The following is a 230,686-nucleotide window of genomic DNA, read 5'->3' on the forward strand; positions in this document are numbered from 1 at the left end:
TTTGTATGCACAAGGAGGTGGGGGTGGACAGTTTAAAAATATCAAACGACACACTCCAGATGGAAGGACAATCAATGAAACCTTTGGAACCAATATTCCCATCATTGGAGAAAACACAAAAGCCGTAGAAGATATAAATTTTAGATTTATGACCTTAAAATCAACGTTTGGTGCTGGTCTCAAAAAAGGGAACTTTGCAGTGGGTGCTGGTTTTGACTTGGTTTATGGGTTTATGGAATTAAAAAGAACTTACCAAGATGAAACAAGGAGTTTTACCATCCCTGGCGGAATTCGTTATCAAAGTGATTCTGCTTATTCCATGGGAGGAAAAATTGGAGTTTCTTATGATCTAACAGAGAACATTCGAATCGCTTATTCCTATACTACTAGAAATTTTCTGCCAATGGATGGAACAATGAAAGTAGATAGTTACGTACCGGAAAGATCCTTTGGTACAAGAGTTTCACGTTATATGATATGGCCAGACAAACATATAGCAGGAATATCCTACCGCACCGACAGGTTTATCATCGACTTTGATATCAAATACATTCCATGGTCCGAAAGTTTCAATTCAAGTAAGTTTCGGCTAGAAGATGTATGGGTAAGGACACCTATTGGAGTGGAAACCAATGCCTTTCAATTCAATTTAAACTGGAAAAACCAAACCATATTTGCTGTAGGAGCTGAGTATAAATGGAATGATCGTTTTATGAGTCGGATGGGATATAGTTATGGGAATAATGTAATTCCTGCTAGTGGAGTAAGCCCCATGTTAGGAGCAAGTATAGAACACCATCTATCTATGGGAGGAAGTATCTCTTGGAATGATTCCACTTTCCATATCGCTTGTGAATATGGATTCCCGAAAAAAACTTATGGGGGGAAAACTTCAGACTGGACGTTATCCCATGCTATCTTATCTAATAAAGAAATTCATCCATTCCAATTTTCTTATAACAAACAGATGAGTGTATTTAGTATCTATCTTGGAATGGAACAAAATATTTAATTAGGAAAATAAATGAATTCAAATTCTATTGGAAAAATTGCGATTGGACTTTGGATCGTAACGGTCATCACACTTGGATATTTTTTCTATTTTGGAAGTACGAGTCGTTCTTTAGACAATCGGACTGCCATCCATCTAACACCTGCCGAACGACAACTGGTGTTGACCGAAATGAGAGCACTACTCACTGCAGTAAATGGAATGCTTAGTGGACTTGCAGACAAAAACTACGAAAGTGCAGCGAAAGCCGCAGATGCTGTTGGTATGGGTCTTGTTGCGAGTTTAGAACACCAAGAAAAAACGATTCTTTTAAAACTTCCCGTGGAATTTAAAAAATTGGGTTTCGGAACTCACGAAAAGTTTGACGAAATTGCAGCCAAAATTCGCAAAAAACAAGAGATCCATTCGTTACTCAAAGAAATGGATGAGCTCACACGTAACTGTGTTGCTTGCCATGTTAGTTACAAAATTGAACTCGAATCAGAAAAAAAATAATTTAACATAAAATTGGGTCTTTAATGCCAAAAATTTCACGATATTTGATTAAGTCAGGAATGTTGTATTTGCTGTTTGGGGTTTTGGTTTATGGAATCTCTGAATTTCCCGGCTCTCAATGGAAAATTCAACTAATGCCTGTTTATTGGCACATGATTGCACTTGGCTGGATCACTCAAATCATAATGGGTGTTTCTCTTTGGATGTATCCTAAGGGAAAAAAACAAATTCCAAAAACTGGATCCATTCTTTCTTGGTTGGCCTATTGTAGTTTAAATCTGGGCCTTATCCTTCGAATTTTCTCAGAGCCATTTTTGTATCTTAATAGAGAGATTTCCATTTTACCTTTTGTTTGTTCCATCTTTTTCCAATTGGCAGGAATCCTTTGTTTTATTTTGGAAATTTGGCCTAGATTAGTTTCGCCAAGGAATCCATAAATCTATGTTTCCAAAACAGTCAGTATGGCTCATACGAATTTCCTTAATTTACTTTCTCGCTGGATCTTCGTTAGGTGCTCTCCTTATGCTAAACAAGGCGTACGTTTTGTCTCCAGAAATTTGGAAATTCCTACCACTGCATTTTACGATTCTGATTTGGGGGTTTTTCATTCCCTTGATTATGGGAACTGCTTATTGGATGTTTCCCAAGTATCTTTCAATTCACCCGCGAGGATCCATCTGGCAGGCATGGTGGATGGTTTATAGTTACAATCTAGGCTTAGTATTGTATATGATCACAAAATTTTTGATTCCCATTGAATCCTTGGCGCTAATGGGAAAATTTCTAATGTTTTTAGGTTTAGTCACCTTTATGAAACTAGCCTGGGCTCGGGTAATTTCCTACAATATATAACAGATTTGCAATCCATTAAAATTAACTATATTGATCTAGATCAATTCCTTCCGGAAACAAAGATGTTAATTTATGTCATGAAGTTGTTCAGGTTTATTTTCCATTTTTGTTTTTTATTTCTAATCACGTATACATTTGCCTGTCATGAACATACAGGATCAAAACTTCCAGAACGAAACAACGGCAAAGCTTGGTTGGCAGACAAATCTACAAGGTTGGGATTTAAGAAGATGGACGAACAATTTCATCATGCTAATTCTCTTGAATCATTGGAGGATTACCATAAACAAGCAGATCAAATTTTATCGATCATCAATGAAATCCTATCTTCATGCACAATGACTGGCCAAGGACATGAAGAACTACATAAATATATAAATTTATTATTGGAAGAAGTGCATATTATGAAAGGAAATGATATTACTTTAGCCAAAAAAGCAAAATCAGATCTCATTGAAAAAATTACAAAATATTCATTATACTTTGAATGAACAAAGAAATTTCACAATGAATATTTATATACTAAACTTAATGAACGGTTTGTAATCTAAATCTTCTTTTAAGATATGATTGGTAAGCCAAGCGCGTAAAAAACCAATTAAATCCTTAAAAAAAGTATCTAATAATTCATCATTTGAGAGTAAATTTCCCTGACCCAATCTATTTTTTAAATCCAAAATTTTATCTGTGAACTTATTGTGTTGTTGGATATGAGCTTCCAAGTTTGGATATTGATTGAGTTCCATCACACGTTCTTCAATCAAAAAATGGCTGAGTGTATAATCCTCTAATTCAGAAACTGCATCTAGTAATATCTTAGATTTTCCTGAAAGGTGGTGTTTGTTTTCTTCATAAACTGTTTCGATATTGTTAATCAACCGAAAGAGTTTTTTATGTTGAGAATCAATCTCGGAAATATTCGTTTCATACTTCGAATCCCAATGCGCTATCATAAGAGCCTCGTTCTTTCAGGATTTTGCAGCGACCCAAGAGGACAAGTGATTAATCCTCGCCACTCACCTAGTAGAAATTTGATCAATGATAAAACTAAAATTAGATTCATTATAAAAAATTCGCTAAACTGACTGGGTTCTGGCTTACAAAGGACTCTGCGTCTTCATTCCTAAAATAGAGCTCAAGAAGAGTGTTCTATCCTATCCTTGTATTGATAAAAATCAATACATTAGAATCGAACAATCTTGATCTAGATCAATTCAATTTCAAAAGAACTGGCATTCAATGGTAGGTGAACCAATGAGTGGGCGGTATCCAATGAACAAAAAAATATTCCAAATAACCATGATTACAATTGTCACCTGTCTTTCGCTAGCTGGTGTTTCTTGCAGAAAGGATGAAGATTCCAATTCTGGCAAAGGAATTTCTGCAGTTGCCGATGACAAATCACAACAAGATGTACTAAAAATTGCGTTGGGTTCTAAAGACCATACAACCCTGGTCACTGCCGTTCAAGCTGCCGGACTTGTGGATTCCCTTGCCAACCAAGGACCGTTCACTGTGTTCGCACCTACAAATGATGCATTCGCAAAGTTACCAGCAGGAACTGTAGATGATCTTTTAAAAACAAGCCAAAAGGATACTTTAAAGAATATATTAGAATACCATGTTGTGGTTGGTAACTTAACAGAATCCATTTTGAAATCAGAGTTCACTGGTAAAGATGACGAACTCGGAATGGCAAATGGAAGTCACACAAAAGTTTCCGTAAAAAATGGAAAGGTTATGATTAATGGGGCAACCATTATCGCATCCATTCCAGCAACTAACGGGATCATTCATGTAGTAGACACAGTCCTACTACCTCCTGCGAAGAAATGATAATACCAAAATACTAAGGAGTATTTAAGATGAACCTTTCAAAAATAACCGGAGTACACTACCGAATCAAAATCGGACTGATAGTTGGACTCTTTACCGGTATGACAGTCATCGCCTGTGGAGGAGACAAAACAGAAGATGTACCAGCATCTAACGCTGGTTCCAAGGGTATAGGTCCAGTAAAATCTGTAACCCTAGGTGCTTTAGACCAATCAATGGTCGATCGTGGAAAAAAACAATTTGAAGCCAAGTGTTCGGCTTGTCACAAATTTGAGGAAAAGGTTGTAGGACCTGCTCTTCAAGATGTTACACTCCGCAGAACTCCTGAATGGATCATGAACATGATTCTAAATCCAATTGAGATGACTCAAAAAGATCCCATTGGACAAGAGTTACTCGGCGAACACTTAACTCAAATGACTTTTCAAAATATTAAGGAAGAAGAAGCAAGAGAGATCCTCGAGTACTTCCGCAAGATGGATTTAAAATAGGTAACTATATGTTAAAAAAATCAAATTTAATACTTGTTACACTTGGAATCACCCTAATGGCATTCGTTCCGAATTGCAAAAAGGGCGCAGCTACGGCAACACTTGCTTCCGATGCTGCTTCTAGAGTGTATGTGGCTCCAGGTGAAAAGGACGAAGTGTACGCCTTTTTATCTGGTGGATTTAGTGGTCAGATGTCCGTTTACGGAATTCCATCGGCTCGACTATTCAAAATCATTCCAGTGTTTTCTGTGTTTCCTGAAAACGGATATGGATTTGATGAAGAAACAAAAGAAATGTTAAAAACTACTCATGGTTATGTGCCATGGGATGATAGCCACCACGTAGAATCATCTATGACAGATGGAAAACAGGATGGTCGTTGGATGTTTTTAAACGCAAACAATACACCAAGGCTTGCGAGGATTGACCTAAAGTCTTTTGAGACAAAAGAGATCTTAGAAATCCCAAACACTGCAGGAAACCACGCATCTCCGTTTGCTACTGAAAATACTGAGTATTTGATGGCAGCAACACGTTTCTCGGTTCCTGTTCCACAAGCAAGTGTACCGATCGATAGTTTCTCCAAAGGTGGGTTCAAAGGAACCGTCACTATGGTAAAAGTTGATAAAAACACAGGAAGACTTTCTATTGAATTACAAGTCCTTGTTCCTGGGTTTAACTATGACTTATCCCATTGTGGTAAAAAGAAATCCCATGACTGGTGTTTCTTCAGTAGTTACAACTCTGAACAAGCGCACAAAATGTTAGAAGTGGGTGCTTCCAAAAAAGATAAAGACTTTATCTTAGCATTCAACTGGGTTCGCGCTAAAGAATGTAAAGACCAAGGAAAGGCTTATAACTTTGGTGGAGAATACGTAAACAACTTTCACGATGAAAACAAACCAGCCGTATCCACTAAGTTAAGCGGTGTGAAGATGTTAAATCCGAAGGATTGCCCAGGTATGATGTATTACATGCCAACACCTAAAAGTCCGCATGGAACTGACGTTGACTCTACCGGAGAATACATTGTTGGTGGTGGAAAGTTAGCATCCGTAATCCCAGTTCACTCCTTTAGCAAAATGATGGAAGTAAAAGATAAGAAGGAACACCATTCGACTGAAATCGAAGGAATTCCAGTTCTTAAATATGAATCCACACTTGCTGGTGAAGTACAAAAACCATGCCTCGGTCCATTACATACTGAGTTCGACGGAAAGGGGTATGCTTATACTTCTTGTTTCGTAAGTTCTGAAGTAGTCAAATGGAAACTAGGAACATGGGAAGTGGTACAACATCTACCTGCTTATTATAGTGTTGGTCACTTGTCTATCGTTGGAGGAAGTTCATCAGAGCCTTATGGTAAGTATCTGATTGCGATGAACAAAATTACTAAAGATAGATATCTCCCAGTAGGAATGGAATTACCACAAAGTGCACAACTTTATGATATCTCTTCTGGTAAGGCAGAATTGTTATCTGACTTCCCTACAGTAGGGGAACCACACTATTCACAAATGATTCCAGCAAAACTGCTAATGGATAAAACTGCGAAACTCTATCCTCTAGAGGAAAACAAACATCCATATGCGACTAAAAATGAGAACGAAGCAAAAATTGTAAGATTGGGAAGTACTGTCCATATCTACATGACTGCCATTCGTTCCCACTTCAAACCAGATATCATTGAAGCAAGGACTGGCGAAACCTTATACTTCCACGTAACCAACTTGGAACAAGATTACGACATTCCTCACGGATTTGCAATCGGTGGAGCACCTAACATGACAAACCTTCTCATCATGCCAGGTGAAACTAGAACCTTCAAGTGGGTGGCCCCCAAACCAGGTGTGTATCCATTTTACTGCACAGATTTCTGTTCTGCTCTACACCAAGAGATGCAACAGTACATCCGAGTTAGTCCATAACTAATATGAAAACTTTACTTTTCCAAACGTTGAGTAAAAAAAACCGACTCCTAATCTTAGGGGTCGGTTTGGTTCTGGTTTTGGTATATCTGATTCCTATTTGGTCCATATCCATTTCAGCTCCGCAGTACCCTGAGGGACTCGGAATGCAAATTTGGATCAATAAAATCACTGGTGCCACTCCTTATGATTTAAAAAACATCAATCTCCTCAATCATTACATTGGTATGCAAGAAATCGTTTCGGAATCCATTCCAGAACTTCTTTTTATGCCGTATGTTCTTGGTTATCTGATCTTTGGTGCTTTTATCACAGAAATTTATCCCAAAGTAGGAATGGCAATTCTTGGAATCATCAACTTGCTTCTCGTAGGACTTGTGGGACTATCTGATTTTTGGAGATGGGAATATAACTATGGACACAACTTAAATCCAGAAGCTCCTATCATAGTCGAAGGAATGGCATACCAGCCACCACTACTTGGTTGCAAAGAAATGTTAAACATTACTGCTTGTAGTTATCCTTCTTACGGTGGTTTGATTTTAGGGCTTAGTCTCGTCGCATTGGTATATATCCTTTGGGATGAAAATCGTAGGAAAAAATCAAATGTGGTTTAAAAGTTTAAAACTAATTTGTATCTTCTTCACAGTTGGTTTTATCAACTGTGGGGATGTGCAACCAGAAAGGTTAACTGTTGGGGAAATCAAATGTAGCCATTGTTCAATGAACATTGTGGATATGCGATTTCATACTCAACTGATTACTTACAAAGGAAAAAGATACCATTTCGATGCTATTGAATGTTTGGATCAATTTCAAAACGACAAAAACTTCAAAGCTCAAAAAATATGGGTAACGAACTATTTAGACACGAACGAATTTATTACCAAAGAAAAAGCAATTATCATCCATTCAGACAAAATTCGTTCTCCAATGGGAGCGGGACTCGCCGCTTTTAAAACTCATGAAGACTCAATTCCTTTCCAAAAGTAATAGGTTGTATCATAGCAATCATTTGAATCATAAACAAAATCAAATTTATAACTGCATCTTTCTCAGCAGGAAAAATTCCTTCTTTATTTTTACTTTTTTATTCTTCTCCATCATCACCACTTCTTCCATACTTGCAAAGACCATATCTGTTTGTTCCCATTGTACGGTAAAATCGGTAAAAGCGGCAATTAATCTTACCCAAAATGGAGACACAATCCTAGTTAAAGTTGGTATATACAAAGAAGGTTTTTTACCCATTACAAAATCTATTTCGATCATAGGCGAAGCAGGTGTTGTGATCGATGGACTCAAAGAAAAACATGTATTTGGAATTTATTCCAATGGAGTTCGCTTACAAAATTTAAAAATCATTGGAAGTGGAATTTCTGATTTAACGGAATTTGCAGGAGTGTATGCAGAGAAAGTAAAGAACTGCCATTTCGAAAATTTAGAGTTAGAAGATAATGTATATGGATTTTATCTAGCGGAAACAACCAACTGCACTCTTAAAAATAATGTTTCCATTGGAAACGCAAAAAATGAAGTTCTCGGTGGAAACGGAATCCATCTTTGGTCTGCCAGTCATAACAAAATCATTGGGAACAAACTAAAAAAACACCGCGATGGAATTTATTTGGAATTTTCAGAAAACTTAGAAATAGAAGGAAATGAATCCAAAGAAAATATTCGTTATGGAATGCATTTTATGTTTTCCAGTCATAACCAGTTCAATCGAAATGTTTTCAAAAACAATTCAGCCGGTGTCGCTGTAATGTATAGCAAAGACATCTTTATGGAAGCAAATGAATTTTTGGATAACTGGGGAGAAAGTTCGAATGGAATTTTGCTCAAAGACATTGCGGACAGCACTTTATCAAAAAACCGATTCGAAGGAAACACCATAGCAGTGTTTGCTGATGGGATCTCGAATATTAAGTTTCAGAAAAATGATTTTATCAATAATGGATGGGGAATTAAAATTCTAGGAAATACAGACTATAATAGAATCATAGATAATAATTTTATAAAAAATGTTTTTGATATAAGTACCAATACAAAATCCACAACCAATGAATTTATAAATAACTACTGGGATCATTATGAAGGTTATGATTTGGACAAGGATCATTTCGGTGATATTCCTCACAAAACCATTCACTTTTTTGGATACTGGATTGCTGTGTATCCATTTCTCATGGTGCTTTATGAATCCCCTGTAGTTCTATTTTTACAAGGAATTGAAAAAGCATTCCCCATCGTTACACCGATTGAATTTGAAGACCAACATCCAAGGATGAAGGAAAGAATATGATAGAAGTAAAAAATCTTACCATCAGTTATGGCGGGAACTCTGTTGCCGTGAAAGATGTAAACTTTCAAACAGAATCAGGAATGATACTCTCCATCATTGGACCCAATGGGTCAGGAAAAAGTTCTCTGATCAAGGGAATCCTTGGACTCGTCAGGCCCAGTACTGGACAGATTTTATTTCAAAGTAAAATGGAAACACCACATACGATCGGTTATATGCCACAAACCCCTCGTTTTCCGACAAATATCAAAGTAAAAGAACTGATTTCCTTTTTTAAAAAACTCGAGCCAGTGGAAGAAAAAAGATTCCAAACCTTACTTTCTATTTTGGAATTAGACAACCATATGGATAAAAAAATTGGATCACTCTCTGGAGGAACAAAACAGAAAATCAGCATACTACAATGTTTTTCCTCTAAAAAAGATTTATATGTCATAGACGAACCTACAGCCAGTTTAGATCCTTATATCTCTCACTTACTCAAATCACTTTTAGTCGAAAAGAAAAAGGAAGGATCTCTTGTCATTTTTTCAACTCATATACTCGCTGAATTACAAGAGTTAGCTGATCGTTTTTTACTTTTATCGGAAGGATCCATTCTTATCGATGATTCTCCTGAAAATTTTCTAAAAAAGAACAACAAAACCGATTTAGATCAGGCTTTGATGAACTTCTGGAATGAGGAATACAAAACAAAACCATGAAAGAAATTCTACTTTTTGAAATAAAAGAAAATATAAGAAGCCGCTGGGTATTTATTTATTCAGGCTTACTTGTCCTTGTGATGATGATTTTAAGTTTTTTCGGAGATCAAAACGGAATTCGTTTACTCATAAGCACAATGAATCTAACACTCATAGTCATTCCTCTCTTTTCGATTACCTTTTCTGGAATGTCATTTTTAGAATCTATGCCCTTTGCTGAAGTATTACTTTCCAAATCAGTGAGTCGAAGCTCTCTATTTTTTGGAAAGTATTTTGGGATTACCATCTCACTCTCCCTTGGTTTACTTTTTGGACTCGGCATCCCCGGTTTATATCTTTTTATGAATGATCCTAAGTTTCTTTTTTTATTTTTTGAGCTACTCGTTTTTGGAATCTTTTTAACGGCAATCTTTGTTGCGATTGCCTTTTTAATTTCTTCCTTTATTCGAAGAGGAGAAATAGTTTTAACCGTATCTCTTTTAGTTTGGTTATACTTCTTTATCTTTTTTGATGCATTAGTTTTTATCTTTAGTTTGTATTTGGGTGACTATCCTATTGAAGTTCCTTCTCTGATCATCATCTTACTAAACCCGATAGATTTAATTAGAATTCTTCTGATTCTACAAACAAGTTCATCTGCATTACTTGGATTTTCAGGAGCTTTGTTATTAAAACAATTAGGCTTACTCGGTGTACTCGGGATTACGATTCTGTTTTTATCTTTATGGGTAAGTATTCCCCTTATCGTTTCTTTTAAACGATTCCAAAAACGAAATTTCTAATTTTTATTTCTGATACGAACAAATAATTGAAACCACTTGATTTAGATCATGGAAAGATCAAGTTGGATTTAGTAGAATAAGATTCAACTACCATGAAACGTTGGATACAAATTGCATCGATTATAATCCTACTTCCCTTTATAGGTAAAATTCTATTTCTGGAAACAGGTTTACTGGCACAAACTTTGTATAGACTCTCTATGGTATGCCAATGCAATCACGGATCCAAAAACGAAATCCATAAAGACGAAGATCCAACACCTTCAAAACGAATCACTTGCCACCTAACTAAAGGAAGCGGCCCACACCAATGTTCCTGTGCTAAAAAGAAATCAGCAACAAAGGTTCTCCAATCCCAATCAATGAATCCTAGTTTTCCATTTGAAACAAAATTTCTAAATTTAATCGCTTATGATGCAATCATCCTTCCCAACAATAAAATTGTTTTACTCTTAAATGGATTTTCCCACCCACCTGACAAACCACCACGGTTTCACTTTACCTAAGATTTAAGAAACTTCGTTCCTTTCCAAAGAAAGGGAAAACAATCAATTAGGATCATCGAATCAAAAGCTGAATCCTTGGAATTTCAAACAAAGGTAATTTTATGTTCAATAATCTATACATTCTCTCTTTTATTTGTTTAATCACAATCAATTGTAGTATGGCTAAAAAAACGGAGGCCAACAATTCATCGAATCTTCTAACTCTCCTTGCAGCAGCAAACACAAACCCAGGTTGTGCAATTTCTTCTGCACCTGCGATCCCAAGTAACTTAACTCAGGTGGAAAGTAAAACTCGAGTTAAATATTCTCTCTACGGATGTGATGAAAATGGATTGAATCAATTAGAGCTAACACAAACAGAAATTGTCAAAGGAGCAACTGGAACAAGTGCATCCTCTGTTTTGTACACAAAGGGAGATGTGATGTTAGCCACCAGTAAAGGAGGAACAAACGTAGAAGTTACTTTTACATTAAACTCACCCACTAGTACTCTCGATGTAATCGCGTATGGAACAGGAACCGTGCTCAGTGGCCCCACCTATCGTTTGATTGCTGGAGCTCAAACTCAATACAAAAATGCCGCGGGTGTTTATGGCAACACTGGTAAAGGAGGATCTGTATCCGCACCTATCCCAGCAGTTGGCACAAGTTATACTTTTTGTTTAGACTTTCAATCCACACCAGGTGGATCCAGATTTCTAAATGGTTTCAACAAACCTTGTTCGGAACTCACAGATACGGAACGAGGATCTATGTCTTACTATCCGATCATGCAAATGATGAACGTTCCCGTTTATTCTGGTGGCAATCGATTGGGTTTTATTCTAAACGGAGTGACAATCACTTCTTTCACAGTTGGTTCCATAGTATCAAATACAGAAATGTAAATTCTCTCTCCAAACACTTGTCATACTGGTGAATTTAGTAGCCAGTATGATTTTTTGGAAAAGGACAAAAGAACAAAATGAAACTAAAAATTTTAACCTTTATACTTCTTATCACAACTCCTCTATTTTCGAAAGAGGTAAAACTTGAGAATGCCTATGTCAAATATACAACTTCACGGACTTCTGTAGTGTATTTGACTCTAATCAATTCTACCAATACAGAAAAGAAACTCATCGATACAAAATCAAACATAGCAGACAGAGTAGAGTTATTCACTATGAAACCGTCAGAATCAGGAATGAAAATGATTCCCATTTCAGAAATCCTGATTCCCAAAAATAGTTCCGTACATCTCACTCCAAAGGGTTATCATATCATGCTCTTTGGAATCAAATCCCCCCTCCGTTTAAAAGAAACCATTCCCTTTCAGTTTCTTTTTTCCGATGGATCGGAAATTCAAATCAACATTCCTGTAGAATCTAATCCACCTAACAAAAAATTGTCTAAAAACTTCTCTCCTTCCTCTTCTAATGAAAAAGGAAATCTAGAAAAAAATGATGCCAATCCCGAGTCAGAAGAAAAGGATATGTCTACTTATGATCCAAACCAATCATCTAACGAGGACCATTCGAACCATGATCATTCCGACCATCAGGGGCATGAACAACATAACCGAGCGGATGCTCTAGCTCCGGCAGGAATCATGAACCCACATATCCATGAAAAAGGAAAATGGATGATTGATTACCGTTATATGGGAATGAAAATGTGGGGTTTGCAATCGGGAACGCAAGGATTATCCGATCTTGGAACTTTGTATTATCCATTCACAGACCCTACTGTGCAAATGCCCACGGGTAGTTTAATCACAAGCTCTCCCCTAGGAACAACGATTCCAATAATTTCACCTAATAAATATAATTATATGTCAGTTCCTACTGATATGGTGATGGAAATGAATATGGTAAGTGCTATGACTTCCATATCCGATAAATGGATGATTATGTTTATGGTTCCTGCGGTAAAAAACAAAATGACAATGGTATCAAGTAATTTTGATCGAGCACCTATGAGTTCTGCAGGAATCGGGGATGTAAGTTTTAGCACTGCCTACCGTTTGATTAAAACAGAACATCAAAATTTTTTCACAGGTATCGGTCTTTCTCTTCCGACAGGTTCGATTGATGAAAGAGACAATATGCCCATGATGGGAAAACAAAAGGTTCCATACAACATGCAGCCAGGAACAGGCACCTATAGTTTGTTACCTCAATTGTCATATAACGGAAATTATAAGAGAATTTCCTGGGGTGCCCAATCGCAAGCAAACTTAAGGATTGGAAAAAATGATAACAATTATCGTTTCGGAAATCGATACGAATTTTCAGGATGGTTATCATTTCTTGTGCACGAATCTATGTCAATCTCTGTTCGTGTAGCCAAACAAAGATGGCTCAATTTACAAGGACTAGATGCCGCATTAGATCCCAAGATGGATCCACAAAACGATCCCTATCGCCAAGGTGGAATGCGTAGTGATCTACTCATAGGTGTTAACTTTCTTGTCACAAGCGGAATTTTCCAAGGAGCACGATTTGGTTTTGAATATGGCAAACCCTTTCATCAAAATCTAAACGGACCACAACTTGGAACAAGAGAACTCATCAACGTATTTGCTTCGTTTACATTTTAAGAATTAGTTTCTATTTTTTCCTTTGAGGTTATTACCATTGGTTTGGTTTCGCTTAGCTCATCCATCAAGTCAAACCTTCGATTTGCTTGCATCCTTGCTCCTATGGTCGCTTGCGGATTGATCCGGGGCGCGAGGGAACTTGATTTCTCTGTTGACGAATCCAAGTGATCCAAAAAAATTTTGGATAGTTATCTTACTAAATTTAAGGAATCAATTTTCCATCATCCACCATGACTGACACCCACCTAACCATTCGTAAAGCAACACCTTCCGATCTGGATTCCATAGTCCCGCTCATTTACTCCTCAGGACCGAAAGCCTGGTCTTTTGTATTCCAAGAAGGAAAAAAAACAGCCATTGATTTTTTAAATACCTCGTATGTGCATCGAGGCAATACCGTATCGTATACAAACCATTTTGTTGCCGAGATAGAGGGTCGGGTAGTTGGATCAATTCTCTCTTATACGCAACCCAGTTTTTTAGCGCTGACTTTGGGAACCGCCTTTCGTATCTTATCGGTCTATGGAATACGTGCTCCCAAGGTAATGGCCCGAGGTCTTAAAACGGAAACCATCATCCAACCACCAAAATCAGGTTGTTTGTATTTGGGTCATATTGCAGTTTTAGAATCAGAAAGAAACAAAGGGATCGCAAAAAAACTCATCGAGTCTATGATAAACAAGGAAACTAAATATAAAACTGTTTCATTGGATGTATCGGCAGAAAATCAACCTGCCATTTCACTCTATCAAAAGTTAGGTTTTCAAATTAAAGTGACAAGACATCCTTTGGGGTGGGAAGGTATCATTCCGTCTCACCACTATATGGAAAAACAAATTTAGTCTTAATTAAAATGAACGAATACGATTCAAAAGCAAAATCAAATTTGGAAACATTGGGTTATCACTTATTTCCTGGTTTGATTCCTCTCGATACAATTAGATTCTTAAAAGATATTCTTCTTCGTTCCCATAGGGAATGGTTAGAGGAATTTCAAAATCCAAAGAATGTAAATAGTGCTTATCTTACTTCTACAAAGTATACAAAAGACACAGAAGATAGGAATACTCTATTTCAATTCATTGGATCCGATTTGTTACTCGATGTTTGTCATTTGGTTTTCAAAGATTCTATCTTCTTTCTCAATACACAAATTTTTTATAACCCTACAGATTCAAAAAAACTCCCCTATTGGCACCGGGACATCCAATACCTTGGCATTCCAGAAGAAAACCAAAAGGAACGAATTCTTAAGGACCATGTTTGGCACTTTCGTATTCCTTTAGAGAAAGATCCTGGAATTTGGCTTGTACCAGGTTCCCACATTCGTTGGGATAGAGAGGAAGAAAGAAAAGTAAGGTTAGAACTCGAGGGAAAGAAAAACCATGAAGACATAGAGAATCAAATCCTTATCCCACACAATCCCGGTGATCTTTTAGTGTTTTCAGCTCATTTGATTCACAAAGGAAGTTATGACCTGAACCGTTTTTCTTTTGACATTCTCTACACAAACTTTCCGGAACAAAAACATACTGCAGAAAAATGGAAACACTTTCCAGAAGCTAACTTCGTTTCGAAAGACTCAAAAAACAATTCTCTCTTCCATTTAATTTAGAAATTTGTATTGAACCAAAAGAATTTCTGCGCCAGCGACCGCAGTGGAAATCCTTTCCCGAAGGGAAAGATTGAAACGTAGGGCGCGGTCGTGTCAGAAAAGAATTACACTCAACTAACAATTTCGAGGCGCCCCAATTTAGTCATTGATTTCTCTTTATTAAATTAAAAACCATTCCTTATGAAAGATTTTTTCTTAAGGAACAATGCTTATCATATTTGGGCCACAAAAATTTTATTTGAATCACTCAGAAAGATTTCCGATGAAAATTATAAAAAAGATCTAGGATTATTTTTTAAATCAATCCATGGGACACTCAACCATTTGTTGGTCGTAGAAAAAGTTTGGTATACAAGGATTGTGGGCGAAGTGTATATACCGTCTTCTTTAGCAGAAGAAATCGAACCAGACCGCCAAACACTAGAAATACGAATGGTTCAGACGTTAGAACTTTGGAATACTTGGCTCAAAGATTTGGATGATTCACTGTGGCCGACTCTCTTTCGTTACAAAACCATGCGCGGGTTTGAAGCAGTACTTATCTTCAGTGATGTGGTGCAACATAACTTTAACCATCGCACTCACCATAGAGGTCAGATCACAGCCGCCGTTACTCAGTTAGGCGGCAATTCACCCGAAATTGACTTTGTATATTACCTACAATCCTTAGGAAAATAGTATGTGGAACCCTTCCAGAAAAATACGAATTATCGCCAGTAGAATGTTAACTGTTTTGTTTTCTCTAACCATGATCTTTCATGTTGTGGCCCTATTCCAAATCATTCCTTACCAATACCTTTGGGGTGGAAGACTCAGTAGTTTGGAAGAGATGTATGTTATGGAAACGGTCTCTCTCCTAGTGAATGGATTTTTCCTTTGGTCAAGCATTCGTTATTTACAATACATAAACCAAGGTTTGGTGCCCATTTGGATTCGACTTGTGTTTAGTTTCATTGGATTTATTTTTTTACTCAATACCATTGGGAATCTAGTTGCCTTTACCAATTTAGAAACTTTACTGGCTACACCGGTAACCGCATTTTTATCGGTAATCAGTTTCTCATTGGTACCAAAATATGAAAATAAGACAAGCTAACTACAAAGACATAGCCAAACTATCCGAAATTTTCGATGCGTATAGACAATTCTACGGTCAAAATTCTAACATAACAGGCGCTATTCGATTTCTTCAAGATCGGATGGAACATGGACAATCCATAATTTTTTTGGCAGAAGATTCAAACTCAGGTGAGGTTTCTGGATTCACACAACTTTATCCAGTGTTTTCATCAATCTCCATGCAGAGATCTTACATTTTGAATGATCTATATGTAAAGAAAGAATTTCGCAAACAAGGTATCGCCAAACTATTGATTGCTGAGGCAAAAACCTTTACTAAAACTAATTCAGGAAAAGGTTTGGAACTTTCCACTTCCACGCACAACAAAGAAGCTCGTGCTTTGTATGCGCAGGAAGGTTTTGAACAAGAAACTGAATTTTTGACTTATTTTTGGAAGTCCGTTTAATCATTTTTTTAGAGGAGTAAGTAACAGTGTACATTCCCGAACATTTTAAGATGGAGACAGAATTCATTTACCAATCAATTAAAGAAAACCCATTTTCCATATTAGTTTCTGAAATTGATGGCGAGATGATCGCAACACACTTACCGCTACTTCTTTCTGAAGACAAACAATCGTTAATTGGTCATTTTGCAAAACCAAACCCACAAAAAGAAAGTTTCGAAAAAGAAGTCCTTTGTATTTTCTCTGGTCCTCATTGTTATATCTCTCCTTCTTGGTATGAAACAGATCGTTCCGTTCCCACTTGGAATTTTACCGCAGTGCATGCCAAAGGAATTTTAACCATTGTGGAAGATCCAGAGAAAATTCATAAAAGTTTACTCGCTCTTGTCAAAAGGTTTGAATCCAAAGATTCAAACTACAATGTTGATTTTGTAGATACCCAATACATTGAAGGATTAAAAAAAGGAATTGTTCCTTTTGAAATTAAAATCACTCAGTTGGAGGGAAAACAAAAGTTGAGCCAAAATCATTCATTGGAACGTCGTAACCTTGTCATTCAGGAATTGGAATTATTACCAGGCGAAAATGAAAGAGCCATTGCGAAATTAATGAAAGACAGTATCAGATAGGAAAATAGAATTCTACTCTGAACGCTGAAATCTCGGATATTAAAAAGAAATCAATGAATTTATATTGGGATCTATTCAAAACTTTTTTGCTATTGGGATGTACTTCTTTTGGAGGTCCTGTTGCCCATTTAGGTTATTTCCAACATGAATTTGTGGAAAAGAAAAAATGGATCACTTCCTCCGCCTATGCAGACTTAGTAGCTCTTTCTCAGTTTTTACCTGGACCTGCGAGTAGCCAAGTCGGCATTGCCATTGGACAAATTCGCGGAGGTATCCCGGGCGGAATCCTTGCTTGGTTTGCATTCACACTTCCTTCCGCACTCATTATGATTTTTTTTGGTCTTGGTGTTGGTTTGTATCCTGAATTTTGGAACCAAGGTGTTTTGCATGGATTCAAAATTGCGGCAGTAGTCGTTGTCTCTCACGCGGTTTGGTCTATGGGTGTCAAACTTTGCCCCGATAAAGAAAGAATCAGCATCGCCTTGTTGGCATTAGTAATATCCATTGGCATTGGTGGGATGTTTGGACAACTCCTTCCTATTTTGTTAGGTGGTGTTTTTGGTTTTTTCTTTTTAAAAAAAGAACTAGGTCTTCCTCATTCTCCTTCTGGATTTAAAATTTCTCCTCTATATTCTTATACTCTGCTTGTTATTTTTTTTCTAATCTTATTTTTTCTTCCATTTTTGGCTAATTACTTACAAAACAATTCATTACGTATCTTTGATAGTTTCTTTCGAGTTGGATCATTGGTATTTGGTGGAGGACATGTTGTACTTCCCTTACTCAAAGAAGAGGTGGTCACAACTGGTTTGGTATCGAACCAAATGTTTATGGTGGGTTACGGTGCGGCACAAGCCATTCCCGGTCCTTTGTTTACCTTCACTGCCTATCTCGGAACTGTTTCGACAATGACACCCAATGGAATCGTTGGTGGAATTTTTTGTTTAGTCGCCGCATTTTTACCAGCCTACTTACTGATCATTGGTATACTTCCCGTTTGGGAGAGGTTTCGCAAAGAAACTTGGTTGCAACAATCCATGTCAGGAATCAATGCTGTGGTGGTTGGATTACTTTTTTCTGCTTTGTATTCACCAGTATGGACAGAAGCGATCTTCAATCGATTTGATTTTGTTGTATTTTCAATCGGGTTTGTTTTGCTTATGTTTTGGAAGCTTCCTTCATGGATCATTGTAGGTCTATGCGCCTTGTTTGGTTTTTGTTTGAATTTCTAATTTAGGAAAAAATCTCCCGTGAAACTAGAATTAAATGTCCGAGTGACTCCAGAGATTGCCGCAAACCCAGACCATCTTTTACAATTTGTTTCCAAACAAAACAAAATTCCCAAAACTTCCATCAAACATATTGAATGTACTTCTCGTTCCATTGATGCAAGACAAAGAAATGTAGTGTTCCAATTACGTTTGGACGTCTACGTAAACGAAGATTTTATTCCTTTAGAATATACCATCCCTAGTTTTCCCAATGTAAACCTTGCAGAACCTGTGTTAATCATTGGTGCAGGCCCCGCAGGGTTATTTGCCGCCTTACGTGTATTAGAATTGGGAAAAAAACCAATCATTCTGGAACGAGGAAAGAATGTAAAAGATCGAATTGAAGACCTTCGGGGCATCAATGTCCATCATATCGTAAACGAAGATTCGAATTATTGTTTTGGTGAAGGGGGAGCAGGTACTTATTCGGATGGAAAACTTTATACTAGATCCAAAAAACGAGGAAATATCCGAAAGGTTTTGGAATACCTGGTAAGTTTTGGAGCCACCAAACAGATTCTTGTCGATGCACATCCTCATATTGGTACAAACAAACTTCCACGTATCATTCAAAATATCAGAGAGTGTATTCTTTCTTCTGGTGGAGAAATCCATTTCCAAACACGTATCACTGATTTAATACTTTCCGGAAATTCCATCACGGGAGTGAAATCTCTCTCTGGAGATAAGTGGATGGCAAAAAATGTCATCATTGCCACGGGCCATTCCGGGAGAGAGATGTTCCAACTTCTCTACGAAAAAGGAATCGAAATCCAAACAAAACCATTGGCCATTGGTGTTCGAGTGGAACACCCACAGAGTTTGATTGATTCTATTCAATACCATTGTGATGTGAAAAATCCATTATTACCTGCATCTGAATATTCTCTAGTGAAACAAATCAATGGTCGTGGGGTTTATAGTTTTTGTATGTGTCCCGGTGGTGTCATTGCACCTTGCGCCACCAAACCAGGGGAAGTTGTCACTAATGGATGGTCAAGTGCAGAACGTTCTCGTCCCACTGCTAATTCCGGAATTGTCGTAGAACTTCGATTTGACGACTTCAAACCATTTGAATCCTTTGGAGTTTTTTCTGCGCTTCAATACCAATCGGTAATTGAACAAAAAGCCTTTCAATTGAACGGGGGAACACAGAAAGCCCCTGCACAACGGATGGTTGATTTCACAAAGGATAGAATTTCGACAGACCTCCCCAAAACTTCCTACACACCAGGTCTTGTCTCTGTTTCACTTTCTGATTTACTTCCTCCACTCATCGCAGACTCACTAAAAAAAGGATTCCAAGAATTTGAATCCTCAATGAAAGGATACTTCACCAACGAAGCCATCATCCATGCACCTGAAACACGTACATCCTCGCCAATCCAAGTTCCTAGAAATCCTGACACATTGGAACATATAAAAATCAAAGGATTGTTTCCCTGTGGAGAAGGAGCAGGTTATGCGGGTGGAATTGTCTCAGCGGCCATTGATGGAATGAAATGTGCAGAAGCCGCACTCACAGGCAGTTTTACAAAATAAAAATGAAACGGATTTTGTTTCACTTACCATCCTTTGTTTTATGGATGGTTGTATTTTATTTTTTATCAGAAAGGTCTATCTTTCGTTACCAACATATGGGTGCGGGAGTGGACGTTGGTCTTTTTGAAAATCTATTTTATAATTTAGTCCACAATGCAAAGGCTGTTACCTCCATTGGAATTGATGGCAATTTACACCATTACTTTTCCGACCATATCAATTGGTATATTTATCCCTTATCTATGTTATATGGTCTATTTCCTTTTGTCGAAACTTTACTGATCTTTCAAGCCTTTGTTTTAAGTTTTCCCATTCTGATCTTACCCATTTACAAATTCGATTTATTTTACCAATGGCTTTATCCTTTTTTATATTCTCTTTTTTTACCAATCTACTGGATTCATATCTTTGATTTCCATCCTGAAGTGGTATGGATCCCTTTGTTTTTTTTGTTTTATTACTTTTGGAAACAAAACTCGCTTTATTGGATCTTGTTCTTTGTATTAAGTTTGCTTGCCAAAGAAGAATGTGCCTTGGTTTTTATTGTTTTTTCTTTAGTGGAATGGAAATTGAAAAAAAAAGAAAGTTTTTGGATTGGAATACTATCCTTTGTTTACTTTTTTTTCTGCCTTCTATTACTAAGTTTACTGAGAGATTCAAATTTGAACCATCTGGTACCTGCACATTGGGAACGTTATCAACATCCTTTCACTGCTTTACACAATTTACATTTGTTTCCATATCTTTTTTTGTTTCTAAACTTGCCGTTTCTATTTTTACAATTTAAGAATCAATTTATATTATGTTTAATCCCATATTTTCTCTATTCTATTTTTTCTTCTTATGAAGTGAACAAAACGCCATTCACTCACCATAGTTTTATTGCCGTCCCCATCATTCTAATTAGTTTCCTTGAGGTGATTGAACGATATTCTCAAAAATCAAAACTTTTGTTTGGTGGAGCTGCCTTACTTGTCTCAACGACTCTATTTTTTGGGTTCGGTCCTTTTTCCAAATCTTACTCTTACAAAAAAGAATATATGAATCCAGGAGTTTCCGTAAAAGATGTGAGCATACTTCGTAATTTGGTACCAGGTAAATCAGTAGTTTCTAATGTTCCGCAGTATCTTTCCAACCGAAAGGATGTGCAGCTAATTTTTCCCAATAGAAATGATTCTGCAGAATATTTTGTTTACTATCAATTTAATACTCAGCTATTACCCTCTTATATTCCCAATGGATACCAATGGGAGCAAAATATAGAAAACTATATACAAATCTATAAACTAAAGAAAATTGATTGATTCCTTTTGAAAAACTCTTATTCTGAATACCTGAAAAATGAAATCTATTATCTATTGCATTATACTATTTTCTCTCATTCATTGTTCTGTTGATTTGCGTCAGGTTCCGCCTCCTTCGCCCAATGGAAATTTGAATCGACCACAATCTAACCTGCCATTAGTGATCGGAAAGTTTGAAATCCTGTCCGCAGATCGTGGAGTGTATACGGATGCTTGGCGTATGGCATTTAAAGGCCACCTAACTTCCTCGGGTTTGTTTTCCACAGTAGTCACAGAACTAGACTCCAAATTAATATCAGATTTTTACACCATTGATGTAGAGATGAAAACTCTCTATAACGACAAATACAATTGGTGGTATACCTTTCCTGCCGTGTATCCGTTCACAGGCATTTGGCCAATTCAATATAGAATAGCAGAGTACACTGTTGATTTTAAATACAAATTATATAAAAACAAAACTCTTGTTAAGGAAGAAGAAATCTCTAAAACAGGAAAAACTGACGAATTCTTATATGGATTTTATAAAGTAAGAAACTTTCAGCGAATGATTGAAGAAACAAACTTAGAAGCTGTTAACACATGTATCAAAAATTTATCAGAATCATTATAATCTTAAATCTTATCAGCTTTGTAGGATGTGTAAGTATTCCTTTCCAACCTGCAAACCATACAGAAGATTGTTTGGCTTATTACTACCAAACCAAACGACAAGTCACTGAAGTTTTTGATGAAAACGTATTAACGATGGGTCTTGTTGTGACCCTTTCTCTTCTCAATTCCATATTCTCACCTATTTTTCTTTTACCAATCCTTACTACTCCGTACATTCAGTACAAAAATAAAGTAAAAGCAGATGAAATTCTAAGCCAATGGAAAAAAGATAGATGTGGCATTGCCGAAATCAATCCAGAACAAAACAATACTCGCCCAACAGACCTTTAGTTATTTAAAAACTTCATAGTGTCTCCTAAAAGAAGACCTATTTGAAGTCGCAGTTGAATTAAATCATAACGGTTTTGGATTTCATTGCGCATAACATCACGAAGTCGCCTATCAACAGTCTGTAATTCGATAATAGAAGCAGAACCTGTTTTGTAGGCTTTTTCCATAATCTGGTAGTTTTCTTTAGCAATCCGTTTGCTCTCACGAGAAATATCGTATAACTCAATTAGATTGTTATGTTGTTGAATCAATTCAAAGAAATACAAACCTGTATTTTCTCTTAAAAACTGAGACTGAGATTTAGCTAATTTGATTTCAATTTTAGATTTATCAAATTCATTTTTAGACAACCACCGATTGAATAAAGGAAATCTAAAACCAAAATTTCCGCCTACATTATAGTCTGCATCCGATGATCTAGCATATCTACTAAAATCATTTCGACTGTAATCGTAAACTTCCATGGAGTTTGCCCAGGTCCCACTCAAACCAGAAAACGATTCACGACTAGATTGATTGTAAACATTCACAAAAAAATCAGGAACCCAAAGTTCGTTAAATCGAACCATCTTTTGAATTTCTAAAATCTTCACTTGATTGATTGTCAAAATAATGTCAAAGTTTAGATCCGATAGATTTTTTTCGTATTCGGAGAGAGTAGATTCCAAAGGGAGAATTTTGTATTCGCGCTGGGGGATTTCTTTTAAAGCGACATCTTTTAATAAAAACTTTCTTCTAAATATGGACTGACTTTTTTGTTGGTCTAACCTTGATTTAATGGCATTGTATTTATAAAAGAAATAATCCACCTTGGAGTTTTGAGTTACCAAATATGACTCAATTCCCTGTTTGTATAATTTTTGGACCGTTTGGAATTGTTTATCTGCATCAGTTTCATTGGAAAAATCATAATCATAAAAAGCCAAAAGTTTCAATGTTTCAGCATATTGAAATGCTTGGTCAAACAATTCCTTTTGATAAAGAGCACGATATTCCAATAACAATCGTTCATATTCTAATTCCAATATCATATTGGTAAGAACTGTGTTCCCTTGGTCTTGAAAATTCCAATTGAGATTTAATGAAGTACTCCATCCTTTCCTATTGTAACCATCTCCTCTGAGTGATTCGAAAAAAGGGGAATGTTCTAAATTGACAGAAGGTAAATAACGTAAATTTCTTGAATCGATATCAACTTTTTTTCGTTCGATTTCCATTTCTTTCAATTTCAATTCATATGACTTTTCTCCCACTAACTTAGGTAAGTCATAAAAATCTACAGGTTCTGCCCTTAAATGCGGAACATAAACCATAAGTAAAAAAACTGAAAGTATATATTGATAAAAACGAACCACTAAATCAATTATCGGATCGCTTCCTGTTTGGAATGAAGTAATTGGTAAATTCCACCTTTAGAAAGTAATTCCCGGTGAGTACCTTTACCCTCCAGTTTTCCTCGTTCCAATACAAAAATCTGATCATAATTACGGATTGTATCCAATCTATGGGCTACTGTGATGATAGTTGCGCCTGCAAACACTGTATTTATATGAGACAGAATTCGGGCTTCGGTTTCCTTATCCAGCGAAGCTGTTGGCTCATCCAATAGTAGAAGATTTGGCTTTTGTAAAAACAGTCGTGCAAGAGAAACTCTTTGTTTTTGACCGCCAGAGAAAATAAACCCTCTTTCAGAAATTTCAGTGTCATAACCAAGCGGAAGTTTGACGATATCATCATGAATACAGGCAAGTTTTGCTGCCTCAACTACTTCGCTTAGAGTTGCTTCTGGTTTTGTGATGGAAATATTTTCCCTGACAGTACCTGCAATCAATGGATTCTCTTGAAACAAAACTCCTATTTTAGTCCGTAAACTTGGAAGCCAAATCTCGTCTAAAGATACATCATCAATAATGATTTCACCTTCTTGTGGATTGTACAAACCAAGAATGAGTTTTAAAATAGTAGATTTTCCACTTCCACTTCGTCCCACAAAAGCGACTTTTTTACCTGCTTGAATCTTAATTTTTAAATTTCGAATTCCGGATTCCGGTTTTTGACTATCATAGGAAAAACTTAAATTATTAAACTCTATATTCCCTTTTACTTCGGGCAAATCTACTTTGAATAAATTGTCTCGGTCAGTAATCTCACTATCTAAAGATTCAAAACTTCGTAATCGATTCCAAGAAACATTTGCTTTTTGGAATTTTAAAAAATCATCGTATAAAGAAACAATCGGATTTCGAATGTAAGCAACAAGTCCGATGACAGCATATAATGTACCCAATGTCATTTGATCTTTTAAGATCAATAAACTTCCAACTAACATAACAATAACAACAGTGATCTGTTTAAAAAATTCAGTGTTTGTAAATATTAAGTTGGAATAAAACAGTTTTTTTCCTTCGGAATTTAATTGAGTTGTAAGTCTTTTTTCAAAATCCCATCGATGTGAATAGGTAGCGCCTAAGTTTTTAATCGTTTCGAAACCATGAATTGTTTCTATAAAGTAACTTAGAGTTTCAGATTTTTTTAATGACTCTTTTTTTGTTTCTTCAATAATCTTCGGTGTTAGAGCACGGAGAATTAACATTTCAGGTAAAATTAACAAACCTATAATGACAAGTAAGAGTGGGGAAAGAAAAAGAAAAATAATGAAAACTAAAGAACTAAAAAGCAAATCAAAAAATTTCATTGCACCTTGGTCAGAAAAAAACATAATTACGGATTCTATCTCTTCCCAACGAGTGAGAATTTCACCTTTCCTATTCCTTTCAAAAAAAGATATAGGTAATGAAATTAATTTCACTAAAAAACGAATCGCAATTGTTTGATTCACTCGATTGCTTGTAAAAAAAATTACATTCGATCTAAAATATGCAAGAAACGATTGCGAAAAACTTAACAAAACAACAACTAAAATCACCGGAAAAAAGAATTCTTTGTTCTCTTGTAATAATACTGCATCTATTAAATACAGATTAACTAGCGGAATAAAAACCTCTAATCCTTTTATCACAAAACTAGCAACAATCCCTGCTTTTAAATATTGAATGGCAGGTAAAAAATATTCCGCAAGGCCTGCAAAAAAACGATTCTTCAATTCCCAATTTTGTTCTGGTTTATTTTTCGGAATGAAATAAATGACTACATCCGATGCTTTCTGCTCCCACTCTTCGCGAGAAAGATTCACTTCACCAAACTCTGGATCCATGATTAGAACTCTTTTTTTCCCAATCGATTTTAGGACAACATATCTAGAATTTTCAAAAAAGTTTATTGTTGGACTGTTATTTAATTCTAATTCATGATCTTTCCAATTTACAAAATAACAATCACCCTTTTCTTCACCAAAACTTGCCTTCCAATGGTTAGGGCGAATGTCAGGATCAAAATCTGGAAAAGTAGAATCTGCATCATAGTCTGCAAAAGAAAATCCCCAATAGCGAAATATCATCTTTCGACATGCATCACCTGATTGTGACTTACCATCTTGAAAAAGAAAGGGGAATCGTATTTGATTTCGTAATGGAGGAGAAAATTTTAGTTTGGGTAGAAAATGAAACTTGTCCTCTTCATAAATTGAAGAAGTTTCAAAATTATCTTCATCCGAACCATCTCCTAAGTTGAGTTTCCTTTCGCTCATAATTGAACGAATGGTAATTAATAGACTTTCTGATTTTTTGAAAAATATTTCTGCATCTTTGGAGGAAAGTTCATAAACAAAACTTTCTTCTACAGCCGTAACTGTTGCGTTTCTTGCCTTTTTTTCTAAAACCCCCATCTCACCTAACACCGATCCTGCTTCAACAAAAGAAAAATAGTCTTTTTGCCAAGTGGATTTAGTGACTTTGAACCTTCCTGAACGAATAAAAAATAGAGAAGAACTTTTGCTTCCTTCTTTCATTAATATTTGTCCCGATGTAATTTTTCGTTTTATCAGAACTTTTGATAACTCTTGTATTTCTGAATTGGAAAGTTTTCTAAAGTAAGGATGAATTCTTAATTCATCACGGAGTTGGACTTTTTCTTTATATTCGCTCCATAATTTTTTTCTATTTTTATCGGATTCTATAAATCTTAAAAATTGAATTTGAGGTAAGACACGAACATTTGAATTTTCTTCGACTTGGAATAGTTGTTTTTTTAATGAATCAGAAGAAAATTCAGAGATTCCATAAAAAGAACCTTCTGTTAATGTTTTAATCAAAAGTTCTTTTTCATTGATTTTTAATTTAACCTGAATCCTACCTGTTTCCACAATTAGAATCGGTGTTGGGTCTAATTCACTACCCCCCATTCTATCATTTGCAACGAGGGATCTAAATTCAAATAAACTAAGAAATTTTTTAAAATCATTAGCTGTAAGTGTGGATAAAAAATCATCCTCAAATACTAAACTAGGAATTTCCTTTTTCTTATTTTTCAATTTTAATTCCTAGGATCTGCATAACGAAATAAAATTTGATATATACTTTTTCTATCGATAACGATATCTGCAACAACCTTCAAACCTGGAAATAACTGAAATTCTTTCCCATCTTGGTTTAAATCTTGTGTTCCCAAAATAAGAATCACTGAGAAAGAGTCCTTTTCTTTTGTATTGGGAATGATTTGAGAAACTGTTCCTTCTACGACACCAAAATCATTTTGATGGAAAGCTTTCACTTTAATCACGGAAGTTAAACCAATTCGAACTGCACCGATATCTTTACTACTTACTTCCACGATGGCTTCTAGAGGTTGGCCTTCTTCCATTAAGGATGCAACTGTCTGGCCACGAATGATATTTTGCCCCACGTTATTTACAGAAAGTTCACCGATGATACCAGAGAAAGGCATACGAATGACAGCATTAGCAACTCTTTCTCGTTTTAACTTTGTATCACCGCGAAGACTCGAAATAATATTTTCTTCTCTTTGGATTTCATCCTTTAAATTTCCAAACTCTTCATTGAATTCTAATAAACTTTGGTCGTAAATAAATTTTGCGCCTACACCATTTTGAAAATCCATAAAAGCTTTTTTTAAACTTACGAATTTATTTAATACTCCTCCTGATAACGCCGAACCAGAGTTATTTTCTAAATTATAAGCTAAGTTTTTTAGAATTTTTTCTGCTTCTCTTTTATTGCGAACCAACCGTTGTAGTTTTTTCTCTTCATAATCTAAGTTATTTGTATCTTTTGATAATTCGATTTGTTGTTCAGAAAATTCTAATTCCATAATGGGATCTCCTTTTTTGAGAAAATCCCCAGACTTCACATATAAATTTGTCAAAGTTCCTGTTTCTAAAGCTTCCACCATATAGTAGTTACCTTTTGGACGAATTGAACCTGTTGCCTGCACTACGACATCGACTCTGCCAAATACCAAAAATAAAACAAAACAAACAAAGAAAGTGGAAATAAGATAAATTCCTTTCCTTTCCCAATTGGGTGCTGGGTGTTTTAATAACTCATCATAATAAGATGCTGAATGCCTTGATTCCCAATTCGAATCAGTTTCTTTTATATTTTTGAATTTTTTAAACATCTTTATCCCCTTCACTTAATGTTGGGAACAAATGGTAATAAAAACCTTTTGTCATAATCAACTCAGCATGAGTTCCCACCTCGACAATTCGACCTTCATCGATTACAATAATTTTATCCGCACTAACCGTACTATGAAGTCTATGAGAAATTTGAATGACTGTTCTATCTTGGAATACAGTTTCCCATTGGGATTGAATATGGGATTCTGTTTCTGAATCTAATGCAGAGGTTGGTTCATCCAAAAACAAAATACTTGGATTCGTCACTAAAGCTCTAGCGATTGCCAACCTTTGTCTCTGTCCACCAGAAAGACCAATTCCAGACTCTCCAATTTTTGTTTCGTATTTCATTGGAAATCTTTCCACAAAATGGTCAACAGAAGCTAATTTAGCACCGGCTAACAAAGCCTCTTTGTTAAGAGATGGATTTTTTTTTGATAAATTCTCGGCAATGGTTCCTGAAAATAAGATTGGATGTTGTTCCACAGCACCAAATTGAATTCTAACTTCTTCAGGATCTAAGGTGGAAAGGTCAAACGAGTCTACAAACACTTTTCCTTTACTAGGAGTGAGTGTTCCCATCATAATTCTCATTAAAGTAGATTTACCACAACCACTCCTTCCAACAATTGCAATCTTTTCACCTGCTTCAATTTCCAAATTGATATCGGAAAGTATTTCTGGACTTGTTTCAGAATAACGGAAACTAATATGATCTAAGGTAATTTTTCCAGATAACCGCGGTAATTCACCGAACGGACGTTGGCTGACAATTTCACCAGGTAAGGAATAAATTTCTGTTAATCTTGCGCGAGATTCTCGTAATTCACTTAAATCTTCGTATACATGGCATAAACGAACAATTGGTTCCATCAAAAGAGAATATAAAACTAAGAATGCTAAAAAACTTCCCAATGAAAGTGACTCATTTAGTACATCGCTCACGCCAAATGTAATGACAGCAATTAGGCCAATTTGTTCAAAGAACTTACTCATAAGTTCCAAAACATGTACCCGTTTCCCAACTCTTAAATTGGTAAGAATGGTTCTTGCAATTTCATTTAGGCCTTTAGAAAGATAACGGCTTTCCATAGCAGAAGATTTAATCAAAGGCATTCCTGCGAAGAGAGAGAGGAAAAAAGATGTAGTTTTCTTTTTAGATTCAAAACTATGTTTCTGTAATTTTTTTATCTTTGCACTAGAACGAACTACAAACAATGCATAAACGATCAAAAAGAATAGTCCTATAAAGGTAAGGCTACTATCTAAACGAAATAAAATAAAAAGATAAATCGGTAAAGTCACCAAATCTAAAATCAAAAACAGACCCGACCTCTGGGTGATTTCCAATATCCTTTGGTTTTCTTTAAGTCTTTGAGTAAAATCACCTGTCTCAAATTTTCGAAATTCAGGTAAGGTTAAGTTTAAAATATGTTGGAAAAATCGTACAAAATAATTATACTCCAAACTTTGCATAAGTCCGATAGCAATTAGATTTCGAAAAAGTGAGAATAATGTCTGAAAGAATATTGCAAGTGCCACTCCGAACACAATTGTAAATAGAAAATTACGATCTGAAAATACTAATACCTGGTCCACCACTTGGCGTATCAAATAAGGTAAAGAAAGTGTTAAGAGAGCAGAAAATACTGTTGCCACTAAGATCCAACGAATCTCACTTTTTTTCGGACTAAATAACATTCGTAGTTCTTTAAAAAAACTAATCAAACTGACGTCTGCTGACATTGCCGCCGGTGCGGGAGAAAATTGTAAAACCACTCCATCCCAAATTGTTAGAAATTGAGAAATAGAAAGTTCATAAACTCCTTTGATAGGATGGGAAATTAAAACTGCATCTAATTCTTGATCGTATAGATACAATAAACAAGGGACATTCTCATCATCCGTAATAAAAACGGGATTGTCCAATTCGGGAAGTTGGTCCGAAGACAGATGTTGTTGTTTTGTTAAAAACCCTAATTTTTCAAGTTCAATTGCTAATTCAAAAATTCCAGGAACAATATTTCTACTTAATTCGTTTTTGATTCTAATTTTCCAGTTATTAGGGAGAGGTTTATCAAATACTCTTAATGCTAACTCAGAGCATACCAAACCAACTAAAGTATGTTGGTCCGTTGTGACTTGTTCTATGTAGAATTTCTTTGTTGCCTTTCTAAATTCAAAACGCTTAGAAACAAAGGGTCGAATTGTATTTTCTTCTTTTTCTTTTGCTTTGTATGTCGAATAACGCAACAAACGCGATTGTACAATTTCTTCTAGTTTGTTTCCTTTTTCTACACCTATGACTTTTCTAAAAACAGCACCTGGTATTTTATATAAATCTGAATCTTCGGCTGCAACAGCACTTGCTAAACGTTTTTGTTGTTTAAAAATTGCAATCTCACCCAAAATATCGCCAGAACGCATAATGGAAATTATCTTCCGTGGATTTTCTGTTCGAATTTGAATTTTTCCCGATCGAACAATATAAGCTGCATCACCAGCTTCCCCTTCTGAAAAAATAAATTCGCCTTGGTTGACTTTAACTAACTGAATTGATTTTAAAATTAGTTTGATTTCGTCTGGTGAAAGTTCATCAAAAAAACTAAGTTTTCTTACGTAATGGAACTTCTCTTGTTCTTCTTCTCTATGTTTAGCTTTTTCTGCTATTGTCGGATGAGTTTCAACTAACTTTAAAAAACGAGATGCGGGAAGTAAAAGAACGATAGAAGGTTCTAATGCATAATAATCATGTTTTGAAGGAGTTTTGGTGAGTGTGATTCTTTCCCCTATGGATTCACCAACCTCAACAAATGCATATCTGCCCAAACTTAAGTCTTGTTTGTTTTGTTTCATTCCAAATCGACCGGTTAATACAAAATGAATGTATTCCGGCATTTGGTTTGCTTTAATTAAGATTTGTCCTAACCGAACAAAACGTACTTCAATGTATGGGAGTAGGCTTTCTCTTTCCGCTTCATCTAATTCCGCAAGTAAATAATTACGTCGAAAGACAGAACGGATTTTTTCTAGATTTCGCCTAACTTCAGATTGCATTTATTTTTCCGGTACCATGTGGATTCGATGCCTTAAATAGGCCATTTTCGAAAAAAATACAAATTCATATGTATATTTATACCATCGACGGAATGAGACGCAGTCCTGAGCAGATAAAAGTCATACGTTCAAAACTGGGATTGAAATTGAAAAAAACTTGATTCTTTTGATTATTTTAGCTTCCGAGAAGTCATCCATCCACTAAAAGAAAAATGGACTTTTGGTTAAGCGCCAAAATTGACGACCCGGAAGTTTTTTAAAGTTGGCTGTTAAGCTTTCGGATTTTCCAAAACGATAGCAATTCCTTGACCACCGCCAATACAAAGCGAAGCCACTCCGTATTTCACTCCACGTCTTTGCATTTCTAATGCGAGAGTCAAAGTCACACGGTTCCCAGATGCTCCAAGTGGATGGCCAATGGCAACTGCACCGCCATTCACATTTGTAATTTTAGGATCAAGTCCCAGTTCTTTTTGAACTGCTAAATACTGTGCAGCAAACGCTTCATTGATTTCAAAAAGTCCGATGTCTTTCAAACTAAGTCCTGCTTTTTGTAAGGCAGCAGGAATCGCAACAGCAGGACCAATCCCCATCTTCGCAGGATCACAACCAGCATGTCCCCAGGACTTGACAATTGCCAAAGGTTCTTTTCCTAATTTTTTTGCTTGAGATGCGGAAGCAACAATCAATGCAGAAGCTCCATCATTAATTCCGGATGCATTTCCCGCAGTGACAGTTCCGTCTTTTTTGAATGCAGGTTTTAAGTTAGCAAGTTTTGTAGCACCAGCTTTTCCTTTGATGAATTCATCTTTATCAAATACGATAGGATTTTTTCCGCTAATCGTGATGGCATGAATTTCATCTTTTAAGATTCCTTTGTTTGTCGCCTCTTCTGCTCTTTCTTGTGAAGTGGCTGCCCAAAGGTCTTGTTCTTCTCTAGAGATTTTGTATTGGTCAGATAAATTTTCAGCAGTCATTCCCATAGGAAGTTCAACATAAATATCAGTTAAACCTGTTGCTAAAGAATCTTCAAATTCAGAATTTCCATAACGAACACCAAATCTTGCGTTTCTTACCACATATGGTGCGTTACTCATTGATTCTACACCACCAGCAAGAACTGTATGTGCCTCACCCAACATAATTTTTTTTGCCGCTTGGATGACTGCTTCCATACCAGAACCACAAAGCCTGTTCAGAGTCAGTGCAGGACTTGCAATCGGGACTCCTGATTTTAAACCAATATGTCTTGCTAAATAGATTCCGTCTTTACCCGTTGGGATTACGTTCCCAAAAATACTTTCTTCAATGAGGGATGGATCCACACCGGTTTTCTGAAGTGCAGCTTTGGAGACTTCTACTCCAAGGTCTACGGCACTCATATCTTTGAGAGTACCGCCGAAACTACCGAATGCGGATCTTAGTCCGCCCAAAATATAAACTTGTTCCATAGATACCAGGAATGGTCAAATTTAGTCACCTGTCAGCTAAGAATTGAAATTTCACTTGAAAGGGAATCGAAGATAGATAGACTTCCTGCATGAATCGAGAACCCATGTTCGGCCTGGAAACCGGCTTTTTATCCAAACAAACCGCAGGTCTCATTCGCGGAATCCTCCAAAAACGCTATTCCATCGGTAACAAATCGGTTCCTTTGTTTTCTTCCCCTTCCCCACTTTTTCCTGGGTTGGAACTTATCTCAGACAAAGGACCAAACCCCCTCCAAAAACGATTGGTGGTCGGTAGCATTCGTATGGGATATGGCCACCACCGTATGGCCTTGTCAGTTTATTCTCATTCATTAAAAAAACAAATTCCCACTTACTTACATGACCTACTTGCCATAGAGTCCCCAGAAGCAACTGCCATTGCTGACATTGATTCTGGTTATAGTTATTTTTCAAGGCTCAGTGCAGAAATTGGAGGGCCTGTAGAATGGATTTGGGGACAACTTATGTCCCAAGGAAATCTAACTTCTTTAGAACTTTCTTGTCAGTTAGCAGAACTATATAAGGGACTAATGAATGGAATTCCAACCGATACATCCGTTATCACCACATACCCGTTAAACGGTCAAATTTCAGTGGCCTCAGGATTTCAAAAAACAATCCACTTAATTTGTGATAACTATCCACAATACTATTTGTTAGTGCCAGGAGCACTGAACTTAGTCCAATCTCCTTCCTCTTATACAAAGTTTATTCAAATGGGAGTACCAAAAGAAAACCTCGCGGTGGCAGGGCACTGGGTTTCCGAAGATGTTGTATCCAATGCAGTCACTGATAGTGAAAATCGAGTACGTAGAATTGATGCAAAAAAATGTAGAAGATTTCTTATCCCTATTGGCGGAGCAGGAGCCCAAAAAGGTTATGTACTTGATTTGATACGTTTGAGTAAAAACCATCTGCAAAATAAAAAAGCTGTCTTTTGGATTAATGCAGGTGACCACACCAAAGTCTTAAAATCCATTGAAGAATTTTTGATTGTTCAAAAAATTCCTTACCTATCCATCAATACTTGGGAAGATTTAATTCATTTTATTGAACGACACCCTTTACGTTCCGAAGATAATGAAAACAATCCACCGGTTGTTTTGTTTCATTTTCCTTCCCATACAGAAGCGTTTTCTGCAACCGACAGACTAATTCGTATTACAGATGTTCTAGTCACAAAACCATCGGAACTTGCATTCTATCCAGTTCCCAAACTTTTTATTCGAAGAGTGGGAGATCATGAAGCTGCTTCGGTTCTACGCTCATTAGAATTGGGGGAAGGTACTGTCGAATGTAGAGAAGTAATTCATGCAAAAGAACTCATTCATATTTTCACAGAATCAGAAGATTTGTTGCTTCGTATGAATGAATCTGTGATTAGAAATACAATCGAAGGAATCTATAATGGAAGTAAGGCGGCTGTGGAAATGTCAGCCGCAAACTAACTGTAAGTTTTTTTAAGTAGAAAACTTTTTTTCTAGTTCTTGTCTGGTGGATTCCCAGATGGCGGCTATCTTTTTGCCTTCTTCTACCGAGGATTTTATTTCTCCGGCCTTTGCAAAACCTTCTGCTTTGATCACCACTTCCGAAAGCGCTGCCAAACCAAAATTTGCAGCCACACCTTTGATTTGGTGTAATTCTGCCTGCAGATCCTTCGGCTCTTGGGAAACCAAAAGTCGGCCTAAATTTTCGATCCGAGTTGCCATGTTCTCCAAAAGAGAGGTGATCATCTCTTTTAACCAGGCCTGGTCCTCTGGATCATTCATATCCACTAAAGATTCTATACGAGACCAATCTATAAGCAAGTTACACCACCCAGTCAAAAGTAAACAGACTAAGAAAAGCGTGTAAATTACATTTTAAAAAATCATTTGCAGGTCGTCGGAATCGGTTTTTTTTGTAAAACACTATGAAAATTCACCCCACTGCCATCATCGATCCCAAGGCGGAACTCCATGAGTCCGTAGAAGTAGGACCGTTTTGTATCATTGAGAAAGATGTCAAAATCGGCGAAGGAACCGTCATTGAATCCCATGTAAAGATCCTGTCAGGAACTAGAATTGGTAAGTTCAACAAACTGTCCTCAGGGGGAAGTTACGGCGGATTACCACAAGATTTAGCCTTCAAACCAGAAACAAAAACTTATTTAGAAATTGGTGACCACAACCATATCCGCGAAAATATTATCTTCCACCGTGGCACTGTAGAAGGAAAAGCTACAACTATCGGAAACCATAACTATCTAATGGGAAATGTTCATATAGCTCACGATGTGATCGTCGGAGACCACAACATTATGGTTCAAAACACGATGCTTGCGGGCCACGTTGTCATTGGTGATAAAGTTTTTATCTCAGGTTCTGTTGGAGTCCACCAATTTGTACGTGTTTCTGATTATGCGATGTTAGCTGGTCTAACTAAAGTTGTCAAAGATGTACCTCCATATGCTACAGTGGATGGTCACCCTGCTCTTGTTGTCAGTTTGAACGTTGTAGGTATGAAACGTGCAGGAATTTCTGCAGATGTTCGTTTGGCAATCAAACGAGTTTACAAAATCATCTACCACAGTGGACTCAATACCAAACAAGCGCTTGCGGAATTAAAAAAAGACACCAACCCTGCGCCAGAAGTGCAAAAAATAATCGAGTTCTTTGAATCTAGTAAACGTGGCGTAGTAGATCATCGTTTTGTTTCCGGTGGATCTGACGAAGAATGAGAGTTCTCGTTACCGGGGGAGCCGGTTACATCGGAAGCCATATTGTTTTAGAACTGATGGAACTTGGGCATGAGATCCTTGTTGTAGATGATATGGAAAAAGGAAACGAAGCCAATTTGTTTCCTGGTAATGAATTCATCAAAGGTGAAATCCAAAATCCAGAAATTTTGAAACAGGCATTTTCTAAAAAAGTAGATGCTGTTTTTCACTTTGCCGCTTGGAAAGCAGCTGGTGAATCTATGACTGACCCACTTAAGTACACGATGAATAACTTAAACGGCACCTTTACTTTGTTAAATGCACTTATTCAGTATGATTGCAAATATATAGTTTTTTCTTCCTCTGCTGCAGTTTATGGTGCACCCAAATACTTACCAATTGATGAAAACCATCCCCTACAACCAGAGAACTACTACGGGTATACAAAACTTTGTATCGAAGAAAATCTCGAGTGGTTTGATAAATTAAAAGGATTAAAATCAGCAAGATTACGTTACTTCAATGCGGCCGGTTATGATCCCAAAGGTAGAATCAAAGGAATCGAAAAAACTCCTGCCAATTTACTACCCATCATTATGGAAGCTGCTTCAGGTATTCGCAGTGGATACGAAATTTTTGGAACCGATTATGAAACAGAAGATGGAACTTGTGTTCGTGACTACATCCATGTTTCCGACTTAGCAAAAGCCCATGTTTTGGCGCTAAACTATATTATGTCGAAAAACGAAAGTTTGACGGTGAATTTAGGTTCGGAAGCGGGATATTCTGTCAAAGAAATGGCAGACCTTTCGGAAAAAGTAGTGGGTAAAACCATTCCTCACAAAACAGGACCAAGGCGAGCAGGCGATCCAGCAAAGTTACTTGCCTCTTCAGCAAAAGCAAGAGAACTCTTAAATTGGAAACCAATTTATAGTGATGCAGAGACACTGCTAACTAGTATGTGGAATCTCTATAAAACTCTATAAAGAAGGTTTTTGAATTTTTTCACAATCCGGGTTTATGGAACGAACATAGTCCAAAGCCCGGTCGCCGAGTACATCCGCACCTAAAAAACTCCCAGCCAATTGAATCTCTCCTGATGAAAATCCCTTGATCCATTCTTTGGTAAGTTGGTTGGAAATAGGAGCATAGGACCAGTGCCACTTTTCTTCCTGGTATCCTTTGTTGTTTCTTGTCGACATACGACTATAAGGTTGGCAAAACCCGTATTTATGTGCATTTTGTTTTAACCAATCATAAAGGATTTTGCCCTTTCCATTTTCTTCAAAGTAGGCATTGTCTAGCGCATTGATATCAAAATCAGTTCCCCAGTGGTGGCGAGATGTTCCTGGTGCACTCGAAAATTCCAAAATCAAATTGGTAATTTCTTCTGGAGACTTTCCTTTGATGGGAACTCGCATCACTTTTTTTCCCGTGAACTTAGATTCCCATATTCCTTTTTGATGACCAAAGTTTCGAAAGGAAGATACTAAAAAGATATGTTGTTTATATGTAGTTGGTTTTGAATCTTCAAAATCATTAACCATTTGTTGGAGTGCTTTCTTCACATCAGGTCTAAGAAAATGATCCTTGCCACCTTCTTCCAATATAACCGGTGCTAGTGGGCCTGGTGAATTAAATTTTCCAGTTAAATAGGATGTTTTATCCAGTCCTAAATATAAATCTGTTGGAGATGTTTTTAGCGGTTTTTCACCGCAAACAAAAAATAAAGAAAGAAAAAGCAGAGTTATGAATGGATTGCGTAACATAGATAGGTTCATTAAAAATTTAAGGATTAATTCGCAAATAAAAATTTGCCTTCACTGAATCTTGTACTCAATTCCTGGAGTTCCGTTGGATCATCCAAAGGAAAGGAAGAAGCATCTTCTTTCGCTTCATCAAGAAGTGTTCGATCAGAAACCAAATCGGCAATTTTAAATTCAGGGAGTCCACTTTGTTTGACTCCGAGAAGTTCCCCAGGTCCACGAATGGCCAAATCCTTTTCCGCTAAATAGTATCCATCGTTTGATGCCACAAGGGCTTCTAACCGATCTCTACCTTCATCACTAATAAAATCACCTGTCATCAAAATACAAAAACTTTCGATATCACTTCTTCCCACACGACCACGTAACTGGTGTAATTGGGAGATTCCAAACCGGTCCGCATGTTCCACTACTAATATAGTGGCATTGGGAACATCCACTCCTACTTCTACAACAGTCGTTGTGACTAGAATTTGAATTTCTCCTAATTTGAATTTTTCCATTACAGATTCTTTTTCTGCACTTTTCATTTTACCATGCAGTAATCCTATTTTTAATTCAGGAAATACATTGGTTCGTAAATTCTCATATGCCACAGTACAAGATTCCAAATCCACTTTTTCCGATTCTTCTACCAATGGATATACGATATAACATTGCCTACCTGATCCCACATACTTACGAATGGAATTGTAGACTCCTGCCCTTCGGTCTTCTTTATACCATCTTGTATCAATGGGTTTACGACCTTTGGGTTTGGTTTTGATATTTACTAAAGTTAAATCCCCATACAAAGTAAGACAAAGTGTCCTAGGGATTGGAGTCGCCGTCATTGCAAGGATATCAGGATTTTTTCCTTTGGAGCGAATGGTTTCTCTTTGATCCACACCAAACTTATGTTGTTCATCAATAACAACAAGACCCAAGTCGGAAAAAATCACGTCTTCCTGTAACAGGGAATGTGTTCCAATGATGATATTGGATTCTCCTGTTTTGATCCTTGTTAGCTTTTCTAACCGAGTTTTTTTATTTTCGCCACCTAACAAAAGCTCAATTCCAAGAAAGGGCATATTGCCCATAAATTTATAAATGGTCTGGTAGTGTTGGCGTGCCAAAATTTCCGTTGGGGCCAAAAACACAACTTGGATGTGGTTATCGATATAATGGAGAGCAATAAGAAGCGCCGTAATGGTTTTTCCAGAACCCACATCCCCTTGCAAAAGAAAGGCGGCCGGAGAATCAGCAATTGTCTGCGAGAGAATGGTATTGACTGCGACTTTTTGGTCTTCTGTCAATTCGAAGGGAAGGTTCTTTTCCAAATTTTCATGGGAAGGAGATTTGGGAAGTGGCCATAACATTCGTTTTACTTTTTGGCGTTCTCTTTGTTTGTATAATAGAAGTCGTTGAAAATAGAAAAATTCTTCATAGGCAAATCGTTTACGTGCAATTAGTACGGTTTCCATGGTATCTGGAAAATGAATTTTATGAAACGCTTCATCACGAGGTAATAACACTCGTTTTTTAATGAGTTTTTGTGGAAGGTTTTCTGCGATCACACCACCTTCCAAAACCTGGTGGATGAGTTTTCTTAACCCTTTAGAATCAAGTCCTTCTTCTTTGAGTGCTTCTGTGGATGGATACAGAGGAATGATACGACCTGCATGGATGGAATCTTCCGGGTCATCTTTGTCAGACAAAAATTCATACTCAGGGTGAACAATTTGATATCCTTTAAAGTATTCTAATTTTCCAGAAATCACAACCTTCTTATCAACTGTAAAAATTTTATGGAAAAAATTTACACCACGAAAAAAAACTAAATTGATTCGTTCGTTGTTTAAGGTTCTAAACCCAACCAGTAACCGACTTTTTTTCCCATGAACAATATAACTATCAGCGATGGTTCCAAGAAGGGTAACTATATCCCCTTGTTTTAAGATAATGTCTTTTGTAAAATTACGATCTAAATAACGGCGTGGGAAATAAGTAAGAAGTTCAAAGTAAGTAGAGATTCCATGTTCCAAAAGGACAGACTTTCGTTTGGGACCAATTCCTTTTAATGTAGATAAACTTTGTGTTAGGTCGAGTCCCTGTTTCATAGTTCATCCGTTGGTTTGGGAGGTCCAAAACCATTATCTTTTGCGTTAGTTGATTCTTCCGTATTTTTTTCAGAATCCAAAATTAAATAACAATACTTACAGCCATAGATTTGGGCCTGTTTTTTCCCTTCACTGTTGGTGTAAGTAGATATTGCTGCATATAAAAATTCATCCTTACGTAAAAAAGTCCCACAAACAGGACATAGGCGAATGCGCGGCATACTAGGATCTTTTTCTTTTCCGTAGACCTTTCTCGGATCCCCCACTCGCAAACTTCCTTCTTTGGCGAGGCGTTCTTTTTCTTTTTTATCTAAACTTTGGTTGTCAACAGCAGAGAGGGCATATAAAAAAAAGGCAACAGTAAATAGGACACCACATATCGTAAGAAAGGTGACCATTTAATTGCCTCGAATGTAATCTTCGGAACTCACTGTGGAGATAGGATTTTGTGAGATTAATTTAGGATATTTTTCTGAACAATCCACTTCGATGAGTGTATGCCAATCCTCTCCTCTCAACTGACAAAGATTAGATTGAACTACGTTTTTTCCTTCCATCAAAATTTCGGCAAAATAACCACCCTCTTGAAATCCATGTAAGGAATCCACCGCACCAAAGTTAGATGGGTTGATAAACACCGTATTTTTTGTTTTTTTAATTCCTTGGTCTTCATGGACATGGCCAGAGACAACAAGAGAAGGGGATTCATCGTCCAAATACCTACGAATCCCTTGGCTTCCACATTTTCCAACACCGGGAATGGTGTCAAAATATCCGTAAGCAGGATTGTGGATCCAACATATATCAGGTAGTTCTTCGCGGAAAAAATCTTCTGGTTCGCTATAATTTTTTCCATTCTTAGTGTACTCGTGAAAAACAACGGTTAGTTTTTCTGGAATCCCAGAGGTCCAAATAGGGGCACCACCATAACCAGAAACTTTGAGATTTCCAAATTCAAAACTTTTACGATGTACTTCTCGTTGATAAAGTTCTGTATATTGTAAGTCCAAATCATAATTTCCCGGCAAACAATACACAGGTGACTTCGCATACTTTACGATGAGTTTTTCGATGATTTCATATTTTTCTTTCATCGTTTTGGCAGCGAGTTTGTACAAATCTCTATATTTTTGAGATTTTTCTACAATCGCCGTAGAATACTTTTCTGGAAAACGAATGGCATGAGTTGTAAAATCAAAAGGAGTGGAATCATCCTTTCTTTCGGTTAATAAATAGTATAACTCTTCCTGGACTCCACAGAAATCTATGATGCGATCAAAAGAAAAAAAAGCTTTATAGATAATATCTCCGGAAAACAAATACAAATCTGCATCTGTAGTTTGCAGGATTCGTTTTAAACCATGAAGTCCATCATGGATATCCGTAAGATATATGATTTTCATTTATTCATTTTCCCAAAGTAACATCTGTATATCACGATCTTCTTCGATATAATCTATCTTTAAATATTCTGGACCAAAAAAATCTACAAGAGGTTTTAGAATTGTCGAGGATCTTACAAATATATACAGTTCGTTATTATCTCCAATGATGTATTGGATTTCAATTTTGCCTGCAATGGAAGGAACTAAATTGAGAAAGTAATTTAAATCAAATAAAATTTCCCACTGCAAACCAGTGAGAGATAGAAGATGAGGTGCCGCATGTAATATAGATTCAAAAACTTTTTTTTTGTGAAATGGATCTACCTTACCAAACCACCTAACAAAGTCGAACCGTCTTGGTTTTGTATCCCAAACTCGGTAACCTACAATTTTTAAACGAGCTTTGTTGTCTTTGACGGAAACTGGTTTCAGACGAACACGATAACGAATGGATTCCACTTTCAAAAATCGTGCAATCCAGAGCCAACCCATCCGGTAAACTCCTGTCAGAATGACTTCACCCTTGGTGGATGAGACTTCCATACTCTCTAAGTCGGGATCTTCTGCTATGATCTCTGTTGATATGACCTTTCGTAAGCTACCCAGTAGTAAGGTGACTTTATAATTACTCTTTGGGACCACTTTTGGTGGCAAAAAGAGATTCAGTGGATTGAAACGGAGGAGATCCGTTAAAAGCATATTTTAATTTTATTTTCTATTGCCTTTTTGGAAAGCAGATTTAGAATACAGAACTCATGAAGATTGGTATCATTGGCGCCGGAAGTTTTGGCACTGCACTAGGTAGTATATTAGCGGACAAGGGATATGACGTCACCCTTTGGACTAGGAGTGAGGATCAAGCAAGATCCATCAATGAAAACCATATGAATAGCAAACATATGCCGGATTTGGTGCTCCCGGAGAAACTAAAAGCTGATACCAACCTCATTCATGTTGTCAAAGACAAGGACATGATTGTCTCGGCTCCTCCAAGCCATGCGCTTTCTGGAATTTTGAAAGAAATAAGAGACCATATCCCTCCCAAAGTTCCCATTGTTTCTGCCTCGAAAGGAATCGAAAACGAAAGCCTGAGACTTATTTCCGAAATCTTTGAATCGGAACTTCCTGGACAATTCCATTCCCAACTTTCTTATCTTTCTGGTCCTAGTTTTGCCAAAGAAATGGTCAAACGAGTTCCAACCATAGTTTCTATAGCCTCAAAAAACGAAGCCACCGCCAAACGAGTGCAAGAGATTTTTAGTTTTACCTACTTTCGTACCTACTGGACGCCTGATGTGGTGGGGGTGGAAGTCGGCGGTGCCTTAAAAAACGTCATTGCCATTGCTGCTGGGGTTGCTGATGGACTTGGGTTTGGTCAAAATACAAGGGCCGCTCTCATCACACGCGGGTTAAATGAGATCACTCGTATGGGAATCAAAATGGGCGCAGACCTTATGACTTTCCTTGGGCCATCGGGTATGGGAGATTTAGTTCTTACCTGTTGCGGGGAAGGATCTAGAAATCGTACAGTTGGATTTCGTTTAGGTCAGGGAGAAAAACTAAAAGACATTTTAGCTTCTATGAATGAAGTCGCAGAAGGTGTCAAAACCACTTTGTCTGCAAAAAATCTTTCTGACAAACTGGGTGTGGAAATGGCCATCACCCAGGAAGTCTATCGAATGTTATACGAAGATAAAGATCCGAAAGAAGTAGTCAAAGCCCTTATGGGCCGAGATTTAAAACGGGAAGGTGTTTAGAATAAACGAACCAAAAGTACGATATAAGTTACAATTTGTATCATATAAAACGTAAATCGCACATTCACTGCTAAAACACTTGTGGAAGTTAAATGAGCGAGGGATTGTAAAACCCTTGCTCCCAAAATCACAAACCCTGCTTGGTTTACAAAACTATCGATCATCCCAAAACTTGATGTTAAAAAAACCACAGTCAAAAAGAGGGGAAGGTTTTCCAAACTATTGAGATGAGCGCGGTTTAGTCGCCAGTTGAAATCCGATCCATGTTGGACTCCTGCTGGAAATTCATTGGATTTCTTTTTTCCAAGTAATACCAAAATGCTTCGATATGTTGTTAATGATACTCCAAGTCCTAATGTCCAAAGCGCAAAACCAATGAGTGTAAAGTAAATCGTTTCCACAAATCCTCCCTTTTGTACTAGAACCAAACTAAATTGGCTATCAGATACAGGGGATGATTCTAAATGACTCTAATTCATTTGTAAAGTAATTAAAAGGATTTCTTAATTTCCTAAGTAAACTTTCGATTTATAACCCAAAGGATTTGATTTGTTTCCAAACCGTAAGCCAGGAGGAAGAAAAAAAATGGTCAGGCGCTTCTGGTATCTCGATACAAGAAAGTCCATGCGCGTTCGCAAAATCAGAACTGTACTCTTTTGGAAACCACAGATCCACTTTGGGTAGAAAGATTGTATATTGAGTTCGTTTTTGGATCAGGGAACCATCCACTACGAATCCTGGTAAAAATAGATTTTTTAAAAATTGAGACAAGTCTTGAACTTGGATCCGACTGTTTTGGATGGATACATTTAAGTGTTGGATCTTTCCATCTTCTAACCACTGGGAAGTCGAAAGTGTCTTTAATATCTGTTTGTTGGGAGTTTCCTCATCAGGTATACCAGGTTGCAGGAGAAGTCGGCTAAACTCCTCAATCGAACCTGATTCATACAAAAATCGAAGACTAAGGACACTATCCAAAATGGGGGAAAGCAAAAACAAATGGCGAAAGGGAATTTGGTTTGCATACATCATAAGGGCCGCCCCTCCCCCACTGTGACCAATCCCATACAATTCTTTGTTCAAATACCCATTTCTCTTAAGATAACCATCTAACAATTGTATGGAAGTTTTTGGGTCGTAAATTCCTTGTGAGTTTCCATGCGAAGGAGGATTGAATCGGATGAGACGAAGCCCCATGGCTTCTAATTCTGAATCTCGAATGCGAAAGGATCTAGCATTCCCGCCAGTACTTGGCCAAAGAACCAATACCCCTCGCATCTCGGACGGAGAGGCACCTGATTCGATGATTTCCAATGATTCCGGTAGTTCCAAAAATTTTGACAATTCCGATGGATAAGATCTTAAATGAGTGAGTCGACTAAAAAGAAATTGATTGCGTGTTTATAAAGTTGCGATAATGGGTTTTCCATTTTGCACAATCACAGTATGTTCACATTGTGCTACATAACTTAGTTCCCCGCGACGGTTACTGGCAACAAGTGTCCAACCATCTTCTTCTTCATAAGCAGTTTGACTTCCGGTAGAAATAAACGATTCAATGGCAAGTACAAGCCCATTCCCTAATTTTCTTTGGTCTCTTTTTTCTTCATAAACCAAAACTTGGGGTTCTTCATGAAGTTTTTTTCCTGTTCCATGGCCGGCTAAATTTTTAATTACTGTAAATCCATTTTCCACAGCTGCAGAATGTATTTCTCGTCCGATATAACGTAAATAATTGCCAGTAAACGCTTGTTCTGTGGCTCGCATGGTTCCTTCAATTGCAGTTTCACATAGTTTTTGAAGAGTTTCGTTAGATTCACCAACAACAAAGGAAATTCCAGTGTCAGCATAGTATCCGTCAAGTTTTGCAGAAACATCAACGTTCACCAAATCACCCGCTTTCAAAATGGTTTCTTTTTTAGGAATTCCATGAGCAATTTCATAATTGGTACTGATGCAAGTATAACCTGGAAATTTATAATCAAAACTTGGAGCAGAAATGGCACCTGCTTTCTCAAATTCTTGTTTAGCGGCATTGTCTAATTCCCAAGTAGAAACACCGGGTTTAGCTAAGAGTTTTAATAACTCACGCACTTTTGCGACAAATTTCCCAGCTTTTAATATCCCTTGTAAGTCTTTTTCATTTTGAATCGACATCTAAACAATCTCCCCACCACAACTGGATCCTGCTCCTGCAGTGCATCCGTAACAATGATTTGCTACAACGATATTGCGGCTTAGGAAAGATTGCAAATCGAAATCCTTTAGGTGTTGAACTTCTCTAGATTTTAAATCCAACATTTGATTAAAATCACAATCATACACGGAACCATCATATCCAACAGAAATTTGATCTAAACACATAAGTCCAGAAACTGTAGCAGGATTGTAAGCATTGACTAAGGTTTCCATATACATTTCAAATTTACCAGCTCTAACTAATGATCCTAAAAAACGATTGATGGGGAGGTTATTGATACAAAACAACTGGTTAAATACAATTCCAAACTTTTTGGACAGCGATTCTTTATACTCTTTTTCCAACTGCGATTGGCCTGAACTTAAAAAAAGTCCATTGGGGTTGTATACCAAATGGATAGGAAGAGTTTTTCCATAGCCAAGATCATTTAACTTACGCAAAGCGGTGATTGATTTTTGAAAAACACCTTTTCCTCTTTGGTTGTCGGTTGTGTTTTCTAAGACAGAAGGAAGTGATGATATAATTTCAACTTGGTTTCTTACTAAAAATTCGTATAACCATTCATAACCGGGCTCTTCCAAAATGGTTAGGTTACAGCGATCGATCACTCGTTTGCCTAACTTTCTTGCCCCTTCTACCAAATGACGAAAGTGTGGGTTCCCTTCGGGAGCACCACCAGTGATGTCCACCGTTTCTATTTCAGGAATTTTTGAAATTAGATCCAAACAAAGATCCACAGTGACCTTATCCATCATCTCCGTTCGGATCGGAGATGCATCCACATGGCAATGACGACAAGCTTGGTTACACCACCTTCCCACATTGATTTGAAAAACTTTCAAGGACCTTGCAGGAATTGATTTTCCTACAGTATTATGAAACGCTTTTCCACTATAGGCCTGTAAGGTGGATATTTGTTCGGTTACTTCCATATTCTAAAAAGAAAGTTCATCAATTTTATTTTGCATTTGGACACTATGAACTAAACTAATTCCTGCGGCCATAGCTGCGGCAACGTGAACTGCTTCATTCATTTGTGCTTCGTCAGCACCTTTTTGTAATGAAGTAGTAGTATACGCATCAATGCAGTAAGGACATTTTAAAGCATGGGAAACAGCCAAAGCAATGAGAGCTTTTTCTCTTTCTGTGAGAGCTCCCTCTGCCATCACTGCGTTGTAATATCCAAAAAATTTGTCTGCCAAAGCTGGATTGGTACGTCCAATTTCACCAAACTTTCCTAGATCCTTTGCATTATAATAATGATTGTTTTCTGCCATGTTCACTCCTTACCGTTAGACTTTTGAAAGTAATGAAGGAGTCAATAGACTCGTTTTGTAAATCCTCTGTTTGACACAGGTTTTTTACTCAAATGGTCCAATAGACAGAACAAATCGATCTAGATATTAGGTTACGAACTTGGGTCTACGTTTTTCGATAAGAGAATGAAAACCTTCCTGGCCGTCTTGAGACAGGATCACTTTGGTAAAAAGATCTGCATCGGTTGGAAAGAGAGATTCCATTCGGTTACGGTAAGGCTCTCGTAAGGCAGTTTTCATTCCCCGACTGGAGTTATTTGTAAGTTTTGCTAGCGTTTCGGCAAATTTCATCGATTCAGCAAATAAGTTCTCTGCTGTATACAATTCATCCACTAGACCAATTTCTTTTGCTTCGGGACCTTTGATTTGTTTACCAGTATATAAAAGATCACGAGCGACTTTCACTCCGACCAAATCTTGTAATACAATGGTAGGAATCGAAGGGAAGTTTAGTCCAACTATGGCTTCAGAAAATCCAATCCTTGCCCCTTTGTCTACCATGTATCGATAGTCAGAAAAGAGAGCAAACACAGCACCCGCGGCCATACAATGTCCGTTCACCACAGCAATGGTAGGAACCGGAAAATGAAAATAGGTTTGGGCAGTTCTTAACAACTGTTCTACGGATTTTCGAACATCGGATTCCGACTTTCCATACATGAGTGTGGGTTCAATTCCATTGGAAAAAAACTGTGTTTGAGCGGATGTAAAAAGCAAAACACGCAAAGATGGATTCTCCGCGTGTTTTTTTAAAATTTGTTCGAATAATACGAAAGCTTCAAAATCAAATGTGTTCTTTTCATTGGACTGCATCTTAATTTCCAAGATGCGGTCTCCATGAAAAATCTCTGCAAATGGAGTCATATTAACTGTTTTTGTAGAGTTCCAAAATTCTGTCTTTGTATTTTTCCGTAATCACGTGTCGTTTCATCTTCATTAGGTTCGTTAATTCATCACCTACTTCAAATGGTTTTGTAATGAGTGTTACGTACTGCACTTGTTCAAAGTTTTTGAATCCAGTTTTAACACTGTTAAAATTACGAACTTCCTTTTTGTAAAAATCAACAATCCTTGGATTGGTGATTAGTTTATCAGGATTTTTTTCCGTAATTCCATTTTCCTCTGCCCAAGGAATCAGAGCATCAAAATCAGGAACGATGATGGCACCGAGGACTTTTTGGTCTTGGCCCACAATCATCGACTGTTTGATATAAGTTGATTCATCGATTTTATTTTCGATTGGAACTGGTTCTACGTTTTCTCCACCAAGAAGGACGATAGTGTCCTTCGCACGACCTGTAAGAGTCAGTGTTTTTTTGAAGTTAATCATCCCGATGTCACCGGTATTCAGCCAATTGTCTACAATTGTCTTTTTGGTAGTTTCTGGATTTTTGTAATATCCTTTCATTACCTGAGGTCCTTTGATATGAACCACACCTTTTACACCTAACTTACCAAAGATGATATTTCTTTTATCGTCAATATGACAAAGGACATTTCCTGCATCATCGCGAATTTGCACTTGGCTTAGAGGAACAATATCCCCTACAGATCCCATGACTGGCCTGTCAAATGTCCGCGCCGAAATCACAGGTCCAGTTTCCGTCATTCCGTAACCTTCTAGAACAGTAATCCCGATATCCATAAAGAAGGCATCTACGTGCTTTTGAAGCGCCCCACCACCAGATAAAGTGGCACGTAAATGTCCCCCTGTAGCTTGGCGAATTTTGGAAAGTACAATGCGATCCAATGTAAAGGAATTAAAAAGAGCACCGAATCCTGCAATTACATAGAGTGGAGTTTTGAGAGCACTATCCTCTGGTAAACCAAACTGTGCTGCCAAAATAGCAAGGATGGTTACAGTGAATGGACCAGTTAACAAAAGTTTAATGATCGATAGAATAGACAATCCTAGAGATTGAATGATGTTTCTTCCTACGTAATCCACTTCCCAACCTTTGAGAAAACGAATGGCTGCATGGAAGTGTTTTGAAAAGAAGTAAGCAACTTTGAACAAAAATCTCCTTACAGGAGGAGTTTGTTTTGGATCGTTAATACGAGTGTAAATCCCATTGTAAATACTTTCCCATACGCGTGGAGCAGAAGCCATAAAAGTGGGTCTTGCTTTTTGGATGTCATTACGAAGTTCTGTTACTTTTGTATAATAAGTGGAACCACCGTTGATGATCGCAAAGTATTCCACAACTCGTTCAAAGATATGCCAAACAGGAAGGATAGACAACATACGATCGTCAGGTGAAACTTTCGCAACACGAGGAACCACATAGTGCATCTGGTGAATCATATTGGAATGCATGAGCATAACCCCTTTTGGCATTCCCGTAGTACCAGAAGTGTAAATGAGAGTGTACAAATCGTCCGGTTTGATACCGGCCATTCGTTTCTCTGCTTCTCGTTTTCCTTTGGCACGCATCTCTCTCCCTTTTTCAAGGAGGTCATAAAAATGAAGAATTCCTGCACCTGATTTGAGTTTGGTGTCTTTGTCCATGATGATGACGGTTTTCACCGACTTCACTTGGGATTTGTTGTTTTTGTATTTTTCGTAAACTTTGTCGTTTTCAACGAAAACAATCTTAGCTTCCGAGTGGTTCAAAATATAAACAATTTCTGAATCTGTGATATCAGAACCCCGTGGAACGTTGGCAGCCCCTGCAGTTAACACCGCACAATCGGCGATGATCCATTCCATACGGTTGTCAGCGAGAACACACACGTGTTCTCTAGCCTTAACTCCTAAATCAATGAGTGCTTCAGCAAGTGCGAGCCCATCTTCATAGAGTTCTTTGTAAGTGAGGGCTTGGTAATCCTTTTGGGCATTCTTATACCAGAATGCGGGTCTTGGACCGAATTTTTCTGCGGATTCCTTATAAACTTCTGCTAGGTTATTTGCCATATCTCTCCATCTAAAAGCGGTCTTTATGATAGACCCTACTTTCAGATGGTCAAGAGAAATTTAGGCATTTAGTCCCAGTGGAACCCTTCGCGTTGGTGTCCTTTTTTCAAATGGCGTTCACGAATTTCGCGAAGTTTGGTCATTTGGGAGAGATTGAGTAGGTTGCGTGCCGCAAGTCCCATTTGTGGGAGAAGGGTCTCGTCTTGTGTGTTGGCTAAAAACTGGTTGGTCTTCACAAAGGAGCTTTTAAACTCCAAATTCATATCGGGATAGAAATCCATACAAGCCTCCGTGCTTTCCGGTTTCCGGGGTATCTGTTTTTTAAAGTTCCCCACCATCCGTGGTAGGTAGCCTTTCCCCAATATATGTATCGCCGGAAAATGAATATCCTGAAGCAAAAAATTTTGCTTGTACTATTTTTTTTTATCTGATTTTTGGTATTCGTTCATGACGATTCGATTGGAAAATTCTACAGGCAGGCGAAACGGGCGTTTCGTTGCATACGAGTATGGGGAAGACCTATTTGGTACCTTGTATTTGAACAAATTTTCTGGCAGGGAAAGAGGGCGTCTGATCGACAAATGGAGATTAAATGACTTAGGAAGTCTCATCCGTGTACTCGACACCGAGATTTCTCGCAGGGAAGAAGAAAATTACGAACGACCCCTTTTCCACTAATCCAACTTATGTTTTCCTAAATTTTAGGAACAAACGTTACAAAGACAAAATCCAATACCTTTCCCATAAACTCAGAAGAGTTTCTATATTCCGCTCTGTAACCTTTGCTCTATTTTCAAGTGCTATCACACTTTGTTACCTAACCAAACAATCTTGGAAAGAATACATGTATTCTTTTTTCATTCTCATTCCATTTGTATATTTGGTACAATTGTATGCGAAGCGGAAAATACAAATCCAATATGCCAAAAAAACACATGGGTTTGTTGTGGAAGAAATCTACCGACTGCGTGGGGAATTTAAAAAATTAAAAACAAGGGAAATTTGGGAATATCCTGAAGTTGTAAGAAATCATCCTTTATCCATTGATTTAGATCTTTGCACCAAACAAGGATTTCTTGGAATCTATGATACTACCATTACCGATATTGGATTCCAAACTTACCTCAAACGTTTTTTGCAAGAACCAATCGAAGATCCAAAACTAAACTCTGATCCGATAGAGATAAAAAAAATATTAAGTAAACCTAATCTAGCCTACCATTTACAAAGAAAGTTTTTAGTTCCTGAATCCGAATCCAATGAAAAGTTTCATCTGCCCAGTGTTAGTTTGGAAGATTCGTTTTGGAAAAAAAGAAGGTTTTTAAAGTATTTTTTCCCTATTTGGGGGATATTCTCTCCCGTTTATTTGGTTTTAGGATTGTTATTTGATTTGCCACTCATCCCACTTCTCCTTCTCATCAATGGGATTTTGTTTGTCAGTTACCGATCAGACTCATTAAAACAATGGAAAGAAATAAAAACATTGTCTTCTGGGTCAGAAAAATTTCGAAAAACTTTTCTTTATTTAGCTAAAGATCGTAAGACCGCCAAACGGATGATTGGTCAAATAACTTCTTTGGGTGATTCTTCCGAATTACTCATCTCACCCCTTCCTCATCTCATTCTCAATATTTTATGTTTATGGGATTTATGGAAAATTAAATCCTTACAAAAATGGAAATACAAGTTTGAAAATCTTTGGAATGATCTGCAAACTTTAATTATACGAACTGATGCAATGCTTCCCTTCGTGAATTTTGGATTTTTATTTCCAGAAGCTAGGTTTGCGACTTTATCTTCTTCAGGAAACCTTAGCGCCGAAGGTATAGTTCATCCTCTACTTCCGAAAGAAAGTCGAGTGTTCAATCCTCTCACCCCAATGTTGCCTGGGGATTTGATGATTGTGACTGGATCGAATATGAGCGGAAAAACAACTTACCTTAGATCCATCGCCATGTCATTGTTACTTGGTGGAACGGGTGCTCCTGTGCTCGGCTCTCAATTTGAATTTCCTAAATTCCAAATCCATACACTGATTCGTTCGCAAGATTCTATGGAAGATGGAGTTTCCTTTTTCTATAGTGAAGTGAGGCGGTTGTCTACCATTATCAAAACCGCAGACAATCAAAGGAAAGTTCCTGTTTTATTTTTGGATGAAATTCTAAAAGGGACTAATTCGAAAGAACGTTTCATTGCAACGAGGGAAATTCTTTCTGTTCTGCGAGAAAAACAAACCATCGTTTTTTTAACGACACACGATCTGAAATTAGCTGAAATCCCATGGGCCAAACGATTTCATTTCACCGAACTAGAAGTAGACGGACAAATGGATTTTGATTATAAAATTCGAGAGGGAGTGTCAGGTTCTACCAATGCGCTCAAAATTTTGAAAAAAGAAGGGATTCCAATTCGAAATGAAGAAGAGTGAGAATTATTTTCTAACTCTTCTTAACCGTCCGTATTTATTTATACCTACTGTTCCTAAGTGGTTTCTATTTTTCCTTACTTTCCTCTTCCCCACCAAACAAAGATTTAATTCCATTCCAACCTTTCTGTACACCGCCAGAGACATTATCCACTGCTCGGTTCACATAATCTGACATAGCTGATCCCGCAATCCCACCAACAGCGGCACCAGCAGGACTTGCAAGAAAGATCGTACCCGCATAGACGGAACCAAGCCAGATGGGGTCTATGAATGGAGCTGAAACTCCATAGGTTCCTCGGTAAATGATGGGAAGTTTTAATGCTCTACCCGCAACACCTGGAAAACCAATCGTAAATCTCATATCGATACTTTTATTAAATCCTATCTTTCCGCCACCAGAGCCGGCAATTCCATCTGCCTTCAATGCAAAGTTCCGCACTTCAATTGATTCGTTTGCATAATGAAAATCAAATTTTAATTCACGATAGGGAGTGGCTCGATTAAAATCTACTTTCTTTAAATTGATAACACTACCAATCGAACTAATTGGTTTCAATATATTTGTATAACTTAAAAGTTCGCCGTTTATCGCACTGATATTTCCTAATACTTGGATATTGGAAATGAGGCCATCCTCAGTATCGGCAGGAGAAACCAAAACAAATTCAGAATCTAATTTTCCCGTAATCGGCGAAATTTTAAAAAGATCAGAAAGTATTGGTGCCACACTTAAATTTTTAATATTCCCTTTAATCTCTAAACCTGCATTATTTCCCCATAGGTAATGACCCGTTCCTTTCACAATCCCTTCATAAGCCCTTAATTCATATTTAGCAATATTAAGCTTTCTTTTTGCGTAATGAAGGTTTAATTTTAAAAAATCTGCATGAAAATCTCCAGCATTTAGATTTCTTAAATTAAAATTAAGATAAACGTTCATTCGATTCACATATCCAGTACTTGGTATGTCTCTAGTAAGAATTGATTTTTCGAAATCAGGATCTACCCAGATCTTAATCACCTTAATGATACTTGGTACATCTAAATAATCTGAAGTTCCTTCAAAAGAAATTGTAGGAGAAAGTGGCGGTTTTAAAAAATTTACATAACCCGAACCGTTTAACTTAGATTTGCCTTTCCAATCAACAAGAATGTTTGCGAAAGATAATTTATCTTCTTTAATGTCATAATTAATGATGGTTGAAACATGTCCGTCTGCAAAAGTTTTACCATCCTTTAAGGCTAAATCTTTGATGTGCATCCGATCTATAATTGCGTAGATTTTTGTTTCATCTCGTTTGTAAAAAGGAATGTTTCCAGTAGTTCTTGCAAATCTTAAATCCCCATAAGTAAAAATGATTACTATATCGTGAAGATCCAAACCAGATAAGTTTTGGAACGAAAAGTCACCTTCAAATCTAGCGGATTCATATGTCATTTCATCCGTAACAAATAAAAAATTGGAACTGAATGATATTGGTTCATCATTTAACTTACCGTATATATATACGTCTAGGTTTCTCAAATCACGATCCAATTGAAATGTGGTTTCCCAAAGATACAATTTTATATTACGTGAATATAACTTGTCTTCAAATAGGATTGTAATGTTTTTAATTTCTATTTGGTTTACAAAGTTAGCAAATACCTTTGAAAAATAGTATTTAGTTTCTGGAAGATTTACCACTTCCGTATTTTTAGCAGTAATCTCAGGATTCACTTCTGATTTTGAGAGCACCCGTTCAAACAATGGAAAGGACTCATCCTTTTCTCGTTTGATCTCTACTGTCCCTGTATTGAGATAGATCTTTCTAATTTCTAATGCCTGGCCAACAAAAACACCATAATAAACTTCAATTCTAAGTTTGTGAACCTGAATCAACTCATCATCATTCTTTGATACCGTTACTTCGGCCAATTCAATTCCTGGAAAAGGAAAAAACACTGGTTCCGAGGTTTGATAATTCACCTGTAAGCCCGTTAGTTGGTTTGTTGAATCTAAAATTAATTTTTTGTAATAGTCTGGATCTGCTAAAAGCGGATACAGAATAAAAAACATCGTCATAGAAACGACAAATATCAGAGTCAGTAGGATTTTACCGACAACTCCTTTGATTTTGTCTCGAATACTTAACTTCATTAGAATTTTACTTTAAAGGGAAATGACATTTTACTCTACGTGTCTGCGTAGGAAAACTTTCCACAGGTTCTTCCGTTTTACAAATATCTTGAACAATGGGACATCTTGTATGGAATCTACAACCGCGTGGTTTATTCATTAAACTGGGAATTTCTCCAACCAACGGTTGGGAAACCCTAGATCGATCCTTTAAATCAAAACTAGCAGAGAATAAAGCCTTTGTATAAGGATGTAAAGGTGTTTTGGAAATTTCATCACGACTACATTCTTCGACTATTTGTCCTAAATACATGACAGCGATTCGATCCGATACGTGTTTTACAATGTTCAAGTCATGAGATATAAACAAATAAGATAGTCCATATTTCTCACGTAATAACAAAATATTATTAATTACTTGTGCTTGTGTGGAAATATCTAAAGCAGATACTGCTTCATCACAAACCACAAGACTTGGTTCTAAAATTAAGGCCCGAGCAATGGCAATTCTTTGCCGCTGTCCCCCGCTAAATTCATGTGGATAACGATGTAAAATATCTGAAGGTAAATTCACTTCAGTAAGTGCCTTAATTGCTTTTTCTTTTTTCTCCGAAGAGGAAAGATTCGGAAAATGAATTTGTAAACCTTCGGTAATGATTTCTTCAATCGTAAAACGTGGGTTTAATGAAGAATAAGGATCCTGAAATACTACTTGGATTTTTCGTTTTAGTGCTTTTCGTTCTGCTTTTGGAATATTTTTGATTTCTTTATCTTCAAACTGGATGGAACCAGAATCAAATGGTAATAAAGATAAAATCGCACGGCCAATGGTAGACTTACCACAACCAGATTCACCGACCAGTCCTAATATTTTTCCTTGTGGGATATTGAAACTAACTCCCTCAACAGCAATCAGCCTTTTAGAAGAAAAAGAAAGTGACTGTGACTGTTTATACGATACGACTAAGTCTTTTACATTAAGCACTTTCTTTACCTCCATATAAAAAACAATCTACCAATTGGAACTCAGAGATAGGAATCGTTAGGGGAACGGAAGAGTTACAAATAGATAGTTTTTCGTTACAACGTGTATGGAACCGACATCCTGTAGGATAAGATTTGGGAGATGGAACAATCCCTTCGATAGTAACTAATTTTTTTCCAATATTTTCGTGCGTTGGATAAGCTGCGATTAACGCTTGTGTGTATGGATGTTTTGGGTTATCAATCACATCTCCGACACTTCCTTGTTCAATAATCTTTCCTGCATACATTACTGCAATCCTATCGGCAATATGACTTACGAGTCCTATATCATGAGAAATGAAAAGAACCGACATTCCATTTTCTTTTCGTAATTCTTTCAGAAGCTGGATCAATTGTAATTGGATGGTAACGTCAATGGCACTTGTTGGCTCATCTGCAATTAAGATTTTTGGATCACACATAAGCGCCATAGCAATACAAACTCTTTGTAACATCCCACCCGAAAATTGGTTTGGGTATTGCCCCAGTCTGAGTTTCGCATCGGTTATCCCAACTCTTTCTAATAAATAGATTGCCTTTTCTTCCGCTTCTTGTTTGGAACCAAGCCCATGCAACAAATAACCTTCAACAAGTTGGGCTCCAATTTTATGGAGTGGATTTAATGCAGAAAATGGTTCTTGGAATACATAAGCAATTTCCTTTCCACGAACTGACCTTAGGTGACTTTGCGAAGATTCAATTAAGTTTTGATCTTCAAATAAAATTGATCCTGTGGGATATAAAGTTGTATTGGATGGCAGAAGCTGAGTTAGCGCCAAACTAGTGATAGATTTTCCACATCCAGATTCACCAACAAGGGCTAATGTTTCACCTTTCGCCAAATAAAAATTAACATTATCAACAATAGGCAAAATCCCATCATCGGTTTTGATTTGGATAGAAAGATCTTTGACTTGGATGGCTTTAGGAATAGTGTTCATTCGTAAACCACCTTGTCTTTGGGATCAAAAGCATCCCGAAGTCCTTCTCCCACAAATGCAGAAAACAAAATTGTCAAAAACAAAGCTACTGATGGAAAAGTAATCAACCACCAAGCAGTAAGTCTTTCTCTTCCTTGTCCAATCAACTCTCCCCAGGATGGGTTGGGAGCTGGAATTCCATAACCCAAAAAGTCAAGAGCGGAAAGTACAGAGATTGCAGAGATTAAAATAAATGGTAAAAAAGTCACAAGAGGTGTAATGGAATTAGGTAATAAATGACGCATGATTATTGAAAATGAAGAAGCTCCTAAAGTTTTTGCAGCATCAACAAACTGTTGTTTGCGGAGTTTCAAAAATTCCCCACGCATATAATAACTGAGACCAATCCAACTCAACGATCCGTAAGTTACTATGAGCACCAAAAACCCTCTTCCAAAAAATGAACCCATAATCAAAATCAGATATAAAAACGGAATCGCGGATAAAATTTCAATGATTCGTTGTAAAAATAAATCCAACCGACCTACAAAATATCCTTGGATTCCACCGATAAAAGAGGCAAGTAAAATCTCAACAATGATAAGGATCAAACTAAAAGTCATCGCCAACCTATACCCGTAAATGATGCGAGTAAACACATCCCTTCCTCTATCATCTGTTCCCATCCAATGACTAAAGTTTGGTGATGAAGGAGGGTTGGTTCCTTCTTCCAAACTTTCTAAGTTGTCTTCATTCACACCAAACGGAATTGGAGGAAAAAACATTTGATTATTTGAATCAACAAAACGAGATTCCTTACTGAGTTTTTTATAGTTCGGTTCTGTAAGGTTAGCCCCACCAAACTTTGTTTCTGGATAAAAACTAAAAATTGGAAACGAAACAGTCCCTTCATACAATACAAACAAAGGTTTGTTATTGATAAGGAGTGGAGAAAACAACGATAAAACATAAGTATAAAAAAGAATTAACATAGAATAATAAGCGCGTTTATTCTTTTTAAACTTTTCCCACTTACGAATATTTGCCGGGTTTGAAATAAAGTTCATTCGAAATCAATCCTCGGATCAATCAGTATATAACAGAAATCGGAAACTATTTTTCCGATAAGTCCTAAAAAACTTTGGGCAAGAAGTAACCCCATCATAAGATCCGTGTCTCTTTCTCTTACCGCTTCAAAACTTAAGAGCCCCATCCCATCAATATTGAAGACCAACTCAATGAACAAGGATCCGGAAAAAATCAAAGTTAAGTTACTTCCGAATCCAGTAGCAATGGGAATCAGTGAATTTCTGAAAGCATGACGAAATATCGAATCAGAAAAACTTAGTCCTTTTGACACTGCTGTCCGCACGTATTCTTTTGCAATTTGATCTAACAAACTGTTTTTCATGAGTAGTGTGAGGACAGCAAAACTTCCTACTACATAACAGATCACAGGCAAAAACATATGAGCCAGGCGATCGTTTACCTTTCCCCAAAAACTCAAGTCTTCATAAAAATCAGAGACCTCATGTCCTAAAGGAAAAAAGGAAAAAACCTCACCCGATGCAAACAAATATAACAGTAACATTGCAAAGGCAAAAACTGGAAGGGAATAGGTAAAAAAGATAATAAAACTAGAAATGAAATCAAACCGACTTCCTTCTTTTAATGCTTTTTGAATTCCAAGTGGAATACAAATTAGATAGGTTAAAAAGAAACCTGAGAGCCCAAAAAAGAGAGAAACAGGAAGTTTTTCTACAATGAGTTCAGATACTTTACGAGAGTGTAACCTCGACTCACCTAAATCAAACTGTACAATTTGTTTCAGCCAAAGTAAATAAGCAATCGGCGCTGGTTTGTCTAAATGAAGTCTTTGTTTGATGAGTTCAATTTCTTCCTGAGAAATTTGTTTGGTAGAAGCGCCAGCTAAATTTCCTGTACCTTTTAGTTTTGCAATCTCGCTATTGAGTGGACCACCCGGGGCAAAATGAGAGATCAAAAAAACAAGGAATGTGATTCCAAGTAAGGTAGGAAAGATGAGTAAAAATCGCTTTAGAAAATATTTCCACATGTCTTAGAACTCCCACCACTCTTTCGGTTTTTTGTAACCTTTCAATTCTAAATATCCTTTGGCTGACTTTTTTTGAATTGGATCTGAGGCTTCTACTCCACCCTCCCAATAGATTGTAGATGTAGTTTTACTTCCATCAAACTCTTGTTCATTGAAAATGGGAGAGACCGTCCATTCTCCACCTGGATATTTGATTTTCCAGTGGAGCGGGTATTCTATTTTTGTAGTTGGGCTTTTCCAAAAAGATCCTGTTGCCTTCATTTGGATTTGGCCCGGTTCTTTCCAATAGATCGTTTTACCTTCTGGATTTCGATAAGTTCCGAAAATCTCTGGGTCCAATTTGGATGATTCTCGAAATCGAAAGAAAACATAATCACCACCCAAATTGTCTGAGAGACAAATCCAATCCCAACCGGTTTCCCCAGTGGCAAGAGTAGGAAGCGACTTTGAGTTTTTTTCACTCCATTCATGGTCCATCCAAGAATTTCCGGAAACAATGCTCTCTCTTTTTCCATCAAAAAAAAGATTTCCTTTTGTTTTTAATCTCGGATAACTATAGTAATACGAAAATATACTTGGCTTACGATTTGATTTAATAGATACCCCATCTTTGCCATGGATTAATATTTTTCCATTTCCTTCTAACTCTAAATCCAAACTCAAATCTTTTGACTTTGACTCCGCTTGAATATGAAATTTATCCTTGGAAATAATTTCTAATCGATAGGTTCCGCTGTAGATATTTTTATCTGAATATCCTGCAAGACCACCTATGGTTCGTTTGATGGTTTGTGCATTTTTATACTTTTGCGAAGTAAAATTGGAAATGGCAAAATGAACAGGAAACAACTCTGGATTCCATTCAGAATCTTCTGAAAATTTCAGTCGAAAAAAAGACAATTCATATCCATATAAATTTCCATTTTCAGATTCTAAATGCCCAACAAAATAACACCATTCCAATCCAAAATCAGAATGAAAGTTATGATCTTTCGGAAAACTAAAATGGAAAAAAAGAAGGGATAAGATTAAAATTTTGATTCTATTCATCAGGCAAAGACTCCCACTTTTTTTCAAGTGGAAGGATGTGAAGATAGGTTTCTTCGATTCGTTTCATCTTTTCGATAACTTCTTTCATTTTCTTCTTTTCATTCAACTTTCTATATAACTGAGCTAAGTTGTACAAATTAGATAAATTGGAATCATTGATGGAATGTGCTTTTTTCCACTCTACTTCCGCTTTTTCAAACATTTCCATTTGGTAATAACAATAACCAAGAACTGAGTGTGATTTAAAATGGTTGGTTTTAAATTTATTATAAGACTCTAACAATCGTATGGCATTTTCAAAATTTCCACTGTAGGCAAGTGCTTTCCCATAGGAAAGTTGTGTATCAAGATCTCGAGGTAAAATTTGATGTGCTTGTTCATAAAAACCCACAGCTTCTTTAAACTCTTTTTTACGGTATACATCATCTCCTTTCGCTTTAATTAAATTGAATTCAGGAAGTCTAGGTGATAATTGCAGACCAAGTAACGTGATGTCATCCATTGGGTCTGTACCCATAGTAAATTCTTTGTGATTGGAAAGGATCGTTTCTACAGTTTCTTGGATGGATTTCTCAGAAGTAGATTCAATCATTTGTATGAGCCTCTCTTCACCAAACGCAAGTCCTTTATCATTTTCTGCTTCCGTTAGTCCGTCTGTGTATAAAAATAATTTATCACCCGGCTCCAATTGGATTTGAAGGTCTCTAAAGGTATCTCCTGCATCGGGAAACATTCCGAGAAATGTTCCGTCTCCTTCACAAATCTCTGCTCGATTCGTTTTTGCTCGAAAAAGAATAGGTCTCGGATGGCCGGCAACAGAATACAAAACCTTATAATCATCATGAATCAAAACATAAACACAAGTTGTGTATCCTTGTTGTTTGACTAAGTCCAATAACTCTCGATTGATTAGTTTAAATGTTTCCGATGGTTTCGGTTTCTTAAAATTAGAAAAAAGTAACTTCGATAATGCAGTAATAAACGCGGCAGGCACTCCATGACCTGAAACATCACAAACAGCCACACCCAACTTATCCATGTTATATGGGAAATAATCATAATAATCTCCACTCACTTCTTGCATTGGAGTAAAGGCAGTCCAAAATTGAATTCCATTCCAATCCGGAATGATTTCAGGAATGAGACCCTTTTGGATGTTTTTTGCAAGTCGTAAGTCCTTTGCCATCGAGAGTTGTTTTTTTTCTAACTCTTGTTTGAAGGATTTTAGCACTTCCACAGCCGCTTCTAAGTCGCGGTTCTCGATCGCGAGTTCACGAGATTTTCCAACAACATCTTTGACATCTATGATAGAAATTTCTTCTAGTTCGGAATCCACTCGAGAGGTAACCATAACTCGATGCCTGTTGGTTAAATCGTCCTTTGTCAGACGAGATCGGGACAAAAATAAATTATCTTCCAACCATTCCATTTCATATTCATTGGAATCGGCACCAAATAAAATATCATCCCCTAACTCTTTGTGTGAAACATGGATACCAAAAAGTTTTGTTTTAGTCATCCGTATATTGAATTCTTTTAGTTCAAAAAGAACGGAAAGACCACCTAACATCCCTTGAAAAAAAACTGCATCATACCATTTCTCTTGGTACTCAGGTAAATACTTAAATAAAAATATTACTTTTTGGTTTGAAATAGGTTTTATATTTAAATAGACTGCTCTCGTTAGGCGACCAATTAAAATAGGAAGCCGTTGGATCATCTCTGCTAAATCTATTCGGGAATCATCTAAAGGTAATAAATCATAAGCATTTGTAATTAGACTTTCAGTTCCCAGATGATACAAAATCCCGGAAATATCGAGGGATTGGGATATGATTTGAATAATTTTATCTTCCAAATCTTGTGAGATCCAATAGTTAGGATCTTTAAGAATTCGATTGTAGACTATATCATCTAAAATTTCTGGAAATGGATTGGTGTAGCGCAATAAATGATTCTCGCGTTGGTACAATTGAACCAGTCCCGAGACACGTTTCGATGATATTTCTCTTCCTGCGTGCAGTGGCAAAACCCTCCCGAGGGTTTCCCATCGGTAGGAGAAAAATAAATTTCAATCGATCCCTAGGCAATAGATTTTTCAATGGAGATATGGTTTGGTATCTTCGTGTCTTTGGTGTTTTTGTTTTGGTCTTTGGTATTGCTGTATTCCGACAAAGTGAAACTCATTTGGAACGGACATGGGAAGTCACAAACAAACCAGAACTGGTTCAAAAAGTTCTTTATGACTCATTCCAACCGAAATCCTCTCGATTACCAGTCGCTAACGAAAGTTGGGAAACAAAAATCATGGGCGAAACGGTAAAATGCACTACAACTTCCGCGAACACACAAGGCCAAATAGAGTTCCAAATTTCTGCAGAAGGTTTTAAACACTACCGGATCTTAAAAGAGTCCTATCGGTTGGAACCCATACAGAACGGTGTTCGCATCCATGGAAAATGGGAAATGGAAACCAGTCCTAACACAGTTTCCAAACTTCTATTTTTATTCTTTAGTGATGCCGATCTCGACCACATCGCCCAAGGAAAACAAAATCTTTTTTAAGATTTAGACTTTGTACTTTCGAGTAGAACCGTTGCCATAACCATCACACCTTCACTTCGACCGAGTGATCCCATCCCTTCCGAGGTAGTTGCTTTAATCGAAACACAATCTAACGGTAACTTAGTGATAGTTGCTAAAGATGCATTGAGCTCTGCACGAATGGGATTGATTTTTGGATGATCTCCCACATAGGTACAGTCTACATTCACTAGTTTGTATTTTTTCTCTGCCATCAGTTCCAAACATTTATCAATGATACGAGTGGATTTCATATTTTTGTATTGTGGGTCTGTATCAGGAAAATGAACCCCGATATCACCAAGTGCTAAGGCACCGAGAATGGCATCTGCCACTGCATGCAAAACCACATCAGCATCACTATGACCAAGAAAGGCAAATTCCGATTTTACTTCAACCCCAGCCAATATTAGCGGGCGAAAAGGTTCGTGGATTAATTTATGAAAATCGATTCCGTTTCCAACTCTAAACATAGTTCCTACTTTTTATAACTCAATTCTAACATACGATTCACTGACTTTTGAGCGAGGCGAATCACTTCTTCGTCTAAAAAGATTTCAAACTGTTCTTTGAGAAGGGCATCTCGCACTTTTTCCAAAGTAATTTTTTTCATATGCGGACAAGTTTGGCAAGTCGATACAAATTCTTTTTCAGGAAATTCCGCACGTAAGTTGTCACCCATCGAACACTCTGTCACAAGCATAATTTTATTGGTTTTACTTTGTCGGATGAAATCCACCATTTGCGAAGTTGAACCAGAAAAGTCAGCTTCCTTCACAACATCCTCATGACACTCTGGATGTGTAATTACAGTGAGACCTTCACTGAACAATCGTTTTGCGGAACGAATATCTTCGGGTGTATACATTTCGTGCACCATACAACGTCCTGGGTGAGAAATGATGGTTTTGGATGTTTGGTTTCGCACATTTCCAGCCAAATATTCATCTGGCAAAAATATTACAGTGTCCCCTTCCACAGCATTTACAATTTGGACAGCATTGGCAGAAGTGCAACAAACATCGGTTTCTGCTTTTACTTCCGCCGAACAGTTGACATACGTTACAACGGGAACACCAGGGTATTTGGCTTTCAATGCTTTGACATCATCTCTCGTAATGGACTCGGCAAGAGAACAACCAGCTTTTGGATCGGCAATGAGAACCTTTTTTTCAGGAGATAAAATTTTGGCAGTTTCTGCCATAAAATGAACTCCATTGAAGAGGATCATGGCTGCCTTGGTTTCCTTTGCCATTTTAGAAAGATACAAAGAATCCCCAATGATATCAGATACTCCCCAAAACACATCGGGTGTCATATAGTTATGACCAAGGATCACCGCATTTTTCTCTTTTTTGAGACGGTTAATTTCTTCCGCTAAAGGTAGGATCCGTTCCTCAATTTCATGCGGAAGGTAAATGGGATTTAATTTTTGAACCAGTTGGTCTTTTGTTACTAGTGACATAGTAAACTCCTAAAGGAAATATTAAAACGGATCGGAACGAAGGATGGTGTCTGTTTCTCGAAGCCCAGAGTCTGCGGGTGGAACCTCACTTTCCAAAGACCCACATTGGTTAAAAGCTACGCGCCAGGATAGTTCCGCTTGAGAAGTCCCTGTTCTTTGGACTCTCCTGTAATCGGAATTAGAATTAAAAGAATTCTGGTTACAAGCCTTTGAGATATTGTAAGTTAAATTGATTTTTGCAAAACAATCAAAGTATAAAATGGCAACAGCATCTGTACTTAATTCTTGTGGAAGGATTTCCCCTTTCAATCGCGAAATAAGACCAGAACAAACGTTCAAACTAGAGTCGGAAACTGCCACACAATTTGCTTCTGATAAAATAAATCTTTGACAGGCGGAATTAATGGCGTTCCCCTGCGAAAGGATCGAACTCAGTAATTCCGTTTCCGAATCATCATTCGATTCTTTCCTACAACCATCTGCCATAAAGACAATGCCTGTTAACAAAAAGAAAACCATCACCTTCCTTTTCATACTGATTCTACTTTCCCTCCTTTTGGTTGGCCTTGTCTATTTCCTTTTTCTGAAAAAAACGAAGTCAGATCCTACCCAATCTTCCTTCGATTCCCATTCCGAGGTTTATTGGCAGAGGTTACAAAATCGTCCAGAGGTCCTCCTCGGGCCCGGATATCCTTCGGATTTACGCGATTTTTTAGAAACACTTCGTGGAAAAGAATCCTATCTTTGGAAAGGGGATAGGGAAAAAACCTACACCTATTTACTCGAAACTTATCCTGACGAAAGAGGCCATGTACTTTACGCAGTGTATGTCGCCTTTATGAATTGGAAGGAAAAAACTTTAGAAGTGGAACAAACAGAAGGACTTACCTCCTATGAAAAACTAACAGCTGTGAATCGTTTGTCTGAAGAAATTTTTCCTCTTGTCATTCGTTCCATCCTTTTTCCTAAACACCCCACCACCCCGCCAGTTTTGCTTTTATCTTTTCTAGAAGATTATGTTCAGAAAAATCCCTACAGTTATTCTCGGGAAAGAAAACGAATCTTTCTTAGGAAAAAGGAGGAACTTTACCAAACCGAAAAATGGGAAATCCAAGCCTGGGAAAGCCCTATGTTTTTTCGCCAAGTGGTTGAGTTGATTTACGCAAGAGAAATGTTAGAAATGTCCGAAGAGGAAAAAACTTCTTACCGCAGTGCAAAACAAGAGGAACTGAAAGTCGATTTTTGGAATTGACAAGTCTTGGTTGTAACCCCCATATAAGTGGGGTTATGAAACAAATTCTATTCTCCTTTCTCTTAGTAGGATTCTTATTCCAATGCAGTAGCAGTCCCAAACGACTTGACAACGCTGATGATTATATCTCCGACTCAGGTGGGCTTACAAGCCAGGAATTGGTAAAAGCTGCTGACAAACTAGCAGGCCAAATTGGGGAGTACTTTAAAGAAAACCCACATGAAGAAGGTGTCTTTGTTGCTCACTTCCCTACACGTAACGATACTTCAGAACAAATTCAAACAGAACTTTTTGATAACGCTTTTGTTTCCAAACTCATCAAAAGTAAAATTTACACTGTACGCACTAAAACAAGAGAACAGTCTCTCAACGAGATTCAGTTCAGTTTGTCCGGACTCACTTCCAACCGACTTTCCATTGGAAAACTAAAATCACCCAACTTCTTTGTTCGTTGTGATATCAACGAAAACATGTTTACTTCTGATGGAGAAAAAATCGTAGAACAATCCATCAACATTGAACTTGTAGAAGTGGAAACAACCATCGCTGTATGGTCTGAAAAAGTTTCTTATCGCAAACTTGCGGTTCGAGGAAATAAAGGGGTTAGCTGGTAGTCCGTCTCAATCCATGAAAAAAACAATTCTCTTTCTCTCTCTTTTCATCCTCGGTTGTGCCAGTGATTATAACAAAATCATTGAAGCAACCGAATCGGCGTACTACGGGCAAAACTATGACTCTGCCATTCCTAAAATTCGAAAACTCTATGAAGGTTCTTCCAGTAAAGACAAACTTCTTTTTTTAATGGAAGCAGGTATGATCTTTCATACCAAAGGCGATTACGAAACTTCCAATAAAGTTTTTAAGGAAGCAGAAGACTTAGCAGACAATATCAAAGTCAGTATGACGAGGTCAGGAATTTCGTTTATTCTTTCCGACAACGAATCCAATTATACCGGGGAAGACTTTGAAAGAGTCATGATTAAGTTCTATATTGCGAATAATTACCTCCTCCAAGGGGATACAAATAACGCAAAAATTTATTTCCGAAGACTTGATTTTGAATTAAAAGAAATGCGCTTTTTGGCCGCTGAATACCGCCAAAACAATGCAGCTAGGCTCATTGATGCCTATGTTTCTGAAAAACTGGGTCGTTACAATGATGCCCGTGTCCAATACAAAAACATGGAACAACTCATTGGAAAAAGCCAAAACCTAATTGCCGACAGATACTTGTTAGCTGTGAGAGAAGGAGATTCTGCTGATCAATCTAAATATGCTGCGGGTAGGTCTAGTTTACAGGCTTACAATAGTTCTATGCAAAGAACTTCGCCAGAAAATGAAAAACTTTCAGAAGTCATCATCATTCATGAAGCTGGTAAATCCGCGATCAAAATGTCTAGGGGAAAACTCATGGACGATGAATACTTTGCGGTTGCTTTAAGAGGGGCTGTGGAGATAGGATTACGTGCAAAAGGTGCAGGTGCTTCTCTTGCGGGAGCAGTAGCAGCTTTATCTGTTGCTGAAAATCCAATTCCAATCTACAAAGAAAGAGACCCAAAAGGTTCCCTTCCTAAAAAATACTACATTAATGGTGTCGATGTTGGGTATTCGGATATCATGAACAACTATTCCGAAACAGCAATGAACAACTTTAATGAAAATTACAAAACTCTCATCACAAAGAACCTAACCTCTTTGTCATTAAAGATAGTGGCTGCTGTGATTGCCTCGGAAGCTATGGCTCGTGCCATCGAATCTGGTGGAAAAAATAAAAACAATGATTTGGTATCCAGTCTCATTCGAGTAGCAGCTGGTGCAGCTGCCGGTCTTGCTGTATCCCAAACGATTGCTCCTGACTTACGATGTTGGAGAACCATTCCTGCAAATTTTCAAGTCAAAAGAATTCTTTTGGCACCAGGAGAATACGACTTTAAGGTTGAGTCTCCAGGTTCTGTTGTCACATCAGCACCTAAAAAACTTTTTGTAGAAGCCGACAAACCCCTGTTTGTCTCTGTTCGTTCCTATTCTAACTAATTAGAAAAAATCTTTTAGTCGTTCTTTCTTCTTAAAAAAGCTGGAATGTCGTAATCCTCTCCGTAGTTCTGGAACGGGGAGGATTGTTTCTGAGAAGAAAATCCTCGGTTTGTCTGGCGAATACTGCGAGAAAATTCTTGTTCCTTTCCTAGACCAGATTCCTTATCTTCACTTTTCCGAATGTAAACCATAGGCGAAATAGATTCTTCAGAACCCACTACCTTTTGTTCTCTTTGGTATTGTTTTCCTCTTTTGGCAAAACCTGTAGCAATCACTGTCACTCGGATTTGGTCCGAAAGACTTGTGTCTTCATTCAGTCCAATGATGATATTGGCATCGGGATCTGCTTGTGCTGTGATAATTTGCGAAACCTCATTCCATTCATGAATGGTGAGATCATTCCCGCCGGTCACATTGATGAGAAGAGATTTTGCCCCTTGGATGCTAGAATCTTCGAGAAGAGTGTTATTGATGGCTTGTTCCACGGCTTCACTCACACGAGTTTCTCCGCTCCCTTCACCAACACCTAAAATCGCATCTCCTGTATCTTTCATAATGGTTTTTACATCGGCAAAATCTACATTGATAATTCCAGGATGGTTGATGATATCGCTAATTCCACGAACCCCGTTTAACAAGATATCGTCGATAACTCGAAATGCCATATCTACAGGAGTGTTTTTATCCACAACTTGAAAGATAGAATCATTACGTATAGTAATCAGTGTGTCTACGTTCGCACGAAGTTGGTCGATTCCCTGTTTAGCAAGTTCAGCTCTACGTTTTCCTTCAAAAGAAAATGGAACCGTCACGACACCGACTACCAAACATTTCATTTCTTTGGCTATAGCTGCAATGATAGGAGCAGCTCCCGTTCCTGTTCCACCACCCATACCTGCAGTGACAAAAACCATATCTGCACCTTTGAGGGCCGAAACAATTCGTTCCTTGTCTTCAAGGGCAGCCTTTTCTCCCAGTTCTGGATCACCACCAGCACCCATCCCACGGGTGACTTTGTTACCCAATTGGATTTTGACTTCTACGGGAGATTTTAATAATACTTGTTCGTCGGTGTTCATAACGATAAAGTCAACACCTGTCATTTTGGAATGAACCATACGAGTGACTGCGTTCATTCCGCCTCCACCAACTCCAATGACTTTGATAATGGCAGGGCTTGTTTTTTCTTCTTCTAGGTACAACATCGACATATCCTTAGAGATTATTCTCCATCCAACGACGAACCTTCTTCATCCAACCGTCTGAATCAGATCCGGAATGCATGTTTCTTTGTTCTAGGTTTTGTATTTTTGAACTGTATTTAATAAGACCAACTGCAGTGGCATATTCGGGAGAGGAAATTTTATCGACAAGTCCACTAAGGCCGGCAGGTTTTGCGCGACCAACTGACAAACGTAATACTTCCTCAGCAGTAGCTTCTATTCCTTGCAAAAGAGAAGTTCCTCCTGTAAGAATAACTCCTCCCGCCAAACTTGACTTAAATCCCGAACGAACAAGTTCATGATCGATCATTTCTAAAATTTCACGAACTCTCGGTTCCAAAATTTCCACAAGCTCTTGACGGAAAACTGATCGAGAAGGCCTTCCTGAGATAGAAGGTATTTCGAATTTTTCTGTAGGATCCACCATATCAATGCGAGTGTGACCATAACGTTTTTTGATCACTTCCGCTGTTTCCACAGTGGTTTTTAATCCAATAGAAATATCACTTGTAATATGAAACCCACCGAAGGGAACCACGGAGGAAAAAGCAATTCCTCCATCAACATAGATGATGATGTCGCAGATTCCAGCTCCGATATCAATGACCGCGGTTCCTAAATCTTTTTCTCCTGAAGTTAGGATGGCTTCGGAAGAGGCAAGACTTGATAACACTCGGTCCATTTGTAAAAGGCCGGCTTGTTCTACACAACGATCAATGTTGTTGAGTGCTGTGTTTCCGCAAGATACAATATGTACTTCTGCTTCTAACCGAACACCTGTCATTCCAATGGGATCTTTGATATTAACTTGGTCATCTACTTTGAATTCTTTTGTGAGGACATGGATGACTTGTTGGTCGTTCGGAATATGAACTGCTTGTGCCGCCTCAACTACACGCATGATATCTGTTTCTGAAACGATTCGTTCTCTGTTGGTAACAGCAATGATACCTTTTTCATTGAATCCATTGACAGACTTTCCTGAAACATTGACTACTACTGTATTCACTTCTTGGCCAGCCATGAGTTCAGCATCACCAAACGCCTCTATGATGGACTTTGTTGTAGTTTCAATATTAACAATAGATCCGTTTTTGATACCGGCAGAAGGATACACTCCCGTTCCAATAATTTCGATTTCGTGATCACCCACAAGTCGCCCAATGACAACTTTAATCAGTGAGGATCCTAAATCCAAAGCAGTTATGATAGGTGCGTCATCATAGGTCATATTAATGGTAAACGGCGTCCTCTCCTCTTAAATCTATGGAAACAACTTTTACAGATTCTGCTTCCATATATGCCAAGGATGCATACAATTTGCGAAACACGTTCAATTCTAACTTATCACCTAAGTATACTTTTATGGGGTTCGGTGATTTTAAATACAATGTATAATTTCCATCACGTTCGACGGCAAGTTCTGAGATTCTTGATTTGAGTGCAGGGTATAAGGAAAGAGCATGTCGCATTTCTTTGGTGATATCAAAAATTTGTCTGCCTTCTAGTTTCTGTTCCCCAACGGTGAACTGCCCACTAATCACTATTAAGTGATCAGCTAACACTCGATCTCTGGATATTATTTCCAGATCTTCATCCACTTCATACAGGGAATTTCCTACATGTATGACAAATTCGGCGACTTTCTCCTGTAAGTTGATAATCAAAAATCCATCGGGATCACGAGTGATTCTAACCTTCCGAATCCTCGGATGATTTGCCAGTCGCTTCTCCCAATCCTTCCAATCCCCAATGTTTGGGGCTTTTGGATCCACTCCTAGATACGACAAAACCTCAGGTGGGGAGAGAGCTACAAGACCTTCCCATTCCACACGAACCACTGGTTTCACGGGTCGACCCCATCGAAAGACAAGTCCTAGAGCCAAAAGACCCACTAAGACCAAAAGGATCGGAACCACACGCCCAAATCGTTTTTCTTTGATTTCTGGGGGGGTGTCAACCATATATTGATTATGTCACATAGTTAGGCTGTTTGGAAAGCATTTATCAACAGGGCACAAAAAAAGGCCAGGCGAACCTGACCTTTCTCGCTAGTCTCAAATGTAATTTGAGGTGCTTAGTTTTGTGCTACCCTCATAGAACCTTGGCTTAGGTCCATAGAGATAGTTTGGTATTTTTTGGCTTCTTTTTCAAGAGCCTCAGCACGGCGAAGAAGTTCTTTCTTCTCGTTCATTTGGCTAAGAGCCTTACCACCTCGAGTAGATCCTGCTCTGTCACGAAGTGCCTGAGCCATCTCTACTTTTTCTTTTGCGATGTTCGCTAGGTATTCCGAAACTGCAGATTTTTGCGCCGGAGTGGTTGCTTGTTCAATCATAGCAGACTCCAAAAGCTCTAATCTTTCGTTTGTATCTAAAGCGTAAAGATTTGCTGTTGCAAGTCCCATAGCCAAGATCCCTGTTGCGATAATCTTTGTTGTTTTCATGTGATCCTCTCTAGAGTGGGAACCTCTTTTTCCGATTCCCTTTTTATTCTATGACTCAAAGAATCATCTCATCCCGATTAAATTCAATCGGAAATTACAGAGAATTTCCCCATGTTATGGCAAAATCACGAAAAAAAGACAATCTTAGATTAATTTTAATCTTTTTTTGATTAAAATTAATCGTTTCGTTTCATAACAGGGTTCCAAACAGGAATGTTGGCTCCTAGGAATGCAAAAAAAAACCCTCCGGAGAGGGTTTTTTTTTCTCAATGCCAAAGTCTGGCTTAAGTTTTGGTCAGTATTTGGTTTTGGTATAACTCAATTTTTTATTGAGGATGATGTCCACATTGGTCACTTCTCCCGGCTTCACATGGATTTCCGAATTTTCCAATTTCATTTCTTCCATGAAACTAGCTCGGATTTCGTATTTGCCCGGTTTTAAGTTGGTAAACCAAAAGTATCCATCTTTGTCGGTTGTGACTTTGAAGATTTGGTTTGTCGAGACCACAGTGGGCATGTAGATGGGGTGTTTTTCGATGGGGTTGTCCAAGGTTTTGTAGAACACTCGGCCCCGAATCGCTCCAAATCCATCCATGGAATTGATCGCATCCACAGTCACAGTCTGTTTCGGAAGTACTGCTGTAGCGGTCTTGTAAATAGGATACTTGTCCGCACGGATTTCAATTTGGTGTACTCCGGCAGGGAGGTTGTCAATCTTCACATTGTAGATATCTCCCTGAATTAAGGTTCCGTTTTTAGTCACAGATCCCCAGATTTTCGATTTCTCCGTAGTGACTTGGGATGTGTATTCCTGATCATCCACAAGGACTTTGATCGTACGCACTTTGTCTTCTGGCGGTGTTGATTTTAATTTTCCCTGTTTGTTGAGAAGGTCGTAAGGTGACTTGGTTGCGGCTCCCCCGTAAGATTTGTCTTTGATGATGGAAGTTCGGATGAGGATACTTCCTGTTGTGACAGAAGGAGGTGCCGGTGGTTCCACTTCCACGATCGGCGGAATGACCACAGTCGTTTCATTGGCCGGTGTTGGTTCCGGTTCTGGTGTTACAGGAGGTGTCGTTGTATTATTGTTCGGCGGAGTTGTATTTTCCACCGGTGTGATGGGAACGTTGATGACTACGTTGGGAGGTTTTGGTGGAGGAGTTTGTGGTTTTGGCGAACCTGATAAAAAGATCCCTGCCGCATTCCCAGAAACTTGTGGGGTCTGTTCGTGGTTGAACTGGCGAGCCATCTTTACCGTTTCTTCTTTGGCAACAAAGAAGGCTTCGAGGGCTGTTACCACACTGTCCTTGTTTAAATCCCCTTTTTCTAGAGCATTTCCAAAGTTATAAGTGAAGATCCCATGGTTGATCGTTCCCCCCACTTCGATGGAAGTTTGGTCATCATCCGAGGAGGAAATGACAGCTTTGTCTTGGAAAAAGTAATCTTCTGCGTTTTGGCGGACTACCCCATCATTTCCTTGGGCGATCGGAATTTCGGCTGCCCCTCGGGTATTTTTTCCTTTTTTGGCAATCCCTCCCGAATAACAACAATCCATGACGAGAACTGTCTTTTGGGATTTGATATCTGTTAAAAATTCGTTTAATTCTTCATCGGAGATATGAGGGCGATCGTAACAAATGAGGTAGTTACGCATTCCGTTTTTTGCCTTCGCATCTTTCATATACATTCCGTGGCCAGAGAAGTATAAAAATACTGAGTCCTCTTTTCCCACAACTTTACCCAATTGGGAAATCGCGTTCTTTACATTGTCGCGAGTGACCATGGAACCTAACAGGACTTTGATATCCTTGAAGTTTCCTTTCTTTTGGATTTTTTCTTTTAGGAAGTTTGCGTCTGCTTCACAGAGATTCAACTCAGGGATTTTGGCTGTGTTACCTTTGTAGTTAGTTCCAATGAACAACGCATAACGGTTCTGCCCGAACACCGGTAAACCGATGAGATAGGCTGATAGAATACAAACAAATATGTTTCGAAACGAAAACATGATTGGGTTTCCTCTTATCCGGATGGAGTGCCTCATTCTCCATCACCGGAAATCGGAAATCAATTGGATTTTTCTTTGGAATGCAAAAAACGGAACACCTGAGGAAGAACATAATTACGAAATTCTTCGTTTACTCGTTTTTCTCCTCGGCAATCGTAATGAATATTGTCTACAAACCTGTCACTTGGGTAGGAAGAATCAGGAAAGAAAAAGAGTTCCGCCTCTGGATTTTCTCTAAAAAAAGTTTTTAGATCGGCCAGCAGGTCTTTGGATTCCTTTGATTCTTGGCGTTCCTTCATCCAAGGCATATACACCATTCCGAATTGGATCCCCCGCGAACGGGTGTATTCGATTAAATCTTTTAAAACAACAAAGTCAGGATTGTGATACACATATGGTTGTGGATTGGCAAGTTCTGCATCCAGTTCCTTGCGAATCAATTCTTTCGAAAAGAGGACTAGTTCAGGTTTCAATCGATTGGAAATATTATACTTTCCGAAATGGCGACTGATTTGGTCTTCGATGGTGAGATTGTCTTCCAATTGAGAGGATGCCGGTTTACAAAGTCCCGCTTCCACATTTTCACAAGACTCGCAAAACAAAGATCGTTCTTTGTAGTTTTTATCTACCTTCCAATTGGTTTGGCTTAAGGAATTACGAATGGCTCCATGAAAACGATAGGATTCGTACAGAAGTGGAGTGGCCTTCGAAAGAATATACAATCGTTCTATACCAGAGTATTGTTCTGATAGTTCCGAAAATGTAAATTGATGCAGGTAACGATGTCCAAAAAATTCCCAAAGGATTTGGTTGGCATCTTCTTGTTTTCCACTATAGCTGATGATATTCGTAGGAGTCGGAGTGCGAAAAAAATTCTTTTCGATTCCTTCGTGCCAGCGCCGGTTCATATAGGCAAAAAGAGATTCGTTTTCTTTTACAGACTTGGCATCGGGATCATAGAGGGGTGGACCATATCCTGTTGCATATAACTTGGGGGATGCGGCAAACAAAACCATCTTTGGTTTAGCATTTCCTTTTTTCAGATATTTATCCAAAAAGAAACGGTAATACTTTGGTCCCATGGCAGGTAAACTATGATTATAAACAGAATATTCTATTCCGTCCTGTTTGGCATAACCGGCAAGTGCCATCGACCGAGAATCACCTAACACAAGAACTTCGGCATCACCCTTACCTGATTCTACAAAATTTTTCTTTAAGTTTACAAAAAAGATTTCTGGTTGTTCCAAATAGTGAATTCCAGTAAACCGAACGACTAACTCCAATACCAAAAACAAAAAGAGGGTGATCCCTATTCCTAAAAATTTAGAACGCAAAGTAGATTACCTCCTTTCCAAAAATCCCGCGAGTTAAGATGAGAAATCCCATAAAAAACAAAACAAAAACTTGGATGGCCGGATGAGAAACAAAAACCCAATACCTTTCTTTTTTGAAATATGTGATTCCATCAATGATAAGGAGTGGTATAAAGATTTTAAAGTACTCACCAAAAAGCCCAACTATATCTTTTATATTATTGTTTGGATTCAAATCCCAAGTCCAAACGGATAAGAATTTTTTCATGTACAAAAACATCATATGAGCATCGTAAGATCGAAAACCCACAGCACTAAAAGCAACAAGTGAATAAATTAAGATACGACTAAAGGTTCCCGAAAGAATACTGAAGAGTTTTTCCAGTAACGAAGGTTTTGTGACCTCCTCCAACTCTTTTTGGTTTTCTTTCTTTTTAGCAAAGGCAACTAGATAGATGATTGTGTAAACACCTTGCAAACAACCCCAGGTAATAAAGGTCCAATTGGCTCCGTGCCAAAGTCCTGATAGAAAAAAGATAATAAATAAGTTTCTATACTGGGCAAACTTTCCGTATTTACTTCCTCCGAGAGAGATATAAATATAATCCCGAAACCACCGATTCAGTGTTACATGCCATCGGTTCCAAAACTCAGTTGGAGTTTTGGAAAATTCTGGTGTTTCAAAGTTTACTGTGAGAGTGACACCAAGAAGTCGTGACACTCCCAAGGCGATAAATGAATAACCAGCAAAGTCGCAGTAAATCTGCGTTAAGAACAAAAATCCACCGGCAAAAACTTGGGAGCCGTCCATGGCTTGGATGATATCAGGATTTTGAGTGTATAAAGACTTTCCTGCAAGGAATACTTGGTCTACATATGTGGCGAGGTTATCTGCTACATAGACCTTCATAAAGTAACCAAGAAGGATGTCATACAATCCTTTCTGCACTCCATCGAGAGTTGGGAATTTTGGTTTTTTCAATTGAGGAAGAAGGTCCTCTGCACGTTCAATGGGACCTGCCACAAGCTGTGGAAAGTAATTCACAAATAATGCAAAATCAAAAAAGTCGCGCTCTGCTTTGATTTGTTTTCGGAACACATCAATGGTGTACGACATGGTTTGGAAGGTATAAAAACTAATTCCTACAGGCAGGATGATATTTCGTAATAAATAAGTATGGGAATCAGTTGCCGCAGAAGAACCGAGCCACAAAGCCAATTGGTTCCAAGAGTCAATGAGGTTTACTGCGAAAAAATCGTAGTACTTCATGGTAAAGAGTAGGCCCAAGTTAGCTATAATCGAAACTGATAGATAGAGACGACGACGAGTTTTGTTTTCTGTTCCTTCAATAAAGATGGCAGCACAATAATCGATGATGGTACTAATCAGAATGAGGATGAGAAAAAACCACTCCCACCATCCATAAAAAAAATAGGAGGCGAGTAACAACCAAAGGTTTTGTGCGCGGTAGGCCCATTTCTGTTTACCAGCGAACCATCCGAATCCCAAAAAGACCGCATACACAAAAAGAAAGAAGATTAAAAAGACAAAGGTATTAAAAAGCATCGGTCTTCGTTACAATTTCCGGGTCACTCGATTCTGTAAAATTGAAAAAATGAGGTTAAAATGCGGAATCTTATCGTTGACCCGTTCGGAATTCAGGAAATCTTGAGAGTTACCTTGGATCTACGTTCGGAACTCAAAACCAAATTCGGTTTTTCGGAATTTCGCCCGGGCCAAGAAGAGGCCATTCGCTCCGTACTCGAGGGCAAAGATACGTTGGCCATTTTACCAACGGGTGCTGGAAAGTCTCTGATCTACCAACTTCCCGCAGCCATCCAAACTAACAAACTAACATTAGTTATATCTCCACTCATTGCCCTGATGAAGGACCAAACAGAGAGTTTACTTGCCAAAGGAATTCCTGCCGCTTTTTGTAATTCCACCCAAGACGAAGTAGAACAAATGACCATCCTTGCCAAATCTGTCAAAGGAGAAATTCGAGTTTTACTCGTATCTCCAGAAAGGGCACTTTCCAACGGATTTCTTCGCATCTTTCGGGAATTGGATTTGTTTTCACTTGTAGTGGATGAAGCTCATTGTGTGTCTCAATGGGGTCACGACTTTCGACCCGAATACCGCCAAATCCATGTTTTACGAGAGCGCCACCCTCGCCCTAACTTTCCCATCCTTGCCTTAACGGCAACTGCTACAGAAAGAGTCCAAACGGATGTACAGTCCTCTCTGGGAATGAAGACACCGACAGTAGTCCTATCTACATTTTTTAGACCCAATTTAAAATTCAGTGTAAAATACCCTGCCGCCGAACGAGACAAAGCCGATCGACTGATTGAACTCTTAGAACCATGGAAAGATGGAAGAAAATTTCCGGGACGTGCCATTGTCTACTGTGCCACTCGGAAAAAAACCGATGAAGTGTATGATCTTTTGAAAGACTTTGGATTTTCTGTAGGAAAGTACCACGCGGGCAGAACCGATGGGATCCGGGAAAGAACCCAAAATGCTTATACCTCTGGAAAAGTTCCGATCCTTGTGGCCACGAATGCCTTTGGAATGGGAATGGACCAACCTGATGTTCGTTTGGTGGTGCATTACCAAGTTCCAGCCTCACTCGAAGCTTATTACCAAGAAGCAGGTCGTGCAGGAAGGGATGGACTTGGTTCAGAATGTGTTTTGTTTTACAAAGCCGGTGATGTCGCCACCCAAACCTTTATGTTGTCCAAAGAGACAAACTTCAAAGGAGGAGACACTCTCCTCAAATACATAAAGGAATATGCCAATAAAGAAGAATGTAGGCAGGTCCAACTGTGTTCTTATTTTGGAGAAACCATTTCCCCTTGTGGAAGTTGTGATATCTGTACAGAAATTGGTGCCAATCTCCATCGTTCTAAGTTTTTAAAAACAGAAGCCGCGAAGGTTCAAAAGAAAAATGAAAAACGGGACTATCCCCTTTCCGAATGGGAAGAAGAAACCATCCAAAACTTTTTAAAAGAACATCCGGCTGTATTTGGAAAAACCATCATTGCCAAAACTCTTGTGGGCAAACGAACAAAAGATGTCCTAAGGTATCGAATGGAACGAAATCCCTTTCATGGAAAGTTGGATGGGATTCCCGAAGAAGCTGTGGTCGCAAAACTAGAAACATGGGTAGAACAAAAAAAAGTTTTGGTGGCAGGCGCCAAATACCCAAAACTCTATTTACCCAATTTTGCAAAAATAAAATCGAAAGCAACTTCATCTAACTCTGATGAGACGGGTAGCTCAAATGGAAAAGTCAAAAAACCTCCCACACTCAATTCGCAAATTTTAAAAGAACTGATGAATTATCGTGATCGCAAGGCAAGACAACTCAAATGGAAAAAGTTTATGGTATTTCAAAATCCGGTTCTCAAACGAATTGCGGAAAGAAAACCAAGATCTCTTTCTGAACTCGAAGCCACTAAAGGTGTGGGTCCTGCAAAAGTAGAACGGTTCGGAAATGATATTATCGAAATTTTGTCCAAATGGAACGAATGAGTTACTTTATTGAAAACCTTATCCCGAACTGGGAATCATATCAGAATCCATAGACAACTTGGAACTTAGGCCCTTTGATTAGTCATTGGGAACAAGGTTCTATTCAGTCATATGCCAAGTAAATTCCCTTGAAACTTTCCATGACTCTTAGAATCTGCAGATTCATAGGGGCAAAATGGAAAAAATTGCAGGGAAGATTGTAACTCACGAAAGAGAATTTGAAGGAACGATTTCTTTTGATCCCAATTCCGGACTGATCACCAATGTAAAAGAAGGGATCGATCCCGAAGCCCACCAGTTTTCCGATGGTTCTGTCATTTTTCCCGGTTTTGGAGACATTCACATCCATGCGAGAGAAGACGTCAGTGGAAAACATACTTATAAGGAAGATTTTATCTCTGCTGGTAATGCTGCCATCAATGGGGGTGTGATCCATGTGGCTGATATGCCAAATAACCCTATTCCTCCTATCGATGATGCCTCTTATGCCGCCAAACAAGCGCTCACTACAAAATCTCCTATCCATATAACATTGTATGCTGGCATTGGACCTCATACCAAACCTTTAGAAAAAAAGGTTCCTTATAAAGTATTTATGGGTCCATCGATTGGAGAATTGTTCTTCCATGACAATGCCTCTTTAGAAGAAGTAATTAAACATTATGTTGGCCAGGACATTAGTTTCCATTGTGAAGATCCTGAAATTCTAATCGCAAACCAAACACAGCCCACCCATGAAGAAAGACGCCCGAAAGAAGCAGAGACTGTTGCCACTGACTTTGCCTTGTATCTCATTGAGAAGTACAACTTAAAAGGAAAACTTTGCCATTATTCGACAAAAGACGGTCTTTCTAAAATCATCGCGGCTAAAAAGCGAGGAGTGAATGTCACTTGTGAAGTCACCCCCACTCATTTGATGTTCGATACCGATATGTTAACAGAAACCAACCACAAGTGGTTTCAAATGAACCCACCTCTACGGGGCAAAGAAGACCGCGAAGCCATGGTAAAAGGAATTCTCGATGGGCATATTGACTATTTAGCAACGGACCATGCCCCTCATTCCATTGAAGAAAAACAAAAAGGCACGAGCGGCATCTCACAACTCGATACTTACGGGTTATTTGTCACCTATATGATACTCAAACTAAACATTCCGATGACAACAATTGCAAAAATATGTTCCAAAAACCCGGGTGAGTTCGTTTCCGCCTACTTACCAGAAAAGTTTGGGAAAGGGGTTGGAGTCATTAACCAAGGTTATGCGGCAAATTTTTCTATCCTAAATTTAAAAAAACCAGTTGAATTTCAAAAATCAATGGTTAAAAGTAAGTCCGGCTGGTCACCCTTTGAAGGATTCAGTTTCCCTGGATCCATCGAATCAGTTTACTTTTTAGGCAAAGAAATTCATGCAAAATGAGCCATTAGGCAGTAAAATTCTCTCTGGACTCACAGTTAAGTCACTCCTTGCGGAGTATCCCAATAGCTTTCAAGTGATGGATTGGGAAGGTAATTTTATCTCTGTTACCGAACGATTTGCCAGGTTTCTCGAATTTGAACCCAAAGAGATAGCTGGTAAATCCATTGTTGATTTTACCCAAGAAGACGACAAAGAAAACACAAAAGATACCTTTGATCGTTTGGGTGAGAATCCGAATATTGTAAATTTTGAAAATAGACTGGTTACAAAATCTAAGGAAGAAGTTTGGATCATTTGGTTACTCATTCCTTTACGAGAATCCAAAATCATTCTGGCTTTTGACCGCGATGTCACCATCCAAAAAGACATATCGTTCGAATTTCTCCTGCAACAACAAAAGTACAAATCGATCTTTGACAACCTACCGATGGGAATCGCCATCACAGATGAAAAAGGGAAAATTGTTGAAACCAATAAAACAGCTCGGACTTATTTTAACATCCAAGACGGTGAACTTTTAAACAGAACCTTAAACATTCGAAAGTACACTCTCATCCAACCCAATGGGAACAAAATTTATCCAAGAAAATCTAGTCTCATGCGGGCCCTTCGTCACAAAGAAGTAATTCGAAATTTAGAAATTGGCATGATTAAGGAAGATAAAATCACTTGGTTTGATATTTTAGCCACCCCCATTCCACTTGAGAACTTTGGATTGGCAGTGGCCTTCCTCGACATCACTCAAAGACGACATGCCGAAGAAAAAATTGCCTATATGGCTTTTTTTGACCAACTCACAAACCTTCCCAATCGTAATTCATTGATTGATAAACTCTTTCCTATTTTTGAAGAAGCAAGAAGGCATGGAAACCTCGTGGGAGTTCTTGCCATTGATTTGGACAACTTTAAAATCATCAATGATTCAAGAGGCCACGACTTTGGTGACAAAATCATTAAACTCGTTGCCTACCGAATCCGCGAAAGTATACGCGTGTATGATTTGATTAGTAGGCAAGGGGGAGATGAATTCACAGTAGTATTACCAGACTTATCGAATGAAAGAGATGCCGCTGTTATCTCAGAATCTATTTTGGATGCGATGACTCATCCCTTTGTGATCGATGGTGAAAGAATTTTTGTGAATATCTCCATTGGGATCGCCTTATACCCAACAGATGGAAAAGATTCTAACACACTTTTAAAAAATGCAGACAGTGCTCTGAACCTTGCGAAAGCCCAAGGCAAAAACTGTTATGTGTTTTTTACAGAAGAATTACAAACAGTAGTCGCAGAAAGATTAGAGATCGAAAATCGAATGCGAATTGCTATCATCGAAAATCAATTCACTTTGATGTACCAACCCAAAATCGATCTTTATACAAGAAAACCTGTGGGAGTGGAAGCACTAATTCGTTGGCGACATCCCGAACGAGGTCTCATTTCTCCCAATGTATTCATTCCTATTTCCGAGGAAACGGGTATGATTTTAGCGATTGGGGAATGGGTGATCAAATCAGCGATCCAAACCATGCGCATTTGGAAAGATGAAGGAATCAATGAAGTTTCGATGGCAGTGAATATCTCCACCAAACAGTTCAAACACGAAAGATTGATTTCGACCATAGCAGAAAATTTGAAATTATTTAAAGTGGATCCACATGACTTGGAAGTGGAACTCACGGAAAGTTCCGTTATGGAAAACGCAGATGCAGCCGTTCGCACCATGCAAGAAATTCGGAAACTCGGGGCCAAAATTGCCATTGATGACTTTGGAACAGGATATAGTAGTTTGGGATATTTAAAAAAACTCCCCATCTCTTCTTTAAAAATTGACCGTTCTTTTGTTTCTGAAATCACAACGGACAAAGACTCCAAAACCATCATCCACGCTGTGTCCAACTTAGCACATAACCTTGGTTTGAGTGTGGTTGCAGAAGGGGCGGAAACTGCAGAACAAGTGCAATTACTTGCGGAAAGTGGAGTGGATCTCATCCAAGGATTTTTCTTTGCCAAACCGATGACTTCCGAGGATTGCCTTCATTTTCTGAAGACAGAACTTGGAATTTCGGATTGACCCGTTCGCTTTCCCACCGTTTTTATCAATTAAGGATTTCACTTGAAACTTTCAGTTGATTGGTTAAACGAATTTACCCCGCTCTCCCAGATCCCTTTTGATAAGGTTCTGGAAAAAATTAATACATCCATTTGCGAAATTGATGATGTGGAAGAATTCAGACTCCACCTATCATCAGTTATCACAGTAAAAATCAAATCACTTGAAAAACATCCGAATGCGGAAAAACTAACAACCACCATCGCAAGTGATGGTACCAAAGATTACCAAATTGTCACAGCGGCCACTAATGTAAAAGCCGGAGACATTGTTCCTTTGGCTCTTCCTGGAACCAAACTAGACGGGAAAGAAATTTTAGATTCGGAACTGCGCGGTGTTCGTTCCCAAGGGATGTATTGTTCCGAAAAAGAATTGGGTCTAGCCTTAGAATCTTCTGGTGTTTTGATTTTTCCACCAGAGACAACTCTTGGAATTTCTGTTCGGAAACTTTTTTTATGGGAAGATACCATTCTTACTATCGATAACAAATCGATCACTCATAGACCAGACCTTTGGAATCATTTTGGATTTGCAAGGGAACTTGCCTCCCAACTCCAATTGCCTTTAAATGAATTTCCATTCCAACAAGATACAAAATTAGAATCAGGAAATGACGGTCTTTCGGTTACAAAATCAGAACATGCTCATGCCTATTATGTTTGTTCCATCCAAAATGTAAATGTAGCCCCTTCCATTCCCAAAATCAAATCAAGACTCGAAAAATGTGGAATTCGTTCGATCAGTAATGTTGTGGATGTTTCCAATTATTTACTTTTGGAACTGGGACAACCTACCCATTTTTTTGATAGAGAAACATTACAATCCACAACCTTTTCCGTTGTGAAATCTGAAGAAGGAACATCCTTCCCTCTATTAGATGATACTACTCCCAAATTACAAAAAGACCTTCTCCTAATCCAAAACGGAAAAGATCCTGTAGCTTTAGCAGGTGTTATGGGTGGGAAAGAATCGGCTGTTACCGATAATACAAAAAATATTGTGATGGAATCGGCTGTTTTTAAAAGAGAAGATGTGCGTTTTTCCATTCGAAAAACCAATATTCGCACAGAATCTGCAGTTCGTTATGAAAAAGGATTAGATAGTTACACTTGTTTGTCGGTGATTCACCGTGCGATCCAACTGTTAAAAGAAAATGGAAATCCAAACATCAAAGTTTATGAACCACAAGGTTTCAACCATACAGAATCAAAATCAGTCACAATCAAAACGGATCTTACTTTCTTACGTCATAAATTAGGAAAAAACATTTCGCAAAACGAAGTCACAGAGATCTTACATCGACTTGGTTTTACTGTGACGAACCATGGGGAAGAACTTTCCGTTCTTGTTCCAAGATACAGACAGAATTATGATGTGACCATTCCAGAAGACCTTGTAGAAGAAATTGGCCGGACCATAGGTTATGCTTCCATCCAAACATTAGCCCTTTCGATGGCAGTGGAAACTCCAATTCGAAATCCACTCCGCGAATTGGAAAGAAGAGTGAAAAACTTTCTCGCTTTAGAAGTGGGATTTAATGAAGTTTATAATTACTCATTTGCCTCTCCCACGGATGCAAAATTAGAAGCATCAGAGGAAAGTTCATCTTTAAAAATTGCAAACGAAATGCCCGACGAACACTCGTTACTACGTAACAGTTTGTATCCTGGACTAATCAAACAAGCCAAACTCAACCAAGATCGATTCGAAACAGTGAATCTTTTTGAGTTAGGACGAACCTACCATAAAAAAGGGAAAGGATCTGAACTTGCAGAAGAAAGACGATGGATCACGATTTTATCTCTTTCTAAAAACAAACCGAATGACTTATCCGCGATTGAATTAGAATTTCTTAATTTAAGAGAAACCATTTCAGAACTTTTCCAATACTTAAACCTACCTAAGTTCGAATGGACAAAATCAAATAGAAACTACTTTCATCCCAATGCTGGGCTTGTCCTTACTTATGATGGAACGGAAATAGCCGAGTTGGGTATCCTTCACACGCGTTATGCGGATGACTATGACCTAAAACGACGAGCCATTCTTTCTAAAATCAATATGGAGAAGTTAGTTGATGTTTGGGAAAAACTGGGAAGGAATTCTCATTTCATTCCTCCTTCCAACTTTCCGCAAGGCCAACTCGATCTTTCCTTACTCATGAACGAAAAAGATTCTACCGAATCCTTCGCCAACTTAGTTCAAACCATGAAAATTCCAGAACTTGAATCTGTTTTTGTTCAGACCATTTTCCAAGGAGACTCTGTGGGTGTGGGTAAAAAATCTGTTACTTACCGATTTCAACTTATGTCCTATGACAAAACCTTTACCCAAGAAAGGTTTAAAGAACTTTCTGATTCCCTTGTAGAAACGGCCAAAGCGAACGGATACAGCCTACGATAAATTTGCTTTGACAAAACCCGATTTTTATCGGGAAATCATCCGAGTTTATGCGGACACTACTAACAGTCATTTTGTCGGGACTTGCTTTGTCTTGTTCCCGATTGGAAATTCAAAAATCCATTTCTGACGACAGTTTTGTTCCGCAAAAAATCGATTATGCGATCGCCTTAGGCGAAGATGTCAATTTTCAAAAACTTCGATGGACTCCTATATTCAAAAATAACTTAAGTTTGGGTTTTCAATCTGATCATGTTTACCTTCGTATCAAAGCCAACAATCCAACCGCTGTTAACAGACTGATTCTTGATTTAGGAAACCCTCACTTAGACATGGTACGAGTCTATGAAGAAGGAAATCCAGAACCGATCAAAGAAGGTGGAGATTTTATTGCTCATTCGCATTGGGACGCATTTTCCAAATCCATTGCATTCGAATTAGATTGGAATCAAAATGAAACCAAAACAATCATTTTAGAAACCAAATCATCATCAAATATCAGTTACTTGATTCGTTTCTACTCAAAAGAAACATTTTACTTAAAAGAAAATTTAGAAAATACAATCTTAGGTTTTTTTTATGGAACCATATTCATAATGGTAATCTATAATTTATTCATTTATTTTATCTTAAAAGAAAAAGCATACATTTCCTATTCGATCTCTATATTTTTTAATCTTATGTTACAGATGTATCTAAATGGTATCTTGAACCAAATAATCACATTAGATCATCCAGAGATTCATAATCGAATTGGAAGTGTCATTGTTACTTGTTCAGCATTATCTGGTTGGACTTTTGCTCAACAAACATTAAATCTTCGAGAACTGAACCCTTGGCCAAACAGATTGATTCAATCTCTCAAGGTCCTTGTTTTATTTTACATATTAATTCCTTATGCCTATCTACCAATTAATATCGCAGTTCGTCTGGGGAATTTTATTGCTCAGTTATTTGTTGTTTCCATTCTTTTTGTAGCGGTTGTAAACTACAGCACAGGAAACAAACAAGCTAGGTTATTCTTAATTGGTTGGAGTACATTATTATTTGGAATTCTGATGTATACTTTGATGCAAAATGGAATTTTACCAGTAAATGTATTTACTATATATGGAAACCAAATTGGGTCCACTTTAGAGGCTGCAATTTTATCTTTAGCCCTTGCAAATAAAATCAATGAATTAAAAGAAGAAAAGGCCAAAACACAAGCCGAAGCTCTTATCACTCTCGAAGAAAAAGTAAGGGAACGTACAAAAACATTAGATGAATCGTTGAATCTAATTAAAAAAGATTTAAACGTTGCCAAAAAAATCCAAAAAACTTTGTTTTCGGATATTAAAACTAGTGATCCACGAATTCATTTTCATTCCTACTACCAATCAATGTCAGAAGTAGGTGGAGATTTTTATGACCTAACACAAGTAAAACCAGATTACTATAGAATTTTTGTAGCAGATGCCACAGGACACGGTATCCAAGCAGCTCTTATTACAATGGCCATCAAAGCTGAATACGAATCATTAAAAATGATTTACGACCATCCTGATGATTTGGTTTTCCACATGAACCAAATCTTTATAAATAAATACAGCAATATCCAAACCATTTTTACTTGTTCGGTCTGCGATATTGATTTAAAAAACAAATTACTCTTTTATGCATCGGCAGGTCATCCTGACCAAATCCATCAGAGAATTTATGACATAAAACTACTTCCAAGAACTGGTAAAATCATTGGACTTATGGATCATACCCAATACCGAATCATTGAACACCAAATTGAAGAGGGAGATCGTATCTTTTTGTTTACTGATGGAATTTTTGAACAATTCAATGAAGAAAAAGAACTATTTGGTGAGGATCGGTTGTATGAAATTTTAAAAGAGAACTTAAAGATGAGTTTGGATCATACAATGGCAAAAGTACTCAGTGAACTTGCATCGTTTACAGAAGGTGATGTAAAACAAGACGACATTACATTTATCGGTTGCGAAATTCAAAGTCTAAGTTGATTTTGCTATCCATGTCCTATTCTGAAATTCCTGTTTTTACAAAACCATTCATCCACCCTTTCGCTACTGCCTTTGGTATGATAGAGTATGGAACTTCTGTTTCACTTTGGCCAGGAGCCGTGGTTCGAGCAGATATGAACTCAATCAAATTGGGAAGTTATGTGAATATCCAAGACAATTCCACTCTTCATACAGATAGCACAAGTCCCATCTCAATCGGAGAATGGACGTTAGTTGGTCACAATGTAATGATCCATGGATGTAGAATTGGCAGAGGGGTTCTCATTGGTATTGGTTCTATTATTCTCGATAACGCGGAAATTGGAGATGGTTCTCAAATTGCTGCTGGTTGTATGATTCGTGGTGGTAAAAAAATTCCACCGAGATCTCTTGTAGTACCCGATGGTTCTGATATCAAAATTTTTCCTGGAAAAGCAAAACCAGAACTAACAGTTGCGGGATGTATAGAATACGCTCATCTATCTGTTCGTTTTGAAAAAAATATTTTTGTTCCCTTCCAAAAAGAGGAAGAAGTTCATTTTGTAACCCAGGCAAAAGAAATCATCACAAAGTTAAGTATCTAAAATGCCTAAAACCATTTTTATAAAGTCTAAGTAACACATTTCCTATGAAAAAAATTATAGATAAAATCCAAATTCTGGGAATTTTTTCCATTACCCAAACTGTATTTCAAATTGGATCAGTGATGATCATGGCTGTATCTGCACTTGCAGGCCAGAGTATCGCACCTTCTCCCGAATCCGCTTCTTTACCAATTTCTTTTGTGATACTCGGAACTCTACTTGGTTTAGTTCCCGCATCTCGGATTATGAAATGGAAAGGAAGCAAGTTTGGATTACTTTCAGGAACAGTAGTTGGGATTTTGGGTGCGGCACTTGCTTCCTATGCAATGTATGAGAGAAATTTTATAGTATTCTCCGTAGCACATTTGTTATATGGATTTCATCAATCCTTTATCCAATACTTACGATTTGTTGCGATGGAATCAGTTCCCACTCACGACAGAGCAAGTGCCTTGTCTTGGATATTGATTGCCGGAATTCCTGCAGCTTTCTTAGGGCCACTGGCAGGTCTCCATGGCATCCAACTCATTCCCGATTCAATGTATTTGGGATGTTATATCATCCTTATCTTTAGTTTATCTTTGCAGTTTGTCTTTATCAGTTTTCTCCCAACACAATCCAAACCGACAAACGATGGCAAAACGACAGATTTACTATCTTCACCAAGAGAAGCCTTACGTCCGCTTTCCTATCATGTTAAAAACTTTGGACTTTGGGTTTCTGTTTTGGCAACTGCTTTCAGTTTCGGGCTAATGGCAATGCTAATGTCGGCTGTACCCGTGGCGATGAAAACTCATGGGCACGCAATGCATGCGTCCACTACTGTTTTGCAATGGCATGTCCTCGGAATGTACATCCCTTCCTTTTTCTCTGGACAATTGGTACGAAAAATGACTGCCCCTTATCTTATTCTACTTGGAATTTTTGTGATGGGACTTGAAAGTTTTGCTGCACTCCAAGGAACTGAATTTTTACCATTTGCGGTGGCATTAATTCTCCTAGGCATTGGTTGGAATTTTATGTATGTGGGTGGTACCAATTTACTCGTGGAACAATACCATCCTTCAGAAAAAAATACAATTCAAGCCATTAACGACACCATCGTTTATTCAATGGCCATCTTATCCACATATAGCGCAGGTTATTTGGAAAATAAAATTGGCTGGCTTCGTTTGAATTTGGTAAGTATACCGTTTTTAGTTTTGATTACAATTTTCATTCTTGTTTATATCGAACTCAACCGAAGGAAATTAAAGATACATGGATAAACAATTACATTGGGAAACCATCTATCACGAAAAACAACCAAACGAAGTAAGTTGGACACAATCAAATCCATCCTTATCCTTGAAACTAATTCAAAACACACAAAAACCAAAGTCAGCCAAAATCATTGATGTGGGTGGCGGAGAATCTTTGTTAGTTGATTATCTATTAGATTTCGGTTTCGAGAACATTACGATTTTAGACATCAGTAAAAATGCTCTAGACCGGTGCAAAAATCGAATCAGAAACAAAGGCAAAAATTTAAAGTGGGTTGTATCTGATATTACAGAATTCCATTCAGAAACCTCTTTTGAAATTTGGCATGACCGTGCCGTTTTTCATTTTCTAACTGATCCAACTTCAATAGCAAAATACAAATCTATTCTATTAAAATCATTAAATCCCGATGGAGAATTCATTATCGGGACATTTAGTACAGATGGGCCTAAAAAATGTAGCGGATTAGAAATTAAACAATATACGGAAAAATCATTAATAGAAAGTTTTTCACCCGAATTGGAACCTGTTGAGTTCCACAGGGAAGACCACATAACTCCATTTAATACAATTCAAAACTTTGTATTTGGTAGATTTAAAATGAAGAAAATTGTTTGTTAAATGATCTTTCTACCGGCTTTGATTTTGGCAGAAAATTCTTTTGCCATTTCAATCCGGAGTTTGCCTTCAGCAAACCTACGTTTTTCCAAATCTGTTTCCAATCGTAAGGGAGGAACGGGACAAGGTTTTTTATTTTCATCCAATGCAACAAACGACAGATAGGCTGTAGTAGCTCGAACCATCTCACCTGTATAAGGATTCTCACGATTGACTTGCACCCCGACTTCCATCGAAGTGGTTCCCACAAAGTTTACCATAGCTTTTAAGTTAACATGGTCTCCAATTTGAATTGGCGTTATAAAATTAATTCGATCAATACTAACTGTAACCGCTTCGTGACCGGAATGTCTTTGGGCAGACATGGCGGCGATTAAATCGATCCAGCTCATAATGGCCCCACCGAATGCTGTTCCGTAATGGTTTGCATCATTGGGAAGAACAATATGCCTTGTTTCTACAGCAGATTCTTGAGGTGATTTAGCAGGTAAATCATTAGGATTCGTCACAATGGGATATCTTCCCCTGAACCAATCGCTAAGGAAAGGATTTTTTACAGTTTCTTAGAATCAGTTCCCATCGTCCAATTAGAGACAATGTTGGCAGATAAACATAAATATGTCTACTGGACAAAATTCCGAAAAGACACAAGCCCCTTACTACGCAGGTTTCTTTTAGCCGCATCAGGTTTGTTTGTTGTTGCAGCAGGTCTACATATAGTTCCCATTTTTACCCATCAAGGTGAAGTTGATTATCTTTTTTTTGCAGTAGACTTTAGTTTTGCGGTGATTTTATTTTTAGAATATCTTTTAAAAAACAAAGTCCCATTAATCATTCGTGTTTTTAGTTTAATTTGTACGACTGTATTTATCTCTGTATTATCCTATTTGCGAAGTGGCCTTTTGGGTAGCGCCGAAATTTCATTAGCATTTATGATAGTTTCTTTTTTTGTTTTTCTTCCTCCTATCTTAAGTTTAATTTCTGCTATTCTTGTTTCTTTACTTCCTGCTTTGTTTGGTGGACTTGTTTATATATCTTGGATTCGATTTCCAGATTCATTAGGGATTAGAAATAATAATCCTAGAGAATGGGTTTTTAATTCTGTTAGTTTAATTCTATTTTCTGTATTAACTGGATTTTTAATCCAAAGGCTTCGGTCTAAATTAATAAAAAATATAGTATATCTCAAAGAATCCAGATGCAAAATTTTAAATTCTCAAAAACAGATCGATAAACTTGCATTTTATGATTCCTTAACACAACTACCAAACCGATACCTTTTTGAAAAATTAATCCAAAACAGAATCAACTCTGGTTTAAATGAATCATTTCTTCTATTGATCAATTTAAAAGGACTCAAAGTAATTAATGCACTACATGGAATTGGATTTGGAGATCAAATTCTAACATTAACAGGATGCGTATTAAAATTATATACAGATGAAAAGCCAGGTGTCCTAGTTGCTAGTTTAGGTGGCGATGAATTTATTCTTTGGATTGAAAACTCTAGCAAAACCAAAATCGAAGAAGCCATCGTAAAATTCGATCTAAACAATAATGAATTATTAACTCCTGAGCGACTAGGACATAGACTGCAATACAGAGTTTCCGGAATTCAATTTCCAGAAGATGCAATTCAACTCGATGAAATGATTCGGAAACTTTCCATAGCAATGAATGTTGCAAGAAATGGACTATTAACAAAAATAGTTTGGTTCCAAACTGGGATGGAGTCAAAAATTGAAAGAGAACAGAAATTAAAAAATTATTTAGAGAAAGCTATCAATGCGGGAAATTTCAAAATTGCTTATCAAGAAAAAGTCGACATTACTTCTAAACAAACTGTAGGCCTTGAGGCACTCGCTCGGTGGAGTTTGCCTGAATTTGGAGATGTAGCTCCTGATGAATTTATTCCCATCATCACAAAATCAGAGTTAATTGTTCCTTTTGGAAAATGTATCTTCGAAAAAGTAATTTCCCATATCCCTCGATTATTAGAAACCTATGGAAAGGAAATACAAGTTTCGATCAATATTTCACCCATTTTCTTTTTATATCCTAACTTTAACGAATACATCATTCGTTATTTATTCGATCACAATATTGATCCAAAACATATTATCTTCGAAATCACAGAAGATGTTTTTTTAGATGAAATAGAAACCATCCAACAAATTGTATCTGAATTAAGATCAAAAGGAATATCAGTTTCATTAGATGATTTCGGTAAAGGTTATTCATCACTTCATTATATGCAAAAAATACAATTTGATGAATTAAAAATTGATAAATCGTTTTTAGATGATATTGCCTCATCTGACCGGAACTTTCTCCTTTTGGAATCCATTTGTCATTTAGCTGATTCTTTAGGGCTCAAAACCATTGCAGAAGGGATTGAAAACGAAGAACAACTTCTCCGACTCAAACAAACCTCATGTCACGTTGTCCAAGGATACCTGTACTCAAGACCACAGATTCTTTTTGATTGAATGGAATCTGCAAATTCATTTTAATTTCTATTCTTTCTTTAGTTGCAGAGAAAAAACTAATCTGAAACTATATCCTCTATGGGACAAGGTCATAATCATTCCAATCACGACCATCACTCGCACGATCATCACCACCACCATACCACTTCCTCTTCCAAAAATTTAGCCTGGGCATTTGCACTTAACTTAAGTTTTTCTCTCTTAGAGTTGGCCGGTGGAATCTTTTCCAATAGTATTGCTATAATCTCCGACGCCTTTCACGACTTTGGTGATGCCTTGTCTCTTGCCCTTGTTTGGTATCTTCAAAAAGTTTCAACAAAACCAAAAGATCACTATTTTGATTATGGATACAAACGATTCTCTATATTAGGTGCACTTATCATTTCTGTGATTCTATCCGTTGGATCAATTTTTATGATCATTGAATCAATCAAGAGATTCATTTCTCCGGAAGATACCAAAGCTGATGTTATGTTTGTTTTGGCTATCATTGGCGTTGTCGTCAATGGAGCCGCCATGATTCGATTGAACCACGGAAAATCTTTAACAGAGAGAGCTGTTTTTTTGCATTTTTTAGAAGATATTCTCGGTTGGATCGCCGTCTTAGTCGGTAGCATTGTAATGATGTATTTTGCATTTCCTTGGTTTGATCCATTACTTTCGCTTGTGATTGCCTTATGGATTTTATGGAATGCTTATGGAAACATCAAACAAGTAATGGTTGTCATGTTACAGGCAGTTCCTGAATCAATTGATCGAAAAGATTTAATCGTTAGATGGGAAAAAATCAAAGGAATTCATTCAGTACATGATATTAAAATATGGAGTTTAGATGGTAATCATCATGTGGCTTCTTTACATGTATTGATAGATAAAACTGTAAAACTAAATGAGTTCCAAAAAGTGAAAGAGAAAATTCGAAAGGTTGCCTTAGAATTTGAAATCATCCATACAACCATCGAACTAGAAACAGATGCCGAACAATGCAAATTACATTCAGACTGAATGCATTGGCTTAAATCTTTCCAAAGATTGAATTCGTCTGATCCAATCTTGAATTTTTGGATACATTGATAAATCAAATCCACCCTCATGAGCCACATGTGTATAAGCAAATAAAGAGATGTCGGCGGTAGTCAGCGAATTCCCAACGAGGAAAGGTGCCTTCTCTAACTCAGTTTCTAACACTTTTAAGGCTTTATGACCTCCTTCCTGTTTTGATTCGTATTCGGTACGTCTCTCTTCAGGAATTCCCAAATAATGTTTGATATACCTTGCAACTGCGATATAAGGCTCATGGCTGTATTGTTCAAAAAATTGCCATTGAAGAACCCGAGCCCTTTCAAATGCATCTTTTGGAATCAGATCACTTCCTTCTGCTAAAAAATTTAAGATTGCATTGGACTCTGACAATACTCTTCCATCGTTCCAAATTAAAATCGGAATTTTTCCATTGGGATTCAATTGTAAAAATGAATCCGTTCTGGTTTCTCCCTTTTTAGTGTCAATGTCCTGCCATTCATAATGAATTTGTAAGAAGGAAGTCACAAGAATGAGTTTGTAACTATTGCCTGATTGTTTATCACCGTATATTTTCATTTTCCTTCCGATAGAGATTAGGTAAAAAACGTTCGAACTGTCCCACCTCTTCAATGTTATGTTTGATCCAAGCAAATCCATGTTTTTTGTCAAAGAACAAAAATTCAAAGATTGGTTGAAATATTCTAAAACTAATGCCCTTCCATCCCACAATCAAACAATTCTCATAACGAGTTCCAAATTCTGTTTCTTTAAAACTGTATTCCATTCGGGCCAAAGGCAAAATTCCATACAACCAAGGATTATGAATGAAACCATCTTCGTCTAATTTTTCAATTGGACTTACAACATTGACTAAATAACTTTTTTGCCTTCCTAAGTATTCTACGATTCTAAGTGCAGCACCAGGACCAACACTTCCGTCGGCTTTTCGTTTTTGGTAACTGACATGAACATGGTCTTCAGGATGCCAAACAAGATACCTGTTGTATACATGCCCTTCATATTCCATATCTCCTTCCAAATGTTGAAACCACCAAGTCAACATTTTCGGAGAAACACCTTTTAATTCTTCATGCCGAATCCAATATTTGATACGCCCATCTGACAAAACTTCCCTGCCTGATTCTGCAGAACCCACAGACTTTCGATTCCATTCAATTGGTAATTTGGGTAATAATCCTAGTTTGACCTTTTTCATTCCTTTTCCCTTGGTATAGTAAACACTATACTTTGATATTTTCTATGTAAAGTAATTACTATACAAAAAATCAATCGAAAAATTTGACAGGAGGTAAAAAATGATTCCAAACGAATCAGAAGAAACTATGAAACTGACCCTAAAATTACTACAAAATGAATTTACAGCTTACCAAAATCCTCAATCTGACAAAGAACAGGATATAGTTCAGGCAGCAGAAGATGTTTTTGCCGAAGTTGGATTTACTGGTGCCACAACCTCAGAATTAGCGAAAAGGGCTGGGGTTACAGAACGTACACTTTTTAAATACTTTCCTTCCAAGTTTGATTTATACAAAAGAATACTCTCTGGTTTACTTTTATCAACCATTGTCCCTGGACATATGTCAGACCTAAAAGAAAGATTAGTATCGTTGAAACCAAACTTCAAGGATTGGTATATTTCCATTCTTAAGGCAAGATATACTGCGGTATCAAAAGAACCCAAAAAATTAAAACTACTGCTCGGTGCCCTTCTTTTCTCTAAAGAATTTTCTGAAATATTCGGTAATCTTTGGAAAACAAATTTATATGATACCTCAATCGAAGCCATACATTACTTCCAAGAAATTGGCCAAATCAGAAAGGATATTAATGCCAATCAAATCGTAAGAGCCTCTTTTAGTTTAGGAGCAAGTTTTTTAATCACTAAATTTGTATTGGCTCCCAAGTTGCCTATGGATCCAAACGAGGAAATAGAAACTATTTTTGAAATTTTTTATCACGGAATTACAAGGGAACAATGATCATCGAAACGATGCTAGTTCACCTTTTGTTGATTCCTACGAGTTTCTTTTTTAGGAAGTAACAATGTCACTTTTCCTTTTGTTAACAAATTGTTAGCAAATTCCTCAATACCTACGCCACTTCCTAAAAAATAATCCAATCTTCCATCTCCCGTAATGGCATTTCCCCGATCATGAACAAACACCAAATGATTGTTTACTGAATCAAAATCGGTTTGAAAAGATAGAAGGATAGGAAATCCTAAAGGAATTTTTTTGTCCATGGCAACAGAGCGAAAGGGAACCAAACGAATTCCGGCGCTTCCCAGTGGCCCAGTTACATCAACTGAAATATTAGATTTTGATAATGTTTCTTTTTCAAAGAATATATATCTTGGATTTTTTAATATCGCTTCAGTAACTTCATTCGGTTTCGATTGAATACAAATAGACAAATGGTATGGTTTTAAACTCGGACAAATTCCCTTAAGATAAACTGAAGGACTTATATAATTTTGAGCATTGTCGGCTGCATAATTAATCCGAAAGGATTCATTTGTTTCTGTTTGCACAAGTGCAGATCCTTCCAATTGTGCTAAATGTAAATCGGTCAAACGTAAGTATACGATGGGTTTGGAATATTTTTCCCATAAAGACTTTTCATTCCATCTTTCCCTCGGGAAGTGAATTGGATTCTCTTCTCCATTTTTATCTGGTTTCAATATGGGAGGAGATAATGCAGGGTATTTGTATTCTCTTTCAGGTTTGTTTTTTCCATGAATTCGAACTTCATAATATCCTGTTATAGTTGGTGGTTCATTTGGGGGACTCAAATCAATTAATTGAAAACGTTTTTTGATTTCCGTTTGCATTTGATAATCCGAAGAGTTACTGACTATCATTTGTAAATCAGCTAAAGACTTGAGTATCTCTTTGTTTGTATATTCCTCATCTAAAATACGAATTTTTGTATCTTCTGGCATTCGTTTGAAATACAAGATCGACTCATTTAATGCAGAATCCAGATTTGCAGTTTGAGAAATCAAGGGAATGTTTTGATTTTGGTTCTGCGCCGTTTGGGGAAATATAGAAAGTAAGGCAAAAAAGCCGATCGCAAAAAATAGTGTGTTTCGTTGGATCCTCAGGCGAAAAGGTAAGCGACTTTCTTTTTTACAACTATGGACCATTGGCTTTTTTTCCTTATGTCTCATTAGAAAGTCACTGTCCAATCATTTTTACCAATTCCCCTTGACTTCCATGAGGGTACCAAAAACCTTTCAAAAGACCTCATATTTTTGCGATCATATATAGATAAATTAGGTGTTTCATGAAACGTACGTACCAGCCGAGTAAAATTAAACGCGTGAGAACTCACGGATTCCGAGCCAGAATGGCTACCCCAGGTGGAAGAAATGTAATCGCCTCCAGAAGAAGAAAAGGACGCGCTAAATTGACTGTTTCCGACGAAAAAATCGGGAGAAAGTTCTAGTTTAGGAGCTTCCTTCGGAGACCCTTCGCGACCCAACCAGGATCCAGGAACTTTTTCGTCAGAATCGTAAAATGGGCAGGCCACCGATGCGATGGCTTGTTCGAAAAAACGGCCTTCCGTTTGCCAGTTTTTTATTTTGCCCCGATAAAACTCACAAAACAGCCGTTGCACGTAACCTTTCGAAACGAATCCTGAGAGAATTGGTTCGGAAACATCATTCTTTACTGCCAGTGGGTTATGATTATGCCCTCCTAGTTCAGAAAGAATTTGCGAAGTTATCTAAGGAAGACCGAGAGGCTTTTTTCCTTTCGGTTCTAAAACAATTCCCATGAATCGGCTGTTTTTGGTTCTTATTTTCCTCTACAAAAAACTGCTGTCCCCCCTATTGCCTCCGGCTTGCCGGTTTACCCCAAGTTGTTCCGAATACGCCAAACAAGCGTTTGAAACCTACCCATGGTACAAAGCGTTTGTGCTTAGTGTAGTTCGAATTTCTAAATGCCACCCTTTTCACGAAGGTGGTCATGATCCTTTACCGAAATCCTTTAACAAGAGTTAACTTATGCAAAATGATTCCACTAACAGACAAAGTCGCTTATTCCTCGCGCTATTCCTCAGTTTAGCAGTATGGATGGGAATTAACTATTTTTTCTTTCCTCCACAAACACCAAAACCAAAAACTGCTGATGAAGTTTCGAAAGAAAACTCTGAGAAAGAGAAAACTACAGGAACTACGGCGGATCCAAAAGCAGAACTTAAGAAACCTTCTGCAGAAACTACTAAGTTAATTCCTGTAAAACCGGAAGATGAAAAAAAGTTTTCTCTCAAAACAGATTCCTTCTTAGTTCATTTTTCTAGTTTAGGTGGACGAATTACTGAATACTATATCAAAGACCACAAAGAACCAGATGGTTCAGAATTTGCGATAGCAAAAGATCCTAAGTTCGAAATCGAATTTGATGGAAAAAAAGAAAAGGCTGTGGAACTCAGTAGAGGCCAAGGTTTTGACTTCAACATCATTGAAGACAAAGATACCATTCCTTTTTCCGCATATAACTTAGTAAACTTTAGTTCTAGTTACAATGCAGAAACAAAAACTGTAATCTTTGAAGCACCTTCATTAGATGGAAAATTCACAATCCAAAAGAAGTTCCAATTTTTCCCTTCTGAAAATTATTTTAAATTTCATTTAACTTTAAAAAACAGAACCAACGAAACCATTAATATCTCTCCTTCCAAATCGGATGTGTATTTTAGATCGTTTAGTTCTCTTGGGCCAGTTCTTAAGAAAAAAGAAGACTTTAACGACCGGGACAATGCACATTACTTTCGTTACTACTATTTAGATGGAAGTTTTAAAGACCACGTAGACGGAACAAGCACCCAAGGATTTTTTGATAATCTATTTGGTTCCAATGAAGGAAAAGATACTCGTTATGAAATCAAAAAAGGTTCTACTGATAAAGTGGACTTTGTGGGAACAGGTAGTCGTTACTTTATTGGTGTAATTGATCCATTAAACGATTACCCTGCGGGAGTACTTCTCGATAATCGCAAAGGAAATGAAACCGGAGTTCTTCTTGTTTATGACAATTGGAAACTTGGTCCTGGCGAAGAAGTAAACTTAAATTATGCGGCTTATGTTGGTGTTCGTGAACTTGACGGAACCGCTTTCCGAGACAGCAAACTCGATCCAAAAATCAACAAAGACTCTGCATTTGCTGGTCTTAGTGATTCACTAGACAAATCATTCAACCAAGGAATCACAACTCCTCTAAGAAACGGAATTGTTTGGATCTTAAAAAAGATTTATTTGGTCATTCCAAACTACGGTTGGGCCATTGTTATTTTTGCCATCCTCTTCAAATTAGCATTTTATCCGCTGAACAAAAAACAGGCGGAATCTATGAAGAAGATGCAAGAGTTATCTCCACAAATTAAACTCATCAATGAAAAGTATGCGGATGATCCGAAACTCAAACAAGAAAAAACGGTAGAGTTATACAAAAAGAACGGAACCAATCCTATGGCGGGTTGTCTTCCGATGCTCATCCAAATACCAATCTTTATCGCACTCTATACAGCGTTTTCTGATACTGTTGACCTTTGGAATTCTCCATTTTTATGGATCAAAGATTTAAGTGAACCTGATACAGTTTACACAACTCCCAAGTTAGCTTTTATTGGTGCCCTTGCCATCAACATCTTACCACTCATCATGGTAGCAACCCAAGTGGTTCAGTCTCGAATGACAACAGTCTCTACAGACCCGAACCAAAAAATGATGATGTATATGATGCCAGTCATCATGTTATACTTCTTCTGGTCAATGCCTGCCGGTGTAACTATGTATTGGACTATGCAAAATATCTTATCTATTGCCCAACAAGTTTACACAAACAAGTTTGGAAAATCGGAAGACAAAAAACCGAAAAATAATGGCCCAGAGCCAGCTAACAACGCATCAGCAGTAGCTCGTCCTGGTTTTAGAAACCAGAACAAAAAGAAAAAATGAAATCATTGTTTAACAAGGAAGATCACAGATGAATAATTACATTTTCGAAGCCGAAGGAAAAACTAAAAGTGAGGCGGAAGAATATTCTTTAGAAACCCTTCGCCTCCAACCAGGCGATTTACGATTCGAAGTAGTTGATTCCGGAAAATCCGGATTTTTGGGAATCACACAAAAAAAACCTGCCGTTGTACGCGCGTTTGTTGCTAACAACGACATCCCATCCGAAAAAATCATCCATGGAGTTATCATTACCATTTTGAAAAAAATGGGAATTCCTGCGGAAGTGGTCGGAATGGGTGACGTAGATGGAAAAATCTATGTCGAACTTACAAGTAAAGAATCTGGACTCATCATTGGAAAAAGAGGGGGCACTTTAGATTCACTACAATTCCTTCTCAATTTGATGGTAGACCCAAGAATTCGCCACAATCGAAAAATTGTATTAGATATTGAATCTTACCGCGACAAACGCGAGTTATCTCTCATTCGATTGGCAAAGTCGGTTGCTGCATCGGTCATCAAATCAGGAAGATCAAAACTTTTAGATCCAATGAATCCGTTTGAACGAAGAATTGTTCACATGGCAATCCAAGAAGACGAAAGAGTATTCACTCGATCGGAAGGAAACGGAACTTTTAAAAGAGTTCGTGTCATCTCTGCAAAAGAAAAACATAAATACAAAGATTTGGAAGATCCTTCAAAAAAAGGCCTTCCTGTAGAAGACTTTGCAGATGGAGTAGACCAAGAAGATCTTGATTGATACGATAGCGGCATTGTCCACCGCCTCAGGTCCCGGAGCGATTGGCATCCTTCGGGTATCGGGCTCTGCCGTTTTGCCCATTGCACTTTCTGTTCTCCAAAAGAACGGATCACCACTCACCGAAGAATTTTTAAAAAATCAAAAACGATCTGCTATTTTCTGCGATTTTGTCGATGCAGAGAAACCACTCGACCAAATCGTATTTTTCTATTTTCCATCACCTAACTCCTATACGGGTGAAGATTTAGCGGAGTTTCATTTACATGGAAACCCCATCCTACTCAAACGTGGATTACAAATCCTATTTCAAAAGGGTGCCAGGCCTGCACAAAAAGGTGAGTTTACCAAAAGAGCCTATCTGAATGGAAAAATCAATCTATCGGGTGCAGAGGCGATTAGTCGACTCATTGAAGCAAGGTCTAGATATGAATTGGAATTAGCACAAAAAAATGTTTTTGGAGAAATCACAAAGTTAAGTTCCAAAATAAGAAGTGATTTGATTTCTCTTAAAGCAGAATGCGAAGCAGAAATTGATTTTTCTACAGAAGATTTAACCTTTGAAAGTTTAGAAGAAAGAAAAAATCGAATGGTGGCCCTTCGTAACCTCTGTACTAAACTGATTCAAGATTCCGAACGTGCTGAAAACTTGATTTTACAATCTACAGTCGTTTTATTCGGAGAACCTAATACGGGAAAGTCGAGCCTTATGAATTTACTTATTGGAAAGGATCGGTCCATTATTTCCGATATCCCAGGGACAACAAGAGATTATATTGCGGAAGAATTGAGTTTAGATGGAATACCGATTCGACTTGTCGATACAGCAGGTATCCGAGAAACCTCAGATAACATAGAACAGATGGGAATAGAACGAAGCAAACGAGAGGCAGATAGTGCCAATGTAAAACTTCTTCTCATTGACACTTCTCTACCATTCGACAAAAGTTCGTTTTTATCAAAACACAAAGAAAGACTCCGTGGTTCTATCCTTGTTGCCAACAAAATTGATGAAAAACACAAAGATTGGAACACAATCGATTTAGAAAGTTTACAAAAAGAATTTGAGTTAGAAATAGCGGAAATCTCTTGCAAAACAAAAGTGGGAATTTCTCATCTATTAGAACTTTTAAAATCAAAACTTACCTCTAAGGATAGTGCGGAAGATGTCGTATTATTAGAAGATCGACAAAGATATCACATTCAAAAAATCGAATCTAGTTTATCAGAGGCTATTTTACTGATGGAAGATGGTGCCCCTGCTGAAATTTATATTCAAGAAATCAATACTTCACTCAAAGAAATTGGTGAAGTCAACGGGCATGTAGATAACGAAGAAATCCTAGGCAGAATATTTAGTAAATTTTGTGTAGGTAAATAATTCATAAAAATCTCAAAATTAACGATTGTCTAATCGTCCAAATAGTATCTAATTGGTGCACATTCGATACGAGGTAAAAAATGAAAAAAATTCTTGTGATTCTCACTCTATTCTCTTTCAGCACTTTTGGTCTGTTTGCTCAAACAGAAGCAGACGAAGAACCTACAATGCAAGCTGATGAAGCTTCTGAAACCGTTAAACCTAAAAAAGAAAAAATGAACAATAAAGACGGTGAGAAGAAAGAGAAAAAAAATAACAAAGATGGCGAGAAAAAGGCTAAAAAAGCTAAGAAAGCCAAAAAAGAGAAAAAAGCAAAAAAAGACGCAGAGTAATCTTACCGTCTCATCTCAAACCAAAACCCCTGGAAACAGGGGTTTTTTTTATTCCTAAATACCCAAATGACACCAACCTTTAAAATAACCACTTATCTTTCGTTAGCTTTCTTTATTCTTACTTCAATTTCCTGTTCTAGTTCGAAAGAGAACGCGCTTATAACTTCCCCTCCCAAGTCCATCCCCTTTCAATTAAAACTCAAATCCATTCCCAAGGAATTGAAAGGAGAAACGATCTCCGTCTCTCTAAAGTTTTATTTTTGCTCTGTCCCCACTGACAAAGAATGTTATTCCCCGGTCTTACAACAATCACATAGATTCAATCATCCGATTCATTCTTCCACAGACCAAATCACTTTCGCAGAAGAGTTTCCAAAACAGTGGACTCATCTATCAATTCAAATTGAGGGAATTGAAAAGGTATATGGAAAGTATTCCCCTGGACACAATCCTTTTTGGATTCAAAATACAGAATCGTTTACCAAAAATCCAAACATAAAACAAGAGTTTACTTTTGTTAGCCAAGAGAACTTAATTCCGAATCGAAAACAAGAAGAACTGGCAAATCAGTTTTCACCGATTCTTGTCTTTCATAAAGATAAAAAATACCTGCCTACTAATATCGAAAAGTATGCAAACTTCTTTCAGTCAAAAGAATACACTCTTCCAGGTAAAGACATTCGTCGCAAAACAAAAGGCCAAACCACAGGGAACTATGTGGAATTTCCTGATCTAAGGGAAACAGAAAAACAAACTCATTTGTACTATCATGTTCGTTATGCGAAATCTACTGTGTCGGGAACTCAGAAGGAAGCACTTCCTGGATTTAGAGACAACGGTAACTATTGGTATGAAATAGGGAATGGTGACATGGTCATTTCCTATTGGATTTGGTATGATTGGAATGAAGGACCAACCAAGTTTGGTAACATCCACCAAGGAGATTTAGAATCCTATGCACTTCTTATTTCTAAGGATGGCAAACCAAAACGAATTCTACTTACAGGACATGATCATATCCTACTCGATACAGATTTTAGAAATATCAATTCTCTAAAAAACCATCCCATTCTTTATGTGGCAAAAGGGAATATGGGTTCAGACGGTGGAAACCCAACATCAGCTTATGGTGGTTATACTGTTAAATTACATGCAGGGAATGCACTATTTAATTATATTTCTGATCCTTGGGATGTATTTCCTAGTTTCCATCCAGAAACATCGATTCTCATTTTACCAAAAAACCTGTCTGAAAAGGATCTAACGAGTGTTAAGATTGGTTCAGGGATTAGAAAAAGTCCACTGGTTCCCAATTTAGATTCCTCGCAAAATGGAAGTGAAGAGGAAACTCGTTTTGTAGATGCTCGCTCTATGGTCAAAGGGCGCATCGAAAGGCTTGTGGCTTGGGAAGAGCCAGGTTGGGTGGGCCAATCCGCTGACAAAGACCCTGACGGCCACCACAAGGTGGATCCTAAGTTATCTTCCTTCTTTCGGTTCCAAGGAAGACTTGGCAAACACCCTCGTTCAGATTTAAGAATTGGGGAACTGCACCAGTATGGTGAATCTCCAGAGAATGCACCTTTCAAAACGAATATTGAACAACATTATACTTTCGAAAGTCCAAAGACAGACCGCTCTCACGCGGACAGAGAAGGTAATTATGGACCAAAATTTTTAGGGGATGATTCCACTCCGCAGAAGTAACTAAACTAATTCAAATTAGATCGACTAACTTAGCTTTGGTTAACTCTTCTGGTTTGAATGGTTTTTCTTTTTTGATGTAATCAATCATTTCTTCTCGGTAGGTATAACCTGCACCGAGAATTGCTTTTTTGATCACAAAGTCTTTCCAGGTTTTCAAACTGTGCCCAAACTTTTCGCGATCCAAAAGTCTTGTAATGGATTCATTCCCCTCGCCCCAAACAAAGGGATGGGCACCGGCATCCAAAAGATCTTTCAAACATTCAACTGCATCAGCAGAGGCTGATAAAAATAAAGCTGTGTTTCCCAAATTGTCTTTTGTTTCTAAAGAAAAGTTTCCCTCTTCCAAAAAATAAGAACAAAGATCATGTAAATTTCTTTCCGCGACTAAATGAAGTGCAGTTTTTCCTTCACTGTCTTTGTGTTCGATGGTTTGTGGAAATTTACGAAATAGATTGGTTACAATATCCATTCTATCTTCTGTAATTGCTTCTAAAAATACCGATCGACCTTCTTCATTTCTTAAAGAAAGGATCTCTAGAGTTAAGGAGTCGACGATCACTTCCCAAAGTGGTTCTGCAGACTCGAGAACGGAGAGATGAAAGATGGTGTTTCCATTTTTGTCTCGCACAAGAAGGTGAGGTGAGGTTTTCCAAACAGAGAATGTATCGACAAGGATTTCTAAGAATGATGTTTTGTTTTGGACTAAGACATCAAAGATGACATTGCCTGGTGTTCTATAAGGTGAGGAAGGGTCAGCACCTTGTAAAATCGCATGCCGAAACAAATCCTCATTCCCCATCTTTAACATCCAAGAAAGAGAATTGGTTCCATAGGAATCTAATTCATTGGGATCAGCCCCGTCTTGTATTTCCTTGTTCCATTCTTCGATACTTCCCGATTTGGCAATGTTTATCAAACTCATTTAGGTTATGATACACGTTTCCTCACGGGAGTCGATTTTTTAACGGAAGTTTTTTTGGTGATAGAACCAAGAATTTTATCAAAACCTTTTTTGGTTTCAAAAGATAAAAACTGAATCGGGGCTTTGTCTTTTGTCGGCACCAAACTCATCGCTCGTTCGGAAAGGGCAGTTATCGTCAAACTGGGATTCACTCCCAAGTTGACTGTAAGCATGGATGCATCACAAACACGAAGGTTCTTATAACCAAACACTTTGTTTTCCATATCGATCACTCCTCGTTCTGGAGAATCTGCCACAATACATCCTCCCATAATATGACCCGTAACTGGCGCATTGAGAAGTGTATCATTAAAAGAACTTCTTGGTATCCCACCCACAATCTCCGCTAACTTTCTAGCAAAAGCATTGGCAATAGGAATGTAAGTTGGGGTTGGATCCCCAGTGGAAAGAGCAGAAGTAATTGATTTTTGGAAAGGCCAAATGAATCGTCTCTTTCGTACCAGTCGTACGCTATTATCAACCGTCTGCATCACAAGTAAGATGATGGAATTTTTTGCAAATCCTACGGGGTTATGTGATTTCAAAAAATAAAGTGGATGGCGAATCATAGTCCAAAAAAATTTAAGTGGTCTTGGAAAAATTCCACCACCATCTGTCATCACACTGGCAAGCACTCCAAAAAAATCAGATCCTTTCGAATACCGCACTGGTTCAATATGTGTATTCTCATCGGGGTGAACGGAAGAAGTAATCGCAATCCCTTTGGAATAATCTACACCCTTACTTGCAGGAACAGTTACTGGCAATACAGTTTCACTATTGGTTCGAACAGTATCGCCTAACTTCTCTGACAAACGAATCATTTTGTTTTCTTGTTGCATCTTAAGGAGAAGACCAACTGTTCCCATCACACCAGCAGACAACACTACTTGTTTGGAGTGAAATTTTCTTTTAGGAGAACCAAACCAACCAGTGGTGCTATTGGTTTCCAATTCATATCCAAATTCGCCACTAGCTTCTGGATCAGGAATGCCTTTTTGATTGATAGGAATGAGTGATGTTACTTTCGTTTCGGGAAGGATGACTGCTCCTAATTTTTCAGCTAAATACAGATAATTCTTATCGAGAGTATTTTTAGCGTTATGGCGACAACCCACCATACAACCACCACAGAAGTTACAAGGATCACGATCAGGACCATCACCACCAAAAAAAGGATCTTTGGGATCTTTTTTATTTCCAAAATAAATTCCCACAGGAGTTCTTCGGAAAGTATCTTCCTTACCAAAGGTTTTTGCTGTTTCTAAAAGAAGACGATCTGGTTCCCAAAGTTGAGGATTTTCAGTCACTCCCAGCATATGTTTTGCAACATCATAATATGGTAATAGAGCTTTTTCCCCACCCATTTTTGCATACAAAGGAGAGTTCAAAACTTTTGCGGAAGGAACATACAAAGTACATGCATACACTAAAGATCCACCACCAACACCAGATCCACTCACAAGTAAAAAGTCATTGAGTAAATTGATTCTTTGGATTCCATAAAAACCAAGTTTTGGCATCCAAAGATACTTCCTCAAACTCCAATTGGTTTTTGGAAAGTCTGTTGCTTTCCAACGTTTTCCCGATTCAATCACCAAAACCTTGTAACCTTTTTGAGACAGCCGATAGGCGGATACAGATCCTCCAAAACCAGACCCGACTATAATAAAGTCATACTCATAATTTAGCTCTTTTGGAATGGATGGACTCATGGTTCGTTTTTCCTTGTTTGTGGTGCGTAAGCGAAACCGAGTCTGCAATGGAATTCAATTTCTGTCAATTCGCTCTTAACGAATCTGATAAAAACTTCTAGCCGAAAGTAATAAATCCTTTTCAATCGGTTCATGCCTGAGATCAAAAAACAAATCCCCCTATTAAAACCTGACGGTACCCTTACGGAAGAAGGTTGGGCACGTTCCCCTCTTTGGACTTATAATCGCGAAAGTAATGCTGCCTCCGCACTCAAAATTAAAGAATGGGATTATTATTCAATTCTCTCTCCTTCTAAAGATTTTGGAATTACGATCACGGCATCTGATCTAGGTTATGCGGGGCTTTTTGCCATTTGTTTTTTGGATTTTAAACGAGGAACATTTAAACAAATTGATACTTTATCTGTTCTTCCTTTAGGAAAAACAGGATTCCCTCGAGTGAATAGTAGTGGAGTGGTCCAGTTTGAAGATAAAAAACTTCGCATCCGATTTGAGGTGATTAAAGGGAAACGGATTTTGGAATTTGAATCCAAATCCTTTGAAGCACCTGATGGTACGAAAGGTATCCAAGGAAAAATCGAACTCAAAGAACCAAAAATGGATTCGATGAATATAGCAACTTCTTGGAAAGAAAATAGAAAAGCATTTTATTATAATACAAAAATCAATTGTATGCCGGCTTCAGGCCAAGTGCAAGTGGGAAACACCAAATACCAATTTGATGCCAAAAAAGATTTTGGAGCTTTGGATTGGGGCAGAGGTGTTTGGACTTATAAAAATAGATGGTATTGGAGTTCTGTATCCGCATGGATTGGAGGAAAACCATTTGGCCTCAATTTAGGTTATGGATTTACAGATAGATCACCAGCTTCTGAAAATATCATCCTTTATGATGGTAAAATTCATAAATTAGATGAAGTTAAATTTATCATTGATTCAAAAAACTATATGGCTCCCTGGAAATTTACATCCAATAACAACCGTTTGGAATTAGATTTTACACCACTAGTAGATAGAAATTCTTATATGAATTTTTTTGTTATCAAAACGATCCAACACCAAGTATTTGGAAAGTTTAATGGAACTGTAGTTTTAGATAATGGGAAAAAACTGAAACTCGAGAACATCCTCGGTTTTGCCGAAGATGTTCTGAATCATTACTAAAGATCTTTTATTTTCTTTTCTTTAGTTTGTAGTAAGCAGAGAAACTTGCCGGGATAAAGATCAAGGACCCAAAGGTTCCAAATCCAAGTCCCCAGGCCAAGGAAAGTGTCATTGGAATGAGAAGAGGATCCGATCCACCAATCGCATATGCTGTTGGGATCATACCGGCCATGGTTGTCATGGTTGTTACCAAAATAGGTCGGAACCTTTCAGAAGATGCGGTGATCAGTGAATCATACAACCCTTCTCCTTTCGCTTGGAATTCTTGGATGGTATCCACAAGTACGATGGATGCGTTTACAATCACCCCCGCAAGACCAATGATACCTATCATAGCAAGAAAACTAAGAGCCTTCCCTGAAATCAAAAATCCAAACACCACACCCACAAACCCTAAAGGAATGGATAACAAAATGAGGATTGGTTTTTTGATGCTATTGAATATGATCGCAAGGATCGCAAAAATTCCAAAGAGTGCGAGAACTCCCGCGATTAGAAGGGAAACCATGGACTTAGCAGTTTCTTCTTGTTCTCCTCTAAATTTAATTTTATAACCTGGATATTTTTTTCCAATATTTCCAAACTCATCTACAATTTTTCCATTCACAATAGAAGAACTTGTAACAGCTTCATTTACATCCGCAAGGACAGTGATTGCTTTTTCATAGTCATTATGATATAAAGCCTCTATCCCTTGTACCGTAGTTTTTGTAGTCACGGCTGTAATCGGTGTTAGGAGGCCAAATTTATTTGAAATTTGAATCGAATCTAGATCCTCAATTCCATCTCGAAATCTGTCATCATTTTGGATAATGATTCGAACTTCATCCTTTCCCTTACGAAGGTTAGATGCTTCGAGTCCATCCATAGCGGTGCGAACATAGTAGGCTGTAATTTCTGTATCGATTCCCGTTATGGCAGATGCTGTGTCTTTTACTCGAATTTGAATTTCTTCTCGTCCAGGTTTGTAATCATCATTGATGTTGATCACTCCCTCTTGTTTTTTAAGGAATCCTTGCATCTCGTTCGAAATCTGTTTTAATACTTTGTAGTCACGACCTTCGATGGCTACAGTCACCGCAGCACCGATGGGAGGGCCGTTCACAACCAAATCCACCATCACGGAAACAGCATTCGGTAATTTTTTTAAATCGGGTTCTAATTCTCCAAAAATTTCCTGAGCCGTACGATTACGTTCCGTTTCTGGAACCAGAATGATTTGTGCCATTCCCAGTTGTTCTCCAATCCGAGTTAATGGGTCGGTAGGATCCGTTTGTTGGATTCCTATTTTTAGAATGATACTTTGCACTTCCGATTTAGGAATTTTATTCAAAATGGGCTGAAAGTATTGCAGTTGTTTTGAGGTCTCTTGGGCAGAAAAATCAGGAGGAAATTCTGCACGAACGAGTACATAATCAATCCCTTCCTTTGGAAATAAATTGAAATTCATAAGTCCGACAAGTCCACAAGACGACAAAAACACAATGAGAATCAAACCTAAACTTAAGAAAGGACGTTTGACAACCCTTGTAATGAAACGTGTAAATCCAGATTTTAAAGACTCAAATCCATTGTCTAAAACCATACGAAACTTTTCACGGTGTTTCGAACGTTTTTTGACTTCATGTGATGTGAACTGCGCATACCGAACTGGAAGTAGTAAAAACGATTCAAATAAAGATAAGGTCAGAGCAACAATTACCATAAAGGGAATTTGCCAAATGAACTTCCCCATAATCCCAGACATAAATGCCATCGGTAAAAAGGCAGCGACTGTTGTGAGGTAAGAACCAATGATAGGAACAAACAATTCACTAGCTCCAAGGACAGCTGCTTCTCTTGAATCCATTTTTCTGGATCTATGTTTATAGATATTTTCAGAAATGATAATGCTGTTATCGACAAGCATTCCCAGGGAGATAATAATCCCAAGCATTGATACTAAGTTGAAAGAAACATCAAAGATAGGAAACGCAATCGTCGTAGCAAACAATGTCAATGGCAAAGAGAGACTTGTTAAAAGTGAATCTTTAAAACTAAAAAAGAGAATAAGAACCACAACAACCAAAAACAAACCTTGAAGTGAATTGGTAATTACCACATCCAAACGTTTGATCGCACGAGCACCTTCATTGTTTAGTTCCGTAAATTGAATATTTGCTGGAATTTGTTTTTTTAATTCTGCAATTCGTCCCTGTACTGCTTCTACAGTACGAATGATATCTGCACTGTCTTTTTTAATGATTTGAAGGACATAGGCAGGTTCCCCATTCACAACGGCAATGACCCTTGGCCTTTCATAAGTATCTTTTACATTGGCTACTTGTGATAAAAGAATCGTATTTCCTGTTTCATTCGAACGGATGGGAATATTTTTTATATCGTTGATTTCACTGATCTCTCCTGTGACCCGAATGTCTTGGGTGATGGGACGTAAAAAAGATCCTGCAGGAACACTGATGTTTCGTTTAGATATGGCATTGATGATATCGGAAAAACCAAGAGTGTATTTTTTTTTCAAGTCGGGATCCACACGAATCCGCCACTCTTCTTTTCGTTTTCCAAAGGCATCCACGCGAGATACCCCAGAAACTTTACGCATTTCATCTTCAATGAAGCGACCCATTTCCTGAAGTTCCATCTCATCCATAGCACCATGGATCGCAATTTCTAACACAGGAAAGTTGGAACTCTTTTGTTCCGTTACAATGGGTCTGTCTTTGACAGTGGATGGTAAATTGGTTACGCGGTCCACTGCACGTCTGATATCGTTTACAACACCATCTGGATTGTTGTGTTCTAAATCGATTTTGATACTGATATCGGATTCTGAGTTACGAGAAATAGAACGGACCGAATCTAAACCTTCCACCTCGCGTAACTTCTCTTCGATGGGAATGGTAACTTTTTTTTCCACATCGACGGGACTGGCACCAGGATAAACGGTAAGGACACGCACTTGACGAAAATTCACTCTCGGAAATGCTTCTCGTTTCATGGAAAGCACGGAGATCATTCCCGCAAGGAACAAAAAGATAAAAACCAAGTTAGCAACTAATGGTTTATAGACGAAGAAATGGATAATTTTTTTCATAAATATAATTCGATTTTAATCAACCTAGTAATCTTGAATGTTGGGTCAAGATGAAAAGAAATTTATTGACTTTGGTTTTCTGACTCGCGTTCTTTTAATACAGTTTCTATCACTTCCACAAAAACCGAAGTATCCTGTGCCCCACTCACCGCATACTTTCCACCGACTATGAAATAAGGAACCCCACTAATTCCATTTTGGTGGTAATAGGATATTTCTTGGCGGATATGTTCTTTGAGTTCTGGGTCTGCAAAAACGGCATCAAACTTAATACGATCTTGATAAACAGGCTCGGCTACTTTCCAAATGACTTCTTTATCTGTAAGGTCCTTTCCTTCGGTAAAGTTGGCCGAAAAAAATAAATCTACTAATTTAGCTTGTTCTTCCAAACTAGAAAGTCCGGCAACCAGTGCATGTAATACCAATGTGTTGGTAGCCTTTGGTATCGATTCAAATTGAAAAGAAATTCCTACATCCTTTCCTATTTGCGTGAGTCTTTGCCAAGCACCATCCAAACGATCCAAACTTCCAAATTTTTGTGTTAGGTGCTGTTTATAATCAATTCCTTCTTCGGGAATTTCGGGAGATAATTGAAAAGGCCTCCATCGAACTTGTGGATCGATTTTATTACCTACGGTTTGGAGGGCCAACTCCAGTTTCTTTTTTCCAACATAACACCAGGGACAAGCTACATCGGATACGATATCAATGGAAAAAGGTTCAGAGTTGGTTGACATTTAAGGTTAGACTCCGGTTCAATTAAGGTCTAAAACCAGAAATGGGAAAATAATGATGCTCACAAGAAAAAGATTTCTAATTAACAGTTTTGCCTCAGGTGCCTTGGTTTCCCTTTCCACAATACAAAATCACTTGTACGGTTATACCGCACAGGATTCGGCCAACCATAGGAAAGACCCCCTTGCCTATGCGGAATCGCTCGGGTTCACCAAACCTTTGGACCAGATCCTTGTCACAGCACTCCTTGCCCCCAATTCCCATAATTCCCAACCCTGGAAAATCAGGCGGGTTTCAGATTCTGAATTTTTACTTTTTGGTGATGGGGATAAACAACTCCAGGAAATTGATTCTTTGAACCGCCAATTGTTTCATACGCAAGGGGCTTTTTTAGAATTGGCTCATTTAACAGCCGATAAACTAATGTTTGATACTAAAATTACCTACTTCCCCAATGGGAAACCTAGTTCTAAAACATTCAATAGAAACCCAGTAGCAAAATTTGAAATCTTTCCTAAATCTAAATGTGTTCATGACTTCTTATTTGCCGGAATTCCTTCCCGCCGGATGAACCGTTCCGTTTATACGGGACCAATGATTACAGAAGAAGAGATGGATGATTTAAAAATGTTAACGGGACCCTCCAAACACAAAATACTCTTTCTCAATGATCCAAAAAAATTAGAATCCATCCTACCTCTCCTTGATTCTGCCTTTGCCATGGAAACCAATCGTACGGAATCCAATGAATTAAACCGTAAATGGTTTCGTGTATCCAAAGAAGACATCTATAAAAATAGAGATGGACTCACACTGGAAGGAAATGGACTTTCTGGAATCAAACTTTGGTTTGCCAAAACTTTTTTTGTGGATCTATCGAAAGAAGCCTGGCATTCTGAATCCTCCAAAGATGCGGGAATTCAAATGTTTAAAAACCAAGTGTATTCTTCTAAAGCTTTGGTATTCTTTATCACGGAAGGATCTGACGAAGAACGAACTTGGATTGAAACGGGAAGAGATTTTATGCGCTTCACATTGGCTTGTGCTGTGCGTAACATAACCTTCCATACAATGAACCAATCAGTGGAAGATTATCCAGAAAGTAGAATCTTCACCGAACAACTAAAAACGATTCTGGGGTTAAAACCAAAGGAACAAATCCAATTGATCGCACGAATGGGAAGAAGTTCCTATGAGTATGATTCCCCTAGACGCGAATTCGAAAGTTTTTTAGTTTAGAGAGTGGGAAAAGTAACCTCACCTGCTGATTCAAAAGCAGGTTTGGAAAATAAATACCCTTGGTAGAGATGGATTCCCGAATCTACTAATACTTTCAATTCTTCTATTGTTTCCACACCTTCCGCAATGACAGCAATCCCTATCTCACGACAAACACCTGCTATCGCATGGGTTAATTTTTGGGCCACAGAATTGAGATGAATGTTACGAATTAATTCCATATCGAGTTTGATGAGATCGGGTTGGAATTTCGCAAGTAAGTTCAGACCAGAATAACCAGAGCCAAAATCATCAATTGCCGTTAAAAAACCATATTGTTTGTATGCTTTAAATATTTTAATGATATGGTCGTGGTCTTGTACTTCTTCCCCTTCAGTTAACTCAAATACCAAACGATTGAGTGGAAACTGGTATTCTCGACTTGCCTCTAAAGTGGTACGAATGCATGTTTCCGGTTGGTAAATGGCATTGGGTAAAAAATTTATATTTAAATAGGAAGGAATTTGGATCTGGCTTGCGAGTTGGATTGCTTTGATTCGACATGCTTGGTCAAACTGGTATCTGTTCGTTGCATTGACTTTGGAAAGAATCGAATATGCAGATTCTCCAGTAATTCCACGCACCAAGGCTTCATGAGAATAAATCGTTTTTTTGTTCCAATCCACTATGGGTTGGAAAGCCATCGTAAAGGAAAAATCAAGGCCTGCTCCATTTCGGCATTCTGCACAGCTATATAATTTGGGAACTTTACCTTCTGGTATAGTAACGAGTTGGTCTTCGGGAAATTTAAATTTCATAATACCGTTGTGTAATTTAGACGAAATCTACTGATCCAAACGAATTTAAGCAATTAGAATTTGGGAAGTTTTCCGAGCACATACCAAACCACTACCAAAAATTGGAAGATGGCGGTGACGAGAAGGATGCTATATGGTTTGGCATTCACAGCCTTTAAAGAACCAATCCTTGCACCGAAAATCCCTCCAAAACTTCCTACTAGGGCAAGTTCCAAATGTAATTTTCCTTGCATAAAAAACAAAACACTCGTTCCAAAGGATGTAAGAAAAATTCCCAAGAAGGAAGTGGCCACTGCTTCCACGGGACTCATACGAAAGTAATACACAAAGAGGGGAACTGCAAGAAATCCTCCCCCGATGCCAAATAAAGAAGAAAACAAACCAAAAAAGATTCCTGTAAAAAGAACAATCAAAATGGATTTTGTGGAAAAAGAAAACGATTCCGCATGATTTATATTAGGTGGTTTCTCTGTAAAAGATTGGTAGTATTTCCTTCTTCTCTTTAAAGCGGTAATCAAATTATAAATGGCAAGGATTCCTAAAAAGAAAGTAAACACGATCAAATAAATGAATTCTGATAAAGGAATTCCGTAATACAACTGTTTGCCGAAATCTGTATCCTCAAACCTTCCGAATTTATATGCAGTGTATTGGGCCGACGGAATGGATGTGACTAACAAAAGGAAACCTTGTTTCCAGCGGATTTTATTGTTTTTGTAATAAACAAAAAGGCCAGAAAGAGAAGAAACCGGCATCTGTGCCAATGATACGGCAACTGCCTGAACGGCCGTAAGGTGAAAGAAACTATGGAAGAAGGGAGTGTAAATAAACCCTCCTCCCAATCCTAAAAAAGAGGCTAAATACCCAACTAAAAATCCAACTCCAAATACAACGATGATCCCAGGCCAAAATCCCCAGACAAAATCATGGTAAATTTGAAAGTTGAAATCCAACGGTTTTAGAAATGTTCCTTAGCATCCTCAAAGAACTTAAGTGTGGTTCTTTCAAACACTTCTCGTTCTGTTGCCGTTTCAAAATTGTACCAGGATATAGGAACAAAAAGTAACCACTGCGCATAATTTCGAAAGATATGATAGTCATAGGTTCCTACTTTTTTTCCATCTTTATAGAGAAGGTACTGCACATCATAACCATCTTGTGTAGACCAAGCAGGAAGGAGAGTTGCAGTCAGAGTAGAAATTCCAAGAAACACTGTCGCCTCAGGGGAAGGAGAACGGTAATTTACTTTCACATTCACTAAATATCCTGTCTTTGGTACGTCCACCCCTTCCACTGTTGTTTTAAAACGAGTTTTGTTTTGAAAGTAATTCTTGAGTGCTTCCCTTCCCCCTAAATTCATTTGGGGAAATGTTGGGAGTGCATAAACAAAGTTTGCATCGATTGTTTTTTCTTCGGAAGGAAGAGGAAGGATTTTAGGATGATCTTTATAACTGATCAAACAATTGGTAAATAATAAAAGTGCAACTGTTACGATCGCAATCGGTGTATTTTTAGTTTTGGCTATGGTCATGCAAACCTTCCTCGTCATGTCTTCTTTCTAATTCTTCGTACAATTCTTCTTGGTCTTCAGTAAAAAATAGTTCAAAACCAATTCTTAAACAAACAGGTTCATCCTCTATGGAAACATTACTAGGTAAAATCAAATTCATTACATAGAATGTATTGGATTCTGCTTCTTCTAAAAACCCTTCTGTGGCATCCCATTCATCAAAACCTTCTACATCGGGTTTCCGAAATTCTTTTAAAATTTCATCGAATGGTTCTGTGATGTAGTTAAATTCGCCAGATTCACTATCTATGATAAATTGAATGTGATGGCAACCAGGCCCCTCTTCTTCTAACGGACTTAAGACTAAACTACCGCAGGCTGGGCAATGGATGATGGGATCGATGGCTCCGCTCGGCCAATTGATATTGATGGTTTCGATCATAGGTTACAAACCTCAAGTCCCCATCCTATCGAGTCTCATTCATAGGGAAACCGGAATTTGTTTTTATTTATCAAAAAACCATTTAAAACTTACTAAGAAAAACCGAGATAGAATTTGCAATAAAACTGGGGTTCCATTTCTATCAAAAAAACAAATGGGGATTACTGCCGAATACCAATCTGCTTTTACATCCAGCTTTCAAGAATTTTTCGGAAATGCTAAAGATATTGGATGGGAACTTTACCACTTGAGCTCAGAACCAGAAAATGATTTTCCTTCTTGGCTTACCTTCACCATCAGAAATCCGTTAGGTGGCAGAGCACTTGTCTTTCGTTATCATCGTTTAGAGAATAAATTTTATGCACACCTCAAAGTCCAAGTGATACCAGGAGAAGAAAACTGGAGTCTAGACCAGTTATTTCATAAAAAAGGATACACTGATTTAGATGCTGATGATATCCTTTCTTCCGGTGGGGAATGGCTCTTTCATTCCCTTGCACGCCATTATTTCGGAATCATCATTTCTTTTTGTCCTAGAATCTTAGAGCCCGATTATTTTTTAGATTGAGATTTTTTATTTCGATCATCGGCAAGGACTTGGTTCCATAAAAATCCCCAAATGAAAAAAGTAGAGTTGATATAAGTATACAACATGAGTACCACCATTTTCGAAATCAAATCATAGGCTAAGGAATAGTTCACACCTACGTTTTTCAGTTTCAAATACCATTGGAATCCAAAACTCATTCCAAGAACCAGTAAGGAGGCAAAAATAGCTCCTGGTAAATTTTCCTTTAAAGTGGTTTTTGCTTTGGTAATATAAGCATAATAGAATGTAAATAATCCAACACAATACGGCAAAGAGATGAGAGAGACCGATAGATACGGATTGTATCTAAAAAAACCAAACCGGAACTTTTGAAACAAAAATCGTTCTGCGGCAACAAAACCAAAGGTAAGATAAAAATACAAAACAAGAAGTAGAAGTGAAATCACAAGCAAACGAAAGTTGATCCACTGGGAAGCGATAAAACCAACCTTGGTTTCGTCCCGAGAAATAAATCGAAGTGCTTTGGAGATCGTTCCAAAGATAGTCAAACTGGAAAAAAACGAAATCGCAATACTTACAGCGATCACATTATAACTTTTAACCTTTGTTAAATTCTCAACACTTTTGTCTATGGGTTGGAAAATGGGTGCTGGCAAAAATTTACCGATTTGGTCCGTCATTAAATTGATGGTTCTTGGATCCTGCAATAGACCAAGCAGGGTCACAAAGACAACCAGTAGGGGAAACAAAGTCAAAAGGAAGGTAAACGAAAGTTCCGAAGCAAGGCCATGGACATCGTACTGGTAAACTTCACCGAAAAATCGTCTGAGGCGTTTCATGCGGTCAGTTTGGAACTTGTCTGTATTTTTGTCTTATTTTTCTTGCAGTCTCATTTACCAAGGAAACCCTGGAAGAATCTCAGTGACGTACCTAAAAGGGGAAAACTTCCATGTCAGAAGAAAAAGAAAATAAGAACAAAAAAATCGCGAAGATGACTGTAGCCGAAATTGACGCTGCCATTAAAAAGTCTGTTGAAACCATGAACGGTGAATCAAGCCTTTATGTGAAACACCTTCGTGAAAGAAAAGAGGAACTTCTAGCTAAGAAATAAGGTTAGACCCTCCTAAATTCCCCGCCGCATTGGCGGGTTTTCATACCCTTTGATCCAATTCATCCAAATCCACCAACATTTCGGCCCCAAAGTCCTCTTTGAGGGATTCAGCTGGCATATCAAACCAGGATGTCGCGTTGCCATAGTCGGTCCCAACGGATCCGGTAAAACGACCCTTTTCCAGATGGCAGCCGGAAAGATGAAACCGGAATCCGGAGAAGTGATTCGTTCGAAAAATACGGTCCTTTCCCTTTTCCAACAGATCCCCGAATTTAGTCCTGAAACTTCGGTCATCGATACTGTCCTCGATGAAAACAAACTCTATGCTGAATATGATGGGAAACGAAAACAAATCGAATCCAAATTCGAAACCATTGATCATGAAGATCCTGCCTTTGAAGAACTCCTGCACGAACAAAGTGATCTAGAAGAATTTGCCCACTTACACGACTTACACGGTCTGGAAGCCAGAGCAAAAAAAATTCTATCGGGGCTTGGTTTCTCCACAACTGACTTCCTTCGCAAAACCAAAGAATTTTCACCGGGTTACCACCACCGCATCGGCCTTGCCATTGCCCTTCTCAATCCGCATAATTTATTACTTTTGGATGAACCTACAAACCATTTGGACGACAAAACCAAATCTTGGTTAGCTGACTTTCTTGTTTCACAAAACCAAGCCTTTGTTCTTGTGACCCATGATCCTGAATTTTTAAACCAAACAGTCGATACTATCATTGAAATCAATCCTCATGGAACATTTGAATTCCAAGGAAGTTTGGAAGAATTTTTTGAAGCAAAAAATGAAATCCAAGAAAAACTAAAAGCCCAATTCGAAAAGGAAGAAACTTATCTTAAGTCTCGAATGGAATGGGTAGAAAGATTTCGTGCCCAAGCAACCAAAGCAAGGCAAGTCCAATCGGTCATCAAACGATTAGAAAAAAGAGACCGAGTGGAAAATCCAGAAGAATCATTCTGGAACCAAAAGCCAGACTACCAATTTCAATTTGTCCCCTCGAGTAATATCATCCTTCGTTTAGAGAATGCCTCTTTTTCTTATCCTGATAAAAATACAGGAGTGAAAAAGAAAATCTTTGAAAATGCAGAGATTGAAATTTCAGCAGGCGACAAAGTGGCGCTCGTTGGTCCCAATGGTGCAGGAAAATCAACTCTCATGCGTTGTCTTTTAGAGAGACACAAACTAGATTCTGGTTCTCTCTATTATGGACCTAAAACCAAACTCGGATACTTCTCGCAAACACACGGCGAAGATTTGGACGAAAGTTTAAATCTTGTAGAAACGGTCATAAAAAAATACCCAGAACTCAGCGAAGAAAAAGCAAGGACCCTCCTTGGACACTTTGCGTTTCCCGGGGACGGGGTGTTTAAATCCGTAAAACACTTATCAGGTGGAGAACAAAGCCGCCTCCGGTTGGCCCTACTTGTCCAACATCCTACCAATTGTCTATTTTTGGATGAACCGACCAATCATTTGGACATAGTAATTCGGGAAGCCATCAAACGTTCCCTCATCGACTTTCCAGGAAGCCTACTCATCATCAGCCACGACCCGGATTTTATGAAGGGACTATGTAACCGCACCTTCCAACTCTCCGGTGGTGTTTTACAAAACCTAAATTGCAGTTTTGACGACTACCTCAAGTTCCATAAGGAAGATGAAAAGGAATCGCCGGCCCCAAATCCTTTGGGCAAAGCGAAGTTCGAGGAAAAAAAAGCAAATCCTCAGGCCAGCAAAAACAAACGGAAAAAATTAGAGAAAGAAATTTCCGATTTGGAAGTCCAAATAGAAAGACTGGAAAAAAATAAAAAGGACAAAGAGGAACTTTTACAGGATCCAGAGTTCTTTAAAAACAGAAGTTTTCAGTTGGAAATGGACACTTATAACGATATTAAAAGAGAAGTTGCTCTCCTTACGAAACGTTGGGAGGATGCAACGCAAGAACTAGAAGAAATGGGCGGAGTCACATAATGGTACCGGAAATTGATGTAGTAAGTTTTAAAAAACGTTTGGATGCACGCGCAGAAGGCAAAGATGATTTTTTTGTATTGGATGTAAGAAACCCAAACGAACAACAAATTGCTCTCGTTCCTGGTACAGACAAACTCATTCCCGTGAGTGAACTTGCTGCCCGTATCGAAGAGTTAAAAAGCCAAATCGATAAAGAAATATTAGTGTATTGCCGTTCGGGTGGAAGGTCGGGAATGGCTTGTGGAATTTTGGCCCAAGCTGGATTCAAATCCTACAAAAACGTAGCTGGGGGCACCTTAGCTTATTCCGACTTAGTTGATCCCTCCATGCAAAAGTATTAATTATGAAACCTACAGCCAATTTAAGAATTTTAGAACAACATAGTCTGATTCCTCCCTCTGTCATTATGGAAGAGTTTCCATTGACAGACCAAGCCTGTGAAGTCGTTGTCCGCACAAGAAGTGAAATATCAGACATCATCCACGGAAAAGACAATAAACGTATGTTAGTTGTTGTTGGTCCTTGTTCTGTACATGACATTGGTGCCGTAATGGAATACGCATCAAAATTAAAACCCAAAATTGAAGAATTCAAAAACGAACTCCTTATCGTCATGAGAGTTTATTTTGAAAAACCAAGAACTACTGTGGGTTGGAAAGGACTCATCAACGATCCCGATTTGGATGGATCTTTTCATATCAACAAAGGCCTACAACTTGCCCGCAAACTTTTGTTAGATTTAAATAATATGGGAATCCCTTGCGGAACCGAATTTTTAGATGTGATCTCTCCCCAATACATTGCTGATTTAGTAGCTTGGGGTGCCATTGGTGCTAGAACCACGGAAAGCCAAGTGCATCGTGAATTGGCATCTGGTTTGTCCGCTCCCATTGGATTTAAAAATGGAACGGATGGAAATGTACAAATTGCAGTAGATGCCATTCGGTCTGCGGGATCAAGTCACCATTTCCTTTCCGTCACCAACCAAGGGAGTAGTGCGATTTTTCGTACGGCGGGAAACAAAGACACACATGTGATTTTACGTGGGGGAAACAAAGGACCTAACTATGATGAGGCGTCTGTCACTGAAGTTTGTGCACAAATTGAAAAAGCCGGCCTTCCTGCAAAAGTGATGGTAGACTGTTCTCATGGAAATAGCCAAAAAGACTTTCGTAAACAACCCAGTGTGATCGATGCGGTTGCCGAACAATTTGCCAAAGGGAGCAATCATATCTTGGGTGTGATGATTGAAAGCCATCTCAAAGAAGGAAATCAGTCCATCGATGCCAAACCACTTGTTTATGGTCAGTCCATCACGGATGCTTGTGTTTCTTGGGAAACGACAGTTCCTATGCTCGAACGATTGGCAGAAGCGGCTAAAAAAAGAAAGTAAACCTTAAGTATCAGAAAAAACGTGGGTCTCCGCTGGATACTCACGTTTAGAAACTTCGCGGTGGTATAAATTCACCGCATCCTTCACTGCCCCACTGAGATTCCCAAATTTCTTCAAAAACTTAGGATGAAAGTCTTCATTCAGACCCAGTAAATCCTGCATCACAAGCACTTGACCCGAGGTATACTTTCCTGCCCCAATGCCAATGGTAGGAATGCGGATGGCTTCTGTTATTTCTTTGCCTAAGGATTCGGGAACCATTTCGAGTAACAAAGCAAAGGCGCCTGCTTCCGCGAGTTCTCTGGATTTACGGATCATTTTGGAACGAGCGGCTTCGGTTTTTCCTTGGACACGGTGTCCGCCGAGAGTGTGCACCGACTGAGGAGTAAGCCCCAAATGAGCAAAAACTGGAATCCCGGATTCTGTCATCCTTTTGGTAAGTTCGATGATAAAGTCAGAATCCCCTTCTAGTTTCACGCAAGAAGCATTGGTTTCTTTCAAAACTCGGCCAGCAGAACGGATCCCTTCTTCAATAGAGGTTTGGTAAGATAAAAATGGCAAATCGGCAACGATAGTTTTGTCAGGAGCTCCTTTACAAACTGCCTTAGTATGATAGATGATTTCATCCAGTGTGACAGGAAGTGTGGACTGGTTTCCTTGGATCACCATTCCGAGAGAATCCCCCACAAGCAAACAATCTACTTCGGTTCGGTTAAAAAGTGTGGCAAAGGTATAATCGTAACAAGTGATTACGGAGATGGGTTCTCCCGCATCGTATTTTTTTTTATACTGTAGAATAATGTTTTTCATGGTTTAGTTCCAAAAAGAGTGCATAAACTCCAATTTCTCCCATATCAGTTAACAATTGTTTTATGAAAGGTCTAGAATAAAGGGAATGATGAGGAAGGTGTAAAAAATCTGTTTTCATCACTACTGCTTCGTAGGTTAGGATATCGATATCGATTTCGCGAGGTCCCTTCCAAGACCTACGTTTGCGACCCAATTTGTCTTCAATTCCTTGCAATGAATCTAATAAACAAGGAAGTGTAAAGGCAGAAGATACCATCACCTTGATAATTTGATTTAAAAAATAAGGTTGGTTGGTATTTTCTAAGGGAGCGGTTTCCAATCTTTCCGATTGTTTTAAAATTTGAACTTCGGGCAGTGTTGAAATTTCCCAAATTGCCTGGTCCATAAAATGATGTCTGTCACCTATGTTGGATCCTAATGACAAAAAGGCAATGTTGGAATATTTCATGATCTTACCTCTTTACAAACTTAGTGCGATAGTCCGGACACTTTAATTCAATTTCTTTGGTCATTTCCATCAGTCGTGAATAAATGCGACCTTGGCCTCTGTCTCTCCATTCGACTAATGAATGGTTGGAAGTGAGAAGAGTGAGTTTCTCTTGTTCATAACGACTATCAATCAAATCGTATAACTTACGATTGTTGAATTCAGATTCCTTTTGGACACCAAAGTCATCAATGATAAGAACATCAACATTTGCAAATTCCTTTTCAATGGAACGTTCTTGTCCATGGGTTTCACTATCGGATTGGTAAGTATCGCGAATCGCTGATAAAAAGTCTTTGTTGACCTTTGCATATTTACAAGTGATCCCATAACGAAAGATAAGTTCGTTCAATATGACACAAGCGAGTAAGGTTTTCCCAGATCCTGTCCCACCCCAAAGATAAAATCCCTGTGGGGAAAAATCAGGGTTCTTAAATTTATGAACTAGTTCATTGGCCCAGTCATGTGCGATGATAAAGGACATATCAGGATCGTTCGCTGTATCTCCAATGTCAATTGTGGACAAAAATTGGAAACGGTACCGAGCAGGAATGTTTGCTTTTTCGACTAAATTCTCTAGGTTACGAAGGGAGAACCGGGCGTTGTGACAAACGCAAGGGAGCATTTTGTCCAATTTTCGGTCAAAAGTCATATAAGGGGGCTGCCCCTTCGACTCACAAGTGTTACAGTCGCTACCAATACAATGACATAGGACTAGAGCCCCAGAACGCGATCCTCGCACATGTTCTGCTAAGGTAATTCCGACCCCTCCACAGGTTTTACACTGCGGATTTCCGTCTCGGATGGAAGTAATTTCGGATAAATTCATCTCCAAGGAGCAATCTTCTTTAATTCACTAGGCTGTCAAGGAATGAGATTTTTTAGGTGTTTAAGGACTTATGTCCCTTTAAATCCAAGAGAATCGGAAGAAAAAGTTCATGATTAGGTTTTTTTCCGCATTAATTCGTTATTATTGACTCTTGCCATTCCGATACTTTCATTGAAGAAATAGATAAACCTATTCCTTCAAAATATTGAAAGAGACAAAAGGGTCACACGACTATGAAGATTATTAAGTATCTCCTTATTCTCCAACTGGTGTCCGGCTTCAGTGTGCTTTTCGCACAAACTCAGCCTGCGAACGCTCAAGATAGCCAAGCGGCTAAAGACCAAGTCGACGAACTTCTCAAAGGCGAACTCGTTCCTGAGAATGACGATGCGGAACTTACCGAAGACCAAAAGAAGAGAAAGAAAGAAATTATGGAACAGGAATCTCTTTGGAAGAATCCTGATTTTAAAGGGTATAACAAAACTTTCCAAGAGTTACACCAACTTTCTAAAACTTTCGCGAACAACCAATTCCGTTTGGCTCTTTCAAACTACCAATCCGGTATCAATACCGTTATGAAAAATAGAGATTGGGTTGAACAGTACCGCAAAGAAGAAGCTGAAAAGAAACGCTTAGATGAAAAATGGTACTGGCAAAAAGTAGATCGTAAATCCAGAGAAGAACGCGTAGTTTACCGTGAAAAAATGAAAGCGAAACAAGACGCTCTCAACTACTTCTCTAAAGCGATCAACCACCTTGACGAAATTAAAAACCCTGACTTAAGAGAAAGACCTGAGTTTAAAAGACTTCTTTCTGATGTTTACCGTTCTTGGGTAATGGCTGAGTATGACCTTCAAAATCTTCCTCAAACCATCCCAATTCTTGAACTTTACATCGAAATTGATGACAATGAGAAAGAATATCCTGCTCACAAATATCTAGCAAGTGCATACAGCTTCGAAGAAAACATGATCAAAAAGTCCAAAGGACCAGATGATATGCTCTTCAAGTATCGTTACAAAAAGAACGTTCACTTACTACGTGCCACTGAGTTAAAATATGGAAAGGATTCTCCTGAATACAAACATATTGTTAACGTAATCAACCGAGATGAGGTTATTTCGGTAGCACAATAATCCCGAAAACATCTCTTTCAATGAGAAAGCCCGGAATACAAACCGGGCTTTTTTGTTTTATTTGATTTCTTTTAAAACGGTTTTTGTTGGCATTCGAAAGAAACTAAAAAGTCCGAGAGCATACAAACTCACCGTTACAAAACAGATTCCCACAAACACTAAAGTGAGTTGTCCATAAGGATAAACACTTCTTAGCTCCAAAACAGATCTGTTTAGCACTTCATTGGAAACTACAGAATATATCAGTCCGAGTAAAAACGAAATGATAGAAACAAGCAGTGCTTCCCTTAAAAAATGTTTTACCATAAAACGACTGTTGGCACCTATCACACGCAACAATGCAAATTCACGTTTTCTTTCCGCTTGGCTTGCATATAACGTTGTAAATACGAGAACAAAAGATGCCGCCAGAATAAAGGCCGTCATCAGTGCCATCATCTGAGTCACTTTCTCCAAAATTCCCATAAAGGCTTGGATGGTTTTTTCCGTATCGATGACAGTGATATTAGGGAACTGATTTACGATTACCTTTTGTAATTGGTATCTGTCTTCGTTTGTATCAATCAGTAAGGAAACGATATAAAACCTGGGAGCTTTTTCTAAAATTCCTTTAGAAAATAAAACTACAAAGTTTGGTTTCATATCGGCCCAGTTCACAGAACGAAGGTTTGTAATTTTTCCTGAAACTTCACGGCCTTGGACATTAAAGGTAAGTTCATCCCCTACTCCCGCTTGCAAATATCCGGCAAAATCCCGTTCTACAGAAATTTCATTTCGGCCCGACTCATTCCACCAATTCCCTTTGGTTACCTCTTCTGTATCATACAACTCATCCCGATACGAAAGAAAGTATTCCCTAGTTCTCGCTGTAGCACGCCAATTGCGATCCATGGCATTTTTGATGGTATCTTCTTTTTTGATGGGTTCTCCATTGACTTTGGAAAGCCTTGCTCCAATCACAGGTGCCAAATATTGTTTTTCCACAGGAAAAGCTTTAATTGCCGTTAGTAGGTCATTCTTTTGTGTTTCTCGAATGTCTAGAAGAAACATGTTAGGCCTTCGTTCGATCTCCCTTGCACCGCTCAGTTCCAGTAAACTTTCTTGTAAGATAAGAGACAAAGTCAAAATAAACAAAGCAGACCCAAGGCCAATTATGGAAAGACGCAGTGCTCCTGACTTACGAGTTACTTTTTTAGTAACAAGGCTCCACTCTTTTGAAAGCCATCCCAGTTTTGAAATTTTTGTGATAAAGATTCCAAGAAGAATGTACAATCCGTACACAAGAACTGGTAAGGTTAACAATATCAGTGTAAAAAGAATCCCTTTGAATATACTTTCTGTTTCGAGGACTGCAAGACTTGTAAAAAGAATATAAATTAAAAGAAATGATCCGAATTGCCATTTGGATGTAGATAGATTGCCACTGGTTTGTGATTCTACTTCTTTCAATGCGGCAAGAGGTTTCACTGATCTTGTTTCTAATACAAGAGGAATGGAAATCAGTAACGGAAGTACAACACCAAGCACTACACTCCAAAGGATGGAAGAAAATGAGAATCCAAAAACTATCCCTGCTTCTACAGACATTAGCCCGCTGATATCAGGTAAGATAGATTGGATTCCATACCCAAGGCCAAGTCCAAGAGTGGTCCCGAAAATAGACAAAATCAAAATTTCAGCAAAGACCAAAAGTAAAATTACATTTGGTTTGGCTCCCAAACACATAAGGATTGCAATTTCATTTCGTTTTTCAAGTAACCTTGTTCTTACTGCTGTATAAACAGAGATGGCTCCTAAGAAAAAACCAGCAAGGGCCAGTAAGGCCATATAATCAAAAGTGTTTTTGATAAACTGTTGGGACCCAGAATTGACTTCCGTGTTATGATAGATGGTTAAATCTTCTTTGATCAGAGATTCAAATTCTTTGTCCTTCCAATCCAAACTGTCGATTGAATCTGGAAATTTTGCATAAATGGTATAACGAATGCGACTTCCGCGTTGTACAAGACCCGTTTGGTTTGCCGTATTTCTCAAAATGATGGATCCTGGAGCTGATCCCACAAAAGAACCTACGGCACCTGGTTCTTTCACAACAACACCAGCTAACACAAGTAAACTATCTCCCAAACGAACACGATCGCCAAGTTTCAGTTTTAAGTTCTCTACTAAAGATTTATCAAGTAAAACCTGGTTTGGTTTTAAATTCCGATACGCAAGCTCCGGTTCGGTTTTCATTTCTCCGTAAAACGGATAGTTTGTTTCGACTGCTTTGATAAAACTTAGGGAGTTCTCTTCCCCCGTTTCATTGGATATCATGGATAAAAACTGAATTGAAGCACTGGTTTCTGAGCCCTTGGGAAGGCTGGTTTCCACCAATTTTTCTGCAGTTTTGGTGATTTCTTGGGGAGATTGCAGGGCAATATCGGCCCCCATAATCAATTTTGCCTCACGTTTGATGGCATTTGCGGTATTGTCTTTATAGGAATGAATCCCAATCACAGAGCCAACACCGAGTGTAATCGATACTACAATCAGTAAAGAATACCGAAATCTTGAGAATAATTCCCTTTTTAGATAAAAGCGAAACAGAGATGCTTTCATCGACTTCCCTTCTTCGAAATGATGGTCGTTTTCTTCTGTTTGGTGGTCTTTTTTGTAGCCAATTTTCTGGAAGAAACCGATTTCCTTTTCTTTTGATTCCTTGAATCTGAAATAATTTCCCCATCTTTCATTTCCAACACACGATCGGCAAGTTTTGCCACATCAGGGTCATGAGTTACCACAACTAATGTGGTTCCTTGTTCTTTGTTTCTAAATAAAAGAAGGTCAAGAATGGTTTTGCTATTTTTAAAATCTAAGTTGGCTGTGGGTTCATCTGCAAAAATAATCTTAGGATCGTTTACAAAACTTCTTGCGATGGCAATTCTTTGTTCTTCGCCACCTGACAACTGTTTTGGGAAGTGAGTGGCACGATGGGACATAGATACTGATTCCAATATCTTTTCTGATTTTTTTAAAATCTCTGCTTCAGTCAGTGAAGATTTTAAGTATAAAGGGATCCCTACATTCTCAATTGCATTGAGTCCGGGAAGTAATTGGAAGTTTTGAAAGATAAAACCAATCCGATCTGCACGTAAATCAGCTAAATTCGATTCATTTTCCAAAGTCACATCGATTCCATCTAATGCAACTACCCCAGTATCAGGTTTATCTAGACCGGCCGCTACACCGAGTAATGTTGACTTACCTGAGCCAGACGGGCCTATAATCGCTACAAATTCACCTGTTTCAATGCGAAATGAAATATTTTTCAACACATCAATCGTTTCCGATTCATTGTGAAATGACTTGAACACATTTTTAAATTCCAACACTAGGTTTTTCCCCCAAAGATTTTATCGCCTAACAAAAGAGACATGACTAATAACGGGCATTTAATAAGAAAATCACCGCCTAACAATGATTTTTCAATTTTTTCCATAACAGTTATAATTTTTTTTATTTTCATTTTCGTTCCAACTATATTGCACAGATTGAAAAAAAATCTGACAAAAATTTACTTATCTTTTTGAGTGTACTTCCTAATTTTTTTTGACCCCAAAGGGTGGGTTTCATATAAAGTAACTTCATCGTAGTGTTTCCCCTCTCCCTGTTTTTGGGAATTTTGGGGAGTTATGAACAGCACTGTCGATAAGCGGACTCATACAGGTAAATATAGAATGCTCGAATGCAATACAAAGATAAATACTGCAGACTTTATGAATGTGAAAATCAATAATCTTAAACCTTGTGCGGAATGTGGATCCGTCACGAACCTTTATCAATACAATCTCTGCAAAGTTTGTTTGTCCAAGAGTTTCAAAAAGCTTGTAAAAATCATCGACTCCGTGAGAAAGTAGAATTACTACACTTTCTCTACGTTAGTCGATGAATTATCCATTCCAAGATATTGAACAAAAATGGCAAAAACACTGGGACGACCACCAGACCTTTCGCACAAACGCACACTCAACCAAACCTAAATACTATTGTTTAGACATGTTTCCCTACCCAAGTGGCGCAGGACTGCATGTAGGCCACCCAGAGGGATATACAGCCACCGACATCATTTCACGACTCAAACGAATGGAAGGATTTGAAGTCCTTCATCCCATGGGATGGGACGCCTTTGGTCTTCCTGCAGAACGATATGCAATGACAACGGGAGTTCACCCTCGCACCACCACAAAGAACAATATTGATACCTTTCGCCGCCAAATCAAAAGCCTTGGCTTATCTTATGATTGGAACCGGGAAATTTCGACCACACACCCGGAATATTACCGTTGGACCCAGTGGATTTTCCTTCAAATCTACAATTCCTACTTTGATCGCAAAGAGAACAAAGCACTTCCCATTGCCACACTGACCAAAACCTTAGAAACGGAAGGATCTTCCTTCTTTGAAGGAAAGGAATTACCCAAAGGTCTCCAATTTTCCGCTTCTGAATGGAAATCCAAATCTCGAAAGGAAAAAGAAGACATTCTCTCTCATTTCCGTTTGGTGTATGAAGCAAACATTCCCGTCAATTGGTGTGAGGCACTGGGAACCGTTCTTGCCAACGAAGAAGTAGAAGAATGGACTTCCAAAGGGTATTCTGTAGAAAGAAAACCCATGCGCCAATATATGATGCGCATCACTGCTTACGCCGAACGTCTGCTAAGTGATCTTTCTCTCTGTGAATGGCCTACATCCACTTTAGAAATGCAAAGAAATTGGATTGGAAAATCCGAAGGATTGGAACTTAGTTTCTCCGTTCCTTCTATTTCTAAAGAAATTACTGTTTATACCACAAGACCCGACACTATTTTTGGTGCCACATACCTTGTCCTTGCTCCCGAACACCCACTGGTGTTTGAGCTCACAACTCCAGAACAAAAAGCGGCAGTAGAAACATACCAAAAAGATTGTTCTTTAAAAAGTGATTTGGAACGCACCGAACTGAACAAAGACAAAACAGGTGTGTTTACAGGATCTTACGCCAATTTACCAACAGATTCTACTGTAAAGGTTCCCATTTACATTTCTGATTATGTTTTAATATCCTACGGGACTGGAGCCATCATGGCGGTTCCTGCTCACGACCAAAGAGACTACGACTTTGCTGTGAAGTTCCAACTCCCTATCAAACAAGTGATCGATGGAAAAATGGAACCGAATTTTGCTTTTGATTCCAAAGAATCTGTTTGTATCAACTCCTCTTCCACAGAAGTGGTGTTAGATGGTAAATCTTACAAAGATGCCTTCCAAACCATGTCCACTTGGGCAGAAAAAAAAGGCATTGGTCGTAAAAAAGTCCAGTTCAAACTAAGAGATTGGCTTTTTGCCAGACAAAGGTATTGGGGTGAACCCATTCCACTCGTTCACTTTGCCGACGGGACACCAAAGGCTCTTTCTGATTCCGAACTTCCATTAGTGTTACCTGATCTAGAAGAATTCAAACCTTCAGGTACTGGCGAATCCCCACTAGCACTTGCGAAAGACTGGCTTGTATATACTGATCCTGAAACAGGAGAAGTAGGAAAAAGAGAAACCAATACCATGCCGCAGTGGGCAGGATCTTGTTATTATTACCTTCGTTACATTGACCCAAGAAACAATGACAAACTCATTGATCCAGAACTGGAAAAGGCTTGGATGCCTGTGGAAGTCTACGTGGGTGGGGCAGAACACGCCGTATTGCATTTGTTATACTCACGGTTTTGGCATAAAATTCTTTTTGATTTAGGACATGTTTCATCCCCGGAACCTTTCCAAAAGTTAGTCCACCAAGGATTGATTTTAGGAGAAGACAAAGGCAAAATGTCTAAATCTCGTGGAAACGTTGTCAATCCCGATGATGTAGTCTCTGAATTTGGTGCTGACACACTTCGTCTCTTTGAGATGTTTATGGGTCCGTTTGAAATGTCCAAACCTTGGAGTAAAAACGGAGTGGATGGAGTATTCCGATTTTTAAATCGAGTTTGGAGACTCTTTCACTCAGGGGAAAACGAATCCTTCTTTGTAGAAGACATCGAACCAAACGAAGCGGAACTAAAAACCCTACATCGTACGATTAAAAAAGTAAAAGACGATATCGATAGTTTTTCATTCAACACGGCCGTGTCTCAAATGATGATCTTCATCAATGAATTCACAACGAATCCTAGAAAACCTAGAAAAGTTTTAGAACCTTTTGTTTTGGCACTTTCTCCTTATGCCCCTCATTTGGCAGAAGAACTTTGGGAAAAACTTGGTCATAAAGAATCACTAGCATACCATCCTTATCCCAAATGGGACGAAAAGTATTTGGTAGATGCCAACATCACTATAGTGATCCAAGTGAATGGAAAAATGCGCGGAGAGTTCCTTGCTCCAAGGGATATTGAAGAAAAAGAAGTTTTAGCTCTCGCCAAAGCAGTGGATAAAGCTAAACCATTTTGGGAAGGGAAAGAAATCAAAAAAGAAATCTATGTGAAGGGAAAACTCGTCAATATCGTAGTGGCGGGATAAATTACTTTTCTTTCGAAGTTTAGATCAAAACTACTTTTTATCACAACATACAAATTTTGAAAGCAAAACCCCTTTTCCCTCCATAATTGGATGATCAGGGGTTTTTTATTTATTAATCGATCTACTATAAAATCACCATAACAAAAATCAAAACTCCGAAAAGTACAATAGTCACAAAGGCACCCATCAATATAAACAAGTTAGCACCGGAAGATTTGGAATCCTGAGCGGGTGCATTCCCAACTTTTTTCTTGGCACCTTGTGCCGCAGAACCTTTGTTTGCCGCACCTGTCATACTACTAGGTTTTGGAATCGCAACTTTTACGGGATGTTCTTCTACAGAATGAAGTAAATACTGGTTCGGGCCTTCCGCAAAAATATGATATTCTGTTTTGTTACCCGCAATCCCGAGAAACCTGCCGACCACTGGTTCTTTAGAAATTTTTCCTTCTTCATCAATGAGTCCAAGGATTTGTGCATTTGTTAATCCTTCCGGAGTTTCTGTGGGAACTCGAAATAGAATTTCCATCCCTTCCATTAAATTATCAAACTCCACTCCATTGATAGGAGAAATCACAGTTTTCATATTTAATTCTTTAGGAAAAGAAGATCTGTATTGGGCAATTTGACGTTCTAGTGAGGAAAGTTCACCTTTCGCTGGTTCGGTGGAAATTCCTGGAACGGATGCGTCTTGTGCAGAAGCTGATTCATCCTCTGGTTTCGGAATGGGTAAAATCACTCCTTTCATTGGATTTTCATAACGAAACTTTGCTGTCGAAAGTTTGTCCACTTCGGCTTGGAGTTTAATATTTCTACCCTTCGTTGCGGCAAGGATGGGCATTTCTAAAATTTCAGCAATATGGGAAGGATCTTTTTTTTGCCATAGGGGGAGGAGTTCTTCTAACTTCTCTTTGGTGAAGGCTCTATGTACGGCACGACCAATGTTCTCGGAAATTGCAGGATCATACCCACCTGTTTTTCCAATATCACCTAAGTCTGTGGAAATTTGTACATGATCAGCAAAGGTTCGAATCCGTCGAAATGTTGGAGATGTTCCCACCACAGCATAGAGTTCCATGATATGTTTTCGAATGGAGGAAACAAGAATGAGAACCATTCCGTTCAAACTGTCCAAGTCGATTTTAACTTTTACGAGATAACCGTCTGTAATTTTACCTTGTAAAACTTCCTTGGCTTGTTCGTCCGTAAATACGGCTTCTCTTGTCAGACCAATGAGGTCTGCTTGTCGTTTGAGTTGGTCTGCTTTTGAACTTAATTCGGACATTATTCTACAAACAATTGTTCGTGTGTTTCCGTGGATTTTGGAATTCCACTGAGAGGTACTTCCACACGCGCTACTGTTTCCTTTTTCCTTTCTGATGAATATATAGAGAGCAATCGACGGTCAAAACCAGATTGAGATAATAGTATTTCTACCATGGTGATTCCCATACCCGCTCCTTCCGTACTGTCGCCGTGTTCCATAAAGAACTCGAATAGATTATCATACTTTTTCGCATTAATAAACTTTTCTTTTACTCGTTCGGCCTCAATTGGCAATAATGGAAAATTATTTCTAATTTCTAGGTCGATTTTATCCTTTTGGTAGATGCAGGTGATCTTTACAAAAAGGCCAGATTCCCGCATTTTCTTTTTGTAAGCGGGAAACTTTCTTTCATTGAGACTCGACTTAAAAAGTTTCATTCCCTCTTCATAATCTTGTAAGTTCTGGATATTGAGTTTGAGTTCTTCGAAGATGATTCGTTTGATCGCTGCTTTTGTCGAATTGACGATTAGCTCTTTTGCGGCCGTATAAAAAAGTTCCATTAAATCTTCACGACCAACAGAACCTAAAATTCGGAACAATATGTACTTAAGTTTGGCCTCACCAATATCCCCCATCACATAAGTGATCATTGAGACTTTTTTCCCTAACGCCACGGCACGATCGACAGAGGTGCAGAACTCAGAGCTTAGTTGGATCTCTTGGTACATACCGGTAAACTGAAAAAATTTGCCAACATGTAGGGGATTTGTCTAGCGATTTATGGTTTCTTCAGTTGTTTGCCTAGGATTTCCATCACTCCACTGAGATTCGGTTTGCACGATTGGATTCTATTCTTTAATTTTTCATCAATGTTAGGGATTTTCCCTTCATGAAAGGCAAGTTTGAATTCTGTAAACTTCAGTCCATTCGCTGTGGAGATCACAACAACGGACTCACCCTTTCCAACCACTCCCGACTCCACTGATTTCAAAAGAGCAGCAAGAGCCACACCTGTATGAGGATCATTGTAAAGTCCATAAAGGTCCCCACGTGCTGCGGCATTTGCCAACTCTTCTTCTGTTGCGACTTCCACAATTCCATTGAATTTTTTCAAAACACGGATTGCCTTTTTCACTGATACTGGATCTCCAATTTGGATGGCAGAGGCTAAGGTTTTTTCAGCGGTGACTGGAGAGAAGTCCGCAAAACCTTTCTTAAACGATTCATAGAGTGGACTTGCATTTTTTGCCTGAGCGAGAATGATTCTTGGTAATTTATCGATGAGTCCTAACTCGTACATCATCTCAAATCCCATCCCGAGGGCTGAAACATTTCCTAAGTTTCCACCAGGAATGACAATCCAATCCGGAACCTTCCAACCTAACTGTTGTGTGATTTCGACAGAAATAGTTTTTTGCCCCTCAATGCGAAGTGAATTCATGGAGTTGGCAAGATAAATTGATTTTTCTTTGGTGAGTTCTTTTACCACTGCCATACAACCATCAAAGTCGGTTTCTAAAGCTAAAACTAAGGCCCCATTGGAAACGGGTTGGATGAGTTGGGCCGTAGATACTTTGTTTGCTGGTAATAAGATGATGGAAGGAATTCCTGCCTTAGCTGCATAAGAGGCAAGAGCTGCCGAGGTGTCTCCCGTAGAAGCACAAGCGACTGCTTGGATGGGAACACCATCGGAGATCATTTGATTGACTTGGCTCACAAGAACCGTCATTCCTAAATCTTTAAAAGAACCGGTATGCGAAACTCCGCATTGTTTGACGTGTAGACTTGCCAGACCCAAATCCTTAGCAAGCCGAGAAGCATCATATAAATGTGAGGTCCCTTCCCCAGAAGTGATGATATTTTCATCACTAATTCCTGGAAGAACCCATTCCTTTTTCCCCCAAACACCTGAGGCATTGGGAAATTGGCTGGAACGAAACCTAGATTCAAACTCCGATTTCCATTCTTTAGCTGAAACTTGTTTCAGACTGTCTATATCATGTTCTACATTTAAAAGTTCCCCGCAAGAATCGCAGGAATAAATCACTTGGTGAAGAGGGTAGGTTTTGCGACAAGACTCATTGGTGCAACGAAACTGTGCTCGGAATTGATATTTTGTAAGTGACATAGACTTCTCTAGGCTTCAGATTTACGGAAAGTTCCTTTTCCATTCTGGAGAAAGGGGAAAAATGCACGAATGATTTTTATCGTTTTTTGATGGATATGGAAACAGAAACTAAAGTCTCCCGCCTGTGGGCAAAATTCAAACGATACGCCCGCCGCAGTATTTTCATTTTTCTCTTTCTTTGTTTTCTCCTCTTTGTGCGTATTTTTTTATTCCAAATCTATTCCATTCAGGGAAATTCCATGTATCCGACTCTGGAACACGGATCTGTCGTCTTTGTTTGGAAGGGTGGATTCGCCATTTCCGCCAAATTCTTTGGAACTGAACTTCTCTACACTGACCCCAATATCAATAAATTGGACCTGGTACTTTTTGTAAGCCAAGAAGAGGAACTTGTCGTCAAACGAGTGATAGGTTTGCCTGGAGAATTCTATTCCATTGAAGCCGGGCGCGTCCTAATCGATTCTACGGAATTGTTAGAAAATTATCTTCCGAAAGGAACCTACACAAGCGAACCTAGCACATCTATATTCCTCAATCGACATAACACTCCATTTCTTGCTATGGACAAACAAGGGAGAATTCCTCCTGGTTATTATCTTCTTCTTGGTGACAACAGACAATATTCAACTGACTCGCGTTCGTTTGGACTCGTACCTGTAGAAAAAATCAAAGGCAAAGTAATCTTCTATTTTTAACAATGACCGAATACAAACAACGTTTTAAGTATATCATTCAATTTATACTCTTCTTGTTCGTGATTTTACTCTTTCGTGTTGTTTATCTTACTTATTTTAATGATAATATTATCAATTTAAAATCGAGTAAGTATGTACAACGAGGTACCATTTACGATCGAAGAGGAATCGAACTAGCAATCTCTCGCGAGTCGGCAACGGTGGGTATTGATCCCACGAATATATATGATCCAGAATTAACGGCCCAGGAGCTTGGTCCCATTCTTGGGATTACTCCAACCAAACTCATTGAGACAATTAGAGAAAAACAAAACTACTTTTTGTTAAAAAGAGAAATCGAACTTACCAAAGCAGAAAAAATCAAAGCTTTGGCGCTTCCTGGTGTTCGAGTTGAAAAAGAATACAAACGAATTTATCCTCAAGGTAGTTTGGCTGCAAGTCTTCTAGGATTTACAGGTTACGATGATGACAAAGCACTCTCAGGACTTGAGATGTTATTCAATTTGGAATTGTTATCCACACCCGATGCAGAATCTACGAAAGGTAATAATGTTCATCTAACAATTGATAGTATCATTCAGTATCGATTAGAAAAGTCTTTGCAAAAGGCTTTCCTTCAAACAGCTTCCAAACGTGGAATCGGTATGATTATGGATACAGAAACGGGGAAAATTTTGGCGATGGCTTCTTATCCCAATTTTGATCCCAACCATTTCCAAGACTTTCCATTAGAATCTCATTCCAATTGGTCCATCCGTCATATCTATGAACCGGGATCGACAATGAAAATTTTCATTGCCCTAATGTTACTGAATGAAGGTAAAATCCTTCCTGGCGAAAGGTTTCATTGTCCGGGTTATATCGAAATTGGAAAAACAACCATTCGTTGTACAGACAACCATGGTCATGTCAATTTGGATGAAATATTACAATATTCCTGTAACGTCGGAATCATCAAAGCCGCCCAAAAAATTGATGAGGCAACTTACTACAGTTATATGGATAAATTCAAATTCGGAAAACGAACCAATTTTTCCATCCATGAAGCAAAAGGTTACCTACCTCCACTAAACCGTTGGAATAAAAGTACACCTTACTTTTTATCTATCGGCCAAGGTTTATCTGTTACACCAATCCAACTCATCACAGCAGCGGCAGCAGTTGTGAATGGCGGAATTTTATTTGAACCTTCTGTAGTTTCTCAAGTGACCAATTCTTACGGAGAACTGGTGCATGAATTTTCTATTAAACATGAGTTACTTGGTATCAGAGAGGGTGCAGCTAAAAAAACATTAAATGCCATGAGTAAGGCCGTTTCCCAAGGAACCGGGAAAAAAGCATACTTAGAGAACTACTTTATCGCAGGAAAAACAGGAACTTCACAAAAAGCAAAAGCGGGTGCAGGATACCAAGCTGGTTTATTTACGGCAAGTTTTCTCGGATTTTTTCCAGCTGAAAAACCTAAGTATGTGGGTCTCATTGTATTTGATGAACCTGGTGGAGATGCTCATACCGGTGGTGGGATTGCAGCACCTGTCTTTCGTGAAGTGGTAGAAAGTATCATTCCTATTGTGGAAAAAAGTGAGAAGGCTCTTGTCTATCGATTGAAGGGGGAACGAAATAAAATCTATAAACTCGATCCTTCTGTAATGCCTGACCTTACAGGGTTCACTGCTTCTGAATGCATCCAAATTTTAAAACAACTCAAAGCAGAATACAAATTAGAAGGCTCTGGATTTGTCAAATCACAAGATCCAAAAGCGGGATCATCGCTTTCTCCCAATGCGGCGATCAAAATTATTTTGGAACCTTAAGTGAAAGAATCATACTTAGAAAAAAATCTTGCGGCCCTCCCATCTCGATTGGCCGAATTGGTTCAAAATCCAGCCACTACATTTAATTCAGTAAATTCTCCTGATCCCGAAATTAATATTTCTTATGAACTCACAAAATCCAAAACAGGTGATCCCACTTTAGAGATAGATGGAGTTTGGATCCATAGTCGATTTGATCCCAAAAAAGAAGCAGAACGATTTGCCGCCGAACTACCTCATGATGGAAGTGATCGCATTTATCTTTTGTTTGGTGCCGGTCTAGGTTATATTCTACCTTATTTGATCAATAAAGAAAATGTCACAATAATATGGATGGAACCCTTTCCTTTTTTCATTCAGGAAGCATTTAAAATCTTTGATTTTTCCAAACCTTTGTTAGATGGAAAATTAATTTTAATCACGGGTGAAGGAATGGAAGACCAACTATCCGAAGCAGTGAAAGGGAAAGGAACTCATCCCATCAGTTTTGTTCCCCACCGTGGATCTTGGCAATGGAAAGAAGCCGATTACCAAAGATTAAAATTTACCGCAGAACAAATGTTTCATAAAAAAGATGTGAATCTTGCCACGTTAACACGCTTTGAAAAAATTTGGGCAAAAAATATCTGTTATAATCTACCTGAGTTGTCAAAGTTTCGTCCGGTCTCTGATCTTTTTGGAATTGCGGAAGGAATCTCCATTGTTGTTTGTGGTGCGGGACCTAGTCTTTCCGAATCGATTTCTGAATTGATTACTTACAGAAACCAATTTCTACTACTCGCAGTAGATACTGCTCTTCCCATCCTCTCTTCGTTTGGGGTAGAACCTGACTTGATTTTTTCTGTCGATCCTCAGGCTCTGAACAGCCAATATTTGGAAGATTATTCTGGGGATGCCATTTTGGTATTTGACCCGACCTCTACCTACTTAAGCCTACGATTGGATAAAGGACCAAACAAAGGTTTTGTGACCTCTTCTCCATTTCCCTTGATTCGTTTATTAGAAAGAACAGGTACATCGGAGATTGGTTCTGTTCCTTTTGGTGGTTCTGTTTCTACCAATGCGGCAAGCCTTGCCACTCTAATGGGTGCAAAATTTGTATTTTTAGTGGGGCAGGATTTGAGTTTTACCAAGGGACTTGCTCATTCCAAAGGGGCAGTGCTTGAAGAACGATTGAACTATCTAGAATCTAGAAAGTTTCGCAGGGAAAAACACAACTACAAACAATTATTTGCATTACCACAAAAGAAAGTCACAGGAAATCAGGAAGAAATCTACATCACCAATGAGAAGATGTTGATCTTTAAAAAATGGTTCGAAGACCATGCGAAGGAAAATCCTTGGACCAACTTAACAAAGTTTGGTGCCAGACTGGAAGGAATTCCTCATTCAGAGTTTGAAAAAGAATTTCCCAGTGGGAATTCTGCAGAGAAAAACAATCAAATCAAACTTGTAGAGTCAGTTCGAAACCAAATCCGTTCCCAACTCACAAAAGAAGTTTCGTTTTTTGATACAAGCCAATTGGTTTCAGAAATCCAATCCACTACAGAATCTTTGTCTGAATTTGTAATCACTGTAAAACGTGGCCTTGCCGTATCGGAAAGAATTTATAACCAAATCAAACGCAACCAAATCAATCCCAAAACATTTTCGGAAGATATCAAACAAATGGACGCAATAGATGAACAGGTATCTGGGAAAAAGGGTTTGAATGAAATTTTGAGTTTAGGAATCCAACGAATTATTTTAACCATCACCGAAGGTTATGATGACAACTTAAGTGTAGAAGAAAAAGAAAACACCCAACTGGGTGTAGCAAAGAAATCTTTACTTTTATATGAAGGTCTTTACGAATCCGTTCGGACTACCAAACGGATGCTCACTAAATCTCTATACAGATTACAATAATCTATTCTGTTACTGATAAAACAGTAAAATCAACACGTCTATTTTTGATCCGCCCTGCTTCTGTTGAATTAGATTCAATTTCTGCAGTTTCACCAAACCCACGATAGTCGAGTTGGGATGCACTTACACCTTGTTTCAATAATTCATCATAGATAAACCTTGCACGTTCATCCGATAGAATTTTGTTTTCATCCATCTCACCAATAAAACATGTATGTCCCTTAACTCGAACACGAATCCCAGGATAAGACTTTAAAGCTTCTGCGAGAGTGACAATTTTATCCGCAGCAGTTTCTTCTGTCTGCATACTTTGTTTGATAAAACGAATTTGTAGATCGTTTACATATCGAATCGCTCGAGCTTGGGATTCAAATTTGTCAGAAGCTTTTCCTTCGGATAGAGTTACGCGTTCCAATGATCTTGTGCCTACATCCGATGTAGCATTTGCATTTGTGTTTTCAGAAACTTTCGAACTTCGATTACAACTACGAATTCCAAAAACAATTAATACAATAAAGAATATAAGAATCAGCGTAAGTAATATGATCCTTCCAATTCGGTTTTGTTTGGGAGTGATTTGAAATTTATTTAAAGCAACTAATTCATTGTATTCCGGAGTTGGTGCCACATCGTCTCGGGAACTATCATCACCGTCGTAGACTTCATAGTAAGGAGTAAAACCTTCCGTTGAAGATTTTGCCGATCGAGAAGAACTACGTTTTACAGTAGTATCTTTTTTAGAGGGTCCTTTGGTTGAGGCTTTTTTCTTTGCCGCAGGAACAGAAATTTTGGCTGCCCATTTACGAATCTCTGAACGAAGGTATTCGTCTGCTTCTGGGCTAAATTTGAAATTATCTCGAATGTATTTTACAGTGCGTTTTTCAACATCTGTATAGTCCCCACCATCTTTAATGGCATCAAAAAGGGTCTTTGCAATATTTTTACCAATAGGAGCTTTGCTACGTTTGGTGGCTTTCTCAGCGATTTCTAACAATTCATTATCATATTGTTTACCACTTATGGTACGGTAATAACTATCTGCCACGTGAGAGCTCCTTTGTAATCATATCGACAGATCATGCCAATCTATCCATTCTTTTCTTGGACTTAAGTGTTGAATCCGTCCAGAAATTGGTTATTTTTGATCTTATACTGCAAAGAACCACGGCTAATTCCAAGAAGTTTGGCGGCTTCTTCCTGTGTGGATACTCGTTGGAAGGCTTCTTTGATCCAGATTGCCTCCAACCTTTCGATTGCAAGATTCAGGGATAAATTTTCCGAAGGAGAAAGGATCTCCGTCCCCACAGTAAAACTTTGGACTTTTGAGGAAGATTCGGTTTCTCGTTTTCCATCTTGTAAAAAGGAATGGGGTTCGAGAACTGTTTCCGGTGGAACAAGAACCGCATACTGAATCACACTTTGTAATTGTCTAACATTTCCACTCCAAGGCATCCCAGTCAGTGCCTTCAGAGCATCTGTTGAAAACGTTTTGTTCCTTCCGTATTGTTTGTTGTATTGGTATAAAAAATGATGAGCTAAAAGTGGAACATCCCCTCTTCGTTCGCGTAAAGGCGGCATACGGAGCGGAACTTCCGCTAGGCGGTAATACAAATCCATAGAAAATGTTTCTTTTTGAATATCTTCTAATAAATCTCTTTTACTTCCTGTAAAAATGCGAATGTTAAGAACTTCATCCTTTTTTTTCAAAGTGGGATTTGGCATTGTTTTATCGCGTAAGGTTTGAAAAAGTCTTGTTTGTAAATTTGTTGGCAAATCTCCAATGGATTCAATGTATAAGGATCCAGCATTAGCTTGTTCTAGTTTTCCTGGATTGAATATTTTTCCACTTTGGGCACCGAATAGTTCTGCTTCTAAAAGTTCATAACTAAGACCGGAACAATCGACTGTAAGAAATGGACCATTTTTTCTTTGGGATATATAATGTAATGCCTTGGCGATTAGTTTTTTTCCAGAACCTTCTTCGCCTATGATCATCACCGATGTATCGGAAGGTCCCACTTGCCTAATCCTATGTTTTAAAAATAAAATACTAGGATCATAACCTAATATTTCTTCTACAGGATCTTCTTCTCTTTTGGATTTTTCAAATGCCTCTTTGGCTATACGTTCTTCTAAAATAACAATTGTTAATTGAGAAGCAAACAGTGTGGCTTGGTTGATAATATCGGGAGAGAAAAAATTTACCTTATCTGACTCTAGGTTAAGTACACCAATGGTTGAATCTCTGGTGACTAATGGAATCGCAAGTTCTGAACGAACTGTTTCAATTAGCTTTACATAATCTTTGTCTAAAGTAACATCGGGAACATAGATTATTTCTCTAGTGGAGGCAGCCCGGCCCGTAACCCCTAAGTTAAAAGGAAGTTTGGCGGCAATTTTTTTTTCCCAATCCATCCCTTTGGCAGCAACTATGGTGAGGACTTTTTCTTCCTGGTCCATAATGGATATACTACCGGTAGAGGCTCCAAACAAAGTTAGAGTCATGTCCAAAATGAAATTTAAACGATCCGTAATATTCGGAAGTTGTTGAATTTCTTTTTGGATTTTCCTTAAAGTTCCGGAAATATCCTGTTTTACAGACATTTGTTTATACTTTCGCGTTTGCCTTTTGGTTTGTCAGGTATTTTAAGTAGGCGATTATAAAATCTTCCAGGTCTCCATCCATCACAGCATGTACGTTTCCAGTTTCAAAATCGGTTCTGTGGTCTTTTACCAAATTGTAAGGATGAAACACATAACTTCGAATCTGTGAACCCCAAGAGATATCCCGTTTTTCGCCAGCTTTTTTTGCGTTCTCTTCTTCTGCTTTTTGTTTTTCCATTTCATACAAACGAGCACGAAGCATTTTCATTGCCGTGTCACGGTTTTTGATTTGAGATCTTTCCATTTGGCAGGAAACTACAACTCCTGTAGGAATGTGAGTGATACGCACTGCAGAATCTGTAGTGTTAACGTGTTGTCCCCCTGCCCCAGAAGAGCGGTAAACATCCACACGAAGGTCTTTTTCTTCGATATTCACTTGGATATCATCATCAACTTCTGGCGTTACATACACAGAAGCAAAGGAAGTATGCCTACGTTTGTTAGAATCAAAAGGCGAAATACGTACAAGTCTATGCACCCCAGATTCACATTTTAAATATCCGAAAGGATGGTCACCTTGAATGTATAAGGTGGCGTTTTTAATTCCGGCAGTTTCCCCTGGTTGGTAGTCTACAAGTTCCGCACGATACCCTTTTTGTTCACAAAATCTTGTGTACATTCGCAGTAACATATCAGCCCAGTCTTGCGATTCTGTTCCGCCAGCTCCAGGATGGATATTGATAAATGCGGCCTTTCCATCATCTTTACCAGCAAGGGCATCTAACATTTGCAAGTTTTCGAATGCTTCAAACATACGGTCAAAATCATCGTTTAATGATTTTAAGCCTGCCTCTCCCATTTCTTCGGATGTGAGTTCAATCAAATCAGGAAAATCGAATAGTTCCTTCTTTAATTCCAACCAAGGATCTAATTTTAATTGTAACTCGTTTCGTTTTTGTGTTACCGTTTTTGCTTGGTCAGGTGAGTCCCATAATTTTGGATCGTTTGCTTTTTCAATGAGTGAAGATAACCTGTCATAGTCTTCTTGGAAATTTTGAGCCGTCCAATAGGATTGAAATGATTCAATCATTTCTGATGTTTGTTTTTTTAAGTCTTTTAGTGATCTATCCATAATGCGTAAAACCGAAACGGAAGTTTAAAATAGAGAATCTTTACGAAGTCTTTCCACTTCCCATTGGAATGTAGTTTCTCTCAGTTGCGGAGTATTTCCTTCCACAGTCCCCACTAGAGAATAACTCGATTCTTTTCCATAAGTATCAGGCAAACGTTTGAGTATAAATTTTCCTGATTTAATGAGTTCAATGACATGCAAAAGAAAAGGATCTTTTTCTTTGCGACTCATCTCTTCCATAGAATAATAAAAAGTAGAAAGGCCTTTATAAAACCAATCGATACATTCATTTTTACCACGAGGCCAAATCTGTTCCAAACGAATTTCCGATTCTTGGACCAGTGACTTTCCAAGGAAGGGTTTTTGTAATACACGGCATTGGGAGTAGATTTCAAAATTTAAATCTCTATCCCCACCTTTTTCAAAATCCACGCCGATCCAACGAATCCATGATTTTTTTTCCTTAATAGAGAGAGAAGGGATGAGTGCAAACAAATACCCCTGGTCTTTAAAGATTCTTTCATGAGCTAAGTGTTCTAAGATCTCCATCGGAATCATGTAATGTCCCTTAGTCCATTCTACAACATAAGGAATGGACTCTAATAAAAGATATTCCGGTGGAGTTTCCGAACGTATGATATCTCCAAATTGAGTGAGAATAAATATAAAGGATAATAGTTCCTGACGACTGAGTCCAGATAGAACACTGACAGAACCACTTAAATTCTGAAGTGCCCTACGAATCATTAGATGTTGTTGGAGTTGGGTTTGGTTTTCAGACAAAATAATCCCTAGATGTTTTTCAAAATTGCGAAGGCTTGTGCGTTCACAATTTTTAAAATTTCCAGAGATACTAAACGGCACTAGAGGGCTCTCCTACCTATGTCTTTTCTATAAAATGTATCTGGTGCTTTGATTTTAGTAAGAAAAGCATAACAATCATTGATTGCATCTTTCAAAGAAACACCAAAAGAAGTGATTCCAAGAATCCTTCCGCCATTTGCCAAAATTTGATTCTCCTGACGTTTGGTTCCTGCATGGTATACCACCACATTCCCTTCGTTAGATGGAATTTCCAAAGGCATTCCTTTTTCAGGAGAATCAGGGTAACCTTTTGCCGCAAGTACTACGACAGCAGAAGATCCTTCCTTTAACTTTAAGTTTCGCATTGGAAGATTTCCGATTGCAGAGGTATAAAAAATAGGCAAAATATCTTCATCTAACAGGCGAAGAACACATTGTGTTTCTGGATCCCCAAAACGACAATTGAATTCCACTACACTAGGAACTCCTTCTTTAGTAATCATAAGCCCAACATAAAGAAGTCCTTTGTAAGGATGACCCGATGTTCTAAAATCAGCTAACATTGGTTCAATAACTAGTTCTTTTACTTTAGAAAGCACTGCATCTGTAACAATTGGTGCTGGGGCATAAGCTCCCATTCCGCCTGTGTTCGGGCCAATGTCTCCATCATAAGCACGTTTGTGGTCTTGGGCTGCCGGAAGGCACATATACCTTTCCCCATCGGTGATCACAAAAAGGGATGCTTCTTCGCCTTCTAAAAAAGATTCTAAAACTACTTTGTTACCACTTTCGCCAAACTTTGATTCTAAAAATATCTCATCTAATGCCCGTTTGACTTCCTTGATATCAAAAGCAACTGTGACCCCTTTTCCCGCAGCAAGGCCATCTGCTTTTACCACCAAAGGTAATATTTCTTTTTGAGCGTAACTCCATGCAGATTCATGGTCAGTAAAAACTGCAAAAGAAGCTGTGGGAACTTTGGCCCTCTTCATCATCTCTTTGGCAAAATGTTTACTTCCCTCGACTTGCGCACAATAGGCGGAAGGCCCAAAACAAGGGATATTCATTTCCGCACACCAGTCAGAAAGACCGTTTACAAGTGGGTCTTCTGGTCCAACAATCACGAGATTTGTTCCCGATGATTTTATATAATCAAAAAATTTTGATTTATCAGTAATAGAAATCTCTGAAGAACTTACGATTACTTCTTTCGAAAATCCACCGTTCCCCGGAAATACTTTGAGTGATTCCAAAGAATTTGATTTTGAGATAGCATCCGCTAACGCGTGTTCTCTTCCACCACTTCCAATGAGTAAAACTTTAAATTTATGTTCCAATTTTTTCTAAAGCCCTAACCGTACTATCTAGTTTCTCTTTCCATGTGTAGTACTTTTCTCTTTCTTTTTCTACAACATCTGGTTTTGCTTTTTCTAAGAAGGCTGGTTTGTTGATTTTATTTTCCAACTTTTCCATTTCCAATTGGATTTGTTTTTTCTCTTTTTCCAATCGTTGTTTTTCTTTTTCAAAATCAAAAATACCTTCTAATGGAAGGAAAATCTCTCCTATTGAAAAAGCACCGACAGAATCTGTATTTTTAGCTTCATAAGAATCGATAAATTCCAAACTCTCTGCTTTAGAAAGTTGGAGGATGGATTTGATTTCTCTTTCCATCATCTCTTTTAATTCTTTATGATTACATTTTAAGATAACCTTACATTTTTTCTCAGGTTTAACTCCAAGTTCTGCACGCATATTGCGAATCTTGGTAATGATTTCACGAACCAGTTCCATTCGAACCACTGCAGGTGAAGAATCAGAAACCCCATACGGTTTTGGAAATTCAGTTTTTGCAAGTTCAGTTGAATCAAGTAATGAATGAATTTCTTCCGTAATAAAAGGCATAAACGGATGAAGAAGTCCCAGCGATTTTTTTAACACGCTGATAAGGACGAGTCTTGCTTTTTCTTGTGATTCAGGGGTTACATTCCCATACACGCGAGCTTTGGTTAATTCCAAATACCAATCGCAAAAAGATCCCCAGACAAAATCATAAATGGAATTTGCCATTTCAAAAAAATGATAATCGGAATATGCTTTTTCATAACGTAAAAGCATTTGATCAAATTCATTCAAAATCCAAAGGTCAGTGTCTTCCAAAGTTTTGATTTCAGGTTCTTTGGCAGTGAATTCTTCCGGAAGGTTCATGAAAATAAACCGACTCGAATTCCAAATTTTATTACAGAAGGATCTATAACCATCTAACCTGGATTCGTCGAAAAGAATGTCCTTTCCTTCTGGTAATACGGCTGCGAGGAAAAAACGAAACGAATCGGTTCCGTATTTACTCATCATGTCTAATGGATCGACTACGTTGCCTAGTGACTTACTGAACTTCTTTCCATCTTTATCACGAACAAGTCCATGGATGAGAACTTTCTGAAACGGAACATCACCCATAAATTTCAGACCGTTCATAATCATCCGTGCTACCCAGAAAAAGATAATATCAAACCCGGTGACTAAAACTGATGTAGGATAATATTTTTTGAGTTCTTCGGAATTTTCAGGCCAACCAAAAACAGTAAATGGCCAAAGTCCGGAAGAAAACCAAGTATCAAGAACGTCTTCATCTTGTTTGATGGTATCTTTTGTAACAGAAATTCCTTTTTTGGAAAATAGCGTTACTGCTTCCTCAATGGATTCTGCAACCACCATATCTCCGTTTGGTGCATAATAAGCAGGGATTCGATGTCCCCACCAAAGTTGGCGAGAGATACACCAATCACGGATATTTTCCATCCATTCAAAGTATGTTTTTTCCCACATCTTGGGTTGGAACTGAACCTTCCCAGTTTTTACTACTTCAATGGCGGGTTTTGCTAGGGATTCAATTTTCACAAACCACTGAGTCGATAACAACGGTTCAATGACCGCTCCCCCTCTTTGGTTGTGGCCGACACTATGGATGTGGGTTTCTATTTTTTCAATATAACCACCGGACTCGAGTTCTTCTACAACTCGTTTACGGGCTTCAAACCGATCGAGACCATTGTATTTTCCTGTTTGTTCATTCAATGTCCCATCCAAATTCATAATATTGATAGGAGTTAAATGCAAACGAAGCCCAGCTTCATAGTCATTGATATCATGAGCTGGAGTGATTTTCACAAGTCCTGAACCAAATTCTTTATCCACAAAAGAATCGAATAAAACAGGAATTTCCTTTCCAGCAATTGGCAAATACACAAATTTATCTTTTAGTTCCGCATAACGGACATCATCTGGATGTGCGCAGACGGCAACGTCACCAAACATTGTTTCTGGTCTTGTGGTTGCTACGACGATGTATTCGCCTTTGGAAAGTGTTTTCGGATCTTTTGATTTAAATTCTGCTTTAGGATATTTAACATGATAGAGTTTGCCTTGTTTTTCTTTATACTCTACTTCGATATCGGAAATGGCAGTTTTAGTCACAGGGCACCAGTTGATAATCCGTTCACCACGATAAATCAAACCTTCATCATACAAACTGCGAAACACTTTGATGACTGCTTTGGATAGACCTTCATCAAACGTAAATCTTTCACGAGACCAATCTACCGATTCACCGAGTAACCGTTGTTGTTTGGCAATCATTCCACCGGAATGAGCTTTCCACTCCCAAACTTTTTCAATAAAACCTTCGCGTGTAAAATCGGTTCTAGACTTTCCTTCTTTCGCTAGCTCCCTTTCTACAACCACTTGTGTTGCAATTCCCGCATGGTCCATTCCAGGAACCCAAACTACATTTTTCCCTTTTTTACGTTCAATACGAATGATGATGTCTTGGATGGTATGATTGAGTGCATGCCCAATATGTAAGTTTCCTGTAACGTTGGGAGGAGGAATGACGATCGAAAATGTTTCTTTGCGAGTTGAGTCAGGGACAAAGGTTTTTTTTTCTTCCCAGGTTTGTATCCATTTGGGCTCTACGGATTCGGGATCATAACGGTCAGGTAGCTGTGATTTCATAGGGTCTTTGGATTTCTTGCACTTTACTATGTTTCGTAAAGAGTTTAGGGGTCAAGGATGAAACAGCTACCATCAGGTTCGCATTGACAGAAAGGGGAGGCAAAAGAATCTGGTTGGCATGAACGCAAAAACAGCAAAAATCCTCGGCAAATATGCAACCTTCAAAGGTGTTTCAGAAAAACAATTGAAACGCGATTGGTTGTCTCTTTCCCATATCGATAAAGATAAAAAAAGACAAGAAATTCTCAAAGAAATCGCTAAGAAATAAAACATGCGGAAGTTTCCTTCCGCTCTTTTTATGGAACGAAAGTTTCGAATTCTAATCATTTTCTTTTTTCTTGGATTCTCCTTCACTACCCTCTCTCATTGCTCTAAACAAAGTGACATAATACTTTCCCAATACCAAGAGAGTTTGGCTTTGGCAAAAGACTCAAACCGCAAACTCATTATAGTTTTTGGTGCCGATTGGTGTCCTGACTGCAATGCATTAGATGGGATCTTCAAAGAACCAGAACCAAAAGCCCTACTCTCTCAAAATTTCCTCGTCTTTAAAGTAGATGTTGGTCGCTTCGATAAAAACTTAAGTCTAAACGATACACTTGGCAATCCCATCCAAAATGGAATTCCTGCTTTGGTTGTCATCGACCCTTCGGGAAAAATTCTTACCTCCACCAAGGGAGGAGAATTCTCTAACGCAAGTAAGATGACAAAAGAACAAGTGTTAGAATATTTACACCATCTTTAGGAGAAGGTTTGTTTTAAACAATCCACCAGCAATTATGCAACCATCAGATTCCCAACTAACAAAGTTTTTATTCACAAAAAAAATAAAAACTATGATCCAATACTCGCTCTACTTATTTACTTTTCTTTTAACAATTTCTCTTTCTGCGGAAGAAATCACAACTCCTACTTTAGTTGTTGGGAGTCCACTACCCGAAATCAATTATACAAACCAATGGGAAGAACCAAGTCCCATTCCAAAAGAAACCACAAAGGTATTATTCATTTCAGATATGGATGCAAGTAAAATCATCCACCCTATCTTAGAAAAAGAAGGAAAAGGATATTTGGAATCCAAACAAGCCGTGCTTATTTCTGATATCCATAGAATGCCATCCCTTATTACAAAATTTGTGGCATTACCCAAAATGAAATCCTATCCGTACACTCTACGTTTGGTGAGAGAAGAAACAGTAGCCGATCCAATTCCTAGAACCAAAGGATCTATTACCCTCATCAACTTAAAAGAAGGAAAGATTATTAAGATCCAAATCACAAACTTGGAATCAGAAATCCGTGCCTTTTTAGAAGTACAAGAGAAACCTAGTAAATCCGGTCGTTAAACACTGAATATGTGTCAAATGATCGTTTTTTTTCCTTAGAAATGTAAAATCTTCTTGATAACGACGTTCTCTATTCACAAAATCTCTCCCTGAACCTATCTTAAGTAGCGAGAGAAATACTATGGCACTTCCTAAAGTTTGTGTAATTGGCGCAGGATCCTCCGGAATCACAGTCATTAAATCTTTGAAGGAACACGGAATTCCTTTTGATTGTTATGAAAAAGGAAGTGATGTAGGAGGTAACTGGCGTTACAAAAACGACAATGGACTCAGTAATATTTACAAGTCGCTTCATATTAATACCCATAGAGATCGGATGGAATACCGCGACTATCCGATGCCAACCAACTATCCCGATTATCCAAACCACGATCCCATCCAAAAATACTTTTTATCTTACGTAGACCACTATGGTCTACGCAAACACATCCAATTCAAAAATGGAGTGAAAAAAGCAGAACGAACAGAAGAGGGAATTTGGAAAATCACTCCCGAAAAAGGACCTACCAAATACTATGATGTGTTAGTTGTCGCCAATGGGCACCATTGGAGTGAACGTTGGCCGGACCCCGCCTTTCCTGGTAAATTTTCTGGTCAAATTATGCACTCTCACTCCTATGTTGACCCAAAAACGCCCGTTAATTGCGAAGGTAAAAATGTCGTAGTTCTTGGAATGGGAAATAGTGCGATGGATATCTCAGTTGAGTTATCTAGACCCGGTGTTGCGAAAAAAGTTTTTTTGTCTGCAAGACGCGGTGCTTATGTCATTCCTAACTATCTATTTGGAAAACCTTTAGATAAACTAACAGAATATACACCACATTGGGTTCCGTTTTTTATCCAACAAACACTGGCTCACCTTCTCATCCGGTTCGGTGTCGGAAAAATGGAAGACTTTGGATTACCAAAACCAGATCATAAGTTTGGATCCGCTCACCCAACCATCTCTCAAGATTTACTCGTAAGACTTGGTAGAGGAGATATCAAACCAAAACCAGTGATTACTGAACTCAAAGGTAAAAAAATAGCTTTTGCTGATGGAACAGAAGAGGATGCGGATGTTCTCATTTATTGCACTGGATACAATATCAAGTTTCCATTCTTTGATGAGAATTTTTTATCTGCTCCCAATAACTACATTCCTCTTTTCTATAAAATGATGAAACCGGGAATCAATGATTTATTTTTTGTAGGCCTTATGCAACCGTTAGGTGCCATTATGCCACTTGCTGAATGCCAAGGTAAGTGGATTGCCCAATATCTCACGGGAAACTATCAAATGCCTTCTAAGGAAGAAATGGAAAAGGCAATTGAAAAGGATCAAAAAGATATGAAAAAAAGGTATGTGAGTAGCACTCGCCATACCATCCAAGTGGATTACGATACCTTCATCTACAATATGAAAGAGGAAATGGCTGCGGGTAAAAAAAGAGCGGCTAAACTCGGAAACCATTTGCCAATCGAAGCACGAGCAGGATTGTTTTCGGAAGGCCGAAATGAAACTGCAAAATTCTCAAAAAAGAAATTGGTTCGCAAGTAAAAAGACTCTAAGTTTATTCCTCACAACCTGTCTTTCTATCTGCGGGACAGGTTGTGTTTCCAAAGGTTACTCCTACCAAGGAAACCCACTCTTCGGATGGATGGAATCCTCTGGTGAAATTCGTGCGACAGATCCTTATCCTATTTTAAAAAGATATCCCTCCTTCCAAGCCACAGATTTCGAATTTCCAGTCGGTGGAAAGTATGCCGAAGGATATTATTTAGCTCAAAAATTTGGTGCCGAGAATGGAAAGTTCGGTGGCCGAAAACATCTTGGGGAAGATTGGAATTCCATTACTGGTGGAGATACCGATTATGCGGCCCCTGTTTATGCGTTTGGGAATGGGGTTGTTTCGGAAATCGCTGACTACGGTGGTGGTTGGGGGAAAGTTGTTCGCATCGTACACCACCACAATGTAGGCAATGGGGATTTTTGGTTTTTAGAAACAGTCTATGCCCACCTCCATACAATCGACGTAGAACCGGGACAATTGGTAAAAAAAACAGAATGGATTGGAACGATTGGTGATGCGGGAGGAAATTATCCTGCCCATTTACATTTCGAACTTCGTTCGGTCATCGGTGCTTCGTTAGGTGGAGGTTATGGATTAAAAACAGAAGGGTTTTTGCCACCCACTCGGTGGCTGATGCAGTATGGGCCAAAAGAAAAATCCTTTTCTGAGGATAGTTTTCATTATCTAATCGAAAAAGGGGGAACTCTCTAATCGGTTATTTTTAATATACGAATTTAATAACTGCTGATAAAACCCAACACTTCGTCTTCTTTCTCAGCATTTGTGTCATAAAAATTACAATGGATCTCATACAGAGGTTCGTTCCCGACCTTTTCACATTTCAAAGTTTTCACAAGAAAGTCGACAGAACCTGTCATTGAAATCATTTTTAAGGAAACTTTTAATATAGAAGGCACTTCTATGTCATAAGGGTGGAAAAACATAATCCCCCGAGCACTGATATGTTTTTTAGAATCATAATCCTTGAGATGTTCCAATTGAACTTCAAATGTGGATGGAATTTCTGTATAATGATTTGGTTTCATAGTCTTAGTGTATACTGCAACAAACATAGTATCATTGAACTCTCATTCAATTACTATTTTATTACGTTCCTATAAATCTTTATGCAAAAATGATATTAAACCCTGCAAGAAGCACAATAAGTCCAACACCCCATGCTAAAATCCGTGGATCCCAAAATGGATTTGTTTTATCCCGATCTGAATAGATCAAACCATGAAGATCCTTAGTTGTATCCTCTTTTTCTATATAACTCACAATGACCATGGTTAGAAAACAGACCAAACCAGAGTAAATGGCACCGTAAAAATTAGAGACCATATCCGATTTATAATGTAAAATCTCTAATGAGTAAAGGATAAAGTGAACTAATCCACTTCCTGTTCCGAGTAACATACCGTAAAAAGCACTCCAACCGGATGCACGTTTCCAAAACATCCCTAACAAAAATATCGAAATAAGAGGTGCATTAAAAAAAGAAAAGAGGAGTTGGATGTAGTTCATTATATTCTCAAACTGCATAGCTATGTAAGATGCAAAAATGGCAAATATGATAGCAAACATTGTAGAACGTTTTCCGATCTTTAAATAATCTTTATCCTCTTTATTTTTGCTTATGTATGTTTGATAGATATCATAAGTAAAAATAGTATTCATCGCGGTGATGGAACTGGACATGCCCGCCATAAATGCAGCAAGGAGTGCTGTAGTTCCAAGACCTAACATTCCGGAAGGATAAAAATTCTTAAGTAATATTAAAAAACTTTTATTGTATTCTCCATTCATCTCCTTTGAAAATTCCGTTAAAGCAATTAAACCGGGGATCACAGTTAAAAATGGTAAAAACAATTTGAACATAGCTCCGATGAGAGGAGTTCTTCTTGCAGCACGGTAATCTTTAGCCGCCATGGCTCTTTGCACTTCAGTAAATCCACAAGTCCAATAAGAAAAAGATAATACAAAACCAAGTCCCACAGTGACACTTAACAAATCCCATCCAAGTTCATTTTGTCCACTCACAAGTCCTTGCCACATATGTTTGTGCGAATTAGGAACTTTTTGCAAAAGTCCATCCCAGCCACCTAACCTTGTCAATCCGATGATTACTAGTGGGAACAAACCTAGAACTGTTAAAAAAAATTGCATTACTTCCGTATAAATGGAAGAACTGAGTCCCCCAAAATAAGTATAAACCAAAACAATCCCTGCACTAAATAAAATGGAAAGGTGAGGATTCCAACCAAACATCGTTTCAAATACCAAAGACAAAGAATAAAGATAAATTCCTGAGCCAAGCGCAAGGGATAATAAAGTAATCAGTGAATTAACTAAATGGGCAGGCCTGTTAAAACGATAACGTAAGTATTCAGGAACACTTCTAATCTTTGAGGAGTAATAAAATGGCATCATAAAGATCCCAAGAAAGATCATTCCGGGAATGGCACCTAAATAGTAAAAATGAAAGGTTAAAAATCCATATTCTGCCCCACTGGCACTCATCCCTAACAATTCTAAGGCGGAAATATTGGCAGAGATAAAGGCAATTCCCGTAATCCAGCTAGGGATCTTACGACCTGCAAGAAGGAAATCACTCGATTGGTTCATGGATTTTTTGAGTAAAACTCCAATCACAACCATAAACCCAACAAAGACCAAAAGGATGAGATAATCGATGGGGGAAAGGGTTACGAACATAGGCTCGTAAGAAACTGGAAAACCATGCTTTGTAAAGAGGAAATCCCGAATCTCGCCTATCGGCGATTATTTTCCTTCAAAAATTTCGAAACTTACCGACACTCATGGTAACTCTTTTCCCGAAAAAGACTTTTCGAATTATGTCACATTGATAGATTCGGAACCACCAGGAGGACCTATGTTCTATCTTCTTTTAGCCCTTCTCCACGAAGACTATTCTTCCGGAAGAATCGATTTTTCTACGTATTTTGAAAATACTGTCCTTCTCGCCCTAGACCACGAACGAATTAAATCCAATCTTGAACAAAGTAAAGCTGCTTAAATAGGAACCTGGCGCGATTTCGAAAGTCGTTATCTATGGTAAGTGGCTTTCTTTGGTTGGTAACTTCCCTTTTAAAGTCGATATAAAAGGTAACTGACTTACTTTTTCCAGCGAGTTACTAATTTTAACAAGTTTCCTTAGGTAGCAAAACCCGGCATCACGCTCTTTCCCAAGCGGTCCTTTTCCTAGTATACTTCTCACTATCGCTTTCATTTAATCAGTGGCTCACCAAATCCACCGACTTTCCTTCGAAATCCATTCACTAAAGTAACCCACTGTAAAAACCAAGCCAGTTTTCCAGGTTCCTTATGTGAATTTTCTCCTTGTTCTAGGAAGTCCTCTCTGTACGGTAACAGAAAAATCACATCTCAGGAAGATTAAATGACATCGGCCAAACTCCTTACTGCTACCCTCCAAAATTCTCAAAAATTTTTCCTTCAATTTGGGGGACAGGGTTCACCTTACCTAAAAGAACTCGTAAAATTGTATGCAGAACCAGAACTCAAAGAATTTTTCGAAACTAGTTTCAAAACCATTGCTGAAATTTCGGCACGGGATGGAAAAAGCCCACTTCTTAACGAAGGATTCGATTTTAAATCTTGGATCGAAAATCCAGATGGCGCTCCATCCGAAGATTATTTAGCTCGCGCACCAATTTCTGTGCCGGGAATTTTTATGACTCAAATTGCAAACTATGTTTTGGTTTCTAAACGTGGTTACCCAACCGCTGAACTTATCAAAGCAACGGGAGCACTCAGTGGTCATAGCCAAGGAGTCATCGCATCTGCTCTTGTTGGTCTTGGAAAAGACGGAGCTGATTTTTTAAACGCATACTCCGACTTCTTAAAATTTGTTTTCTATCTTGGATTTAACGGTCAAAAAGTTTATCCTAACTTTGTTGTTTCGGAAGAAGTAGTCAAAGAAAACGAAGCAAACGGTGATAAAAATCCAGCACCTATGGTTGCAGTGATTGGTTATACAAAAGATGAATTAGAAGAAAGAGTGAAAAAAACAAATGACTCGCTCGGACTCAAAGGTCAAGATACGGTCTTTATTTCTCTCTATAACACTCCTGATTCTATGATTCTATCCGCTCTTCCTTCTTCTCTTCTTGCATTCCGTAAACAATGGAAAGCTGAGATGGATGAGAAAAAATTCAAATTTGTTTATTTAAAAACAACAGCACCTTTTCACTGCCCTTTTATGGAAACTTCTCTCGACAAATTCAATACAGAAGATGCCGCTGTAGTTCCATTTCCTTATACTGGTGCTGATTTAAAAGTTCCGGTCTACAGTATCTTTGATGGTCATAACCTTCAAAAAGATGGAAACCTTCGCGACATTCTCTTTAAGATGGTTTTGATTGAGCCACTTTACTGGGATTTGGCGATTGCACCGATTTTTAATGACAGTGCGATTAACACTATCATTGACTTTGGACCAAGTGTTGTGAGCCAAAGATTAACAGGTGGACACTTAAAGGCAAAAAACATCGAAAAACAATCTTTATGTGCTTCAAATGCTAAGGAATTAAAAGTAATTCTAGAAGCATAATGAATCCATCTACCGCTCGGGCTGCTTCCAAACTAAATTTAATCCGCCTTTTGGATTCACATCCAGAAGGTCTTGGTTTAGAAGAAATTCAAAGCGTTACGGGACACAAATCCATAACAGCACTCAAAAAAGATTTGGGTGAATTGTATATGATTGAGATGTATCCTTATTCACCTACCGATGCAGTGGATTTAGATTTTGATGGGGAGAAGGTAAAAATCCGACTCCCTATTGCAGTCGATTCCGCTCTCCCCCTTTCCCCAAAAGAATGGTCCCTCCTTAGATCACTTTTACTAACAGAAAAAACAAAAGAAGATTCTAAACTAAACCATTCTATTTTAACAAAAATTGATTCAGTGATTCCTTCGGGTGATTGGTCTCCCTATCAAAAATCCAAAGAGATAATAGTAACAGCTATCAACGAAAAAAAAATTCTAACGATTGTTTATTGGAAAAGAGATACACAAGAAAAAGAAACTAGAACTTTAGCTCCTTGGATTCTCTGGGAAGAAAACGATTCTTATCTTTTAGCTTATGATCTTACCAAAGAGGGGTTTCGGTCTTTTCGATTGGATTACATTTTAGACATTATCACTACTGATATAAAATACCCGAATTTACCTGATACGGCAGGCGAATTTTTGGAAGGTTTTAAACAATTGTTTGGTGCCGATATAGAAAATACAAACTTTGCCAAACTTTGGATTACTGATTCTGCCTCTTATCATTTGGGAATGAAACTAAAACTAGAATCTACTGGAGTCCAAAAACAAATCGGAGATACACAATACCGAGAATTTCGAACATCGATTCGAGACCAAAACTGGTTTGTTCAAACCATCTTAGGTTATGGAACCTCGGTTCTTGTTTCCGAACCAAAAGAATTAAAAGACTCAATTCAATTCCATTTACAATCCATAGCTCCTTCGAAACCTAATCTTCATACTCAATCGTAGGAATGATTTCCTTGAAATCGATTGCCCAAGGAAAGATTAACATTGGTTTACTGATTCCTTACAAAAGGGAAGACGGTTTACACGAAATCCGCAGTGTTTTTGTGCCCATAAGTTTTGGAGATCCTATGGAAATCCAAATCATGCCCCTATCTCCGGGCCAAAAACCTAGTTTCCAGCTAGTGTCAGAAAACTATCTCCATGGTTACCGTTACGAAAAATTCGAAGAAGTTTCAGAAAGGGGAGAACTCTCACGAAACATTCTCCACAAAGCCTTTCAAAAGTTAGCCACTTACCTTCGTGAGCCAATTGCAATCTCCATCCACTTACAAAAGTACCTTCCACCCGAAGGAGGAATTGGTGGCGGAAGTAGCAATGCTGGTTTTTTTCTAAAAGAAATCTTTCCCTGGACCCATCTTTCCAAAGAAGAACAGATTCCGTTGGCAAAGTCAATTGGAGCTGATGTCCCCTTCTTTCTTCAGTCCTCCCCTTGTTACGTGACGGGGATCGGCGAAGTCCTAGAACCGATTTCTGTGGCACAAGGGTCGGGAATTTTGGCCATTCCACCCTTTGGACTTTCTACATCTGCTATGTACACAGGCCTTCAAAAAAGTTTACAAAAACCCTATGGTTCCGAAGTATGGAAATCTCTGGCAGAGGATTTAATTCGAAGTCTTCAGGTCGGGGATTGGGCATACCTGCAAAACAGGCTCGAGAACGAGTTTGAAAAAATCGCTTTTCAGACCCAACCCTTACTAAAGGAATTGAAATTAGGGTTCTATGAGTCGGGAGCAGTCTATGCTTCTTTATCGGGTTCGGGTTCTTGCTTTTATGGCATTTATCCTTCAGATAGAGAGAGAGATGAGGCCCTTCGCATTGTCTCCGATCGATTCCCCGATATGGAATTTCGAACGTTCTCTTTTTAGAAACTGGCCTGTAGCCAAGCGGTAAGGCAGCGGTTTTTGGTATCGCCATTCCCTAGGTTCGAATCCTAGCAGGCCAGCCAGTTTTAAAAGATCCGATAGAACGAACGATGAACCTACATAATACTGTAACTGCTGTTATTTTGGCGGCGGGGAAAGGAACTCGAATGAAGAGTGAGCTTCCCAAGGTTGCGGTTGTACTGAACGAATCTCCACTTTTACTTCACGTTCTTCGCAATATCGAATCTGCCGGCATAGAACGAAAAGTCGTCGTTGTCGGTTACCGCAAAGATGTCGTCACAGATATCGCAAAATCATTTTCCGGTGTAGAATTTGCCGAACAAACAGAACAATTGGGAACAGGACACGCTGTCCTTTCGGCAGAACCCAAACTCACACCTTATTCAGGTTACACGATCGTTGCCTGTGGTGATGCACCCCTGATCTCTGCAAAATCATTTTCCGAACTCATAGAACTTCATAAATCGAATGGATACTCAGCGACTGTTCTATCAGCCAAGATGGAAAACCCTACCGGTTATGGTCGTATCATTCGGTCGGCTGACGATGGCAGTCTTTTACGTATTGTAGAAGAAAAGGATGCAAGTCCTGAAGAGAAAGTTGTAAACGAAGTGAACACAGGAACCTATTGTTTCACAACGGAAGATCTTTTCGGTGCTTTAAAACAAATCGGTAATGACAATGCGCAAAAAGAATATTACCTCACAGATGTGATCAAAATTTTCAGATCTTTGGGGAAAAAAGTCGGGGCAAAAACTTTGGCAAATGCATTAGAAAGCCACGGTATCAATTCCCCTGACGATTTGGCTCTCGCAAAACAATATATAGATAAAGGGTTGGTTGGAGTATGAATCCCAGCGAAGTAGTTGTATTTTCTGGAAATGCAAACAGACCTCTTGCCGAGGAAATTTGTAAACACCTGGGCATTCCTAATGGCCAAATCTCTGTAAAGAGATTCTCCGACGGGGAAAGTTCTGTAAAAATCGAAGAAAACGTTCGTGGGCGGGATGTATTTGTAGTTCAGTCTATAAGTTACCCAGCAAACGACAGTTTGATGGAACTTCTACTGATCATTGATGCTGCAAGAAGAGCATCTGCGCGTCGCATTACTGCAGTTATTCCTTATTATGGTTATGGACGCCAAGACAGAAAGGTTGAACCAAGGGTTCCTATTTCTGCTCGTATGGTTGCCGATTTAATCGAAACTGTAGGTCCTGACCGAGTTCTCACTATGGATTTACATGCAGACCAAATCCAAGGATTCTTTCGTATTCCAGTAGACCATTTATACTTCTCACCTGTGCTTGCTGAATACATCAACTCACTGAATATGGAAGACTTAGTGATTGTTTCTCCTGATTCAGGTGGTGCCGAAAGAGCTCGTAACTTTGGTAAAAAAGTAAACGGATCTCTTGCCATCATCGACAAACGTAGACCAAAAGCTAACGAGTCTGTGGTGATGCATGTCATCGGTGAAATCAAAGACAAAAACTGCTTATTACTCGATGATATGATTGATACAGGTGGGACAATTGCAAAAGCAGCAACCGCACTGTACCAAAACGGAGCAAAATCTGTATTATGTTGTGCATCTCACGGAGTTCTTTCTGGTGAAGCACCTGCCAAATTGAATGAAGCTGACTTCAAACAAATTGTGCTCTCAAATTCTATCGCCATTCCGGAGACCAAAAAAATAAATCACTTGAAAACGCTCTCCATCGCCCCACTCTTTGCTAAAGCCATCGAGCGGATTCATAACGAAGAATCAATCTCTAGTCTGTTTTCATAACTTTAAGGAACATAATCATGGAAAAAATCAGTATCAAAGCACAAACAAGAACTTCTAAAGGAAAAGGTCCTGCAAGAAGAATGCGTGTGGAAGGTTTAGTACCGGCGAACATCATCGGAAGCGGTGAAGCAAAATCGGCAAGTGTTGTCGAAAAAGAAATCCAAAGACTCATCGACTCCGGAATCCGTAAGGCTACCCTAATTGACCTTGAACTTGATGGTAAAACAGAAAGAGTTTTCGTAAAAGAAATCCAAAGATTTCCACACACAGGTCAAATCCGTCACATCGACTTCTTTAAAGTAACTCCTGGTAAAAAGATCCTTACAACAGTAGCAATCAAAACTACTGGTGTAGCAAAAGGTTCCAAAGCTGGTGGACAATTCGAACACCTAGTTCACGAAATCAAAGTGAAGTCAACTCCTGAAGATTTAACTGACGTAATCACAATTGATGTGAGTGGTTTGGATATCGGAAACATGATTAAAGTTTCTGAACTTCCTCACCCAGCTTCTTGGGAAATCCTTGTGAATGGGGATCCGATAGTTGCTTCTTGTAGCAAAACAAAAGCAATCCTTGCTGCGGAACGTGCTGAAAAAGCAGAAGCCGACAGTAAAGGCAAACCAGCAGCTAAAAAAGCTGGAAAGAAATAAGATCTACTTTTAGGAACCAATGAAGTTAATTGTAGGGCTAGGAAATCCTGGCGATAAATATAATAACAATCGATCTAACATTGGTTTCAAGATTCTCGATGTCATTGCAAACAACATTGGCATCGAAATTAAAACAAAGAAAAAGAAATCTCTCATCGGTCGTGGTGACTTTGAAGGGGACGAAGTGGTTTTACTCAAACCACAGACCTTCAGTGACTTGTCTGGTGAGTCGGTTCTCTACATTGCCTCTTTTTTAAAAATCCAGGTAAAAGATATCGTTGTCATTCACGAGGACGTTGGGTTAGAACTCGGCCAAATTGTGGTCACCAAAGGTGGCGAAAACGATGTCAACCCTGGGGTCAACTCGGTTTCTGTCTCATTACGCTCCCCTAATTTTATACGGATTCGGATCGGTGTTCTTAATTCGAGCTTCAATCCTAAAAAAAGGGAAGAATTTTTACGTGAAGATTTTGAGCCATTAGAGAACCTGAGCTTGATGCAGATCATCAATGACGCCGAAGCGGCGATTCGTTCCATATCCATGGGGGATATTGACGAAGTGATTCAGAAATATCACCTTTGATTTCAGTCTAATCATCGAGAAGTCTTTACATGAATAAAAACATCAAAACCGTATTTCTATTTTTGCTCGTATTCCTTGTCATTTTGGCAACGGTTTATAAAGGTCAGGACTTCGCCGGTAAACCCGACGAAATCAGCTATTCCGATTTTTTGAATATGGTAGAACCCATCGAAGGGAAAAAGCCAATTGGAAAAATTACTTCGAAAGATGGGAAAGATATAACCTCCAAACAACAAATCATCATTGATAAAGAACTGATTGAAGGATGGTACATCCCAGAAATTAGCAAAGACAACAAACCAAAACCTTTCAAAACTAACGTCGCACAAGTGAACGATGATTTGGTGACAAAACTTCGTAAGTCACGCCTCAGTTTTACTGCAAAGTCTACAGAAGAAAACAAGTTTTGGAGTGTAGTAACAGGAATCATTCCTTGGTTGTTTGCCCTTGGAATTATTTGGTTCATTATGATGCGCCAACTCCAAGCTTCCGGCAACAAAGCATTTACCTTTGGTAAGTCTCGTGCCAAAATGAATGTGGATCCAAAAGTAAAAACCACATTTAACGATGTAGCTGGTTGTGAAGAAGCAAAAGTGGAATTACTCGAAATCATTGAATTCTTAAAAGATCCAAAAAAATTCCAAGCTATTGGTGCACGAATTCCCAAAGGAGTCCTTCTTGTGGGTCCTCCTGGAACTGGTAAAACCTTACTTGCCAAAGCGGTTGCTGGGGAAGCGGGTGTTCCTTTCTTTTCTATCTCTGGTTCTGACTTCGTAGAAATGTTTGTGGGAGTGGGAGCATCGCGAGTTCGCGATCTCTTCGACCAAGGGAAAAAAAATGCGCCTTGTATCATCTTTATTGATGAAATTGATGCGGTAGGTCGACTTCGTGGTGCCGGTCTTGGTGGCGGTCACGACGAAAGAGAACAGACCCTCAATCAGATGTTAGTCGAGATGGACGGATTTGAAATGAATGAAGGTGTCATTGTAATGGCAGCGACTAACCGTGCTGACGTGCTTGACCCAGCACTTCTACGTCCCGGTCGTTTTGATAGACAAGTGATTGTAGACCTTCCAGATCTTAAAGGTCGTGAAGAGATATTAGCCGTTCACTCCAAAAAAGTTCCTTTAGTTTCTGATATTTCCCTTAACTCGATTGCACGAGGAACACCTGGTTTTACAGGAGCCGATCTTGCAAACCTTATCAACGAAGCGGCTCTTCTTGCTGCACGTCGTAACAAAAAACGTGTCACCCAAGAAGAACTCGAAGAAGCGCGAGATAAAGTCATGATGGGGCCAGAACGTAAGTCGATGTTTATTTCTGACAAAGAGAAAGAAATGACTGCTTACCATGAAGCTGGACATGCTCTTCTTGGCACCTTACTGCCGTATACCGAACCTGTTCATAAAGTTACCATCATTCCTCGTGGTAGAGCCCTTGGTCTCACCCAATCTCTTCCGGTGGAAGACAGACATTCTTATCGTAAAAACTATTGTTTGGATCGAATAGTGATGTCTATGGGTGGTTATATTGCCGAAGAACTCATCTTTGGTGATCCTTCTAATGGATCTTCCAACGATATCCAACAAGCAACAAACATAGCACGTCGAATGGTTTGTGAATGGGGGATGTCTGAAAAACTCGGAACTATCCATTACGGATCAGGCGAAACCTCTCCTTTTATGGGAAGAGACTATGGTCACACAAGTAAACCTTACTCTGAAGAATTTGCAGCTCTCATTGACCAAGAAGTGAAACGCATCATCCAAACCTGCCTTGACAAAGGCCGTGATTTGGTGAAAAAGAACCAAAAGAAATTGGATTCCATTGCGAAAGCACTCCTTGCGAAAGAAACAATTGATGCACAAGAGTTAATGGACATAGTTCAACCTTCCTTTGATAAATATGCAGATTCCAAATCGGGACTCGGTGCAAAAAAAGGCAAAGGTGCTTCGGCTACAAAACCAGCATACTCTTCATAAAAAGATTTAATGAAGTATTGGCTCTTCAAAACAGAACCAGATGTCTTTTCCATCGACGACCTAATCAGAGAAAAACTCTCTTATTGGGAAGGGGTAAGAAACTACCAAGCACGTAACTATCTTCGCGACGAAGTGAAGTTAGGTGACTTGGTTCTGTTTTATCACAGTAGATTGGAACCACCAGGAATTGTAGGTATTGCAGAAGTTGCCAAAGAAGCAACACCTGACCCTTACCAGTTTGATCCGAACCACAAATACTTTGATCCGAAATTAAAAGGTACAGAACCCAGATGGTATGGAGTGCACTTAAAACCCCATACAAAGTTTAAAGATCTGATTCCCTTAGATACCCTTCGAAACACCAAAGGTCTTGAGAATATGGTGGTAACACAAAAAGGATCTAGGTTATCGATTCAACCTGTAAGTAAAAAAGAATTTGAGATCGTTGTTAAAATGGCAAAGTAGGATACCCTGCTTTTGATTTAGACATTCAAAAACTTATCGAAGAAGATCAATTGTTGTGTGGTTCAAATCATGATTACTAAATATCAATTCATTTGGTGAATGATTTCTCTTAGTTTTTCAAGAGTAATTGGTTTGATTATATAATTGCTTCTTAAATTGTATTTTTCTGCTCTTCTTAAATCTTCTTCGTTAGAGGAACTTGTTACTATATAGATTGTGATTTTTTGAATTACTGGAATCAATGTGAATTCATCAAGAAATTGCCAACCATCCCAAACAGGCATATTCAAATCTAATAATATTAATTCAGGTAAACTTTCTTGTAAGGAAATTCGAGAGGAAAGCATATCATATGCTTCTTTTCCATTTTGACAAACTAAAGTATGATTGACGAGACCAGAAAGAGTGATGACCTGTTTTGTCAAAAAAAGGTGAACAGGATCATCTTCAACAACACAGGCTAAATTAATTTTGTTCATAGGGTAGAAATACCGTAAACTTTGTACCAACTCCTACCGTACTTTCAACCTCAATTTTTCCACCCATGGTCTCAATTTGATTTTTTGAAATGAATAGTCCAACTCCCCGGGCTTCTTTATTTTCATGAAATGTTTTATACATTCCAAAAAGTTTGTCTCCGTGTTTTCTCAAATCGATCCCTTGCCCATTGTCTTCGAAATAAATTTCAATAAATTTGGCTTTTTGTAATCCAGAGATTCGCAAATAACTAATTCTATCGTTGGCCTTATACTTAATGGCATTGGTAATCATATTCAGCACAATGCTATCCAAATAAGCAGGGATTCCCCTTACTAGAAAAGGTTCTGGAAGATTCACTTCGATTTCTAATTTAGTTTCTATAATTTGTAATGCCAAACTTTCGATATTTTTCTGAACCATTTTACCAATATCTACAGACTCATAATTTTCTTGGGCAAGATTCACTTTAATGACAGCGGTAAGGTCTTCGATTGTACGTTTTAAGTTTTCAGTAGCTCCAAACAATAATTGCATCATTTCATTTTGAAAGTAGTCAGGATAAGAGTACTGAAGTATATCCATCATACCACTAATTCCAAAACTATGTGATCTTAAATTGTGAGAGACAATATTTGTAAAATTTTTCAGTCTATGGTTTTGTTCATTAGTTATATCGAGAAGTGATTGTATTTCAGCTTCTGCTTTTTTCTGTTCGGAAATATCGACGGCAACACCTAAGTAACCCGAAATTCTATCGTTTTGTTTTACTGGAGTGATGGATAAAAGAATAGGAAAAGTTGATCCATCTTTTCTTTTATAGTTCCATTCCAATGTATTTGATTTTCCGATTTTTGCATTGTAAGTTAGGATTTCAAATCCTTCAAATGACCGATTGTATTCTTTGGAAAGTATTTTGGCTCTATTTTCTAATTCGCTGTCAATATGGAAAATTTTCGGAGTAAACTTGCCTATTAATTCTTCAGCAGTATAACCTAACATTTTTTCGGCGCCATGATTAAATTCTGTAATCGTTCCTTCAGTATCTGTACTTATAATGGAAACTAAAGTGCTCGCATCTAATATGGCTTGGTTTTTTGCTAAAGCAATTTTTAATTTTTTCTCAACTAACTTCCATTCCGTGATATCAATGATCTGTGAAATAAAATAAAGAACTTTACCTTCTTCATTTTTTACCATAGAAACTGCTAAAATAGCATAAACGATATTACCGTTTTTATGAAAATACCGCTTTTCCATTTGATAAAACTTTCTTTTTTCAGCTACTAGTTCCTCTAAATAACTTAAATCGAGATTTAAGTCCTCAGGGTGAGTGATGTCCTGAAATGTCAGTCCCATCAATTCGTTTTCAGTATAACCGATGATGTCACAAACTCTTTTGTTTACTTTAAGCCATCGGCCGGTTTCATCGAGTAAGGCCATTCCTATTGCAGCATTATCAAAATTTCCATGAAATGCATCTTCGCTAATCCGAAGAGACCTTTCCATTTTTTTAATTTCACTTAACGCATGTTCTGTGCCAAAAACAGACATTGGTTTTCCATCCACAATATGACCAAAAAGAATCAACTCGTTTCTTTGTGAGAGTTCCAATGTATTGTTTTCTTTCATAACAATGGCGATTCGAATGGCAATGTCTTGGAGGAGTTTTTTTTGTTTTGAGCTTAGTATTTTTGGTTTTTCATCAAAAATAGAAAGATTACCCAATCGAGTTCCATCCTGATTAACCAAAGGGAGACCGACAAAAAAACCAATTGGAATTTTAGTATTTAATTTGGCTGATTCTTTGGTTTTTGGATCGTTTTGGTAATTTTCAATGATGATAATATCGCTTGTAGATGCAAACATCTGAAGTGAAAAGGAAAGTAACTCTGAATGTTGGTTTGGTTCTATCCCATAATTACTTACAGGATTTTGGAGTTTTTCATCTGAAGAAGAAATTAAAGAAATTTTCGAATCGCATATTTGTGCAGCAAGTTTTGCTAGAAAATCTAATTCACTAATATCCAAATAGACAACTTCCTTAAATCGAACTTCAGCAATCAGAAGTCCGATTTATTTTATTCTATTTGATGTCTTAATTTTGTAAGTTAAGTTTTTTGATTCTATAAAGGAAAATGATGGCTTAAGGTTTCGCAGTAAACACTTGCACTGCCTTTACCTTATCTATATCATAAAACTTTTTGTCTTTATAAAAGGAAGTACCTGCACCCATATAGGTAAATTCTGGGTTTAGGATATTTTTTCTGTGCCCAGGTGAATTAAACCAAATTTCTACCACAGCCTTTGCTAAACTCAAATAGGTATGGTTCGGGATAGGGTTTCCTGCTTTTGTATAACTGAAAAAAGGACCGCCATTTTGTAATGGAGTGAATACGGCACGTCCACCTTGGTATTGGATTCCAAATGCATTGATGATATTTTCTGCAGAGTAAGTATCGACTATTCCCACTAAGTCCAATCGATCGCGTAGTGTTTCTTTTCCATTCACATTACTTGTATGAGAATAAAAATCATAGGTTACCATATCTTGTGCATGTCCAAAGGCAGCTTGTTCACATTTTTCTGAATATTTAAATGGGCGAAGGCCAAGAGATTTTCTTTCTTTAGAAGTAACATAAAAAATAGCAGCATTTAACAATGGATAATCTACTTTTGCAAAATCAATTGCAGTGTTTGCAGGAGCATACGAAGGAAATGTATCTTCTGTAAAAACATCATACTGTTCCACTTTCCACTTATCCGAATCAGGTAACTCTCTACCATCTTCAATACTTTCTAAAAAAGCCAAATTGGGATCTTGTGGTTCCACAACCTTTTCCACCGTTTCTGGTTTTTTAACTTCGACAACGGGTGTTTTTTTTACTTCCGGAGTTTTACAAACAAAGGTAGCAGTACTTAAAATTAAAACAATGACGAAGGTTCGACATTGGATCGTGGGTAGATTAGATTTTAATAGAACGTTCATGAAGTCTCCTATAGGTAACGATTGTAATCTTGAACCACATTATGGATGAGATTCTTTTCTTTGTTAAAATGAATTGTTTTCGCTTCTTTAATTCCCGTTTCCCAGATAAACATAAATGGAATTCCAAATAGAGTAGAATGTTTTTGCCTGTATTTCTCGCGACCGATGAGTCTTTCGTTTAGGTAAAAATCCGCGTGGAGAACTCTTTCTTTTGAATAAATTGATGGCAAAAGCCCAGCAGTACCTAACATAAATAATGTGGAAATTGAAGAAACCCAGAAATGTTCATATTCATTCACTTCGCTTGTATATAAATCGATATGATGGTTGGCTCGGACTCCATCGGATAAAACACGACCAAAGTAGCCAGTTTCCATCAAATATTTTGTATAAATGGATGTGATTTCGCGTTTGGTTTTATCGTTTTCTGGGGTAGAAACTCTGATTGTAAGGATTGCAATTTGTTGTTTGAATTCGGGTCTTGCGATGATAGGAACATCTTCGCTCATATAATTGTAACATGAAAAAAGAAAAAGTGGTACAAATACGAAGAGAAATCTAAAAGCTCGAAACTTTCGCATAATTCGAAAGTAGAGTAATGGACATCTGAAAGAGGAAAAGTCTTTTTTTTAAAACTTAGAAAAATCGACAATCCCCAATAGATGTAAAATGAGTCCTCCCACAGTGACAAAAAAGGTCCATGCAATAATGGAAATGATCCCTCCCACTTTTAACATCTCTAGGCTTCTGATTCCACCGTAACTGAAGGCCAAAGCATTGGGTGGAGTGGACACGGGAAGTGGCATGGCAAGGGAAGCACCGATAGTAGCACCAATAGCTGCAGGCAAAATGAGTTGCGTTGGCAAACCCATGGTGATGGGAAGGATCAAATTGGCAACACTGGTATTACTTAAAAAACAAGAAAGGCCAAGAGAGAGGATAGAAAAAAACAAAAACAATCCTAACTGATCAGAGTCACCTAACATAAATAATTGGACAAAATGTTTTGCAAGCCCTGTTTCTTCAAACGCTTTGCCAAGAGCAATTCCGCCACCCATAAGAATCAAAACATCCCAGGATAGATTACGAAATTCTTTTAAGTCTAAAAGCCTAAATCCAAAAAAAACAATCACAGGAAATAATGCGACTGTTCCATTGGACACTCCGTGCCAATCAGAAGTGATCCAACCAAAAATTGTAATGACAATGATACCCAATGCAAGGAATCGATCTCGTTTCGAAAGAGATAAATTTGTATCCAATACTTGGATAGAAGAGACAGAATTTCGCGAATTGTCTTTTTTTAAGTACACAATGTACAAAAGAATAGCAAGGGAAAATACAGAAAGGATGAATACAGGAAAAGCAAATCCCATCCAATTCAAAAATCCAATTTCCAATCCCCTTTCTTGTAAGTATCCAATGCCAATGACATTGGGAAGTGTACCAACTGGGGTTCCGATTCCACCCAAGTTGGCAGAAAAAGGAACCATGAAAAGGAGTGATTTTCTCAAAGGATTGTTCTCTTCTAAAGACTTCATCATAGAAGAAACCAAACCCAACATCATGGCAGCCGTGGCAGTGTTGTTCATAAAGCAGGATAAAAAGGCAGTGGCAAAACCTAATGAGAGAACCAGTAAAAAAGCGGAACCTTTAGTTTTTCGAATCACAAACCGTGCAATGGCAGAATCCAATCCATAGGATGTGATTGCAGAAGAGATCACAAATCCACCTAAGAAAAGTAAAATGGTCTCTGAAAAATAACAGGATAGGAAAGTAATCGTTTTTGGAGCCCCTGGACCCCAAGCCGGAAGTAACCAGACCAATTCCAAAAATAGAACTAAAAAACCCGTAACATAGAGTGGGAAAAGTTCTGTTACCCAAAGAAAGGAAACCAATAAGGCAATTGCCAGATTGATTTCTTGCGGCCTGCTTAGACCAAGCCAGTTTTGATACCAACCGAAAATGGCAGGAATCACGGTTAGACTTGAAAATAGAATACCAGCTCTAATCATTGTGACTTGACGATTTACACTCTCCTGATACTTTTTCGATAGACTCGAATCGTTTCAAGCAAACAAATAAAGTGAGATTTCCCCTCGATTCGTAATGTTAATTTTTTATGCAAATAGCCTATAACGACTTAAAACAAGCAGTTCTGGGAAGCGGCCCCATGGGTATTATCATCGCTTCCGTTTTGGCACAGAAGTACGACCCCATTACACTCTGGATACCCGACAAAGAATTGGTAGAGGTGCTAAAAAAACGCCGCCAAACAGAGATTATGGGAAAGACAATTGACCTTCCTGACCATATCGACATTGTATCCAGTTTGGATTCTTTCGGAAGGGATGATTGGACGTTTCATGTAGCCGTACCTTCTCGGTCATTTTTGGATAGTGTTCATGCCCTTTTGGAAGTTTTAGAACCTACCAACAGTTATGTTTTTTCATTTTTGACCAAAGGTATTTTGGATTCAAAAAATAGAAAAAAAACAGGATTCATTACTTACTCTCAATACCTTCAAAACTATTTAAAGGAAAGAAATTTTTCTAACTCCTCTGTTGCCGTGGTGAATGGTCCATCTCTTCTAGGCGAAATTTTAGATGAAAAATTTAGTTTCTTCAACATTGGATCTTATGAAAAAGAAACTTCGGAATATCTTTCTGAAGTTCTAACTTCTAATTTTATGAATACTTCGGTTACTGATGATGTAGTCGGAATGGAAATTGTAGGTGTTGCTAAAAACCCAATGGCCATTGCCAGCGGAATTGTTTCGCTTCTACCTCGTTATGGTGCAAACTTACTCGGAGAAATTCTCTCTGTTGGTTTTCAGGAAGTAAGAGACCTTGCAATGCGTTACGGAGCAAGACCAGATACCGTGATGGGAAGATCGGGCTTAGCTGATTTTATCACAACTGCAACAAGTAACAAAAGTAGAAACCGAGGATTTGGACAAAAAATTGTCGGCGAACTTTTGTCAGGTGGTGAAAAATTAAGTATCAAGGATCGAATTGAAATTTTCTTTGCACCGAGATCCTTTATCGAAAGAGAATCCACCAAGTGGCACGACAATGTGGAAGGTACTTACGCACTCAGTATCCTTATCGAACTTGCCAATGAAATACGCCTTCCTTTTACTTTACATAGAACTTTGTTTGATGTTCTTACAAGAAAACAACCACCCGATTCGCTAATCGATTTGATTTGCGGTAAAAAAACAGAATCGAAAAACATTCCACTCGTTGTTCAGAAAAAAGTGGGACTCAACTTAACGTCAGGAATTGATTTTCAAAATCTACTGGTAGATCGAATCATCAAACATATAAGCAATGTTCCAGGTACAGTCGCAAGAGTTAAAAAACAATCCTCTGCGGTCATTGAATCCACGCAAAAAAGACTCACTAAAGCCACTCGTAAAAAACAAAAACTAGATGAAGTGAAGTTCGAAGCGGAACTAGAAGTTTGGCAACGATTTCAAAATTGCCAGAAAGATGAAGAGAATACTTTAGTTAAAGAACTCGTTCGTTTTTATGTAACAGAAATTGCAGACAACTATAGCCCAACAGTTCGAGAATCGGTTTTACGTTTTGTGGCACCAATCCGTCTTTTCTCCGGTGGTTTTTTAAAAGGATCTATGATCCCTCACATTGGTGGAAAAACTGAAGTCGTGAAGGCACTCTCATCTAAGTATAATTTATTGTATGCTCCTACGCATAGATCTCACTTAGATTCGGTAGAAGTGGCATATTCTCTATTCCATCTAGGTTTACCTGTTCCTCGTTATGCGGCTGGAATCAACTTGATGTCCAATCCTTTTTGGGAATGGATGTTGAAGTCACTTGGCGCATACGCAGTGGATAGAGAACGAACACGAAACAGTTTGTATTTAGAATGTCTTACTCTTTATTCACAAGTGATGTTAGAACAAGGAATTCCGTCTCTTGTGTATCCAGAAGGAACTCGTTCCCGAACCGGTGCGATTGTTCCTGTAAAAACGGGACTTCTTACTACTGCAGTGAATGCGTTCCGTAGTTCTGGAACAGAGATTGTGATTGTTCCGATCTCCGTCTCTTATGAAACCGTTCCCGAGGACAATCAGTTTTGTAATATACCTGAAGAGTTAGGTATGGCAGGATTTCTTGCAAAACGTTCTAATGTGTATGTAGAGTTTTGTGATCCAATTCCAATTTCTGAATATGCACATACGGAAGATCCAACACTTGAACTCAGTTACCGAATCACCAAAGGTTGGAAACAATACCATAAAATTTTACCAAACCAAATTGTTGCCAAAATTCTGGCTGAAAATGATTTTTCAGTGGAACTATCACAAAGTACTATGTTAGTCGAAGATTTTATTTCACGCCATGATGGAAATTATTTAATCAAAGATCCTGAAGAAGTATGGGAAAAAGGAAAACGAATTTTGGAAAAAAGAAAGATGATTGAAGAATCCAATCGTGCGGTTCATTCCAAAAATGATGCTTTGCTATTGTATTATGCGAGCATGATTCCTGAAGACGAAGATAAAAAGTACTAAATCAAATCCGAAAATTGTTATCCATTCTGAACGGGGAGCCTACCCCGTTTACGAATGTAAACTGTCTTTTCTAATTTTGCAATGATCTCTCCCTCTTCGTTTTTTACTTCAGTAGTAAATAGATAATCCCCTTTTTTCTTCACTTCAATTTCTTCTTTAATTCTTTGTATTTCGGAATCGGAAATACGAAATTCAGCAATGACCTTACCCATTCCCGGTTTGACAAAGATCATATTCCCTGCTTTATCCCAAACAATATAATCAGATCCCAATTTTTCCAACAGAATTAACATAAAAAATGGATCGCACATAGAATACAAAGATCCACCGAAATGCACGCCCACATAATTTCTGTTATAGAATCGTAAATTCATCTCGGAACGAAAATAAGATAAGTCTGGTGCTATTTCTTTGATACGAATTCCTGCTCCCAAGTAAGGAGGATAAAAGTTGAATAACCAAATTTTAAATCTTTTTTTCCAGGAGATCTTATTCATCAAAGATTTGGTTCCTTTAGTTTCTTTTTCGAATTGATTAAATAAACCGCAAGGATGGCTAACGATCCCCCAATGATAACGGGAATTTGGATCACTTCATCCAAGATCAAAAAACTACTCAAATACGCAGAAAGAGGAACGATGAAAATGAAACTACTCGCAATTTCTGGTCCTAGTCTTGTAGCTGCATAAAAATAAACAGTAGTCCCAAATGTGGTAGAAATCACTGTCAAATAGAAGATAGAGGCCCAAAAATGGAAGCCCATATCCCATACCTTCCAAAAGTTAGGATCATGAAAACAAAATAGAAATTCAATAATCGAACCAACAGCGTAGACATAAAAACTATAGGTAACAGGAGACATGGATTTTCCCGTGGATTGGCTATTGAGAGAAAGTGTGGCCCACACGAAGGAACATAATAAAAAGAATAAATTACCAGATAACAACAAGTAGTCGATACTGATCTTCCATACTTGTAAAATCACAAGCCCACCCATAAATCCAAAAAACAAACCGATCACTTGCCTTTTGGAAATTCTTTTCTTTTGTACTAAAACAACGATAAAAAAAGTAACGATAGGATTGAGAGTTGTGACAAGAACTCCACCCGCACCAGGGAGTCCATTTTTAAGACCCATAAAGAAGAATTGGTTATAAAAAGTATATATGATTCCACCTATAAGAACATTCCAATAGTCCTTTCCTGTTTTCAGTTTAAAAGGAATTCGCATCACAAGAAGAAGCGGAATGACAGAAAGGAAAGTTGCCAAAAATCTCCAGAACACTAAAACAGAAATAGGAACAGTTCCTGCGATCATTTTTCCAATGGGCCAAGAAATCCCCCAAGAGACCATGGCGAGTATGAGTAGAAGTAAAAATTTTAGATTCAAATGTAGTTTCCTTTCAACAAAAAGTGGAGAACGTATGTGGTGCCAAAGGAAATAGGAATTCCAATTCCCAACATAAGGCTTGCTAGATGAGGAGATATATTTTTTTCAATCGTAATCACTGTGGATGTGACCATGGGAGCCATGGCAGATTCCAAAACTATGGTTTGGAACAGTAACGTATCTTCTTTTAAGGGAGAGTAAATCCAATACACAATCAAAGGGGCAAGAACAAGTTTAAACCCCAGTCCCAATGCTAGAACTCTACCGTGACCTGCGATGGTTCTCATATCCAACATAAACCCTACGGATACGAGTGCTAGTGGAGTCAGAGTATCACCCAAACGAAGTAACACCAGTTTTAAGGCTTCAGGATATGGAAATTGGCGAGTGATGATGGCAACAAACAATGCGTAGATTGGTGCAAATCCAAGTACTCGTCTTAATAGTGTGGAAAAATCCCATCTTCCATCCATTGCCAGGGAAGCCAAAATGATACCAGGAAAACTTAAAACCATAAAGGTTCCCAATTGGTCCGCTAAAATTCCATAACCCAAAGATTCTTTGCCTAAATAGGTTTCGAGTAGAGGAAACCCAACAAAAGAGGTATTGCCAAGCCCGGCCGTTAAGACCAAACAGACAGCAGTATGGAAAGTTAAAACCTTTAGTTTGTACAAACTAAGAAAGAACACCAAGGCAATACCAAATACAAGCCATGGCATGGAAGAAGGCAAAAGAGAGGTAACATCCACTTTTAATTCATGAACATGATATAAAACAAGAGAAGGTAAAGAAATAAAGAGAATAAACCCATTCAACACTTTCGGAGTGGATTCTGGAAACTGGGGCAATCTTCGAAAAAATAACCCAAGTCCAAAACAAATTCCTAACAGTAAAAAATTCTCCATATTCTAAAAAGAAAGAAAGGTCTCTATGGCCTTAGGATCAAAAAACACACCATCCTTTTGTCTCGGTGCTTCGAGGCCATCACGGACCATCTCTGCATATCCATTGGCAAAATAAAGATACTTTGTTTGTAATTTCCTTTCGCTATCATGTGCTGCTTGTTCCATAAATTCTGCAAGTAAAAACACTTGGTAGGTGACATCGGCGATGTAAACACGATTCATATCTTTCCAATCTTTAGGTTGGTTTTTGATACAATCTTCCAATTCTTTTCGTTTGGATTGGAAAACTGTGAATGCATTGTTTAATTCAGGAACGTTAGTTGCCGACTTTGTTAATTCATCTAATAAAGATTGGAAAGCCGTATATACTTTTGGTTTTTGTAAGGCATGCAAACAATGATCGGTAATGATGAGATGGGTTCCTTCCCAAGTTTCATTAATGATGGAATCATTATGAAGGCGTGGGAGTGGAGAAAAGTCCCCTATGATTCCGTTCCCACCAAGTGTGAGGATTGCTTTTTGTGTGATGTAACTTGCTTGGGAAGAAGATTTATACTTCATAAGTGGAACTGTAATTTCTGCGGCATCATCACCCTTCTCGGATAAATTTGCAGATCTAAAGTTTACAAAACAATTTCCCGTTTGCAAAATTTGCATTTCCGCTAATGTCTTTGTAAAGGAAGGAAATTCTAAAATCTTTTTTCCATAGGCAGTTCGAAACTTTGCATACTCAGATGCCTCCATCACAGAACGTCTTGCATTGCCACTGGAACCAAGTCCTACATGCAAACGAGAGGTTTTGATAATGTAACGAATGAGATTCACGAGTCCATGACCGGGACGACCAAACTCTTCTGCTTCCACTCGGTCATAGATAATTTCTACAGTGAGTTTTCCGCGAGAACCAATGATGTCTTTTTTACGTAAAATATGGTGTCCGTTGAGTTCTCCATTTTCTTTGATCCTTGGAACAAGAAACATACCCACAGTATTCGTTCCTTCCATCTTTGCGGTGGTAACCCAAAGGTCACCGGGGTTAGAACAAAACCATTTTTCACCAGTTAACTCCCATTTGCCGTTCGGAAGTTTTTTGGCAATGGTGCGGTTGGCTGAAACATTACTTCCCCCCACTCTTTCTGTTACATATTGACCGGCCATAAAATGAGAAGAACTTCCCTTTCCTGCAACCAGCGGTAGGTATTTTTTCTTTTGTTCCTCAGTTCCAATTTTTTTAAGTGCTAAAATAATTCCGTCTGTCATTGCCAACGGACAAGCAACTCCACCCTCACCATTCATATTCATCAAATAGGTTAGCGCATAACGGTGGATATGTGTAAAATCGAATTTCCATTCTGGATGGAAGTCTAAATTCACCACTCCATGGTCATAAGAAATTTTTCGGGCTAATTTTTGTTCTTCTGAGTATTTAATAAAATCGATTCGTTTGCCTGTTCTGTCATATTTAACAACTTCACCGTATTTTCCTTCTTTGTGGCACTCTTCCGTGAGTTCATCCAAAATTCCACCCACGATTTCCCCATACTTACGGATATGTTCTTCCATCGCCTTTTTATGTTCTGGCGTATAGTTTTCTGAATAACGGTGAACCATCCTTTGTAAGGCGGGGTCCATTTCGTAAAAGTTTTTTCCTCGAACTCCTTTGTATTCGGAAATATCGAAAGGTTGTAAGGAAGGATGTTCAGAAATATGGTGGCTCATTCTTCCAGTTCAAAAAAAGGAATAGGATTCACTAGCAAAAAAGTCGCCCAAGTTTGAAATTGGTTCTAGAGTCGATTCTTTATGGTCCAAAGAGTGGAAATCAAAAAATCAAAACAAATTCTGCACGATGTGATCTTTGAACTGCAGAATGTTTCTGAGTCGATGCAATGGTTTTTGTCTTATGACAGGCTTTCTGAACTTTTAGAAATTAGAAAAGAAGAATGCCTTCGCAAAGTTTACCAATTCAAATCAGCAAAACCTCAAATGACACTTTCTGGCGGTTTCCATGAAGTCGATGGTGACTTACTTGTCGACTTTCTCGCTTGGATTTTGGAATTGGATGAAGTCGCAGAAGACTTCTTAAAAGGTGGAATCTTTTTTAGTGAACGTCCGTTATTTGAACTTCGCGAATCTTACAAATCCCTCATCCAAAAAACCGTCGCAAACCACAAACTCGACCATGAGCTAATTTTACTTTTAACAGCAGCCACTGTGGACTTTGATGATGCCATTGATTCTTATTTGATGGATAAATTCGAAATTGATTTTTTTGTAAGAAGGTCCATTCACCAATTTTTAGAAAAATTCCAAATCCATCCAGAATTTGGTGCTGAAGAATTTTTATATGAATACTTAAAAAGTCTGATCCCTACAAAGATACTCAACTTTCGGGACATCACTCGTGAATTTAGAGATAGAACCTATTACGAGTTATATGGTAGGTTTCGAGAGACAAAAAAGAAGAAAAAAAAAGATCGTAAAAACTGTTTCTATCGAACTGAAAGACCTTCTCGCCTTCTTTGATTTAGAACCTGGCGCAGGTATCAACGACGTAAAAAAGAAATTTAAAGAACTCTTAAAAAAATATCATCCAGACATCAATAAAAAAGGTGAGGAGATGACAAAACGAATCATTCTTAAATACAATCGTCTTGTCGAACTTCTAGGAACCTAAACTCAACTTACATTCCCTTTACTCTCAATTATTTCAGTTTGATTTGAAAATGATATTTGATTTGAATTTCATCCTTTGCTTTCATAAAAAGTAATGAAGGATTTTCTAATTCATATTCAGAAAATTTTACATTTAAAGATCCATCAACGTTGATTAATTTTGAATCTTCTGGACTAACTACGGACTCGGTAATAAATTCTTTTGTGTTTCCATGAATGGTTAATTTTCCTTGAATCGTATAAGTTCTATCCTTTAAAACATTCACCGATTCAATTTTAACAATGATATTTGGTGTATCCGGATACCCTAGTATTTCTTGAATGTGTGAATCACGATTACTGTCTCCGGAAGAAATCTTTACTAGTGGAATTGTGATTAAAAAAGGAGACTTTAATTTGAATTGATTTCCTGAGGATTGGATATTTGGTTCTTCTAATCGAATTTCGCCACAAACACCTTTTACATTTTTGGTTGTATGTTCAACATAAAACTCTATACTTTTTTGAGTCACTTCTGCTGGAAAAATATTCACTCCCAATACTAACAGAGCCAAATAAATAATGTTCTTTTTCATTAATTCAAACCTATCCTATAACTATAAAAAGTAATCACAAGCAAAGCAATGGACATAGGACCAATATTTATTGTTAAATAAAATCTACTGTAAATAAATAATCCTTCCATCCCATTTATAAAACAGAGGATAGAGAGTAATCATCACGGGAGATAAAAACATAAGACCAATGAATAAATACTTTTCGAAAAATTTAGAATGTTTCCAAAATTCTAGTGAATACAATACGAATACAGGAGTTGAAAGAATCGCAAACACACGATTGGTATCATAGGTTAACATCGAAATTAGATAACAAAACAAAAGAACAAAAACAGATACAGGCCTTTTATACATTAGAAAAAGCACAAATGGCCAGAGCCCATGAAATAACCCAATTGTCCCAAGAATCGGTTCAGAAATATTCATACGAATGAACTCTTCTCCAAACATATTAGAAAAAACTGAAACGCGAGTTTGGTTCCAAACTACATCAGTAGTTGAAAAAAGAAATAAGAGAAAAATACTATATAACAATGCCGAGGTGAGAGAAGGATAAAGCAATAATTTCCATCGGGTTTTATCTTCCAAAAACAAAACCATTCCCACGATAGAAACCAAAACAATAAACTGAAAACAATGATTAGAAAATCCTAAAAACAGAATCAATGTTAATAAAATCCATTTCCAATGATAAACAATCGGACTTAAAAAAAGAATAATATAAAAGCTAATGAGTAAAAAAGTAATTGGATCTGAAAAACCAATCCATGTTTTAAAAATTAAAAAAAGTGGACTTGAAGCAAGTAAAACTCCCAAACCCAATCCCAAAAACCAATGGTAACGGTAAGTGACAAAACAAACGATAGATACACCAGAAACAATATTTACAAAATCTAATATAGAAACAATATCCTCTGGACTAGACACAAGTCCAGTTGCCCAGAGAAAAAAAGGTGTAAACCATTGGTCCCATGGTGTATTTGCGGAAATAGGATTTAAACTTAATAGATAAAAACCAGAATTATAAACCTTAGCTTCAAAGGAGGAAACAAATAATTCTTTCGGTAACCATTTAAATATAAATATAGAAAATCCAATAGAAATCAAAACCAAAAACTTCGAATAGTTTTCTGCGACAACTAACTTCATTTATGTGATGAAATAGGAATAGAACCTTTCCAAGTAGACACTCCGCTCCCTTCGATAGGATATGGTTTGCCTAAATATTTAGGAGGTGTATCCCATTGGATGTCCCACCAAGCAAGAATTCTTGCTGGATATTCGCGAAATCCATAATACATTTCTTTTTTATAAGTTCGTAAATTGCATTCGTAACCGTATAACTCAAGTTCCAACTCTCTTCCTAAATAAATGGCTCTAGGCAAAAAGAAAGATTGGCTTACAAAAATTGCTTTTTTCACAAGGAAAACTTCTTTGGCACGAATGAGAGTGTCTAGAGTTCGAAATCCCGCATGGTCCACAAAAATATCTTCTGGTTTTACCTTGTGGTTTAACATAAATTCCAACATAGGTCGGAGTTCGTTGTAATCGGATTTACCATTGTCTCCAGAAAGTAAGATTTTTTTCACTCTTCCTGTGTTGTATAAATCTAACCCACAAGCCAGTCGGTCCATAAGAATGGGTGAAGGTGTTTTTCCATAAACGGCAGCACCAGGAACAATCGCCACTTCTGCTTCAGGGATTTCCATTAGTTCCTTGGAATGGACTGAGGTTTGGTATACATACCAAAATCGTAAATTCGTTGCCAATGTGACAAAAACCAGAATTCCCAAAACGAAGGCAATCCCAAGAAACAGGGATTTCCACTTGACCCTTGAGAGGAATCGGAACGTTATATTTATGTAGGACACGCGGTTCGTCATGAAGAAGAAAATTAAAGAGATTACGTCTGTTTTTTCACAGGACAATCCGAAAATCAAGAAACAGATTGATAAGGTGAAAGAAAAAGGTCACCAACGGATGACCATTCTTGTCATTCCTCATGGATATGATAGTTCTTTCCACTTCCAAATTTCTCATTTTACCATTCTATTCTTTTTAGCACTGACCGTTGGGCTTCTTAGCCTTGCCATCTTTGGAATTGTTCGTTCCAGTAACACCCAAACGCAAATCAACCAACTCTCGAAAATTTACGGAACTTATTTCGATACTTACATCACTCATGCAAGCCAACTGGAAGAGATGAAAGAGGAGTATTCCAAACTCAATGAAAACATGTTAGAACTCTTTACATTGATCGATGGAAGCGATGATGAACTTCTAAAAATTCCTACAGAGGATTGGATCGATTCTTCTGCAGTGGATTCACTCCAAAAAGAAGAAAAAGAAGATAAACAATTGGATGTGGGCCGTAAGTATTTAAGCGAAATCTACGACCTTCGCCAATTAAAACACCGAATGGACAATTACCAACGTTTGGTGGAAGCGAATTACCAATTTTTATACCAAAGGTCAGATATTTTATCTCGTTCTCCTCTTTTTAATCCTATGTATTCCTACAATTTAACTTCTCCCTTTGGTATGAGAAAGTCACCTACCACTGGTTATTGGGAATACCACGACGGATTGGATATGGCAAATGCAACGGGCACTCCCATTTATGCCTCAGCACCTGGTCGAGTTGTGCGAGTCACCTATTCCAATGTTGGGTATGGCCACCATGTCATCATCCAACACGACTTCGGCTTTAGTACGTTATACGGTCACTGTTCACGAATTTACGTAAGAAACGGACAAGAAGTCAAAGCTGGCGAACAAATTGCTGAAGTGGGTGCTACTGGAAACGTAACAGGGCCTCACTTGCATTACGAAATTTTTATTTCCGAAGAAGGAAAAACGGATCCGGAACAATACATGCAAGCGGGAGTTTACTGATTGCCTAAGAAAGAAAATCCTGCCAAACGAATCGCAGAAATTCGCAAAGAGATTCAAAAACACAACGATCTTTATTATAAAGACAATACTCCTAAAATCTCTGACAAAGAGTTTGATCTTTTAGTCAAAGAATTACAATCTCTTGAAAAGTCTAACCCAGAATTGGTGGTAGATTCTTCCCCTAGTTTACAAGTGGGATCAGATCTTTCCCCACAATTCAGCAAATTCAAACACAAAGTTCCTGTTTTATCTTTAGAAAATACTTACAATGAAACTGAACTTTCGGAATGGTTAGAAAAAACAGGACAGGAAGAACTTTATTCTTTAGAATGGAAAATCGATGGCGCCTCCATCTTGTTATATTATGAAAATGGAAAACTTGCACACTGTGTGACCAGAGGATCTGGCGGCATAGGTGACGTAGTAACCGAAAATGTCAAAACCATAGAAACTATCCCACAAACTTTATCGGAACCATTGAATTTATCCGTTCGTGGGGAAATCTTTATGACTTTCGATGACTTTGAAGAGTTCAATGAAGAATACGGTGGAAAGTTTGCCAATCCCAGAAATTTAGCAGCAGGATCGATCAAACAAAAAGATCCAAATGACGTCGCCAAACGCCCGCTAAGAATCTATGTATACGATGTATATTTTTCCTCTTCAAGAAAAGGAATTAACAAACACAAAGACATCTTATCCTTATTAAAAAAAGAAATGTTTCCACTAGCTCCTGACACGGAGATTATCAAAGGACAAAATCTAATCAAAGAAATTGAATCCTTCCGAAAGAAAAAAGACAAAATGCCTTTTCCCGTGGATGGACTTGTCATTAAACTGGATGACCTCAACCTTCGCGAAAATTTGGGGGAAACAAGCCAGTCACCACGTTGGGCCCGAGCCTTCAAATTTGATGCCCTGCTCAAAGAAACCACAATCGAAGAAATTGATTTTGCCATTGGCAGGACAGGAAAAATCACACCTAGAGCCAAAGTCACACCGATCTCCCTTGCTGGAACCACTGTCACTTACGCCACCTTACACAACCAAGACTATATCGACCAACTGGGTGCAGGAATTGGTGCCAAAGTTCTTATTTCCAAACGGGGAGAGATCATTCCTGCTGTAGAAAAAGTAACAGTTCCCCCCAAGTTTGTTTTTGTATTACCGAAAGAATGTCCGTCTTGTAAAACCAAACTCACCAAGGTAGACGACTCGGTAGATTTTTTCTGCACCAATCGCAACTGCCCCGAACGAAAATTAAACCAACTCATATTCTTTTGTTCCAAAAAACAAATGAACATCGAAGGCCTCGGCGAAAAACAAATCCAAGTTTTTTTTGAAAAAGGTTGGGTCAAAGACATTTCTGATTTATATACATTAGAAAAATACAAATCAACCATACTCGAGTTAGATGGTTTTGGAGAAAAATCTGTAAAAATCATTTTCGATGCCATAGAAAAATCAAAAGAAAAAGATTTTCGGTTCACACTTCCTTCCATTGGTCTAAATGAAGTAGGCCCCAAGGTTACAGAAATTCTCATTGAACACGGGTTTGATTCTTGGGAGAAACTTCTCACTCTTTCCAAATCCAAAAATGCGGAAGAAGAACTCACTTCCATCCACGGAATTGGCCCAAGAACTATAGAAGCTTTACTCAATCACCTAAAAGATAAAGAAACACTCAAACTAGTCAAAACTCTGATCAAACTAGGTCTAAAATTCCAAGCTGACGAAACCGAAAAAAGCGACATACAACCGTTTGTTGGCCAAAGTTGGTGTGTGACAGGAAGTTTTGAAAACTTCCAACCCCGTGACATCGCTATGTACCTTATCACCAAACACGGAGGAAAAAAAGTTTCGGGTGTATCCTCCAAAACCACCCACCTGCTCTACGGCCCTGGTGCAGGCTCCAAATTAGAAAAAGCTACAGAACTCGGAGTGACTTTGGTTTCGGAAAAAGAATTCCTTAGTCTCTTGAAAAAAGAAGGAATCCCTTTGCCGTAAATTGGAGATAGGCTTCTTCCCATCGAATTATGGAAGTTTAACGTTATTTGTTTAAACAACAGAGGTTGAAATGCATTTGACTAAAATTAATATTTCTTTATTAAGTAAATATATAATTTAATCTTTAGTCGCCTAACTTTAGCTAAAAAAGATACGAAAAATTATCCTCTATGAACATCTTTGAAGCCTACCTTGAAAACTTAATCAAAAGAGTGAAATTGGATTCACGATTCATTGCTGTATGCACAGCGGGATCTTCCATTACCAATGAACTAGACAAATTCTCAGATTTAGACATTGTTTTAATTACAGAAAATCATGTGACGTTTTCACCAGAAGAAATGAAACAATTTGCAGATCAAATCGGAAATCTACTTGTTGGTTTTACAGGCGAACACGTGGGTGAAAATCGATTGCTCATCTGTTTATACAATTCCCCTCTACTCCATGTAGATCTCAAATTTATACAAATCCAAGATTTCAGAAATCGAGTAGAAAATCCAAAAGTGATTTTCGATCGATTCCACAAAATCCCCGAACTATACCAAAACACCGAAGCGGTTTGGCCAAATCTAAACTTTCAATGGATGGAAGATCGATTCTGGGTTTGGATTCATTATGCGGCCACAAAACTGGGAAGAGGCGAATACTTTGAAGCCATCGATTTTCTTTCCTTTTTAAGAGGGAATGTCCTCGGTCCTATGTTTCATTTAAAATATGAAAAGAATCCGAGAGGAGTTCGGAAATTGGAATTTCTTTTGTCAGAAATGGATTTAAACAATTTAAAAAGAACTTTGCCTATTTATGATTTTGACTCTATCTTTGAATCCATTTTGGCTTCGGTTCAACTTTACTGTGAACTGAGAGATTCATTGGCCATTGATCTGAAAAAACACGAAATCGCGCAAAGAGAAAGTGTAACCTACCTAAAAAGCCTAAAACAATGATCTGCTTTATTTAAAACTAAATCCATAAATCATCAAATCATACTTGACATGCAGGTATTTACCTGCATAATAATCTTGTATGTCGAAAGAAATCGAAGGTGCTGATCTGGTGTTCAAAGCACTAGCGGATCCGAGTCGCAGAAAAGTACTCGATCTCCTCTATCTTGAGAATGGCCAAACGTTATCTGCCCTTTGTGAACAACTCGATATGCAAAGGCAATCGGCAACACAACACATAGACATTTTGATCAAAGCCAACTTGGTAACAGTTGTTTGGAGAGGAAGAGAGAAACTTCACTTTATTAATCCAGTGCCAATTCATGAAGTCTATGAACGTTGGGTTCGAAAATTTGAAACCAATCGCTTAGGGTTTTTATACGACCTGAAAGTGCAACTTGAAGGAGAAAACGATGGAAAAAAATAGTTTCGTCTATGTCACGTATATACTTACCACACCGGAAAAAGTTTGGAATGCAATCATTGATCCGGAAATCACAAGTCAATATTGGCTTGATCCATTAGCAAAGAACCCGGCACACATCAATGTTTCCGATTGGAAGCCAGGTTCCCTATGGAAACATGAAAAGTTGGATGATGCCAAAACAGTGGATATCATCGGTAAGGTTATAGAAAGTTCACCTCCGCATCGTTTGGTGCTTACTTGGGCTCGTCCCAAGGAAATGGATGAGGAATCAAAACATGCTCGAGTTACATTTGACATTGAACCTTATGCTAATGGACTCGTTCGTTTGGTAGTCACACACGAAGATCTAGATCCACAAATGTTAGCTGGAATTTCCTCAGGTTGGCCGAGTGTTCTATCAAATCTCAAAACATTTTTAGAATCAGGTCGCCCATTAGCGGGACACATTGTTAGTGTTTAGTTATACAAAATAACATACATTATGTGATTTTTTATCAATGAAGGAACGGAGAAACTATATGAATTTACCTTATACTGGCGGATGTGCTTGCGGTGCCATTCGTTACCATATTTCAGATGAACCAATCTTTATGAATGACTGCCAATGCAAAGATTGTCAAAAAATGAGCGGAACGGGACATGGATCTTACTTAACTTTTCCCTCACGTACACAAGTAAAACTCGAAGGAGAGGCTACCCATTTTGATAGGATTGGAGACAGCGGCAATACCAAAACAAATAGCTTTTGCCCAAAATGTGGCTCGCCTGTCTATATGACGTTTGCTGGTATGCCAAAACTCTTTACAATACACGCCACAAGTTTGGATGATCCTGGCCGATACAAACCACAAGCGGTAACATACTCTCTTCGAGGATTTCCTTGGGACCACCTCGATCCGGCTTTACCTAAATTTGAAACAATGCCAAAAACCTAACATGATTTGGGGCGCCTCGAATTGATTCTTAAACAAATCCATCATCCTGAAACGACCGCGCTATCCGCTTCAATCTTTCCCGATGGTTTCTTGGTTGTATGATGATTGATTTCGGGAAAGGATTTCCGCTACTATCGCTGGCGCAGGATCTAATTCTTAAATATAATTTGATTCAAATTATAAAAATAATCCTATTTTATTATTTATAATCAAATTCTAACCTAACGGATAATAGAAGTGAACCACACTTTCCCCAGTGGCTCCCGTAGATCGGTAAAAATCGAGTGCGTAGTCGTCTACCAAATCAGCTTGAACGAAAACTTCCTCGGCACCCCAATCTTTACAATAGGCGTTGATACTTTGGATGAGTGATTTTCCAATTCCTTGGCGTTGGTATGGGGTGAGCACAGCTAAATCATAGATATATACTAGCGGTTTTTCTGAGTAATATTGACGAAGGGTGTAGGAAGTCAAACCTCCAATCACATGGTTGTTTAATACAGATACAAATACAAAAAAATCATCCCTCTCCAAAAGTGTTTGTAGATAGTTAGAGTTTGGAATTTGAAAATTTTTCATTTCAAATACATCTTCAAAAACTCGAATGAGTTCAATGAATTGATCCAAATCACTGGCACTAAGTTTTTTAATTTCCAAGTCTTTCCTGTTCGTACTTTCTAACATATTCTAATAGGTTAATCTCTTAAAAATGATTTGAGGAAAACGGGAATCGTTTTATTTTAATCGCTCGAGGACACCTTTTCGTTTCACAATATTTTTATAGTCCCATTGGATTTTCTTTGCTTGGCCGAGCCAACGTTTCAATTCTTTTTTATTGATTTGACTTACATCTGTATAACGTGCTTCTGCTGCTTTGAAACTTCCTTCCGGCTCTAATCCTTTGACTTCAAAAGATTGCCCACTCCAAAAGAGAAGACGAATACAACTCTTTAGTTTGCTGTATCCAACAATCGGATTTCCCTCTAAAAACCAAACAGGATGTGCATGCCATATTTTCTTTTCCGCTTTCGCGAGAGTTAAATTAATTTCTTCATAAAGAAGATTACAAATTTCTCTATCCACTGGGGATTGGGATTGATTGTATTTTTGAATCTCTTGACTCACTACTTTCTCCTCACCGTTGTTTTCAATACAGGTTTAGATTATATCAAGGATATAAAGCAAAACCTGTATCTTAATTCGAAATTAAATTCTTGGATTATAGAATTTCAACTTCCAAAAACAATAAAACCGCTACTGAAAATTTCCCAGTTTGCGGTGGAAAAATCTCAAATTATTTGCAAATTTTCTTTAAGGTAGATACAACTTTCACATCGACTGTAGGCCAAAGTTTACTGACTCCATCTGAACCTTTATGTAAGTCATTACATTCTGCATTTAACTTACCAAGTCCTGATTGTAAACCTAGTGTAACTACATCCACAGTTCCAGTCACTTCGACAACATCCTCTTTCCAAACAAAGTTCACAGGAACGGAAGTTTTAGAGTTACCAAATCGTAAATTTAGTTTTGCTGTTCCCGTTTCTCCAGCGGTGATATCGGTAAAAGATCCTGCGATTTTTTTATTCCCTTTTACGGAACCGAAAAAGAATTTTTTAATTTTTCCATCTCGGTCAGGAACACCCGAGTTGACTGAAGAAGAATCGATTTGGAATTGCAAAGACTTTACTGCACCAAACTTTGATTTGTCTTTTTGTTTGCCAACGACTTTGATTGAGTCGAATTTACCTTTAACACCTGTTTTCTCAGTAAATTTGAACGCTGTCCACTCTAATGAGGTTTGCGATGAGTCGTATTCGTAAGTGCAATTTTCTTCTGCAGTCAAATGTGCTGCGGCGCTGAGTGTGATTAGTACCAAAATCGAATGAATAATTTTCATAGAAACCTCTACTAGAAAATAGAAAATGTAGAACTAGGTTTTGTCAAGTGGAGTCTAATCCCCGAATCACAATTCGCATGTTAAAATTTATACATTTGTTGGTATTTCATTTTAAGAACCAACTCTTCAAACCAAAAGAAGAAAATCAAAGCCTTAGGCTTTCTTCACATGAAGATTTGGCAAAGTCAATTTTGGATTTTTTCTCTGAATCCTTATACATTCATTCGGTTCCTAGTCAAATCATCGAAGGTTTTCGTTCCCTTCGCAGTAAATACAAACAACTGACTAAGACCAATTTCTATGATTTTCTTTTTTCCGCTTCCCACCAATACCAAATCCGCCTAAACATTGTTCAAAAAACATTACAAGACATAAAATCCTATACCACAGAAAACTCGCCCTTTGTATTTCAAATCGTAAATGAAAATACTAACCTACCTGAGTTTTATGCAATATTAAATTACCAAACTTCCTCTTATCAAATTAAATTACTAAATCAATTAGAGGCCGAAGCAGAATGGTATTCTGAAAAGGAATTGTTGAAACTCATAGGAATCAAATCAAATAAAGAATTTGTGGACTGGATCGTTGCAGAGCCAACATTTCCTTTTTCAACAAACAAAGAACTAAATAAGTCTGATTCGTCTGTTAAAAATGCGCTAAAACAAATCTCACATTTGATTCAAATGGAATCTAAAGATGTTTTGATTGTCTTTATCTATGGAGTGGGAATTGGAATTCTCTCCCTAGTTGTTCCAGTTGCCACTTCCTCACTTGTCAATATCGTAGCCTTTGGTGTGATGATTCAACCTGTCATCATATTGACATTGTTAGTCGTATTTTTTCTAGGATTTGCAGGTGCGATGCAAACCATCCAAATCTATGTGGTGGAAATTTTACAAAGACGTGTTTTTGTGAGAATTGCCACTGAGTTTGCCGTAAAGTTCCCAAAAATTCGCCAGGTTGTTTTGGACAAACACCACAACCCAGAACTTGTAAATCGTTTCTTTGATACGATGACCATTCAAAAGTCCATTCATTCCTTGTTAGTCGATGGACTTTCGGTTGTGTTAACTACTGTAATTGGTTTTATTCTGATTTCTTTTTACCATCCTATCTTTATTGTATTTTCATTTCTCATTTTACTGATTGGTGGCTATTGGGTCATCTACCGATTGGGAAAACCCGCTGCAGAAAACTATATCAAGATCTCAAAAGAAAAATACAAAGTAGCTGCTTGGTTAGAAGAAATCTCCAGGCATTCTGCCCTATTCCACTCTACCTTTGGCTCCAATTTTGCTTTAGATCGTGCCGATTCTTTGATTCGAGATTACCTATACGCTAGAAAAAAATATTTTTTTAATTATATTCGCCAAATCATTGGTCTTGTGGGAATTCAAGCTCTGGCAAGTGCCATAGTACTTGGATTAGGTGGATATTTAGTCATTCATAGACAACTAACCATAGGACAACTTGTGGCAGCTGAACTTGTGATCGCAAAAGTTTTAAGTGATATTTCAAAATTTGGAAAACAGTTAGATAGTTTTTACAGTTTGATTGCAGCGGTTGACAAAATTAATTCCGTTTTTCACTTACCAACAATCCCAGTAAAAACGGTAGAATTTGAAATTCCAAATGGCCCGATTCAAATCCAGTTGTCTGGAATTCATTATTCTTTATCTAATGGCCATAAAATATTCAATCAATTCCAATGGAAAGTGCCGGCAGGAAAAACAATCGGAGTATCTTCTAACACTCCTTATGACGCCCATATTCTATTAGATCTGTTATGTGGCCTACGAACACCGACTTCAGGTGTTGTGGAATACAACCACCAAAACATCCACGAAGTTTCCAAAGAACAAATCCATTCTGTTACTTATTTAATCAGAGGAAATGAAATCTTCGAAGGAACTATCCTGGAAAATATTCGGGTGGGGCGAGAAGAAATACCGCTCATTGAAATCAGAGAACTCCTCGAAGAATTAGGAATTTGGGATACGATTCAATCTTTACCAAATGGGATTCACACACCACTTTTAACTTTCGGACATCCCTTTGATACAATCCAAACAACAATCCTTTCCATAGCACGTGCCATCGTTGGTAAACCAAAACTGTTGTTAATCGACGGAAACTTAGACCAATTGCCACCTCAACTTCTTTCGGCTTCTCTCAAAGTTCTGTTACAAAAGAATAGAGTCTGGACACTGATTATTGTTTCCAAATCACCGAATGTTCTTTCTCAAATGGACCAAATATTACGTTTAGAAAACGATTCTCATTCCCTAAAGGTAAATTCATAAAGTCGGAAAATAAAAACTGATATGTCACAGAAATGGAAACTTTATAAAAATCTACCTTCCTATCGATTGGTGCAAACGGCTTTGCCAGCGCAAAGCCTTGCTTATATCCTAACTATTATTTTTTTCATAAGCGTAATCATCCTACTCTATGTTCCTTGGCAACAAACTACTATGGGATTTGGAAGAGTGGTTGCTTATGCACCTCTCGACCGTCAACAAGTGATTGAATCACCGATCAGCGGTCGTGTTGTCAAATGGCATGTACATGAAGGGACTCGAGTAAAAAAAGGAGATCCTATCATTGATATTTCGGACAACGATCCTAACTTTATCAATCGGATTCGTGAAGAAAAAAATGCCCTCTTACAACGATTAGAAGCAGCCAGATCCAGAGAAGATAACATCCGTTCTCGAATTATCAGTTTACGGTCTTCGATGGGAAGTGCCGTCAATGCTGCTGATTCCAGAAGGATGATGGCAAAAGACCGAGTACGCGCCAGCGAACAAGCAGTTGATGCTGCAAAAGCCGCTTTAAAAACAGCGAACCTCAACTTAGACCGCCAAAAACAATTATGGGAAAAAGGACTTACCTCCAAACGAACTTTAGAACTTGCAGAATTAGAACATACAAATGCCGAAACTGGACTCGATCGCGCGAAAGCCTCTTTTGATGCTGCAGTCAAAGAAGAGAGGGCTTTGTATAGTGATTCTGGAAAAGTCGCGCAAGATGCAGAAGCATCGATCAACGATGCAAAAGCTTCCTTAGCATCAGCACAATCGGAAGTAGCCCGTGTTTTGGAAGATTTACCAAAATTGGAAGCACGTTTGTCTAGACAAGAAAACCAAGAAGTATTTGCACCAAGAGACGGAACCATCATGAGAATTTTGGTTAATCCCGACACACAACAAGTAAAAGAAGGAGATGGAGTTGCCATCCTTGTACCCGATTCTGAAGACAAAGCGATTGAACTTTTTATTTCGGGTAACGACATTCCGTTAGTTGGAGAAGGCAGAAAGGTTCGTTTACAATTCCAAGGATATCCAGTTTTGCAAATCAGTGGATGGCCAGAGACTGCTGTAGGAACTTTCGGAGGGATTGTCAAACTAGTCGATATCACTGACAATGGATCTGGAAATTTTCGAGTCCTTGTGGTTCCTGATAGAGAAGATAGGCAGTGGCCTTCTAGTCGTTACCTCAGACAAGGTGTGCGTGCCAAAGGTTGGATTTTTCTCAATCGTGTGAGTGTGGGATATGAACTTTGGAGAAGGTTCAATGACTTCCCACCAAACCTTCCCATGGATGATCCAGAAATTAAATCATTGTTAGATGAAAATAGAAATGGTGAGAATCAAAAATGATTTCTAAGTTAAAACAATCCTTACTTGCTTTCCTTTGTCCTTTTGGAATGTTTTTTTCCTTCGCTATTGAAGCGGATCCTACTCGAGATCCCTTTGAATCTTTACATGGACCCAATATCTATTCGCAAGATTATATCAACCAACAACCAGGAGTTCTCACATTAGAAGAACTACTTCGGTCTGTTGAAAAATCTTATCCTCTAGTCCTTGCCGCCGAAAAACTTTTATCAGAAGCCGAATACAATTACTTAGCAGCTGAAGGGGCTTTTGATTTACAATTTAAGTCCATGGGTACAACCAAACCAATGGGTTATTATACGAACAATGCTGCTGATGCAGTTTTTGAAAAACCAACTCCACTAGGAGGAACATCTTTTTTTGCTGGTTATCGGATAGGAAGGGGAAATTTTCCAGTGTATGATGGCAGAAGAGAAACCAATGACTATGGTGAAGTGCGTGCCGGAGCCATCTTTCCTCTTATGCGTAATCGTGAGATTGATAAAAACAGAGCCGATATCAAAAAAGCGGACCTTGACCGTAGACTCGCCGAACTCTCCATTCAAAAACTAAAAATCGAAGTCATTAAAGAAGCTACCAAACGGTATTGGAAATGGGTTGCCAGTGGCCAAGAATACTTAGTCAACAAAGACTTGTTAGCAATGGCAAAGGATCGTCAGGAACAAATTATACAGCGTATTAAGTTAGGTGACATTCCTAAAATGGAAGGAACAGAAAATGACCGCGCTATCTTACAAAGAGAGTCGCAATTTGTATCTGCCGAAAGGGAAATGCAAAAAGCAGCCATTGACTTATCTTTATTTTTACGTGCAACAGATGGAAATTTAATCCTACCTTCAACAGATAGACTCCCCATAGGATTTCCTAAACCTATTGAGTATAAAAAACTGGAACTGGAAAAGAGCATTAAACTTGCTTGGAAGTATAGACCAGAATTACAAGACTTCGAATTCAAACGAGACAAAGTTCGTGTTGACCAAGATATGGGATACAATGCATTAAAGCCGCAAGTAGATTTGGTAGTCGCAGGGTCTCAAGACTTTGGACCAGGTTCTGTGACAAGAGCCAAACCAGAACTTGAAGCATCACTTGTTCTCAATCTTCCGATCCAAACCAAACGCCCGAGAGGAATGATTGGTGCTGCAGAAGCTAAGATTGCCCAACTGGATCAGGAATTACAATTCTCAAAAGATAAAATCAAAACTGAAGTACAAGATTCCATTTCCGAGGTGATTGCTTCGGCAAAACGCGTAATGGTTACTCAAAATGAAGTAGAACTCGCAAGAAAGTTAGAAGAGATGGAACGAGAACGATTTACTCTTGGTGATTCAACACTTCTATTTGTGAATATTAGAGAACAGACAAGTGCAGAAGCAGCAGTACGTGAAATTAAGGCTTTGTACGATCATCATGTAGCCATTGCCAATTTCCAAGCAGCAACTGCTTCGATTTTGCAAATTTCACCCTTTCCTTAGTCTGTTTTATGATTTAGAAAAAAAAACGACTTTCACTACTCAATGAATCCCTAAACTTTTCCCTAAAGAAGGTTTCTATGCACGGGGAAGAATCACTACTACAAGACATAGGTCTCAGTATTATTTTCGCAACAGTCTTAAGTCACATCGCCAGAGTCCTCAAACAGCCGTTAATTTTAGGTTATATTATCGGTGGAGCAATGCTCGGGAAAGAAATGGGATTTGAACTTGTCACAAACGAAGCAAGTATAGAACTCATTTCCGAAATTGGACTTATTCTTTTGTTATTCATCATTGGACTCGAAATCAATTTAGCAGAACTTGCGAAAATGGGCAAGGCCATGTTTACCTTAGGTATCCTCCAATTTACACTTTCTGTTGCCTTTGTTTATTCCGTTTTTCCTTTTTTTGGTCTTTCTATTGGTTCTGAAAAATTTGACCTTCTTTACATTGCCGTTGCCCTTTCTTTAAGTTCCACTCTCATTGTTGTGAAACTTTTACAAGACAAAGTGGAGATCAATACACTCTCTGGTAAGTTAACCGTTGGGGTTTTGGTATTCCAAGACATCTGGGCTATTTTGTTTATGGGGGTCCAACCCAACCTCAACAATCCAGAAATATTAAAAATTCTAACCTCTGTCGGAATCATTGTCCTATTAATTGCCTTTAGTTTTAGCGTCAGCAGGTATGTTCTCGCAAGGTTATACAAAGCCTGCGCTAGTAGCCCCGAATTAATACTACTAACATCGATTATGTGGTGTTTTCTTGTCTGCGGAATTGCTGGAGAAGCAGGACTTTCCAAAGAAATGGGTGCCCTCGTTGCTGGTATGAGTATCGCTGCCTTCCCTTATGGTGCAGATGTAATTTCCAAACTCATTGGGATTCGAGATTTTTTTGTTACTTTATTTTTCGTAGCTTTAGGACTAAAAGTTCCTCTTCCTAGTTTAGAAGTGATTGGATTATCTGCAGCAATCATTGCTCTCATGTTATTTGTAAGAATGATTACCATCGCCCCAGTCATCATCAAACTAAACAAAGGGGTTCGCAATGGATTCCTCACTGCCCTTAACTTGGCACAAATTTCAGAATTCTCTCTCGTTATCTTAGCGTTAGGTGCTGGATTTGAACACATCACTCCAAAACTACAGGCAGTGATTCTTACATCGACCATTATCGCCTCGGTTCTTTCCACATACATCATTATGTTCAACCATGACATTGCTGCCACCTTAGAAAGACTGCTCGCTCGTGTGGGAATCTCCGACCAAACCGAAGAGTCATCCAAAGAGGATAAGGCAGGTCACAGTGGGCACGGAGGACATGGAGACGGTATGGTGCGAGATATCATTGTCCTTGGATACTTTCGGATTGCACGAGCCTTTGTGGAATACTTAGAAGACTTATCGCCATCTCTCATCAAACGTATCATCATTGCTGACTATAATCCAGCATTCAAAGAAGAACTTACAAACAAAGGATTCCAGTGGGCTTATGCCGATCTTGCTCATCCCGATTCCTTATCTCATATTGGACTTCATGATGCTTCGATGGTCATTTGTACCATCTCTGATTCTTTTTTGAAAGGAACCAATAACAACCGTTTGCTTTCCACACTGAGTAAACTGGCGCCCAATGCAAAAATTATTTTAACCAGTGATGAACCGGGAGAGGCAAAAAAATTAGTAAGTGATGGAGCACAAAAGGTTATCGTACCGGGTGTCATCACCGGTGAATTTTTATATGATTATATTTCTCGGGGAATGAGGAATAACGAAAGAGTGGTGTAGTCATTTTTTCGTTACTAAGTGAAGTAGAATCAAATTGTCTTAAGTTATAAGAAAATAAATATCGAAAATAAGCCGGCACATTCATGCCGGCTATTCAACTAATTGGAAGTTAAATTACTCCCTTTTCAGAAATGAATCTAAGGATTTAGATTTTTCCCATATCAATCACAAACCGATAACGAATGTCACTGTTTAACACTCTCGCATAAGCCTCGTTTACCTGTTTTGGTTGGATAAGTTCAATCTCTGGGGTAATGTTATGTTTGCCACAAAAGTCTAACATTTCTTGCGTTTCTTTGATCGAACCGATCACGGATCCAGCAAAATTCCTTCTCATCATAATCAGTGGAAAAGGGTGAATCGAAAGTGGTTTTTCGGGTGCACCCACAGACACGAGAGTTCCGTCCATTTTGAGTAATCCAAAATATTCTGCCATATTCAAATCAGCAGAAGATATCGTATTGATGATTAAATCAAAACGAAGTGCATTTCCTTGGAATACCCCCGATTCTTTGGTAAAAAGAAAATAGTCAGCACCCAATTTTTTTGCATCTTGTTCTTTACTCACAGATCCACTAAGAACTGTCACTTCTGCTCCCATTGCTTTTGCAAGTTTGACTGCCATATGTCCTAGACCACCAAGGCCCATCACAGCTACCTTTTTACCTGGCCCTGTTTTCCAATGATTTAATGGAGAGTATGTGGTGATTCCTGCACACAATAGCGGTGCTGCTTTGTCTAGTGGAAGATTGTCTGGAATTCGTAAAACAAAATCTTCATTCACAACAATTACATCAGAATATCCACCTTGTGTGATAGTAGATCCATCTTTTTCCAAAGAACCGTAAGTCAGAGTATTTCCTGAAATACAATATTGTTCCATATCCTCTTTACAATGTGCGCATTCCCGACAGGAATCCACCATACAACCAACTCCCACTCGGTCGCCTATCTTGTATTTGGTGACTTTTGAAACTACGGTTTTCACAATACCGGCAATTTCATGTCCAGGCACCATAGGGAATGCAGCTCCAAAACCCCATTCATCACGCGTCATGTGTTTATCTGAATGACAAATCCCACTATATTTGATATCGAGAACAACATCATATTCTTTTGGATCTCTTCTTTCAAAACTATAGGGAACAAGAGCTTCTTTTGATTTTAATGCAGCGATTCCTTTTGCTTTTATCATTTGTTTATCTTACCTTTTTGAATTAGCAGTAGTCTCATGGTTGCATAATACTCTAATTATAAGTTTAAACCAATACACAGAAGTCTATTTTCTTGCCTAATTCTACAAAATGCAAAATAATCTCTTGTTATTTAGAACTTTCGGAGTTTCATAGGAAAGATATGGGCCAGGTAGAAGAAAATAACAAAAACATAGTCAAACATTTAGAATCTCTTTTGCCCAAACCTGGCAACTTGGAAACCGGGATTCCCGGCCTCACTTTGTTTCGGATCAACGAGTCGTTTGTTCGAGTGCCAATGACTTATCACCCACGCATCATCCTGATGGCCCAAGGATCCAAACGAGTTTTTTTAGGGGAAGATACCTTTTCTTATGATCCCTCACAATACCTAGTACTTTCCGTTCCCATTCCCCTGGAATGTGATGCTGTTGCCGATGAGAATAAACCCATTTTGGGATTTGCAATCGACGTAGACCCTCAAGAAGTGGCCGAAATACTACTGTTAAGTGATGATACAAAGTATTCTGGGGAAACCATACCACGAGGAATTTATGGAGCCAGTGTATCAAAAGAAATTTCAAATGCTTCTTTGCGTCTCATTCAATCCTTGTTTTCCAAAACAGATCTTCGTGTTTTAGGAAAGTCCATCGTTCGAGAAATCATTTATCGTGTGTTAATTGGAGAAAATGGAGAGACTTTACAAGCATTGGCTCATCGGAATCGAAAATTTTTCCAAATTGCACAAATACTAAATCGGATTCATAAAGAATATGCAGAAGAGTTTGACATCAATGAATTAGCATTCAGTGCAGGTATGAGCACATCCAACTTTCACAATTGTTTTAAAACAGTGACAAATACTTCTCCATTACAATACATAAAAGCCGTAAGATTACAAAAAGCTCGGAGTTTAATGTTAACAGAAGGAACGAACGCCATCACAGCAGCACAAAAAGTTGGATATGAAAGTCCTTCTCAATTTAGTAGAGAATACAAACGGTACTTTGGCGTTTCACCAGCCAAAGACCAGGTGCAGTTAGCTATCTAAATCAAACCCTTTCGTTTGAATTCAGCGATTACCACTTCTAAATCGGCAGGAGAATCCACACCAAGATTGGCTTTATCAGAAAGATACACTCCAATCGTAGATCCATTCTGTAAGGCACGGAGTTGTTCTAAAGACTCTACCGTCTCCCAATCGGAAGCCGGTAGTTGGTTATAATTCATTAAAAAATCCCGTTCGTAAGCATAGATTCCTAGATGTCTAAAATACTTAGCGTCCCCTTTAAAAGAGGCAGGGATGGGAGAACGAGAAAAATAATTGGCACGTCCGTTTCTATCAAAGACCACCTTCACTTTGTTAGGATCTTTTGAATCTTCGGCTTCGGTAAAAGGAACAGCTGCTGTAGCCATTTCCCAATTTCTATGTTTTATTTTTAATCCCACCACTCCATCGATGAGTGTGGCTTCCATACCCGGTTCGTCTCCTTGGATATTGACTATGATTCCATAGTTTGGATATTTTTCTGCGACTTCAATAATGCGGTCTGTCCCGGTAGGATGGTCGGGACTGGTAAGTACAGATTCCCCGCCAAAGGATAAAACAACCTCATGGATTCGTTTGTCATCGGTTGCGACCACCAAACGGTGAAAAGATTTTGAAAGGGAAGCATGATGGTAAGTCCACTGGATCATTGGTTTTGTACCAATGAGGGCCAGTGGTTTTCCGGGAAGCCTTGTGCTCGCGTAGCGAGCAGGGATCACACCTAGGATTTGGTCGGACATAGTCCTAGTTTACCAAGAACTCGGTAAAGTAAACCTCTTTGATTTTTCCATTTGTCAAAATGTGATTTAAGTGGGCTTTGATCTCCTCACGTAAATCCAATTGGTTGGTAATGGATTTTAAATCATCTTTTGTTTTACGAGCAATGACTAAGTTGATAATGTTTTGCATTTGAGCCACACGTGCGGCAAGTTCCGCAGAAAGTGCTGGTTGGCCTGATTCAAATCCAAGTGACATTTTTAACTTAACAAAGTGTGATTCACCAACATCCGAAGTATTTACTCTAAATTCTTCTTGAAATGTGTAAACTTCCAAAGGAGGGGGAGCTTTCACAAGAGAGATATTCTTTTGTTGTTTGAACACACTCGTTGCCGTCTTTTGAGCAACAAACATCGATATAACGGTTACAATGATAATCCCGAAAATTGCTGCAGCGATGTACAATAACCATTTTACAATGGGGGACATCCCTGCAGAGGCGGAACTACCTTCGGCTAACCCACCTTCTTCTTCATCTACTTCACGGTCACCCATGTTAAAATTCTCCTTCTACATTTGTTTCAGTGTTCGGTAAACGAGTGTCAGGTAAGCCGTATTTGCTTTCCCCTGGCGCACGTTTTGTAGACTTCTCGGTTAGGATGATGATATCCACTCTTCGGTTGAAAGCTTTAGCTTCCGGTGTACCTTCATTTTCTAATACAAGAGGTCTATAGGATCCAAAACTTACAGCTTGGAACCAACTTGGTTCAATTTCTTCGGAATTGATCATAAATACAGTAGCATTGACAGCTCGAGCTCCCGCCAAATCCCAGTTATTGATATATTCTCTTTCTTCTCTTCCGGGTCGGTTCACAGGATTGACAGCATCATCATCACTATGTCCTTCCACTCGAACAAATCGTTCGAGTCCTTTGATAAGACCCGCCGCCTTACGTAACGTTTCTCGAATGGTTGGTGTTAAGATCGCGGAACCTGGATAAAAATAATCAGCACCAACAAGAGAGATCACAAGTCCTCTTTCATTTTCAGAAATACGAACTTTTCCAGCTTCTACTTCCGGTTTAAACACTTCATGAGCATCTTTTTTTGCTTTGGAAAGGTTACGTCCCACAACTTGAGAAGGTAGGGATTCAATTTGCATACCCATCTCTTCTAATGAACCTTTGGAAAGAGTTTGTCCCCCAGTGAAAAATCCTGTTGTGGATTTGAATGCAGATAGAATGATCTGCATCTCCTTTGCATCAGTTTTTCCTGTTGTATACAAAAGGATAAAGAAACAAAGAAGAAGTGTCACCATGTCCCCGTAAGTTGCCATGAACTCGGGAACTTTTTGGATACACTCAGGACATTTTTCTTTTTTAGACGCCATGGTTTAGGTATTAATCTCCGTCGTCTTTGAGTGCAGTTCTTTCTGCTGGAGTTAAGAAACTCGCCAACTTCTCTTTTACAATTCGTGGGTTGTCCCCAGATTGAATGGATAATGTTCCTTCTACCATCACTTGTTTGATTACCAGTTCATCTTCCGATCTTCTTGTAAGTTTTCTTACAACCGGCGCTGCAAATAAGTTTTGTGCTAACGATCCGTAAAGTGTTGTAATAAGGGCTGTCGCCATACCTTGTCCAATGGCACTCGCATCCCCACCACCTAAGTTCTTTAACATCCCCACAAGACCCACCAGGGTCCCAAGCATCCCAAACCCTGGCGCAAAACCAGCGTAAGCATCCCACCAAGCACGACCATAAGCATGCCTTGTAGCAGTGTTCCCAATTTCGGTTTCCATAATATTTCGAACCAGTTCTGGGTCTGTTCCATCCACAACCAGTTGGATTCCCTTCTTTAAAAATTCTTCAGGAAGTTCATTGATATCATCTTCTAATGCAAGAAGACCTTCCCTACGTGCCTTTTCAGAAAAACTAACAAGCGTTGTAATAAGACCAGGAAGGTCTGAGGGAGGATTTTGAAAGGCTTTTTTTGTAACGGCTCCCACCCCAATGGTGGAAGTCCAAGGGAAGGAAATGATCGTAGCGGCGGCGGCACCACCAAATGTAATCATTACCGAGGGAATATCGATAAGGTCTGTTAATGCAAGACCCCCCGAAACCACCCCAAGTAACATCAAGGCCACTCCAAGGGCCAAACCAATGACTGTAGCTATATCCATTTCTTATGTTTCCTCAGGCCTTCTCTATGACTCGGGGGAGACCATGGATCCTAGTTTTATAGGATACCACTTTTTCCACAACTTCCGCGACAGGCTCTTGAACGATAAATTTCTTCTCATTCACAAGAGTGATGATCGTATCTGGATTTGCTTCGATAGTCTCAATTAAATCTGCATTGAGAACAAATTCCGCACCTTTGAGTCGATGTAATATGACCAGGAGATCCCCCTTCAGAGATTTCTACTTATGTCTATCGACTACCTTTCGAATTTCGCTTACGAATTTTTCTTCAGTAAATCGATTGATGGAATTTTGGAAATCTCCGCGTTTGAAATGGATCTTTTCTGCCCTTTGGATGGCATCATTTAAGGATTTTACGGTCTGTTCTTTAAAAAATACCCCAGTTCTGTCCTCTTTCACCGACTCCAAGGCACCGCCTTTCCCATAGGCAATGACAGGTGTGGCGTAAGCCTGGGACTCCACCGGAGTGATTCCAAAGTCTTCCATTCCGGGAAAAATAAATCCACGGGCTTTTTTGTAGAGTTCCACCACTTCGGTGCGAGGGAGGCCCTTTTTCCAAAGGATGTTTTTTGGTAAATTTTTGACCAATTTTCCTTCATCCTGACCACCACCGACAAGGATGAGTGGTTTTCCATTTTCGCGGAAAGCTTCGATGGCTAGGTCAATTTTTTTATAAGGAGCAAACGCCGAAACCATCAAATAATAATCATCTTTAGATACATCATTCACTCGGAAGTCTTGGGGTAAACAAGGAGGATACACAATTTTGTAATCACGCCGATAGTATTTTTGAATTCTTCTTCCCACAAAATGCGAGTTACATGTAAAATAATCCACACGGTTTGCCGATGCAGCATCCCATGTGCGAAGGTAGTTGGCGATGGATTGTAATAGAAAAAACTTAAAACCTTTTCTTGCGGGAAAATAATCATAATACATATCCCAAACATAACGCATGGGGCTATGGATATAACTTAAATGAAAAGTATCGGGATGGGGAATGACACCTTTGGCCACACAGTGTGAAGAACTAATCACTACATCATACCCTTTTAAATCCAATGACTCAATGGCAGTAGGGAATACAGGTAAGTAGTACCTATAGTATTTTTCTTTAAAGGGAAGATTATTAGTAAAGGCCGTTGTGATCTTTCGATTTTCAATCCTTTCGTTTAGTTTTCCTTTGGAATAAAAAAGAGTAAATAAATCCGCTTCGGGAAATGCTTTTAATAAACTATCGAGTACTATTTCCCCACCGCGCATACCGGTGAGCCAATCATGTATAATTGCAACTTTCATTATTCTTGTGGTCCAATCCTTCTTCCCGTAATTGGCGTTGTACGTCCGTAATACGATGCAGTAATTAAAAATGGAATCGGCATGGTGTTCTCTAAATTTCGGGAACTTTCCATATAACGCCTTCCTTCTTTTCCTATCGCTTCTGCGTCCTTAATTGTCGCAAGAAGTTCATCATACATTTCAGTTTCGCCAATCAATTTGGGAATTGTGCCTTCTGTATGATTTAATTTATCGGAGATAGAACGAAAATCCAATGTGATTTGCCTGAGGTCCGATCGATTTTCTTCCATAGTGACTGAGGTTGCCTTAAAAAAATCATCAAAATACCGAGCCGAAGGCAGATAATCAGGTGTTTTTTCCCCTTCACGAAAAGTCGGTTTAAAAAAGGGACGTTTCCCATCGGAACTTCCTGGATTGATATTAATGATCCTTCCGGAAAACAAAGTGATGGTTTGAAAATCCACTTCATAATTGTCCCAAAGTGTGAGTGGATCTTCCAAGGCAATATGGAGCTCAATCGCATGATCCATGTTATGGTCTAAAAATCGACGATCCGGTACATCGATGAGTGGCCTGGAATCTATATGGGCAACATACCCTTTTTGAATTCCTAAAATTCGTACCTCAGTTCCTTCTTTGATTCCATCAATTCTAGAGTAAAAAAGGGATAACCGATAAGGATATTTTTTGGCAGGACGATCTGGTTCAATGACGGTAGTGAAAAAAGCAAAGACCAAAATAGAAAAAAAAACGATTCCTGTTAGGGCTTCCTTAGATAACTTTTTTGATTTCACGGCAGACTTAAAATTTTTCCGTTGAAAGAAAGAGTTGGCAAGCAGATTTTAAATGACTGAATGGGATGAGATGAAAGCAGTCACCATCCTAAAATACGACGAATCCGAACCCCAATTAGAACTTAGGGAAAAAGAAATTCCTACACCGAAAGAGAATGAAGTTCGGATCAAAATCCATCTTTCACCAATTAACCCCTCTGACTTAATGTTCATTCGCGGGCTCTATGGTTTCAAAAAAAAAGCACCTGTGTCTGCAGGATTTGAAGCTAGCGGAGTTGTCGATGCCGTGGGAAGTGCCATCAAAACTTTAAAAGTGGGAATGAATGTCTCCTGTGTAGCTCCGCAAAATGATGGGTCTTGGGCAGAATATATGATCACTACCGAAGACAACTGTTTACCGTTAGTTGACGGAGTGACTCTTGACGAAGGATCTAGTTTTTTTGTAAACCCAATGACTGCTTGGGCCATGGTTTCTCGTTGTACAAAAGAAGGACATCCTGCTATGATCCAAACTGCTGCTGCCAGCGCTCTTGGTAAAATGGTAGTGCGACTTTGTAAAGAACGTGGAATTCCACTTATCAATATTGTAAGAAAAAAAGAACAAGAAGACAGCCTTCTTGCCATTGGAGCAGAAAATATACTCAACTCCTCTTCACCCAATTACCAAAAAGAATTATATAAAATTTCTAAAAAACTAAACGCGACTTATGCAATTGATGCAGTGGCCGGAGAAACTGCACAATCCCTTGTGGAATGTATGCCTTATGGCTCAAAAGTTGTTTGTTACGGTGCTTTGTCCGAAAAACCATTTGCGGTCAATGCGGGAATTATGTTATTCCAAAACAAAAAGATCGAAGGGTTTTGGTTATCTTCTTGGATCTATGAAATTGGATTGGAAGAATTTCAAAAACAAGCAAAAGAAGCACAGAAATTTTTAAAAACTGTTTTCCAAACCAAAATCAACAAACGATTTAAATTTGAAGAATACAAAGAAGGTTTGGAGTTTTATAAACAACATATGACCGAAGGGAAGGTAGTATTTGGTCCGTAGAATTTTATTTATATTCGCATTCGTATCTTCCTTTTCGTTCACTCATTGTTTCGGTGATACAAAGAAGAATTTAGAAAGCCTAAAGGCGTGTAAGTTTGATTTGGTGGATGTTCGTGTGGACTTAAAACCAAATCCAAACTTTCCGTTAATTCCTTTAGTGGATTTGTATCCGCAAGTTTCTGTTGAGAATCCTAACGATACCAAGGTGAGTATTTACAAATTTGATTTGGAAATCCAACTCATCACTGCGAATGGAAAAGAATACATTGGAAAACTTCAAAACGAAACTCCTCTCGAAGTGGAACCAATTTCGAAGTCAACGGTAGTTCTGAAACTCATTCCCGAACAAAAACAATCCATCCTCCCTAAACTTTTACTTTTAGCAAGACAACTATCTGAAGCGGCAAGACGCGGAGAAGATGCTGAGTTTGAAATTTATGGAACTGTCGAAGTGGATAGTGTGTTTGGAAAACTTCCCATTCCCGTTCGGGAAATCTCTCGGATCAAACTTAAAAAATGAAATGGTTTGTTTCGAGGGTATGGACCCTCTTTGTTTTCGCAGGGTTTTCTTTCCTTTGCATCCAAAATCGTGATGATTTGTTTTATTCCGGTAAAGAAGGAAACCAAAAAATCTTTGAAGCTTATGCGTTAAAAAATTCAGCCTGTGGAACAAACAAATTACCTGGAACTCTTGTATTAGGTAGAGCCAAAATTGATGAACTTCAACTTTGTTTTCGAGCCATTGAACTAATCGATTGTGCGACCTGGAACACGGAAGGATATCTTCCTGACTCCTGTAAGGCAATTAATACGAGTTTTCGATAGTTATGTGGCGTTATTTATTTGATTTATCCACAACGGAAATTTTTTTATTCGCATCACTTATGTTTGCTGGTATTTTCCTTCTCCTATTTGGAAAACTTAGAAAAAAAGAATCACCTAACAATCTAAAATCTAAACAAGGATCTGGTTCGGAAGATCCATCCAACTCTTCTGCAGGAAAATCCAAAAAGGATTCTAAGTCGGCAAAAGACACCAATCTTAAGGTCATGGAAATTTTTGATTATAATGGAACCAAAATCCTCCACCAAGACGGGGCTTACACCGTTAACGACCAAGGGGTAGTTACCAACTATATGAATTGGAATCTCCTTCCTGCCAAATACCAAAAGATGGTAAAGGAATTGGATAACAGATCTTTAGGAGAGAAAGGTGAGGATTATTTTTTAGAAATGATCAATGGATTTTACTATGTGTCTTTGCCGGGAGGAAAGAAAAAAAGATACGATTCTATCCAAAGTATCCCGGCTGACATTCGCAAACGATTGGGAGTTTAAACTCTTAAGTAGAAAGTACTCCTACCTTATTCTTTAACTTTGCCGTTTGTTTTTCCTGGCGCAGAATTTGTTTTAACTTTTTTTGTTCGCCGTCACGAACTAAACCCTCTTCCAAAACTTTCTTTGGTGGTTTTTTTAAGTCCCAAACAATTCCAAACCAACTGAGTGCCTTTAAAATATAATAAGAGAAATCCACCTCATACCAATAGAAACCTTGGTTCGCAGAAGAACAGTAGTAGTGGTGGTTGTTATGCCAACCTTCGCCCATAGTGAGTAGGGCAAGCCATAGGTTATTTTTACTAGTGTCTCTGGAATCGTAACGAACTGATCCATACACATGAGAAAGTGAATTGATGGTCCAGGTGGCATGTCCGAGGATAAATGTGGACACAGCATATCCATAGACAAGCCAAGCCCAACCGCCAACGGCATAAAGCAATACCGCATAACTCAATGGCGCAATCCAATGGTGGCGATCTAGAAATCGAAGTTCTGGATACTTATAAAAATCAGGAATGAGTTTCGCTTCGTAATCGTTATAATCATCTCGGAGAAACCAAAACATATGGGAATACCAAAACCCTTTTCGACTAGGGGAATGGATGTCTTTTTCTGTATCAGAAAACTTGTGGTGGTTTCTGTGGTGAGCTGCCCACCAAAGAGGGCCTTTCTGCATGGCCATCGCCCCAATCCAAGCCAATACAAATTGAAAAACACGAGAGGTTTTGAAGGAAGCATGGGAAAAGTAACGATGGTAGGCGGCAGTAATTCCAAACATTCTTAAAAAATAAGAACCAACAGCGACCCAAACGAGAGACCAAGAAAACGGAACAGTAAAAACAGTCAGTACAGTGGCCTGAACCAAAAAGAACAAAATAAGGAAAAGTAAAGGTGCCTGTTCTTTGACAACAGGTGTAACAGTAGAGGAAGAAGAATTCATTCAAATAAACCTATACTTATTGGAGTCCCCTACTTGCGTTTGGTTGCAAAAAAATTCATTCTACTTGATTCCCGATTTGCTTGTAGCACCCTGTCCATAAACCCATGTCATCGAAAATCGTTGTCCAAAAATACGGTGGAACCTCCGTTGGTGACACCACTAAAATCCAAAATGTGGCCAAACGGATCAAACGTTACCACGACGAAGGCCAAAAAGTTGCCGTTGTAGTTTCTGCAATGGGACATACTACAGACGAACTTGTCGATTTGGCAGATCAGATTTCTAAAAATCCTCCAAAACGAGAAATGGACATGTTGCTCTCCACGGGCGAACAAGTGTCGATTGCTCTGCTTGCCATTGCATTGAATGAACTTGGAGTTCCTGCACAGTCCTTTACCGGCTCCCAATTAAAAATCTTAACCGATGGAAACTTTTCCAACGGAAAGATCGAAATGATTGATCGTTCTCGGATCGACGAAGCGTTTAACAAAGGCAAGGTGGTCATTGTAGCCGGTTTCCAAGGAATTGATAAAGATGAAAATATTGTCACCCTTGGTCGCGGAGGAAGTGATACATCGGCTGTGGCTCTTGCCGCCGCGCTTGGTGCGGATGAATGTGAAATTTATACAGATGTGGATGGTGTTTACACTGCTGATCCACGCAAAATTCCAACGGCAAAGATGCACAAACAAATTACATACGAAGAGATGTTAGAACTGGCAAGCCTAGGGGCTGGAGTCCTTCACTCTCGGAGTGTAGAATTAGGTATGAACTATAACGTGGTCATCCACGTACGATCCAGTTTCCACGACAAACCGGGAACATTAGTGATGAGTGAGGACAAAATTATGGAAAAAATGAAAGTAAGTGGAGTCACAGCAAAAGGTGACCAAGCCCGAGTAACCATTGCTGATGTAAAAGACAAACCGGGGATAGCTGCGGAGTTATTTACTCAATTAGCAAATAAAGATGTGATCGTAGATGTGATTGTACAATCTTCGCCGAGAGATGGAATTAATACCATTTCCTTTACCATTGCCAAAAAAGATCTTTCGGCTGCAAAACCAATCATAGAAACTTACGCAAAAGACCATGGAAATGGAAAGGCTGAATTTGATGAAAATATCTCTATCGTTTCTGCAGTGGGTGTTGGTATGAAATCACATGTCGGTGTGGCAGCAAAAATGTTCCAATCACTTGCGGAAAAAAATATCAACATTGAAATGATTTCCACATCCGAGATTAAAATTTCCTGCGTCATCAAACAAAACCAAGCGGAAGATGCAGTAAAGGCTTTACATACCACGTTCATCGGGTAAGTTTACGACCGTATGCAAAAAGGATCACGAATGTCTCGAGTTTTCGTTTTGTTTTTTGCACCGGTTTTTGCCTTAAGTCTACTTTTTGCCCCTAACCAGAGTTTAAATTCCTACGAATCCTTAAATGCAGTTTTAGCGATTGTGGGACCCAAATCCATTTCTACTTTGGATTATGAAGAAGGGATCGAACGATACAAAAACTTATCCCGATTCTTTCCCAACTACCGTAAAAAAGGGTCCCTTCACGCCCAAGTGATCGATTTTTTAATTGATAGAGCAGTGGTGGACAATGTTGCCGATGAGGAATCCATCCAAGTCAATGAAAAACGGATCGAAGCAGAAATCCAAAAAAGGATGGAAGCGCAAGGGATTAACGACCTAGAACAATTTAAAAAGGCTGTCCAAACCCAATTTAATTTACCTTATGATGTTTGGTTGGAAGATTTACCATACCAAATCAAAAAAGGCCAACTTTTACAAATTAAAGTAAGCCCTCCGTTACCTTCAGAACAAGAAATTCTTGCTTGGTATAACAAAAACAAGGCGAAGGTGGGTTCTGAATTTAAATTTAGAGAAATTGTTTTATCACCAGCCAACGCTTCTATTGATGAAGAAACTCGCGTATTTAATGAACTCACCGAAATAAAAAACAAATCTTTGAAAGATCCCTCTTTTTTCAAATTAGTTGCTTCTGGTCCAAGAAATGAATCACGTTATCGTTTGAATGGCGGTTTGGTTAACTGGGTTCCTACATTTGAATTGTTCAAAACACATCCAACTACTGCCTCCGTATTATCACAAGTAGGTGGTCCTGGAAAAATTTCTGAAGTATTCCGAGATGATCGAAAACGTTATTGTTTGGTTTACATTGAAGGGATGAGACCAACTCCCCTCGATGCTGTTAGAAAAGGAATCCAAGGGTTTTTATTTCGCGAAAAGGAACAAACTTCATTTGAAGAATGGGTAACCAATACACGTAAAAATACCACTATATCAATCTTTGATCCCATCTATATCAAAGAACACAACATCAGCAATCCGGAAGAAAAATACAACTTAGACTGATGATGAATCGTAAAGACTATAATCCAAGTTTTGCGGTCGTATATTTAGACAATTTTTCCATTCAGTTTTTAAGCCAAAACTTTAAATTGGAAATGTGGGAAGAGTTTTTGGATCGATTGTTCCAGGTTTTTCCTGAAATTCAGATCCATATCAACACGAACTCTACACTTTCTGAAAAAATAAATTCCAGTTCTTTGAAAGACAAATTGAAACTCCATGAAGATGTTTCCAAAGAACATGAATTCTTACTGAAACTTGGTCAACTGTTACCCGAATCTAAATTCAAAGATCCTGATTGGGACGAAGTTTGTTTTCTATATTTTACGGGAATTTCTCCACTTCTCGACGCTCACCTAACAGAAAAAGCATGGAATAGACATAAGAATTTTTTTAGTCAGTATTCTTATTCAGAGAATTTACCACAAGGACTCACGCCCACTATCATTACTCGTGAGTTTCTCACTTCTTTGCCGGATACATTGGCAACCGATGTCCATTCGTTCTTTTTAAAGAATATCAACCAATATGATGTCGATATTTTTTTCCAAGCTCCCGACCTACGCCAACTTCGACTCGATTTCCGTTTGGCTTCCTATCGATCTTTAACTCTCATCCAAGGTTTGTTATCTCTTGGTGAAATCAGTTACGAAAATTTACTTCCTAAATTAAAAGAAAATCCCAAATTATTTCGAAGTGCTCCCTCTTATTTGGAATGGGAAATTTATAAAGGTTGTGAACTCAAATGTACTTTTTGTCCACGTGAGTTTGTCGATACAACCAATGATGGAAGTTTTGTTTCTTTAGAGGATGTGAAAAAAACCATTTCCAAACTGAATGCAGAACTCTCATCACCCATAACGATTAGTCTCACGGGAAACGGAGAACCCCTTCTCCATCCAGAATTTCAATCGGTTATCAAAGAAATTTTAAAACTGAATGTTTTATCTGAACTCATTATTGAATCTGCACTTTATACGAATACAGAATCACTACTGTCTCTTATCAATAGTTTGGATCCACTCGAAAAAGAAAAACTTTGTATCATTGTAAACGTTACCACTCTGAAACCAGAAGTGTACAAATCCTTATATGGAAAATCAGAACTTGAAAATGTATTAAAGACAGTAGATATACTTGCAGAAATTCTCCCAAGTAAATCATTACATGTTCAAATGATCAAAATGAAAGAAGTAGAAGAAGAAATTGATCCCTACTTTACTTTTTTTGAAAAAAAAGGAATCAATATCATACTTCAAAAATACAATACCTTTGCAAACAAACTTCCAGAACGTAGAGTGAGTGATCTAACACCGATCCATCGTGATTTTTGCTGGCATTTGGTTCGTGACTTATCTGTATCTGTTGATGGAAGTGTATCAATCTGTAAACAAAACCAAACCGAAGTGATTGGAAATTTGTATACTGAATCCATACAGGATGTTTGGCAAAAAGGATTGGATTTTTTTAATTATAGCATTAAAGGGGATCATGGAAAAATTCCCGCTCCTTGTTTGAATTGTGATGAGTGGTATACTTTCAACGCGTGAATGTTTTGCCTTCATTCAGGCAAGACAAGGATCAACTCGACTCCCCAAAAAGATTCTAAAATCCATCCCAAAAGAATCCAACACATCCGTACTGGAACATATCCACAATAGGCTTTCTACTATCTTTCCCAAAGAACAGATTGTCTTTTTGATTCCTGAAAGCGATAGCGAACTTATCGATTTATTAAATCTTAAAAACTATCAATATTTTGTTGGATCAGAATTGGATGTGCGGGACCGCTTTCGTAAAGCGAGTCTTAAATTTAACGCAAAACATATCTTTCGTTTAACAGGCGATAATCCTTATATTGATTTAGAATCTATTCGCTATTTGTATGAAGCCATTTCAGAAATCTCAGATACACATTATAGCCTTTCTATGGTGGGCCTTCCGCTCGGGATGGGTGTAGAATGTTTTTCAAAAGAATCTTTGCTGTTTGAAACCGATGGATTAGTCCCCGATAGGTATACAGAACATGTCTCTCTACATATCAAAGAACATCCAGAAATTCACAAACAATACAGACTAAATGCACCTCACCTTAGCCAATTAACAGACATTAGCCTTGACTCTCTTCGAATTACTGTGGATGAACTAAAAGATTATGAACTTGTTTGTCAACTATGGGAGGAATTAGGTACCAAAGATCCTCTTTTCGGAGCAAAAGAAGTCATCCAACTAACAAAAGACAAACCAGAAATTTTTTCGATAAATTCCTCGGTAGAACAAGTAGTTTTCCAACTGCCTAAACTAAACGAAGAAAAAAAAAGAGTAAGAATTGTTTATGCAGAACCATCTTTGTTTGGATCAGGACACTTTGAGCGATGTAAATCTTTAGCTTTATTTTTAGAAATGAAAGGCTACAAAGTAGAACTCTCAACTAAAACCGATAAAAATTCAGAAAACCTTCCCCATATTTTGGATGTCCGCGAAAACGAATTTGCATTGGCTCACCAGTTTTATATAGATAATCTCCATCACCTGCCGAATGAACCCAATGCCAGTTACTTTTTACCAAATCCAATAGCACCAAAAATTGGTGGAAATACTTTCTCCTATTTTAGTTCTCCACTTTCCGAATTAGATTGGGATGAAATCACAATCTCGGGAAAAGTCCTTGTCTATGCGGGAAACCTAAATCATGCAGAAACTATACAGATTGATAATTATCTATTGCAGTTTTTAAATCAATCCAAGACAAAAACAACACCTAACATAAATGCAGTGACAAGAATCGGAGGAACTCCTCCTACAGCAGAGAGGATTCAATACCTTTCGCGAATCTCCTATATCCAGTTTTTAAAAGAAATTCAATCTTCTGAATTCGTGTTAACCTATTTTGGCCAAACCATGATGGAATCTGTTGCCACTGGGAAAAAAGTAACTTTAGTCGGGATTACAGAGGTCCACGAATCTTTAGGCAAATTTGCGGAAAAAACAATGGGAATTCCTTACTTAGGATCTCTTTCTACGTTATCTACCATTCAAAACTTTCCGACTGCTTTTCCTCATTCAAAAACAAAATTAGTTCGCGATGCTCACTTAAAAATTCTGAAATGGTTAGAATCAATTTATGAAAGCTAAAATTCAAATTCTATTATTTGGTCTTATACTACTTTTTTCTGCAAATCCTGTATTTTCAGAAACAGAAGACAAAGAAACGATCGAAATCAATGCAAAGATTGAATTAGAAAAAGTCAGTCGTAATATTATCAACGCACTTCGATATGGAAGATTTGGTTTAGCAGATACAGAATGGAAAAAAATTCAATCGGATGTTTATAAATCTTATCCTGAGTATGACTATTTAAACGGAAGTTTGTTATATTCTCGAATGGAATGGCAAGAGGCAAAGGAAAGTTTAAACAAAGCTCTTAAAAAAGAACCAAACCATGAAGCAGCAAGTTTTTTACTCGGAATGATCTATGCACAGGAAGACAGTTGGTCCGAAGCAAAAAATACTTGGATGGAAACCAATCAAATTTCCCCATACAATCCTTTTTATCATTACAATCTAGGACTTGCTTATTACATCTTAAAAGATTATAACAATGCCATTTTATCTTTAAACAAATCATTAGAATATAAAGCTAACTACAACGAAGCTAAATTCATTTTAGCAAAAACTTTTTTAGAATTGAATGAAACTGAAAAAGCAAAAGCCGAACTTACAACTATATTAGAACAGGATCCAAAACACATCCAGGCATCACACCTTATGGGTCGTGTAGTTTATATAACAGAAAAAGATCCAAAAAAGTCGCTGACTTATGTAAAAAATCCCAGACTCCTTGGATGGAGAGAGAAAAAAGTATATGCAAGGTGTTATTTTGAAATTCGGAAATGGAGAGATGCGGAAAACCTACTAAGACCCATCGCCTATTCACCGTTTGCTGATGAATATGACCAAAGTTTTTATTTAAATTTACTTTTAAACTTAGGGTATGACGAAAGGGCTAATGATTTCTTTCACTTTATCCAAAAACAATCGCAAAACGAATCTAAGATTGCTGAAGCTTACAGAATGTTACTCTCTTCCCGCGAGGGAAAAGACTTACTCTATCACTATTTTAAACTTAGGTATTAAGATACGACGATATCGGTTTTGGCTTGGGTGTATTTCCACTCAACAGCTACACGGATGAGTTTTTCGTTTTCCGTAATGCTAAGTTTGGATTTAATACGAGAGCGTAAAGTTTCAATCGTGGAAGGAGCAAGGCCCATATTGGCAGCAATTTCCTTCACAGGCATTCCTTCACCAATCATCAGAAACACTTCTAATTCTCGATTGGAAAGCCTATCGATAGGATCCTTTTCATCTTTTTGAGAGGCTCTGTACAAATGTCCGAGCCAGTCTAGTGGCTTGGGACGAACTTACAAAATAATCCCCTTTAAGCACTGTGTGGATGGCCTCTACAATTTGTGTGGTTGTGTCTTCTTTGAAAACATAACCCATCGCTCCTAGTTTAAAAGCACGATCTACAAAGGTATCATCCGTCAACATACTGATGATGATGACGGCGATATTTGGAAAAGTGGTTCGAAGGCGTTTGAGTAACTGCAAACCATTTTGGTTTTGTTTGAGTTGGATATCAATTAACACCAAACTTGGTTGCAGTTTTTCTATATCATTAAATGATTTTTCAATGTTATCCGCACTCCCGATGCACTCTAAATCTTCTGATTTAGCAATTAGGTTTTGTAGTGCATCTACTACAAGAGGGTGGTCATCAACGATATAGACTTGTTTCTTCATATTTTCCGGCTCTAAGATTCTTTTAAAGCTGCGATCATCTCTTGAGTTGCTTTTTTACCATCACCAAACAACATCAAACAGTTGTCAGCAATGAAGAGTGGGTTAGGCACTCCAGCAAATCCAGGACTCAAGGAACGTTTAATCACAACTACCGTTTTTGCATTTCCTACATCCAAAATCGGCATACCGGCAATCGGTGATTTTGGATCTGTTTTTGCAAGTGGGTTAGTGACATCATTCGCACCATTGACTATCACAACATCAACATTTTCGAAAGTACTATTGATCTCGTCCATCTCTTTCAATCGATCATAAGGAATATCTGCTTCCGCAAGTAATACGTTCATATGACCAGGCATACGGCCGGCCACTGGATGGATTGCAAATGTTACATCGACACCACGTGAAGTAAGTAGTTGGTATAAATCACGCACTGTATGTTGTGCTTGCGCTACAGCCATACCATAACCAGGGACAATCACTACAGTTCTTGCGACATCTAACAACATTGCTACTTCTTCCGCACTTGTTGACTTCACTTTACCAGAGTAAAAATCGCCATCATCTTTCATTTCTGTAGCGACAGCCCCGAATCCACCAAAGAGCACATTCGTCAAACTACGATTCATCGCTTTACACATGATTTGTGTTAGAATAATTCCAGAGGCTCCCACAAGTGATCCTGAAATAATAAGAACGTTATTGTTAAGGACAAATCCTGTTGCGGATGCTGCAATCCCTGAATAGGAGTTGAGAAGAGAAATCACAACTGGCATATCCGCCCCACCAATCGGAATCACGAGGAAAATTCCAAGAAGTAAACTCACTCCACTAAGAATCCAATAAATCGATTCGTCAGTAGGAACTAAACATCCGTAAACACCAAGTCCCACAGCAGTAAGTCCAACTAGAATTTTGACAAGTTGATCCCCTGGATAACGAACTGCCTTTTCTGTAATGAAACCTTGTAACTTTCCAAAGGCGATAAAACTTCCAGAGAAGGTGATCCCACCGACAATCGCAGAGAAGACAATGGAAACAATTTCTTGGTAATTCACGGCAAATGCATACTTAGGAATAGAAAGTTGTAATGCAGCACCTGCTACAAAAACAGAAGCAATCCCGCCAAATCCATTGAGGACGGCAACAAGTTGTGGCATAGCTGTCATTTGAATTTTAATCGCTAAGATAATACCGATTATTGATCCAATCAGAACACCAACAATGATCCAATCATAAGTTAAGATGGCTTGGTCAAAGAGAGTTGCTACTACTGCAATTAGCATTCCCAAAGCACCGAGTAAGTTTCCTCGGGATGCCGTTTTTGGATGTGCCAATTGTTTAATTCCAACAATAAAAAGTATGGAAGCAACGAGATAAGAAAGGTTAAGGATGCTTACGAGTTCCATTATTTTGGTGTATCCTTTTTCTTAAACATACCGAGCATTCTGTGAGTTACGAGAAACCCACCCACTACGTTGATCGTAGCAAAAATAACAGAGAGTAATCCCAAAATTTTTGTGATGTTACTTTCTTGGATTCCAGCAGCATAAAGCGCACCAATTAAGGTAATGCCGGAAATGGCGTTAGAACCCGACATAAGTGGGGTGTGGAGGATGGGAGGGATTTTTGTGATGATTTCAAATCCCACGAAGATCGCGAGGACGAAAATCGTGACGGCTGTAACAAATATTTCCATATACTAGAAGTAGTTATGGAAAATTTGGCCATTTTGGAAACAAAATTTTACATAGTTTCGCCACCTAGATTCGCTGTAGAGGTGGTTTTCCCGAATTTTCTGACTCTAGGACAATTTCTCCAGTAAAATTAACTCTGAATGGGAATAGAGAACACCAACTCTCTGTTAGTGTTACTTTTTCTCTTTGACAAAGCCTTAGTTTCATTCATTTTTTTTTGCATAGGTTCCTATGAAATCTTTTCTTTTGTTTATTCTGTTCCTTTTCAATTGTCAGGTAAGTTGGTATCACACTCGGGTATCCCCAAACAAAACCGCTGAAATCCCACTTTCTGAAGGAGAAAACATCTTGGCAGAGGCAGGAACATCCTGCTTTTTTTCTATTTTAAAATTCCAAGAATCAGTTTCTTCAAATGATTTTACACAAGGAAATCTACCTCTCATTGATACACAGTTCATAGAAAATATTCGAACGAACTTAAAACTAAAAAATTCAAATACAAGACATATCAAACAAATTCATGGAATTCCTAAATCATGGCCTTATATCAAAGAGTTAGAATCTTTTCGCACAATTAAGTCCTTCGAAAGGTTCAAACAAATTCAGTCTATGACGGCTGATCCACAGGACAAAAAAACACTACTAAAATATGCAGAAATCATAGATGAAGATACCTTCCTTTATACAGAAGATCTTTCTCAACTTTTTCAAGATATTGAAAACTGCGATACTAATTACAACTTGTATTATGTAAGAAGAGAAAAGGATAACTATAACCTGGTTTTATTTTTAATTTCTCTCGGAATCATTCCAACAGTAAATTACGAAAATCATTATTTTACTGTTTTCAAAAGAAAGTCTGTCGAGACAACGCCAAAGTTAACCACATATAAGTTTGGTTACAGAAGAGTTATCACTTGGCTTTTGTTACCAACATTCAATTTTTTTAATGAAGTAGAAAATTATAACCAAGACTACCGATTTGTAGATCATACAAAAGACCAGTTTTTGGCCGCATTAGAAAATAAAAATAGCCAACCTTTACCAATCAAACGACTCAATCCAGTTTATGGTGATGTGCTTGGCGGCAATTACACTTCCGATTCGCAACTATTCAAAACTCGTATTCCTGTTGATACGCGTTTTGCGGTCGTTCGTGATGGAAAAAGAAATGTTAGTTTTTTTGATCCCATCCATGGACTTTACAAAATCCAAGCCATCAATGTGAATGAAAAAATAAATTCAGATATCATCTCTGACGGGATTGAAAAAACACTGAAAAGCTTTATCACTACCAATCTTATAGATAAAGTAAAGAAAAACTATCCTAAGTCTGGAATCATCCATGAAAACTATACATCTGAATATCGGGATGGAACTTATACGTTTACCTTAGAAGTAGCAAAACCGGATCCTGGAAAAGATCAGTTTAAAAAAGAATTTTTTGTATTCTCATGTTTTAAATCCCAAAGCCAAATTTATATCCTTTCTAGAAGTTTGCCAAACGAAACAAGTTTAGAAACATTACCAAAGTTAGCTGAGTCAAACATTTTAGATTTTTATCCTCAAGTTACATTCCAATCCAAATATATTGAACCTAAACCAATAGACTTAGGTGTTGCTATGAACAACGGTACAAAACGTGAATCCAATGGAAACAATGACGACGACGACGACGACGACGACGATGATGATGATGATGACGACGAAGAGGAAGAAGGAGAGGAGCTGGCTGGTGGTGGCGGTGGAGGCGGAGTCTCTGGTGAAATTGACTTAGGTGGATTATTTTCGATCTTAAAAGAAAGAACTTACATTCCTAAAGGGAAAATGGATATCAAACCGGGAAGATTTAAATTCAATAATGCCCGGTTCAATGCTCCCAAAATAAATTCTTCCAGATTTCATATTAAGCCAGGAAGAACCAAAAACTTTTCTAGCCCAGCCAAATGGAGACGTTAAACTCGAGGTCTCTGTTTTATTTCTTACTTTAAAATGTTCAGTAGAACAGAATTCATTTCCGGTAAACATCGTCCTGATAAATGAGCTGCATCCTGAAAGTAGTCGCAGCGAATTTTTCCTGCTTCATTTAAATCAACAAAGGTAGAAGAAGTTTTATCGGCGAGTGTTTGGATCTTTGATTTCCAAGATGGGTAAAACGGAGCCGTTGCATAAAAGTCAGTTAGATTCTTGTGAACTTTTGGAATCCATAAAACCACGGGAATCTTATTCTCTTTACAACGATTAATAATATTTTCAAGAAACTTTAGATTGTTTTCGTTAAACGTAAAGTTTCCATAAAATTCATTTTTGAGTACATCGACAATCATAACTGTCTTTAAATAGGTATCTGTATCGTTACTCGGTTTTAAATAAAAATCATTAAAACTATCTGGTGCATAAGGGAATTCTTTTCGATTGGATTCTGTATCAAATATATTAGCAAAAGGATCTGCAGTCATTCCACCTGAAGGCATAAAACTCTTTAACATCTCCGCATTTTTATCTTTTGTTCCAAACACATTTGCAGAAATGGCTTTTGATGAAATTTTATATCGACTTAAACTAAATAAACGAGAAAAGAAATAATCCTTAGCAAAATCAGAAGGAAGTTCGTTAAAATGCTGAATTGCAAATTCAAGTGGCATACCTTCCAACAATGTTATATTGTAATAACGATTGTTTTTGTTAAAAGAAAATGCAGAGACTTCTAAAAATACAATGTCTGGCTTATATTTCTGATCCATCAATTGATTGAATCGTGTATAATAAATAAGTGGATTGGATCCTGGTGCTGCAAATCCAAAGAATTTATAGTCATTCAAACCTTGTTTCTGTTTTTCGCTGATAAATTCAGAATGCCTGTTGTAATCTGCAGTCGAATATTGATAAAAAATAAAGGAACGTGAAGTTCCAAAAGCCCAAACCTTTTTTTTGTCCTTATATTTAATATCTTCAAGATATGTAGCAGAACTATTATTAAACGTTTCTATATATGGATTGCCTATATTTTCACTTGTTAATAAATTTCTTACAGAAGGTATTAAAATAATTTTATCTAAACCAAAAAGGATAAGAAATAATATCAGTAGCCTAAATTTTTTAAGTTTCATTGAAATATTCCTAAAATTGAAAGTAGATGAATTGTGCCGAATTGGAAGCAAGAGTCAAAACCAATACACCACATAATATGGCTAGGCCAGGTAATAATAGTTTTCTGTATTCAAACTTCAAACTGACGTGAGATTGAAAATATTCATAAGTATGTAATAGAAATCCAACTCCAATTAACCTTAACAACTTCGGAGTTTCAGGCATTCTAGTTCCTGATTGAGAAACTAAATTTGCAACTATAGATTGAATATCATGGATATGTTCAATTCTAAAAAAGATCCAAGCTAAACAAACAAGATGGAAAACAATTAATCCTTTAAAAACCTGAATCAAAACTTTTTGACTCTGTTTTTGATTGTTAGTAAAAACTCTCTCTACAATCAGATAAATTCCGTGAAGTGCTCCCCAAACAAGAAAAGTATAATTTGCTCCATGCCAAAGTCCACCAAGAATCATTGTAATTAATAAATTAAAATAAGTCCTAAAGTTACCGAATCTATTTCCACCTAACGCAATATACAAATAATCACGTAACCATTGTGAAAGTGTGATATGCCATCTTTGCCAAAACTCTTTTAAAGATGTAGAAAAATAAGGAGCATTGAAGTTTACAGGTATATCATATCCTAACAATAACGCTAGTCCTCTCGCAATATCACAATAACCGGAAAAGTCACAGTATATTTGGATTGCAAATCCATAGATAGAGACAAGTGCACTGAATGTATCATAGTTTTCAGGATGACTAAAAAAAGGTTCAATGACTGGAGAAATATTATCTGCAATGATCACTTTTTTTAGAACACCAAGTAGGATTAAGTATCCCCCTGCATTATAAGGCAGTTCCAAAAATCTTTTTTTACCATGTAACTGTTTGAAGAAATCAGTATGTCTCATAATTGGTCCAGCAATCAATTGCGGGAAAAACATGATGAATATTGTAAAATCTTCTAAAGTAACCTTAGATTGAATTTTCCCTCGATAAACATCGATCTGAAATGCTAAAATTTGGAATGTGTAAAAACTGATAGCTAATGGCAATATGATATTGGGAAGTTTTGTTGTTACTTCTGCAATTTGCTGAAATCCAAAAATATCAGTAACTATATTGATAAGAAAATAGAAATACTTAAAAAATACCAAATTCAACATATTGAATATCACAACCAGTGTGATATTTGTTTTATTAAATTTATAGTTAGCGTAATGATAAAATAAAAAGTTAACGAATACGATGAGTAGGAAGTGAATTAAAAAAAATACATCCCAGTATCCGTAAAAGATTAAGGATCCCAAGAGGATAGTTAGTTTCTGGAAGCGGGAGTTTAGCTGCCAATAAATGGTGTATAAAAGGACAAAAAAAACAACGAAAACTAATGAATTAAATAACACTTCGAATATCCCAATGATTGGTTAATTGTTCTCATCCCTTTGACCCATGTAAATACATTTTATCATCTAGGAACAAAATCAATCCAAGGGATTTTTGTCCTAAAGTGCTCCAAAGTTAAATTAGAAATTTTACTGTAACCAATTTCTGTTAGATGGCCGCCATCCAAAAGATCTGAATTTTTAATATAACTCTCTAAATCTAAGCGAGGTACAGTTACAATACTTTCTTTCATTGATTTGTTTATTCTTAAGACCGCTTCCGAAGGCCAAGGAAATTCTACATACCATGAATTCAAAACTAATACATGTTCGCAACGTTCCAACAATAGAGGTATAGTTTGTAACTGATTTATAATTGTATTACGAATTTCGTAATCTTGTGGTGTAAAATTGCCTAAAAAATCGTTAACTCCACCATTGTAAAGACATGCCGTATAATGAGATTTATCATTTTTAACCACCTCTAGAATGTCAGATGTTGTGCGAACGGGAAATGCATTTTTAATAATTACAAAAGGTTTTAACTGTGTTTCCGCAGGCCAGAGCGCCATAATACTATCACCAAACATTCCTAAAGTTGGAGTCATTAACGCAAAAAAAATCTCGTTATTGGCTTTTTGTTTATGGTCACAATGAATTACAAATAAAGAAGCGAAAAGATATACAAATCTTTTGATACGTAAGGTATAAAACATAATCCAACTAACTATTCTATTTTTTTTACATTCTTTCAATTCAAATTCAACTTAAGTTTTTCAGTCGCTGTTTAGCTGATAAATTTCAAATAAAAAATATTTAACTTATTTATATTTTATAAGATATCCATCAAAGGTACCTTGTTTTGTTTGTCCGTCGAAACTTCCATCTGTGGAACCCGAAACATAAAGAGTTCCAAATTTATCGGATGAAATTCCTCGTCCAAATACCGTAGCACCAAGATTACCAGAAGGACGAATCCATAGTAGGTTTCCGCTACCGTCATATTTTGTTAAGTAACCATCTTGCGCTCCGATCAAACTAACGCCCGATAAATTACCGGTAGTGCTTCCAACTGTATAAATATGAGAAGCATTATCAGCATATATGCCATAGGGATATGTGTTACTCGACCCAGCGCCACCCAATAATCGTGTCCAAAGTTTATCACCAAAAACATTGTATCGAGTTAAAAATTGAACTATTGTTCCTGATTTGGTTTGTCCATCAAGATTTGTGTTTGCATCACCCGTAATATAAACGGATCCTTTTTTATCAACAGAAAGAGCTCTTACATTGGTAGATCCACCAGAAACTCCAAGAAATCGTACCCACTGGGCAACACCATCGGGATTGAAACAAAGCAAATAGGAATCCATCAAACCACCAGGCAATGTATTTCCAAAAAAGTTACCTGTGCCACCTACTTGACCAGCTAGTAAAATATTTCTGGAATAAGGATCAAATTGAATCTGATAGCCATAGGAACTTGGTCCTCCGTTATCAATTAGTTTTGTCCAAACATAATCTCCGTTACGGTTGTACTTAAAGATAAATGTATTCCTACCTCCCAATGCCGTATCTGCATTGATGATTTGTTCTTCCGTGTTTCCTGTGATGTAAACATTCCCATCAAAATCAGAAGTAACTCCCGATCCTAAGGTTTCGCTACTTGTAGGAAAGATTCGTGTCCAAAGAACTGTACCTGATTGATTGAGTTTGATTAAAATACTTCCTGCACCGCTTGAAGGAAGTTCATTGAATGGACCGCCAGAGGATCCAACTATATATAAATTTCCTAAGTAATCGAAATGTGCCAATTCTACATAGCTTGTTGCAGCACTGGTACTGCCCATTTGCCTAGACCATAAAAAATTTCCATTACTATCAAATTTCGCAACAAAGATATCGTTATTGGATCCAGGCGATATTTTTGGCTGACCTGCATAAGAACCAGTTGTGGATCCAGCTACATAAATATTTCCAAACCGGTCTGTAGCTGTAGATTGGGCAGCGGTTTGAATTCCACCTGTACTTCCCAAAAACCTTGTCCATTCCCGAACACCTTGATTGTCTTGCGGAATCTCAACACAGTCAATTTGTCCCAAAATACAACGTAGAGCTTCTGTTTCCCAAAAAGAGTCCGAACGAACGTCCGCAGGATTATTCAATGACAAAGGATTGCAATGCCATGAAATTATAAACATTAAGAATATCCAAAATTGAATTCGCATAAAAGACCCTACAGAAGACTTAGGATTAAAAAGTGAAGACTACAGACATTGACTTATCCAAGAGAAGGATCTGTCATTCCTAATTCCGCGAACCCTTTATTTCGAAGCAGACAAGAATCACATTTTCCACAGGGTTTTCCTCGTACTGGATCGTAACAAGAATGAGTATCTTTCAGCGGAACTTGTAGCTCCAAAGCCCTTTGAATGATTTCTTTTTTGGACATTGTAAGTAGTGGTGTTTTGATTTGAATCGAATGTTCTCCTGTAACACCTGTTTTCGTACCCAAGTTGACCATTGACTGGTAAGCACGGATAAACTCGGGACGACAATCGGGATATCCCGAATAATCCAAAGCGTTGACACCAATATAAACGGAATCGTATCCATGCCCTTCTGCTAAAGAAATCGCAAAAGATAAAAATAAAATATTCCTTCCTGGAACATAGGTATTTGGAATTTCCTTCTCTTCACCAGTTAACAGTGATTTAGCGTTTTTTCTTACTTTGATTTTCTTTTCTGTTAGAGAACTTCCAAGGAAAAAACCAGGATCTAGTTTTTGAACCACATGCCGAATTCCCAAACGATTTGTGATCAATTTACTTTTTTTTAGTTCAATGATGTGTTTTTGAGAATAGTGAAAGGAGATCGCAAGAATTGGTGGTTTTTTGACTTTAGGATAACCATATTCTTCTAATGCTTCATACAAACAGGTGGTTGAATCTAGACCACCTGACAAAAGTACAACGGCTCCCGAAGATTTTGAAGACATACAATAATCCTATTTAGGACCTCGGTAAACACAAGAACTAGTACAAGTCTCGTATAAAGTAATTTTATCGAGTAACGGTAGTTTGGGTTTTAATTGGTTCCATAACCATACAGCAATGTTTTCGCTAGTGGGATTTTGTAGTCCAGGTACATCATTCAAAACGAAATGATCCAAATGTTCATCTAAGATTGGTTTTACGATGGATTTTAACTCTCCGAAATCCATGATCCAACCTGTGTGAGGATCAATTTGCCCTTTGAGGTATACAGCAAAACGAAAGCTATGGCCATGCATTCTTTTGCATTTATGTCCATCCGGAACATTTGGTAAAAAATGGGCCGCTTCAAAACCAAAGGTTTTGGAAAGTTCAATCTCTTCCATTACTCTTCCGTCGCGTATTCCGTAAACAATGACTTTTGATTTCCCGCATGGTCTTGGAATTCCACAGGGTAATTCGATGTAAAACAAGCATCACAGAATCCACCACCTTTATGTCCTTCCACTGCTTTATGCATTGTATCCAATGTTAAATAAGCAAGGGAATCCACACGAAGATACTTTTGAATTTCTTCGATGCTATGTGTTGATGCAATTAGCTCTTTATGAGTAGGAATGTCGATTCCATAATAACAAGGAGATACTGTTGGTGGAGCAGATACCCGGAAATGGATTTCTTTAGCACCAGCATTTCGAATCATTTTGATGATCTTTCGGCTTGTGGTTCCACGCATCACGGAGTCATCAATGATCACAACGCGTTTTCCATTCACAACTTCTTTCACCACATTGTATTTAATTTTAGCTCCAAAATCCCGAATCTTTTGGTCCGGTTCAATGAAGGTACGACCAATGTAATGAGAACGAATAAGACCACTTTGGTAAGGAATCCCAGATTCTTCACTGTATCCAAGTGCCGCAATATTGGCAGAATCGGGAACAGGAATGACCACATCGGCTTCCACGGGCATAACACGCGCTAATTGTCGACCGAGAGATTTTCTAACTTTGTAAACAGATTCTTCGAAAATATAAGAATCGGGACGTGCAAAGTAAATATATTCAAAAATACAAAGACTTGGTTTTGCTTTTGGAAATGGATAGAGAGAACGTACTCCCGTATGATCAATCACTACCATTTCCCCTGGCTCTACATCTCTCACATATTCTGTATCTGTAATATCAAAGGCGCAAGTTTCCGATGCGAACACAATCGACCCATCAGAACGTTTTCCCATCACAAGAGGTCGGAATCCATTAGGATCTCGAACAGCAATTAAGTATCTTGGAGTTAAAACTAACAAAGAGTAGGCACCACGCACTTGCCCAAGTGACTCGCAGAGGGCTTCGAGTAAGTCTGTTTTATGGCTTTTTGCCATAAGGTGGACAATGACTTCTGAATCGATGGTGGTTTGGAAGATAGATCCGTCTCTTTCGAGCCGATTTCTGATATCCCAAGAGTTCACTAAGTTTCCATTGTGTGCCAAAGCAACAGGACCTAAGTGGGATTCCACTCGGATAGGCTGGGCATTTCGTAAAAAACTCGCTCCCGTTGTGGAATACCGGTTATGGCCTATGGCCGAATCCCCTATGAGCTCTTTGATCTTCGGTTGAGTGAAGATATTTGCCACAAGCCCCATATTGGCATACCGGTATAAGTGAGATCCATCCGTTGTGACGATCCCACTGGACTCCTGGCCTCGGTGTTGCATTGAGTACAAACCTAGGTAGGTAAAATTAGCAGCTTCCTTGCTATTGTAGATGCCGTATATGGCACATTCTTCTTTTGGTTTGTCAGATTGGAGAATCATTGTTAGAATGACAATTGCAGTATTTCCAAAATCCCAATTAGATGCAAATCAATTCCAACTATATTCTCGTTGATACAGCAAAAGCTTTGGATTTGGCTCTGATTAATCTCAGACAGTCCAAAATCATGTCGATCGACACCGAGTCCTCCGGTTATTACACGTACTACCCCAAAGTTTGTCTCATTCAGATCAATTCTAATGGCAAAAATTACCTGATTGACCCCCTAAAAATCACAAATTTGTCAGCTTTGGGTCCTTTGTTTGAAGATCCGAACATTCTGAAAATCTTCCATTCGGCACAAGACGACATCAAAGCCTTAAAAAGAGACTTTGGGTTTAAGTTTGTGAACACGGCAGATGCAATGATCAGTTCTCGTCTATTGTCACTAGAACAAAGTTCATTGTCACATGTTGTAGAACATTATCATAAAGTGACGCTTTCTAAAGTAGAACAGAAGTCTAACTGGGAACTTCGTCCTCTCCAAAAACAACAACTCAAGTATGCTGCATTAGATACTGCTTATTTAGAATCCATTTGGTTAAAAATGGAAGAAGAACTAAAACGCAGAACTCTCTATGAAGAAGCAAAATCGGAATTTGAATTCATCGCATCTGAAGAGTATGTAGCGAAAGAAGGAGAAGGTTTCTCTCTTGGAAAATTTCCTGACATTCTCAATTTTACTCCTTTAGAAAGAAGAAAGATATTAGAACTCTTACGTTATCGTGACGAAAAAGCAAAACGAATTAACAAAGCAAGTTTTAGAGTTTTTAATAACGATAGACTTTCACAAGCAGTAAAAGAACAACCAAATGAAGAGAAATGTGTAGAATGGTTTGGTAAAAAAGATGGAACAGAAATCTTTAAACTATTAATTGCAGAATACAGCGATCCTATCGATACATCAGAACTTTCAAAACGTCATGGTGAAGATTTAAACGAAGACGAAAATCATAAATTCCAAAATGCCAAAAAATGGCGACTCCGCATTATGCGCGCTAGACGAATGGAGCATTCTCTTTTACCTTCGAATAAACAACTGATCAGCATTTTACGTGCTGCTCCCAAAAACTTAGAGGAGCTAAAAGCTCTTCATGTTTTTTCCGATTGGAAAGTACAAAACTATGGACCGAGTTTACTTGCTGCGATCCAAGGACTACCATTTGATTCGATGATCAATCGTTTGGTGGCAATCCGTTCCAAAGAAGCATTTGTTGCCAAACGTAGGAAAAAACAAAACGCGAAAGATGAGGGTTGATGTTACCTTATCAGTCCTTTGTCGAAAAACTTTCAAGGGACTTTGATGCACTTCCTGATACTGATGAAACAAAATCAGGAGTCATCTTTCCTCTTTTCGGATCCAAAGAATTTGCAGAAGGAATCATCCTTACCGAACGTTCCAAAAACCTAAAATCTCACCCGGGCCAGATTTCCTTTCCCGGAGGTGTGATGGAAGAAGAAGATCCCAACCTACTGGTCACAGCCCTTCGGGAATGGGAAGAAGAAATGGGAGTCCATCGATCCACACTCCAAGTCCTAGGTAAATTGGAAGGTTTGCATACTAGGACGGGTTTCCACATTACCCCTTTTTTAGCCACTTACGAAGGAAATTTTTCCTTCTATCATAATACAGCGGAAGTGGATCGAGTCATCCTTCTCCCGTTTTCTGACCTATGGACAAAACCATTTTATGCCATTCAGATCCCAGGTAGGGACCATTTTGCCTACTACTTTGATTTAGGGGATGGCCTTCTTTGGGGTGCCACCTGCGAAATGATTTTACGTTTCCTCCGTGAATACTCGTCTTTCAATAGAACACCCCTCATAGTCAAACCAAACCTCACAAAACCTCCGTTTTTAGATCCTAAATCCCTCTAAGGTCAAATTCAGTTTTCGCCGATGTTGTACAGGTGCAGAACCAAAAAGAAAACATAAACAAATTGTATTTGGATCGTTTTCTATTTATAGGCGGTTGTTTTCTTTTACTTATATTCACTTCCCTTCCCGCACAAGTGCAACCTAACAAACGATATGTGTTTATACTTGATGCCAGTGGTTCTATGTCGGAAAAATGGGATGGCAAAACTCGAATGGCAGTTGCCAAAGAAAAATTATTACATGTACTCGGTGGACTTCCTAAAGACGCAAGTGTGGGGCTTGTCGCATACGGTAACAGAATCGCTGGTTGTTCTTCTGCTCGTTTGTATCATCCCATCCAAAGAGGGGCCGCTTCCGTTGTGAGTCAGAAAATCTCTTCTATCGTTCCTGCGGGTTCTACTCCCATTGCACAAACCTTAAGTGTTGTAGGGGAATACCTTCTGAATGATATTCAAGAAACAGAAATTATTTTTATCTCCGACGGGGTTGAAAGTTGTGAAGGTGATCCAAAAGCAGTCCTTTACCAATGGAAACAATCAGGAAAAAAATTCCGTTTGCAAGTCCTTGGGATCGATATTGATCCCCAAGGAGAAGAAGACCTAAAACGGCTTTCGATTTTAGGTGATGGAAATTACTTTCCATTAAAACGACCTGAAGATTATGATTCTTCATTCAAACGTATTTTTTTTACTTCAGAAGGAGAGCCTACGACAGTTGCACATACCCATTTGGTTCCTCCGCCGGCGACTACCCAAAACCAAATCAGAATTCTAAGTGTCCTCCCTTATGAAGATGGTCCTGAATCAGGTTACATTCTAAATTACGAATACACAGGAATGGCCAATACTTCTTATATGGTGCAATTATATCTTTACCCAGCGGAAGAAAAGTTAAGAAGTTTTCCGGTGCCTCCTTTGCGTGAGAGGAGGATGGGAGATCTAACCAAACACCAAATTAAATTCCAATCGGGGCCAGAAGGAAAAGGTCGGTTTATCTTCCCTTTACCAGCAGGAAAACGAATGCGGGCCTCCGCCGAACTTTGGGATATGACGGGCATTCCGAAAATTCTTGCTCTATCGGAAGAAAAACCCGTTCAGTAGAACCTAGGTTTCGACCGAAACTGGTAGTAATGAGACAGAATTCGACAGTCTTTCCTTTAGGAAAACGAGCCCTTTTCACCTTCGGAATCCTTCTGTTTATGGGTATTTTGCCCCTTACCGCGGACCGTTCGGTGAGTCAAATTTTCGCAAATGAACGCACCAAACAAGGTGACGTTCTTTACCAAAAAGCAAAAGAATTTTTGGAAGATCGAAACCACTACCAATCTGTGGAATCCTGCAAAAGCTTTTTATTATTGTATCCAAGCCATCCCAAAACGCGAGAAGTTCGAAAGGTTTTGAGTTCCAACTTCCGAATGACAGGGGATATTTTGGCTCTTGCCGAAAACGAACTGAAAATTTATAAAGAATTTCCCAATACAGAAGAAGGACTCGAATCGTACTTAATTTCCGGCAAAGCATTTGTACGAATGGGCCGGGAAGATAAAGCCTATCAGATTTTTCAGGACATTATTAAAAATACGTATTCGAGCAAAATTGCACAAGAAGCAGAATTAGAACTGACTCAGATGGAAATTTTGGGAGAGAGTAAAAATAAGTAATTTTTACGAAAATATTGCCTTAGGGATCTCCGATAATAAACTAGGCACGTTGAGCAAAAAGGGTTCAGAGATTTAAGAATGTCGTTTTTTCAAATGGTTACTTTCCCGGCGAACTCCTACATCATTGTAGAGGGGAAAAAGGATGCGAACAATTTCTATATCATCCGTGAGGGTAAAGTACGTGTCACTCGTGAGACTGCTGTTGTTGGAGAAGATCCCAACCAAGTTTTAGGACCTGGTGACTTCTTTGGCGTAGTGGCCGCTATGAGCCAACACCCTCAAATTGAATCCGCCACTTCCCTTACCAATGTATCTTTAATTTCTGTTAGTTATGACCAATTTGGAACCTTAATCCAAAAGTCTACAGCAGTTGCGATGAACATCATTCGTTTCTTCTCTATGAAGTTACGACAATTTGATACAACCATCACACGATTGTCCTTTCGTAATGCAGTCGAAGAAGATCCAAACGAACTATTCAAAATTGGTGAATACTACTTCCAACAGCAAAACACTTCGCATGCCACATTTGCTTACCAAAGTTATCTAAAGCACTTACCCAATGGACAGTTTGTTCCACAGGCAAAATTGCGATTACAAACAATGAACCAGCCGTTTCAAGCGGCTGCCATTGATTACACTAAGTTCAATCGAAACTACAAAGATAGTGAGATGATCTTTTGTGAACACGAACCTGGTAAGGAACTTTTCATTTTACAAAGTGGAAAGGTAAAAATTTCTAAAATTGTAAATCAAAACGAAGTGATGCTGGCTGTTCTCCAAGCAGGAGATATTTTTGGAGAGATGGCAATTCTCGATAACAAACCTCGTTCTGCTTCTGCAGTGGCAGCAGGTGACGTAGAACTTCTTGCCATCAACAAAGCCAACTTTGAAGGAATGGTGAAAGCCCAACCACAATTGGCAACAAGGCTCATCACTCTATTGTCTGAAAGGATTTGGATTGCTTATAAACAATTAGCAAACCTACTTCTAAAAGACCCACAAGGCCGTATCGTAGATACACTCATGACCTTGGCAGAAAAGAATCGAATCAAAGTAGTGGCAAAACAAGCTTACAATTTCGAAATTGGAACTAAAGACCTTCTCAAAATGGTGGGACTTACGGATCCAAAAGATGAACTCATTATCTCTGACATTATGAAGAATAATAAATTTATTCGTATGGATATGGGAAAAATTGTTTGTTCCGACATGGCAGAACTAGAAAAACTCGTCCAATTCTATCATAAAAAGGCTAACATGGAGAATAAGCTAAAGAAGCTGAAATAACTTCTTGCCAGCTTTCCTCTCCTGACTTACGTTAGAGGCCAACGAAATATGAGTGATAAGATACTAGTAGAAGAAAAGGGAAACACGATCCGTGTTCGCTTTATGGACCAGATTCTGGATGGAAACGCTCCGGAACTCCGAGAAATATTAGCTGAGATCCTGGAAAAGAACGTTCAAGAAATCTATTTGGATTTGGAAAAAGTTGTGATTGTGAGTTCTCTAGGGATCTCTCGCCTGCTTTCTTTCAAAAACAAAGCAGATGAAAAGAAAATGACAGTGAAGATTGTCAATATCCAAGAAAAACTCAAGGAAACTCTGAAGAAGTTGATGTTGGATCAGTTTTTTGGCCTCTAAACCAAAATAAATTTTAATACTTTCCGCTTTAGAACTGAATTAAAAATCCACTGCCTTTCCTGGTAGTGGAAACAGTTGGATCATAATCTTTTGATTCATTACAAATCAATATTCTTTAAACACATATCATCATAAATAGAATTGATTTTCTATCGTATCCGTAATTAATTTCGCGAGATGTCCAAACGAATTCAAAAAATTTTCTATCGCATACAACTTGCCCAACTTACCAAAGGGTTGAATGACGAAAATGCTCGTGCTTTACGAGTGAATGCAACATTTCAAATGGTAATGTTTTTAATACCGACTCTTCTCATCCCGATCATATTCTTTACGGAACCAAAAGAAACACATCTCACCTCCTTTCTCTCTTATTTTCTACTAGTGATACCATTAGGCATTTCTCGTTATTTACTCTACAAAGGAAGTTTTTTGGTAAGTGCTGTGATCACTTTACTTGCGAGCAATTTTCATATCCTATCTCTTACCTTTTTTCAAGCTGATGACCCGGCTCCCCTTGTTTTTTTAATCTTTTCTATTATACCCTTTATCATCTTTCCAAGAAAAAACAAAATTCCCCGTTTGTTCTTTGTTAGTTTATCTTCATTCTTGTTTTTAGGTTCTTTTTATTATTATAGAGTGCTTGGTGCGGAGGGCCTTTATGGTCCACCAAAATGGGTAGTACCCGCTGATTATTTAATGCCTCCCTTAATCATGTTAGTTTTCTTTTTTATTCTTCTAGTAAATCAATTTGTAAAAGCGGTAAATCGTGCAGAAGATAAACTAATCGCAGAACACCAAAAATCAGAGAGTCTTTTATTGAATGTTTTGCCATTAGAAGTAGCAAGAGAATTAAAACAAAATGGAGTGAGTAAACCAAGGCATTATGCATCTGCTACCGTTTGTTTTACCGACTTTGAAGGTTTTACAAAAATAGCAGAGACTCTTTCTCCCTCAGAGTTAGTGGATGAACTCGACCGTTGTTTTTCTTATTTTGATAGTTTAATGGAACGTCATAAACTAGAAAAACTTAAAACCATTGGTGATAGTTATATGTTTGTTGGTGGGATTCCCAAATCAAATTCCACTCACGCAGTAGACTGTGTTTTAGCGGCACTAGAAATACAGGCCTTTATGAACCAAATGAAAGAGATCAAAGCAGCACAAAATCTACCATACTGGCAACTTCGACTCGGAATACATTCAGGGGAACTGATTGCCGGGGTAATCGGCGATAAAAAATTTGCTTACGATGTTTGGAGTGATACAGTCAATACTGCCAGCCGATGTGAATCATCAGGAATGACAGGAAAGATCAATATCTCTTCTTCTACCTACGAATTGATTAAGGATTTTTTTCAATGTGAATACAGAGGGGAGGTTCCAGCAAAACACAAAGGGCAAATAAAAATGTATTTTGTATTGGGACTACTTCCCGAGTTACAACGAGAAGGTCATCCCAATATACCAAACGCAAAATTTGAAATCCGCTATGTGAATCTCAAATAAAGGTTGAATCTACTAAATGGATTGTCTGATTAAAATCCTTGGTTTTTTAAATCAGCTTCCATCATGATTTTAACCAATTCTTTAAACTTAACTTTTGGTTCCCAACCTAACTGGCGTTTTGCCTTTTCTGGATTACCAATTAAAAGTTCTACTTCAGTTGGTCTGTAGTATTTAGGATCGATTTTGACTAGAATTTGGCCAGTTTTTTTATCCTTACCAACTTCTTTGTCAGCTTTTCCTTCCCAAACAACTTCGAATCCTGCAATTTTATAAGCTTCTTCGATGAACTCTCGAACCGTATGTGTTTCATTGGTTGCAACTACATAGTCATCTGGAGTGTCTTTTTGTAACATCATCCACATCATCTCTACATAGTCTGGAGCATATCCCCAATCACGTTTGGAATCAATATTACCCATAGTGATATGTGGGAGTTTTCCCGCCTTTACTTCAGAAACTCCAATAGTTACTTTTCTTGTTACAAATGCCTCACCACGACGTGGAGATTCATGATTGAACAAAATTCCATTGGATGCGTGCAAATTGTACGCTTCTCGATAATTTACAACTGCCCAATAAGCATAAAGTTTTGCGACTGCATATGGGGAACGTGGGTAGAATGGAGTCTTTTCTGTTTGTGGAACTTCTTGGACGAGTCCGTAAAGTTCGGAGGTAGATGCTTGGTAAAACCGAGTGTTGATTCCAGTTTGTTTGATTGCATCTAAAATCCGTAATGTTCCCACGGCATCTACTTCTGCAGTGTATTCAGGAACCTCAAAGGATACTTGAACATGTGACTGGGCAGCGAGGTTGTAAATTTCCGAAGGCTGGATTTTTTCTAAGATTCGGTTTAGGTTCGAGGAATCCGTCATATCTCCGTAGTGAAGGTGGAGGTTGGGGTTTCCGTGCAGATGTTCAATGCGATTGCGATTGAAAAGGCTCGTTCTACGAACGATCCCGTGGACTTCGTAGCCTTTTTGGAGGAGGAGTTCTGCCAGATAGGAACCGTCTTGGCCTGTGATTCCGGTGATGAGTGCTTTTTTCATAGATCAGGGATCAGTATTTTAAATTTCTTTGGTAAGAAAAGGAAAAATGAACCTAGAAAGGCAAATATTCCTAAAAAGTAGCAATGAAATCAAAACCCGAGGTGAAATGAGACAGAGTTTTGCATAATAAAGCCCCTTTACACTACTGCCAAAGGGGAGAAACTCCTTATGATATCCAAATTGCGAAAGAAATGACTCTAAAATAATCCTTCAAACACTTTGGCTTTCTTTGTGGTTAACAAAAAAGGTCGGCCAAAGGAATTGGTGAGGGAAGCTTCCGGATCTACCCCTGCCGCTTTGTAAATGGTAGCGACCAAATCCCTGACATGAACAGCCTCTGTGGGCTTTATAGGTTTCGATCCTGTTTCGTCGGTATCTCCAAACACAAATCCTTTGGAGAATGGACCTCCTCCGAGTAAGGTAGACCAAACTTTTGGATGGTGGTCTCGACCATCGCGAGATCCTACATCTGGAGTCCTACCGAACTCACTAGTAAGAACGAATAACGTTTGTTTTATGAGGCCAGTGTTGTTTAAATCCTCTAATAGAGAAGCAATGCCCATATCCGTTTCTTTCATAATTTTGGCAATTTGTGCTTTGTTTCCCGTATGCGTATCCCATCCACCGATAGAAATATGAATGAAGGGAACTTCTTGTGTCGCGAGTCGTTTGGCGAGTAACATAGCTTTCCCTTGCCAAGTGGTTCCGTATCGGGCTCTTGTTTTTTCATCTTCCAAACTGATTCGAAAACTATCTATGTTTTTGGAATTACGAAATTCCTCTGCAGCAACTAACATATTTTTCCAATGTTTGGACTCACTGGTAGGATAGGTTTTGGAAAATTCCTCGTTCATAAACGAAACCAAATCCTTACGACGAAGGATTCGATCTTCGGAAAACTTTCCATAAGATGGATGCAGGTGTTGGATGGGTTCATCCACATTGCCGACATGGTAACCAGAATAATCGATTCCTAAAAATCCAGAATTTCCATTTTTCCCTCCCCTACCTCCAATCGTCACATAACTTGGGAAATATGATGATTTGACTTTTGCTTTTTTGGCATAAGCAATCACAGCACCAAAATGGGGAATGTCTGGAAACCCCATAGCCTCTGTCATTCTGTATCCGGTTCCGAGTAACATTTGGGCAAACCCATGATCCCCTTCTTCACTCCATGTGGACTTAATGATTCCAATCGAATGCAGCTGTTTGGCGGTGAGAGAAAATGGTTCTAGAACAGAGAGTCCGGATATACTGGTGCTTACTTTAGAAAAGGCACTATTTGGTTTGGGATCGAGAGTGTCCACATGGCTCATCCCTCCCATCATTTCAATAAAGATCACTGACTTTACCTTGGAAGGAAGTGTTATCGATTCCTCTTCTTCCTCAGCCCGTAAATTACCAAAAGGCGGAGAGGATAACAAAAAGGGACTGATACCCAAACTAATCATTGCTTTTTTTAAAAATTCTTTGCGGTCCATTTTTAATCCTTAGTTTATGTGTTGGAATTCTTGGCTATTGAGGAGAGCCCAGAAAATATCTTGGAGGAGGTCTTTGTCGAAAACGTTATCTGGTTTTAAGATTAGAGTTTTGAGTTTTTCCTTTTCGCCATTCGAAGGAGAACGTCCGAGAAGCCTGTAGTAAAGATTGCCAATGACTTGATCCATTGATTTTAGCTGGTCAAACTCTGCTTTTACGAGGGATTCTTTGTTTCCAAAATCCCAAACTAATTTCCCAACCACACGCCCATTCATGAGGGTTAACATTTGTTCTATGGTAAGTTCTTCAATATCATCAGAAATATCCACTCGGGGGCCAGAACCAAAAACTGACAAAATGGTATGATAAGGCGCGGGCCTTTCCACTTCGACAGCGTTAGTGAATTCTTTTAGATTGTCAGTGGGAATTCGAATAGTACCTGTTCCAGTCAGATCATAGGGTTTTTTATCCATAAGGTTTGTAAGCCAAGACAAATTTCTTTCCCTGATGTTACCGATCTTTTGTAAGTCAGAAACGCGGATGAGTGAGTTTAGAAGTTGGTCACTGTCCAAACGTTTGGGAGAAAAATAGCGAATGGGATCTTGGTCTGAACCACTACTAGTGAGAGAACGATGGTAGGCATTGGATGTGACAATGTACAAAATGAGTTCTTTTAATTTGAGTTGGTTTGCTAAAAAATAAGAATCCAAATGGTTTAGGATCTCTTCGCCCGTCACCACAGTATCTTCATTCCAATCATCTAAAGGAGTGAAAAAACTCCAACCCATAAGTTCTGTCCAAACTCGGTTGATAATGACTTTGCGAAAACGATCATTGGATTTGTTTGTTAACCAGTTGGCAAAAACTTTCCTTCTATCTTCTCCAAGTTTTAATTTGGCTTCTTTCCCATCTAAAAACTTGGGCCGCACCAAATCTCCTCCAGGTGCATCGTCTGTATGAGGAAAACGAAGGCCGAGTTTCGGCTCGTAGTATAACGTGGCGAATGCGACTTCATGTTTTTTTTGATAATCTTTTCTTTGTTCGTCGGTCCATTTATTCCAATTGTCCCGATTCCATTCATTATTTTTATCTTGTAAGGTCTTTTGTTCTTCCATGGGAAGGTGGACTTCTAATTCTCTAGGAACATAACTTAAAGACTTTCCATAACGTTCGGCTTCCCAAGTTCCATCCCGAAAGAATTGTTGGCTAAAGAATGCAGCCAGTGCATAATAATCCCTTCTTGTAAAATCCGAAATATAAGGATGGTCATGACACCTGGCACAAGCGACACGTTTTGCATAAAATAGCCTTCCGACGTATTCGGCAGTTTGTAAAGGATCGGCCCCATCTCGAATGTAAAACATTGTGGCCGGTGATTCATTTACATTACCGGTTGAGGTCAACATTTCTTGTACGAGTTGGTCATAGGGTTTGTTTTTATGAAGAGAACCGGCAACATATTGAAAGAAGGCACCAGTCGGAATTTTACGGCCTTTGGATTTATCTCTTAACATAGAGGTAAACTTAGTTCCCCAATATTCGGCAAACTCGGGTTGTTTCAAAAAACTGACAGCAAAGGATTCCAAACTTTGGTCCTTTGGCAATGTTTCTAACTCTTTCCATTCAGAAACTCCGGGTATCACTCCTCGTAAGTGGAGGGACAATCGTCTCAGTGATACTTTTGTATCCGTTTTACTAATATTAGGTGATAGTTTTAAATACAAACTATCTAACGGATGAACTGCATTCTGTTTTGATCTAGAAAAAACATAACCAACGGAAAGAATGAGTAAGACAACAGACAGAAGTAAATACCGGAACTTTAGAATTAGATTTAGTACCAATCGCATATTTGTAAGATTCTAGGTTGGATTTTAGGATTTGAAAATATTTTTCTTGCAAATGTCAATTTTTTGCGGATAAACCTTGGTTGCGATGGCAGAAGAAAAAATCTATGAAATGCTTTGGGACTGCGAATTCTGCGGTTCTAAAAAACTACTTGGTAAAACTCATAGGCATTGTCCCAACTGTGGAGCCACTCAAGATCCAAATCGTAGATACTTTCCAAACGATGCGGATAAGGTGGCAGTCCAAGATCATATTTATTACGGAGTGGATAAGGTTTGTCCTTTTTGCCAAACTGCCAACGGTGCCAAAGCCACTTTCTGCGGAAACTGCGGGGGAGCACTCGATGGAGCACAAAACGTAAAACTCAGGTCAGACCAAGATGGTCTCACTGAAGATTCTGTCCAAAAAGCAAAAGAAGAATTGGCCTTTGCCAATTCAGAATTTATCAAACCTCATCCGAAAACACCGAAATGGGTTCTTTGGTTACTCGGCTCGATTGTAGTTGGTGGGATTGGATTTGTTTGTCTTGGTGTTTTATGGACCGAAAAAGTGGAACTCCAAATCACTCATCATGAATGGTCTCGTACGATTGCCATTGACCAATTCAAACCAGTCTCTGAATCGGAATGGTGTGATTCTATGCCAATGGGTGCGTACAGTGTGTCCAGAAGTCGTCAAATCAGAAGTTATAATAGTATACCTGATGGAGAAGATTGCCATACAGTTCGTTCGGATCGTGGGGATGGAACTTTTTCAGAAAGTGAAAGTTGTACTACCAAATACAGACAAGAACCTGTCTATGATGACCATTGCAGTTACCGGATTGATAAATGGGCCTTTGATCGCAATGCCGTTGCCAAAGGATTTGGAACCACACAAGAACCTTATTGGCCCACTCCCCAAATCCGTGAATGTACAAACACTGCCATTGGCTGTGAACGGTTAGGAGCTAAAACAGAAAAGTATATGGTTTATTTCACAGAATCTAGCGGTGAAACCAAGGGAGAAAAACATGATTGCGAATTTGACCAATCAAAATGGAAATCACTACCTGCCAAAGCCCTTTACCAAACTGAAAAAAGTGTAATCTTTAATTACATCACATGTGACACCATACAAACGTTAGAAGAAAGCGCGACAGAGGAATAAAATGGACCAAACTTGGTTAAAAACAACATTAGAACGTTTTAAGAACGAACAAGATCCGATTCGCAAGTTCTTAAAAGAAACCAAACTCTTTGAGGAAGCCCTTGCCAACCAAGAATTTGAAAAAACAGACCTTCTCATTCGCAAAGAACTGGGAGGAATTTTAAATTCCTTTAAAGAAAGTTTTCGCAAACTCGAAGAAGGTTTTGTACAAAAAGCACAAATCCAAAATATCGGAAAAACCAATCCGGCTACTACACTTCTGGATCGAATCATTATGAAAGTAAACTCTGCAGGCTACGGACTAAACGGACTCGGCACAGGTGTCAAAGCCACTCAGGAAGAAATGGAAAATTTACTGAATCACGACTTTGGTATGTTAACTAAGGTGGGAGATCTTCAAAAAGAAATTTTAGAAACTCTTCCCACTTCATTTGCAACTAACCCAGAAGTCGCAATCGAATTCATAAACAAATTGTTTTTGGATTTTGAAACACAGTTTGAAGCAAGAAACTCAATTTTTTTAAAAAAATAGGATAAGGAATCAGTAGTATGGCACTAATAGATAGAATTAAATTTGAAGGAAGTCCAAGTGAAATCGTTTGGAAGTATCCATCCGATGAAATCAGCACCGCAGGACAACTAGTAGTCGATGAAAACCAAGAAGCCATCTTTTTTAAAGAAGGAAAGGCGTTAGATACTTTTGGACCAGGAACCCACACGCTTAAAACGGGAAATATTCCAATACTTGAGGCTCTCGTCAATCTTCCGTTTGGCGGAAAAACTCCTTTTACCGCAGAGGTTTATTACGTAAACAAAGCCATCTTTGCTATGAAATGGGGAACCAACACTCCCATTCCTTTGGAAGATCCTAAATACAAAATTGTCCTCAACATCCGTGCCTTTGGAGATTACAAATTTAGAATCAAAGATTCGAAATCCTTTTTAATCAACGTAGTTAAGGGCGGAAATCGTACCACAAACGAATCCATTGATGAATTTTTGAAACCAAATATTGTACGTGGAATCGGAGATTTTATTTCTGAAGTCATTTTAAACAACAACACTTCCGTTGTAGAAATTAATAAGTTTAGAGATGAAAGTTCCACTGCCGGAAGGGTTAAACTGGCTCCTGAATTCGAAAAGTATGGAATTGATTTAACAGAGTTTAACGTATCTTCGGTGAACTTTGACCAAAACGATCCTAACTACCAACGAATCCAAAAAATCATTACCGATAAATTTGAAATTGATATGCTCGGTGATAAATACCAACAAAAGAAAATGTTCGATATTGGACAAGCAGCTGCAGAAAACGAAGGCCAAGGTGGCGGAGCGATGGGTGCCGGAATGGGCATGGGAATGGGGATGAATATGGGCCAAATGATGGGCAATATGATGAACCAAGGCGGAAACCAACAAGGTGGCGGGGCACCAGCGGCAAACGACCCTGCTGCAAGGATTGCAAAACTGAAAGGACTGCTAGACCAAGGACTCATCAACGCAGAGGAATTTGAAGCGAAGAAAAAAGAAATTCTTTCCTCTATGTAAACTCGGCCTTCCAGAATCAATGAATCCACTTAACGATGCTAACAAAGTTTCGTTAGGTGGATTAAGAAAACAATTGTTTGATCTCTGCTAAATTGGCTTCTGCTTCCTGTTCTCCCTTATCAATGATCTCTTGGTAACGGGCAAAATCAAATAACTGAAATTCTTCTAAATGAAAATGCACAAACAAATCCATTTTAGGACGTTTGAGACGAGTGATCTCTCTACCTTCCAAAGTAATGGTTCTTGTCATAATTTGTAAGATGGGTGGATATTTGAGAGTGTCCCAAATATAACGAAAGAATCCTTTTTCTGTTGTATTACGATCTTCAAAGAGTTTTACCGGAACAATTTCTTGCAATGGAGATACATTGATTCCCATCACCACATCGGCACCTTTGCTGCGGATGAGATTTTCAGGAACATTATTGATCATCCCCCCATCAACCAGTAACTTTTCACCAAGCCTGTAAGGAGGAAAAGCTCCAGGCAAACTCATCGCACTAGTCAATGCTTCGGTAATCGGTCCTTGGTCAAAGATATGTTCTTTACCCGTTTGTAAATCCACTGCGGAAGTTGCGAAAGGAAGAGGAAGTTCTTCGATCCTTTGGTCACCAAATCCTTTCTTTAACATCCGTTTCATTCTTTTGCCTTTAAAAAAAGCAACAATGGGTAAGGTGGGGTCAAAGGCACTTTCCAATCCGCCAAAGAAATTTTTGACCATTTCTTCGATTTCCTCTGGTGAATTTTTTCTCGCATACAAGGCAGCA

The 230,686-nt window shown here is 38.2% G+C and carries 221 protein-coding genes, 1 tRNA gene and 1 pseudogene (2 of these 223 only partly in view); 117 read left to right on the plus strand and 106 right to left on the minus strand.

What is annotated here, in order from left to right; genetic code table 11:
* The 5 genes from LEP1GSC203_RS02180 to LEP1GSC203_RS02200 all read left to right on the plus strand — a co-directional run.
* Positions 1-1,012 carry the 3' portion of an OmpP1/FadL family transporter gene (locus tag LEP1GSC203_RS02180; RefSeq protein ID WP_002972777.1) on the plus strand. Its footprint begins 383 nt before the window's first position, so only the last 1,012 of its 1,395 coding nucleotides appear in the window; its start codon lies off the left edge, out of view; its stop codon occupies positions 1,010-1,012.
* A 12-nt stretch (positions 1,013-1,024) separates the two neighbouring features.
* Positions 1,025-1,507 (plus strand): hypothetical protein, encoded by a 483-nt coding sequence (locus LEP1GSC203_RS02185; protein WP_002972417.1) that lies wholly within the window; start codon positions 1,025-1,027, stop codon positions 1,505-1,507.
* Positions 1,508-1,530: 23 nt separating this feature from the next.
* Positions 1,531-1,944, plus strand: coding sequence for a hypothetical protein (locus LEP1GSC203_RS02190; protein WP_002972697.1), 414 nt, complete (start codon positions 1,531-1,533; stop codon positions 1,942-1,944).
* A gap of 4 nt (positions 1,945-1,948) precedes the next feature.
* Positions 1,949-2,359, plus strand: a complete 411-nt coding sequence (locus LEP1GSC203_RS02195) for a hypothetical protein (protein WP_002972519.1) — start codon at positions 1,949-1,951, stop codon at positions 2,357-2,359.
* Between the two features lie 62 nt (positions 2,360-2,421).
* Positions 2,422-2,850 carry a hypothetical protein gene (locus tag LEP1GSC203_RS02200; protein ID WP_002972921.1) on the plus strand — a complete coding sequence of 143 codons (429 nt, stop codon included), beginning with the start codon at positions 2,422-2,424 and terminating at the stop codon, positions 2,848-2,850.
* 24 nt (positions 2,851-2,874) lie between these two features.
* On the opposite strand, the gene LEP1GSC203_RS02205 is transcribed toward LEP1GSC203_RS02200, so the two are convergent.
* Positions 2,875-3,312: a bacteriohemerythrin gene (locus LEP1GSC203_RS02205; RefSeq protein ID WP_002972843.1), complete on the minus strand. Its 438-nt coding sequence runs from the start codon at positions 3,310-3,312 to the stop codon at positions 2,875-2,877.
* Positions 3,313-3,631: 319 nt separating this feature from the next.
* Here LEP1GSC203_RS02205 and LEP1GSC203_RS02210 point away from each other — a divergent pair, with 319 nt between their 5' ends.
* The 22 genes from LEP1GSC203_RS02210 (at position 3,632) to LEP1GSC203_RS02315 (ending at position 22,324) form a co-directional block, all read left to right on the plus strand.
* The gene (locus LEP1GSC203_RS02210) at positions 3,632-4,195 is read left to right on the plus strand and encodes a fasciclin domain-containing protein (RefSeq protein WP_232225740.1); all 564 of its coding nucleotides are present in this window, start codon (positions 3,632-3,634) and stop codon (positions 4,193-4,195) included.
* Positions 4,196-4,224: 29 nt separating this feature from the next.
* Entirely contained in the window at positions 4,225-4,686 is a 462-nt protein-coding gene (locus LEP1GSC203_RS02215) for a c-type cytochrome (protein WP_002972192.1), read from the plus strand.
* An 8-nt stretch (positions 4,687-4,694) separates the two neighbouring features.
* Positions 4,695-6,614: a Sec-dependent nitrous-oxide reductase gene (nosZ, locus tag LEP1GSC203_RS02220; RefSeq protein WP_002972674.1), complete on the plus strand. Its 1,920-nt coding sequence runs from the start codon at positions 4,695-4,697 to the stop codon at positions 6,612-6,614.
* A gap of 5 nt (positions 6,615-6,619) precedes the next feature.
* Positions 6,620-7,231, plus strand: a complete 612-nt coding sequence (locus tag LEP1GSC203_RS02225; protein ID WP_039936979.1) for a hypothetical protein — start codon at positions 6,620-6,622, stop codon at positions 7,229-7,231.
* Entirely contained in the window at positions 7,221-7,607 is a 387-nt protein-coding gene (locus LEP1GSC203_RS02230; protein ID WP_002972886.1) for a nitrous oxide reductase accessory protein NosL, read from the plus strand. Before LEP1GSC203_RS02225 ends, LEP1GSC203_RS02230 begins: the two co-directional genes overlap by 11 nt.
* Positions 7,579-8,919 (plus strand): nitrous oxide reductase family maturation protein NosD, encoded by a 1,341-nt coding sequence (locus tag LEP1GSC203_RS02235; RefSeq protein ID WP_039936981.1) that lies wholly within the window; start codon positions 7,579-7,581, stop codon positions 8,917-8,919. Before LEP1GSC203_RS02230 ends, LEP1GSC203_RS02235 begins: the two co-directional genes overlap by 29 nt.
* Positions 8,916-9,623, plus strand: a complete 708-nt coding sequence (locus LEP1GSC203_RS02240) for an ABC transporter ATP-binding protein (RefSeq protein ID WP_002972865.1) — start codon at positions 8,916-8,918, stop codon at positions 9,621-9,623. The genes LEP1GSC203_RS02235 and LEP1GSC203_RS02240 overlap by 4 nt, the downstream gene beginning before the upstream one ends.
* Positions 9,620-10,405 carry an ABC transporter permease subunit gene (locus LEP1GSC203_RS02245; protein WP_002972185.1) on the plus strand — a complete coding sequence of 262 codons (786 nt, stop codon included), beginning with the start codon at positions 9,620-9,622 and terminating at the stop codon, positions 10,403-10,405. The genes LEP1GSC203_RS02240 and LEP1GSC203_RS02245 overlap by 4 nt, the downstream gene beginning before the upstream one ends.
* 92 nt (positions 10,406-10,497) lie before the next feature.
* A complete protein-coding gene (locus LEP1GSC203_RS02250; protein WP_002972811.1) occupies positions 10,498-10,911 on the plus strand; it encodes an LIC_11090 family protein in 414 nt (137 codons plus the stop codon).
* A gap of 101 nt (positions 10,912-11,012) precedes the next feature.
* Positions 11,013-11,798: a hypothetical protein gene (locus LEP1GSC203_RS02255; protein WP_002972707.1), complete on the plus strand. Its 786-nt coding sequence runs from the start codon at positions 11,013-11,015 to the stop codon at positions 11,796-11,798.
* 77 nt (positions 11,799-11,875) lie between these two features.
* Positions 11,876-13,492: a copper chaperone PCu(A)C gene (locus tag LEP1GSC203_RS02260; RefSeq protein WP_002972573.1), complete on the plus strand. Its 1,617-nt coding sequence runs from the start codon at positions 11,876-11,878 to the stop codon at positions 13,490-13,492.
* Positions 13,493-13,722: 230 nt separating this feature from the next.
* On the plus strand, positions 13,723-14,334 hold the full coding sequence (locus LEP1GSC203_RS02265; RefSeq protein ID WP_002972683.1) for a GNAT family N-acetyltransferase: 612 nt from the start codon (positions 13,723-13,725) through the stop codon (positions 14,332-14,334).
* 11 nt (positions 14,335-14,345) lie between these two features.
* A complete protein-coding gene (locus LEP1GSC203_RS02270; protein ID WP_002972772.1) occupies positions 14,346-15,107 on the plus strand; it encodes a phytanoyl-CoA dioxygenase family protein in 762 nt (253 codons plus the stop codon).
* Between the two features lie 180 nt (positions 15,108-15,287).
* Positions 15,288-15,785 carry a DinB family protein gene (locus LEP1GSC203_RS02275; RefSeq protein WP_002972891.1) on the plus strand — a complete coding sequence of 166 codons (498 nt, stop codon included), beginning with the start codon at positions 15,288-15,290 and terminating at the stop codon, positions 15,783-15,785.
* Between the two features lies 1 nt (position 15,786).
* Positions 15,787-16,203: a hypothetical protein gene (locus LEP1GSC203_RS02280; RefSeq protein WP_002972200.1), complete on the plus strand. Its 417-nt coding sequence runs from the start codon at positions 15,787-15,789 to the stop codon at positions 16,201-16,203.
* Complete coding sequence (locus tag LEP1GSC203_RS02285) at positions 16,184-16,633, plus strand: GNAT family N-acetyltransferase (RefSeq protein WP_002972635.1); 450 nt, start codon at positions 16,184-16,186, stop codon at positions 16,631-16,633. Before LEP1GSC203_RS02280 ends, LEP1GSC203_RS02285 begins: the two co-directional genes overlap by 20 nt.
* 26 nt (positions 16,634-16,659) lie before the next feature.
* On the plus strand, positions 16,660-17,262 hold the full coding sequence (locus tag LEP1GSC203_RS02290) for an FMN-binding negative transcriptional regulator (RefSeq protein WP_002972744.1): 603 nt from the start codon (positions 16,660-16,662) through the stop codon (positions 17,260-17,262).
* Between the two features lie 53 nt (positions 17,263-17,315).
* On the plus strand, positions 17,316-18,494 hold the full coding sequence (chrA, locus tag LEP1GSC203_RS02295; RefSeq protein ID WP_002972764.1) for a chromate efflux transporter: 1,179 nt from the start codon (positions 17,316-17,318) through the stop codon (positions 18,492-18,494).
* Between the two features lie 18 nt (positions 18,495-18,512).
* On the plus strand, positions 18,513-20,075 hold the full coding sequence (locus LEP1GSC203_RS02300) for an NAD(P)/FAD-dependent oxidoreductase (protein WP_002972890.1): 1,563 nt from the start codon (positions 18,513-18,515) through the stop codon (positions 20,073-20,075).
* A gap of 2 nt (positions 20,076-20,077) precedes the next feature.
* The gene (locus tag LEP1GSC203_RS02305) at positions 20,078-21,379 is read left to right on the plus strand and encodes a DUF2079 domain-containing protein (RefSeq protein ID WP_002972191.1); all 1,302 of its coding nucleotides are present in this window, start codon (positions 20,078-20,080) and stop codon (positions 21,377-21,379) included.
* A 37-nt stretch (positions 21,380-21,416) separates the two neighbouring features.
* Positions 21,417-21,992 (plus strand): LBF_2127 family putative lipoprotein, encoded by a 576-nt coding sequence (locus LEP1GSC203_RS02310; RefSeq protein ID WP_002972438.1) that lies wholly within the window; start codon positions 21,417-21,419, stop codon positions 21,990-21,992.
* Positions 21,962-22,324 carry a hypothetical protein gene (locus tag LEP1GSC203_RS02315; RefSeq protein ID WP_002972390.1) on the plus strand — a complete coding sequence of 121 codons (363 nt, stop codon included), beginning with the start codon at positions 21,962-21,964 and terminating at the stop codon, positions 22,322-22,324. Before LEP1GSC203_RS02310 ends, LEP1GSC203_RS02315 begins: the two co-directional genes overlap by 31 nt.
* On the opposite strand, the gene LEP1GSC203_RS02320 is transcribed toward LEP1GSC203_RS02315, so the two are convergent.
* The 5 genes from LEP1GSC203_RS02320 to LEP1GSC203_RS02340 form a co-directional block, all read right to left on the minus strand.
* Positions 22,321-23,679 carry a TolC family protein gene (locus tag LEP1GSC203_RS02320; protein WP_002972574.1) on the minus strand — a complete coding sequence of 453 codons (1,359 nt, stop codon included), beginning with the start codon at positions 23,677-23,679 and terminating at the stop codon, positions 22,321-22,323. The two genes, LEP1GSC203_RS02315 and LEP1GSC203_RS02320, sit on opposite strands and share 4 nt — an antisense overlap.
* An 8-nt stretch (positions 23,680-23,687) precedes the next feature.
* Positions 23,688-26,753: an ATP-binding cassette domain-containing protein gene (locus LEP1GSC203_RS02325; protein ID WP_002972649.1), complete on the minus strand. Its 3,066-nt coding sequence runs from the start codon at positions 26,751-26,753 to the stop codon at positions 23,688-23,690.
* A gap of 2 nt (positions 26,754-26,755) precedes the next feature.
* On the minus strand, positions 26,756-27,859 hold the full coding sequence (locus LEP1GSC203_RS02330) for an HlyD family efflux transporter periplasmic adaptor subunit (protein ID WP_002972901.1): 1,104 nt from the start codon (positions 27,857-27,859) through the stop codon (positions 26,756-26,758).
* Positions 27,852-30,917, minus strand: coding sequence for a peptidase domain-containing ABC transporter (locus LEP1GSC203_RS02335; protein WP_002972211.1), 3,066 nt, complete (start codon positions 30,915-30,917; stop codon positions 27,852-27,854). Before LEP1GSC203_RS02335 ends, LEP1GSC203_RS02330 begins: the two co-directional genes overlap by 8 nt.
* A 269-nt stretch (positions 30,918-31,186) precedes the next feature.
* The gene (locus tag LEP1GSC203_RS02340; RefSeq protein WP_002972735.1) at positions 31,187-32,368 is read right to left on the minus strand and encodes an acetyl-CoA C-acetyltransferase; all 1,182 of its coding nucleotides are present in this window, start codon (positions 32,366-32,368) and stop codon (positions 31,187-31,189) included.
* Positions 32,369-32,457: 89 nt separating this feature from the next.
* On the opposite strand from LEP1GSC203_RS02340, the gene LEP1GSC203_RS02345 reads away from it, so the two are divergent.
* Positions 32,458-33,855: a DUF6938 domain-containing protein gene (locus LEP1GSC203_RS02345; protein WP_039936987.1), complete on the plus strand. Its 1,398-nt coding sequence runs from the start codon at positions 32,458-32,460 to the stop codon at positions 33,853-33,855.
* 12 nt (positions 33,856-33,867) lie between these two features.
* On the opposite strand, the gene LEP1GSC203_RS02350 is transcribed toward LEP1GSC203_RS02345, so the two are convergent.
* The gene (locus LEP1GSC203_RS02350) at positions 33,868-34,176 is read right to left on the minus strand and encodes an Hpt domain-containing protein (protein ID WP_002972643.1); all 309 of its coding nucleotides are present in this window, start codon (positions 34,174-34,176) and stop codon (positions 33,868-33,870) included.
* Positions 34,177-34,319: 143 nt separating this feature from the next.
* Here LEP1GSC203_RS02350 and lpxA point away from each other — a divergent pair, with 143 nt between their 5' ends.
* Both lpxA and galE read left to right on the plus strand, forming a co-directional pair.
* Entirely contained in the window at positions 34,320-35,126 is an 807-nt protein-coding gene (lpxA, locus tag LEP1GSC203_RS02355) for an acyl-ACP--UDP-N-acetylglucosamine O-acyltransferase (protein ID WP_002972893.1), read from the plus strand.
* The gene (gene galE / locus LEP1GSC203_RS02360; RefSeq protein WP_002972237.1) at positions 35,123-36,091 is read left to right on the plus strand and encodes a UDP-glucose 4-epimerase GalE; all 969 of its coding nucleotides are present in this window, start codon (positions 35,123-35,125) and stop codon (positions 36,089-36,091) included. The genes lpxA and galE overlap by 4 nt, the downstream gene beginning before the upstream one ends.
* Here the strand turns inward: galE and LEP1GSC203_RS02365 are convergent.
* The 5 genes from LEP1GSC203_RS02365 to LEP1GSC203_RS02385 are packed head-to-tail and all read right to left on the minus strand — an operon-like array spanning position 36,086 to position 41,054.
* Positions 36,086-36,874, minus strand: coding sequence for a M15 family metallopeptidase (locus LEP1GSC203_RS02365; protein WP_002972856.1), 789 nt, complete (start codon positions 36,872-36,874; stop codon positions 36,086-36,088). The two genes, galE and LEP1GSC203_RS02365, sit on opposite strands and share 6 nt — an antisense overlap.
* A 26-nt stretch (positions 36,875-36,900) precedes the next feature.
* Positions 36,901-38,970, minus strand: coding sequence for an ATP-dependent DNA helicase RecG (gene recG / locus LEP1GSC203_RS02370; RefSeq protein WP_002972348.1), 2,070 nt, complete (start codon positions 38,968-38,970; stop codon positions 36,901-36,903).
* Positions 38,967-39,368: a hypothetical protein gene (locus LEP1GSC203_RS02375; RefSeq protein WP_002972353.1), complete on the minus strand. Its 402-nt coding sequence runs from the start codon at positions 39,366-39,368 to the stop codon at positions 38,967-38,969. The genes recG and LEP1GSC203_RS02375 overlap by 4 nt, the downstream gene beginning before the upstream one ends.
* Positions 39,369-40,373 (minus strand): metallophosphoesterase family protein, encoded by a 1,005-nt coding sequence (locus LEP1GSC203_RS02380; protein WP_002972660.1) that lies wholly within the window; start codon positions 40,371-40,373, stop codon positions 39,369-39,371. It abuts the gene before it with no gap.
* Positions 40,374-41,054, minus strand: coding sequence for a hypothetical protein (locus LEP1GSC203_RS02385; RefSeq protein ID WP_002972183.1), 681 nt, complete (start codon positions 41,052-41,054; stop codon positions 40,374-40,376).
* Between the two features lie 56 nt (positions 41,055-41,110).
* Between LEP1GSC203_RS02385 and LEP1GSC203_RS02390 the strand changes: the two genes are divergently transcribed.
* A complete protein-coding gene (locus tag LEP1GSC203_RS02390) occupies positions 41,111-42,112 on the plus strand; it encodes an NAD(P)H-dependent glycerol-3-phosphate dehydrogenase (protein WP_002972791.1) in 1,002 nt (333 codons plus the stop codon).
* Here LEP1GSC203_RS02390 and LEP1GSC203_RS02395 read toward each other — a convergent pair.
* The 8 genes from LEP1GSC203_RS02395 to LEP1GSC203_RS02430 form a co-directional block, all read right to left on the minus strand.
* Positions 42,109-42,513 carry an MAPEG family protein gene (locus LEP1GSC203_RS02395; protein ID WP_039937200.1) on the minus strand — a complete coding sequence of 135 codons (405 nt, stop codon included), beginning with the start codon at positions 42,511-42,513 and terminating at the stop codon, positions 42,109-42,111. The genes LEP1GSC203_RS02390 and LEP1GSC203_RS02395 overlap by 4 nt on opposite strands.
* Before the next feature lie 127 nt (positions 42,514-42,640).
* Positions 42,641-43,426 carry an alpha/beta fold hydrolase gene (locus LEP1GSC203_RS02400; RefSeq protein WP_039937202.1) on the minus strand — a complete coding sequence of 262 codons (786 nt, stop codon included), beginning with the start codon at positions 43,424-43,426 and terminating at the stop codon, positions 42,641-42,643.
* A gap of 87 nt (positions 43,427-43,513) precedes the next feature.
* Positions 43,514-44,269 (minus strand): type I methionyl aminopeptidase, encoded by a 756-nt coding sequence (map, locus tag LEP1GSC203_RS02405; protein ID WP_002972657.1) that lies wholly within the window; start codon positions 44,267-44,269, stop codon positions 43,514-43,516.
* The gene (gene arsS, locus LEP1GSC203_RS02410) at positions 44,270-45,244 is read right to left on the minus strand and encodes an arsenosugar biosynthesis radical SAM (seleno)protein ArsS (RefSeq protein WP_002972806.1); all 975 of its coding nucleotides are present in this window, start codon (positions 45,242-45,244) and stop codon (positions 44,270-44,272) included.
* 3 nt (positions 45,245-45,247) lie between these two features.
* A complete protein-coding gene (locus tag LEP1GSC203_RS02415) occupies positions 45,248-45,589 on the minus strand; it encodes an arsenosugar biosynthesis-associated peroxidase-like protein (protein WP_002972207.1) in 342 nt (113 codons plus the stop codon).
* A 126-nt stretch (positions 45,590-45,715) separates the two neighbouring features.
* Positions 45,716-46,492, minus strand: coding sequence for an enoyl-CoA hydratase/isomerase family protein (locus tag LEP1GSC203_RS02420; RefSeq protein WP_039936989.1), 777 nt, complete (start codon positions 46,490-46,492; stop codon positions 45,716-45,718).
* A 1-nt stretch (position 46,493) separates the two neighbouring features.
* Positions 46,494-48,542, minus strand: coding sequence for an AMP-dependent synthetase/ligase (locus LEP1GSC203_RS02425; RefSeq protein ID WP_002972421.1), 2,049 nt, complete (start codon positions 48,540-48,542; stop codon positions 46,494-46,496).
* 68 nt (positions 48,543-48,610) lie between these two features.
* Complete coding sequence (locus LEP1GSC203_RS02430; RefSeq protein WP_408605589.1) at positions 48,611-48,823, minus strand: hypothetical protein; 213 nt, start codon at positions 48,821-48,823, stop codon at positions 48,611-48,613.
* A gap of 166 nt (positions 48,824-48,989) precedes the next feature.
* Between LEP1GSC203_RS02430 and LEP1GSC203_RS19930 the strand changes: the two genes are divergently transcribed.
* Together LEP1GSC203_RS19930 and LEP1GSC203_RS02435 are read left to right on the plus strand one after the other, a co-directional pair.
* Complete coding sequence (locus LEP1GSC203_RS19930; protein WP_084764902.1) at positions 48,990-49,220, plus strand: hypothetical protein; 231 nt, start codon at positions 48,990-48,992, stop codon at positions 49,218-49,220.
* Positions 49,156-50,970 carry a MutS-related protein gene (locus LEP1GSC203_RS02435; RefSeq protein WP_002972719.1) on the plus strand — a complete coding sequence of 605 codons (1,815 nt, stop codon included), beginning with the start codon at positions 49,156-49,158 and terminating at the stop codon, positions 50,968-50,970. Before LEP1GSC203_RS19930 ends, LEP1GSC203_RS02435 begins: the two co-directional genes overlap by 65 nt.
* A gap of 64 nt (positions 50,971-51,034) precedes the next feature.
* Here LEP1GSC203_RS02435 and LEP1GSC203_RS02440 read toward each other — a convergent pair whose 3' ends face one another.
* The 7 genes from LEP1GSC203_RS02440 to LEP1GSC203_RS02470 are packed head-to-tail and all read right to left on the minus strand — an operon-like array spanning position 51,035 to position 60,131.
* Positions 51,035-53,110 (minus strand): AsmA family protein, encoded by a 2,076-nt coding sequence (locus tag LEP1GSC203_RS02440; RefSeq protein ID WP_002972516.1) that lies wholly within the window; start codon positions 53,108-53,110, stop codon positions 51,035-51,037.
* A 7-nt stretch (positions 53,111-53,117) separates the two neighbouring features.
* Complete coding sequence (locus LEP1GSC203_RS02445) at positions 53,118-54,074, minus strand: ABC transporter ATP-binding protein (RefSeq protein WP_002972383.1); 957 nt, start codon at positions 54,072-54,074, stop codon at positions 53,118-53,120.
* Positions 54,067-55,056, minus strand: coding sequence for an ABC transporter ATP-binding protein (locus LEP1GSC203_RS02450; protein WP_002972406.1), 990 nt, complete (start codon positions 55,054-55,056; stop codon positions 54,067-54,069). Before LEP1GSC203_RS02450 ends, LEP1GSC203_RS02445 begins: the two co-directional genes overlap by 8 nt.
* On the minus strand, positions 55,053-56,102 hold the full coding sequence (locus LEP1GSC203_RS02455) for an ABC transporter permease subunit (protein ID WP_002972474.1): 1,050 nt from the start codon (positions 56,100-56,102) through the stop codon (positions 55,053-55,055). The genes LEP1GSC203_RS02450 and LEP1GSC203_RS02455 overlap by 4 nt, the downstream gene beginning before the upstream one ends.
* Entirely contained in the window at positions 56,099-57,109 is a 1,011-nt protein-coding gene (locus LEP1GSC203_RS02460) for an ABC transporter permease subunit (RefSeq protein ID WP_002972926.1), read from the minus strand. The genes LEP1GSC203_RS02455 and LEP1GSC203_RS02460 overlap by 4 nt, the downstream gene beginning before the upstream one ends.
* 3 nt (positions 57,110-57,112) lie before the next feature.
* The gene (locus tag LEP1GSC203_RS02465; protein WP_002972872.1) at positions 57,113-58,159 is read right to left on the minus strand and encodes a lipocalin-like domain-containing protein; all 1,047 of its coding nucleotides are present in this window, start codon (positions 58,157-58,159) and stop codon (positions 57,113-57,115) included.
* A complete protein-coding gene (locus LEP1GSC203_RS02470; RefSeq protein ID WP_039936994.1) occupies positions 58,152-60,131 on the minus strand; it encodes a SpoIIE family protein phosphatase in 1,980 nt (659 codons plus the stop codon). The genes LEP1GSC203_RS02465 and LEP1GSC203_RS02470 overlap by 8 nt, the downstream gene beginning before the upstream one ends.
* Positions 60,132-60,268: 137 nt before the next feature.
* Here LEP1GSC203_RS02470 and LEP1GSC203_RS02475 point away from each other — a divergent pair, with 137 nt between their 5' ends.
* Positions 60,269-60,724 (plus strand): hypothetical protein, encoded by a 456-nt coding sequence (locus LEP1GSC203_RS02475; RefSeq protein ID WP_002972658.1) that lies wholly within the window; start codon positions 60,269-60,271, stop codon positions 60,722-60,724.
* Here LEP1GSC203_RS02475 and ispF read toward each other — a convergent pair.
* Genes ispF through LEP1GSC203_RS02490 form a run of 3 tightly spaced genes read right to left on the minus strand, consistent with a single transcriptional unit; the run spans position 60,721 to position 62,741 of the window.
* Positions 60,721-61,215, minus strand: coding sequence for a 2-C-methyl-D-erythritol 2,4-cyclodiphosphate synthase (gene ispF, locus LEP1GSC203_RS02480; RefSeq protein WP_002972601.1), 495 nt, complete (start codon positions 61,213-61,215; stop codon positions 60,721-60,723). The genes LEP1GSC203_RS02475 and ispF overlap by 4 nt on opposite strands.
* Positions 61,216-61,220: 5 nt before the next feature.
* Positions 61,221-62,207 (minus strand): quinolinate synthase NadA, encoded by a 987-nt coding sequence (gene nadA / locus LEP1GSC203_RS02485; RefSeq protein ID WP_002972932.1) that lies wholly within the window; start codon positions 62,205-62,207, stop codon positions 61,221-61,223.
* 21 nt (positions 62,208-62,228) lie between these two features.
* Positions 62,229-62,741 (minus strand): hypothetical protein, encoded by a 513-nt coding sequence (locus LEP1GSC203_RS02490; RefSeq protein WP_039936996.1) that lies wholly within the window; start codon positions 62,739-62,741, stop codon positions 62,229-62,231.
* Here LEP1GSC203_RS02490 and LEP1GSC203_RS02495 point away from each other — a divergent pair.
* From LEP1GSC203_RS02495 to LEP1GSC203_RS02505, 3 genes are read left to right on the plus strand one after another with little or no spacing between them, the layout of a single operon-like run.
* The gene (locus LEP1GSC203_RS02495; protein WP_002972308.1) at positions 62,701-63,459 is read left to right on the plus strand and encodes a hypothetical protein; all 759 of its coding nucleotides are present in this window, start codon (positions 62,701-62,703) and stop codon (positions 63,457-63,459) included. The two genes, LEP1GSC203_RS02490 and LEP1GSC203_RS02495, sit on opposite strands and share 41 nt — an antisense overlap.
* A gap of 35 nt (positions 63,460-63,494) precedes the next feature.
* Positions 63,495-64,073 carry a hypothetical protein gene (locus tag LEP1GSC203_RS02500; protein ID WP_002972347.1) on the plus strand — a complete coding sequence of 193 codons (579 nt, stop codon included), beginning with the start codon at positions 63,495-63,497 and terminating at the stop codon, positions 64,071-64,073.
* Between the two features lie 13 nt (positions 64,074-64,086).
* Positions 64,087-65,493, plus strand: a complete 1,407-nt coding sequence (locus LEP1GSC203_RS02505) for a hypothetical protein (protein ID WP_002972805.1) — start codon at positions 64,087-64,089, stop codon at positions 65,491-65,493.
* A gap of 14 nt (positions 65,494-65,507) precedes the next feature.
* Here LEP1GSC203_RS02505 and ftsZ read toward each other — a convergent pair whose 3' ends face one another.
* From ftsZ to LEP1GSC203_RS02540, 7 genes are all read right to left on the minus strand, one after another.
* Positions 65,508-66,698 (minus strand): cell division protein FtsZ, encoded by a 1,191-nt coding sequence (gene ftsZ / locus LEP1GSC203_RS02510; protein WP_002972594.1) that lies wholly within the window; start codon positions 66,696-66,698, stop codon positions 65,508-65,510.
* Between the two features lie 10 nt (positions 66,699-66,708).
* On the minus strand, positions 66,709-67,947 hold the full coding sequence (gene ftsA, locus LEP1GSC203_RS02515; RefSeq protein WP_002972687.1) for a cell division protein FtsA: 1,239 nt from the start codon (positions 67,945-67,947) through the stop codon (positions 66,709-66,711).
* A 1-nt stretch (position 67,948) separates the two neighbouring features.
* Positions 67,949-68,680, minus strand: a complete 732-nt coding sequence (locus LEP1GSC203_RS02520; protein ID WP_002972431.1) for a cell division protein FtsQ/DivIB — start codon at positions 68,678-68,680, stop codon at positions 67,949-67,951.
* A 113-nt stretch (positions 68,681-68,793) separates the two neighbouring features.
* A complete protein-coding gene (locus tag LEP1GSC203_RS02525; RefSeq protein ID WP_015681628.1) occupies positions 68,794-69,159 on the minus strand; it encodes an LIC_10421 family protein in 366 nt (121 codons plus the stop codon).
* Positions 69,160-69,454: 295 nt separating this feature from the next.
* Positions 69,455-71,164: a caspase family protein gene (locus LEP1GSC203_RS02530; protein WP_002972708.1), complete on the minus strand. Its 1,710-nt coding sequence runs from the start codon at positions 71,162-71,164 to the stop codon at positions 69,455-69,457.
* Positions 71,165-71,223: 59 nt separating this feature from the next.
* Positions 71,224-72,501 carry a hypothetical protein gene (locus LEP1GSC203_RS02535; RefSeq protein WP_002972155.1) on the minus strand — a complete coding sequence of 426 codons (1,278 nt, stop codon included), beginning with the start codon at positions 72,499-72,501 and terminating at the stop codon, positions 71,224-71,226.
* The gene (locus LEP1GSC203_RS02540; RefSeq protein WP_002972270.1) at positions 72,491-74,047 is read right to left on the minus strand and encodes an MBOAT family O-acyltransferase; all 1,557 of its coding nucleotides are present in this window, start codon (positions 74,045-74,047) and stop codon (positions 72,491-72,493) included. Before LEP1GSC203_RS02540 ends, LEP1GSC203_RS02535 begins: the two co-directional genes overlap by 11 nt.
* A 60-nt stretch (positions 74,048-74,107) precedes the next feature.
* On the opposite strand from LEP1GSC203_RS02540, the gene LEP1GSC203_RS02545 reads away from it, so the two are divergent.
* The 8 genes from LEP1GSC203_RS02545 (at position 74,108) to LEP1GSC203_RS02580 (ending at position 86,431) form a co-directional block, all read left to right on the plus strand.
* Positions 74,108-76,018 carry a RecQ family ATP-dependent DNA helicase gene (locus LEP1GSC203_RS02545; protein WP_002972486.1) on the plus strand — a complete coding sequence of 637 codons (1,911 nt, stop codon included), beginning with the start codon at positions 74,108-74,110 and terminating at the stop codon, positions 76,016-76,018.
* 175 nt (positions 76,019-76,193) lie between these two features.
* Positions 76,194-77,438: an amidohydrolase family protein gene (locus LEP1GSC203_RS02550; RefSeq protein WP_002972272.1), complete on the plus strand. Its 1,245-nt coding sequence runs from the start codon at positions 76,194-76,196 to the stop codon at positions 77,436-77,438.
* Entirely contained in the window at positions 77,428-79,512 is a 2,085-nt protein-coding gene (locus LEP1GSC203_RS02555; RefSeq protein ID WP_002972287.1) for a sensor domain-containing protein, read from the plus strand. The genes LEP1GSC203_RS02550 and LEP1GSC203_RS02555 overlap by 11 nt, the downstream gene beginning before the upstream one ends.
* 42 nt (positions 79,513-79,554) lie before the next feature.
* Complete coding sequence (pheT, locus tag LEP1GSC203_RS02560) at positions 79,555-81,954, plus strand: phenylalanine--tRNA ligase subunit beta (RefSeq protein ID WP_002972783.1); 2,400 nt, start codon at positions 79,555-79,557, stop codon at positions 81,952-81,954.
* Positions 81,955-82,001: 47 nt separating this feature from the next.
* The gene (locus LEP1GSC203_RS02565; protein WP_002972889.1) at positions 82,002-83,963 is read left to right on the plus strand and encodes a 7TM diverse intracellular signaling domain-containing protein; all 1,962 of its coding nucleotides are present in this window, start codon (positions 82,002-82,004) and stop codon (positions 83,961-83,963) included.
* 26 nt (positions 83,964-83,989) lie between these two features.
* Positions 83,990-84,547, plus strand: a complete 558-nt coding sequence (locus LEP1GSC203_RS02570; protein WP_408605594.1) for a gamma carbonic anhydrase family protein — start codon at positions 83,990-83,992, stop codon at positions 84,545-84,547.
* A gap of 44 nt (positions 84,548-84,591) precedes the next feature.
* On the plus strand, positions 84,592-85,815 hold the full coding sequence (locus LEP1GSC203_RS02575; RefSeq protein ID WP_002972456.1) for an MFS transporter: 1,224 nt from the start codon (positions 84,592-84,594) through the stop codon (positions 85,813-85,815).
* Entirely contained in the window at positions 85,808-86,431 is a 624-nt protein-coding gene (locus tag LEP1GSC203_RS02580) for a class I SAM-dependent methyltransferase (RefSeq protein WP_002972726.1), read from the plus strand. The genes LEP1GSC203_RS02575 and LEP1GSC203_RS02580 overlap by 8 nt, the downstream gene beginning before the upstream one ends.
* On the opposite strand, the gene LEP1GSC203_RS02585 is transcribed toward LEP1GSC203_RS02580, so the two are convergent.
* Positions 86,428-86,937: an acyl-CoA thioesterase gene (locus LEP1GSC203_RS02585; protein WP_002972695.1), complete on the minus strand. Its 510-nt coding sequence runs from the start codon at positions 86,935-86,937 to the stop codon at positions 86,428-86,430. The genes LEP1GSC203_RS02580 and LEP1GSC203_RS02585 overlap by 4 nt on opposite strands.
* A gap of 87 nt (positions 86,938-87,024) precedes the next feature.
* On the opposite strand from LEP1GSC203_RS02585, the gene LEP1GSC203_RS02590 reads away from it, so the two are divergent.
* Both LEP1GSC203_RS02590 and LEP1GSC203_RS02595 read left to right on the plus strand, forming a co-directional pair.
* The gene (locus LEP1GSC203_RS02590) at positions 87,025-88,917 is read left to right on the plus strand and encodes a putative bifunctional diguanylate cyclase/phosphodiesterase (protein WP_002972454.1); all 1,893 of its coding nucleotides are present in this window, start codon (positions 87,025-87,027) and stop codon (positions 88,915-88,917) included.
* 78 nt (positions 88,918-88,995) lie between these two features.
* Positions 88,996-89,922: a cation diffusion facilitator family transporter gene (locus tag LEP1GSC203_RS02595; protein ID WP_002972749.1), complete on the plus strand. Its 927-nt coding sequence runs from the start codon at positions 88,996-88,998 to the stop codon at positions 89,920-89,922.
* On the opposite strand, the gene LEP1GSC203_RS02600 is transcribed toward LEP1GSC203_RS02595, so the two are convergent.
* Both LEP1GSC203_RS02600 and LEP1GSC203_RS02605 read right to left on the minus strand, forming a co-directional pair.
* Complete coding sequence (locus tag LEP1GSC203_RS02600) at positions 89,914-90,516, minus strand: glutathione S-transferase family protein (protein WP_002972471.1); 603 nt, start codon at positions 90,514-90,516, stop codon at positions 89,914-89,916. The two genes, LEP1GSC203_RS02595 and LEP1GSC203_RS02600, sit on opposite strands and share 9 nt — an antisense overlap.
* On the minus strand, positions 90,500-91,156 hold the full coding sequence (locus tag LEP1GSC203_RS02605; protein WP_002972172.1) for a DAPG hydrolase family protein: 657 nt from the start codon (positions 91,154-91,156) through the stop codon (positions 90,500-90,502). Before LEP1GSC203_RS02605 ends, LEP1GSC203_RS02600 begins: the two co-directional genes overlap by 17 nt.
* Before the next feature lie 127 nt (positions 91,157-91,283).
* Here LEP1GSC203_RS02605 and LEP1GSC203_RS02610 point away from each other — a divergent pair, with 127 nt between their 5' ends.
* On the plus strand, positions 91,284-91,940 hold the full coding sequence (locus tag LEP1GSC203_RS02610) for a TetR/AcrR family transcriptional regulator (protein WP_039937207.1): 657 nt from the start codon (positions 91,284-91,286) through the stop codon (positions 91,938-91,940).
* A gap of 14 nt (positions 91,941-91,954) precedes the next feature.
* Here the strand turns inward: LEP1GSC203_RS02610 and LEP1GSC203_RS02615 are convergent, their stop codons facing one another.
* Positions 91,955-93,106: an MltA domain-containing protein gene (locus LEP1GSC203_RS02615; RefSeq protein WP_002972760.1), complete on the minus strand. Its 1,152-nt coding sequence runs from the start codon at positions 93,104-93,106 to the stop codon at positions 91,955-91,957.
* 140 nt (positions 93,107-93,246) lie between these two features.
* Between LEP1GSC203_RS02615 and rpmH the strand changes: the two genes are divergently transcribed.
* From rpmH to LEP1GSC203_RS02650, 8 genes and pseudogenes are all read left to right on the plus strand, one after another.
* Complete coding sequence (gene rpmH, locus LEP1GSC203_RS19520) at positions 93,247-93,408, plus strand: 50S ribosomal protein L34 (RefSeq protein ID WP_002972234.1); 162 nt, start codon at positions 93,247-93,249, stop codon at positions 93,406-93,408.
* 26 nt (positions 93,409-93,434) lie between these two features.
* Positions 93,435-93,740 (plus strand): annotated as a pseudogene (gene rnpA / locus LEP1GSC203_RS02625) (ribonuclease P protein component); the annotation flags it as partial.
* Positions 93,737-93,964: a membrane protein insertion efficiency factor YidD gene (gene yidD / locus LEP1GSC203_RS19525; RefSeq protein ID WP_084764894.1), complete on the plus strand. Its 228-nt coding sequence runs from the start codon at positions 93,737-93,739 to the stop codon at positions 93,962-93,964. The pseudogene rnpA and the gene yidD, both read left to right, overlap by 4 nt.
* Before the next feature lie 3 nt (positions 93,965-93,967).
* The gene (yidC, locus tag LEP1GSC203_RS02630) at positions 93,968-95,920 is read left to right on the plus strand and encodes a membrane protein insertase YidC (protein WP_039937004.1); all 1,953 of its coding nucleotides are present in this window, start codon (positions 93,968-93,970) and stop codon (positions 95,918-95,920) included.
* A 28-nt stretch (positions 95,921-95,948) separates the two neighbouring features.
* Entirely contained in the window at positions 95,949-96,680 is a 732-nt protein-coding gene (gene jag, locus LEP1GSC203_RS02635) for an RNA-binding cell elongation regulator Jag/EloR (protein WP_002972218.1), read from the plus strand.
* On the plus strand, positions 96,673-98,058 hold the full coding sequence (gene mnmE, locus LEP1GSC203_RS02640) for a tRNA uridine-5-carboxymethylaminomethyl(34) synthesis GTPase MnmE (protein ID WP_039937006.1): 1,386 nt from the start codon (positions 96,673-96,675) through the stop codon (positions 98,056-98,058). The genes jag and mnmE overlap by 8 nt, the downstream gene beginning before the upstream one ends.
* A gap of 80 nt (positions 98,059-98,138) precedes the next feature.
* Positions 98,139-98,390 carry a hypothetical protein gene (locus LEP1GSC203_RS02645; RefSeq protein ID WP_002972715.1) on the plus strand — a complete coding sequence of 84 codons (252 nt, stop codon included), beginning with the start codon at positions 98,139-98,141 and terminating at the stop codon, positions 98,388-98,390.
* 66 nt (positions 98,391-98,456) lie between these two features.
* Complete coding sequence (locus tag LEP1GSC203_RS02650; RefSeq protein ID WP_002972913.1) at positions 98,457-100,094, plus strand: hypothetical protein; 1,638 nt, start codon at positions 98,457-98,459, stop codon at positions 100,092-100,094.
* 10 nt (positions 100,095-100,104) lie between these two features.
* On the opposite strand, the gene LEP1GSC203_RS02655 is transcribed toward LEP1GSC203_RS02650, so the two are convergent.
* Together LEP1GSC203_RS02655 and LEP1GSC203_RS02660 are read right to left on the minus strand one after the other, a co-directional pair.
* Positions 100,105-101,016, minus strand: coding sequence for an ankyrin repeat domain-containing protein (locus tag LEP1GSC203_RS02655; protein ID WP_002972622.1), 912 nt, complete (start codon positions 101,014-101,016; stop codon positions 100,105-100,107).
* Positions 101,017-101,021: 5 nt separating this feature from the next.
* Positions 101,022-102,770 (minus strand): GMC oxidoreductase, encoded by a 1,749-nt coding sequence (locus LEP1GSC203_RS02660; RefSeq protein ID WP_002972560.1) that lies wholly within the window; start codon positions 102,768-102,770, stop codon positions 101,022-101,024.
* Between the two features lie 132 nt (positions 102,771-102,902).
* Between LEP1GSC203_RS02660 and LEP1GSC203_RS02665 the strand changes: the two genes are divergently transcribed.
* The gene (locus LEP1GSC203_RS02665; RefSeq protein WP_002972459.1) at positions 102,903-103,934 is read left to right on the plus strand and encodes a DUF2804 domain-containing protein; all 1,032 of its coding nucleotides are present in this window, start codon (positions 102,903-102,905) and stop codon (positions 103,932-103,934) included.
* Between the two features lie 7 nt (positions 103,935-103,941).
* Here the strand turns inward: LEP1GSC203_RS02665 and LEP1GSC203_RS02670 are convergent, their stop codons facing one another.
* Together LEP1GSC203_RS02670 and LEP1GSC203_RS02675 are read right to left on the minus strand one after the other, a co-directional pair.
* Positions 103,942-107,028, minus strand: coding sequence for an efflux RND transporter permease subunit (locus LEP1GSC203_RS02670; protein ID WP_002972553.1), 3,087 nt, complete (start codon positions 107,026-107,028; stop codon positions 103,942-103,944).
* 62 nt (positions 107,029-107,090) lie between these two features.
* On the minus strand, positions 107,091-107,765 hold the full coding sequence (locus LEP1GSC203_RS02675) for a DsbA family oxidoreductase (protein ID WP_002972372.1): 675 nt from the start codon (positions 107,763-107,765) through the stop codon (positions 107,091-107,093).
* 52 nt (positions 107,766-107,817) lie between these two features.
* On the opposite strand from LEP1GSC203_RS02675, the gene LEP1GSC203_RS02680 reads away from it, so the two are divergent.
* Positions 107,818-109,002: an Acg family FMN-binding oxidoreductase gene (locus LEP1GSC203_RS02680; RefSeq protein ID WP_039937008.1), complete on the plus strand. Its 1,185-nt coding sequence runs from the start codon at positions 107,818-107,820 to the stop codon at positions 109,000-109,002.
* On the opposite strand, the gene LEP1GSC203_RS02685 is transcribed toward LEP1GSC203_RS02680, so the two are convergent.
* From LEP1GSC203_RS02685 to LEP1GSC203_RS02700, 4 genes are read right to left on the minus strand one after another with little or no spacing between them, the layout of a single operon-like run.
* Positions 108,999-109,799, minus strand: a complete 801-nt coding sequence (locus tag LEP1GSC203_RS02685) for an EAL domain-containing protein (RefSeq protein ID WP_002972597.1) — start codon at positions 109,797-109,799, stop codon at positions 108,999-109,001. The genes LEP1GSC203_RS02680 and LEP1GSC203_RS02685 overlap by 4 nt on opposite strands.
* Positions 109,800-109,852: 53 nt before the next feature.
* Positions 109,853-110,752 (minus strand): sulfite exporter TauE/SafE family protein, encoded by a 900-nt coding sequence (locus tag LEP1GSC203_RS02690; RefSeq protein ID WP_002972753.1) that lies wholly within the window; start codon positions 110,750-110,752, stop codon positions 109,853-109,855.
* Positions 110,753-110,757: 5 nt separating this feature from the next.
* Positions 110,758-111,330 carry an LIC12231 family lipoprotein gene (locus LEP1GSC203_RS02695; RefSeq protein ID WP_002972523.1) on the minus strand — a complete coding sequence of 191 codons (573 nt, stop codon included), beginning with the start codon at positions 111,328-111,330 and terminating at the stop codon, positions 110,758-110,760.
* Positions 111,311-111,751, minus strand: coding sequence for a hypothetical protein (locus tag LEP1GSC203_RS02700; protein WP_002972507.1), 441 nt, complete (start codon positions 111,749-111,751; stop codon positions 111,311-111,313). The genes LEP1GSC203_RS02695 and LEP1GSC203_RS02700 overlap by 20 nt, the downstream gene beginning before the upstream one ends.
* Positions 111,752-111,905: 154 nt before the next feature.
* On the opposite strand from LEP1GSC203_RS02700, the gene LEP1GSC203_RS02705 reads away from it, so the two are divergent.
* Positions 111,906-112,319: a hypothetical protein gene (locus tag LEP1GSC203_RS02705; protein ID WP_039937010.1), complete on the plus strand. Its 414-nt coding sequence runs from the start codon at positions 111,906-111,908 to the stop codon at positions 112,317-112,319.
* On the opposite strand, the gene LEP1GSC203_RS02710 is transcribed toward LEP1GSC203_RS02705, so the two are convergent.
* Positions 112,304-113,140, minus strand: a complete 837-nt coding sequence (locus LEP1GSC203_RS02710; RefSeq protein WP_002972415.1) for a YihY/virulence factor BrkB family protein — start codon at positions 113,138-113,140, stop codon at positions 112,304-112,306. The two genes, LEP1GSC203_RS02705 and LEP1GSC203_RS02710, sit on opposite strands and share 16 nt — an antisense overlap.
* Before the next feature lie 110 nt (positions 113,141-113,250).
* Here LEP1GSC203_RS02710 and LEP1GSC203_RS19835 point away from each other — a divergent pair, with 110 nt between their 5' ends.
* From LEP1GSC203_RS19835 to LEP1GSC203_RS02725, 4 genes are read left to right on the plus strand one after another with little or no spacing between them, the layout of a single operon-like run.
* Complete coding sequence (locus tag LEP1GSC203_RS19835) at positions 113,251-113,412, plus strand: hypothetical protein (RefSeq protein WP_002972752.1); 162 nt, start codon at positions 113,251-113,253, stop codon at positions 113,410-113,412.
* Between the two features lie 49 nt (positions 113,413-113,461).
* Positions 113,462-115,402, plus strand: a complete 1,941-nt coding sequence (locus LEP1GSC203_RS02715; protein ID WP_002972696.1) for an ABC-F family ATP-binding cassette domain-containing protein — start codon at positions 113,462-113,464, stop codon at positions 115,400-115,402.
* Complete coding sequence (locus tag LEP1GSC203_RS02720; protein ID WP_002972274.1) at positions 115,402-115,743, plus strand: rhodanese-like domain-containing protein; 342 nt, start codon at positions 115,402-115,404, stop codon at positions 115,741-115,743. The genes LEP1GSC203_RS02715 and LEP1GSC203_RS02720 overlap by 1 nt, the downstream gene beginning before the upstream one ends.
* A 2-nt stretch (positions 115,744-115,745) precedes the next feature.
* Positions 115,746-116,795: a 3-deoxy-7-phosphoheptulonate synthase gene (locus LEP1GSC203_RS02725; RefSeq protein WP_002972498.1), complete on the plus strand. Its 1,050-nt coding sequence runs from the start codon at positions 115,746-115,748 to the stop codon at positions 116,793-116,795.
* A gap of 3 nt (positions 116,796-116,798) precedes the next feature.
* Here LEP1GSC203_RS02725 and panB read toward each other — a convergent pair whose 3' ends face one another.
* The 3 genes from panB to LEP1GSC203_RS02740 are packed head-to-tail and all read right to left on the minus strand — an operon-like array spanning position 116,799 to position 118,921.
* Positions 116,799-117,605, minus strand: a complete 807-nt coding sequence (gene panB / locus LEP1GSC203_RS02730) for a 3-methyl-2-oxobutanoate hydroxymethyltransferase (RefSeq protein ID WP_002972392.1) — start codon at positions 117,603-117,605, stop codon at positions 116,799-116,801.
* Positions 117,580-118,053 carry a 2-amino-4-hydroxy-6-hydroxymethyldihydropteridine diphosphokinase gene (folK, locus tag LEP1GSC203_RS02735; protein ID WP_002972700.1) on the minus strand — a complete coding sequence of 158 codons (474 nt, stop codon included), beginning with the start codon at positions 118,051-118,053 and terminating at the stop codon, positions 117,580-117,582. Before folK ends, panB begins: the two co-directional genes overlap by 26 nt.
* Positions 118,054-118,057: 4 nt before the next feature.
* Positions 118,058-118,921, minus strand: coding sequence for an ATP-binding protein (locus tag LEP1GSC203_RS02740; RefSeq protein ID WP_039937012.1), 864 nt, complete (start codon positions 118,919-118,921; stop codon positions 118,058-118,060).
* A 233-nt stretch (positions 118,922-119,154) separates the two neighbouring features.
* Here LEP1GSC203_RS02740 and fcpA point away from each other — a divergent pair, with 233 nt between their 5' ends.
* Positions 119,155-120,057, plus strand: coding sequence for a flagellar coiling protein FcpA (gene fcpA / locus LEP1GSC203_RS02745; RefSeq protein ID WP_039925880.1), 903 nt, complete (start codon positions 119,155-119,157; stop codon positions 120,055-120,057).
* 57 nt (positions 120,058-120,114) lie between these two features.
* Here fcpA and LEP1GSC203_RS02750 read toward each other — a convergent pair whose 3' ends face one another.
* From LEP1GSC203_RS02750 to LEP1GSC203_RS20075, 3 genes are read right to left on the minus strand one after another with little or no spacing between them, the layout of a single operon-like run.
* The gene (locus LEP1GSC203_RS02750) at positions 120,115-122,658 is read right to left on the minus strand and encodes an ABC transporter permease (protein ID WP_002972801.1); all 2,544 of its coding nucleotides are present in this window, start codon (positions 122,656-122,658) and stop codon (positions 120,115-120,117) included.
* Positions 122,655-123,431 (minus strand): ABC transporter ATP-binding protein, encoded by a 777-nt coding sequence (locus tag LEP1GSC203_RS02755; protein WP_039937015.1) that lies wholly within the window; start codon positions 123,429-123,431, stop codon positions 122,655-122,657. Before LEP1GSC203_RS02755 ends, LEP1GSC203_RS02750 begins: the two co-directional genes overlap by 4 nt.
* Positions 123,431-123,565, minus strand: coding sequence for a hypothetical protein (locus tag LEP1GSC203_RS20075; protein WP_002972432.1), 135 nt, complete (start codon positions 123,563-123,565; stop codon positions 123,431-123,433). The genes LEP1GSC203_RS02755 and LEP1GSC203_RS20075 overlap by 1 nt, the downstream gene beginning before the upstream one ends.
* A gap of 419 nt (positions 123,566-123,984) precedes the next feature.
* On the opposite strand from LEP1GSC203_RS20075, the gene leuS reads away from it, so the two are divergent.
* Positions 123,985-126,588, plus strand: coding sequence for a leucine--tRNA ligase (leuS, locus tag LEP1GSC203_RS02760; protein ID WP_002972500.1), 2,604 nt, complete (start codon positions 123,985-123,987; stop codon positions 126,586-126,588).
* A 124-nt stretch (positions 126,589-126,712) separates the two neighbouring features.
* Here the strand turns inward: leuS and LEP1GSC203_RS02765 are convergent, their stop codons facing one another.
* The 3 genes from LEP1GSC203_RS02765 to thrC are packed head-to-tail and all read right to left on the minus strand — an operon-like array spanning position 126,713 to position 129,983.
* The gene (locus tag LEP1GSC203_RS02765) at positions 126,713-127,873 is read right to left on the minus strand and encodes an LIC10486 family protein (RefSeq protein WP_002972617.1); all 1,161 of its coding nucleotides are present in this window, start codon (positions 127,871-127,873) and stop codon (positions 126,713-126,715) included.
* Complete coding sequence (locus LEP1GSC203_RS02770; RefSeq protein WP_039937018.1) at positions 127,873-128,583, minus strand: hypothetical protein; 711 nt, start codon at positions 128,581-128,583, stop codon at positions 127,873-127,875. Before LEP1GSC203_RS02770 ends, LEP1GSC203_RS02765 begins: the two co-directional genes overlap by 1 nt.
* A 50-nt stretch (positions 128,584-128,633) precedes the next feature.
* Positions 128,634-129,983 carry a threonine synthase gene (gene thrC / locus LEP1GSC203_RS02775; protein ID WP_002972469.1) on the minus strand — a complete coding sequence of 450 codons (1,350 nt, stop codon included), beginning with the start codon at positions 129,981-129,983 and terminating at the stop codon, positions 128,634-128,636.
* 95 nt (positions 129,984-130,078) lie between these two features.
* Here thrC and lepB point away from each other — a divergent pair, with 95 nt between their 5' ends.
* Genes lepB through LEP1GSC203_RS02790 form a run of 3 tightly spaced genes read left to right on the plus strand, consistent with a single transcriptional unit; the run spans position 130,079 to position 134,400 of the window.
* Entirely contained in the window at positions 130,079-130,678 is a 600-nt protein-coding gene (lepB, locus tag LEP1GSC203_RS02780) for a signal peptidase I (protein WP_232225745.1), read from the plus strand.
* A gap of 2 nt (positions 130,679-130,680) precedes the next feature.
* The gene (locus LEP1GSC203_RS02785; RefSeq protein ID WP_002972159.1) at positions 130,681-132,492 is read left to right on the plus strand and encodes a penicillin-binding protein; all 1,812 of its coding nucleotides are present in this window, start codon (positions 130,681-130,683) and stop codon (positions 132,490-132,492) included.
* Entirely contained in the window at positions 132,493-134,400 is a 1,908-nt protein-coding gene (locus LEP1GSC203_RS02790) for a motility associated factor glycosyltransferase family protein (RefSeq protein WP_002972292.1), read from the plus strand. It begins immediately after the preceding gene.
* A gap of 1 nt (position 134,401) precedes the next feature.
* Here the strand turns inward: LEP1GSC203_RS02790 and LEP1GSC203_RS02795 are convergent, their stop codons facing one another.
* The 6 genes from LEP1GSC203_RS02795 to LEP1GSC203_RS02820 all read right to left on the minus strand — a co-directional run bounded on the left by LEP1GSC203_RS02795 (position 134,402) and on the right by LEP1GSC203_RS02820 (position 142,951).
* Positions 134,402-135,445, minus strand: a complete 1,044-nt coding sequence (locus tag LEP1GSC203_RS02795) for an OmpA family protein (RefSeq protein WP_002972565.1) — start codon at positions 135,443-135,445, stop codon at positions 134,402-134,404.
* A gap of 62 nt (positions 135,446-135,507) precedes the next feature.
* Complete coding sequence (locus LEP1GSC203_RS02800; RefSeq protein ID WP_002972525.1) at positions 135,508-137,004, minus strand: sigma 54-interacting transcriptional regulator; 1,497 nt, start codon at positions 137,002-137,004, stop codon at positions 135,508-135,510.
* A 4-nt stretch (positions 137,005-137,008) separates the two neighbouring features.
* Positions 137,009-138,136: a peptide chain release factor 2 gene (gene prfB / locus LEP1GSC203_RS02805; protein WP_002972244.1), complete on the minus strand. Its 1,128-nt coding sequence runs from the start codon at positions 138,134-138,136 to the stop codon at positions 137,009-137,011.
* A gap of 24 nt (positions 138,137-138,160) precedes the next feature.
* On the minus strand, positions 138,161-139,000 hold the full coding sequence (locus LEP1GSC203_RS02810; RefSeq protein ID WP_002972351.1) for a hypothetical protein: 840 nt from the start codon (positions 138,998-139,000) through the stop codon (positions 138,161-138,163).
* Positions 139,000-140,277 (minus strand): phosphoribosylamine--glycine ligase, encoded by a 1,278-nt coding sequence (gene purD / locus LEP1GSC203_RS02815; RefSeq protein WP_002972380.1) that lies wholly within the window; start codon positions 140,275-140,277, stop codon positions 139,000-139,002. Before purD ends, LEP1GSC203_RS02810 begins: the two co-directional genes overlap by 1 nt.
* Positions 140,267-142,951 carry a valine--tRNA ligase gene (locus tag LEP1GSC203_RS02820; protein WP_002972280.1) on the minus strand — a complete coding sequence of 895 codons (2,685 nt, stop codon included), beginning with the start codon at positions 142,949-142,951 and terminating at the stop codon, positions 140,267-140,269. The genes purD and LEP1GSC203_RS02820 overlap by 11 nt, the downstream gene beginning before the upstream one ends.
* 118 nt (positions 142,952-143,069) lie before the next feature.
* Here LEP1GSC203_RS02820 and LEP1GSC203_RS19840 point away from each other — a divergent pair, with 118 nt between their 5' ends.
* From LEP1GSC203_RS19840 to LEP1GSC203_RS02840, 5 genes are all read left to right on the plus strand, one after another.
* Positions 143,070-143,219, plus strand: a complete 150-nt coding sequence (locus tag LEP1GSC203_RS19840; RefSeq protein ID WP_002972862.1) for a hypothetical protein — start codon at positions 143,070-143,072, stop codon at positions 143,217-143,219.
* Between the two features lie 3 nt (positions 143,220-143,222).
* Complete coding sequence (locus LEP1GSC203_RS02825) at positions 143,223-143,696, plus strand: thioredoxin family protein (protein WP_002972846.1); 474 nt, start codon at positions 143,223-143,225, stop codon at positions 143,694-143,696.
* Positions 143,697-143,730: 34 nt separating this feature from the next.
* The gene (locus LEP1GSC203_RS02830) at positions 143,731-144,297 is read left to right on the plus strand and encodes a hypothetical protein (RefSeq protein ID WP_002972371.1); all 567 of its coding nucleotides are present in this window, start codon (positions 143,731-143,733) and stop codon (positions 144,295-144,297) included.
* Between the two features lie 121 nt (positions 144,298-144,418).
* Entirely contained in the window at positions 144,419-145,837 is a 1,419-nt protein-coding gene (locus LEP1GSC203_RS02835; protein WP_002972501.1) for a flavin-containing monooxygenase, read from the plus strand.
* On the plus strand, positions 145,794-146,561 hold the full coding sequence (locus LEP1GSC203_RS02840; RefSeq protein ID WP_002972199.1) for a M23 family metallopeptidase: 768 nt from the start codon (positions 145,794-145,796) through the stop codon (positions 146,559-146,561). Before LEP1GSC203_RS02835 ends, LEP1GSC203_RS02840 begins: the two co-directional genes overlap by 44 nt.
* A 23-nt stretch (positions 146,562-146,584) precedes the next feature.
* Here the strand turns inward: LEP1GSC203_RS02840 and LEP1GSC203_RS02845 are convergent, their stop codons facing one another.
* Both LEP1GSC203_RS02845 and LEP1GSC203_RS02850 read right to left on the minus strand, forming a co-directional pair.
* On the minus strand, positions 146,585-146,896 hold the full coding sequence (locus LEP1GSC203_RS02845; protein WP_002972341.1) for a hypothetical protein: 312 nt from the start codon (positions 146,894-146,896) through the stop codon (positions 146,585-146,587).
* Positions 146,897-146,975: 79 nt separating this feature from the next.
* Complete coding sequence (locus LEP1GSC203_RS02850) at positions 146,976-148,568, minus strand: sodium:solute symporter family protein (RefSeq protein ID WP_002972479.1); 1,593 nt, start codon at positions 148,566-148,568, stop codon at positions 146,976-146,978.
* A gap of 178 nt (positions 148,569-148,746) precedes the next feature.
* Between LEP1GSC203_RS02850 and LEP1GSC203_RS19845 the strand changes: the two genes are divergently transcribed.
* From LEP1GSC203_RS19845 to LEP1GSC203_RS02905, 11 genes are all read left to right on the plus strand, one after another.
* Positions 148,747-148,890 (plus strand): hypothetical protein, encoded by a 144-nt coding sequence (locus LEP1GSC203_RS19845; RefSeq protein ID WP_002972181.1) that lies wholly within the window; start codon positions 148,747-148,749, stop codon positions 148,888-148,890.
* A gap of 381 nt (positions 148,891-149,271) precedes the next feature.
* Positions 149,272-150,444: an ACP S-malonyltransferase gene (locus LEP1GSC203_RS02860; RefSeq protein WP_002972561.1), complete on the plus strand. Its 1,173-nt coding sequence runs from the start codon at positions 149,272-149,274 to the stop codon at positions 150,442-150,444.
* Complete coding sequence (locus tag LEP1GSC203_RS02865) at positions 150,444-151,400, plus strand: WYL domain-containing protein (protein ID WP_002972309.1); 957 nt, start codon at positions 150,444-150,446, stop codon at positions 151,398-151,400. The genes LEP1GSC203_RS02860 and LEP1GSC203_RS02865 overlap by 1 nt, the downstream gene beginning before the upstream one ends.
* Positions 151,401-151,402: 2 nt before the next feature.
* On the plus strand, positions 151,403-152,323 hold the full coding sequence (locus LEP1GSC203_RS02870) for a 4-(cytidine 5'-diphospho)-2-C-methyl-D-erythritol kinase (protein ID WP_039937026.1): 921 nt from the start codon (positions 151,403-151,405) through the stop codon (positions 152,321-152,323).
* A gap of 4 nt (positions 152,324-152,327) precedes the next feature.
* Positions 152,328-152,403, plus strand: a tRNA-Gln gene (locus tag LEP1GSC203_RS02875).
* Positions 152,404-152,430: 27 nt separating this feature from the next.
* Positions 152,431-153,192, plus strand: a complete 762-nt coding sequence (locus LEP1GSC203_RS02880) for a sugar phosphate nucleotidyltransferase (protein ID WP_084764895.1) — start codon at positions 152,431-152,433, stop codon at positions 153,190-153,192.
* Entirely contained in the window at positions 153,189-154,130 is a 942-nt protein-coding gene (locus LEP1GSC203_RS02885; RefSeq protein WP_002972566.1) for a ribose-phosphate diphosphokinase, read from the plus strand. Before LEP1GSC203_RS02880 ends, LEP1GSC203_RS02885 begins: the two co-directional genes overlap by 4 nt.
* 17 nt (positions 154,131-154,147) lie before the next feature.
* Positions 154,148-154,780: a 50S ribosomal protein L25/general stress protein Ctc gene (locus LEP1GSC203_RS02890; RefSeq protein WP_002972575.1), complete on the plus strand. Its 633-nt coding sequence runs from the start codon at positions 154,148-154,150 to the stop codon at positions 154,778-154,780.
* A gap of 19 nt (positions 154,781-154,799) precedes the next feature.
* On the plus strand, positions 154,800-155,363 hold the full coding sequence (gene pth / locus LEP1GSC203_RS02895) for an aminoacyl-tRNA hydrolase (protein WP_002972630.1): 564 nt from the start codon (positions 154,800-154,802) through the stop codon (positions 155,361-155,363).
* Positions 155,364-155,392: 29 nt separating this feature from the next.
* Positions 155,393-157,345 carry an ATP-dependent zinc metalloprotease FtsH gene (ftsH, locus tag LEP1GSC203_RS02900; protein WP_002972734.1) on the plus strand — a complete coding sequence of 651 codons (1,953 nt, stop codon included), beginning with the start codon at positions 155,393-155,395 and terminating at the stop codon, positions 157,343-157,345.
* A gap of 9 nt (positions 157,346-157,354) precedes the next feature.
* The gene (locus LEP1GSC203_RS02905) at positions 157,355-157,810 is read left to right on the plus strand and encodes an EVE domain-containing protein (RefSeq protein WP_002972876.1); all 456 of its coding nucleotides are present in this window, start codon (positions 157,355-157,357) and stop codon (positions 157,808-157,810) included.
* 83 nt (positions 157,811-157,893) lie between these two features.
* Here LEP1GSC203_RS02905 and LEP1GSC203_RS02910 read toward each other — a convergent pair whose 3' ends face one another.
* The 5 genes from LEP1GSC203_RS02910 to LEP1GSC203_RS02930 all read right to left on the minus strand — a co-directional run bounded on the left by LEP1GSC203_RS02910 (position 157,894) and on the right by LEP1GSC203_RS02930 (position 163,291).
* Positions 157,894-158,289 carry a response regulator gene (locus tag LEP1GSC203_RS02910; RefSeq protein ID WP_002972354.1) on the minus strand — a complete coding sequence of 132 codons (396 nt, stop codon included), beginning with the start codon at positions 158,287-158,289 and terminating at the stop codon, positions 157,894-157,896.
* Positions 158,276-160,318 (minus strand): sensor histidine kinase, encoded by a 2,043-nt coding sequence (locus LEP1GSC203_RS02915; protein WP_002972810.1) that lies wholly within the window; start codon positions 160,316-160,318, stop codon positions 158,276-158,278. The genes LEP1GSC203_RS02910 and LEP1GSC203_RS02915 overlap by 14 nt, the downstream gene beginning before the upstream one ends.
* Positions 160,319-160,433: 115 nt before the next feature.
* The gene (locus LEP1GSC203_RS02920) at positions 160,434-161,276 is read right to left on the minus strand and encodes a CAP domain-containing protein (protein WP_002972881.1); all 843 of its coding nucleotides are present in this window, start codon (positions 161,274-161,276) and stop codon (positions 160,434-160,436) included.
* Between the two features lie 8 nt (positions 161,277-161,284).
* Complete coding sequence (locus LEP1GSC203_RS02925; protein WP_198008542.1) at positions 161,285-161,857, minus strand: hypothetical protein; 573 nt, start codon at positions 161,855-161,857, stop codon at positions 161,285-161,287.
* Positions 161,858-161,905: 48 nt separating this feature from the next.
* A complete protein-coding gene (locus LEP1GSC203_RS02930) occupies positions 161,906-163,291 on the minus strand; it encodes an SLC13 family permease (protein WP_002972647.1) in 1,386 nt (461 codons plus the stop codon).
* A gap of 107 nt (positions 163,292-163,398) precedes the next feature.
* Between LEP1GSC203_RS02930 and LEP1GSC203_RS02935 the strand changes: the two genes are divergently transcribed.
* Entirely contained in the window at positions 163,399-165,819 is a 2,421-nt protein-coding gene (locus LEP1GSC203_RS02935) for a 1-acyl-sn-glycerol-3-phosphate acyltransferase (RefSeq protein WP_084764896.1), read from the plus strand.
* Positions 165,820-165,836: 17 nt separating this feature from the next.
* On the opposite strand, the gene LEP1GSC203_RS02940 is transcribed toward LEP1GSC203_RS02935, so the two are convergent.
* Genes LEP1GSC203_RS02940 through LEP1GSC203_RS02955 form a run of 4 tightly spaced genes read right to left on the minus strand, consistent with a single transcriptional unit; the run spans position 165,837 to position 169,833 of the window.
* Positions 165,837-166,316, minus strand: a complete 480-nt coding sequence (locus tag LEP1GSC203_RS02940; protein WP_002972768.1) for a DUF4442 domain-containing protein — start codon at positions 166,314-166,316, stop codon at positions 165,837-165,839.
* Positions 166,316-167,209, minus strand: coding sequence for a DMT family transporter (locus LEP1GSC203_RS02945; protein WP_002972315.1), 894 nt, complete (start codon positions 167,207-167,209; stop codon positions 166,316-166,318). Before LEP1GSC203_RS02945 ends, LEP1GSC203_RS02940 begins: the two co-directional genes overlap by 1 nt.
* A complete protein-coding gene (locus LEP1GSC203_RS02950; protein WP_002972754.1) occupies positions 167,206-168,114 on the minus strand; it encodes an AEC family transporter in 909 nt (302 codons plus the stop codon). The genes LEP1GSC203_RS02945 and LEP1GSC203_RS02950 overlap by 4 nt, the downstream gene beginning before the upstream one ends.
* A gap of 3 nt (positions 168,115-168,117) precedes the next feature.
* A complete protein-coding gene (locus LEP1GSC203_RS02955; protein WP_002972650.1) occupies positions 168,118-169,833 on the minus strand; it encodes an acyl-CoA dehydrogenase family protein in 1,716 nt (571 codons plus the stop codon).
* A gap of 81 nt (positions 169,834-169,914) precedes the next feature.
* Here LEP1GSC203_RS02955 and LEP1GSC203_RS02960 point away from each other — a divergent pair, with 81 nt between their 5' ends.
* Positions 169,915-170,637 (plus strand): hypothetical protein, encoded by a 723-nt coding sequence (locus LEP1GSC203_RS02960; RefSeq protein WP_002972748.1) that lies wholly within the window; start codon positions 169,915-169,917, stop codon positions 170,635-170,637.
* A 179-nt stretch (positions 170,638-170,816) separates the two neighbouring features.
* On the opposite strand, the gene LEP1GSC203_RS02965 is transcribed toward LEP1GSC203_RS02960, so the two are convergent.
* The 3 genes from LEP1GSC203_RS02965 to LEP1GSC203_RS02975 form a co-directional block, all read right to left on the minus strand.
* Positions 170,817-171,362 (minus strand): YceI family protein, encoded by a 546-nt coding sequence (locus LEP1GSC203_RS02965; RefSeq protein WP_002972585.1) that lies wholly within the window; start codon positions 171,360-171,362, stop codon positions 170,817-170,819.
* 84 nt (positions 171,363-171,446) lie between these two features.
* Positions 171,447-172,493, minus strand: coding sequence for a hypothetical protein (locus LEP1GSC203_RS02970; RefSeq protein WP_002972614.1), 1,047 nt, complete (start codon positions 172,491-172,493; stop codon positions 171,447-171,449).
* Positions 172,490-173,227 (minus strand): SanA/YdcF family protein, encoded by a 738-nt coding sequence (locus tag LEP1GSC203_RS02975; protein ID WP_039937030.1) that lies wholly within the window; start codon positions 173,225-173,227, stop codon positions 172,490-172,492. Before LEP1GSC203_RS02975 ends, LEP1GSC203_RS02970 begins: the two co-directional genes overlap by 4 nt.
* Here LEP1GSC203_RS02975 and LEP1GSC203_RS02980 point away from each other — a divergent pair.
* The 6 genes from LEP1GSC203_RS02980 (at position 173,226) to LEP1GSC203_RS03005 (ending at position 178,552) form a co-directional block, all read left to right on the plus strand.
* Positions 173,226-174,239: a M23 family metallopeptidase gene (locus LEP1GSC203_RS02980; protein WP_002972337.1), complete on the plus strand. Its 1,014-nt coding sequence runs from the start codon at positions 173,226-173,228 to the stop codon at positions 174,237-174,239. The two genes, LEP1GSC203_RS02975 and LEP1GSC203_RS02980, sit on opposite strands and share 2 nt — an antisense overlap.
* A complete protein-coding gene (gene ligA / locus LEP1GSC203_RS02985; RefSeq protein WP_002972427.1) occupies positions 174,240-176,246 on the plus strand; it encodes an NAD-dependent DNA ligase LigA in 2,007 nt (668 codons plus the stop codon). It abuts the gene before it with no gap.
* Between the two features lie 170 nt (positions 176,247-176,416).
* Positions 176,417-177,193, plus strand: coding sequence for an aminoglycoside 6-adenylyltransferase (locus LEP1GSC203_RS02990; protein WP_002972809.1), 777 nt, complete (start codon positions 176,417-176,419; stop codon positions 177,191-177,193).
* A 79-nt stretch (positions 177,194-177,272) separates the two neighbouring features.
* A complete protein-coding gene (locus LEP1GSC203_RS02995; RefSeq protein WP_002972580.1) occupies positions 177,273-177,617 on the plus strand; it encodes an ArsR/SmtB family transcription factor in 345 nt (114 codons plus the stop codon).
* Positions 177,604-178,077: an SRPBCC family protein gene (locus LEP1GSC203_RS03000; RefSeq protein ID WP_002972906.1), complete on the plus strand. Its 474-nt coding sequence runs from the start codon at positions 177,604-177,606 to the stop codon at positions 178,075-178,077. The genes LEP1GSC203_RS02995 and LEP1GSC203_RS03000 overlap by 14 nt, the downstream gene beginning before the upstream one ends.
* Positions 178,078-178,135: 58 nt before the next feature.
* Positions 178,136-178,552, plus strand: a complete 417-nt coding sequence (locus LEP1GSC203_RS03005; protein ID WP_002972802.1) for a GFA family protein — start codon at positions 178,136-178,138, stop codon at positions 178,550-178,552.
* A gap of 216 nt (positions 178,553-178,768) precedes the next feature.
* On the opposite strand, the gene LEP1GSC203_RS03010 is transcribed toward LEP1GSC203_RS03005, so the two are convergent.
* The 3 genes from LEP1GSC203_RS03010 to LEP1GSC203_RS03025 all read right to left on the minus strand — a co-directional run bounded on the left by LEP1GSC203_RS03010 (position 178,769) and on the right by LEP1GSC203_RS03025 (position 180,452).
* Positions 178,769-179,236 carry a GNAT family N-acetyltransferase gene (locus tag LEP1GSC203_RS03010; RefSeq protein WP_039937034.1) on the minus strand — a complete coding sequence of 156 codons (468 nt, stop codon included), beginning with the start codon at positions 179,234-179,236 and terminating at the stop codon, positions 178,769-178,771.
* Positions 179,237-179,287: 51 nt separating this feature from the next.
* Complete coding sequence (locus tag LEP1GSC203_RS03015) at positions 179,288-179,677, minus strand: DUF1801 domain-containing protein (RefSeq protein WP_002972419.1); 390 nt, start codon at positions 179,675-179,677, stop codon at positions 179,288-179,290.
* Between the two features lie 169 nt (positions 179,678-179,846).
* On the minus strand, positions 179,847-180,452 hold the full coding sequence (locus tag LEP1GSC203_RS03025) for a YceI family protein (RefSeq protein ID WP_039937038.1): 606 nt from the start codon (positions 180,450-180,452) through the stop codon (positions 179,847-179,849).
* Positions 180,453-180,529: 77 nt separating this feature from the next.
* Between LEP1GSC203_RS03025 and LEP1GSC203_RS03030 the strand changes: the two genes are divergently transcribed.
* The 4 genes from LEP1GSC203_RS03030 to LEP1GSC203_RS03045 all read left to right on the plus strand — a co-directional run bounded on the left by LEP1GSC203_RS03030 (position 180,530) and on the right by LEP1GSC203_RS03045 (position 187,397).
* Positions 180,530-182,758: an ABC transporter transmembrane domain-containing protein gene (locus tag LEP1GSC203_RS03030; RefSeq protein WP_002972790.1), complete on the plus strand. Its 2,229-nt coding sequence runs from the start codon at positions 180,530-180,532 to the stop codon at positions 182,756-182,758.
* A 21-nt stretch (positions 182,759-182,779) separates the two neighbouring features.
* Positions 182,780-184,117 (plus strand): HlyD family secretion protein, encoded by a 1,338-nt coding sequence (locus LEP1GSC203_RS03035; protein WP_002972690.1) that lies wholly within the window; start codon positions 182,780-182,782, stop codon positions 184,115-184,117.
* Entirely contained in the window at positions 184,114-185,610 is a 1,497-nt protein-coding gene (locus LEP1GSC203_RS03040) for a TolC family protein (RefSeq protein ID WP_002972368.1), read from the plus strand. The genes LEP1GSC203_RS03035 and LEP1GSC203_RS03040 overlap by 4 nt, the downstream gene beginning before the upstream one ends.
* 77 nt (positions 185,611-185,687) lie before the next feature.
* Positions 185,688-187,397, plus strand: coding sequence for a cation:proton antiporter (locus tag LEP1GSC203_RS03045; protein ID WP_039937042.1), 1,710 nt, complete (start codon positions 185,688-185,690; stop codon positions 187,395-187,397).
* A 145-nt stretch (positions 187,398-187,542) separates the two neighbouring features.
* Here the strand turns inward: LEP1GSC203_RS03045 and LEP1GSC203_RS03050 are convergent, their stop codons facing one another.
* Positions 187,543-188,592: an NAD(P)-dependent alcohol dehydrogenase gene (locus tag LEP1GSC203_RS03050; protein WP_002972567.1), complete on the minus strand. Its 1,050-nt coding sequence runs from the start codon at positions 188,590-188,592 to the stop codon at positions 187,543-187,545.
* Between the two features lie 161 nt (positions 188,593-188,753).
* Here LEP1GSC203_RS03050 and LEP1GSC203_RS03055 point away from each other — a divergent pair, with 161 nt between their 5' ends.
* The gene (locus LEP1GSC203_RS03055; RefSeq protein WP_002972731.1) at positions 188,754-189,641 is read left to right on the plus strand and encodes an AraC family transcriptional regulator; all 888 of its coding nucleotides are present in this window, start codon (positions 188,754-188,756) and stop codon (positions 189,639-189,641) included.
* On the opposite strand, the gene kdsB is transcribed toward LEP1GSC203_RS03055, so the two are convergent.
* From kdsB to LEP1GSC203_RS03085, 7 genes are read right to left on the minus strand one after another with little or no spacing between them, the layout of a single operon-like run.
* Entirely contained in the window at positions 189,638-190,378 is a 741-nt protein-coding gene (gene kdsB, locus LEP1GSC203_RS03060; protein WP_002972394.1) for a 3-deoxy-manno-octulosonate cytidylyltransferase, read from the minus strand. The two genes, LEP1GSC203_RS03055 and kdsB, sit on opposite strands and share 4 nt — an antisense overlap.
* Before the next feature lie 4 nt (positions 190,379-190,382).
* Positions 190,383-190,910: a flagellar basal body-associated FliL family protein gene (locus tag LEP1GSC203_RS03065; RefSeq protein ID WP_002972703.1), complete on the minus strand. Its 528-nt coding sequence runs from the start codon at positions 190,908-190,910 to the stop codon at positions 190,383-190,385.
* 1 nt (position 190,911) lies between these two features.
* Complete coding sequence (gene motB, locus LEP1GSC203_RS03070; protein WP_002972845.1) at positions 190,912-191,745, minus strand: flagellar motor protein MotB; 834 nt, start codon at positions 191,743-191,745, stop codon at positions 190,912-190,914.
* 10 nt (positions 191,746-191,755) lie between these two features.
* Positions 191,756-192,538, minus strand: coding sequence for a motility protein A (locus LEP1GSC203_RS03075; protein WP_002972375.1), 783 nt, complete (start codon positions 192,536-192,538; stop codon positions 191,756-191,758).
* 13 nt (positions 192,539-192,551) lie between these two features.
* Entirely contained in the window at positions 192,552-192,758 is a 207-nt protein-coding gene (locus LEP1GSC203_RS19530; protein ID WP_084764897.1) for a flagellar FlbD family protein, read from the minus strand.
* A 21-nt stretch (positions 192,759-192,779) separates the two neighbouring features.
* A complete protein-coding gene (locus LEP1GSC203_RS03080) occupies positions 192,780-193,859 on the minus strand; it encodes a glycosyltransferase (protein ID WP_039937046.1) in 1,080 nt (359 codons plus the stop codon).
* Complete coding sequence (locus tag LEP1GSC203_RS03085) at positions 193,859-194,653, minus strand: MlaD family protein (RefSeq protein ID WP_002972420.1); 795 nt, start codon at positions 194,651-194,653, stop codon at positions 193,859-193,861. Before LEP1GSC203_RS03085 ends, LEP1GSC203_RS03080 begins: the two co-directional genes overlap by 1 nt.
* A gap of 52 nt (positions 194,654-194,705) precedes the next feature.
* Here LEP1GSC203_RS03085 and LEP1GSC203_RS03090 point away from each other — a divergent pair, with 52 nt between their 5' ends.
* The 4 genes from LEP1GSC203_RS03090 to LEP1GSC203_RS03105 are packed head-to-tail and all read left to right on the plus strand — an operon-like array spanning position 194,706 to position 197,041.
* Entirely contained in the window at positions 194,706-195,704 is a 999-nt protein-coding gene (locus LEP1GSC203_RS03090; protein WP_002972722.1) for a zinc-binding dehydrogenase, read from the plus strand.
* Positions 195,694-196,224 (plus strand): LEA type 2 family protein, encoded by a 531-nt coding sequence (locus tag LEP1GSC203_RS03095; RefSeq protein WP_039937048.1) that lies wholly within the window; start codon positions 195,694-195,696, stop codon positions 196,222-196,224. Before LEP1GSC203_RS03090 ends, LEP1GSC203_RS03095 begins: the two co-directional genes overlap by 11 nt.
* Positions 196,221-196,529, plus strand: a complete 309-nt coding sequence (locus LEP1GSC203_RS03100) for an LIC13255 family lipoprotein (protein WP_002972912.1) — start codon at positions 196,221-196,223, stop codon at positions 196,527-196,529. The genes LEP1GSC203_RS03095 and LEP1GSC203_RS03100 overlap by 4 nt, the downstream gene beginning before the upstream one ends.
* A gap of 2 nt (positions 196,530-196,531) precedes the next feature.
* Positions 196,532-197,041, plus strand: coding sequence for a hypothetical protein (locus LEP1GSC203_RS03105; protein ID WP_002972756.1), 510 nt, complete (start codon positions 196,532-196,534; stop codon positions 197,039-197,041).
* A 4-nt stretch (positions 197,042-197,045) separates the two neighbouring features.
* Here the strand turns inward: LEP1GSC203_RS03105 and LEP1GSC203_RS03110 are convergent, their stop codons facing one another.
* A complete protein-coding gene (locus tag LEP1GSC203_RS03110; RefSeq protein ID WP_002972367.1) occupies positions 197,046-197,981 on the minus strand; it encodes an acyl-CoA desaturase in 936 nt (311 codons plus the stop codon).
* Between the two features lie 104 nt (positions 197,982-198,085).
* Here LEP1GSC203_RS03110 and LEP1GSC203_RS03115 point away from each other — a divergent pair, with 104 nt between their 5' ends.
* The 5 genes from LEP1GSC203_RS03115 to LEP1GSC203_RS03135 are packed head-to-tail and all read left to right on the plus strand — an operon-like array spanning position 198,086 to position 204,500.
* Positions 198,086-199,300, plus strand: a complete 1,215-nt coding sequence (locus LEP1GSC203_RS03115; RefSeq protein WP_002972483.1) for an aspartate kinase — start codon at positions 198,086-198,088, stop codon at positions 199,298-199,300.
* 12 nt (positions 199,301-199,312) lie between these two features.
* Positions 199,313-200,365: a putative peptidyl-prolyl cis-trans isomerase gene (locus LEP1GSC203_RS03120; protein WP_039937051.1), complete on the plus strand. Its 1,053-nt coding sequence runs from the start codon at positions 199,313-199,315 to the stop codon at positions 200,363-200,365.
* Positions 200,365-201,912 carry a spiro-SPASM protein gene (locus LEP1GSC203_RS03125; protein ID WP_002972680.1) on the plus strand — a complete coding sequence of 516 codons (1,548 nt, stop codon included), beginning with the start codon at positions 200,365-200,367 and terminating at the stop codon, positions 201,910-201,912. The genes LEP1GSC203_RS03120 and LEP1GSC203_RS03125 overlap by 1 nt, the downstream gene beginning before the upstream one ends.
* Entirely contained in the window at positions 201,887-203,497 is a 1,611-nt protein-coding gene (locus tag LEP1GSC203_RS03130) for a cytidylyltransferase domain-containing protein (protein WP_002972831.1), read from the plus strand. Before LEP1GSC203_RS03125 ends, LEP1GSC203_RS03130 begins: the two co-directional genes overlap by 26 nt.
* A complete protein-coding gene (locus LEP1GSC203_RS03135; protein ID WP_002972476.1) occupies positions 203,487-204,500 on the plus strand; it encodes a tetratricopeptide repeat protein in 1,014 nt (337 codons plus the stop codon). The genes LEP1GSC203_RS03130 and LEP1GSC203_RS03135 overlap by 11 nt, the downstream gene beginning before the upstream one ends.
* On the opposite strand, the gene LEP1GSC203_RS19935 is transcribed toward LEP1GSC203_RS03135, so the two are convergent.
* Genes LEP1GSC203_RS19935 through LEP1GSC203_RS03150 form a run of 4 tightly spaced genes read right to left on the minus strand, consistent with a single transcriptional unit; the run spans position 204,497 to position 206,868 of the window.
* Entirely contained in the window at positions 204,497-204,754 is a 258-nt protein-coding gene (locus LEP1GSC203_RS19935) for a response regulator transcription factor (protein WP_002972944.1), read from the minus strand. The genes LEP1GSC203_RS03135 and LEP1GSC203_RS19935 overlap by 4 nt on opposite strands.
* Positions 204,729-205,169, minus strand: a complete 441-nt coding sequence (locus LEP1GSC203_RS03140; RefSeq protein WP_002972179.1) for a response regulator — start codon at positions 205,167-205,169, stop codon at positions 204,729-204,731. The genes LEP1GSC203_RS19935 and LEP1GSC203_RS03140 overlap by 26 nt, the downstream gene beginning before the upstream one ends.
* Before the next feature lie 11 nt (positions 205,170-205,180).
* A complete protein-coding gene (locus tag LEP1GSC203_RS03145) occupies positions 205,181-206,578 on the minus strand; it encodes an NAD(P)(+) transhydrogenase (Re/Si-specific) subunit beta (RefSeq protein WP_002972450.1) in 1,398 nt (465 codons plus the stop codon).
* Positions 206,578-206,868: an NAD(P) transhydrogenase subunit alpha gene (locus LEP1GSC203_RS03150; RefSeq protein ID WP_039937055.1), complete on the minus strand. Its 291-nt coding sequence runs from the start codon at positions 206,866-206,868 to the stop codon at positions 206,578-206,580. Before LEP1GSC203_RS03150 ends, LEP1GSC203_RS03145 begins: the two co-directional genes overlap by 1 nt.
* Before the next feature lie 229 nt (positions 206,869-207,097).
* On the opposite strand from LEP1GSC203_RS03150, the gene LEP1GSC203_RS03155 reads away from it, so the two are divergent.
* Positions 207,098-208,825 (plus strand): hypothetical protein, encoded by a 1,728-nt coding sequence (locus LEP1GSC203_RS03155; RefSeq protein WP_039937056.1) that lies wholly within the window; start codon positions 207,098-207,100, stop codon positions 208,823-208,825.
* Between the two features lie 23 nt (positions 208,826-208,848).
* Here the strand turns inward: LEP1GSC203_RS03155 and LEP1GSC203_RS03160 are convergent, their stop codons facing one another.
* The 7 genes from LEP1GSC203_RS03160 to purF form a co-directional block, all read right to left on the minus strand.
* Entirely contained in the window at positions 208,849-209,976 is a 1,128-nt protein-coding gene (locus LEP1GSC203_RS03160) for a DUF1574 family protein (RefSeq protein ID WP_002972359.1), read from the minus strand.
* A gap of 10 nt (positions 209,977-209,986) precedes the next feature.
* Positions 209,987-211,273, minus strand: coding sequence for an MBOAT family O-acyltransferase (locus tag LEP1GSC203_RS03165; RefSeq protein ID WP_232225746.1), 1,287 nt, complete (start codon positions 211,271-211,273; stop codon positions 209,987-209,989).
* Between the two features lie 158 nt (positions 211,274-211,431).
* Positions 211,432-212,103 (minus strand): SGNH/GDSL hydrolase family protein, encoded by a 672-nt coding sequence (locus tag LEP1GSC203_RS03170; protein WP_002972526.1) that lies wholly within the window; start codon positions 212,101-212,103, stop codon positions 211,432-211,434.
* A 66-nt stretch (positions 212,104-212,169) separates the two neighbouring features.
* Complete coding sequence (locus LEP1GSC203_RS03175; protein WP_002972412.1) at positions 212,170-213,552, minus strand: SBBP repeat-containing protein; 1,383 nt, start codon at positions 213,550-213,552, stop codon at positions 212,170-212,172.
* 80 nt (positions 213,553-213,632) lie between these two features.
* Entirely contained in the window at positions 213,633-214,349 is a 717-nt protein-coding gene (gene queC / locus LEP1GSC203_RS03180) for a 7-cyano-7-deazaguanine synthase QueC (protein WP_002972705.1), read from the minus strand.
* Positions 214,350-214,358: 9 nt separating this feature from the next.
* A complete protein-coding gene (gene queD / locus LEP1GSC203_RS03185) occupies positions 214,359-214,730 on the minus strand; it encodes a 6-carboxytetrahydropterin synthase QueD (RefSeq protein WP_002972794.1) in 372 nt (123 codons plus the stop codon).
* Positions 214,730-216,157: an amidophosphoribosyltransferase gene (purF, locus tag LEP1GSC203_RS03190; RefSeq protein ID WP_039937062.1), complete on the minus strand. Its 1,428-nt coding sequence runs from the start codon at positions 216,155-216,157 to the stop codon at positions 214,730-214,732. Before purF ends, queD begins: the two co-directional genes overlap by 1 nt.
* A 41-nt stretch (positions 216,158-216,198) precedes the next feature.
* Here purF and LEP1GSC203_RS03195 point away from each other — a divergent pair, with 41 nt between their 5' ends.
* From LEP1GSC203_RS03195 to LEP1GSC203_RS03225, 7 genes are all read left to right on the plus strand, one after another.
* Positions 216,199-217,413, plus strand: coding sequence for a ribonuclease D (locus LEP1GSC203_RS03195; protein WP_002972941.1), 1,215 nt, complete (start codon positions 216,199-216,201; stop codon positions 217,411-217,413).
* On the plus strand, positions 217,410-218,033 hold the full coding sequence (locus LEP1GSC203_RS03200; protein WP_408605590.1) for an NUDIX hydrolase: 624 nt from the start codon (positions 217,410-217,412) through the stop codon (positions 218,031-218,033). The genes LEP1GSC203_RS03195 and LEP1GSC203_RS03200 overlap by 4 nt, the downstream gene beginning before the upstream one ends.
* 32 nt (positions 218,034-218,065) lie before the next feature.
* Positions 218,066-219,133 carry a vWA domain-containing protein gene (locus LEP1GSC203_RS03205; RefSeq protein WP_002972902.1) on the plus strand — a complete coding sequence of 356 codons (1,068 nt, stop codon included), beginning with the start codon at positions 218,066-218,068 and terminating at the stop codon, positions 219,131-219,133.
* A 29-nt stretch (positions 219,134-219,162) separates the two neighbouring features.
* Positions 219,163-219,693, plus strand: coding sequence for a tetratricopeptide repeat protein (locus LEP1GSC203_RS03210; protein ID WP_002972784.1), 531 nt, complete (start codon positions 219,163-219,165; stop codon positions 219,691-219,693).
* 78 nt (positions 219,694-219,771) lie between these two features.
* Positions 219,772-220,983, plus strand: a complete 1,212-nt coding sequence (locus LEP1GSC203_RS03215) for a Crp/Fnr family transcriptional regulator (RefSeq protein WP_002972364.1) — start codon at positions 219,772-219,774, stop codon at positions 220,981-220,983.
* A 48-nt stretch (positions 220,984-221,031) separates the two neighbouring features.
* A complete protein-coding gene (locus LEP1GSC203_RS03220) occupies positions 221,032-221,337 on the plus strand; it encodes an STAS domain-containing protein (protein WP_002972217.1) in 306 nt (101 codons plus the stop codon).
* A 177-nt stretch (positions 221,338-221,514) separates the two neighbouring features.
* Positions 221,515-222,846 (plus strand): adenylate/guanylate cyclase domain-containing protein, encoded by a 1,332-nt coding sequence (locus LEP1GSC203_RS03225; protein ID WP_002972570.1) that lies wholly within the window; start codon positions 221,515-221,517, stop codon positions 222,844-222,846.
* Between the two features lie 29 nt (positions 222,847-222,875).
* Here the strand turns inward: LEP1GSC203_RS03225 and gmd are convergent, their stop codons facing one another.
* The 3 genes from gmd to LEP1GSC203_RS03240 all read right to left on the minus strand — a co-directional run bounded on the left by gmd (position 222,876) and on the right by LEP1GSC203_RS03240 (position 227,224).
* Positions 222,876-223,892 carry a GDP-mannose 4,6-dehydratase gene (gmd, locus tag LEP1GSC203_RS03230; RefSeq protein ID WP_002972633.1) on the minus strand — a complete coding sequence of 339 codons (1,017 nt, stop codon included), beginning with the start codon at positions 223,890-223,892 and terminating at the stop codon, positions 222,876-222,878.
* 197 nt (positions 223,893-224,089) lie between these two features.
* Positions 224,090-225,376 carry a DUF1501 domain-containing protein gene (locus LEP1GSC203_RS03235; protein ID WP_002972740.1) on the minus strand — a complete coding sequence of 429 codons (1,287 nt, stop codon included), beginning with the start codon at positions 225,374-225,376 and terminating at the stop codon, positions 224,090-224,092.
* A gap of 9 nt (positions 225,377-225,385) precedes the next feature.
* Complete coding sequence (locus tag LEP1GSC203_RS03240; RefSeq protein ID WP_002972813.1) at positions 225,386-227,224, minus strand: DUF1553 domain-containing protein; 1,839 nt, start codon at positions 227,222-227,224, stop codon at positions 225,386-225,388.
* Between the two features lie 76 nt (positions 227,225-227,300).
* Between LEP1GSC203_RS03240 and LEP1GSC203_RS03245 the strand changes: the two genes are divergently transcribed.
* From LEP1GSC203_RS03245 to LEP1GSC203_RS03255, 3 genes are read left to right on the plus strand one after another with little or no spacing between them, the layout of a single operon-like run.
* Entirely contained in the window at positions 227,301-228,371 is a 1,071-nt protein-coding gene (locus tag LEP1GSC203_RS03245; RefSeq protein WP_002972407.1) for a zinc ribbon domain-containing protein, read from the plus strand.
* A 1-nt stretch (position 228,372) separates the two neighbouring features.
* Entirely contained in the window at positions 228,373-228,903 is a 531-nt protein-coding gene (locus LEP1GSC203_RS03250; protein WP_002972269.1) for an LIMLP_15305 family protein, read from the plus strand.
* A 17-nt stretch (positions 228,904-228,920) separates the two neighbouring features.
* Positions 228,921-229,919 (plus strand): SPFH domain-containing protein, encoded by a 999-nt coding sequence (locus tag LEP1GSC203_RS03255; RefSeq protein WP_002972675.1) that lies wholly within the window; start codon positions 228,921-228,923, stop codon positions 229,917-229,919.
* Positions 229,920-229,980: 61 nt separating this feature from the next.
* On the opposite strand, the gene LEP1GSC203_RS03260 is transcribed toward LEP1GSC203_RS03255, so the two are convergent.
* Positions 229,981-230,686 carry the 3' end of a patatin-like phospholipase family protein gene (locus LEP1GSC203_RS03260; protein WP_002972646.1) on the minus strand. It continues 1,052 nt past the right edge of the window, so the window shows 706 of its 1,758 coding nt (coding positions 1,053-1,758); its start codon lies beyond the right edge, outside the window; it ends in the stop codon at positions 229,981-229,983.

Source organism: Leptospira terpstrae serovar Hualin str. LT 11-33 = ATCC 700639, assembly GCF_000332495.1.
Classification (GTDB): Bacteria; Spirochaetota; Leptospiria; order Leptospirales; family Leptospiraceae; genus Leptospira_A; species Leptospira_A terpstrae.

Excerpts from the sequence above, each read along its gene's own strand:
- LEP1GSC203_RS02185 (WP_002972417.1), top strand. The coding sequence starts at position 1,025 with ATGAATTCAAATTCTATTGGAAAAATTGCGATTGGACTTTGGATCGTA.
- LEP1GSC203_RS02190 (WP_002972697.1), top strand. The coding sequence starts at position 1,531 with ATGCCAAAAATTTCACGATATTTGATTAAGTCAGGAATGTTGTATTTG.
- LEP1GSC203_RS02195 (WP_002972519.1), top strand. The coding sequence starts at position 1,949 with ATGTTTCCAAAACAGTCAGTATGGCTCATACGAATTTCCTTAATTTAC.
- LEP1GSC203_RS02200 (WP_002972921.1), top strand. The coding sequence starts at position 2,422 with ATGTTAATTTATGTCATGAAGTTGTTCAGGTTTATTTTCCATTTTTGT.
- LEP1GSC203_RS02205 (WP_002972843.1), bottom strand. The coding sequence starts at position 3,312 with ATGATAGCGCATTGGGATTCGAAGTATGAAACGAATATTTCCGAGATT.
- LEP1GSC203_RS02210 (WP_232225740.1), top strand. The coding sequence starts at position 3,632 with ATGAACAAAAAAATATTCCAAATAACCATGATTACAATTGTCACCTGT.
- LEP1GSC203_RS02215 (WP_002972192.1), top strand. The coding sequence starts at position 4,225 with ATGAACCTTTCAAAAATAACCGGAGTACACTACCGAATCAAAATCGGA.
- nosZ (WP_002972674.1), top strand. The coding sequence starts at position 4,695 with ATGTTAAAAAAATCAAATTTAATACTTGTTACACTTGGAATCACCCTA.
- LEP1GSC203_RS02225 (WP_039936979.1), top strand. The coding sequence starts at position 6,620 with ATGAAAACTTTACTTTTCCAAACGTTGAGTAAAAAAAACCGACTCCTA.
- LEP1GSC203_RS02230 (WP_002972886.1), top strand. The coding sequence starts at position 7,221 with ATGTGGTTTAAAAGTTTAAAACTAATTTGTATCTTCTTCACAGTTGGT.
- LEP1GSC203_RS02235 (WP_039936981.1), top strand. The coding sequence starts at position 7,579 with ATGAAGACTCAATTCCTTTCCAAAAGTAATAGGTTGTATCATAGCAAT.
- LEP1GSC203_RS02240 (WP_002972865.1), top strand. The coding sequence starts at position 8,916 with ATGATAGAAGTAAAAAATCTTACCATCAGTTATGGCGGGAACTCTGTT.
- LEP1GSC203_RS02245 (WP_002972185.1), top strand. The coding sequence starts at position 9,620 with ATGAAAGAAATTCTACTTTTTGAAATAAAAGAAAATATAAGAAGCCGC.
- LEP1GSC203_RS02250 (WP_002972811.1), top strand. The coding sequence starts at position 10,498 with ATGAAACGTTGGATACAAATTGCATCGATTATAATCCTACTTCCCTTT.
- LEP1GSC203_RS02255 (WP_002972707.1), top strand. The coding sequence starts at position 11,013 with ATGTTCAATAATCTATACATTCTCTCTTTTATTTGTTTAATCACAATC.
- LEP1GSC203_RS02260 (WP_002972573.1), top strand. The coding sequence starts at position 11,876 with ATGAAACTAAAAATTTTAACCTTTATACTTCTTATCACAACTCCTCTA.
- LEP1GSC203_RS02265 (WP_002972683.1), top strand. The coding sequence starts at position 13,723 with ATGACTGACACCCACCTAACCATTCGTAAAGCAACACCTTCCGATCTG.
- LEP1GSC203_RS02270 (WP_002972772.1), top strand. The coding sequence starts at position 14,346 with ATGAACGAATACGATTCAAAAGCAAAATCAAATTTGGAAACATTGGGT.
- LEP1GSC203_RS02275 (WP_002972891.1), top strand. The coding sequence starts at position 15,288 with ATGAAAGATTTTTTCTTAAGGAACAATGCTTATCATATTTGGGCCACA.
- LEP1GSC203_RS02280 (WP_002972200.1), top strand. The coding sequence starts at position 15,787 with ATGTGGAACCCTTCCAGAAAAATACGAATTATCGCCAGTAGAATGTTA.
- LEP1GSC203_RS02285 (WP_002972635.1), top strand. The coding sequence starts at position 16,184 with ATGAAAATAAGACAAGCTAACTACAAAGACATAGCCAAACTATCCGAA.
- chrA (WP_002972764.1), top strand. The coding sequence starts at position 17,316 with ATGAATTTATATTGGGATCTATTCAAAACTTTTTTGCTATTGGGATGT.
- LEP1GSC203_RS02305 (WP_002972191.1), top strand. The coding sequence starts at position 20,078 with ATGAAACGGATTTTGTTTCACTTACCATCCTTTGTTTTATGGATGGTT.
- LEP1GSC203_RS02310 (WP_002972438.1), top strand. The coding sequence starts at position 21,417 with ATGAAATCTATTATCTATTGCATTATACTATTTTCTCTCATTCATTGT.
- LEP1GSC203_RS02315 (WP_002972390.1), top strand. The coding sequence starts at position 21,962 with ATGTATCAAAAATTTATCAGAATCATTATAATCTTAAATCTTATCAGC.
- LEP1GSC203_RS02330 (WP_002972901.1), bottom strand. The coding sequence starts at position 27,859 with ATGTTTAAAAAATTCAAAAATATAAAAGAAACTGATTCGAATTGGGAA.
- LEP1GSC203_RS02335 (WP_002972211.1), bottom strand. The coding sequence starts at position 30,917 with ATGCAATCTGAAGTTAGGCGAAATCTAGAAAAAATCCGTTCTGTCTTT.
- LEP1GSC203_RS02340 (WP_002972735.1), bottom strand. The coding sequence starts at position 32,368 with ATGGAACAAGTTTATATTTTGGGCGGACTAAGATCCGCATTCGGTAGT.
- LEP1GSC203_RS02345 (WP_039936987.1), top strand. The coding sequence starts at position 32,458 with ATGAATCGAGAACCCATGTTCGGCCTGGAAACCGGCTTTTTATCCAAA.
- LEP1GSC203_RS02350 (WP_002972643.1), bottom strand. The coding sequence starts at position 34,176 with ATGAATGATCCAGAGGACCAGGCCTGGTTAAAAGAGATGATCACCTCT.
- lpxA (WP_002972893.1), top strand. The coding sequence starts at position 34,320 with ATGAAAATTCACCCCACTGCCATCATCGATCCCAAGGCGGAACTCCAT.
- galE (WP_002972237.1), top strand. The coding sequence starts at position 35,123 with ATGAGAGTTCTCGTTACCGGGGGAGCCGGTTACATCGGAAGCCATATT.
- LEP1GSC203_RS02365 (WP_002972856.1), bottom strand. The coding sequence starts at position 36,874 with ATGTTACGCAATCCATTCATAACTCTGCTTTTTCTTTCTTTATTTTTT.
- recG (WP_002972348.1), bottom strand. The coding sequence starts at position 38,970 with ATGAAACAGGGACTCGACCTAACACAAAGTTTATCTACATTAAAAGGA.
- LEP1GSC203_RS02375 (WP_002972353.1), bottom strand. The coding sequence starts at position 39,368 with ATGGTCACCTTTCTTACGATATGTGGTGTCCTATTTACTGTTGCCTTT.
- LEP1GSC203_RS02380 (WP_002972660.1), bottom strand. The coding sequence starts at position 40,373 with ATGAAAATCATATATCTTACGGATATCCATGATGGACTTCATGGTTTA.
- LEP1GSC203_RS02385 (WP_002972183.1), bottom strand. The coding sequence starts at position 41,054 with ATGCTTTTAACGGATCTCCTCCGTTTCAATCCACTGAATCTCTTTTTG.
- LEP1GSC203_RS02390 (WP_002972791.1), top strand. The coding sequence starts at position 41,111 with ATGAAGATTGGTATCATTGGCGCCGGAAGTTTTGGCACTGCACTAGGT.
- map (WP_002972657.1), bottom strand. The coding sequence starts at position 44,269 with ATGTCGATTCAAAATGAAAAAGACTTACAAGGGATATTAAAAGCTGGG.
- arsS (WP_002972806.1), bottom strand. The coding sequence starts at position 45,244 with ATGGAAGTAACCGAACAAATATCCACCTTACAGGCCTATAGTGGAAAA.
- LEP1GSC203_RS02415 (WP_002972207.1), bottom strand. The coding sequence starts at position 45,589 with ATGGCAGAAAACAATCATTATTATAATGCAAAGGATCTAGGAAAGTTT.
- LEP1GSC203_RS02420 (WP_039936989.1), bottom strand. The coding sequence starts at position 46,492 with ATGACTCCATTTGCAGAGATTTTTCATGGAGACCGCATCTTGGAAATT.
- LEP1GSC203_RS02425 (WP_002972421.1), bottom strand. The coding sequence starts at position 48,542 with ATGGCAAATAACCTAGCAGAAGTTTATAAGGAATCCGCAGAAAAATTC.
- LEP1GSC203_RS02430 (WP_408605589.1), bottom strand. The coding sequence starts at position 48,823 with ATGGATTTCTATCCCGATATGAATTTGGAGTTTAAAAGCTCCTTTGTG.
- LEP1GSC203_RS19930 (WP_084764902.1), top strand. The coding sequence starts at position 48,990 with ATGACGATTCGATTGGAAAATTCTACAGGCAGGCGAAACGGGCGTTTC.
- LEP1GSC203_RS02440 (WP_002972516.1), bottom strand. The coding sequence starts at position 53,110 with ATGAAGTTAAGTATTCGAGACAAAATCAAAGGAGTTGTCGGTAAAATC.
- LEP1GSC203_RS02450 (WP_002972406.1), bottom strand. The coding sequence starts at position 55,056 with ATGAACACTATTCCTAAAGCCATCCAAGTCAAAGATCTTTCTATCCAA.
- LEP1GSC203_RS02455 (WP_002972474.1), bottom strand. The coding sequence starts at position 56,102 with ATGAACTTTATTTCAAACCCGGCAAATATTCGTAAGTGGGAAAAGTTT.
- LEP1GSC203_RS02460 (WP_002972926.1), bottom strand. The coding sequence starts at position 57,109 with ATGTGGAAATATTTTCTAAAGCGATTTTTACTCATCTTTCCTACCTTA.
- LEP1GSC203_RS02465 (WP_002972872.1), bottom strand. The coding sequence starts at position 58,159 with ATGAATAGAATCAAAATTTTAATCTTATCCCTTCTTTTTTTCCATTTT.
- LEP1GSC203_RS02475 (WP_002972658.1), top strand. The coding sequence starts at position 60,269 with ATGGTTTGGTATCTTCGTGTCTTTGGTGTTTTTGTTTTGGTCTTTGGT.
- ispF (WP_002972601.1), bottom strand. The coding sequence starts at position 61,215 with ATGTTTAGAGTTGGAAACGGAATCGATTTTCATAAATTAATCCACGAA.
- nadA (WP_002972932.1), bottom strand. The coding sequence starts at position 62,207 with ATGTCACTAGTAACAAAAGACCAACTGGTTCAAAAATTAAATCCCATT.
- LEP1GSC203_RS02495 (WP_002972308.1), top strand. The coding sequence starts at position 62,701 with ATGCCTGTTAACAAAAAGAAAACCATCACCTTCCTTTTCATACTGATT.
- LEP1GSC203_RS02490 (WP_039936996.1), bottom strand. The coding sequence starts at position 62,741 with ATGAAAAGGAAGGTGATGGTTTTCTTTTTGTTAACAGGCATTGTCTTT.
- LEP1GSC203_RS02500 (WP_002972347.1), top strand. The coding sequence starts at position 63,495 with ATGAAACAAATTCTATTCTCCTTTCTCTTAGTAGGATTCTTATTCCAA.
- LEP1GSC203_RS02505 (WP_002972805.1), top strand. The coding sequence starts at position 64,087 with ATGAAAAAAACAATTCTCTTTCTCTCTCTTTTCATCCTCGGTTGTGCC.
- ftsZ (WP_002972594.1), bottom strand. The coding sequence starts at position 66,698 with ATGTTGTACCTAGAAGAAGAAAAAACAAGCCCTGCCATTATCAAAGTC.
- ftsA (WP_002972687.1), bottom strand. The coding sequence starts at position 67,947 with ATGACCTATGATGACGCACCTATCATAACTGCTTTGGATTTAGGATCC.
- LEP1GSC203_RS02520 (WP_002972431.1), bottom strand. The coding sequence starts at position 68,680 with ATGGTTGACACCCCCCCAGAAATCAAAGAAAAACGATTTGGGCGTGTG.
- LEP1GSC203_RS02525 (WP_015681628.1), bottom strand. The coding sequence starts at position 69,159 with ATGAAAACAACAAAGATTATCGCAACAGGGATCTTGGCTATGGGACTT.
- LEP1GSC203_RS02530 (WP_002972708.1), bottom strand. The coding sequence starts at position 71,164 with ATGTTTTCGTTTCGAAACATATTTGTTTGTATTCTATCAGCCTATCTC.
- LEP1GSC203_RS02540 (WP_002972270.1), bottom strand. The coding sequence starts at position 74,047 with ATGCTTTTTAATACCTTTGTCTTTTTAATCTTCTTTCTTTTTGTGTAT.
- LEP1GSC203_RS02545 (WP_002972486.1), top strand. The coding sequence starts at position 74,108 with ATGCGGAATCTTATCGTTGACCCGTTCGGAATTCAGGAAATCTTGAGA.
- LEP1GSC203_RS02550 (WP_002972272.1), top strand. The coding sequence starts at position 76,194 with ATGGAAAAAATTGCAGGGAAGATTGTAACTCACGAAAGAGAATTTGAA.
- LEP1GSC203_RS02555 (WP_002972287.1), top strand. The coding sequence starts at position 77,428 with ATGCAAAATGAGCCATTAGGCAGTAAAATTCTCTCTGGACTCACAGTT.
- LEP1GSC203_RS02565 (WP_002972889.1), top strand. The coding sequence starts at position 82,002 with ATGCGGACACTACTAACAGTCATTTTGTCGGGACTTGCTTTGTCTTGT.
- LEP1GSC203_RS02575 (WP_002972456.1), top strand. The coding sequence starts at position 84,592 with ATGAAAAAAATTATAGATAAAATCCAAATTCTGGGAATTTTTTCCATT.
- LEP1GSC203_RS02580 (WP_002972726.1), top strand. The coding sequence starts at position 85,808 with ATGGATAAACAATTACATTGGGAAACCATCTATCACGAAAAACAACCA.
- LEP1GSC203_RS02590 (WP_002972454.1), top strand. The coding sequence starts at position 87,025 with ATGTTGGCAGATAAACATAAATATGTCTACTGGACAAAATTCCGAAAA.
- LEP1GSC203_RS02595 (WP_002972749.1), top strand. The coding sequence starts at position 88,996 with ATGGGACAAGGTCATAATCATTCCAATCACGACCATCACTCGCACGAT.
- LEP1GSC203_RS02600 (WP_002972471.1), bottom strand. The coding sequence starts at position 90,516 with ATGAAAATATACGGTGATAAACAATCAGGCAATAGTTACAAACTCATT.
- LEP1GSC203_RS02605 (WP_002972172.1), bottom strand. The coding sequence starts at position 91,156 with ATGAAAAAGGTCAAACTAGGATTATTACCCAAATTACCAATTGAATGG.
- LEP1GSC203_RS02610 (WP_039937207.1), top strand. The coding sequence starts at position 91,284 with ATGAAACTGACCCTAAAATTACTACAAAATGAATTTACAGCTTACCAA.
- LEP1GSC203_RS02615 (WP_002972760.1), bottom strand. The coding sequence starts at position 93,106 with ATGGTCCATAGTTGTAAAAAAGAAAGTCGCTTACCTTTTCGCCTGAGG.
- rpmH (WP_002972234.1), top strand. The coding sequence starts at position 93,247 with ATGAAACGTACGTACCAGCCGAGTAAAATTAAACGCGTGAGAACTCAC.
- yidD (WP_084764894.1), top strand. The coding sequence starts at position 93,737 with ATGAATCGGCTGTTTTTGGTTCTTATTTTCCTCTACAAAAAACTGCTG.
- yidC (WP_039937004.1), top strand. The coding sequence starts at position 93,968 with ATGCAAAATGATTCCACTAACAGACAAAGTCGCTTATTCCTCGCGCTA.
- jag (WP_002972218.1), top strand. The coding sequence starts at position 95,949 with ATGAATAATTACATTTTCGAAGCCGAAGGAAAAACTAAAAGTGAGGCG.
- LEP1GSC203_RS02645 (WP_002972715.1), top strand. The coding sequence starts at position 98,139 with ATGAAAAAAATTCTTGTGATTCTCACTCTATTCTCTTTCAGCACTTTT.
- LEP1GSC203_RS02650 (WP_002972913.1), top strand. The coding sequence starts at position 98,457 with ATGACACCAACCTTTAAAATAACCACTTATCTTTCGTTAGCTTTCTTT.
- LEP1GSC203_RS02655 (WP_002972622.1), bottom strand. The coding sequence starts at position 101,016 with ATGAGTTTGATAAACATTGCCAAATCGGGAAGTATCGAAGAATGGAAC.
- LEP1GSC203_RS02660 (WP_002972560.1), bottom strand. The coding sequence starts at position 102,770 with ATGAGTCCATCCATTCCAAAAGAGCTAAATTATGAGTATGACTTTATT.
- LEP1GSC203_RS02665 (WP_002972459.1), top strand. The coding sequence starts at position 102,903 with ATGCCTGAGATCAAAAAACAAATCCCCCTATTAAAACCTGACGGTACC.
- LEP1GSC203_RS02670 (WP_002972553.1), bottom strand. The coding sequence starts at position 107,028 with ATGAAAAAAATTATCCATTTCTTCGTCTATAAACCATTAGTTGCTAAC.
- LEP1GSC203_RS02675 (WP_002972372.1), bottom strand. The coding sequence starts at position 107,765 with ATGTCAACCAACTCTGAACCTTTTTCCATTGATATCGTATCCGATGTA.
- LEP1GSC203_RS02680 (WP_039937008.1), top strand. The coding sequence starts at position 107,818 with ATGATGCTCACAAGAAAAAGATTTCTAATTAACAGTTTTGCCTCAGGT.
- LEP1GSC203_RS02685 (WP_002972597.1), bottom strand. The coding sequence starts at position 109,799 with ATGAAATTTAAATTTCCCGAAGACCAACTCGTTACTATACCAGAAGGT.
- LEP1GSC203_RS02695 (WP_002972523.1), bottom strand. The coding sequence starts at position 111,330 with ATGACCATAGCCAAAACTAAAAATACACCGATTGCGATCGTAACAGTT.
- LEP1GSC203_RS02700 (WP_002972507.1), bottom strand. The coding sequence starts at position 111,751 with ATGATCGAAACCATCAATATCAATTGGCCGAGCGGAGCCATCGATCCC.
- LEP1GSC203_RS02705 (WP_039937010.1), top strand. The coding sequence starts at position 111,906 with ATGGGGATTACTGCCGAATACCAATCTGCTTTTACATCCAGCTTTCAA.
- LEP1GSC203_RS02710 (WP_002972415.1), bottom strand. The coding sequence starts at position 113,140 with ATGAAACGCCTCAGACGATTTTTCGGTGAAGTTTACCAGTACGATGTC.
- LEP1GSC203_RS19835 (WP_002972752.1), top strand. The coding sequence starts at position 113,251 with ATGTCAGAAGAAAAAGAAAATAAGAACAAAAAAATCGCGAAGATGACT.
- LEP1GSC203_RS02720 (WP_002972274.1), top strand. The coding sequence starts at position 115,402 with ATGGTACCGGAAATTGATGTAGTAAGTTTTAAAAAACGTTTGGATGCA.
- LEP1GSC203_RS02725 (WP_002972498.1), top strand. The coding sequence starts at position 115,746 with ATGAAACCTACAGCCAATTTAAGAATTTTAGAACAACATAGTCTGATT.
- panB (WP_002972392.1), bottom strand. The coding sequence starts at position 117,605 with ATGAAAAACATTATTCTACAGTATAAAAAAAAATACGATGCGGGAGAA.
- folK (WP_002972700.1), bottom strand. The coding sequence starts at position 118,053 with ATGAAATATTCCAACATTGCCTTTTTGTCATTAGGATCCAACATAGGT.
- LEP1GSC203_RS02740 (WP_039937012.1), bottom strand. The coding sequence starts at position 118,921 with ATGAATTTATCCGAAATTACTTCCATCCGAGACGGAAATCCGCAGTGT.
- fcpA (WP_039925880.1), top strand. The coding sequence starts at position 119,155 with ATGAAGATTATTAAGTATCTCCTTATTCTCCAACTGGTGTCCGGCTTC.
- LEP1GSC203_RS02750 (WP_002972801.1), bottom strand. The coding sequence starts at position 122,658 with ATGAAAGCATCTCTGTTTCGCTTTTATCTAAAAAGGGAATTATTCTCA.
- LEP1GSC203_RS20075 (WP_002972432.1), bottom strand. The coding sequence starts at position 123,565 with ATGAAAATAAAAAAAATTATAACTGTTATGGAAAAAATTGAAAAATCA.
- leuS (WP_002972500.1), top strand. The coding sequence starts at position 123,985 with ATGAATTATCCATTCCAAGATATTGAACAAAAATGGCAAAAACACTGG.
- LEP1GSC203_RS02765 (WP_002972617.1), bottom strand. The coding sequence starts at position 127,873 with ATGTCCGAATTAAGTTCAAAAGCAGACCAACTCAAACGACAAGCAGAC.
- LEP1GSC203_RS02770 (WP_039937018.1), bottom strand. The coding sequence starts at position 128,583 with ATGTACCAAGAGATCCAACTAAGCTCTGAGTTCTGCACCTCTGTCGAT.
- thrC (WP_002972469.1), bottom strand. The coding sequence starts at position 129,983 with ATGTCACTTACAAAATATCAATTCCGAGCACAGTTTCGTTGCACCAAT.
- lepB (WP_232225745.1), top strand. The coding sequence starts at position 130,079 with ATGGAAACAGAAACTAAAGTCTCCCGCCTGTGGGCAAAATTCAAACGA.
- LEP1GSC203_RS02785 (WP_002972159.1), top strand. The coding sequence starts at position 130,681 with ATGACCGAATACAAACAACGTTTTAAGTATATCATTCAATTTATACTC.
- LEP1GSC203_RS02800 (WP_002972525.1), bottom strand. The coding sequence starts at position 137,004 with ATGTCTGTAAAACAGGATATTTCCGGAACTTTAAGGAAAATCCAAAAA.
- prfB (WP_002972244.1), bottom strand. The coding sequence starts at position 138,136 with ATGGATAGATCACTAAAAGACTTAAAAAAACAAACATCAGAAATGATT.
- LEP1GSC203_RS02820 (WP_002972280.1), bottom strand. The coding sequence starts at position 142,951 with ATGAAATCACAGCTACCTGACCGTTATGATCCCGAATCCGTAGAGCCC.
- LEP1GSC203_RS19840 (WP_002972862.1), top strand. The coding sequence starts at position 143,070 with ATGAACGCAAAAACAGCAAAAATCCTCGGCAAATATGCAACCTTCAAA.
- LEP1GSC203_RS02825 (WP_002972846.1), top strand. The coding sequence starts at position 143,223 with ATGCGGAAGTTTCCTTCCGCTCTTTTTATGGAACGAAAGTTTCGAATT.
- LEP1GSC203_RS02830 (WP_002972371.1), top strand. The coding sequence starts at position 143,731 with ATGCAACCATCAGATTCCCAACTAACAAAGTTTTTATTCACAAAAAAA.
- LEP1GSC203_RS02835 (WP_002972501.1), top strand. The coding sequence starts at position 144,419 with ATGGCACTTCCTAAAGTTTGTGTAATTGGCGCAGGATCCTCCGGAATC.
- LEP1GSC203_RS02840 (WP_002972199.1), top strand. The coding sequence starts at position 145,794 with ATGAAACTGCAAAATTCTCAAAAAAGAAATTGGTTCGCAAGTAAAAAG.
- LEP1GSC203_RS02845 (WP_002972341.1), bottom strand. The coding sequence starts at position 146,896 with ATGAAACCAAATCATTATACAGAAATTCCATCCACATTTGAAGTTCAA.
- LEP1GSC203_RS02850 (WP_002972479.1), bottom strand. The coding sequence starts at position 148,568 with ATGTTCGTAACCCTTTCCCCCATCGATTATCTCATCCTTTTGGTCTTT.
- LEP1GSC203_RS19845 (WP_002972181.1), top strand. The coding sequence starts at position 148,747 with ATGTTCTATCTTCTTTTAGCCCTTCTCCACGAAGACTATTCTTCCGGA.
- LEP1GSC203_RS02860 (WP_002972561.1), top strand. The coding sequence starts at position 149,272 with ATGACATCGGCCAAACTCCTTACTGCTACCCTCCAAAATTCTCAAAAA.
- LEP1GSC203_RS02865 (WP_002972309.1), top strand. The coding sequence starts at position 150,444 with ATGAATCCATCTACCGCTCGGGCTGCTTCCAAACTAAATTTAATCCGC.
- LEP1GSC203_RS02870 (WP_039937026.1), top strand. The coding sequence starts at position 151,403 with ATGATTTCCTTGAAATCGATTGCCCAAGGAAAGATTAACATTGGTTTA.
- LEP1GSC203_RS02880 (WP_084764895.1), top strand. The coding sequence starts at position 152,431 with ATGAACCTACATAATACTGTAACTGCTGTTATTTTGGCGGCGGGGAAA.
- LEP1GSC203_RS02885 (WP_002972566.1), top strand. The coding sequence starts at position 153,189 with ATGAATCCCAGCGAAGTAGTTGTATTTTCTGGAAATGCAAACAGACCT.
- LEP1GSC203_RS02890 (WP_002972575.1), top strand. The coding sequence starts at position 154,148 with ATGGAAAAAATCAGTATCAAAGCACAAACAAGAACTTCTAAAGGAAAA.
- pth (WP_002972630.1), top strand. The coding sequence starts at position 154,800 with ATGAAGTTAATTGTAGGGCTAGGAAATCCTGGCGATAAATATAATAAC.
- ftsH (WP_002972734.1), top strand. The coding sequence starts at position 155,393 with ATGAATAAAAACATCAAAACCGTATTTCTATTTTTGCTCGTATTCCTT.
- LEP1GSC203_RS02905 (WP_002972876.1), top strand. The coding sequence starts at position 157,355 with ATGAAGTATTGGCTCTTCAAAACAGAACCAGATGTCTTTTCCATCGAC.
- LEP1GSC203_RS02910 (WP_002972354.1), bottom strand. The coding sequence starts at position 158,289 with ATGAACAAAATTAATTTAGCCTGTGTTGTTGAAGATGATCCTGTTCAC.
- LEP1GSC203_RS02920 (WP_002972881.1), bottom strand. The coding sequence starts at position 161,276 with ATGAACGTTCTATTAAAATCTAATCTACCCACGATCCAATGTCGAACC.
- LEP1GSC203_RS02925 (WP_198008542.1), bottom strand. The coding sequence starts at position 161,857 with ATGCGAAAGTTTCGAGCTTTTAGATTTCTCTTCGTATTTGTACCACTT.
- LEP1GSC203_RS02930 (WP_002972647.1), bottom strand. The coding sequence starts at position 163,291 with ATGATTAGAGCTGGTATTCTATTTTCAAGTCTAACCGTGATTCCTGCC.
- LEP1GSC203_RS02935 (WP_084764896.1), top strand. The coding sequence starts at position 163,399 with ATGCAAATAGCCTATAACGACTTAAAACAAGCAGTTCTGGGAAGCGGC.
- LEP1GSC203_RS02940 (WP_002972768.1), bottom strand. The coding sequence starts at position 166,316 with ATGAATAAGATCTCCTGGAAAAAAAGATTTAAAATTTGGTTATTCAAC.
- LEP1GSC203_RS02950 (WP_002972754.1), bottom strand. The coding sequence starts at position 168,114 with ATGGAGAATTTTTTACTGTTAGGAATTTGTTTTGGACTTGGGTTATTT.
- LEP1GSC203_RS02955 (WP_002972650.1), bottom strand. The coding sequence starts at position 169,833 with ATGAGCCACCATATTTCTGAACATCCTTCCTTACAACCTTTCGATATT.
- LEP1GSC203_RS02960 (WP_002972748.1), top strand. The coding sequence starts at position 169,915 with ATGGTCCAAAGAGTGGAAATCAAAAAATCAAAACAAATTCTGCACGAT.
- LEP1GSC203_RS02965 (WP_002972585.1), bottom strand. The coding sequence starts at position 171,362 with ATGAAAAAGAACATTATTTATTTGGCTCTGTTAGTATTGGGAGTGAAT.
- LEP1GSC203_RS02970 (WP_002972614.1), bottom strand. The coding sequence starts at position 172,493 with ATGAAGTTAGTTGTCGCAGAAAACTATTCGAAGTTTTTGGTTTTGATT.
- LEP1GSC203_RS02980 (WP_002972337.1), top strand. The coding sequence starts at position 173,226 with ATGAAGAAGAAAATTAAAGAGATTACGTCTGTTTTTTCACAGGACAAT.
- LEP1GSC203_RS02975 (WP_039937030.1), bottom strand. The coding sequence starts at position 173,227 with ATGACGAACCGCGTGTCCTACATAAATATAACGTTCCGATTCCTCTCA.
- LEP1GSC203_RS02990 (WP_002972809.1), top strand. The coding sequence starts at position 176,417 with ATGAACATCTTTGAAGCCTACCTTGAAAACTTAATCAAAAGAGTGAAA.
- LEP1GSC203_RS02995 (WP_002972580.1), top strand. The coding sequence starts at position 177,273 with ATGTCGAAAGAAATCGAAGGTGCTGATCTGGTGTTCAAAGCACTAGCG.
- LEP1GSC203_RS03000 (WP_002972906.1), top strand. The coding sequence starts at position 177,604 with ATGGAAAAAAATAGTTTCGTCTATGTCACGTATATACTTACCACACCG.
- LEP1GSC203_RS03005 (WP_002972802.1), top strand. The coding sequence starts at position 178,136 with ATGAATTTACCTTATACTGGCGGATGTGCTTGCGGTGCCATTCGTTAC.
- LEP1GSC203_RS03010 (WP_039937034.1), bottom strand. The coding sequence starts at position 179,236 with ATGTTAGAAAGTACGAACAGGAAAGACTTGGAAATTAAAAAACTTAGT.
- LEP1GSC203_RS03025 (WP_039937038.1), bottom strand. The coding sequence starts at position 180,452 with ATGAAAATTATTCATTCGATTTTGGTACTAATCACACTCAGCGCCGCA.
- LEP1GSC203_RS03030 (WP_002972790.1), top strand. The coding sequence starts at position 180,530 with ATGTTAAAATTTATACATTTGTTGGTATTTCATTTTAAGAACCAACTC.
- LEP1GSC203_RS03035 (WP_002972690.1), top strand. The coding sequence starts at position 182,780 with ATGTCACAGAAATGGAAACTTTATAAAAATCTACCTTCCTATCGATTG.
- LEP1GSC203_RS03040 (WP_002972368.1), top strand. The coding sequence starts at position 184,114 with ATGATTTCTAAGTTAAAACAATCCTTACTTGCTTTCCTTTGTCCTTTT.
- LEP1GSC203_RS03045 (WP_039937042.1), top strand. The coding sequence starts at position 185,688 with ATGCACGGGGAAGAATCACTACTACAAGACATAGGTCTCAGTATTATT.
- LEP1GSC203_RS03050 (WP_002972567.1), bottom strand. The coding sequence starts at position 188,592 with ATGATAAAAGCAAAAGGAATCGCTGCATTAAAATCAAAAGAAGCTCTT.
- LEP1GSC203_RS03055 (WP_002972731.1), top strand. The coding sequence starts at position 188,754 with ATGGGCCAGGTAGAAGAAAATAACAAAAACATAGTCAAACATTTAGAA.
- kdsB (WP_002972394.1), bottom strand. The coding sequence starts at position 190,378 with ATGTCCGACCAAATCCTAGGTGTGATCCCTGCTCGCTACGCGAGCACA.
- LEP1GSC203_RS03065 (WP_002972703.1), bottom strand. The coding sequence starts at position 190,910 with ATGGGTGACCGTGAAGTAGATGAAGAAGAAGGTGGGTTAGCCGAAGGT.
- motB (WP_002972845.1), bottom strand. The coding sequence starts at position 191,745 with ATGGCGTCTAAAAAAGAAAAATGTCCTGAGTGTATCCAAAAAGTTCCC.
- LEP1GSC203_RS03075 (WP_002972375.1), bottom strand. The coding sequence starts at position 192,538 with ATGGATATAGCTACAGTCATTGGTTTGGCCCTTGGAGTGGCCTTGATG.
- LEP1GSC203_RS03080 (WP_039937046.1), bottom strand. The coding sequence starts at position 193,859 with ATGAAAGTTGCAATTATACATGATTGGCTCACCGGTATGCGCGGTGGG.
- LEP1GSC203_RS03090 (WP_002972722.1), top strand. The coding sequence starts at position 194,706 with ATGACTGAATGGGATGAGATGAAAGCAGTCACCATCCTAAAATACGAC.
- LEP1GSC203_RS03100 (WP_002972912.1), top strand. The coding sequence starts at position 196,221 with ATGAAATGGTTTGTTTCGAGGGTATGGACCCTCTTTGTTTTCGCAGGG.
- LEP1GSC203_RS03105 (WP_002972756.1), top strand. The coding sequence starts at position 196,532 with ATGTGGCGTTATTTATTTGATTTATCCACAACGGAAATTTTTTTATTC.
- LEP1GSC203_RS03110 (WP_002972367.1), bottom strand. The coding sequence starts at position 197,981 with ATGAATTCTTCTTCCTCTACTGTTACACCTGTTGTCAAAGAACAGGCA.
- LEP1GSC203_RS03115 (WP_002972483.1), top strand. The coding sequence starts at position 198,086 with ATGTCATCGAAAATCGTTGTCCAAAAATACGGTGGAACCTCCGTTGGT.
- LEP1GSC203_RS03120 (WP_039937051.1), top strand. The coding sequence starts at position 199,313 with ATGCAAAAAGGATCACGAATGTCTCGAGTTTTCGTTTTGTTTTTTGCA.
- LEP1GSC203_RS03125 (WP_002972680.1), top strand. The coding sequence starts at position 200,365 with ATGATGAATCGTAAAGACTATAATCCAAGTTTTGCGGTCGTATATTTA.
- LEP1GSC203_RS03130 (WP_002972831.1), top strand. The coding sequence starts at position 201,887 with ATGAGTGGTATACTTTCAACGCGTGAATGTTTTGCCTTCATTCAGGCA.
- LEP1GSC203_RS03135 (WP_002972476.1), top strand. The coding sequence starts at position 203,487 with ATGAAAGCTAAAATTCAAATTCTATTATTTGGTCTTATACTACTTTTT.
- LEP1GSC203_RS03140 (WP_002972179.1), bottom strand. The coding sequence starts at position 205,169 with ATGAAGAAACAAGTCTATATCGTTGATGACCACCCTCTTGTAGTAGAT.
- LEP1GSC203_RS03145 (WP_002972450.1), bottom strand. The coding sequence starts at position 206,578 with ATGGAACTCGTAAGCATCCTTAACCTTTCTTATCTCGTTGCTTCCATA.
- LEP1GSC203_RS03150 (WP_039937055.1), bottom strand. The coding sequence starts at position 206,868 with ATGGAAATATTTGTTACAGCCGTCACGATTTTCGTCCTCGCGATCTTC.
- LEP1GSC203_RS03155 (WP_039937056.1), top strand. The coding sequence starts at position 207,098 with ATGAAATCTTTTCTTTTGTTTATTCTGTTCCTTTTCAATTGTCAGGTA.
- LEP1GSC203_RS03160 (WP_002972359.1), bottom strand. The coding sequence starts at position 209,976 with ATGAAACTTAAAAAATTTAGGCTACTGATATTATTTCTTATCCTTTTT.
- LEP1GSC203_RS03175 (WP_002972412.1), bottom strand. The coding sequence starts at position 213,552 with ATGTTTATAATTTCATGGCATTGCAATCCTTTGTCATTGAATAATCCT.
- queC (WP_002972705.1), bottom strand. The coding sequence starts at position 214,349 with ATGTCTTCAAAATCTTCGGGAGCCGTTGTACTTTTGTCAGGTGGTCTA.
- queD (WP_002972794.1), bottom strand. The coding sequence starts at position 214,730 with ATGGAAGAGATTGAACTTTCCAAAACCTTTGGTTTTGAAGCGGCCCAT.
- purF (WP_039937062.1), bottom strand. The coding sequence starts at position 216,157 with ATGATTCTCCAATCTGACAAACCAAAAGAAGAATGTGCCATATACGGC.
- LEP1GSC203_RS03195 (WP_002972941.1), top strand. The coding sequence starts at position 216,199 with ATGCAAATCAATTCCAACTATATTCTCGTTGATACAGCAAAAGCTTTG.
- LEP1GSC203_RS03210 (WP_002972784.1), top strand. The coding sequence starts at position 219,163 with ATGAGACAGAATTCGACAGTCTTTCCTTTAGGAAAACGAGCCCTTTTC.
- LEP1GSC203_RS03215 (WP_002972364.1), top strand. The coding sequence starts at position 219,772 with ATGTCGTTTTTTCAAATGGTTACTTTCCCGGCGAACTCCTACATCATT.
- LEP1GSC203_RS03220 (WP_002972217.1), top strand. The coding sequence starts at position 221,032 with ATGAGTGATAAGATACTAGTAGAAGAAAAGGGAAACACGATCCGTGTT.
- LEP1GSC203_RS03225 (WP_002972570.1), top strand. The coding sequence starts at position 221,515 with ATGTCCAAACGAATTCAAAAAATTTTCTATCGCATACAACTTGCCCAA.
- gmd (WP_002972633.1), bottom strand. The coding sequence starts at position 223,892 with ATGAAAAAAGCACTCATCACCGGAATCACAGGCCAAGACGGTTCCTAT.
- LEP1GSC203_RS03235 (WP_002972740.1), bottom strand. The coding sequence starts at position 225,376 with ATGGACCGCAAAGAATTTTTAAAAAAAGCAATGATTAGTTTGGGTATC.
- LEP1GSC203_RS03240 (WP_002972813.1), bottom strand. The coding sequence starts at position 227,224 with ATGCGATTGGTACTAAATCTAATTCTAAAGTTCCGGTATTTACTTCTG.
- LEP1GSC203_RS03250 (WP_002972269.1), top strand. The coding sequence starts at position 228,373 with ATGGACCAAACTTGGTTAAAAACAACATTAGAACGTTTTAAGAACGAA.
- LEP1GSC203_RS03255 (WP_002972675.1), top strand. The coding sequence starts at position 228,921 with ATGGCACTAATAGATAGAATTAAATTTGAAGGAAGTCCAAGTGAAATC.